The sequence below is a fragment of the Achromobacter veterisilvae genome (genome assembly GCF_037619525.1).
Classification (GTDB): domain Bacteria; phylum Pseudomonadota; class Gammaproteobacteria; order Burkholderiales; family Burkholderiaceae_B; genus Achromobacter; species Achromobacter veterisilvae.
Map to the genome: position 1 here is coordinate 4919313 of NZ_CP148753.1, position 228215 is coordinate 5147527.

The window sequence follows — 228215 nt, forward strand, 5'->3', positions numbered from 1 at the left end:
CCCCGACGTCGAGATCGATTACGCCTATGCCGACGCGATCACGGTGCACATGCTCAAGCGCCCCGACTTCTACGACGTGATCGTGGCCGAGAACATGTTCGGCGACATCATTTCCGACCTGGGCGCCGCCACCATCGGCGGCATGGGCCTGTCGGCGTCGGCGGAACTGGGCGATACGCACGGCCTGTTCCAGGGCGCGCACGGCTCCGCCCCCGACATCGCCGGCCAGAACGCCGCCAGCCCGCTGGCCACCATCCTGTCCGGCGCGCTCATGCTGCGCTGGCTGGGAGACAAGCACGGCGACGCCGCGCTGACCGAGTCCGCCCAGCGCATCGAACTCGCGGTCGAACGCGTGCTCGCCAAAGGCGACCACGTGCCGCGCGATCTCGGCGGCACCGCAAGCTGCACCGACATGACGCAAGCCGTCTGCCGCGCATTGGCCCGCTGAACGCGAGCTACCCCTACCCCAACAAAACACATTACGAGGAGACACCCCAATGCTACGAATCGCCCCCATCCTGTGCGCCGCCCTGACTGCCGCAACCTTCGCCGCCCCGGCCGCCGCCCAGGACTATCCCAGCCGTTCCATCACGGTCATCGTGCCGTTCGCGCCGGGCGGCACCAGCGACACGCTGGGCCGGCTGGTGGCCACTTCGCTGGGCAAGCAGCTTGGCCAGACGGTGGTCGTGGAAAACTCGGGCGGCGCGGGCGGCCTGATCGGCATGCAGAAACTGCAAAAGAGCACGCCGGACGGCTACACCCTGGCCTTCAACAACATGTCGCTGGCGATCCTGCCGCACCTGCACCCCAAGGCCAATTACGACCCGCAGAAGGAGCTGGCGCCCATCGGCATCGTCGCAACGGTGCCCATGGTGCTGTCGGTCAGCAACAAAAGCGGCATCCAGGACCTGCCCGCCATGCTCAAGCGCATCCGCGACGAAAAAGCCGTCAAGCTCAATCTGGGTTCGAGCGGCCCGGGCAGCACGGCGCACCTGGCCGAGGCCATGTTCCTGCATTTCGCCAACGCGCGCGGCGAGCTCATTCCCTACCGCGGCACGGGCCCGGCGCTCACCGACCTGATGAGCGGGATGATCGACGGGGTCATCGACCAGACCGTGACCATGCTGCCGCTGCACCAGGACAAGCGCGTCAAGGCCATCGCCGTAACCGGAACGTCGCGTCTGGCGCAAAGCCCGGACATTCCCACGTTCGCGGAGGGCGGCCTCCCCGAGTTCGACCTGGCCATCTGGAACGGCCTGGTCGCGCCCGCCGGCACGCCCCAGCCCGTCGTCGACAAGCTGTCCGCCGCCCTGTCGCAAGCCATCGACACGCCCGAGTTCAAGACCCGGCTCGAGCAACTGGCGGCGCAAGCGCCGAACACCCAGGAACGCGGGCCCGTGGCCTTCTCGGATCTGCTCAAGCGCGATTCGGAACGCGTGTCATCCCTGGTCAAGAGCGCGAACCTGTTGGGCGCGAACTAGGCCCCAAGGGGCGGCCGGCGCCGCCCCTTGCCGAACAAAGCACGCGCTAGGCGGTGCTTGCCTCCACCGCCCGGCGCTTGATTTCGTCTTCCACGAATTCCATGCGGTCCTTGCCCCAGAACAGCTCGTCACCCACGATGATCATCGGGACGCCGAACACGTCGCGCTCCAGGCCCCGGTCCGTCTCGCGCGCAAGCTCGGCCGCGATTTCATCGGATGCGGCCAGGGCCTCGAAGACATCCGGGTCGATTCCGAGTTCCTCCGCTATCGGGCGCAAGCCCGCGTACTCCGCGATGGTCGCATCGCCTTTCTCCCAATAGCGGTCCATCACCTTCTGCACGAATTCGAGTTCTTTTCCATGGCGCCGCGCCACCAGCGACCCGCGCAGGGCCCGGCTCGATTTGATGGGAAACTCTCGGGGGATACTGAAGGGCAAGCCGTATTTCTCGGCCCAGCGCATCAAGTCCCGCTTCCTGTTGCGCAGCTTCGCCTTGGACTCCTTCATCAGTTCATAGTTGTTGTTCCGGAACACATAACCCAGGTTGAACGGATGAAGCCGCAGTTCGACGCCGTGCCGATCCAGCAACGGCTTGATGAGTTTCAGTGCGAAATAGGTATTGGTGCTTCCAACGTCCCAGTACATTTCGATTTGGTTTTTCTTCACCATTATTCTCCGTGATATGACGGCCTATCGCAGCAACGCCTGCGACTGTTGAATCAAGGGCGCCCAGATCGAAATCTGCTCATTCAGCTTCGTCTGCAATCCCTTGGGGGTCGCCCGCTCGGCGCTGACCGGGGTCGCGCCCAGGTTTCCCATGCTCTCCACGAACGCCGGATCGGCAAGCGCGGCTTGAAGCGCGCGGTCCAGCCGTTCGACGACGGGGCCGGGCACGCCCTTCGGCGCATACACCCCATGCCAGACCGTGACTTCGAAGTGGTCCAGTCCCTGTTCGGCCAGCGTCGGCAAGGCGGGAAGCGCCCGCAGGCGGCCGGAAGTGGTGCTGCCGTAGGCCCGGACTCTGTTGCCGAGTATCGGCTGCAACGTCGTCGTGATCTGGTCGCAAAGAAGATCCACCTGCCCTCCCTGCAGATCCGTCATCGCTGGCGCGGCGCCCTTGTACGGAATTGTCGTCAGCGCCAGGTTCAGGCGGCTCATCAGCAATAGCCCGCAAAGATGGGAAGCCGTCCCGATCCCCGCGTTGCTGAGGTTGATTTTCTTTTGGTTGGCCCGCAGATAATCGACCAGGCCGGTAAAACTGTCCGGAGGAAGGTCTTTCCTGCCGACGAGGGTCATGGGCACGTCGACGACCTCGCCGATATAGGAAAAGTCGTGCCGGGGATCGAACTTGATCTCAGGCGACAGCGATTTGAGCGTCGACATCCCGATGTTGTGGATCAGGAGCGTGTAGCCATCAGGCGCTGCCCGCAGCACCGCGTCCGCGCCCACGATTCCCCCCGAGCTGGGGCGGTTATCGACGATCACCGTCTCCCCGAGGTTCCTGCCCATGGCGGCGGCGAGCTGCCGCGCGACGACATCCGTGGGCCCTCCCGCCGAGAACGGCACAATCAGCGTGATCGGGCGGCTGGGAAAGCGCTGTGCAACGGCAAGCCCCGACACGGACATCAGCCCTATGGCGATAATTTTCTTGATCACCGTTTGTCTCCTTTGTCTTGTTGTTCAAGGGACTCGAACTTTCGCGCGCGTCCTTTGCTCGATCAACGGATCCTGGACCAGGACCTCGTCGTCATACAGTCCTTGAACCTCCGCCGGCGTCAGGCCGAGAAGTTCCTTCAGGACATCCTCGTTATCCTCTCCGAGCGCCGAGGCGCGGAGGCTTTCCTGCGGCCTCCATGCGGAGAACTTCGCCGGGAATCCCGGGATTTCAAACTCCCCTATCACCTCATCCCGCACCTTGCGCACGGTTCCCCGTTCGCGAAGATGCGGGTGAGCCATGGCCTGGTTGAGGGTCAGGACGGGAGCACAGGGAATCCTCTTGGCATCGAGCACCGCCATCGCCCGCTCACGCGTTCCCATTCGGGCCAGCCATCCCTCGAGGATCGCCTTGATGTCCTCGTTGTTATCCCTGCGCAATGACGCCGTGGCGAATCGCGGATCCTCCGACAGTTCCGGCATCTCGAGCGCGCCGACGAACGCGCTCCATTGATGGGGCAGGATGGCCAGGGAAAGATGCGTCCCGTCGCCGCATCGGAATATCCCGGTCGGGCCGCCGTCGGGATGCTGCGAACCGGTGCGCCGCGGCACGTAGCCGTTGCGCAGGGCGACCCTCGGCACCGCGACCTCGTGCATCTGGAAATAGGTATCCAGCAGCGTTGCCTCGACATGCTGCCCTTCTCCGGTGCGTTCGCGGTGCAGCAGCGCGAACCCGACCGCCATGGCAGCGGTCATTCCCGTGGCGGTGTCCCCTATCGCCATCGTTATCAGCGAAGGATCTCCGTCCGGGGAGCCGATCAGGTCTGTTATGCCCGCGTAGGCCTGCGCAATGTAGTCATAGCCCGGCTTCCGGCTGAGCGGCCCATCCTGCCCGGCCAGGGAAATCGAGCACATCACCAGACGCGGATTCAACGCGCGCAGCGCTTCGTAGGACAGTCCCGCCCGCGCCATGACTCCCGGGCTGAAGTTCTCGACGAGCACATCGAACTTCGGAATCATGCGCTTGATGAGCGCCAGTCCGCGCGGATGCTTGATATCCAACGCAATGCTTTTCTTCGAGTGATTGTGCTGGAAGTAATAGGTGCTTCGGCTCGAGCTTCTGTGCTCGGGATTCCGCGATTTCAGGCCTCCGATGCGCGTGCGGTCACCAAAGGGAGCCAGCTCGACTTTGACCACGTCGGCGCCCAGCTCCGCCATGATGCGCGTGCACGTGGGTCCGGCGACGATCTGGGTCAGGTCCAGGACCCTGTATCCCTTAAGCATGGGGAGTGCGGTGCTCATAGTTGTGTCGTCTTTCATGGTTGGCCAAAGAGGTTTTTCCAGCGCTCGCCTTCAGGCGGCTTTCCGCTTCGATCCACCTTTTCGGCCAGCACGGCCAGCCCTCGCTGAACGGCGGGACGAGCCCTGACTTCCGAATACCAGCGGCTGATGTTCGGCCACTCATCCAGGTCCTGCCCCTGCCATTTGTAGGGCCGCAGCCACGGATAGGTCGCAATGTCGGCCAGCGAATACTCCTCTCCGGCGAGGTATGCGCACCTCGAAAGCTGCCGGTCGATGACGCCGTACAAGCGATGGGCCTCGCGCGTGTACCTGTCTATGGCGTAGGGAATGGTCTCGGGCGAGTACTTGCGAAAATGATGGGCCTGGCCCAGCATCGGCCCCACCCCGCCCATCTGGAACATCAGCCATTGCAGGACCGCCGACCTGCGCCGCGCATCGGCCGGAAAGAGATCGCTCTGCGCCTTCTCGGCCAGGTAAACCATGATCGCGCCTGACTCGAACACGCACATGGGCGCGTCGCCCGGCCCTTCGTCGTCGACGATCGCTGGAACCTTATTGTTTGGACTGACGGCCAGGAAGCCGGGCTTGAACTGTTCGCCTTTCCCGATGTGGACCGGCACGACCTCATAGGGCATGGCCAGTTCTTCCAGGAGGATCGACACCTTGTAGGCATTGGGTGTCGACCAAAAGAAAAGTTGGATCATCAACGGTCCCCGTCACGTAAACTCAACGACTGGGATCCATGGTATGGATATTGAATCGCCAGCGACAATAGGACATCGCGATCCCGGTATATGACGAATCTATGGCCGGCCGGGACATCGCCTTCGCATTGGCAAGAGACTTATGGAACTCAGACAGCTACGCTATTTCTTGAGGATCGTGGAACTCGGGAGCATGTCGAAGGCGGCGAAAGACCTGTACATCGCACAGCCCGCGCTCAGCTCCCAGATCACGAACCTGGAATCGGAGCTCGGCGTCCGCCTGCTTGCGCGCAGCGTGCGCGGCGTGAGTCCCACCCGGGCCGGCGACGCCTTGTATCTACATGCGCAGGCAGTGCTGCGGCAGATCGAACGATTGAAGTACGACGTGGCGAACACCGATGCGCTTCCTGGCGGCCCCGTCTCCGTGGGCCTCCCGACCAGCGCGGCGAACGTGCTCGCGGGGCCGCTGATCGCCGCGGTCCAACAGCGGTATCCGGACATCCAGCTCCGGATAGTGGAAAGCTTGAGCGGGCATTTGCAGGAACTGGTCGCCACGGGACGGCTGGAAATCTCGCTCTTGTTTGAAGCGGCGCCCGGAACCCGATCGCTTCCCAAGGAAGTCCCGCGGACGGCAAACGTCCAATGGATACCCTTGATCGACGAAGACCTCTATCTTCTGGCAATGCCGTCCGGGGGCCCGGGCGAGCCGCCGGCGGCGTCCCTGGAAGAAGCCGCGCGCATCCCCCTGGTGCTGCCAGGGAAGGCGAACGTCACGCGCCAGATCATCGAACGCCGCTTTGCCGACGTCGGGCTCACTCCGTCGGTCATGATGGAGCTTGATTCCCTGTCGACGATCCAGTCCATCGTCGAAAGCGGGCAAGCAGCCACGATCCTCTCGCTGTCGGCCCTCGTGGGCGCGGGCGTTCGCGAAAAACTGTCGGTGCGGCCGGTTGACGAGCCGCCGCTGCGCAGGCGGCTGTCTTTGTGCAATTCGGACGTGCTGGGCATGGGAGCCGCCGCCGAGGTCATAGGCGCCCTGATCCCGGAATTGGTGCGCGACCTGGTTGCTTCCGGCCGATGGGCGGGAGCGCACCTGCTGTAAGCGCGCCGGGCGCGATAGCTTTCGGGTATGCCCCCAGCGGAAAGTCCTATGGCGTTCCCGTTCCAGGTTCTGCTTAGACTGGCAAAAGATGACAGTCCAGGTGGAGCTTATGGAAAAAATACTGACGGGGACCGTGGTGCTCGATTTGACCCGCTTCTTCTCGGGCCCCCAAGCCACGCTGTTTCTGGCCGGGCTCGGTGCCGAGGTCATAAAGATCGACGATCCCGCCACCGGCGACCCAACCGCGTTCTCTCCTCCGTTTGCCGGCCCGCAAGGCGTGTCATTCCACCGCAAGACGCAGGCCGATATGGGCATCGCCTATCTGAAGCGGGCGCGTGGAAAGAAGTCGGTCTGCCTGAACCTGAAAGACCCGGAGGGGCGCGCGGCCTTCATGAGGCTCGTCCGGTCCGCGGACGTGGTGGTCGACAACTTCAGCGCGGGCGTAGCCGACCGGCTGGGCATCGGCTATGAAGCGCTGCGAGAGGTCAATCCGAAAATCGTCCATTGCGCTTTGACGGGCTATGGCTCGACGGGCGCCGAACGGCATCTCAAGGCATACGATCTCATGGTTCAAGCCGCCGTGGGGATGATGAGCATCACCGGGCAGCCCGACGCCCCTCCGGCCAAGGCCGGATCCCCGGTATCCGACGCCATCGCCGGCACTTTTGCCGCCACGGGCATCCTCGCCGCCCTTCTGTACCGCAACCGGACAGGCGTGGGGCAGTCGGTCGACGTATCAATGGCCGACTGCCTGTTTGCGTTGATGTTCGACGAGCCTTTCGACTGCTATGACTCGTTGGGATTGCCGCTGCGCCAGGGCAATCGGATCATGCGGTTTTCGCCCTTCAACGCTTATCGAACGCTGGACGGATGGATCGTGGCAGGCGCCGCGACGCAGGATGACTGGAACGCGCTATTGCGGGCAATGGACAGGGAGGACTTGGCGGAAAACGCCCAAATAAACAGTCTTCCCTGGCGCCTGGCCAACAATGCCGCCGTGGACACCCTGGTTTCGAACTGGGCCGGGCAATTGGAATCCGCGGAAGTTCTACGGCGCCTCAACGACGTCAAAGTACCGTGCAGCCCGGTCCGCGAAATCGGCGAGGCCATGCAATGGGGGCAATTGAAAGAACGTGAAATGATGACGCCCCTCTGGAATCCGCTGGCACGGGCTCCCGTGGAAGCGCAGGGCCCCGGGTTCCCGATCAAGTTCAGCGCAAGCAAGGCCGCGTACGACACGCCGGCCCCGGTTCCCGGCCAGCACAGCCGCGAAGTCCTCATCGATCTTGGGGGGCTTTCCGCAAGCGATGTCGACGCCCTGGCCAAGCGCGGCGTCATCTCCGCGCCCTGAATCCCGCCCCGCGGAAGGGGCCCCGGTTCGGATCCTGCCGGGCCATTGGCTCCGCCGTGGCCGGCGGCCCCTCAGTGCCCATGCCAATACCGCCGCCCGCGCTCCCGCTCGGCCCATACCTCCAGCCCGTCCGGGCCTGAGCGCGCCGTCACCGCGCCGTCGCGGTCGCTGCGCCAGAACGCCGCGCCCGCGCGCGTCCACCGCAGTTCCACCGCGCGGGCCGGGTGGCGGAAGCGGTTCAGGTGGCCGGCCTGCGCGATCGCGTGGCCGGCGGCCGTGGCGGCGACCAGCTCCCGGCCCGACGACGACGACGAACCATGGTGCGGAGCCAGCACCACGTCCGTGGCGGGAAGCCCGGACGCGGCCAGTTCGCGCTCTTGCGCCACGCCCACGTCCCCGGTCAGCAGCAGCGAATGGGCCGCGCCTTCCACGCGCAGCACGCAGCTTTCCGCGTTGCGGTCTTCCGGCGCCCCGTCGCCGTCGCGCGCCGGATGCAGGAACGTGAACGTCACGCCGTCCGCTTCCCACTGCTGCCCGCGCCGGCATCGCTGCGCCTCGCGCGGCGGGGCGGCTGGCAGCTTGCCCGCATCCGGCCATAGGCGGGCATCGCGCCGCAGGAACGCCGCCAGGTCGAACGAGGCGTAGCCGCGCAGCACCGGCACCGCCGCCAGCACGGCTTGCGCGCCGCCGACGTGGTCGATATCGGCGTGCGACAGGACCAGCACGTCCAGCCGCCGGATGCCGCGCGCCTGCAGGAAGGGCGCGACCACGCGCTCGCCGGCGTCGCTGCCGCCATGGTGGCGCGGCCCGGCGTCGAACAGCAGGGCCTGGCTGGCCGTCTCCACCAGGATGGCGCTGCCCTGCCCCACGTCCAGGGCGCTCATGCGCCAGTATCCCGGTTCAGGCCTGTCCGGACGCCAGAACAGCAGGGGCAGCATGCAGGCCCACCCCAGCCGCCGGCCCGGCCATCCGCGAACCTGCAACGCCCAGGCCATGCCGGCCACCGCCAGCGCCAGCCACGGCCAGGGCGCCGCGGCCACCGGAAAGCTGGCCCACTCGGCGTTGCCCACCCAGGCGACCGGGGCCATGGTCAGCTCGAACGCATGCAGACCGGCCCGCCCCGCGAGCGCGGCCATGCCTTCGGCGCCCGGCACCGCCGACAGGGCCGCGCACAGCAGCGCCAGCGGCGTCACGATGAACGTCACGGCGGGAATCGCCACGGCATTGGCCAGGGGCGAACCCAGCGACACCTGATGGACCAGGTACGCCAGCAGCGGCGTCAGGCCCAGCGTCACCATGAGTTGCAGCCGCGCCGCCTGGGCCAGCCGCGCCGCCCAGCGCGCCTGCCAGCCGGCCTCCGCGTCGAACGGCGCGTCCGCGATGCGCAGCAGGACGGCAACCGCCCCGAACGACAGCCAGAACCCCGGCGCCAGCGGCGCCCACGGATCCAGCGCCGCCACCGCCGCGGCGGCGCTGGCCAATACCCTGTCCGCCGACACGGGCAGGCGCGACACGGACGCCGCCAGCACCACCGACAGCATGAAGAAGGTGCGGCGCGCCGGCACGCCCCAACCGGCCAGCAGGCAATACAGCAGCGCGGCGATGGCGGCGGCGGCCCCGCCCGCCGCGCGCGCGGGCGCGTATTCGGCCAGGCCCACTCCCCGCCAGCGCGCGCGCCGCCAGATGGCGGCCACCAGCAGGCCCGCGATGCCGGCGATCGACGTGACGTGCATACCGCTGATCGACACGAGATGCGTGATGCCGCTGCGGTTGAACAGGCGCCAGTCCTCGCGCGCCACGCCCGCCTGGTCGCCGATCGCCAGGGCGATCAGCACCGGCGCGTAGCGGTGCTCGCCCAGCGCGGCGCGCAAACCCTCCCTGACGCGGTGGCGCGCGCGCTCGATCGCGACGCCCGGCGTCGCCCACGGCCGGTCGGCCAGCAGACGGGGCTGTCCGCGCACCGTGCCCACCGCGCGCAGGCCCCGCGCGAAGAGACGCCCTTCCGCGTCCGGCCCGTCGGGGTTCAGCAGGCCGTGCGGGCGCCGCAGCACCAGCGCCATGCGCCACACCTGCCCCGGCATCAGCGTGGGCAGCCCCGCCTGCGCGCCCGGCGCCGCCTGCCAGGCGACCTGGATGCGGGACGGAACGCCCGGCGCGGCGGGCTCGTGCAGTTCGGCCACGAAACGCTGCCCGCGCTCGTCGCCATCCGGCAGTTCGGCGATGCGCAGCACCAGCCGGGATACGGCGTCATGGTGGACGTCCCCCAACCCGTCGTCCAACCGCCATTGCGCCCGCGCGCCGGCATTGAGCAGCCCCGCGCACAGGCCCAGCGCCAGGGCCGAACACGCCTTCGCGCCCCCATGGCGCAAGCGCAGTAAAGCGGCAAGCGCCAGCAGGCACGCCCCCGCCAACAGCCACGCCGCGCCGGCCCCGGGCAGGCGCGGCGCCACCTGCACCAGCCCCGAGCCCGCCACGAACGCGATGCAGAAAATACGGCCTGTGATATACGCCTCCCGAAACGGGACAGCGTAGGCGCAAGCGTTGCGAAGCGGGCTGCGGCTGGGGCGGTTTTATCCGCCTCGGGTGGCCGCGTACGCCCGGCGGTAAACCGGCGCCCGGCAACGCCGGCTAGGCGCGCAGCGTCCGCGATTTCGCCCGCAGGCGAGTCATTCCGGCTGAATGCCCGCCTGCCTGACCTTGTCTCCCCAAACCTTTTCCTGTTGCACCACGAAGGGTCCGAACTCCGACGCCGGCGCCGGCATGGGCTCCGCCCCCAGTTGGACCAGCTTGCCCTTGATCTCTTCCGACGACACGATCTTGTAGAGCTCGTCGCCCAGCCGCTGGGCGATAGGCGGCGGCAGCTTCGCGGGCCCGAAGATTCCGACCCAGGCGGCCAGGTCGAACCCGGGCTGTCCCAGCGCCTCGGATACGCTGGGGAGGCTCGGCGCCAGCGAACTGCGTTTCTCGGTCGATACCGCCAGCGCCTTCAAGGTGCCGGCCTGGATGTGGGCGGTGGCCGATGCCAGGTCCACGAACATGAACGTGGCGCGTCCGCCGATGATGTCCGTCATCGCCTGCGGCGTGCTCTTGTAGGGAATGGCCGTCGCCTTCAGCCCGGTCAGCTTGTCGAACGAGGCGGCCGAGATCTGGCCGGTGCTGTTGCCATAGGCATAGTTCAGGCCCTGGGGATTGGTTTTGCCGTAGCGCAACAGATCGTCGACGCTGTTGATCGGCAACTTGGCGCTGACCGCCAGCACGAACGGGAAATTGCAGACCTGCACCAGCGGCGTGAAATCCTTGATCGGGTCGTAGCGGAGGTTCTTGTACAGGTAGGGATTGGAAGAATGGGTGGTGTTCGTGGCCAGCATGATCGTGTAGCCGTCGGGCTGGGCGCGCGCCACCATGTCGGCGGCTATCTGGCCCGAAGCGCCGGGCCGGTTCTCGACGATCACGACCTGCCCCAGGGCCGCCTGCAGGCGCTCGCCGATCAGGCGGGCGACGATGTCGCTGGCGCTGCCCGCGCCGAATGCCGTGATCAGTTTCACGGGCTGGGATGGATAGTCCGCCGCCTTCGCGGGCCCCGCCAGAGTCAGCGCGAGCCAGGCGGCGGCGCATAGCGGCTTGAATACGGAACGCATCATGTCTCTCTCCTTGAAGAGGCGCCGGCCTTGTTCCGGACGGTCGCCGTGGGCTCGGGACAGGACCTTCGTCGGTCCCGCCCCAGCGGGTTCAGCCTGCGGCCGGGACGCTGGCCAGAATGCGCATCGCCTGCTTCAGATGCGGGCGGTCCAACATTTCTCCGTCCAGTTGCAGCGTGCCGGCCCCGGGCGCCTGCTCGAACGCCTGGACAATACGGCGTGCGCGCTCGACATCCGCGGGATCGGGCGTGAATGCCTCATTGATGGCGGCCACCTGGTCCGGATGGATCGCGATCTTGCCGGTGAAGCCCGCGCGCCGCGCCCGCGCCGCGTCCTTGCGCAGGCCTTCCGTATCCCGGAAATTGCCCCATATCGTGTCGATGGCGGGCACGCCTGCCGCGGTGGCGCCCAGCAGGCAGAGAGAGCGCGCAAGCTGATACGTAAAGTCGTACTCGCCGTCCTCGCGCCGATTGCTGGCCGCTCCGAGCACCGCGGCCAGGTCTTCCGCCCCCCAGGTCAGCCCGCGCAAGCGCGGGCTGCAATCCGCATAGCCGCCCAGGTTGAACATGGCGCCCGCGGTCTCGGTGGCAACCGGCATGATGCCGATGGCGCCGGGCTCCAGGCCTTCGCGCGCTTCCAGCGCGGTGAGGTAGTGGTCCAGCGTGACGATGGCCTGCGCGCCCTGGCCTTTCGGCAGCAGAATGGCGTCGGGCGCCGACCTCACCACCGCCGCCAGGTCGTCCAGCGCCAGGCCCGAATCCAGGGGGTTGATGCGCACCCACAGTTCCGGACCCGACGCGGGACGCGCCGCCAGGTATTCCCTCACGATGACGCGCGCCGCCGGCAGCCGCGCCGCGTCCACCGCATCCTCCAGGTCCAGGATCAGGGCGTCGGCGCCGGCGGCCGGGGCCTTGGCCAATTTGCGCTCGCTATCCCCGGGGACGAACAACATCGATCTCAATGCCATTTTCTTGCTCCTCACTGTCCTTGAAATCTCGGGGCGCGCCGTTCGGCGAATGCCCGCGTACCTTCGGCGACATCCTGCGAGTCCTGCAACAGGCGCAGGAACAACTGTTCCAGCCGCAGGCCCGTCGCCAGGTCGGCATCGCGGCTGCGCAAAGCCAGTTCCTTGGCCGCCTGCACCGCGAGCGGCGCATTGGCGGCTAGCCTGCGCGCATACGCCATGGCCGCCGGCAGCAGTTCCTCGCGCGGCACGACCCGGTTCACCAGGCCCCAGCGGTTGGCGGCGTCGGCGTCGAAGGCATCGCCCAGCAGCAGCATTTCCATGGCGATGGCGTGCGGCAATTGCTGGGCCACGCGCTGGGTGCCGCCATTGGCCGGAAAGACGCCGCGCTGGACTTCTGTCAGGCCGAAGGTGGCCGTGGGCACGCACACCCGCAGGTCGGTGGCCAACAGCAGCGTCATGCCGCCTCCCAGGCAGTGCCCGTTGACGGCGGCGACGACGGGTTTCCATACTTCCAGCCCGCGGTTCAGCAGTTGGCCCTGCTGCGTGTGCATCAGCGCCGCCAGACTGGGCGGCGCTCCGACGAACGACTTCAGGTCCGCCCCCGCGCAAAAGGCCCGGTCTCCCGCTCCGGTGATAACCGCCACGCGGATCGCGTCGTCGTCGCGGACCCGGCGCCAGGCCTCGGACAAGGCGTCATAGTGCTCGCGGTCCAGCGCATTGCTTTTCTCGGGGCGGTTGATGGAGATCAGCGCCACGCCGTCCTGTTCTTGAAAATCGATGGACATCTCAGGCCTCCTTCCCTGGCGCCGCGCCGGCCCGCGGCGCCAGCGCGTCCAGGTAGCGGCCGATGGCGGCCGGGCCGTAGCCCAGCTCGGCCAACACTTGCCCCGTGTGCTCGCCCACTCTGGGCGGCGGCGATGCCGGTCTGGGCCGCTGGCCGTCGAAACGCAGCGGTTGCGACACCACGTTCAGCTCGCCGTGCGCCGAATCGGCGAAGCGATGGATCATTTCACTGGCGGCCATGTGCTCGTGCGCCAGCAGTTCGCCCACGCCCTGGATGGGCGCGCAGGGAATGCCGGCGCGCGCCAGCCGCCGGATCCAGGCGTCCCGGTCGTCGCCGCGCATAATCTCCGACACCAGCTCCAGCACTTCCCGGCGGTTGTGCACACGGTCCGCGTTGGTGGCATAGCGCGGGTCATCCGCCAAGCCGGGCCTGCCGGCCTCGTTGCAGAAGGCGCGCCACAGCGAATCGTTCGCGACGCCCAGCAGCAAGGGGCGGTCGCTGGCCTCGAACACCTGATACGGGCACAGGGACTCATGGGCCGAGCCCCAGCGGCGCGGCTCGCTGCCACGCTCCCAGTAGCTTTGCATCACGTAGCCCATGAACCCGACCGCCGTATCGAACAGCGACGCCTCGACCTTGCAGCCCTTGCCTGTGCGCAGCTTGCGCACCACGGCGGCCAGGATCCCGGTGGCGGCGTGCATGCCCGTGGCCTGGTCGATGGGCGAGATCGGGCTGCGAACCGCCGGTCCGTCTTCTTCTCCCGTGATGGACATCATGCCGCAGAATGCCTGCAGGATGACGTCGTAGCCCTTGCCCTTGTTCAGCGGCCCTTTGCTGCCGAAGCCGGAGATACTGCAATACACCACGTCCGGGCGCAGCGCCGCCGCGCTGTCGTAATCGATACCCAACCGTGCCGCCACCCCGGGGCCGAAACTCTCCACCACGATGTCCGCCGTGGCGATCAGCCGCTGCGCCGCTTCGCGGCCCTCGGGCGATTTCAGGTCCAGCGCCACGCTGCGCTTGTTGCGGTTCACGCTCAGGAACACCGTGCCGTCGTCTTTCCGGAACGGCGGCCAGCGGCGGGTGTCGTCCCCCTTGAGCGGCTCCACCTTGATGACCTCCGCCCCCATGTCGCCCAGATACTGCGTGCACAAGGGGCCAGCCAGCACCTTGGAAAAATCCACCACCCTCAACCCTTGCAAAGCATCCATTGCATCCGTCTCCTGCGCGCGCCTCGCGGCGCTCAAAAAGCGACGTTGTCGCCGCCCTTGGTTTGAATCATGGCCCGCGCCTCGTCGGGCGTCGCGATTTCAAGCGACAGCTCTTCCAGGATGCGGCGGATCTTCGCGACCTGTTCGGCGTTGGACGTGGCCAACTTGCCGCGGCCCGCGTACAGGCTGTCTTCCAGCCCCACGCGCACGTTTCCGCCCAATAGCGCGCTGGCGGTGACGAACGGCATCTGGTGGCGGCCCGCGGCCAGCACCGACAGGTAATAGTCATCGCCGAACAGGCGATCGGCGATGGTGCGCATGTGCAGCAGGTTCTCGTGGTCGGCGCCTATGCCGCCCAGGATGCCGAAAATGCACTGCAGGAAGAACGGCGGCTTGGCCAGGCCGCGGTCGACGAAGTGCGCCAGGTTGTACAGATGGCCGACGTCATAGCATTCGAACTCGAATCGCGTGCCCAGGTCCGACAGTTCGCGCAGGCCTCGGTCGATCTGCGCGAACGTGTTCGACAGAATGAAATCCCGCGTCATTTCCAGATAGGGCTTTTCCCAATCGAATTTGAATTCGCTGACGCGGTCGCCCGCGCCCGCGATATTGAAATTGAGCGATCCCATGTTCATGGACGCGACCTCGGGCTGCGCCCATTTGGCCGGCGCCAGCCGCTGGTCCAGCGACATGCCCAGGCCGCCCCCCGTGGTGATGTTCAGGATGGCGTTGCTGCGGGCCTTGATCTCGGGCAGGAACTGCGCGAACAGCTTCGGATCCTGGTCGGGCCTGCCGGTCTCCGGATCGCGCGCGTGCAAGTGCAGCATGGCGGCTCCGGCCTCGGCGGCCGCTACCGCGTCGTCCGCGATCTGCCTGGGCGTGATGGGCAGGTAGGGCGACATCGACGGCGTGTGGATCGAGCCGGTGACGGCGCAGGTGATGATGACTTTGGGGGATTTGCGCATGCTTGTCTCCTCAATACGATTTGGGCAGGCCCAGTACTTTTTCGGCGATGTAGCAAAGAATCAATTGCGGCGAGACCGGCGCAATGCGCGGCAGCACGGCCTCGCGGAAATACCGTTCGACGTGGTATTCCTTCGCGTAGCCCATGCCGCCATGGGTCAGCACCGCCGTCTCGCAGGCGCGGAAACCCGCCTCGGCGCAGAAGAACTTGGCCGCGTTGGCCTCGGCGCCGCAAGGCTGTCCCTGGTCGTACAGCCAGGCGGCGCGGCGGTACAGCAGTTCGGCCGCCTCCAGCTCCACCCAGCGTTCGGCCAGCGGATGCTGCACGCCCTGGTTCTGGCCGATGGGCCGGTCGAACACGATCCGCTCGCCGGCGTAGGCGGCGGCCCGGCGCAAGGCCGCCCGCCCCAGTCCGGTCGCCTCGGCCGCCAGCAGGACCCGTTCGGGATTCAGGCCGTGCAGGATGTAGGAAAAGCCCTTGCCTTCCTCGCCGATGCGGTCTTCGACCGGCACCTCCAGGCCGTCGATGAACAGCTCGTTGGAATCGACGGCCTTGCGCCCCAGCTTTTCGATTTCGCGCACGCTGACGCGGCTGCGGTCCAGGTCGGTGTAGAACAGGCTCAGGCCCTGAGTCGGCCCGGTCACCTGGTCCAGCGGCGTCGTGCGCGCCAGCAGCAGAATCTTGCTGGCCACCTGCGCCGTCGATATCCAGATCTTCTGGCCATTGACCACGTAGCGGTCGCCGCGGCGCACGGCCAGGGTGCGCAGCTTGAGCGTGTTCAGGCCGGTATTCGGTTCGGTCACGCCGAAGCAGGCTTTCTGCTCGCCGCTGATGATGGGCGGCAGCCAGCGCGCGCGTTGCGCGTCGCTGCCGTGCACCACCACCGGGTGCAGCCCGAACACATTCATGTGGATGGAGGACGCGCCGGCCATGCCCGCTCCGGAAGCGGCCACGGTCTCCATCATCAGCGCGGCTTCCTGGATGCCCAGGCCTGCCCCCCCGTATTCGGCCGGCATGGCCACGCCCAGCCAGCCGGCGCCCGCCATGGCGCGGTAGAAGTCCTCGGGGAAACCGCCTTCCCTGTCCTTGCGGGTCCAGTAATCGTCGTCGAATCCGGCGCACAAATCCTGTACGGCGTGGCGGATGGCGATCTGCTCGTCGGTAAGCGCGAAATCCATGGGCTGCCTTTCGAATGAAGGAAAAATCGGCGCAAGCCGGCCGGCGGCTTCAGGCGGCCTGGCGCAGCATCAGCGCCACGCGGCGGCAACTGGCGACCAGTTCGTCTCGCTGGTTGTAGGCGCTATGGCCGAACACCACGATGCCGTTCTGCGGACGCGAACGGCTGTCGCGCAGTTCCAGCACCTCCGTTTCCACCCGCAAGGTGTCGCCGGCGAACACGGGGCCGGGAAAGCGCACCTCGTCCCACCCCAGGTTGCCCACCGTGGTGCCGAGCGTGGTGTCGCCCACGGAAATGCCGACCATCAGGCCCAGCGTGAACGCGCTGTTCACCAGCGGACGGCCGAACTCGGTGGTCTTGGCGTATTCCGCGTCCAGATGGATGGCGGCCGGATTCATGGTCATGGAGGAAAAGAGGACGTTGTCGGTCTCGGTGACCGTACGCCGCACGTCATGCCGGAAGCATTGCCCGACCTGGAACTGCTCGAAGTACAACCCTGCCATCGTCGTGTCTCCTTGGCGCCGCGTCGTGGAACTTTTGTCCCGCCTGGCCATGGACATCCCGGCCGGCCGCGTTAAAATGAACGCTAACATACTGTATGCATCCATACAATATTGGGAACAACCCCAAGGAGACAAGCAATGACCGGGAATCTGGTGAATCGGCAGGTCATCTTGAAAGAAAGGCCGCTGGGCATTCCGCAGGCCGCGCACTTCGATATCCGCACCGCGCCGGTGCCGGAACCGAAGGAAGGCGAAGTCCTGGTCAGGAACCTGTACCTGTCGGTGGATCCGGCCATGCGCGGTTGGGTCAATGCCGCCGCCAACTACTCGGACCCCGTGGCCATCGGCGAGGTCATGCGCTCGTTCGCGGCCGGACGGGTCGTCGCATCGCGCAATCCGCGCTATCCCGAAGGCTGCCTGGTGATGGGCATGCTGGGCTGGCAGGACTATGCCGTGACCGACGGGCGGGCGATCCGGCGGCGCGTGCTGGAGACCGACTTGCCGCTGTCGCTGTCGCTGGGCGTGCTGGGCCTGAACGGCGTCACCGCCTACTTCGCGCTGAACGCCTGCGGCGAACCTCGGGCCGGGCAGACCGTGGTCGTCTCCACCGCCGCGGGCGCCGTCGGCTCGGTCGCGGGGCAACTGGCCCGCCACCTGGGGTGCAGGGCCGTGGGCATCGCGGGCGGCTCGGCCAAGACGCGGCTGTGCGTGGAGGAATTCGGCTTCGATGCGGCGGTGGATTATCATGCGCCCGAGTTGGCGCAGGCGTTGGCACAGGCCTGCCCCGACGGCGTGGACGTCTACTTCGACAATACCGCCGGGCGCATCAGCGATGCGGTGATCCCGCTGATCAACCGGCACGCCCGTATCGTCGTCTGCGGCACGGCGTCCGTGGCCAGTTGGGATCCATGGCCGACGGGTCCGCGCGTGGAACGGCATCTGCTCAACAAGGCGGCGCGCATGCAGGGCTTTCTGGTGTGGGATTATGAACACCGCTACGAGGAAGCCGTCGCTGCGCTGGCGCCGCTGGTGCGCGAGGGGAAACTGCGCTTTCGCGAAGAAATCCTGGACGGCATCGACGCCGCGCCGGGGTCGATCGCCGATCTCTATCAAGGCAAGAACATGGGCAAGCGCCTGATCCGGCTGGAGGATGCCTGAATGACCGACAAGGCAGTCAATACCGCGCAGGAAAACTGGGACCAGCGGCTGGGCTTCCTGATGCACGATGTGTCCAGGTTGCGCCGCAAAGTCTTCGACGAAGTCATGAAGCCCGAAGGCATCACGCGGTCGCAGTGGTGGGTCATGGCGCACCTGTCGCGGCACGACGGCATGTCGCAAAGCGACCTGGCCGACGTGCTGGACCTGGGCCGCGCCGCGCTCGGCGGCCTGGTCGATCGCCTGGAAGCGCTGGGCTATGTGCGCCGGGGCGCGGACGAACAGGACAGGCGCACCAAGCTGGTACTGCTGACGCCGGAAGGCCGCGCCATGATCGAACGCATGCGCGTCAAGAGCGACGTCATGAGCGAAGCCATCCTGCAGGGGCTCAGCGCCGGCCAACGCCACCAGTTGGCCGACATGCTGAGCCTCGTGAAGCGCAATCTGCTGGCCTTCGACACGTCTCGCGCCTGATGGGCCCGTCCGGGGGAACTTGACAACCCCATCCCGCGCTCGGAACATACGGGAAATCCACCCGGGGAGCTTCGGCAAGAAGCTGAGAATCCGTTGGCGGGCCCGGACCGGGCCCGCAGTGCACGGCGACCCGTCGAACCTGATCCAGATAACGCTGGCGTAGGGACGGTGCCGCGGCCTCGAGCGTGTACGCCACACAGGCGTCGCGCCCAGCCGCCCTCCCCGCCAGCGCGTTCTTCCCGCAAGGACCGCCCGGCATGCAAGCCCGCCCTCTCTCCCTCGCCGCCCAGGCCCGGATCTCGCAAGACCTGCTTGAGGCCGTGCGCCGCGACGCGCCCCTGGTGCAGTGCCTGACCAATTTCGTATCGATGAACTACGCGGCCAACACGCTGCTGGCCATCGGCGCTTCTCCCGCCATGGTCCACGCCGCCGAGGAAGCGCCGGAGTTCGCCCGCCTGAGCGGCGCGGTGGTGATCAATATCGGAACGCTGTCCGCGCCCTGGCTGGACAGCATGCTGCTGACCGCCGGCGCCGCCGGCCAGGCCGGCACGCCCTGGGTGCTGGACCCGGTGGCGCACCACGCCACGGCCTTCCGCCGCGCGGCGGTCGCGCAACTGCTGGACCTGCGGCCCGCCATCGTCCGGGGCAATGCTTCCGAAATCATCGCGCTGGCCGGCGGCCAGAGCGCCGGCAAGGGCGTGGACTCCGGCAACGCCGTGGCGCAGGCCGAGGTGTCCGCCACCGCCATCGCGCAGGCGCGCCGCACCGTGGTCGCCGTCACCGGCGAGGTGGATTTCGTGACGGACGGCGCGCGTTCGGTTCGCATCGCGGGCGGCTCCGCGCTGATGCCGCGCGTGACCGCGACGGGCTGCGCGCTGACCGCGGCGGTCGGCGCGTTCGCCGCGGTGTCGCGGACCGATCCCTACGCCGCCGCCGTGGCCGCCCTGTCGTGTTTCGCGCTTGCCGGCCAGCGCGCCGGCGCCCTGGCCGAGGGGCCGGGATCGTTCGCGTGGCGGTTCCTGGACGCGCTGGCGTCGCTGGAAGCCGACAGCCTCACCCGGGAATCGCCGCTGCGCTGAGCGCCGCCTGCCGGTAGTACACGCAGATGCGCCGGCCCCCGATCTCGTGCACCTCGATCGGCAGTTCGTACAGTTCGCTCAGGACTTCCGCCCGCACCAGTTCGGCGGGCGTTCCCTGATGCGCGATGCGGCCCGTCCGCATCGCGACGATGCGGTCCGCGTAGGTGGACGCGAAATTGATGTCGTGCAGGACCAGCACCACGGTCTTGCCCAGTTCGTCGGCCGCCCGGCGCAGGGTGCCCATCATGGCGACGGCGTGCTTCATGTCCAGGCTGTTCAGCGGCTCGTCCAGGAGGACGTAGCGGGTGTCCTGGCACAGCACCATCGCGACGAAGGCGCGCTGGCGCTGCCCGCCGGACATCTCGTCCAGGTAGCGGTCGGCCAGGAGCTCCAGGTTCAGGTAGGCGATGGCGCGGTCGATGTGGCCCTTGTCGTCCAGCGTCAGGCGGCCGCCGGTGTGCGGATAGCGGCCGAACGCCACCAGGTCTTTCACCGTCAACCGCAGCGGCAGGTGGTTGTCCTGCCGCAGGATGGACAGGCGGCGCGCCAGCTCGCGGCTGTCGGCCTTCGTCACGTCCAGGCCGTCGACCAGCACCCGGCCCGCGGACATGGGCAGCAGGCGGCTGACCATGGACAGCAGCGTCGATTTGCCCGCGCCGTTGGGTCCGATGATGGCGGTGACGCCGCCCGCCGGCAGGGACAGGGTGACGCCGTCGACGACCACGCTGTCGCCGTACTGCTTGCTGATTTGCTGGATCTCTATCATCGGCGCCCCTTGCGCAGGATCAGGACGAGGAACATGACGCCGCCCAGGAATTCAATCACCACGCTGACCGTGGTGTTCAGGCCCAGCACGCGCTCGAGCAGCGTCTGGCCGCCCACCAGGAAAATCACGCTCAGCAGCGTCGCGGCGGGAACGGTGTAGCGGTGCCGGTCGGATCCCATGGCCTGGTAGGCCAGGTTGCTGACCAGCAGGCCGAAGAAGGTCACCGGGCCGACCAGCGCCGTGGACACGGACACCAGCACCGCGATCGCGGCGAGCGTCCGCATCAGCGTGCGGCGGTAGTCCACGCCCAGGTTCACGGCGATCTCGCGGCCCAGCGCCAGCACGTCGTAGCGGTGCCGCATGCGCCAGACCAGCAGCGAGGCCGCGCACACGGCCGCCAGCGCGATCGGCAGCAGGCTCACGCGCACGCTGTTGAAGCTGGCGAACATGCGGTCCTGCAGCACCAGGAACTCGTTGGGATCGATCAGCCGGACCACGAAATTCGACAGGCTGCGAAACAGCAGTCCGAAGATGATGCCCACCAGCATCATCAGGTGCAGGCTGCGCACCCCGTCGGCGAACAGCCAGCGGAACAGCAGGCAGGCGAACGCCGTCATGGCGCCGACTTCCAGCAGGAAGGCGGCCACCGGATGGCTGGCGGCCGCGGCCGCCTGCCCGAAGCCGAACACCACCACCGCCTGGATCAACAGGTACAGGGCATCGAAGCCCATGATGGCCGGAGTCAGGATGCGGTTGTGCGTGATCGTCTGGAACAGCACCGACGACAGCGCGACGGCATACGCCACCAGCAGCATCGCCGCCAGCTTGGCGCCGCGGAACGGGATCACGAAAGACCACTGCCCGTTGGCGCCCAGGGTCATGAAGGCGGCCATGCAGGCCAGCGCGGCGGCGGCCAGCAGGCCCAGCCGCCAGGCCTGCGGCGAGCGCGCGGCGGATGCCGCCGCCGATGCCAGGGTCGCGGTCTCAGGCAAGGCGGTTCCTCCGGGTGCGCAGCAGGCACAGGAACAGGATGCTGCCCAGCACGCCGACCACCGTGCCGATGGGAATCTCGTAGGGGTGGATCACCAGCCGGCCGATGATGTCGCAGGCCAGCACGAAGATCCCGCCCAGGGCGGCCACCCAGGGGATGGAGCGGCGCATGTTGTCGCCCAGCATCAGGCTGACGGCGTTGGGCACGATCAGGCCCAGGAAGGGGATCCCGCCCGCGGTCACGACGACCACCGCCGAAATCGCCGACACGATGAGCAATCCGGCCAGGGTCAGGCGCGCGTGGTTCAGGCCCAGGTTGGACGCGAACTCCCGGCCCATGCCGGCCACCGTGTACCGGTCGGCCGCCAGGTAGGCGGCGCAGGCCAGGCCGAAGCCGATCCACAGCAGTTCGTAGCGCCCCCGCAGCACGCCCGAGAAATCGCCGGTGGTCCAGGCGTGCAGCGATTGCAGCAGGTCGTAGCGGTACGCGACGAAGGTGGTCGCCGCGTGGATCACGCCGCCCAGGATCAGCCCGATCAGCGGCACGATGAACGGCGTGCGCAGCGGCACGCGGCGCAGCAGCGCCAGGAACAGCAAGGTGCCGGCCAGGGCGAAGCCCGTGGCCGTCAGCATCTTGCCGATCACGGGCGTGTCCGGCGCCAGCAGGGTGATGACCAGTATGCCCAGGGTCGCGGATTCGACGGTGCCGGCCGTCGTGGGCTCGACGTAGCGGTTGCGCACCAGCATCTGCATGATCAGGCCCGCCACGGCCAGCGACATGCCGGCCAGCAGCAGCGCCAGCGTGCGCGGCACGCGGCTGACCATCAACAGGCGCCAGGCGCGCTCCGCGTCCTCGCCGCCCCACAGCGCGGCCCAGGACAACTGGCCCGCGCCCAGGCTGACGCTGGCCGCGCACAGCAGCAACAGCAGCGCCGCCACCGCGGCCAGGCCGCCCCAACCGCCCATCGACTGCCGCAAACCCACCTACTTGCCTGCCGCCAGCGCGCCCGCGATCTCGTCGACGTTCTGCTGCATGGCCGTCAGGCCCGCGCTGCCCATCAGGTACCAGTTGTAGCCGTTCAGGTACACCACGCGCTTGTTCTTCCAGGCCTTGGTCTGGCGCACCAGTTCGTTGTCCAGCATGCGCTGGGCCGACACGCCCTCGCGGCCGATGGCCGCGTCGCGGTCGATCACGAGCAGCCAGTCCGGATCGGTCTGGGCGATGAACTCGAAGGAAATCGCCTGGCCGTGGTTGGACACGCTCAGCCCCGTCGTCGCGGGCTTCACGCCGAAGGCGTCATGGATCACGCCGAAGCGCGAGCCCGGGCCGTAGGCGCTCATCTTGCCGCCCGTGGTCAGCACGATCAGCGCCGTGCCGGCGCCGGCCGCCTTGGCGTTCAAGGCCGAGATGGACGCGCGCAGGGCGTCCAGCTTTTCCTTGGCCAGGGCCTGCTTGCCATAGATGGCCGCCAGCGTTTCCGTGTTGCGCGTGACGCTGCCGACCAGGTCCTTGGCGTCCACGGTCAGGTCGACGGTGGGCGCCAGCCTGGCCAGTTCGTCGTACTTGGGCGCGGAGCGGCCCGCCACGAAGATGACCTGCGGCGCGGCCGCATGGATCACTTCGTAGTTGGGCTCGAACATCGTGCCCACCTTCAGGTAGCGCTTGTCCGCGTACTGTTCGAGCTGCGGCGGCAGTTTGGCGACGCTGGGCACGCCCGTCGCCTCCACGCCCAGCGCGTGCAGGGTGTCCAGCACGGCCAGGTCCATCACCACCGTCTTCGCCGGATTGGCCGGCACGGCGGTTTCGCCGCGCGCGTGCTTCACCGGCACCGTCGCCTGCGCCGCGCACACCGCGGTGGCGGCGCCCAGGGCCAGGGCGGCGCCGGCCTGGGCGAACCAGCGGCGGGCGCGGCCCGTTTGCGTTTGCTTCTTCATGCGTACCTCTTCATGTGGCGGGCGCCGCGCGCCCGCCGGTCTCAGAACTTCACACCTACGCCCAGCCAGTAGCGGCGGCCGTCTTCGACGTAGCCGTAGTCGTCGTAGGCGACCTGCTTGTCGAACAGGTTGTAGATGCCGGCGTACACCGACACGGTCTTGTTGAGCTGGTACGAACCGCCCAGGTCCACAAAGGTGTAGGACGGAGCCACCAGCGACGACGAGGACGGGCCGGTGATGGGCTGGCTTTCCTTGCCGCGGTAGTTCACCCGCGCCCAGGCCTGCAGCGCATCCGACGCCTGCCAGTTCACGGTGGTGGTGAACAGGTGCTTGGGCAACTGGTTCAGCGGCTGGCCCTTGTACTCGCCGGATTTCTGTTCCGACTTCGTGAAGGTGTAGCTGGTGGTCAGGGACCATTCGCGCGACAGCGGCAGCTTCATGTTGGCTTCCACGCCCCGCGAATTCGCCTTGTCCACGTTCATGTAGGTGGTGGGGTCGGAACCGAACTGGTTGGGCCCGTCCGTGCACTGGCTTGCCGGGCACGCCACGCGGGTGATCTTGTCCTTGAAATCGTTGTTGAAGACGGTCAGGCCGGCGTTGAAGCCTTCGCCGTCGTCATACAGAATGCCGATTTCCTCGGTCACCGACTTTTCCGGCGTCAGGTCCGGGTTGCCGTACATGTTGCCGCCGCGGCTGACCTGGCCCCAGCCGGCCACCGTCTGGCGCAGGTCGGGCGCGCGGAAGCCGGTGGATACGCCGCCCTTCAGGGTCCAGCGTTCCGCCAAGTGCCAGACGCCGTACAGGCGCGGGCTGAAATGCGAGCCGAAGTTCTCGTCCTCGTCCATGCGCAGGCCGGCGGTGAGGGCGAAGCTCTCGGTCAGGCGCCATTCGTCTTCGGCGAACAGGGCCCATTGGTAGCGGTCCACCTTGCTGGGGCCGCCCGCCAACTGGTTGCCGGTCTGGTCGTTCAGGCGCTGGTTGAGGTAGCTGCCGCCCAGCGTCAGCATGTGCGAACCCAGCGGCAGCGACCAGCTCGTCTGCAGGTCCAGGTTCTTGATCTTCATCTGGCGCGAGCGGTTGTCGAACTCTTCCTGCTGCACGTAGCTGTCCGACACGCCCCAGCCCCAGCGGCCGGTGTGCGACAGCGCCCACTTGTTGCTGCGGTAGTCGGTTTCGGAAGACGCCGGGCATCCGTTGCGCGAGCAGGCCTCGCCCGGCGCCAGCGGTGCGACGGTCTTGCCCAGCGTTTCCTGGAGCTTCTGCCGCATGGTGGTCGCTTCCAGGACGATGTCGTGGTCGCGGTTGGGTGTCAGCGCCAGCTTGGCGGTCACGCTTTCGGAGTTCCGCTTGCGGAAGCCGCTGACGATGTCGTCCTCGTCGCGCTGCGTCGCCTGGCCGTAGATCTGCAAGCCCAGGAGATCGGTCTTGATCGGGCCGGCCAGGTAGAAGTTGCCCTGGTAGATATCGCCCGACTTGCTGCTTTCCTGGATCGTGGTGTCCAGGCGGATCTCGCCGCCCCAGGCGTCGGGCACCTTGCGGGTGATGATGTTGATCACCCCGCCCATCGCGTCTGAGCCGTACAGCGAAGACATCGGGCCGCGCACGACTTCGATGCGCTCGATGGCGGAAAGCGGCGGCGTCCAGCCGCCCTCCACGCCCGAGGAATCCGAGTTGGTGCGGGTTTCGCGGGAGTTCTGGCGCTTGCCGTCGATGAGGATCAGGGTGTACTTCGGGCCCATGCCGCGCAGGCTGATGTCCTGGCGGTCGCCGCCGCCGGTGACGATGACGCCCGGCACTTCCACCAGCGCGTCGTTCAGGTCGCGGTAGAACTTCTTGTCCAGGTCCTCGCGGGTGATGACGCTGATCGAAGCAGGCGCGTCCTGGATCTGCTGCTCATAGCCGGACGCGGTCACCACCACGGTTTCCATCGTTTTGGCGGCATCCCCGCTCTGCGCCCACGCCGGTCCCATCCCGAAACCCGCCGCGCACAGCGCCACGGCCAGCCGTGTGCGCGAACCCGGCGCGCGCCCGCCGCCGGCCTGATTTTTCCTGCTCATGATTCCGATTTCTCCCGTCCCTGGCTTGTGCGGCACCCTGCGTGCCGCATCCTGCCCGCTTCGACTTTATGAATGAAAACTATTCTCATATTAGAATTGGACCTGTCGGAGACCGGCAACCCGCTTTCCGCAACTTTTATTTTCTTTGCACTTCTTGACACTCCGGCCCGCGGCCATCCGCCAAACTGCCGGGTGCAGAACCGACGATACGAATGCCTTTTTCCCATTCCCCGGCGACGCGCCGCATCCTGCTGATCGACGACGATGTCGAACTGGCCCAGATGCTGCGCGAATACCTGGAACCCAACCATTGCCTGCTGACGCTGGCGCACACGGGCGCGCAGGGACTCGCCCTGCTGGCGCGGAACGACTTCGACCTCGTGCTGCTGGACTTGATGCTGCCCGACGGCAGCGGCCTGGATCTGCTCAAGCACTACCGGCAGCGCTCGCGCCGCCCCGTCATCATGTTCACCGCGCATGGCGGCGAGACCGACCGCGTGCTGGGCCTGGAGTTCGGCGCCGACGACTATCTGGCCAAGCCCTTCAGCCCGCGCGAACTCAAGGCCCGCATCACGGCGGTGCAGCGGCGCTTCGATGAAACGCCGGACGCCGGCCGGCCCGGCCTGACGCTGGGCGCGCTGTTCCTGGACCCGGCCACCGGGCGCGCGCGGATCGGCGACGAAGAGATCGCGCTCACCGGCGCGGAACAGCGCATCCTGGAGATCCTCATGCGCGCCCCCGGCCAGGTCGTCGCGCGCGACCAGATCGGCCTGTACGCCCTGGGCCGCAAGCCCGACCGCTACGACCGCAGCATCGACACCCACATCAGCGCCTTGCGCAAGAAGCTGCATCTGGACAATGGCGCGGATGCGCTGTCCATCCGCAATCTGCGGGGCCTGGGCTACGTGCTGGCCGGCGGCGCCTGACATGGCCTGGCTGCCCGCCCGCTCGCTCTTCTGGCGCGCCTTCCTGACCTTCTGGAGCGCGATGGCCGTCATCCTGGTGTGCGGCATGATGCTCACCGCCGCGGTCGCCTGGTACCGCTTCAATTCCCTGGACGGCCTGAACCCCGCCAGCCTGACCCGCGACGCCGCGCAGATCGCGCGCACGCAGGGCAAGGACGGCCTGGAACGCTGGGTCCAGGCGATGGACCAGCGCTACTCGGCCTTGAAGATCTACATCATGGACGCCCAGGATGCCGACATCCTCGGACGGCGGCTGCCCACCCGCATGCACGACTGGCTGACCTCGTACCGCGCCGCGCCCGACCGCCCGTCCCAGGCGGACGACGTGCCCGCCGCCCCCGAGGCCGAGCGCGTCTCCTGGTGGGAGCCGCAATGGCTGGCGCTGCCGGACGGCACCGAACTGCTGATGCTGTTCCTGCCGTTCGACTCCTCGCATTGGGAGGTGCTGGAACTCTCGCCGGTGGCGCTGGCGCTGCTGCTGTTCGCCCTGGCGGTGACCGCCCCGTTCTGCTGGGCCCTGACCCGCCACGTGGCGGCGCCGCTGACGCAACTGCGCCAGACCACGCACGCGCTGTCCGCCGGACGCCTCGATGCGCAGACCCCGCCGAAACTGGCCCGGCGCCAGGACGAACTGGGCCTGCTGGCGCGCGACTTCAACGCCATGGCCGACCGCCTGAAAGCCTTCGTCGACACCCGCGAACAGCTACTGCACAACATCGCCCACGAACTGCGCTCTCCCCTGGCCCGGCTGCGGCTGGCGGCCGAGCTGGCGCGGCGCAAGGACGAACGCCAGGACTTGCAGCTAGACCGTATCGAACGCGAATGCGAGCGCCTGGACTCGCTGGTCGGCAACACGCTGCGGCTGGCCCGGCTGGGCGCCCTGCCCGTGCCCACCGACACGCTGGACCTGGCCGAGGTGGTGTCCGCCGTCGTCGAGGACGCCCGCTACGAGGCCGGCGGCCGGCAGATCCGCATCGACTGGGACCAACATCCCGCCGTGCCCCTCATCGGCGACCGCTGCAGCCTGGCCAGCGCCATCGAAAACGTGCTGCGCAACGCCCTGCGTTTCGCGCCCGCGCACAGCACGATACGCGTGCGGCTCCTGGTCAGCGCGCGCGAGGCCTGCCTGGAGATCGAGGACCGCGGGCCGGGCGTGGCCCACGACGAGCTGGAATCCCTGTTCGAACCCTTCTACCGCACCACGTCGGGCGCTCGCAAGCCTGGCAGCGGCGCCGGGCTGGGCCTGTCGATCGCGCAGGCCGCGGTGGCCGCGCACAAGGGCCGCATGTCGGCGCGCAACCTGTCGCCGCAGGGCTTGAGCGTGCGGCTGGAACTGCCCCGGCTGCACGCCTGAGCCGCGGGGGCACCCTCCCTTATTCCGCCGCGATATGCAGCGGCTCCTCCTGCGGCGCGGCCACGCTCCGCTTGCGCACCCGCATCAGCAGCAGACAGGGCAGCGTGGCCAGCGTCAGCCACATCATCAAGCGATAGTCGTCGAGATACGCGACGAACGCCGCCTGGTTCTGCACTACCGCATCCAGGCCCGCTAGGCCCGCCCGCGTGCCCAGGTCGAATACTTTGTCGAAGCCGTCCGGACGCGCCTGCAAAGCGCCCACCGTCACGTAGGCCGCCAATGAGCTGTGCATCATCACGGTATTGCGGGTCAATAGCGCCTGCATGGTGGATATTCCGATGCTGCTCCCCATGTTGCGCGACAGGCTGAAAATGGCGGTTCCTTCCGGCCGCAGCGCCCGGTCCAGCGTGGAGAAGGTCAGCGTGGTCAGCGGGACCGAGGTGAAACCCAGGCCCAGTCCCTGGACGAACCCTGGCCACGCCACGCCCCATTCCGTGATTTCGGGCGAAAAATTGGCCATCTGCCACAAGGACAGCGCAGTCAGCCCCAGGCCCAATCCTATGATGAGGCGTTCGTCCAGCCTCCCCACGGCGCGGCCGGCGACCAGCATCGCCACCATGGTGCCCAAGCCGCTTGGCGCGGTGACCAGCCCCGTCGTGACTACCGGGTAGCCCAGCAGCGTCTGCAGCATGGGCGGCAGCAGCGCGCGGGTGGCGTACAGCAATAGCCCCACCACGAAATAGAACGCCGTGCCGGTAACGAAATTGCGGTCGCGCAGCAAATTGACGTTCAGAAACGAGGCCGCGCCGACGGTGGCCGTGTGGATGATGAAGTAGATCAGCGCGATGGCGGCGCAGGCGGCATAGATGCGGATCTCGATGGATTCGAACCAGTCGACCTGGTCTCCCCGGTCGAGCACTAGCTGCAGCATGCCCACGAAGATGGCCAGCGTCGCGAAGCCGAACCAGTCGAAACCCGATTTTCGCGCCGCTCCCTCATCGCGCAGATAGAACCAGACCCCCGCGAAAGACAGGAGGCCGACCGGCAGATTGATCAGGAACACCCAGCGCCAGCTCATGTTGTCGGTCAGCCAGCCGCCCAGGGTCGGGCCCAGGATGGGCCCCAGCATGACCCCCATCCCCCACGTCGCCATGGCGCGCGCATGGCGTTCCGGAGGATTGATGTCCAGCATGACCGACTGCGACAAGGGGACGAGCGCCGCGCCGAACGCGCCTTGCAGCAGGCGGGCAACGACGATCTCCGCCAGGTTCGCCGCGGCGCCGCACAGCAGCGACATGACCGTGAAGCCGGCGATGGCGACCAGGAATATCCGCGAACGCCCATAGCGCCCCGTCAGCCAGCCGGTGACGGGCGTGGCGATCGCCGCGGCCACGATGTAGGACGTGAGCACCCAGGTAATCTGGCTCTGCGATGCGGACAGGCCGCCCGCCATGTGCGGCAGCGCGACGTTGGCGATGGTGCTGTCCAGGGTCTGCATGATCGTGGCCATCATGATGGACACCGTAATCATCAGCCGGTGGGACGGCGCGGGAGCGGGCCGGACGGGAAGGTCGGCAGTCATGATGGCGCGGCGGCCCGGATTCTATTCCGCCGCCTGCAAGAGCTTGCGCGCCAGCGCCTCGAACTGCTCCAGTTCGGCGGCGTCGAACGCCGCGAAGATGCGGGTCATCTGGGCGCGGCGCAGCGGCAGGTGGTCTTCGACGAAGCGCCGCCCCTTGCCGGTCAGTTGCAGCAGCACCTGGCGGCCGTCATGCGCGCTGGCGATCCGCCGCACGAAGCCCTGTTTCGTCAGTTCTCTGGAAACGCGCGTGATGTTGGTGCGCGATGAATTCATGAAAACGCTGAGCGCCGACGGCATCAGCTCGTGGTCCTGGCTGCTGTAGATGACCACCAGCGCCGTCCACAGGGTGGAATTCAGGCCATGCGGCCGCAATGGCGCATCCAGCGCATCCGTCAGCCGCAACGCCGTGTGCTGCAGCAGGCGCGACAGGACGGCCTGCTGCAACGGATTGCCGCTCTCCGGGCCCAGCCTCCGCGACAAGTCGCGCATGGCCTGTTCGAACGGATCGAACGATGACGCCTGGGCCGCGGACCGCGGCGGGACTCGATTGGACTTGGCAGTGGCAGACATACGGTACGCACCAGATAATTACGTACGTTACTACTTTTCGCGGTGCGTTTCCATACGACGCCCGGCCGGAGCCGGGCGTTCACTGCCATCAGAACGTGATGTTCGCCGACACCCACAGGCGGCGGCCTTCCAGCACCTGCCGATAGGAGTTCGACCAGTTGGCATTGGCCGCCGGCGCCGACGTGCCGGTCTTCGTCGGGCCGTAGTCCACGAAGTTCTTGTCGAACAGGTTGAGCACCGATGCCGACAAGGTCACGTTCTTGTTGACCGCGTAGGAGCCGCCCAGGCTGGCCAGCCAGTACGGGCTGTAGAACACCTGCTCCTTTTCCCAGTTCATGTCGTTGAACTGCTTGGCGCGGTACTCGCCGCGCACCCAGGTATTGAACTGGTCGTTGATCTTCCAGTTAAGGCCCAGGTTCAGGGCGTGCCTGGGCTGCGAGCCCAGCGGCTGCCCCTGCTTGGCGCCCGAGGTCACTTCGCTTGCGGTCAGTGTGTAGTTGGCGTTGAAGGACCAGCCGGCGTACAGCGGCACGCGGCCGCCGAATTCGAAGCCCTTGATGGTGGCCGAATCCACGTTGACCCGCTGCGAGAAGTTGGCGACGGGCACGCCGTTGCGTTCCCACACGCCCAGGTCCAGGCACCCCGGCGCCGGGCCGCCCACCGCCAGGCAGTTGGGCACGTTCTGGCTGTCGATCTTGTCCTTGAACTTGGTGTGGAAGGCGGTCAGGTTGCCGGTCAGCCCCGAGCCGTCGTCGAACAGCACGCCCAGTTCGGACGAGGTGCTGCTTTCGGGCTTGAGCTGCGAATTGCCCAGCAGCGGCATGGTGCCCTGCGCGCCCAGCCCGATGATGCCGTCGGTCATGAGGTTGATGTCGGGCGTCTTGTAGCCCTTGCTAACTCCGCCCTTGAACGTCCACGCCGGCGTGGCGTTCCACACCAGGTAGCCGCGGGGACTCCATTTGCCGCCGAACTGCTCGTTGCGGTCGTAGCGCGCGCCCATGGTCAGCGCCAGGTCGTCCACGATGCGCCATTCGTCTTCGGCGAACAGGGCCCACTGGTACTGCTTCATGTCCAGCGGCGCCGATACCAGCGTGTCCTTGAAATGCTGTTCGCGCCATTGGCCGCCCATGGTCAGATTGTGGCGGTCGTTGAACAGCGGCATGGTCCACTTGGTGTCGAACACCCAGTTGTCGTATTCCAGGTCGCGCTTGTCGCCGTCGGAGGGACGGCGCGGCGCGTTCATGGGATTGGTGCGCCCGATGGTTTCCGTGGTGTCGTACACCAGGCTGGTATCGGAACTGATCGAGCCGGCGTAGCGGCCCAGGTGCGTCAGCGCATAGCGCTGGCGGTTGAACTTCATTTCGGGCTCATAGCCCCCGCCCTGGCGGTTGGGCGCCACGCTGTCGTTCAGGGTGCCCAGTTCGCCGTTGGCGTTGTCGTAGGTCTGCCAGTTGCTGTCGACGTCGAACAGGATGTCATGGTTGCGGTTGGGCGTCAGCGCCAGGCGCAGCCCGACGTTGCGCTGCAGGCTGTCTCCCAGCCCGCTGAAGCTGGCGATGTCGCCGGTGTAGTTGCCACTGTCGGACTCGGCCTGATTGGCCGGATAGCTGCCGTGCGCGCTCAGGCGGCGGTACAGCCCGCCGCGCAGGGTCAGGCCCAGCTTGTCGGTCACCAGCGGGCCGCTCAGGTAGAACGCCGATCCATAGTTGTTGCCGTAGCGGTTGTCGCCTTGCGCCGTGCCGTCCAGCGTGACCTGCCCGGTCCATTCCTGGCTGACCTTGCGCGTGATGATGTTGATGACGCCGCCCATCGCATCGGAGCCGTACAGCGTCGACATCGGGCCGCGCACCACTTCGATCCGCTCGATCGCGGCCATGGGAGGAATGAAGTTCGTGTCCACGTCGCCGAAGCCGTTGGGGCGCGCGCCGGAACTGTTCTGGTTCAGGCGCTTGCCGTCCACGAGCACCAGCGTGTAGTCGCTGGGCAGGCCGCGGATGCTGATGTTCATGCCGCCAGCCTTGCCGCCCCGCTCCACCGTCACGCCTTCGACATCGGCGACGGCGTCGGCCAGGTTGTGGAAGGGCTTGGTTTCCAACTGTTCGCGGGTGATGACGGAAATGGACGCCGGCGCATTCTTGATCTCCTGCTCGAAACCGGACGCGGTCACCACGACGGTATCCAGTTGAGCCACGCCCATGGTGTCTTCGCTTTGCGCATGGGCGGCCCCTGCGGCGGCCAGGGCCAGCGCAAGCGGCAACTGGCGGACAGGCAGGCGATGTGGAGAACGGGTGCGGCCGGAGCCTTTCAAGCTTTTCTGTTTGGACATAGGAATGACAAGGAAAACCGCCCTTTTCCGGGCGGTTGGCGCAAGGCGCCGATTGGGTTCTTTTAGGGAACGCCAATGATATTCATTCCTATTAATACGTTCAATTATTTGTCAGGTTTTGTTCAGCTAAATCAAAGGTTTCAGACAATTCTTAGAAAAATGACGTATTCACGCAACAACTTCCGTTATCGCGCAGCCAAAAAAACGGGACGGAGATCAGTCGGCGTCGGCCAGAATGGCCGCCGGCAGGCGCGGCAGCACCCGCATGGCGTTGGCCGAGGTGGCATGCGCGACACGGGCGGGCGACACCCCCCGCAGTTCGGCCAGCACTTCGGCGATGCGCGCCAGTTCGCCGGGGCGGTTGCGCCGGTCGGGCGGATGGAGCCAGGCCGGCGGAATGTCCGGCGCGTCGGTCTCCAGCACCAGGTGCTCCAGGTCCACCTCTACCGCGTGGCGGCGGATCTGCAACGCGCGCTCGTAGGTCATCGCGCCGCCCAGGCCCAGCGCGAACCCCTGCTCGATGAATGCCTGCGCCTGCTGGGCGCTGCCGTTGAACGCATGGGCGATGCCGCCGATGCGCGGATGGCGACGCAAGTACTTCAACAGGATGTCCTGCGACTTGCGCACGTGCAGCAGCACCGGCAGGCCAAACTCCGCCGCCATCGCCAGTTGCGCGGCATAGAAGCGTTCCTGGCGCTCGCGCGGTTCTCCCGAGGCGATCTCGGGCACGAAGAAGTCCAGGCCGATCTCTCCGATGGCGATGAAGCGGGGGTCCCCCAGCGCGTCCTCGACGGCGGCGCGCAGCGCGTCCAGGTCGGCGTCGGACGCGCGCCCCACGTAGAGCGGATGGATGCCCAGCGCGTAGGCGCCGCCGGCCGTCCGGCCGGCCAGCTCGCGCACGACGGAGAAATTGGCGCGCTCTATGGCGGGGATGACGATCGCCTCGACGCCCGCCTCGCGGGCGTGGTCGGCGACCTGCCCGCGGTCCGCGTCGAATTCCGCGGCGTCCAGATGGCAGTGGGTGTCGATCAGCATGGGCTCGGCCTCCCGGGGCCTGTTGACACGGAAAGGAGCCGCGCGCGGGCCCCAGCCCCGATTATCCACCCGCCCCGCTCAACCCGAAACCAGGCGGCCGTTTTCCATGAGCAGTTGGCGGTCGGCGCGGGCGGCCAGTTCCGGATCGTGCGTCACGATGGCGAACGCCGTGCCGGACTCCCGGTTCACCCGCGTCAGCAATTCGAACATATTGTGGGCGGTGTGGCGGTCCAGGTTGCCCGTGGGCTCGTCGGCCAGCACGCAGGCCGGACGGGTCACCAGCGCGCGCGCCAGCGCCACGCGCTGCCGTTCGCCGCCGGACAACTGCCCCGGGAAATGCTCTTCGCGGGCGGCCAGGCCCACCAGGCCCAGGACATCGCGGGCGGCCTCCCGGGCCTTGTCGCGGTTCTCGCGGCGCACGATCAGCGGCATCGCCACGTTGTCCAGCGCGGAGAACTCCGGCAGCAGGTGGTGGAACTGGTAGACGAAGCCCAGGCTGCGGTTGCGCACCGCGCTCTTGCGGCTCTCGGACAGCCCGACGGCAAGCTGGCCGTCCACCGACACCGAACCGCTGGTCGGCACGTCCAGGAGGCCCAGGATATGCAGCAGCGTGCTCTTGCCGGAGCCCGAGGCGCCGACGATGGCGACCATCTCGCCGCGCGCGACGGACAGGCTGACGTTGCTGAGCACTTCGATGCGCGCGGGGCCTTCGTCGTAGACCTTGACGATGTTGTCGGCCTGCAGCGCGGGAGTCAGGTTGTCAGTCATGGCGCAGCACCTGGGCGGGTTGCAGGCGCGAGGCGCGCCAACTGGGATACAGGGTCGCCAGCAGCGACAGCACCAGGGAGGTCAGGCCGATGGTGGCGATGTCGCCCATCTGGGGGTCCGACGGCAAGGCGCTGATGAAATAGATTTCGCGCGGCAGGAAATGCACGCCCAGCAGGCCCTCGATGAACGGCACGATCACGTCGACGTTGTAGGCGATGAGGATGCCGCCCGCCACGCCCAGCAGCGTGCCGATGACGCCGATCAGCGCGCCCTGCACCAGGAAGATGCGCGCGATCTCCCGGGGGCCCGCGCCCAGCGTGCGCAGGATGGCGATGTCGGACTGCTTGTCCTTCACGGCCATCACCAGCGAGGACAGCAGGTTGAACGCCGCCACCGCCACGATCAGCGCCAGGATCAGGAACATCATGCGCTTTTCGGTCTTCACGGCCGCGAACCACGTCCGGTTGTTGCGCGACCAGTCGCTGGCCATCACGTAAGGCGGCAGCACCTTCTGCAGTTCGGCCGCCACTTCCGGGGCCCGCTGCATGTCGGCGATGCGCAGGCGCACGCCGGCGGTGCCGCTCTCGCGGAACACGCGGGCGGCGTCCTCGTCGTCGACGAACGCCAGCGAGGAATCGTATTCATAGTGGCCGGACGAGAACACGCCCACCACGGTGAACTGGCGCATGCGCGGCGTGAATCCCGCCGGGCTGATCGAGCCTTGCGGCGCCATCATCAGCAGGGTGTCGCCCAGCTTCACGCCCATGCCGTCGGCCAGTTCGTTGCCCAGCACCACGCCGAAGCCGCCGGGCTTCAGGTCGGTGAGCTTGCCCGAGACCATCTGCCGGGGCAGGTCCGACACATTGCCTTCGGACTGCGGATCGATGCCGCGCACCTGCACGCCGCGCAAGGCCTGCCCCCGCACCAGCATGCCCTGCGCCGCCACGAACGGCGCGCCGGCCTTGACCGCGGTGTTCTTCTCGGCGGCGGACGCGAACTGCTGCCATTGCTCCAGCACCCGCTCCGGCACGGCCCCGGGAATGTAGAGTTCGATGTGCGGCAGCACCGACAGCATGCGGTCGCGCACTTCTTTCTGGAAACCATTCATGACGGAGAGCACGACGATCAGGGCGGCCACGCCCAGCGCGATGCCCGCCATGGAGCTGGCGGCGATGAAAGAGATGAAGCGATCGCGGCGCCCGCGTCGCTGGCGGATTCGGGCCAGCCCGGCGTAGCGGGCGCCTATCCAGAGTTCGTAGGGTATTTTCAGCACGTGCGCATTATGGCATTAACGGGCGGAGGGACGACCCGCACCGGAAAGCACGTTTCGCTTCAGGCTAAGGCAGCGGCCGCGCCGCTTAGTTCCCCGGGGTATAGGGGGCTTACAATCGCCGCCATGCTCATTGTTATTCCGGGCGCCTTGCCCGCCCTCCCCGTCGCTTCGGAACTGGCCAAGCTCCTGCCCGAACGCGCGCCCACCCTGCACGGCTGGCTGCGGGCCGGCGCCGCCCGGCCCGAGGCCTACGACGTGCGCGCCCATGGCTGTACCGCCTTCGAATCGTGGCAACTGTCCCGCGCCGGCTACACGCCCGAGCCGGGACTGCTGCAAGGCGCCGGCCTCGGCCCCCTGCTGGCCGCCGGGCAAGCGGATGGCGGCCAACCCGTCTGGCTGGCCGAACTGGTCCATCTGGCGCTGGGCACGGACCAGGCCACCCTGCTGGACCCCGGCATGATGGACCTGCGCGCCGAGGAAACCGCCGCCCTGCTGGAAACGGCCCGCCCCCTCTTCGAGGGCACGGGCTTCGCCACCGAACCGCTGTCGCCCGAACGCTGGCGCCTGCGGCTGCCGGACGGCCTGCGCCCCCAGACCGCCAGCCCCCTGGCGGTAGCCGGGCAGCGCCTGAACGACTGGTGGCGCCAGGACGCGCAGACGCGCCCGTGGCGCCGGCTGCTGAACGAAATACAGATGGCGTGGCACGGCCACCCCGTCAACGAGGCGCGCGCGGCCCGCGGCCTGCCGCCGGTCAACGCGCTGTGGCTGTACGGCGGCGGCTCGCCCTGGTCTGTCGCCGCGGCCGGCCCCGAACGCGTGCTGACCGGGCTGGACGCCCCCCAGCGCAACGGCGACTGGGCCGCGTGGCTGGACGCCCTGGCCGAACTGGACGCGCAGCACCTGCGCCCGCTGGCCGGCAAGAACGGGCTGCCCGGCACGCCCGTCGAACTGCTGCTGCTGGGCGACGACCGCAAGGCCGCCCTTACCCTGAAACCGCGCGGGGGCCTGCTCGGCTTGCTGCCCGCGCCCAAGAAAAACTGGAGCGCCTGGTGGTCTCACCCCGCTTGACTGTCCGCCCGTCCGACCTGGACGCCTGCCGCGTCCTGGAAGCCTCGGGCATCCATCCCCTGCTGGCCCGCCTGTGGGCCGCCCGCGGCGTCACCCATCCCGACCAGACCCGGCTGGCCTGGCCGTCCCTGCTGCCGCCCGCCGGCCTGACGCATTCGGCGCATGCCGCCGGCGTGCTGGCCGACGCCATCCAGGCGGGCAGGAAGCTGCTGATCGTGGCCGACTACGACTGCGACGGCGCCACCGCCTGCGCGGTCGGGCTGCGGGCCTTGTCCGCCATGGGCGCCGACGTGGACTTCCTGGTCCCCAACCGTTTCGAGACCGGCTACGGCCTGTCGCCCGCCGTCGTGGAACTGGCCTGCCGGCACCGCGCCGGCAAGCCCGACATCATCATCACGGTGGACAACGGCATCGCCAGCGTGGACGGCGTGGCCGCGGCCAACGCCGCGGGCATCGGCGTGGTGGTCACCGACCACCACCTGCCCGGCGACACCCTGCCGGCCGCGCTGGCCATCGTGAACCCCAACCAGCCCGGCTGCGGCTTTCCGTCCAAGAACCTGGCGGGCGTGGGCGTCATTTTCTACATGATGCTGGCGCTGCGCGCCGAACTGCGCCGGCGCGGCGTGTACGCGCCCGACGGCGGCCCGCGCCTGGACGCGCTGTCGGACCTGGTGGCGCTGGGCACGGTGGCCGACGTGGTCAAGCTGGACGCGAACAACCGCCTGCTGGTCACCCAGGGCCTGCAGCGCATGCGCACGGGCCGCCTGCAGCCCGGGCTGCGCGCCCTGTTCGCCGTCGCGGGCCGCGAACCGCGCAGCGCCAATGGTTTCGACCTGGGCTTCGCGCTGGGCCCGCGCATCAACGCCGCGGGCCGGCTGGCCGACATGAGCCTGGGCATCGCCTGCCTGACCACCGACGACGAGGCCCAGGCGCTGGAAATGGCGCGCGAACTCGACAACATCAACCGCGAGCGCCGCACGATCGAGGCCGAGATGCGCGAACAGGCGCTGGCCGCCATGGAAGAGCCGAACGCGGCCGCCGGCGCCACCGTCTGCGTGTTCGATCCCGGCTGGCACCAGGGCGTCGTGGGACTGGTGGCCTCGCGCCTGAAGGAAAAATTCTGGCGGCCCACGCTGGCCTTCGCGCCCGCCGGCGACGACGAAATCCGCGGCTCCGGCCGCTCCATCCCGGACGTGCACCTGCGCGACGCGCTGGACCTGGTGTCCAAGCGCCACCCCAACCTGATACGCAAGTTCGGCGGCCACGCCATGGCGGCCGGCCTGACGCTCGGCCGCGAGGATTTCGCCGCCTTCGCCCCCGCCTTCGACGCCGCCGTGCGCGAACTGACCGGCCGCGATGCTTTCGAGCCGGTCATCGAGACCGACGGATCGCTGGAATCGGGCTATGCCAACGCCGACGTGGCCGGCATGCTGCAACAGCAGGTCTGGGGCGCGGGTTTCGCCGCCCCCCTGTTCCTGGACGAATTCGTGGTGCGCAACCAGCGCCTGGTCGGCGAAAAGCACCTGAAGCTGTCGCTGGAACGCGGCCACCAGCGTTTCGACGCCATCTGGTTCGGCCACGACCAGTCGCTGCCGGAACACATCCAGGCCGCCTACCGCCTGGAGCAGAACGTCTGGAACGGGATGGTGTCGGTGCAGTTGGTGATCGAGCACGCGGGCTGACCGATGCAAGGTGTCAGACACCCGTACGAGATGCCGCCCCGAACCGGGGCCGGTCGTCACGGGTGTCTGACACCGAACGGCGAAGACGGCCTCTTGCGGCCGCATGGGTTGCGCGCGATGGGCGCTGGCGTTCTAGTTTAAGGACTCTCGCGCTGCACCCATCCTACTTATTCACCAACTTGGCCGGCTGCGCCAACGCCACCAGCGCGCCCACCACCAGGCAGCCGGCCAGCATATACAGCCCGGTATTGGTCGTCCCAGTCATATCCTTCAGCCAGCCCACCAGGTAAGGACTGACGAACCCCGCCAGATTCCCCACCGAATTGATGAGCGCGATGCCGGCCGCCGCCGCCGTGCCGCCCAGCAAGGCCGTGGGCAGGCTCCAGAACAGCGGCAGCACCGTGCAGATGCCGATGTTCGCCACCGTCAGCGCCAGGATGGCCAGAACCGTATTGCCGCTCCACACGGCCGAGAAGAACAGGCCCAGCGCGCCGAACAATGCCGGCAGCGCGACGTGCCAGCGGCGTTCGCGGTGCCGGTCGGAATTGCGCGAGATCAGGATCATGCCGATCACGGCGAACAGGTTGGGCACCGCGGTCAAGAGGCCGATCGCCAGCGGGCTTTGCACGCCCGTGCTCTTGATCAGCGTGGGCATCCAGAACCCGACCCCGTACAGCCCCATCACGAACGAGAAATAGATCAGCGCCATGGCCCACACGCGCGGCTTGGCCAGCGCGGCGCGGATCGGCGGATCCTCTTTTTCCTGCTCCTCGGCGGCGATGTTGCGGATCAGCACGGCCTTCTCGCTGGCGGTCAGCCACTTGGCGCGGTTGATGCGGTCGTCGAGATACACCAGCACCAGTATCCCGATGATGATGGAAGGGATGCCCTCCAGCAGGAACAGCCATTGCCAGCCCGACAGGCCGTGGTCGCCGTGGAAGGTGCTCATGATCCAGCCCGAGACCGGGCCGCCGATCAGTCCGGACATGGGCACGGCGGTCATGAAGAAGGTGGTGATGCGCCCGCGCCGCGCGGCCGGATACCAATAGGTCAGGTACAGGATGATCCCCGGGAAGAACCCGGCTTCGGCCGCGCCCAATAGGAAGCGCAGGGCGTAGAACATCTGCACGCTGGTCACGAACATCATGCACGCGGAAATGATCCCCCAGGTGATCATGATCCGCGCGATCCAGACCTTCGCGCCGACTTTGTGCAGGATGATGTTGCTGGGAATCTCGAACAGGAAGTAGCCGATGAAGAAGATGCCGGCGCCCAGCCCGTACACCGTTTCGCTGAATTGCAGCTCCTGCAGCATCTGCAGTTTGGCGAAGCCTACGTTGACGCGGTCCAGGTAGGCCACGACGTAGCACACCACCAACAGCGGCACCAGCCGCCAGCCTACCTTCCGGTAGATCCGGTCCTCCTCAGTCGCCGGGATCACCGGCGAGACCCCGGGGGCCATCGTGTTTTCCATCTATGTCTCCATTCCTCTGTCGGGATAGGCCGGCGGCAAGCCGGCGCGGGTGGCGGTCCGAGGTCCCGGATGGGAACACTGCGGCCGATATGCGCAGCCTAGAACCGCATAGTTGACAAAAGACTGAACAACTTCACCGTATCCAAGGAAACCCTTATCCTTCATCCGTCCCCCACCCTTGCAAGATCGGCCCACGCGCCGGGACCAAGCGCGGTAAAATGCCAGGTTTCGCACAAAAGTCATCAAGACAGGATCAATCATGGAAGCCGAACGTCAGAACCAGCTCGCAGCCCGCCTCGCCGACTACGCGGAGCGCGAACAGGCTCTACGGAGGTATCTTTGACTACGATGCCAAAGCTGAACGCCTGCAAGTCGTAAACGCCGAACTCGAAGACCCGGCGGTCTGGAACGACCCCAAGCACGCCCAGGACCTGGGCCGTGAAAAGAAGGCCCTGGAAGACGTCGTGGAAACGCTGACGGCGCTGGGCTCGGGGCTGGCGGATTCGAACGAACTGTTCGAACTGGCCGCCTCGGATGACGACGACGCCACGCTCGAATCCATCGAGCAGGACGCCACCGCCTTCCAGGAAAAGCTGGAAGGGCTGGAATTCCGCCGCATGTTCTCCAATCCGGCCGATCCGCTGAACTGCTTCCTGGACATCCAGGCCGGCGCCGGCGGCACGGAAGCGCAGGACTGGGCCTCCATGCTGCTGCGCCAGTACCTCAAGTACGCCGAACGCAAGGGTTTCAAGGCCGAAGTGCTGGAAGAATCCGAGGGCGAAGTCGCGGGCATCAAGTCCGCCACCATCAAGCTGGAAGGCGAATACGCCTTCGGCTACCTGCGCACCGAAACCGGCGTGCACCGCCTGGTGCGCAAGAGCCCGTTCGATTCGTCGGGCGGCCGCCATACCTCGTTCGCCAGCGTGTTCGTCTACCCGGAAGTCGACGACTCCTTCGAAGTCGAAGTGAACCCCGCCGACCTGCGCGTGGACACCTACCGCGCCAGCGGCGCGGGCGGCCAGCACATCAACAAGACCGACTCCGCGGTCCGCCTGACCCACATGCCCACCGGCATCGTGGTGCAGTGCCAGAACGACCGTTCGCAGCACCGCAACCGCGCCGAAGCCATGCAGATGCTGAAGTCCAAGCTCTACGAGCTGGAAATGCGCAACCGCATGGCCGAACAGCAGAAGCTGGAAGATTCCAAGACCGACGTGGGCTGGGGCCACCAGATCCGTTCCTACGTGCTGGACCAGAGCCGCATCAAGGACCTGCGCACGAACGTCGAAATCTCCAACACGCAGAAAGTGCTGGACGGCGACCTGGACCCCTTCATCCAGGCCAGCCTGAAGCAAGGCATCTGAGTTTCGCGACACTCCCATTCACCGCACCCCGAGGTTCACGAATGTCCGACACCATCGCAATTCTCACCGGCGCATCGCGCGGCATCGGCGCCGCCATGGCCCGCGGCCTGGCCAAGCCGGGCACGCGCCTGATCACGCTGGCGCGCCGTGAAGATCCCGAACTGGCCGCCTACGCGCGCGCCCAGGACGCGCACCTGGAACAGATGTCCGTGGACCTCTCGGACCTGAACGCGGCGCAGGCGGCGGCAGAGCGCATCGCCGCGTCGCTTCCGCGAGACGCGAAACGCTACCTGCTGATCAACAACGCGGGCACGGTGCACCCCATCCTCGGCACCGGCGCGCTCACCGACGGCGCGGCCATCGCTTCCGCCTTCAACCTGAACGTCTCCGCCGTGATGCTGCTCACCGCCCGCTTCCTGGCCGCCGTCCAGGACCTGAAGGCCGACCGCCGCGTGCTCAACATCTCCTCCGGCGCGGGCCGCAATCCCAACGCGGGCTGGGGCGTGTACTGCGCCACCAAGGCCGCGCTCGACATGTACTCGCGCGTGGTCAAGCAGGAACAGGGTGCCGACGGCGCGCGCATCGTCGCGCTGGCCCCCGGCATCGTCGATACCGACATGCAGGTCGCCATCCGTTCCAGCGATCCGGAGAACTTCCCGGCGCTGTCCAAGTTCCAGGACTTCCACGCGACCGGCAAGCTGTCCTCGCCCGCCAACGTGGCCGCCCGCATCCTCGCCTACCTGGATCGCGAAGATTTCGGCACGACCGAAATCGACGACATCCGCAATTACGACTGATTTCCCTACCATGACCGACCACTCGACCGCTCCGGCACCCGCCCAGGATGAAAACCGCTTGATCGCCGAACGGCGCGCCAAGCTGTCCAAACTGCGCGAAACCGGGGTCGCGTACCCCAACGACTTCGTCCCCGACGCCCGTGCCGCCGCCCTGCACGACAAATACGACGGCGAGGAGCAGGAAGTCCTGGCCGCCAACCCCATCGCCGTCAAGGTCGCGGGCCGCATGATGCTCAAGCGCGTCATGGGCAAGGCCAGCTTCGCCACGCTGCAGGACAGCACCGGCCGCATCCAGATCTACCTGGACCGCGGCACCCTGGGCGAAGACAGCTACGCCGCGTTCAAGCAATGGGACATCGGCGACATCATCGCGGTCGAAGGGTCGGTCTTCAAGACGAACAAGGGCGAACTGTCGGTGCACGCCGCCAGCGCGCGCCTGCTGTCGAAGTCGCTGCGCCCGCTGCCCGACAAGTTCCACGGCGTGGCCGACCAGGAACTGCGCTACCGCCAGCGCTACGTCGACCTCATCATGACGGACGCCACGCGCCGCACGTTCGAGGCGCGCAGCAAGGCCATCGGCAGCATCCGCCAGTTCATGCTGAACGCCGGCTTCCTCGAAGTGGAAACCCCGATGCTGCACCCGATCCCGGGCGGCGCGGCGGCCAAGCCCTTCGTCACGCACCACAACGCGCTGGACATGGAAATGTTCCTGCGCATCGCGCCCGAGCTCTACCTGAAGCGCCTGATCGTGGGCGGCTTCGAGCGCGTCTTCGAGGTCAACCGCAACTTCCGCAACGAAGGCGTCAGCCCGCGGCACAATCCCGAATTCACGATGATGGAGTTCTATGCGGCCTACGCGGAATACCGCTGGCTCATGGACTTCACCGAAGAACTGATCCGCCAGGCCGCCATCTCGGCCACCGGCAGCGCCGTGCTCACCTACCAGGACCGCGAGCTGGACCTGAGCAAGCCGTTCGACCGCCTGACCATCTGCGAAGCCATCCTGAAGTACGCGCCGGTCTACACCCAGGCGCAACTGGACGACCCGGCCTTCGTGCGGGCGGAACTCAAGAAGCTGGGCGCCGACGCCGACGGCCCGGTGCTGTCGCGCGCCGGCCTGGGCGCGCTGCAACTGGCGCTGTTCGAGGAAACCGCCGAAGCCAAGCTCTGGAACCCCACCTACATCATCGACTACCCGGTGGAAGTGTCGCCGCTGGCGCGCGCCTCGGATACCCGCGAAGGGATCACCGAGCGCTTCGAACTCTTCATGACCGGCCGCGAGATCGCCAACGGCTTCTCCGAGCTGAACGACCCCGAGGACCAGGCCGAGCGCTTCCGCGCGCAAGTCGAGGCCAAGGACGCCGGCGACGAGGAAGCCATGTTCTACGACGCGGACTACATCCGCGCGCTGGAATACGGCATGCCCCCGACGGGTGGCTGCGGCATCGGCATCGACCGCCTCGTCATGCTGCTGACCGACAGCCCCAGCATCCGCGACGTCATCCTCTTCCCGCACCTGCGCCGTGAAGACTGACGGGCCGACGGCATCATGATCTTCAAGATCCTGATGCTGCTACTGGTCGTGGCGGGGCTGGTCTACTGGATCAAACAGCCCCGCAGCGTCCAGGCGGCCGCCCCGTACGCGCCGGCGCGGCCGCGCCGGCCGGCCTTCGTCGCCCTGTGCGTGGCCGCCGCGATCTCCACCGTCGCCTCCCTCTTGAGCGTCGTGTTGTGGATGGGCAGCGTGGCGGGCGGCGTCACCGGCGGCGGCTATCGCGGCGAAGCCGATTTCCTGCTGCCCGTGGCCGGCTCCCTGCTGGCCTTGGCCGTCGCCTGCGCCGTGGGCGCCTTCCTCAAGCGCCGCGGCTGAGCCCGGCTTTCAGACCGGCCATCTGCCGGCCCCCGCCGGCAGCGCCGGCAGCGAGGCCTGCAGCATGGCGTCGATGAACTCGGCCGGCTGCAGGCGGCCGCCCGGCTTGTACCACTGCACCGTCAGGTTCATCGCGCCCAGCACGCAGCGCTTGATGACCCGCGCATCGCCCGCGAGCAGGCCCGCGTCCACCGCCGCCGCGACCGCCTCCTGCCACATTTCCTCGTAGCGGCCGCTCAGCGATTTGACGACGGCCTGGCTGGGCGCGGACAGGCTGCGCCATTCGTACACCAGCGCGTTCATGGCGTCGCCGCCCGCGCCGTGCAGCATGCTCCACATATGCACCCGGAACAGCGCGGCCAGGCGGTCCGCCGGCGCCTGGTAATGCGCCAGCGCCTGCTCGCCCCCGTCGATCACTTCCTGGATGCCGTTGTTCATCACGGCCACCAGGATTTCCTCCTTGCTGCGGAAATGATGGAACAGGCTGCCGGACTGCAACCCCACGGCCCGCGCCAGCTCGCGCACGGTGGTGCGTTCGTAGCCATGGCGGCAGAACAACTGCCCCGCCGTCAGGATCACCTCCCGCCGGCGTTCGGACTCCGATCGTTCGTCCCGTCCCGCGGCGGCGGCCGGCATCGCGGTTGCGCTCTTCTCCATCGCCGGTCACTGCCTCTGGATGATGGTCGCGCAAGCCATGCCGTGCCCGATGCACATTAGCTGCATGCCCAGTTCGCCTTCGGTGGCCTCCAGGCCCGCGAGCATCTTGGCGATCAATCCCGCGCCGGTCGCGCCCAGCGGATGCCCATGGGCGATCGCGCCGCCCCAGGGGTTCACCCGCGCGAGGTCCGCGCCCATCTCGCGCTGCCAGGCCAGCACGACGCTGGCGAACGCCTCGTTGATCTCGACCCAGTCGATATCCCGCAGGTCCAGGCCGGCGCGCGCCAGGGCCAGGCGGGCCGCGGGGATCACGCCGGTCAGTTGCAGCACCGGGTCCGATCCCACCGCCACCCGCGCGAGGAAGCGCGCGCGCGGCCGCAGGCCGTCGGCCAGCGCCGTATCGCGGTCCGCCAGCAGCACAGCCGCCGCGCCGTCCGCAAGCTGGCTGGCGTTGGCCGCCGTCACGCTTCCTTCACCGGGCGGCCTTAAGGCCGGCGCCATGGCCGCCATGCGGCCGGGGTCCGTGTTCTCGCGGATGCCCTCGTCGCGATCGGCCTGCGCGTGCGGCACCGGCAGCAGTTCGGCATGGCGGCCCGCCCGCGCCGCGGCCCAGGCGCGCGCATGGCTCTCGCGCGCCCACTCGTCCATGTCCTGCCGCGACAGTTGCCAGCGTTCCGCGATCCGCTCCGCGCTTTCGATCTGGTGTATCAGCGGATAGCATTCCAGCAGCTCGGGATTCAGCGAATCGAAGCCGCGGAATTCCTCCCGCCCCAGAGTCACGTCCAGGAACATCGGCACGCGGCTCATGCTCTCCACCCCGCCCGCCACCACGTAGCGCATATCGCCCGCGGCGATGGCCTGCGCCCCGAAATGCACGGCCTGCTGGCTGGACCCGCACATGCGGTTCAAGGCCACGCCGGGCACGCTCTCGGGCAGGCCGGCCAGCATCGCGGCCAACCGGCCGATGTTGGCGCCCTGCTCGCCCGCCTGGCTGACGCAGCCCGCGATCAGGTCCTCGACCTTGCCGTCCGGCAGGCCGGCGCGCGCCAGCAGGCCCCGCACGGTCCGGGCCAGGAGCGCGTCGGGCCGCGTGTCCGCCCACCATCCGCCGCGCCGGCCGAATGGCGTGCGCACGGCCTCCACGATCACGGCTTCGTTCATGCGGTCGTCTCCTCGATGTAGAGCGCCTCGATCTCGCCCGCATAGCTGCGGTAGATGCTGGCGCGCCTGACCTTCATGGTCGCGGTCACTTCGCCGTCGTCGTGGTCCAGTTCCTTGGTCAGCAGATGGAAGCGCTTGATCTGCGCCACCGGCGCCAGGCCGGCATTGGCGCGCGCGACTTCCTGCTGGATCAGGTCGCGCACCGGCGCGGACTCCGCGAGCGAACGGAAATGCGTGAAGGCGATGCGGCGCGACTCCGCCCATTTGCCCACCGTGTCGAACTCAAGCTGGATCAGCGCCGACACGTACTTCCGCCCATCGGCGATCACGATGCACTCCTTCACGTAGGGGCTGCCCTTGACCGCGTTCTCGATCTCGGAAGGCGTCAGGTTCTTGCCGCCCGCCGTGATCATGATGTCCTTCAGCCGGTCCACGATGCGCACGCGGCCGCCCTCCTCGGCCACCACGTCGCCGGTATGCAGCCAGCCGTCGCGCACCGTGTCGGCCGTCGCGTCCGGGTTCTTGTAATAGCCCTGGAACACCATGTCGCCGCGCACCAGCAGTTCGCCCGCCTCGCCCATCCGCCACTCCACGCCCAGGATGGGTTCGCCCACCGTGCCCACTTTCACGCGGTCCGGATGCTGGCCGAAGATCATGCCCGCCGACTCAGTCAGGCCGTACACCTCCACCAGCGGCACGCCCAGCTTGCGGAAGTGGCGCACTACGTCCGGGGGAATGGGCGCGGCCCCCGTCATCGCCACGCGCACCCGCCGCAGCCCGATGAAGTTCTGCAGCGCGCGCAGCACCAGCCAGTACCACAGCCAGCGCGTCAGCCGCTCGCCGGCCGTGTACTGCGCCGGCGACTTCTCCAGGAAGGGCGCGCACGATTCCAGCGCGCGGCGGTACAGCCATTGCTGCGCGCGCCCCGCTTCCTGCATCTTGATCGAGATGGCGGCGTGCAGCTTCTCCCAGATGCGCGGCACGCCCAGGAAGATCGTCGGCGCCACCTCGCGCAGGTCTTCCTGCACCGTCCGGATCGACTCGCCGAAATTCACCTGCGTCCCCAGGTAAATGGGCACGAAGGTGGACAGCATCTGCTCCGCCACGTGGCACAGCGGCAGGTATGACAGGTGCACGCTGCCGCGGTCCATCGCCAGCCGGTCCGCGATGCCCGGCGCCACGCCGCGCATGTTGCGGTAGCTCAGCATCGCGCCCTTGGGCTTGCCGGTGGAGCCGGATGTATAGATCATGAGCCCCGTGTCGTCCAGCCGCTGGCGGTCCAGCATCGTGTCCAGCGCGGGCAGTTCGACCGCCTCGCGCCCCGCGCCGTCGGCCTCGACCTCGGCGAACGTCACGATGCGCTCGCGCTCGGCCGGCCCATAGGAGCGCAGGCCCTTGCTCTCCATCATCACGATCCGCCGCAAGAGCGGCAGCCGGTCGGCCACCTGCAGCACCTTGTCGGTCTGTTCCTGGTCTTCGCACACCACCAGTTCCACGTCGGCGTGCTCCAGCACATAACCCATTTCCTCGGCCGGGCTCGTGGCGTACACGCCCACCGCCACGGCGCCGACCGCGCCCGCCCCCATCTGGGCCAGCAGCCATTCCACGCGGTTCTCGGCCACGATGGCCACCCGTCCGCCGGCGCCCAGGCCCAATGCGCGCAGCCCCAGCCCCACGCGGCAGGCCCGCCGCCAGTACTCGGACCATGAGATAGGCTTCCAGATGCCGAAGTCCTTCTGCCGGATGGCGATGGCGCCGGGCCGCCGGCGGGCCTGTTCGCGCAGCATCTGCGGCAAGGTCAGTTCCGGCCATGCGCCGGTATCGGCCGCGAAGGGATTGCGTTCCTTGTCCATCATGAGAGCCAGCGCTTGCGGCGCTTGTAGTGCTTGATATCGCGAAAGCCGCGGGCCTCGCCCGTGCCGCCCACGCCCAGGTAGAACTCGCGCACGTCCGGATCCGCCGCCAGTCTGTCCGCACTGCCGTCTATCACCACCTTGCCCGTCTCCATGATGTAGCCGTAGTGCGCCACCGCCAGCGCCACCGACGCGTTCTGCTCCACCAGCAGCATCGACACCCCCTGTTCCCGATTGATGCGGGCGATGATGGAAAAAATGCTCTCCACCAGCATCGGCGACAGGCCCAGCGAGGGCTCGTCCAGCAGCATCAGCCTGGGCTGCGCGATCAGCGCGCGGCCGATGGCCAGCATCTGCTGCTCGCCGCCCGACAGGTAGCCGGCCAGCCCCTTGCGCCGCTCGAACAGGCGCGGGAAGTAGGTATAGACCAGATCGAAGTCCGCGCGCGCGCCCGGCCTGCCCGTCAGCGCGTAGGTCGCCGCCACCAGGTTCTCCTCCACGGTCAGGTCCTCGAACACGCGGCGGCCTTCCATCACGTGCGCCAGGCCGGCGCGCACCAGGTTCTGCGGTTTGGCGCCGGCCGTGTCGCCGCCGTCGAAGACGATGCGCCCGCGCACCAGCGCGCCGTCCTCCAGGTCCAGCAGGCCGGACACGGCCTTCAGCGTGGTGGACTTGCCGGCGCCGTTGCTGCCCAGCAGGGCCACGATGCTGCCCGCCGGCACCGACAGGGACAGGCCGCGCAGCACCTGCACCGCCTTGTTGTAGACGACTTCGATGTTGTTGATATCGAGCACCGCCTGCGCGTCGTGTCCGGGGTTCACAGCCGCCTCACTTCAGCACGATCCAGTCGGACGCCGGCACCATCTGCTTCTGCTTCACGTCGGCGCGGTAGATCCGGCCCACGGGAATCGAGTTGCCCTTGATCGTGACCGGCACGCCGATCAGGCCGCCCGTGTCGAAGTCCTTGATGCCGTCGAGCGCCGCCTTCATGTTGGCGCCGGTCAGTTCCTTGCCCGCGTCCAGCGTGCGCTTGGCCACTTCGGTGAACAGCATGGCGGCCAGGAAGCCCTGCATATAGCCCGTGCTCTGGTACTGCGGGCGCATCTCGCGGATCTTCTTCAGCATGGGCGCGTCGCCCTCGGTGTCGTAGTAGTAGCGGTAAGGCATCACGCCCATGAAGCCCTCGGCGTCCTCGCCCATCTGCATCACCGTCGAGTTGTCCATCGTCCAGAACGTGCCCATGTAGCGCGTCTTCAGGCCCATGCGCTTGCCCTGCCCCACGAACTCGGGAATCGGCGCCAGCACGTAGCCGTGGAAGATGGTGTAGTCGGGATCGGCGCGGCGCAGCTTGATCACTTCGGTCGACACGTCCACGCTGCCCGGCGGGGTCATGATCTCGGTCGCGACCTTCAGCCCGAGCTTTTCCGCCACCGCGCGCGAACTCGCGATCGGGTCGCGCCCGAACTCCGTGTCGGAATACACGAACGCCACCTTGGCGCCGGGCTGCTCCTTGGCGATGTAGCGCAGCAGGATGCCGAACATTTCCGTGTAGTCGGGCCCCAGCATGAATTGCGCGGGATACTTGGCCGGGTCGTTCAGTTCCGTGGCGAACGACGCGCCGGTCATGAGGATGTCGCCGCTGCGGTTCAGCTCGGCGTTGATCGTCTTGGAAAAGCCGGTCGAATCGCCGTAGTAGAAATTCACTTTGTTCTGGCTGGTGATCTTCTTGAACGCGGCCACCGACGCATCCACCTTGTAGGCGGTGTCTTCGGGCACGTAGCGCAGCTTGCGTCCCTTCACCCCGCCCTGCTCGTTGACGATCTTCACGTAATCGGTGATGCCGGCGTGAATGCCCTGCCCGGCGAAGGCGAAGACCCCGCTCAGCGGGATGGACCCGCCCAGCACCAGGTCCTCCGCCGCGTGGGCGGCGGGCGCCGCCAGGGCCGCCGCCAGGCCCAGCGGGGCCAACAACCTCGATAAACCGCTGCCGATCCGGATGCGCTTCATGGTTTGTCTCCTGAGGGTCTTATGGATGGCCGCCGCCGCGCCGCTCGCGCAGGGCTCAGGTGCGGAAGGGCCAGAGGTGGAAGAAACGGCGCACTCGCCGCCAGATTTCCGCGAGCCCGTGCGGCTCGAAGATCAGAAAGCCCACGATCAGCAGGCCGAAAACAATGGTGCGCACCGGCGAGATCAGGCGCAGCGCGTCGCCGCCCACCGGCAGCCACCCGACGATGAGCTTCAGCAGTTCCGGCACCATCGTCATGAAGAGCGCGCCCAGAATGGAGCCCAGGATGGAACCCATGCCGCCCACGATGATCGCCGCCAGGAAGAAGATCGACATGATCAGCGGAAAGCTCTCGGGCGTGACGACGCGGAAGAAATACGCCCACAGGCCGCCCGCCACGCCCGCGTAGAACGACGACAGACCGAAGGACAGGAGCTTGTAGCGCAGCAGCCGGATGCCCAGCACCTCGGCCGAAATGTCGCGGTCGCGGATGGCGATGAAGGCGCGGCCGATGCGCGTGCGGAACAGGTTCGCCGCGCCCAGCACCATCAGCGCGGTCACGGGCACGATCAGCCAATAGATCTTGAACGACGTGTCCAGGTCCACGCCCAGCACCCGCGCCGGCGGCACCTGCAGCCCCGCGGTGCCGCCCGTGAATTCCCAGTTCGCGAAAATGAAATGCGCGATGAACGAGGCGGCGATCGTGGAAATGGCCAGGTACAGTCCCTTCACCCGCAGGGACGGAATGCCGACCAGGATCCCCCCTGCCATCGCCACCGCTCCGCCGCCCAGCAGGTTGACCAGCACGGGCGTGCCCAGGCGCAGCTCCATCACCGCCACCGTGTAGGCGCCCAGGCCCATGAAGGCGGCCTGCCCCAGGCTGACCAGGCCGGTATAGCCGGTCAGGATGTTCAGCCCCGTGGCGCTGGCGATGTTGATGGCCACCAGGCAGGCCAGGTACAGCCAATAGGCGTCCGCCATGAACGGGAACAGCGCCAGCGACGCGGCCAGCAGCGCCAGCCACGCCCGCTGCACGCGGGTATCGAACAGCGCTTCGTCGGCAAGATAGGTCTGCTTCGCAGTCGCGATGCGCATCGGTCAGAGCCTCTCGATTTCGCGGGTGCCGAACAGGCCGTAGGGCCTGGCCATCAGCACCACGACCAGCACGATGAAAGTGGCCAGCAATTTGTACTCGCCTCCCAGGTAGGCGCCCGCCCAGGCCTCCAGCAGGCCGATGAATACACCGCCCACCAGGGCGCCGGCCACGCTGTCCAGCCCGCCCACGATCACCACCACCAGCACGGACAGGCCGAACACGCCCATCGACGAAGAGATGCCGCCGATGGCGCCCACGATCACGCCCGACACCGCGGCGATCGCGCCCGCCGCGACCCACGCCAGCGAAAACACGCGCGGCACGTTGATCCCCATCGCGTACGCGGCGCCCTGGTCCGACGCCGTGGCGCGCAACGCCACCCCGCCGCGCCAGTAGCGAAACACCGCCAGCACCAGCACGGCCAGCGCCACCGCCACCCAGAACCCGTAGAAAACCTTGGGCGCGACGAAGGCCTCGCCCACCATCACGGGCGCACGCGGCATGAATTCCGGCAGGCGCCGCTGATCGGCCGTCCAGATCAGTTCCACCGCGCCCACCAGGATGGACGCCAGCCCCACCGTGATCATGAAGACGGAGATCGGCGATTCGCCCAGCATGGGCCGGATGGTCAGCCGCTCGACCACCGCGCCGAACACGCCCGAGGCCACGACGGCGCCCGCGATGGCCAGCCAGATCGGCCATTCCATACCCGCGGCGAAAGCGTAGAACAGGTAGGCGCCCAGCATCAGGAACTCGCCGATGGCGATGTTCACCACCCGCGTGGCCTTGTAGACGATGACGAACGCCAGTGCCGCCAGCGCATACAGCCCGCCGCTGCCCAGCCCGGCCAGGGTTACCTCCAGGAAGAACAGCCAGTCCATCAGGCCGCCTCCCTCAGCCGGCGGCGCAGGTCGCCCACGTCGCCCGCGCCCAGGTAGGCCTTGATGACCTCGGGATCGGCCTGCACCTCGGACGGCGTGCCGTCGGCGATCACCTGGCCGAAGTTCAGCACCACTACGTGGTCCGACAGGTCCATCACCATGCCCATGTCGTGCTCCACCATCAGCACCGTCACGCCCCACTCGGAACGGGCGTCCAGGATGAAGCGCGCCATGTCGTCGGTTTCCTCGCGGTTCATGCCGGCCACGGGTTCGTCCAGCATCAGCACCTTGGGATTCATGGCCAGCGCGCGCGCCAGCTCCACGCGCTTCTGCAGTCCGTAGGACAGCGCCGCCACCGGCGCATGGCGGATGTGGTCGATCTCCAGGAAGTCGATGATGCGTTCTTCGATGTCGGCGCGCAGCGCCATCTCTTCGCGGCGCGCCCGCCCCAGGTACAGCAGCGCGTCCAGCACGTTGCAGCGCAAATGGGCATGGCGCCCGAGCTTGATGTTGTCCAGCACGGTCATGCCGCGGAACAGCGCGATGTTCTGGAAACTGCGGGCCAGGCCAAGCCTGGCGCGTTCGGGCGCCGCCACGCGCGTGATGTCGCGACCCAGGAAGCGGATCTGTCCCGACGCGGGCTTGTAGAAACCGGAAATGGTGTTGAACAGCGAGGTCTTGCCGGCGCCGTTGGGGCCGATGACCGTGGTGATGGAACCGGGCGCCACTCGAAAACCCACGCCCGTCAACGCCTTGACTCCGCCGAACGCCAAGGTAACCCCATCCACCTCCAGCAAGGGAGGCTGCTCGGACCGATCCACCATTTGTCTCCTCGCTTTTCGACGCGAAGTTCTTTTGCCGCTTGGGGCGGCATTTTTATCAGCGGTGGATCAGGGCGAACCGCGAGGCAGGAAATGCAACGAACCTGTCTTTACCTATGCCAGATCAGCACCGGAAAATCGTTCTATGCGTTACGCTACACGTGCTCAAAAGAAAACCAAGCAAGCGCTCGGTTCAGACCATAGCATCGCGGTTTTTGGATCGACAGTTGGTATTTACCCGATAACGGAGACGCGCCATGCCCCCTGGAATTCCAAGCTTCCCGACGCTGCTTCTGGACACCGACGGCGCGATCGCGACCGTGACGCTGAACCGCCCCGACGCGCTCAACGCCATCGACGTGGCGATGGCGCAGGACCTGCAACGGGCTGCCCAATGGATCGAGGCCCGCGACGAGATCCGCGCCGTGCTGCTGCGCGCCGAAGGCAAGGCTTTCTGCGCCGGCGGCGACATTTCCATGTTCGAAGGCGATGCCGGCCAGGTGCGCGGCGCGCTGCTCGACCTGTTCGCGCCGCTCAACGATTTCGTCGCCCGCATCGCGCGCATGGACAAGGTATGGCTGGCGCAGGTGCACGGCATCGCCGCGGGCGCGGGGCTATCGCTGGCGCTCGCCTGCGATCTGGCCATCGCCGCGACGGAATGCCGGTTCATGACGGCCTATCTCAAGCTCGGCGCCACGCCGGACGCCGGCATGACGCACGGGTTGACGCGCGTGCTGGGCGCCCGGCGCGCGCTGGACCTGCTGCTGCGCCCCGACGCCTTCACCGCCGGCGACGCGCTGGCCTGGGGCATCGTCACGCGCACGGCGCCCGCCGCCGAACTCGCCGACGCGGCGCGCGCCTACGCGCGCGACATCGCCCTCAACGCCCCGCACGGCATCGCGGGCGCCAAGGCGCTGCTGCGTTCGGCTGCGAGCGCCACGCTGGAAACCCAGTTGGCCGAGGAAACCGCGCGCTTCCTGGACTCCGCCGCGCGCGCCGATTTCGCCGAAGGCGTCAGGGCCTTCCGCGAAAAGCGGCCGCCGCGATTCACCGGAAAATAAGGCTAGCCCGCCGCGGCGGGCCAGTCCGGCGCCCGCTTTTCCACGAAGGCGCGCAAGCCCTCGCGCGCCTCGGGCGTGGCGGCCGCGTTGCAGAACACCTCCACCGCCGTGGCGACCCGGCGCCGGTATTCGTTGTCGTTGCTGAACACGAAGGCGCGCCGCCCCATCGCCAGGACCTGCGGCGGCTTGGCCGCCAGGGACCGCGCCAGCGCGCGCGCCTGCTCCAGCAACTCCGCTTCCGGCGCGACGCGCGCCACCAGGCCCAGGCCGCGCGCTTCGGCCGCATCGAAGGTCCTGCCGGTGAACAGCAGATCGAACGCCCTGTGCTTGCCCACGATGCCCGGCAAGTGCACGTAGTGAATGGCGGGCAGCACCCCCACGTCGATTTCCGGATAGCCGAAGGTGGCGGTGTCCGCCGCGACGATCATGTCGCAGGAAACGGCCACCGTCATGCCGCCGCCGCGCACGGCGCCCGACACCACCGCGATCGACGGCTTGCCCAGGTTGAACTGCGCGTCGTAGAGCTTGATGTACAGCGTCGAGAGCAGGCGATGGATCCGGGCCGGCGCGCTGTCCAGCAGCTTCTTCATATCCAGGCCGGCGCAGAACCGTCCCGGCAGGTCGCTGGCCAGCAGGACCGCGCGCACGCCGGGATCGGCGTCGGCCCGCGCCAGCGCGGCGATCAGTTCGTCCAGCATTTCCACGTCGAGCGCGTTGACGGGCGCGTGGCACAGATGGATTTCCGCGACCTGTTCGCGGACGGCGTAGCGCAGGAACTTCATGCGTCTTCTCCAGGAAGGGTATGGGCCTGCACGCTGCCGGCGGCCAGCATCGCGTCGATCTCCGCTTCGGCGTAGCCGAGTCCGGCCAGGATCTCGCGGCTGTGCTCGCCCAGCAGGGGCGCCGGCAGCGCGGCCTGGCGGGGCTGGCGTCCGAACCGTACCGGCAGACCCACGTTCCGCACCTCTCCCAGCACCGGATGCTCGCTCTTCACGATCAGGTCGCGCGCGGCGACCTGCGGATGCGCCAGCGCCTGGTCCAGCGTATGGATGGCCGAGCAGGCGATGCCCGCCGGTTTCAGCGACTCCAGCCACTGCGCGACGGTGCGCGTCTCCATGCGCGACTGGACCAGGGCCACCGTCGCGTCGAAGTTGCGTACCCGGTCGGCGTTCCTCGCGAAGTCGGGCGCGTCCACGTAGTCCCGCAGGCCCGCCACCGCGCAGAAACGCTGCCATTGCGCGTCGTTGCCCACGCCGAGCATGATGTCGCCGTCCGCGGCCCGAAAAGCCTGGTACGGGCACATCGCCGGATGCCCGGTGCCCATGCGGCGCGGAATCTGCCCCGTGCGCCAGTAGTTCTGCGCCATGTACGACATCAGGCCCAATGACGTGTCCAGCAAAGAGACGTCCAGGTACTGGCCACGGCCGGTCTGGCCGCGTTCCAGCAGCGCGGCGAGGATCCCGCTCAGCGCGAACGAGCCCGTGCCCAGGTCGACCGGCGAGAAGCTGGCGCGCGCGAAGCTGCCGCCCGGCTCTCCCATGGTGCTGATCATGCCGCTGAAGGCCTGCAGCATGACGTCGTAGCCGGGCTCCTCGCCCATCGGCCCTTCCCGCCCGTAGCCCGAGATCTCGCAGTAGACGAGCTTCGGGTTGATGCCGCTCAGCGTCTCGTAGTCCACGCCCAGGCGGGCGGCGGTGCGCCCGCCGAAACCCTGCAGCACCACGTCCGCCTGCGCGGCCAGCCGGTGCACGACCTCCCGCCCCTGCGCCGTCTTCAAATCCACGGCCAGGCTGCGCTTGTTGTGGTTGACCGCCAGGAACGTGGCGGACTGGCCCGCGTCCTGCGGCAGCCAGGCGCGCGTATCGTCGCCCGTGCCCACCGGCTCGACCTTGATCACGCGGGCGCCCAGTTCGCCCAGGTATTGCCCGCAAAGCGGGCCGGCCAGCACCTTGCTCAGGTCCAGGACCGTGATGTTCTTGAGCGGCGTCATGCGCTTGGTGTCGGCCATGCGGTCACTCGGCCTTCAGGCCGATGGCGTTCGCGGCCTCGGTCCACTGCGCGGTCTCCCGCTTGAAGAAGGCGTCCAGCTCGGCCGGCGCCACTTGCAGCGCCTCGGCGCCACGCTCCTGCATCGCCTTGCGGTAGGACTCGCTCGCCACGACCCGCGCGATGGCCTCGCGCAGCTTCTGCACCGCCTCGGGCGGCGTGCCGGCCGGCACCTGCAGAGAGAACCAGAACTTGAGGTCCAGGCCCGGATAGCCGGCCTCCTTCAGCGTGGGGACGCCGGGCAGCAGCGGCGAACGTTCGGCCGAGGTGATCGCCAGGGCCTTCAGCCTGCCCGCCTGGACCTGGCCGATGCTGGTGGACATGCTGTCGAACAGAAAATCGACCTGGCCCCCGATCACGTCGGTCACGGCATTGGCGCTGCCTTTGTAGGCGACGCCCACCGCCTGGAAACTGGCCAGTTTCTGCAGCAAGGCGCCGTAGACATGGGGCGAGCTGCCGGGTCCGAACGTCGCGTAGCTCAGCCCGTTCGCGGTGGCCTGGCCGCGCTGGACAAGCTCGCCCAGCGTGGCGGCCGGCGTGCGCTCGGGATTGACCACCAGCAGATTGGGCATGGCGCCCGTGATGCCGACCGGCACGTAGTCCTGCAGCGGATGCATTTTCGCGCCGGGATACATCAGCGGGTTGATGGCCTGCATGCCCACCGTGTTGTGCATCAGCGTATAGCCGTCGGCCGGGCCGTTCAGCACGCTCTGGTATCCCACGTTGCCGCTGGCCCCCGGCTTGTTCTGCACAATGACCTGCTGCCCCAGTTCGCGCGCCAGCGGCTCGGCCACCAGCCGCGCGATGAAGTCGGTCGGGCCGCCGGCCGAGAACGGCACCAGCAGCGTAATGGGTTTGGACGGCCAGTTGTCGGCGAACGCCGGGGCGGACAGGCTGGCCGCCGCGAGGCAGGCGGCCATGATTTTCTTCAGCGCCATGATGTCTCCATAGTCATTTTCCAGGCTTGCGCTGAATTATGCGAAACCGCTTGCTATATTAGAAATACCGTTTGAATATGCAGGCCATAATAAAATTGTGATACCCCTGCCAGCCGGAGTCCGTCCATGTCGATGTCCCTACGCGCAATGCAGTGCTTCGTCGCGGTGGTCTCCACCGGATCGATCAGCCGCGCCGCCGAAACGCTGCACGTGGCGCAGCCCGCGCTGAGCCTGCTGATCCGCAACCTGGAAGAGGACCTGGGCGTGGTGCTGCTGCATCGCAGCGCCCGGGGCGTAACCCCCACCGCCGCCGGTTCGCGCATGCTGGCGCACGCGCGCGAGATCCTGGGCCGCATCGACGCGGCGCGCGCCGACGTGCGCGAAGATGCGAACGCCCCGCGCGGCGCCGTCTCGGTGGCGATGTCGATGTCCATGGCCAAGCTGCTGACCGTGCCGCTGCTGCGCTTCAGCCTGGCGCACTGGCCGGGCGTCTATCTCAAGATCATCGAATCCAGCACCGGGTACATTCCGGGTTTCGTCAGTTCCGGGCATGCGGACCTGGGCCTGACGTTCAGCGACGACGCCTCGGCCGACCTGAGCTTCCAACACCTGATCGACGAAGAGCTGGTGGTGGTTTCGCCGCCCGCGGGCGCGCGCGGCAGGAAGCCCCGGCCCGCGGATCTGCGCGCCCTGCCCGCCATGAGCCTGGGCGCGCTGGCGCAATTGCCGCTGGTGCTGCCGGGCAACCCGCACAGCCTGCGGCGGCTGCTGGACCGCTATCAGCAGCGCGAGCGCGTGGAGTTCCGCGTCATCGCCGAGGCCAACGCCATTCCGCAGTTGATCGAATTGGCCCAGGCCGGCGTCGCCCACACCATCCTGTCGTACGAGGCGGTGCGCCAGGAGGCCGAGCACGGCAAGGTCGTGCTGCACCGGATCGGCAGGCCCCGCATGACGCGGCCGGTGTATCTCTGCCGTTCGGACGTCCTGCCGCTGTCGATGGCGGCGTCGGCCGTGGCGGACCGGATCGGGCGGATCATCGCCGATTGCCGGACGGCAGCGGCGGCGCCCGCCCCGGCCCGGGTCAGATGACGCGCTTCTCCACCGCCTGCGCCCAGCGCCGGGCCACCGTGGGCGAGGTGGCGCAGGTGGCCGACTCCGTCACCACGCGCACCGCGCGCTCCAGCAACTGGATGTCCGCTTCGTGCTGGCGCGCCACGTGCGGATCCTCGAAAAAGATCACGCGCTGGCACTGGTGCTCCAGTACCAGTTCCGCGATCTGCGCGTCGCCGCCCAGCGGCCCGCTCAAATAGCGGTGCACCCAGGGCGTGTCCCTGGGCCACCCGCGCGACCAGGCCAGGTCGTTGAGCCGGCCGCCCGTCGTGCCCGTCGCCACGCGCCGCGCAAAGCGCGACAAGACGTCGAAATGCTCGCTGGCGAACGCGACCATCTCGTCCTTCAAGGCATCGTGCGCGATCAGCGCCAGCGTCTGGCCGGTGAAGTTGAACAGGCGCGAGGCCGACGCATCGGGCGCCAGGCCCGCGTGCACGCGCTCCACTTCCATCCATTCGATGGCGCCCGCCAGCGTCGAGATGAACGGCCGGCCGTGCGTGATGCACTGGCGCTTGAGTGCCAGCGCCTCGGGGAAAATCGAAGAAGGATCGACCGGATCGATCAGGTAGATCGCGCCGTCGAACGGCGCCTGTCCGTCGCGGCCCTCGGTGACCCGGGCCACCAGTTTCATCAGGCCGCCCTCGCGGCCGTAGGGATAGCGGACCAGCCCGCTGTAGCCCTGCAGCATGCCTTCGCGCACGATCGCATCGTGCGTGCGGCCCACCGTGTGCAACTGCACGCCCAGCTCGCGTATGGTCGGCGAGCACGCGCGCAGCCAGGTGAACAAGGCGGCGTCGGGAGTTTCGTGGTGAAGCCGGTTGGCGGCCAGGCCAAAACGCAATTGAGCAGCGGGCATCTGTGGACTCGGGAAGGAGAACGGCGGGGTCCTTCATGATACCGGGAAAGGAAGTACCCAAACGCAGCGCCCGCAACGAGCGCGGCGGGGTGTCAGACACTCGGAAATGCCGGCTTCGGACTGGACGAGGATCTCGTACGGGTGTCTGACACCGTGTCTCCTGGCCCTCGCGGGCCTGTTACCTGCGTCCTGGCCCATGCACCGTCAAAAGAAAAGCTCCCCGGGGGGAGCTTCGTCTTCAGTCGGCCTCGTCGATCCAGGCCATCTGGATGGCCTCCAGGATCTTCTCGCCGCAGTGGGCCGGGTCGTCGCTGAAGCCCGGCAGGGCCAGGACCCATTCGCGCAGTTGCACGAAGCGCAGCGTCTTGGGATCCACGTCGGGATACGCGTCCACCAGGGCCGCGGCGATCTCGTAGGTATCGGTCCACTTCATCAATGGCCCTCTTTCGCGTGATTGATGGTGTACTTGGGAATCTCGACCGTCAAGTCGGCGTCGGCCACCAACGCCTGGCAGGACAGGCGCGAAGTCGGGGCCAGGCCCCAGGCCTTGTCCAGCAGGTCTTCTTCGTCGTCGGTGGCGTCTTCCAGCGAAGCATAACCCTGCTTGACCACCACGTGACAGGTGGTACATGCGCAGGACAGTTCGCAGGCGTGCTCGATATCGATGTGGTTATCCAGCAGCACCCGGCAGATCGACACGCCCTTGGGCGCGTCCTCGATCACGGCGCCTTCCGGGCAGTAATCGGGATGAGGCAATACAGTCAGTTTCGGCATAACGTCTTATCAGGCGATCTCATCAAGTTTGCGGCCGGCCAGCGCCGCGCGGATGCTGCGGTCCATCCGCCGCGCGGCGAAGTCGTCGGTCGCGGCCGACAGGGCCTGCACCGCGTCCTTCACGGTGTCCGCATCCGGGGCGTCCTGGGCCGCGATGGCGGCCTGCAGGCATTCGTCCACGCGCTTGCGTTCCTCCGCGTCCAGCAGGTCGCCGTCCACGGCCAGCGCCGCCTGCACGGACTCCACCAACTGGCGCGCGTCCACTTGCTGCTCGCGCAGCATGCGGGCCTTCGCGTCCGTGTCCGCCTGCGCCACGCTGTCGGCCAGCATCTGCGCGATCTCGTCGTCCGACAGGCCGTAGGACGGCTTGACGGACACCATGGCTTCGACGCCCTTGCTCTGCTCGCGGGCCGTCACGCTCAGCAGCCCGTCCGCGTCCACCTGGAAGGTCACGCGGATGCGCGCCGCGCCCGCCACCATGGGCGGAATGCCGCGCAGCTCGAAACGCGCCAGCGAACGCGAATCGGCGACCAGGTCGCGTTCGCCCTGGACCACGTGGATGCTCATGGCGGTCTGGCCGTCCTTGAACGTGGTGAATTCCTGCGCGCGCGCCACCGGGATGGTGCTGTTGCGCGGAATGATGCGCTCGACCAGGCCGCCCATGGTTTCCAGCCCCAGCGACAGCGGGATCACGTCCAGCAGCAGCCAGTCCTCGCCCGGCGCGCGATTGCCCGCCAGCAGGTTGGCTTGCAGGGCCGCGCCCAGCGCCACCACCTGGTCGGGATCAAGATCGGTCAGGGGCTGTGTGCCGAACAACTGCCCCACGGCCTCGCGCACCACCGGCATGCGGGTGGCGCCGCCCACCATCACCACGCCGCGCACGTCGGCCGGCGCCAGCGACGCATCGCGCAGCGCGCGGCGCGCGCAGTCCAGCGTGCGGCCGATCAGGGGCTGGGCCAGCGCTTCGAAATCCGCGCGCGTCAGCACCGCGTCCACCTTGCGGCCGTCCGCCAGGGCGAGCTGCAAGCGGGCCTCGCCGGCGTCCGACAGCGCTTCGCGCGCCGCCCGCGCCGCCATCAGCAGGCCGCGGCGGTCCGACGGAGTCAGTTCTCCGGCGGCCAGTTGGGACACCACGCGGTCAACGATCAGGGCGTCGAAGTCGTCGCCCCCCAGCGCGGTGTCGCCGCCCGTGGAAATCACTTCGAACACGCCCTGGGTCAGGCGCAGGATGGAAATGTCGAACGTGCCGCCGCCCAGGTCGTAGACCGCGTACACGCCTTCGGCGGCATGGTCCAGGCCGTAGGCGATCGCCGCCGCCGTGGGTTCGTTCAGCAGCCGCAGGACGTTCAGTCCCGCCAGGCGGGCCGCGTCGCGCGTCGCCTGGCGCTGGGCATCGTCGAAGTAGGCCGGCACCGTGATGACGGCGCCCACCAGGTCGTCGCCCAGCACGTCCTCGGCGCGTTGGCGCAGCACCGCCAGGATCTGCGCCGACACCTCGACCGGGCTCAGGTCGCCCTGGACCGTGCGAAGGCGCACCATGCCGGGCGCGTCCACGAATTCGTAGGGCGCGCGCATGGCCCGCGCCTCTTCCAGGGAGCGGCCCATGAAGCGCTTCACCGACACGACGGTATTCAGCGGATCCTGGGCTTGCTGGGCCAGCGGCTCGCGGCCCGTGGTGACCTTGCCGCCGGGGAAATAACGCACCGCGGACGGCAGCAAGGCGTGGCCCTGCGCATCCGGCAGCACTTCGGCGACGCTGCTGCGCACAGCCGCGACTAGGGAATTGGTAGTGCCGAGGTCGATCCCGACCGCCAGCTTGCGCTGGTGCGGCGCGGGCGATTCACCGGGCTCGGATATCTGCAATAAGGCCATGATTCTGTTTTTCTGGTCAGTGGGCGGCGGCGCCCGATTCGCGGGCGCCCGGCACGTCTTCGGCTATCCGGCGGGCTGGGCGTGCGCCAGCTCTTCCGCCAGCTTCTCCACGAACATCCATTCCCGCACCTTGAGCCCGGCCGCGGCGTAGTCGCGCTCGTCGTCCAGCAGGCGGGTCAGCGTGGCGCGCATGGTTGCGCGCGCCTGCTCCAGTTCCCCCTGCAAGGCCGCCAAGGCGCCCGCGTCGCCGCGCGCATCGTCCAGCATCTCGCGCCAGGTCATCTGCTGCATCAGGAAGGCGCCGTCCATGGACGTGTTGCTTTCGGTCTGCAGGTCCACGCCCGCCTGTTCGCACAGGTAGCGCGCCCGCAGCAGAGGGTCCCGCAGTTGGCGGTAGGCCTCGTTCGCGCGCGCGGCCCATTGCATGGCCACGCGGCGTTCCGCGGGGCTGGCCGTGGCGTAGCGGTCGGGATGCACCTGCGCGGCGACCGCGCGCCATGCGGTTTCCAGTGCCTGGCCGTCCAGGTCGAAGCGTGCCGGCAAGCCGAACAGGCTGAAGTGGTCGTCTCCAGCCAAGACTTACACCGTGAACGACTCGCCGCAGCCGCAGGTCGCCTTCTCGTTGGGGTTGCGGAACTTGAAACCTTCGTTCAGGCCTTCGCGGGCGTAGTCCAGCTCCGTGCCATCCAGGTAGGCCAGGCTTTTCGGGTCCACGAAGACCTTCACGCCGAAGCTTTCGAACACGACGTCATCCGACGCCACGTCGTCCACGTACTCGAGCTTGTAGGCCATGCCGGAGCAGCCCGTCGTCCTAACGCCGAGCCGCAAGCCGATACCCTTTCCGCGCTTCTGCAAGTAGCGGCCGATATGGGTGGCGGCCTGTTGGGTCAGGGTAACGGACATGTTCAGCCCGCCACGGCTTCGGCCGGAACCGAATGCTTTTCTTTGTAGTTCTGCACCGCGGCCTTGATCGCGTCTTCGGCCAGGATGGAACAGTGCACCTTCACGGGCGGCAGGGCCAGTTCTTCGGCGATCTGCGTGTTGCGGATGTTCATCGCTTCGTCCAGCGTCTTGCCCTTGACCCATTCGGTCACGAGCGAACTGGAGGCGATGGCCGAGCCGCAGCCGTAGGTCTTGAAGCGCGCGTCTTCGATCACGCCGGCTTCATTCACCTTGATCTGCAGCTTCATGACGTCGCCACAGGCGGGCGCGCCGACCATGCCGGTGCCCACCGACTCGTCCGACTTGTCGAACGAACCGACGTTGCGGGGATTTTCGTAGTGATCCAGAACTTTGGTGCTGTAAGACATGTTATTTCTCCACGGATTTCTTGGCGCGGGCGCTCAGTGCGCGGCCCACTGCACGCTGTTCAAGTCGATGCCTTCCTTGGCCATTTCCCACAGCGGCGACATATCGCGCAGCTTGCCGACGCGGCTCTTGATGAGTTCCACCGCGAAATCGACTTCCTGTTCGGTCGTAAAGCGGCCCAGCGTGAAACGGATCGAGCTGTGCGCCAGTTCATCGTTGCGGCCCAGCGCGCGCAGCACATAGGAGGGCTCCAGGCTGGCCGAGGTGCAGGCCGAGCCGCTGGACACGGCCAGTTCCTTGATCGCCATGATCAGGGACTCGCCCTCGACGTAGTTGAAGCTGACATTCAGGTTGTGCGGCACGCGCTGGTCCATGTCGCCGTTCAGGTAGACCTCTTCGATCTGCGACAGGCCGTTCCAGAGGCGGTCGCGCAGCATGCGGATGCGTTCGTTCTCGGTGCCCATTTCCTCGCGGGCCAGGCGGAACGCTTCGCCCATGCCGACGATCTGGTGGGTGGCCAGCGTGCCCGAGCGGAAACCGCGCTCGTGGCCGCCGCCGTGCATCTGGGCTTCGATGCGGATGCGCGGCTTGCGGCGCACGTACAGGGCGCCGATGCCCTTGGGGCCGTAAGTCTTGTGGGCGGAGAACGACATCAGGTCGACCTTGAGCTTTTGCAGGTCGATTTCCACCTTGCCGGTCGCCTGCGCGGCGTCCACGTGGAAGATGATGCCCTTCTCGCGGCAGATTTCGCCCAGCGTTTCCACGTCCTGGATCACGCCGATTTCGTTGTTCACCATCATCACGGACACCAGCACGGTGTCGGGGCGCAGCGCGGCCTTGAAGGTGTCCAGGTCGATCAGGCCGTTGTCCTTCACGTCCAGGTAGGTCACTTCGAACCCCTGGCGCTCCAGCTCGCGACAGGTGTCCAGCACGGCCTTGTGCTCGGTCTTGACGGTGATGATGTGCTTGCCGCGTTCCGCGTAGAAGTTGGCGGCACCCTTGATGGCCAAGTTGTCGGATTCCGTGGCGCCGGAAGTCCAGACGATTTCGCGCGGGTCGGCGTTCACCAGCTTGGCGACTTCCTCGCGGGCGCGCTCGACGGCCTCTTCCGACTCCCAGCCGAACGCATGGCTGCGGGAGGCCGGGTTGCCGAAGTTCTCGTACAGCCAGGGCACCATCTTTTCCACGACGCGGGGGTCGACGGGCGTCGTGGCGGAATAGTCCAGGTAGATCGGGCGGGTGGTCATTTCTACAACTCCTGATACTTCTTATACGGTGGCATTGGCAGCGACGGTCGCGGTCGGGGCGTTGGCGGCATTGGCGCCTCCCACCCTGTTCACGCGCACCGCGCAGGCCTGCGCTTGATTGTTGGCTTCCTGCAATTGGCGCACGCGCTGCTGATCGACCAGATCTTGCAGGGACACCGAATCCAGGTAATCGACCATCTTGCGATTCAACGTCGCCCAGAGCTCGTGCGTCATGCACTTGCCGGGCTTGCCGTCGTTGCCGCTCGTACAGTCCCGCTTTCCGCCGCAACTGGTGGCATCCAGGGGCTCGTCGACGGCGAAGATGATGTCGGCGACGGTCACGTTGCGCGCCAGCCTGGCAAGCGAATAGCCGCCGCCGGGGCCGCGCACGCTGTCCACGAGTTCGTGGCGGCGCAGTTTCCCGAAGAGCTGTTCCAGGTAGGACAACGAAATATTCTGACGCTGGCTGATGGCCGCAAGAGTGACCGGGCCGCTATGCTGCCGCATAGCCAGGTCGATCATGGCAGTCACGGCGAAACGCCCTTTGGTAGTTAGCCGCATGGTAGGTTCCCTGTGATTCGGCAATGGCCGCCAGCGAATCCAGCGACCAATACCCGAGTAATTGGCTCAAGTATAGCCTATTCCCGACTAATTTGGTATGGCACCCGGCTAGAAAAAACCGCGCATTTGCGCGGTTTTTGACTGCCAGGCACCTTCCAGAACCGCACACGGGCGGCTCCCCCGCAACAGCGGATCAGGCCGCCTGGTACTGGGTGGCGCGCTTGCGCACCAGTTCGAGAACCCCCTGACAGGCGTCCTCGAGGTAGTCGAGCACCTTGCCGAAACCGTCGGCGCCGCCGTAGTACGGATCCGGCACGGTGGCCTCTTCGAACTCGTTGGCGAAGCGCATCAGCAGCATCAGCTTGTGCTGGTAGGCCTTGGGGCACTGCTGCTGCATGGCGGACAGATTGTCCCAGTCCATGGCGAGGATCAGGTCGAAATCGCGGAAATCCTCCGCGGTGACCTGACGCGCTTCGCAGTGCGTGATCTCGTAGCCGCGCTTGCGCGCTGCGGCCTGCGCCCGGGCATCAGGCGCCTCGCCGATGTGAAACGCGTGCGTGCCCGCGGAGTCGATGCGAACCACATCGCCCAAACCCGCGTCGTTCACCAAATGGCGAAACACGCCCTCTGCGCTCGGCGAGCGACAGATATTGCCCATGCAAACGAAAAGTACCTTGGTCATCATGGAAGCAAGTGTGCGGGAAAACCCGAGATAAGGCAAGCTTTTTTTGCGCCCGCGCAATTGGTGTTGCGCGAATGCGTCCCCATGAATTTTCAATATAATTCAATGACTTGCGTGATAATTCGAAGGCAATGCCGGAACTTCGCTTTTGGAGAATCGCCCGGATTGCGACACCGCGATTGCAGCGCAGCAGATTGCCGGGAAATTCAGCCATGTGTCAGCAAAAAGACACAACAAGATACGGCCCCGCCCCTAGACGGCGCCGTCCAGCAGCACCCGCTGTTTCAGCGCCGTCAGGGCATCGCGCGCGGCCGCGGCCTGTTCGAATTCCAGGTTGCGGGCGTGGTCCATCATCAGCTTTTCCAGGCGCTTGATCTCGCGCGCCAGGGCCTTTTCGTCCTTCAGGAATTCGGCCGGCACCGCCGCCTCCAGCGCATCGTGCTGGGCGGGCGCCACAATCCCGTCGATCAGTTCGCGCACGGCCTTCTGCACGCCCCGCGCCGTAATGCCGTGGTCGACGTTGAATTGCAGTTGCTTGCTGCGGCGGCGGCTGGTTTCCTCCATGGCGCGCTGCATCGAATCGGTGATGCGGTCCGCATAGAGGATGGCGTGGCCGTTCAGGTTGCGCGCCGCGCGCCCGATGGTCTGGATCAGGCTGCGCTCCGACCGCAGGAAGCCTTCCTTGTCGGCGTCCAGGATCGCGACCAGGGACACTTCGGGGATGTCCAGGCCTTCTCGCAGCAGGTTGATCCCCACCAGCACGTCGAACGTGCCCAGGCGCAGGTCCCGGATGATCTCCACGCGTTCGACGGTGTCGATGTCGGAGTGCAGGTAGCGCACCCGCACGCCGTGCTCGCTCAGGAAGTCCGTCAGGTCCTCGGCCATGCGCTTGGTCAGCGTGGTGACCAGCACGCGCTCGCCCTGCGTGACGCGCGCCTTGATCTGCCCCAGCAGATCGTCCACCTGCGTGCGGGCCGGCAGCACTTCGACCAGCGGGTCCACCAGGCCGGTGGGCCGGACGACCTGCTCGACGACGTTGTCGGCGTGCTCTTTCTCGTAGGCGGCCGGCGTGGCCGACACGAACACGCACTGGCGCATGCGGGCCTCGAATTCCTCGAGGCGCAGCGGCCGGTTGTCCAGCGCCGACGGCAGCCGGAAGCCGTACTGCACCAGCGTTTCCTTGCGCGAGCGGTCGCCGCGGTACATGCCGCCCAGTTGGCCGATGGTGACGTGGCTTTCGTCGATGAACATCAGCGCATCGGCCGGCAGGTAGTCGATCAGGGTGGGCGGCGGTTCGCCCGCGGCCGCGCCCGACAGGTGGCGGGAGTAGTTTTCGATGCCCTTGCAGAAGCCCAGCTCCTGCAGCATTTCCAGGTCGAAGCGGGTGCGCTGCTCGAGCCGCTGGGCCTCGACCAGGTGGCCGTCGTCCGTGAAGCGCTTGACGCGTTCGCGCAGTTCTTCCTTGATGGTCTCGATGGCGCGCAGCACGGTGTCGCGCGGCGTCACGTAATGGGAACCCGGGTAGACCGTGAAGCGCGGCAGCTTCTGGCGGATGCGGCCGGTCAGGGGATCGAACAGCTCCAGGCTTTCGATCTCGTCGTCGAACAGCGCCAGGCGCAGCGCCAGTTCCGGGCTTTCGGCCGGGAAGATGTCGATCGTCTCGCCGCGCACGCGGAAGGTCCCGCGCGTGAAGTCGGCGTCGTTGCGGGTGTACTGCATGGCGACCAGGCGCGCCAGGATCTCGCGGCGCGAGATCTGGTCCCCGGCGCGCAGGATCAGCACCATCGCGTGATAATCGCCCGGATTGCCGATACCGTAGATGCACGACACCGTGCCCACGATGATGGTGTCGCGGCGCTCCAGCAGGCTCTTGGTGGCCGACAGGCGCATCTGCTCGATGTGCTCGTTGATGGACGAGTCCTTCTCGATGAACAGGTCGCGCGTCGGCACGTAGGCCTCGGGCTGGTAATAGTCGTAGTACGAGACGAAGTACTCGACCGCGTTCTTCGGGAAGAACTCGCGCATCTCGGCGTAGAGCTGCGCGGCCAGCGTCTTATTGGGGGCCAGCACCAGCGCGGGCCGCCCCAGCCGGGCGATCACGTTGGCCATGGTGTAGGTCTTGCCCGAGCCCGTGACGCCCAGGAGCGTCTGGAACATCAGGCCGTCCTGCATCCCCTGGATCAAGCCCTCGATGGCGGCGGGCTGGTCCCCCGCCGGCGGATAGGGCTGGTACAGGTGAAACGGACTTCCCGGGAAGTCGACAAATCCGGGGCCCGCCGCAATGGCTGGCGCGCCCTCGCCCCCGGGCGCGGGGTTTTCCGCAATCGGGTCTATTGCGCTTTTAGACATGCTAGACTGTTCCAGGGTAAACCCCCCATTATCCACAGCACTCCGTACTGCGTCCACCCACCTCATCAGACTCCCATGAGCACCCTTTTCGATTCCGTCGAACTCGCGCCGCGCGACCCTATTCTTGGCCTGAACGAACAATACAACGCCGATACGCGTCCCGGTAAAGTCAATCTGGGCGTGGGCGTGTACTACGACGATCAGGGCCGCATTCCGCTGCTGGGCGCCGTCCGCAAGGCGGAAACCGCCCGCATCGAAGCCGCCGCCGCCCGCGGCTACCTGCCGATCGAGGGCATCGCCGGCTACAACGCGGGCGCGCAAGCCCTGCTGCTGGGCAAGGACTCCGCGCTGGCCGCCGCCGGCCGCGTACTGACCACCCAGGCCCTGGGCGGCACGGGCGCGCTGAAGATCGGCGCCGACTTCCTGCGCCAGTTGCTCCCCACCTCCAAGGTCCTGATCAGCAACCCGAGCTGGGAGAACCACCGCGCGCTGTTCGAACGCGCCGGCTTCGAGGTCGGCACCTACGCGTACTACGACGCCGCCACCCGCGGCCTGGACTTCGACGCCATGCTGGCGGACCTGAAAGCCGCCCCGGCCAAGACCGTGGTCGTGCTGCACGCGTGCTGCCACAACCCCACGGGCGTGGACCCCACCATGGACCAGTGGAAGCAGATCGCCGCCGTCGTCAAGGAAAACAACCTGGTCCCGTTCCTGGACATCGCCTACCAGGGTTTCGGCGACGGCCTGACGGAAGACGCCGCGGTCGTGCGCCTGTTCGCCGACCTGGACCTGACCATGTTCATCAGCTCCTCGTTCTCGAAGTCGTTCTCCCTGTATGGCGAGCGCGTCGGCGCGCTGACCGTCGTGGCCGGCAGCAAGGATGAAGCCACCCGCGTGCTGAGCCAGCTCAAGCGCGTGATCCGCACCAACTATTCCAACCCGCCCACCCACGGCGGCACGGTGGTGTCGACGGTCCTGAACTCGCCCGAACTCTTCGCCATGTGGGAAGAGGAACTGGCCGGCATGCGCGACCGCATCCGCCTGATGCGCAAGCAACTGGTCGAGAAGATCCAGGAACACGGCGGCAAGCAGGACTTCAGCTTCGTGCTGCGCCAGCGCGGCATGTTCTCGTACTCGGGCCTGACCGCCGCGCAAGTGGACCGCCTGCGCGAAGAGCACGGCGTCTACGCCGTCTCCAGCGGCCGCATCTGCGTCGCCGCGCTGAACAGCGGCAACATCGACAAGGTGGCCGCGGGCATCGCGGCCGTGCTGTAAGCCAGCAGCCGCGCGGGCCCACGGGCCTGCTTCCGCGAACGGGGCCTTCGGGTCCCGTTTTCATTTGTGCACGCCCGCGGCGGCTCTACTTGTCCAGGAACCGGTTCATCTCTTCGCGGATTATCTGGGCCACGGCCTCCTGGCGCTTTTGCGTCATGCGATTGTCCAGTGCCGCGACACTGATGCCACCCAGCACGTCGCCTTCTTTATTCATCAGCGTCACGCCCACGCCGGTCACCTTGCTGACCGCGTGGCTGCCTATCACGGCGTAGCCGCGCTTGCGCGCGCGGGCGATGCGCATGCGCAGTTGCTCCAGCGTGAGCGACTTGTACTTGAGGAAGCGGGCCCTGTTGACCTTGAGGTAATGCTCCGTGACGTCGTCGTCGAAACTCGCCAGCATGGCCAGGCCGCCCGCGCCCACGCCGATGGGCTGGCGGTTGCCGACCGGGATGGCCAACGCCTGGATGGGATAGGCGCCCACTTCCCGGCCAATGCAGAGGGTATCCAGGTCTTGCAGGATCACCAGGAAACTGGCGTCTTCGGTGCGGTCGGAAATACGGCGCAGCAAGGGCCCATAGCGCACGGACAACGACGACTGCGCAGCCAGCGACTCCCCCAGTTTCCGGCAATAGTCGCCCAGGTAGTACTTCTTGCTGCGCGCATCGCGGGCCACCAGCCCCTGCGCCAGCAGTTCGCGCAACAGCCGCAGCGCCGTCGGTTTTTCCAGGCCCTGCTCTCGGCATACATCCGTGAGCCGCAGGCCTTCTTCGTGATGGCGCTGCACAGTCTTGAGCACTCGCAGCGCCTTCTGGATGCTGGAGGATTCCGTCATAACGTCCAGGCCCATACCGGGCAGAAAAGTTTCATATGCCGGAACTTTATCCTCTTTTTCACGGGTAAGCAGGGGTTAATCCGGATCGGTCGGCCACGCAGAATAGAGCCACTCATCGACCAGCCGCCTACACCTACCATGAACGTCTATATCACCGGCATCGCCCATACTCCGCTGGGCCGCCACCCGGATCTTTCGGTCAAGCAACTGACCGAACAAGCCGTCAATACTGCCCTGGCCGACAGCGGCCATGGCCTGGATGACATGCAAGCCGCATGGTTCTCCAACGTGCGCCAGGGCCAGATGGAAAAGCAGAATTCGATCCGCGGCCAGTGCGCGCTGAACGCGATGGGGGTGAGCGGCATCCCCGTCTTCAATATCGAAAATGCCTGCGCCAGCAGCAGTTCCGGGCTGTTCAACGCCTGCATGGCGATCGAATCGGGCATGTTCGACACGGTGCTGGTGGTCGGCGCGGAGAAGATGTTCTACCCCGACAAGAAGACCGAAATGATGAATGCGTTCTTCGGCGGCACCGACATCCATCTGCTGCGCCAGACATGGGATTTCTTCTGCCAGCAAGAGACCGACCCCGCCATCCGCGAGCGGCTGAACTCTCCCGGCGCCTGGAATACGCAGAGCTTCTTCATGGACATCTATGCGGCCATGGCGCGCCAGCACATGCGCACTTACGGCACCACGCAGCGGCAGATCGCCAGCGCGGCGGCCAAGAACCACGCGCACTCGACCATGAACCCGCTGGCCCAGTACCAGAACGACATGTCCATCGACGACGTGCTTGCCACTCCCGAGATCGCCTGGCCGCTGACGCGCGCCATGTGCGCGCCCATTTCCGACGGCGCTTCGGCCGTCGTGCTGTCCAGCGGCCGCGCCTTGTCCGACGCGCGCAGGCAACGGGCCGTCAGGGTCGCGGGCATCGGCGCGGCCAGCACCGTGATCCGCGACATCGCCGACATGGACCGGCACTGCGTGCACCTGGCCGCGAAGCGCGCCTATGCCATGGCCGAGATCACGCCGCGGGATATCGACGTGGCCGAAGTGCATGACGCGTCCAGCTTCGCGGAACTGCTGCAGATCGAAAACCTGGGCCTTTGCGCCCGCGGCCAGGGCGGCCCCTACACCGAAAGCGGCGCGACCAGCCTGGGCGGCATCACCCCCGTCAACGTATCGGGCGGCCTGGTGTCCAAGGGGCATCCGATCGCCGCGACGGGCCTGGTGCAGATCCACGAGCTCGTTACGCAACTGCGCCATGAAGCCGGCGCGCGCCAGGTCCGGGGCGCCCGCACCGCGGTGGCCGAAAACGGCGGCGGGTTCCTGCATTACGAAGATGCGGCGGCCGTGGTCACGGTGCTCAGCAACAGGCTCTAGCATGCAGCCTATCGATTTTTTCCTGCATGCCGCCATGCGGTACCCGGATCGCATCGCGGCGATCGATGCGGCCACCGGCCGCACCCATACGTACGAAGCGCTGCGCGGCCAGGCGCTGGCGCTGGCCGCGGCGCTGCAACGCCTGTCGGGCAAGCCTCGTCCGGTGATCGCCACGCTGGCCGGCAATTCGCACGCAATGCTGCTGGGCATATTGGCCACCTATGCCTGCGGCGGCGTGCTGGTGCCGCTGACGCCGACCGTCGTCGAACAGGACATCGCCCGCCAACTGGCGACGGCCGCGCCCGATATCGTGTTGCACGACGCGGCCTACGAGGCGCTGCTGGCTTCCTACCACGGCCCGCGCATCTGCAACGACGAGCGCCGCGAGCTCCATACCGACGCGCTGGTGCGTGAACACGCGGGCCAGTCGCCATCGCGCTCCAATCCGGATCCGGGCGAGACGGCCGCCATCAAGTTCACGGGTGGATCGTCGGGCGTGCCCAAAGCCGTATTGCAGTCGCTGCGCTGTATCAACACCATGGTGGCGTCGCTGGCCATGGCGTATGGCTTCGACAGCGAGGAACGCTTCCTGCTGGCGCCGCCGATGACGCATGGCGCGGGCACGTTCGTGCTGCCGGTATTGCATGCCGGCGGCTGCCTGGTGATCGCCGGCCGTGCCACGGCCGAGCAACTGCATGCCTTGATGGACACCTGCGGGGTGACGTCCACCTGGGTGCCTCCCACCCTGCTCCAGCGGCTGGTGCAGGCACAGCGCGACGCGCCGCGCCACCTGCCGACGCTGCGCAACCTGCTGTATGGCGGCGCGCCCTGCCCGGCCCCGCTGCTGTCGCAGGCAATCGCGGCGTTCGGCCCCGTGCTGGGCGTTACCTATGGCCTGACGGAAGCGCCGGTCATCATCGCGGGGATGGACGGCGCCACCGGCTCCCGACCGGAAAACCATGGCAGCGCGGGCCGAGTCGGCCCCCTGACGCGGGTCGCGGTCGTCGGCGAAGACGGCCGCGCCACCGCCAGCCCGAACACCTTGGGCGAAATCATCGCCAGCGGCGACCTGCTGATGTCGGGCTACCTGAACATGCCCGAGCAGACCGCGGCCGTCCTGAAAGACGGCTGGTTCCACACCGGAGACATCGGCTACATCGACGAGCGCGGGTTCCTGTTCATCAAAGGCCGCTCCAAGGACGTCATCATTAGCGGCGGCTTCAATGTCTATCCCTCCGACGTCGAGAACGCCTATGCGCGACACCCGGACATCGCCGAATGCGTGGTGTTCGGCGTCGCCGACGACTACTGGGGCGAACGCGTCGAAATGGCGGTCGTTCCAGTTCGGCCGGACTCGGTCGGCGCCCAGGCGCTGATTGATTACGGCAAGCAGCAGTTGGGGTCCGTGCGGACACCCAAAATCATCCACATCGTGCAGTCTTTTCCAAAAAACACACTAGGCAAACTCGACAAGCGGCGAATCATCGACGACTTGCGCGACGCGAGCCAGCAGGAGGAACATCGATCATGACATTCAAGACCTGGATTGCCGCCACGGCCGGCGCGCTGGCCATCACGCTGGGCGGCTCCGCCGCCGCGGCCTTTCCGGACCAGCCCATCCGCTTCGTAGTCGGGTTTCCGCCGGGCGGCTCGACCGATATCGTCGCGCGCGTGTTGGCCGAGGGCCTGTCGCGCGAATTGGGCCAGTCCGTCGTCGTCGAGAACAAGGCGGGCGCGGGCGGCACCATCGGCGCCTCGACGGTCGCGCACGCCAAGCCGGACGGCTACACCATCTTCCTGGGCACCGTAGCCACCAACGTGATCAACCCGTTGCTGCGCAAGGAACTGAATTTCGACCCGATCAAGGGTTTCACCATGATCGGCGAGGTCGGCTTCTACACCAATCTGGTGCTGGTCAATGCCGATTCGAAATACCGGGACCTGGGCGCGCTGATCGCCGACGCGAAGCAGCGGCAACTGTCCTACTCCAGCCCCGGGGCCGGCACGTCGCCGCACATGACCGGCGAATACTTCAAGATCCTGACCGGCTCGAACATGCAGCACATTCCCTTTTCGGGCAGCGGCCCGGCGTTGACCGCGCTGATGGGCAGCCACGTCGACCTCGGGTTCGACAATCTGCCCGCCGCCCTGAGCCTGGTGCAATCGGGCAAAGTGCGGGCGCTGGCCATCACCAGCACGACGCGCATCAAGGAACTGCCCGATGTGCCCACCGCCGAGGAGCTGGGCGTGAAGAACATGAGCGTGGACGCCTGGGTCAGCGTCATGGGCCCGGCCGGCATTCCGGCCGACCGGCTGTCGGTGCTGAGTTCCGCCTTGCTGAAAACGCTGGCCATGCCCGACATCGTCCGCAAACTCGAAGACAAGGCCATCACGATCAAGGCCACGCGTCCGGAGGAATTGCAGGACTACATCGAATCCGAGACCCGGAAGTGGCGCGGCGTCATCGAGACGGCCGGCATCAAGCCGGAATAACGCGCGGCGCCTGGTCGAGGTCCGCCCGGGCAAGGTCTGATTTGGCCCGGCGCGCTCGATCCGGGGCATCCTGACCGGCCGGTTGCCGCTTTGAGGCGACCGGCCGGTCAGTTCGGGGAGCAACTTGCTTTTTTGCGCTGCGTCCCCCAGAATGGCGCTGTATATATGTACAGTCCGCTAGCACCGGATCATCGCCATGGCCAGCAAACTCACCGATCGCCAACAACAAATCCTGGATCTGATCAGGCAGACCGTCGCGCGCACCGGCTTTCCGCCGACGCGCGCCGAAATCGCGCAGGCCCTGGGTTTCCGTTCCCCCAACGCGGCGGAAGATCACCTCAAGGCCCTGGCCCGCAAGGGCGCCATCGAACTCACGGCCGGCGCCTCCCGCGGCATCCGCCTGAAAGACGCCTCCACGGCGCCCACGCAAGCCTCGCTGCCCCTGCCCTCCCTGGCGCAACTGCTGCTGCCGCTGGTGGGCCGCGTGGCCGCCGGCAGCCCCATATTGGCCGCGGAACACGTCGAACGCGAGGTCGGCGTGGACCCCAACCTGTTCGCCCAGGCGCCCGACTACCTGCTGAAGGTGCGCGGCATGAGCATGCGCGACGCGGGCATCCTGGAAGGCGACCTGCTCGCCGTGAAAAAAGCCTCCGAGGCCCGCAATGGCCAGATCGTGGTGGCCCGGCTGGGCGATGACGTCACCGTCAAGCGCCTGCAGCGCCAGAACGGCCACATCGAACTCCTGCCCGAAAACCCGGACTTCCAGCCCATCGTGGTGGGCGCCGACCAGGATTTCGCCCTGGAAGGCATAGCCGTGGGCCTGATCCGCACGCACGCGCTGCACTAAGGGCCTCTCCCGCCCTTCCCGGCGCAGGCAAAATGAAACCCGCCGAGGCGGGTTTCTTTTTGGGTCATGGCTCCCGGGCGCTCCTTGCGGAGACGCCCGGAAGGTCAGGTCAATGCTTGAGCACCGGATCGGTCGAGCCCGGCTCGGCCGGCTTGGCCACCAGGGGTTCCTTGACCGCTTCTTCCTCGGCCAGGGGCTCGGGCAGGCGTTCCAGGGCCAGTTCCAGCACCTTGTCGATCCAGCGCACCGGCACGATCTCGAGATGGTTCTTGACGTTGTCCGGAATCTCCGCCAGGTCCTTGACGTTTTCTTCCGGGATCAAGACCGTCTTGATGCCGCCGCGATGGGCCGCCAGCAGCTTTTCCTTCAGGCCGCCGATGGGCAGCACTTCGCCGCGCAGCGTGATCTCGCCGGTCATGGCGACGTCGGCGCGCACCGGGATGCGCGACAGGGCCGACACCATGGCCGTGGTGATCGCGATACCCGCGGACGGACCGTCCTTGGGCGTCGCGCCTTCCGGCACGTGCACGTGCATGTCGTGCTTCTCGAAGACGCTGTCGGCAAAGCCCAGGCGGCGGGCGCGCGAGCGCACCACCGTGCGGGCCGCTTCGACCGATTCCTTCATCACGTCGCCCAGCGAGCCGGTGCGTTGGATGACGCCCTTGCCGGGCATGTCCGCGACTTCGATCGTCAGCAGGTCGCCGCCGACTTCCGTCCACGCAAGGCCGGTCACCTGGCCGATCTGGTTTTCCTTTTCGGCCATGCCGAAGGTGTAGCGGCGCACGCCCAGGTAGTCGCTCAGGTTGTCGCCCGTCACGTTGACCGGCTTGACCTCGAGGGTCTTGCCTTCGGCCTTGGCGCGGTCGCCCTGGGTCAGCAACTGCTTGATGACCTTGCGGCAGATCTTGCCCACTTCGCGTTCGAGCGCGCGCACGCCGGCTTCGCGGGTGTAGTAGCGCACGATGTCGCGCAGGGCGCTGTCGTCGACGGTCAGCTCGCTATCCTTCACGCCGTTGTTCTTCATCAGCTTGGGCAGCAGATGGTCGCGGGCGATGTGGATCTTCTCTTCCTCGGTATAGCCGGACAGGCGGATCACTTCCATCCGGTCCAGCAGGGCCGGCGGAATGTTCAGCGTGTTGCTGGTGGCCACGAACATGACGTCGGACAGGTCGAAGTCGACTTCGATGTAGTGGTCCTGGAACGTGTGGTTCTGTTCCGGGTCCAGCACCTCGAGCAGGGCCGACGAGGGATCGCCGCGGAAATCCATGCCCAGCTTGTCGATTTCATCGAGCAGGAACAGGGGATTGCGCACGCCGACCTTCGACATGTTCTGGACGATCTTGCCGGGCATGGAGCCGATGTAGGTGCGGCGATGGCCGCGGATCTCGGCTTCGTCGCGCACGCCGCCCAGCGCCATGCGCACGAACTTGCGGTTCGTGGCCTTGGCGATGGACTGCCCCAGCGAGGTCTTGCCCACGCCGGGAGGGCCGACCAGGCAGAGGATCGGCGCCTTCACCTTGTCCACGCGCTGCTGCACGGCAAGATATTCCAGGATCCGTTCCTTGACCTTTTCCAGGCCATAGTGGTCGTTGTCCAGCACCGTTTCCGCGTTGCTGATGGAATTGTTGATCTTGCTCTTCTTCTTCCAGGGAAGATTGATGAGCGTATCGATGTAGTTGCGCACCACGGTGGCTTCGGCCGACATGGGCGACATGAGCTTGAGCTTCTTGAGCTCGGCATCGGCCTTCTTGCGCGCCTCTTTGGGCATGTGGGCGGCGATGATCTTCTTTTCGAGCTCTTCGATGTCCGCGCCCTCTTCGCCTTCGCCGAGTTCCTTCTGAATGGCCTTGACCTGCTCATTCAGGTAGTAGTCGCGCTGGCTCTTTTCCATCTGCTTCTTCACGCGGCCGCGAATCCGCTTCTCGACCTGGAGGATGTCGATTTCGGTTTCGAGTTGCGTGAGCAAGCCTTCGAGGCGTTCGGAGGTGCCGACGATCTCGAGCATCTTCTGCTTCTGCTCGAGCTTCAAGGGAAGATGCGCGGCGATCGTATCGGCCAGGCGCCCGGCATCGTCGATGCCGGCCAGCGAGGTCAGGATCTCCGGAGGGATCTTCTTGTTCAGTTTTACGTACTGTTCGAACTGGGCGACGATCGCGCGGCGCAGGGCCTCGGTCTCGGAGCCTTGCATGGCGTCCGGTTCGATCGGCGTCACCTGGCAGGTGAAGTGCGAATCGGCGTCTTCGATGCTGTTGATGCGGGCGCGCTGGGTGCCCTCGACCAGCACCTTGACGGTGCCGTCGGGCAGCTTGAGCATCTGCAGGATGCCGGCGACGCAGCCGATCTCGTAGACGTCTTCGGGCGTGGGGTCATCCTTGCCGGCGGATTTCTGGGCCACCAGCATGATGCTCTTGCCCGCTTCCATCGCAACCTCGAGCGCGCGGATGGAGCGCGGACGGCCGACGAACAGCGGGATGACCATGTGCGGAAACACCACGACGTCGCGCAGCGGGAGCAGGGGCAGGTCGATCGGGTCGGAAGGCAGGGTCTGGCTGGCAGACATAGGAGGTTCCTCGGTATGACTCGGCGTATCGGGGACAGGTGGCCCGGGTATACCCGGACCAGCCACGTCGGTTACGTCTGTTATGGGAACAATAGCCGAAAATTCAAGATCTCGGCGCCTGGATAACCCAAAGGCTGAAAAAATCCCCCGGGGGGACACTCACAGTATGCGAGTGTCGCGCCCGCGAGAAAAGCGTGTTTCCACTCGGGAATGGCCCCCAGGCAAAAAAACCCGTTACGGGAACGGGCTTTTTTGAAATATCAGGCTGCCGCGTCGCGGACTTCCCCGCGCTCCGGCTTGTCCGAAGCGGCGGCTTCGTCGGCGTAGATGAGCAATGGCTTGCCCTCGCCTTCGATGGCGTTTTCGTCCAGCACCACGCGCTTGACGTTGCCCTGGGAAGGCAGGTCGTACATGGTGTCGAGCAAGGCCTGCTCGATGATGGAACGCAGGCCGCGGGCGCCCGTCTTGCGCTTGAGCGCCTTGCGGGCGATCGCCTTCAGGGCGGCGGGCCGCACGTCGAGTTCGGCGCCTTCCATGGCGAACAGCTTCTGGAACTGCTTGAGCAAGGCGTTCTTGGGCTCGGTCAGGATCTGCACCAGGGCCGCCTCGTCGAGTTCGTCCAGCGTGGCGACCACCGGCAGGCGGCCGACCAGTTCCGGAATCAGGCCGAACTTGATCAGGTCTTCGGGTTCGACTTCGGAGAACAGCTCGCCCACGCCGCGCTCGGACTTGGCGCGCACCGAGGCCGAGAAGCCGATGCCCGATTTCTCGGTACGGTCGCGGATGACTTTTTCCAGCCCGTCGAAGGCGCCGCCGACGATGAACAGGATGTTGGTCGTGTCCACCTGGACGAAGTCCTGGTTGGGGTGCTTGCGCCCGCCCTGCGGCGGCACCGAGGCCACCGTGCCTTCGATCAGCTTCAGCAGCGCCTGCTGCACGCCCTCGCCCGACACGTCGCGGGTGATGGACGGGTTGTCGGACTTGCGGGAGATCTTGTCGATTTCATCGATGTAGATAATGGCGCGCTGCGCCTTTTCCACTTCGTAGTTGCAGTTCTGCAGCAACTTCTGGATGATGTTTTCGACGTCTTCGCCCACGTAGCCGGCTTCGGTCAGCGTGGTGGCGTCGGCCATGACGAACGGCACGTTCAGCATGCGCGCCAGCGTCTGGGCCAGGAGCGTCTTGCCCGACCCGGTGGGGCCGATCAGCATGATGTTGCTCTTGGACAGCTCGACTTCGTCGCCCTTGATCTCGCCGTGGCGGATGCGCTTGTAATGGTTGTAGACCGCCACCGCCAGCATGCGCTTGGGCGAGTTCTGCCCAATGACGTACTGGTCGAGGAAGGTCTTGATTTCGGCCGGAGTGGGCAGTTCGGAACGAATCGCCGCGCGCGCGGTGGCTTGCGCCTCCTCGCGGATGATGTCGTTGCACAGATCTATGCATTCATCGCAGATGAATACCGACGGACCCGCGATCAGCTTGCGGACTTCATGCTGGCTTTTATTGCAAAACGAGCAATGCAGCACTTTTGCGTCTGCCGATCCCTTTTTTTCAGGCATATTTGTTTCGTATCTCAGGTAAAGATGCGCCAGGCTGGAAAAAAGCCTAGCGCATGCGCTTACTCAAACATGGTGGCAGCGGGTTCGGGTCAACCGGGGGAAGTCAGCCTTCCGAGCGGGAGGTCATCACCTTGTCCACCAGTCCATACGATACCGCATCTTCGGCCGACATGAAGTTGTCACGCTCCGTGTCTATGCCGATGCGCTCCATCGTCTGGCCGGTGTTCGTGGCCAGGATGCGGTTCAGGCGTTCGCGCAGGTCCAGGATTTCGCGGGCCTGGATCTGGATGTCCGAGGCCTGCCCCTGGGCGCCGCCGGAAGGCTGGTGGATCATGATGCGCGAGTTGGGCAGCGTGAAACGCTTGCCCTTCTTGCCCGCCGCCAGCAGGAACGCCCCCATGCTGGCCGCCAGGCCGGTGCACAGGGTGGATACGTCCGGCTTGACGAACTGCATGGTGTCAAAGATGGCCATTCCCGCGTAGACCGACCCGCCGGGCGAGTTGATGTACAGGGAAATGTCCTTGTCAGGATTCTCCGATTCCAGGAACAGCAACTGCGCGACGACCAGGTTGGCCGTGGCATCGTTGACCGGACCCACCAGGAAAATGAGCCGCTCGCGGAGCAAACGCGAATAGATGTCGTAGGCGCGTTCGCCGCGCCCCGACTGCTCGATCACCATGGGAATGTAGCCCAGGCCGGTGGGGGTCACCGACGACCCGCCATTCATTGCCGCATAGAAATCGGTGAATCTCTGCATAGTGTTACGCCATCCCCATCAACTGATCGAAAGGCACCGTCTCGTCGGTGACCTTGGCCTTGTCCAGCACGTGCGCGACGACATTGTCTTCCAGCACGATCGCCTCGATTTCAGCACGACGCTGGCGGTCGGCCAGGTAATAGCTGACAACCTGGGCGGGTTGTTCGTAGTTCTGGGCGAACTCTTCGATGCGCGCGCGCACCTGCTCGGGCTTGGCTTGCAGTTGGGCTTGCTTGACCAGTTCCGACACCAGCAGGCCCAGGCGGACGCGGCGTTCCGATTCGGTCGCGAAGGCTTCGGCCGGGATCGGCACGGATTCGGCGTTCGGGATGCCGCGCTGCTTCAGTTCTTCGCGGGCGGCGGCCACGCGGCCTTGCACGTCGTTGTCGACCAGGGCCTTCGGCACGTCGAACTTGCCGGCTTCGACCAGGGCGTCCATCACGCTGGACTTGGTGCGGCCTTGCGAGCGCACCTTGACTTCGCGTTCGATGTTGCTGCGGATGTCGGCCTTCAGCTTTTCGACGTCGCCTTCGGGCTGGCCGAGCGACTGGGCGAATTCGCTGTTCAGCTCGGGCAGCACGCCTTCGGCCACTTCCTTCACGGTGATCGTGAATTCGGCGGTCTTGCCGGCCACTTCCTTGCCTTGGTAGTCATCGGGGAACTTGAGCGGGAAGACCTTGGTCTCGCCGGCCTTCAGGCCGCGGGCGGCTTCTTCGAATTCCGGCAGCATGCGGCCTTGGCCGAGCACGAACGGGAAGTCTTCCGCCTTGCCGCCTTCGAAGGGCACGCCGTCGATGGTGCCGGCGAAGTCCAGCGTGACGCGGTCGCCGTCGGCCGAAGCGCGGCCTTCGCGGGCTTCGAACGTGGCGCGCTGTTTGCGCAGGACGTCCAGGGTCTTTTCGACTTCGGCGTCGGTGACGGCCGTCTCGAAGCGGGTGACGGCCAGGGCCGACAGGTCGGGCACGGCGACTTCGGGGTACACCTCGAACGTGGCGGTGAACGCCAGCGTGTCGTCGGTGACGCCTTCGGTCTTGGGTTCGAGGTTCGGGGCGCCGGCGACGCGCAGTTTGGCGCCGTCCACGGCCTGCTCGAAGGCACGGCCGACTTGGCTATTGATCACGTCGTAGCGGATGCTGGGACCATGGCTGCGCTCGAGCATGGCGAGCGGCGCCTTGCCCGGACGGAAGCCGGGGACCTTGGCGGTCCGGGCCACGCGCTTCAATTGCGCCTGGACTTCCTTTTCGACGTCGGCCACCGAGACGGCCAGATCAACACGGCGCTCCAGGCCGGAGAGGGTTTCAACCACAGGCTGCATTAAAAGACCTATATTCCGAGAGATAAGAGGTAACGGGCGGATAAACGCGCCATTTTACCGGAAACTTCCGGACCGCTGACGCAAAGGGGCGCGAGCACCCGGATAAGTCCGGATACTCGCGCCCCGTTTTTCGTCCCGCACGGGGAGGAAAAACGCCTGCCGGCGCCTTATTTGGCCTTGGCGATGCGCTCTTCGATGTGCTGGGCGCGCTTGGCCGAAGACGGGTGCGAGCTCATCATATCGCTCTTGCCGCCGTCCAGTTCCGCCAGCTTCTGGAACGCGGTCACCAGGCCGCGGGTGTTCAGCTTCTTGGATTGCAGCAGGTCGAACGAGTAATCGTCGGCCCCGCTTTCCTGCGACTGCGAGAACTGCGCATTGATGAACTTCTCGGTCAGGTCGCCCAACTGCGAGGCGCTCAGGGCGGCAACGGTCGAGCCGCCCGCCGCGCCGGCGGCGTCGCGCGCGGCGGAAACGGTGTAGGCGGTCTGCATCGCCTTCTTGCTGTGGCCCAGCGCCACGTGGCCGATTTCGTGGCCGACCACGCCCATCACTTCGTCGTCGGTCATCATGTCCATCAGGCCGCTATAGACGCGGATGCAGCCGTTGGCCATGGCCCACGCATTGACGTCCTTCGTGATGTAGACCTTGTAGCTGGCCTTCTGGCCGTTCACCGTGCCGCCCAGCGACTTGGCGATCTTCTGCAGGCGGGCGTCGTACTTGCTGCCGGGCGCGGCGATCTTCTCTTGCGAGTCGCTCTGGGCGCAGGCCTTGTCCGACAGGGCCTTGATTTCGGCGTCGCTCAAGGTGGCGGCCTGGACGACCTTGCTGCCGGCGCCCACCAATCCCCCGATGTCCAACGCATGCGAGGCGGAATAAGGGGCAAGCGCAACGGCCAACGCGGCAACGGCGTAGCGGATCTTCATGGGAACAAACTCCTCTTGACTGGCTCCATGCCAACGAGGCGGCAATTCTATATATGGCCAATGCGCTCTGAACGTTTCGGCACAGAGTTTCGCAAATGCCAGTTTTCCTTACAGAAAACCCCGGCAAATCCCCCGCGATCGTGCTAGCGGCCGCGCCACGGCGACGATTCCCGCCACGAAAAAATGATGCCGGCGGCCACATGGCATTGATAGAATTGCGCCCGCCTTTTTTTCGCACATACCCTACGGCTCGCACCCACAATGATCCCTGACACCCCTCCCCGCCTTGGCCTGCTGCCCGGCCTGATCTTCAGTTCCCGCTGGCTGCAACTGCCCCTGTACCTGGGCCTGATCGTCGCGCAAGGCGTCTACGTCATGCTGTTCCTGAAAGAGCTGTGGCATCTGCTGACGCACGCCACGAGCTTCGGGGAAATGGAGATCATGCTGCTGGTGCTGGGCCTGATCGACGTGGTCATGATCTCGAACCTGCTGGTCATGGTGATCGTGGGCGGCTACGAGACCTTCGTGTCCCGCCTGCGCCTGCAAGGCCACCCCGACCAGCCGGAGTGGCTCAGCCACGTGAACGCCAGCGTGCTCAAGGTCAAGCTGGCGATGGCCATCATCGGGATCTCGTCGATCCACCTGCTGCGCACCTTCATCGAAGCCGGCACGCTGGGCACGCCCAACGCCCGCTTCTCCGAGGCCGGCGTCATGTGGCAGACCATCATCCACGGCCTGTTCATCGTCTCGGCGCTGGGCATCGCGCTGGTGGACAAGCTCTCCACCCCGGCCGGCCACGCCAAACACTAGAAAAAGAAGAGATTAGAGGCTCCCACGCCGCGCAAAAAAAGCCCCCACACGCAAATGTGGGGGCTTTTTTATGGGTAGGGCGCCGGGCTGGCCCGGAGCGCTGCCCGGCTCGGATCAGGCCGCGACCTTGATGTTCTTTGCGCTCGGCCCCTTCGGGCCGGTGCCGACGTCGAACGTGACGCGCTGGTTTTCCTGCAGCGACTTGTAGCCTTCGCTGCGGATCTCGGAGTAGTGAGCGAAAAGATCCTTGCTGCCGTCGTCGGGCATGATGAAGCCATAACCCTTTTCGGCGTTGAACCACTTAACGATGCCGGTTGCCATGGAGTGTCCTTGACCTATGAAAAGCGATTGCTCGCGGGGCGCCAGATCATCAAGGATGGGAGAGGAAGCAACCGCAGTACCACTGACGGCGACAAGAGAAACGCAGACCGCGTCGCTTGAAAATCTCGCTGAACCCAGTGTATTGGCGAACCTCGAAAATCGTCAAATATGCGTCCGTCCCATTGCACGCGGACTACGGAAAACGATGGCGCCCAGCCATGCCGGCGCCAAATTCTTTCAAGTTGCCAAGCACCGATACAGAAGGATACCCAATGCCCTGTCCGCCCTTCCTAGCCGGCGAACCCGCCGGTTTCCAGGAATTCCTGTTCGGCCTGGCTCGTCTGCCGGCCCAGCGCGGCGTTGCGGTGGGGGAAGCGCCCGAAGCGCTTGATGATGTCGCGATGCAGGACCGCCCAGCGCAGCGAGTCCGCGTCCAGAGGCTCCATCAGGGCGACGGCGCGGTTCTGCGCGGCCAGGTTCTCGGCATGCTCGAAAGGCAGATAGAAAAACTGGCGCAGCCGCGGATCCACGGCCAGGTCGTGCCCGGCCGCGATGGCGCGGTCGGCGAAGTACTGCGCCAGGGGATCGGTGGCGAACATGTGCGCCGTGTCCCGGTAGGCATTGCGGGGGAACTGGTCCAGCAGGATCATCAGCGCCAGCGCGCCGTCGGCATCGTCCAGCCAGCCGTCCAATCGGCGCGCCGCGGCCGCAAAATGCGCGCCTTCGAAGCGCTCGCGGAACATGGCGTCGAACCCGGCGTTCTTGGTGAACCACTGCTGCGGCCCCGCATCGAGCCAGAACGAGACGACGTCCTGCGGTTGCGTGGCGAGCGACGAAGGAAAAAGAGAGGTCATGGCGGCGCAATCCTGCTGAAGGTGGCCGGCGATGGCATAACGGCCTGCCGCCGGAATAGCCAGAGAATACCGCGTGAATAGGGATTACCCCATACCTCGGATCCGCCACGGCAAAAAAACAGAAATGCCCCCACGCCGCGCACGCTACGCGCGCTTGCTGCCCCCCGAGGGGGCGTTTTGTCTTGGGGCGGCCCGGCGACAAAAAATGCCCCCACGCTGCGCACGCTACGCGCGCTTGCTGCCCCCAAAGGGGGCGTTTTTGTCTTGGGGCGGCCCGGCGACAAAAAATGCCCCCACGCTGCGCACGCTACGCGCGCTTGCTGCCCCCCAAGGGGGCGTTTTTGTCTTGGGGCGGCCCGGCGACAAAAAATGCCCCCACGCTGCGCACGCTACGCGCGCTTGCTGCCCCCCCGAGGGGGCGTTTTGTCTTGGGGCGGCCCAGCAACAAAAAAAGCCCCGCGAGGGGGCTTTTTTCTCGAAAACTCAGGACCTTACAGGACCTGGATCTTCGTGGCTTGCGGGCCCTTGGGGCCATTGGCCGTCACAAAGCTGACGCGCTGGTTCTCTTCCAGGGACTTGAAGCCCGAACCCTGAATTTCGGAGAAGTGAGCGAACAGATCCTTACCACCCGCTTCCGGGGTGATGAAGCCATAGCCTTTTTCCGAGTTGAACCACTTAACGACGCCGGTTTCCATACTGTATTTCCTAGAGATAATGGGCAAATGCCCGGAGGTCACGAATCAATCAAGGAGGGGACAGTAGAACAATAACGCTGAGCCGGAAAAGGCACGGCACTGAACGAAAATCGCAACGCTTGTGATCGTGTGCCGACACTATCGTTAGGTTCCCCTCACAAGTCAACATAATCCTAAAAAATGCGTGCCAATAATGCAACAAAGAGAAACGGCGCACTGAATTCACACGATTTCATAGGCAATAAGAAGTCCTGCATAGGTGTTAACACCCACACATCATAAAAAAACAATCAAGGCTTATATAAATGCCGCCTGCCCGCGTACGATCCTTCATACGCCGTTTGGGCTAGCACTTTGGTTTGCCGCCAGGCTTACTCGTCGATAGGTAAACCCAGCAGGTCGAGCGCCGCGCCGAAAGCATCGGGACCCGAGCAAAGGAAAACCGCCACGTCGCCGGGATTCATATTTTCCAGGACCTGGTCGATTTGTTCTTGCGCATTATCAACATCGTCGACATTCGCGGCGTGTATATCCGCCCCGGCCTCGACCTTTGCGCGCGGCACGATGTCTGCGATCGCATTCAGATCGGTCACGCCCACGACCACGTAGACGCTTATGCTTTCGCCATCCAGCGTGGTGTGCAGTTCAACGCCGCCCGCCACGTCGGCAATCTGCCGACTTACTATTTCCATGTTCCATCTTCCTAGATTCGCGGGCAAGGCCCGCCTGGGCACGCACCGCGCAGGTGCACACGCACGCCCAGGCGCGACTATAACAGCCTTCGACTAATGCTTCCTGACATTCGGTCCGAGCGACTTGCGGGCCGCGCCCGAGGTCGCCGCGACGCTGCGCCTGCGCACGCCGGCGGCCTCGAGCACGCCGGCCAGCGGCTTCTGCGCGGCCAGGAAGGCATCTTTTTCGTCGTCCGCGAGCTTGCAGATGAACATCTGGGCCAGCAACTGGGTGCGCCTTGCCTTGCGGTTGCTGGCTTCGTGGGCCAGCCATTCGCCGATCCACGCCGCGGCCGCCTCGGCGCTGCCCTGCAGCTTGACGTGGCCCAGCAGGTCGAACACGGTCACGCCGTCGATGCGTTCGTCGGCGCCGCGCGAAAGAAAAAGCTTGGCGGCCTGGCCGGAGTAGCCGGGGACCAGCGCCAGGCAATCGCGTTCTGCGGGTTTCTTCATGGTGTCTGCATATGTCGGTTATCGAGAACCCTGGACTGTAACCCGGGCGCGCGGCCTGTCGCGTCGGCGCCATGGAACTCTGCTATCGTCGCCCTATCCTTTCCCTACATGGTGGACATCATGCAACGCGATTTCGATCTGGTCGTCACGATCCTGGGCGCCCTGCGCGACGCGCCGGGCCCCAACCTGAGCACGCACGACATCAAGAACGCAGCCCTGGCGCCGCATCCCGAGGAACAGGGCCTGCAATTGATCGCGCACCACCTGGACCTGCTGGAGGACGCCGGACTGGTCAAGCAGGTGAGCGAAACCGCCGCGAACGCGGGGGCGACGCGCTGGCGCATCACCTGGAAGGGCTATGACGCCCTGGAGCAGGACGAAGACGACGACGAAGACGAGGACTTCGACGCGGAAGAATGACGCGCCTGGCGGCTCAGCGGCGCCGCAGGATGCGCCGCGTGAGCAGCGACGCCGCGGTGCCGATCACCAGGCTGAACATGAAGGCGGCGATCGACAGCATCGCCGACAGGTCGCCGAAGCCGCCTCGGCGCGACAGCACGAACACCGCCACGAAGACCGCCGCCGCAAGCGCGGCGACGCCCGCGAGCGCATGCTTGACGGAGCGCAGGCGGCCGCAGAGCGAGCCGCCGGCCAGGGCCGCCGCCACCATCGCGGCCATGGACCAGAACAGGTATTCGTACTGCATGCGAACGATCTCCCCCGAAGGCATTGAGGCGCACGCATTATAGGCGCGGGCCATGGGCGGCGCCCGCCCGCGGCCGGCTCCGGCGGGAATCAGAAGCGGAAGCTGTAGCCGATGTTCGCGGTGACTTCCTGGCTGACGCTCGCGCCGCGGCCGTACTGTAGATCCACGAAGGCCCGATGGCGTCCCGACGCCACCGCCACGCCGCCGCCCAGTTGCCAGCGGTTTCCAGGCAGCGCTACGTCGTAGCTCGAATCGCCGAAACCCACCGTGTCGTCGTGCGAGAACTGCTTCAAGTACGACACCTTGGCGTAGGGTTGCAGCGTGCCGCCGCCGGCCAGGCCGAAGTCGCGCCCGGCGCGCAGGCCGGCCCGCCCCTCGATCGAGGTCTGGCTGCTGCGGCTGTAGATGCCCTGAAGCTGCGGCTCGATGAACCACCGGTCCGCCAGGCGCCAGTGATAGCCGAGTTCCACGCTGCCGCTGTAGGTCGTGTGCGACACGCCGTCGGAATAAGTGCCGCGGTCCAGGGGCAGGTCGAACCGCACGTCCTGGTCGATCCGGCCCACCTTGTTCACGACGTCGACATACAGGCCGTTGTCGTGGACGTACGACAGATAAATGCCCGCATAGCGGCTGTCGATCTTTCCGCGCGTGCCGTATTCCGCGTTTTGTTCGGACTGCGACAGCCCGACGAACGCCCCCAGGTAGACCTTGGCCGAGCTGGCGGTCCAGGCGTAATCCGCGCCGACCGAGATGGCGCTCGCGTCCTGGCCGAACCGGCTGGCGTTGGCCGTTTCGACCTTGTAATTGCTGCCCGTGCCGCGCACCCAGAGGCCGCCCTTGTCCGGCATGTTGCGCAATTCGCCCTGGCGCTGGCCCACCGTTCCGAGTTCGGTGTCCAGAAGCAGGATGGACGCGGTCTGCCCCAGCGCGACGGCGTTGGCGCCGCGCGCCTCGACTTCCTTGCGGTATTCCGCCTGGGCCGCTTTCAGCGCGGCGATTTGGGCGGCATTCGAGGCGGGCGGCGGCGCCGCCGCGGCGCCCTGCCAAGGGGCAAGGCACGCGGCCGCAAGCGCCAGGGCCGTGGCGCGCCGGGAAAAGGGCAATGCAGGCAAGGACGGAATGGGCCGTGCCATGCGGAAAGGCGGTTGGAAGGTCATACGGCGTCCTGCGAGGTTCACGATTTTCTACTTTCTATACAAAATACAATTCAAATTGTATAAGCAGAGCCGGAACCCGAGACCCAGATATGAGCCGTTTGTTGGCCGCTATTTCAACGCTAAGTACATGGAACCATGGATAAATTCCATGATATAGGCGCGCAGGCGCCGTTGCCGCCGCGCTCCAGCGCGGCGGTTTTGGCCTGATGGTGGGAAAAATCTTGCTACCTAACTTCGGCTATAAGAAACGTGATATTTCTTATTGAAACGGTCAGCCCAGGGCGATCGCGCTGATCTCCACCAGCGCCCCGTGGTGCAGTTCGCGCGTGGGCACGATCGCGCGCGCGGGGCGGTGCCCGCCGAAGCACTGCTCGTAGACCTGGTTGACTTCGTCCCAGAGCCCCACGTCGGGGATGTACACCGTCACGCTGGCGACGGCGGCGAGCGACGAGCCGGCCGCCTCCAGGATCTCCCTCAGGTTGCGCAGCGCCTCCCGCGCCTGGCCGGCCGCGCCGCTGGCGAGCGCGGGCCGCTCGCCGGGCGCCGCGGGCGGCAGGAACCCCAACTGCCCCGAGACGAATACGAAGCCGTTGGCGCGCACCGCCTGCGAATAATGGCCCGCCGGCGGCGTGGCCTTGTGCGTATGGATCATTTCCATGCCTGCATCCTCGTAAAGCGCGCCCTACCAGCCGCGGAATCGTTCCCAGCGGGCCACCACCCCGGGCGCCCCGGGGCGCACGACTTCATAGGCATCGTGCTGCGCGCAGGTGGCGCAGGCGTGGTTGGGCACGATCCGCAGCTTCGCGCCCAGCGGCAGGTCGGGCAGGACGGCGCCGCTGCCGGGACGCACTTTGATAATGCCCTGTTCCTGGTTGGTCTCGGCCAGCAACACGTCGGGATAGACCTTGCCGTCCGCGTCGCAGACCAGGCCATATAGCTGGTCCACCCGCTGTCTGGCGGTCCCCCGGTCGCGCGACATGGCCATCCATCCGGCGTCGACCAGTATCCATCCCTTGTCGGGCTGATGGCCGATCACGGTCGTCAATACGGTGGCCGCGATGTCGTCCACCGAGCATACGTCCAGCCCCGCCATGACCAGGTCGAAGAATACGTACACGCCGGCGCGGACTTCCGTCACGCCTTCCAGGCTGCGCGCGAAATGGGCCGTGGGCGTGGACCCCACGCTGACCACCGGGCACGGCAGGCCGGCCGCGCGGATGGCCTGGGCGCAGGTGACGGCGGCCAGGCGCTCCTGTTCGGCCATGTCGGCGATCGCCTCGACGCTGTCGCAGCCGTAGGATTCGCCGGCATGCGTCATGACCCCGCGCAGGCACGCGCCCTCCTGGTGCAGCGCGCGCGCAATGGCCAGCAATTGTCCGGTGTCGCCGGGCTGCACGCCCGCGCGGTGGCCGTCGCAATCGATTTCGATCAAGGCGGGGATGGCGTCGCCGGCCTCCCGGGCTCGCCGCGCCACCGCAATCGCCGCGTCGATGCTGTCGACCACCACCGTGAGGTCGACGCCGCGCCGGCGCAGCGCCAGAACGCGGTCCAGTTTGGAGGGCGACACGCCGACGGCGTACAGCAGGTCCGTGACGCCGGCCGCCGCGAACTGCTCGGCTTCCTGCAGGGTGGAAACGGCCGCGGGCCCCTGCGGCGTGGACATGAGGCGGCGGGCGATTTCGATGGATTTGGGCGTCTTCAGGTGGGGACGCAATTGCACGCCGTGCCCCGCCATCAAGGCGTTCAGGCGTTCGATGTTGCGCGTCATGCGGGTTTCGTCCAGCAGCAGGCAGGGCGTGTCCAGGGTGTCCACGGAGGACGGGGCGGCGGTCGCTTCGGTCATGGGGGCCTCGGTATGGCGTATCGCGAAAGGACGCCGGATTGCCCGGCGTCCGCATGGACGGAGTATGGCGCGGCGCCCGCCCCGCGTGTTTAATGGCTGCTTAATCATCGATTAAGGCAAGCCTGAATGATTACCACCGACGACCTGCGCTTCTTCCTGAGCCTGGCGGCCACCCGCTCGCTGGCGGAGGCGGCGCGCGCGCTCGACGTGACGCCGCCGGCCGTCACGCAGCGGCTGCATGCGCTGGAAAAGCGGCTGGGCGTGAGGCTGGTCAATCGGTCCGGGCGCGGCACGGCGCTGACCGACGAAGGCAGGCTGCTGGCGCTGCGGGCGGAGCAGATCTGCGGCGAACTGGGCGATCTCGCGGATGAACTGGCGGGCAGGCGCGGCGTGGTGGCGGGCCACCTGCGCGTCATCGCCCCGCTGGGGTTCGGCCAGCGCTACGTCGCGGGCCTGGTCGCGGAATTCCGCCAGCACAGCGAAAACGTCACGGCCAGCCTCCTGCTTTCCGACGGCCCGCCCCGGCTTGCCGCCGACGACTGGGACGTCATGGTGCATATCGGCGAACTGCGCGATTCGACGCTGGTCGCCTACCCGCTGGCGCCCAATCGCCGGGTCCTGTGCGCGTCGCCCGCCTACCTGGCGCGCCGCGGCGCCCCCGCCAAGCCGGAAGACCTGCGAGGGCACGACTGCATCGCCCTGCGCGAAAACGACGAAGACGTGACCTTGTGGCGGTTCAAGCAGGGCCGCGGCCCCGCCGTCGGCGTGCGCGTGTCCCCGGTGCTGTCGAGCAATGCCGGCGAAACCGCCGTGGAATGGGCGCTGGCCGGACACGGCATCATCGTGCGCTCGGAATGGGACGTGGCGGCGCACGTGGGCGCGCGCCGGCTGGTGCCCCTGCTGGCCGGCTGGAGCCTGCCGCAGGCGAACATCGTGGCCCTGGTCAAGTCGCGGCAGGAACTTCCCGCGCGGACCGCGGGGTTCCTGGCCCACCTGCGCGCGGCCTTCTCCACGCCTCCCTGGCGCGACAAGCCCTAGGGCCTGCCCGGCTCAGCAGTCCAGCATGGCCTCGGCTTCGATCTCGATCAGCCATTCCGGCAGCGACAGGCCGCTGACCACGATCCAGGACGACGGCGGCGGGTCTTTCCTGAAACGGTCGCGCAGCGCCTGGGCGATCACTTCCTGGTCTTCCCGCGCCGTCTCGCAAATATAGATGCGCAGCATGATCACCTGCGCCAGCGTGCCGCCCGCCGCGGCAAGCACGCGTTCGACGTTGTCCAGCGCCGCCGCGGTCTGCTCTTGCAGCCCGGGCCCCACCGTGCGCGCGCTGGCGTCGACGCCCACCTGCCCGGACAACAGCATGCGCCGCTGCCCCGTGACGATCACGGCCTGGCTGAAACCGTATTGCACGGAGTCGAACACGGTATCGGGGTTGATGACGGTCCTGGACATGGCCTGCTCCTGATGGTGCGCCGATCCGCCATTCTATCCGCGCGTCCCCTCAGGCGCCGACGCGCCCGGCGCCGCGGCGGCGCGCCGCCGGCAAGGCGGCCAGCAGCACGACCGCCCCCGCGCCCACGGCCGTCCAGAAGCCCGCGCGCACGCCATGATGGTCGACCACCCAGCCCGCCAGCGCCGCCCCCGCCGCGACGCCCGCGCCCAGCCCCGTGACCAGCCAGGTCAGTCCTTCCGTCAGGCGGTGTTCCGGCACATGGCTTTCCACCAGGGCCATCGCGATGATCATCGTCGGCGCGAACGACAGGCCGGCCAGCAATACCCCCAGGGACAGCCCCAGCAGATCGCTCACCAGCAGCAGGGGAACCGTCGTGAACGCCGTCACGGCGGCGGCGACGGCCAGTTGGCGCGCGAGCGGCGCCTGGAATTTCAGGACGCCGAACACCAGGCCCGCCACGCAGGAGCCCAGCGCATAGGCGGACAGCACGAGGCTGGCGCCGGCGGGCATGTTTTGTTGCCGGGCGAAGGCGACGCTCAGAACGTCGATGGTGCCGACGATCACGCCCATGGCCGCCATCATCGCCAGCAGGGACCGCATGAGGGTCATGCGCAGCACCGACGCCTCGCGTCCCTGCCGCCCGGCCCGCACCGCGGGCGCCGTGGCGCGCTGCAGCACGAAGGCCGTGACGCCGGCCGCCAGCAGCAGCGCCGCCGTCAGCGGACCCGCTTCAGGGAAAAACACGACGCTCAGGCCCACGGACAGCGGCGGCCCGACGATGAAGCTCAGTTCGTCGGCCACCGACTCCAGCGCATAGGCCGTGCGCAGCTCCGGCCTGTCGCGAAAAATCTCCGTCCACCGCGCGCGTATCATCGCGGGCATGCTGGGCAGGCTGCCCGCCAGCGCGGCGCAGACGAACAGCGCCCAGTCCGGCGCATGCCACCGCACGCAGGCGGCCAGGCCGGCCAGCGCCAGCACGCACAGGCCCGCCGCCACGGGCAGCACCCTGCCCTGGCCGTGCCGGTCGACCAGGCGCGAAATGCGGGGCGCGAGCAAGGCCGTGGCCAGCGCGAAGGTCGCCGCCACGGCGCCCGCCAGGGTGTAGGCGCCGCGCACGTCGGACAGCATCGTGATGATGCCGATGCCTATCATCGGCAAGGGCAGGCGCGCGATCGCCCCGGCCAGCACGAAACCGATGGCGCCAGGCGCCCTGAACAGCTCGCGATACGGATTGGACACCTGGAACCTTTGGATCGTGTGGACAACGGAATCGTATTCACATACATTACGTATGTCAATTTACATACGCCCCGTATGTCCCAGGAGGACGACATGCCCCGTTCCCGCGCCGAGATGATCGAAACCACTCGCGCAAAATTGCTGGCCGCCGCCCGGCGGGCCTTCCGGCAGGCGGGCTACGCGGCGACGTCCATGGACGACTTCACGGCCGCGGCCGGCCTGACGCGCGGCGCCTTGTATCACCACTTCGGCGGCAAGCAAGGCCTGCTGGCCGCGGTGGTCGAACAGATCGACGGCGAAATGGACCAGCGCCTGGATGCGGTTTCCGCGCGGGCGCCCGACGCCTGGACCGCCTTGCGCGAGCGGTGCCGCGCCTACCTCCAGATGGCGGCGGAACCGGAGATCCGGCGCATCGTGCTGCAGGACGCGCGGGCCGTGCTGGGCCCCGCTCCCGACGCCGACCAGCGGCGGTGCCTCGCGTCGCTGGGCGCGCTGCTGCGGCGGGTAATGGACGAGAACGCCATCGAAGGGGCGGCGCCTTCGGCGCTTGCCCGGCTGATCAGCGGCAGCCTGTCCGAAAGCGCCTTCTGGATCGCCGAGGACCCCGAGGACGGATCGCGGCTGGCGCAGGCGCTGCAGGCGCTGGACCTGCTGCTGCGCGGCCTGCGGCGGCAATGAAGTTTCCGCCGCGCCGCGCCGGAATCCGCCAAAGGGGGTATGGAAGCGCGGGGGGGCATTTGCTACGCTGGCCTTACCTGGAGAGGGTCCGGCCATGAACAACAGAATCCGCGTGCTGTGCGTCCAGCCATCGTCGTTGTCGGCGCGTTTCGCGTTCCTGGCGATCGCCCTGCGGTGGACGCTGGGCGCGACGCCCCGCCCCGCCCGGCTCCTGATCGGACCCCACGATCTCGAACCGATGGGTTCCGAGGCCGAGTTCTGGCGCTTCGCCCTGCGGCACCTCGTTTCCAGCCGGTCCATCCTGGTCACCCGCGGCGATCACTGGGACGTGACGGCGTCGGTGGACGGCGACGAGGTCCGCGCCTTCGGGCGCAAGTTCGCGCTGCGGCACTGCCTCTTCTGAAACAGCGGGTTCCGATCCGCCCTATGCGCCGAACGGACGCTTGCGGTGGTACATCGCCATTTCCTCGGCGGTCCAGCGCTGCCGCGCCTCTTCCTGGCAACAGGTACGGAAAACCAGCGCGCCCACGTCCAGGAACCGCCTGATGTCCGCGTCCGACAACTTGGCCTGCACGTCCATCAGGCAATCCGCATAGGCGGAAAGAATGCCATCCCAGCGGTCGAATCTGCCCGGCGCGACGGGCTGCGTGATCATGCGCGCCATCATTTCACTATGGTCCATGCTCTGTCCCTCTCGGACGCCCCGCCGTTGCCGCGAGCGACGGCGTTCAGGCCGCGCGATCCAGCAGCAAGCGCCGTGCCCGCCGGATCGCCCCGGTGCCGCGCAAGCCGCTCTTCAACGCGAGGAGCCCTGGCGCGGCGCGGAAGGAGCATCCTGCGCGCGGCCGCGCAGCAGCGCGTCGGGATAGGCCTGCAGATAATCCGACAGTTCCCGCAGCGACCTGGCCGCGCGCGCCAGCTCCTGCAAGGCCGCGTCCGCGCTCGCCGGCAGATCGGCGTCGGGGCTGAGCACGCCCCCGACCGCGGCCAGCGATCGGCTGGCCTGCCGCAGCATGGCCTGCGCCTCCGGCGCCAGGCGGGTGTCCAGGCGCTTCACGAGGCTGGCCGTGCCGCGCAGCAGATTGTTCAGTTCCGCGCCCAGCGCGTCGAACGGCACCCGGTCCAGCTTCACCAGGATGCTGTTGACCTGCTGTTGCAACTGGTCCAGGTTGTTCGGGACCGTCGGAATCAACGGCGTGTCCTCCATCTTGAACGACACCGGCTTGGCATCCGGGAACATCGCCATGGCGACGTACAACTGGCCGGTCAGCAGATTGCCGATGCGCAGTTGCGCCCGCATGCCCTGTTCGATCATCGAGGTCAGCAATTTTCCGCTGGGATGCTCCAGCGAAGACCCGGAATATTCCTTGATCTCGCCCATGGTCTTGGCGCCCAGGCGCTCGAGATAGAGCGTGGCTCCCACCACCGCATAGAAGCGGTTGGTCGTCCGGTCCAGCTCCAGGCCGATGGAATCCACCTGCCCGATGGCGGCGCCGTAGCTGTCGATGGGGGCCCCGACCACCAGGCCGCGGACCGATTGGTCGAAGCGCATGCGGATGCGCAGCGGCACGCCGTCCGGTTGCGCCCGCGCGGCGCCCTCGGACGGGAAGATGACGAATTCCGCGTCGGCCTTGGCCGCCACGCGTTCGCGCTGTTCGATCGTATCGAAGGCGACGCCCCCCACGATCACCGACAGCAGGGACTGCGAACGCATCTGCAGGCCGCGCGCGTCGACGCTGAAATCCACGCCGCTGGCGTTCCAGAATCGCGTGGCGCGGTTGACGTAGGCGTCATTGGGCGCGTCGATGAACACCTGCACGTCGACGCCCTCGCCGGTGCCGTCCAGGCGATAGCCCACCACCTGCCCCACCGGGATGCGCCGGTAGTACACGGGTGACCCGACATCCAGCGAGCCCAGGTCGCGGGCCTTGAGCGTAAAGCGCTTGCCCGCCCGGTCCTGCGTCACCTCGGGCGGGATTTCCAGGCCCACGAAGGCGGACTTGGACGCGAGGCGCGCGTCTTGCCTGCCGCCGAGGGCGGCCGGATCCATGCCGATGTAGGCCCCGGACAGCAAGGTGCCCAGGCCGGACACGCCGCTCAGGGTAAGGCGGGGCCGCACCACCCAGAACTGGGTGCCTTCCTGCAGCAGGCCGCTCGCGTCCTTGTCGAGCCGCACCGTCACGATGACGCCGGAGCGGTCGGGATTGAGGGCCACGCGCTCGACGAGGCCGACGTTGACCTCCTTGTAGCGCACTTGGGTCTTGCCGGCCTCCAGCCCTTCGGCGGTCTGGAAACTGATGGTGGCCGTGGGGCCCGCGTCCATCCAGACGCGCACCACCAGGAACAACCCGCCCAAGACCGCAATGACGGGCACCAGCCAAATCCACGACAGGCGGCGCCCCTTGCGCCTTGCGGCAGGCGCATGGGCGGAGGCAGGGCCAGGCTCAGGCATAGAGGACGTCCTCTGTTGTAGCCATCCAGACACGAGGGCAGGATCCTGCCCAAGAATCGCGCCCCGCCGTCCGGCGCGCAAGTAAGGGAATTCCCGATACGGCCGCGCGGCGCGCCCGGCAAGGCCAGGCATTCACAGGTAGGATAGGCGTCCCAGAAAACAGGAAGTATCCGTGACTATCGAAATCCGCCCCGCCGCCCCTTCGGATGCGGCCCAGATCCATGCCTTCATTACCGAGCTTGCCGTGTACGAGCGCGCCGCCCACGAGGTGATCGCCAGCGCCGACGACGTCCGGCGCACCCTGTTCGCCGAGGGCGCGCCGGCCAGGGCGCTGATGTGCCTGCTGGACGGCAAGGCCATCGGCTACGCCGTCTATTTCTACAGCTATTCGACCTGGCTGGGCAAGAACGGCATCTACCTGGAAGACCTGTACATCACGCCGGAGCACCGCGGCATCGGCGCCGGCCGCGACCTGCTGCGCCATCTGGCGCAAGACGCGGTGGCCAAGGGTTGCGGACGGCTGGAATGGAGCGTGCTGGACTGGAACACGCCCGCCATCGACTTCTACCGGTCGATCGGGGCGTTGCCGCAGGATGAATGGGTGCGCTACCGCCTCGCCGGAGACGCGTTGCAGAACTTCGCGCAAGGCCGGCGCTGACGGCCGGCGCCGGATCAGAACTCCGGCAGGTCGAACAGTGTATGCAAGGTGGAACTGGGGACGGGCACTGACGCGAGATGCTCGCGCCCGTCGTCGTCGACCAGCACGCGCACCGGACGCGACGCCACGCTCATGCCGTCCAGGCTGATGGCGGTCTCGACCTCCGCCCCGCCCTTGATGAGCTCGATGACCTCGGACGCCGCCGCCGTCACCGGCTCGGTGACCCACCCCGGCACTCCGCGTTCGGCCTGGCCCCAGCGCACATAGGCCACGTGCCCGCTGACGGGCTCTTTTCGAACGGCGACGATCACGTACAAAGACATCCAGGCCTCCCTAATGTTTGCCTGGATCGTATAACAACTCGACGCAGCCGTTATGACCGCCGGGGTCAGGGTTCGATGTCGATCGGAGCAAAGGATTTCACCAAGTCGTCCAGCCGCTTGAGCTGGGTCAGGAAGGGCTCCAGCTTGTCCAGCGGCAAGGCGCTGGGGCCGTCGCATTTCGCGTTCCTGGGATCGGGATGGGCCTCCAGGAACAAGCCCGCCAGCCCCACCGCCATGCCGGCGCGCGCCAGTTCGGCCACCTGCTCGCGGCGGCCGCCGGACGCGGCATCCAGCGCCGAACGCTGCTGCAGGGCGTGCGTCACGTCGAAAATCAGCGGACGGCCGCCGGACACCTTCTTCATCACGCCGAACCCCAGCATGTCCACGACCAGGTTGTCGTAGCCGAAGCAGGTGCCGCGGTCGCACAGGATGAGCTTGTCGTTGCCGGCCTCGGTGAACTTCTCGACGATGTTCAGCACCTGGCCCGGGCTGAGGAACTGCGGCTTCTTGATGTTGATCACGCGCTGCGTCTTGGCCAGCGCGACCACCAGGTCCGTCTGACGCGCCAGAAAGGCGGGCAACTGCAGGATGTCGGCGACCTCGGCCACCGGAGCGGCCTGCCAGGGCTCGTGCACGTCGGTGATGACCGGCACGCCGAAGGTGCTCTTGACCGCTTCGAAGATCCTCATCCCCTCTTCCAGCCCCGGGCCGCGGTAGGAATGGATGGAGGAACGGTTGGCCTTGTCGAAGGATGCCTTGAAAACGTAGGGGATGCCCAGCTTGCGCGTCACGCGCTGGTATTCCTCGCAGGCGCGCAGGGCCAGGTCCCGGGATTCCAGCACGTTGATGCCGCCGAACAGCACGAAGGGACGATCGTTCGCGCAGTTGATCGAGGGGGAAATAACGACTTCTGGGGCGGTCATGGCGGGTGAATCCTGTAGAAATGAAGCAGGTGACAGTGCGTAATGTACAACCTGCCCGCCCGCGCATCGCTCTCCGCGCCGTCCCTCCCGGGCTCAGCGGCTTGAAAGCATGCGGCGCAGCACCCCGTCGCGCAGGAGGTAATGGTGGAAAAGCCCCGCCAGCGCATGCAGGAGGGCCAGGATCACGATCGTCCACGCCACGGTGTTGTGCAGCCCGCCGATGAAATGGCGTCGCTCGCGGTCGATGGCGATCAGGGTGGGCACGTCGAAAAGGCCGAAGAAGGCGAAGGGCTCGCCCTGCGCCCAGCGGAACAGGAAGCCCAGCACGATCTGCGCCGCCATCAGCGCGTACAGCAGCCCGTGCGCGCCCGTGCTGGCGATGCGGAACCAGCCGGTGGTGGCCGGCGGCAGGCGCCTGCCCGCGCTCAGGCGCCAGGCCGCGCGCAGCACGAACACGGCGGCGAACAGCAGCCCGAACGAAATGTGCAGCGATTGCAGCAGGCGCCGCGTGGGCGTGCCGCGCGGCAGGAACCCCCAGGCCTCCGCCAGCGCGAACAGGCCGACCACCAGGAGGGCCGTCAGCCAGTGGAAAACGATGGTGGCCCGGTCATAGTGCGCAAGAGCGGCCGGCGCGGCGGCGGAGGAAGAAGTGGTCACAGGCTGTGCTCGAAATCCGGAGTACGGCCTGCAAGCGTATTGAGATCGGACTTACGGCGTCCTGATTGCCCGGGAATCAGGCATTGCCGGTATCGGACGTCCAGCTCGCCGAAAACGTCTGCGGCAGCAGGCTCAGGCTGCCCACCAGCTTTTCCACCCGCTCGTCTTCCTGGCGCATGGAATAGACCACTGCGGTCACCTCCGAGCGGCCGCCGTCGCGCTGCTGGCTTTCCACGCCGCGCAGGCGCAGGCTGTGCTTGCCCAGGGCGTTCAGCAGTTCCGCCCGCATCAGGGCTTCGTCGGCCGACGCGCAGGTCAGGGCGATGTTGTAGTAGCGCTCTTCCGTTTCCGCGTCGGGCACGTAGCGGTCCATCAGCCTGGCGCCGCTGCGCAACAGCACGTTGGTCACCAGGATCAGCGAGGTCACCGCGCCGGATTCGGCCAGGAATCCGTAGCCGGCCAGCACGCCCACGGCGCCGGTGGCCCAGATGGTGGCCGCGGCGCTCAGGCCCCGGATGGTCAGGCCGTCCCGCATGATCAGGCCGGCTCCCAGAAAGCCGATGCCCGTCACGACCTGGCTGCCCAGGCGCATGTCGCTGCTGGCGCCCAGCAACGCGGGCAAGGCGGTGTAGGCGGCCGCGCCCAGGGCGACCAGGGCGTGCGTGACGACGCCCGCGTAGTTCTGCCGCCACTGGCGCTCGAGGCCGACGGCGGCGCCGAGCAGCATGGCGAGCGTGAGGTGGATGGCGATGGAGAATTGGCTCATGGGACGCTGCGTGTTTCTTGTTCTTCCCGGAGGGGCCCGGAGAGCCGCCGCCCGCGCGGTCGGCTCGGCCCTATTATCGCCCGCTCCCCGGAAACGCCCCGTTTTCGCCCGCCTTGCGCCCCCGCGCCCCCGCCCTAGGCGTTTTCCTTCGCGGGATCGCTCACCAGCCGGTAGGCGATGGCGCCGATGATGGCGCCGGCGATGGGCGCCACCCAGAACAGCCACAGTTGCTCCAGCGCCCAGCCGCCCACGAACAGCGCGGGCCCGGTGGAACGGGCCGGGTTGACCGACGTGTTCGTGACCGGGATGCTGATCAAATGGATGAGGGTGAGCGCCAGTCCGATCGGGATCCCCGCGAAACCGGCGGGCGCGCGCTTGCTGGTGGCGCCCAGGATCACGAACAGGAACCCCGCGGTCAGCACGATTTCCGCCACCAGCGCGGACGCCATCGAATACTTGCCGGGCGAATACGCGCCATAGCCGTTGGCCGCGAAATGGCTGCCCTTGAGGTCGAACCCCAGCTTGCCGCTCGCGATGCACGCCAGGACCGCCGCCGCCGCGATCGCGCCCAGGACCTGGACGATGACGTAGGGCACGATTTCCCTGGCCGGAAAACGGCCGCCCGCCACCAGGCCCACCGTGACCGCCGGGTTGAAATGCCCCCCGGAAATATGGCCCACCGCGAACACCATCGTCAGCACCGTCAGGCCGAAAGCCAGCGCCACGCCGGCGAAGCCGATGCCCAGTTCCGGAAAACCGGCCGCCAGCACCGCGGAGCCGCAGCCGCCCAATACCAGCCAGAACGTGCCGAAGAACTCCGCGCCGCAGCGTTTCGATAGCGAATACATTTCAACCCCCGAAAAACGAAAATCCAACGGTATCGCGAGGCGGGGACGGCGACGTTAAAGCAATGCAAATCTTGACATTCCTTGTGCGCGGCCAGGCGCGGGCATCCCTGCCCCAAGCAAGGTAACGTCGCCGGGAGCGTTCGGGGATCGGCCGTAAGGACGAGAGCAGGCGGGCCTTCGCGGCCCGCGAGGCCCGTCGGCTTGCAATATATATTTAAACGGGCACACTACGGCCATTCGAAAGTACGGGGCCCCGCCACGCGGGGCCTCATCCGGCCGGCCGCGCGCAGTCTTGCGGCCGCGTCCGCGTAGGAGTGCGCGCGGTGTCTGATGTCCAGGACATGAATCCTCTTCATCGCAACAAGCGGGTGCCGTCGACGCCTGACGCGGCACGGCTCGATGCCGCCTTGCCGCTCCTCTTCTTCCCGCACATCCCAAGCGCGATTGCGTCCGCCGCCATGCGGTAGCGACTAGCCGCGGCCATTCCCTGCGGAATCGGCCGCCCGGCTTCCCTCCCCCCTTCTTTCTCCGTTTCCCGTCTTTCGCGGCCGTTCGCGCCGCGAGGACTGTCTTCGTGCAAACCCGTCAAGAGGCCAACACACCCCATCGACCGACTCAAGGAGCGTCACATGCGGCTAATCACCGATCAGGAACTCAACACCATGTCCACCGAAAGCAAGCGCCGCCGGCACCAGGAACTGGACCGCAAGCTTGCCGTCGCCAGCCAGCGCGGCTGGTCGTGCGCGCACCGGATCGAAGCGAGCCGCGCGAAGGTCCATGCCGCCATCCAGCAGGATGTCGAGCAAGGCCGCGATACCGAGGCCAGGACGGACAAACGGCGCGTGCGCGGCGCAGCCCGCGCGTCGAGCTAAGCGGGCCGGCCCGTATGGGCGGAAGGCGGCGGGCAGCACGCCGCGTCCCCCTCCGGGCCGCTGCTGGACCAGCGCTCGGCGTCGCGGATCAGGTATTGCAGGAACTGCGCGTAGGCCTGCTCCAGCGCCAGCGTCCAGGCGCCGTTGTCGTGCCTGGCGCAGGAAGCGCGCACGGCGCAGTTCAGCGTTTCGGCCAGCAGGCCGATCGTCGCGCCGGACATCCGGAAACAGATCGGGGCCTGACAGGAATGCCGGTGGGCGTGACGCAGCGCGCTGTCGCGCGCTTCCGCCGTGGCGTGGGTATTGGCCACGTCCCGCAGCAGCGCATTCAGCATTTCGCACCAGTCGGCCAGCAGTTCATGCACGGCTCACCTCGCAAGGAACGCGGAGGGGAAGGCCAGGCCGGCGACGGCAGTCTTCCCGTACTCGCGGCGAGGGGTCCGAAGATCGATGACATCCAGAAATGCAGCGTGCTTGAGCGCCATGGAAGGCCCTCCTTAGAGTGCTGTTTTATGGGCAAGCATCCACCGAAGAGCGCGAAGATATCCCAAAACTTGCGATCTTCGCACTGGCGTATACCCCTAAGCCGCGGACCGCGGGCGGGCTGGGCGCGCGCCGGCCGCGGACCGGGCGAGGCCGATCCGGGGGTCAGATCTGGAGGGTCAAGCTGGGAATTGGCGCGGGAGGGGCCTGGCGGGAAGGATCGGCGCGAGTGGTTCGAGGACCGCGAAGCCATGCCCCGCCAGTGCCCAAACCACTCGCCTTTCCCGATAAACCGTTGATTCCAAAGAAAATGCTTGCGCACAATCCTGGAGCAGAAGGCCGGTGGCAAAAGCCCGATCCACCGGAAAACAACCAACGGCTTTAATGAGTTGGTGCGAAGGAGGGGACTCGAACCCCTACACCTGTTACGGCGTCAGGACCTAAACCTGGTGCGTCTACCAATTTCGCCACCTTCGCAAAGCCAAGCCCGCTATTGTAGCTTGCTTGTTAAAATCTTGCGTCATGAATCCGCGCCTCGATGCCCTACACCCCTATCCGTTCGAAAAACTGCGGGCTTTGCTGGCTTCGGCCGCCCAGCAGCCGGACGGCCTGACGCCCATCAATCTGTCGATCGGCGAGCCCAAGCACGCCGCACCGGAGCGCATCGGGCAGGCCATCCGCGACAATCTCGCCGGCCTGTCCGTCTACCCGTCCACCAAGGGCGACCCGGCCCTGCGCCGGGCGATTTCGGAGTGGCTGGCGCGCCGCTACAGCATTCCCGCGCCGGACCCGGAAACGCAGGTGCTGCCGGTGTTGGGCTCGCGCGAGGCGCTGTTCGCGTTCACGCAGACGGTGATCGACCCATCGGCGGGCTCGGTGGCGATCTGCCCCAATCCGTTTTATCAGATCTACGAAGGCGCCGCGCTGCTGGCCGGCGCCACGCCCTACTTCGTGAATGCCGACCCGCTGCGCAATTTCGGCAGCGACTGGAACCAGGTTCCCGCGGAAGTCTGGAAACAGGCGCGCATGGTTTTCGTGTGCTCGCCCGGCAATCCGGCGGGCAACGTCATGTCGCTGGACGAATGGAAGGCGCTCTTCGAACTCTCCGACCGCCACGGCTTCGCGATCGTTTCCGACGAGTGCTATTCCGAGATCTACCTGGACGAAGGCAATCCCCCGCTGGGCGGCCTGCAGGCGGCGCGCCGCCTGGGCCGCAACGACTACCGCAACCTGGTTGCGTTCTCCAGCCTGTCCAAGCGTTCCAACGTGCCGGGCCTGCGTTCCGGCTTCGTCGCGGGCGACGCGGCCCTGATCGGCCGCTTCCTGCTGTATCGCACGTATCATGGGAGCGCGATGAGCCCGCTCGTGTCCGCGGCGAGCGTCGCCGCCTGGACCGACGAAGCGCACGTGAAGGACAACCGCCGGCTGTACCGCGAAAAGTTCGACGCAGTCGTGCCCATCCTGCAGAACGTGCTCGACGTGTCCCGCCCGCAAGCCTCGTTCTACCTGTGGGCGGCCACGCCCGGGTCGGACACGGCCTTCGCGCGCGACCTTTACGGCCGGACTGGTGTTACCGTGCTGCCGGGCAGTTTCCTGGCGCGGGAAGCGCATGGCGTGAATCCCGGCCAGGGCCGCATCCGCATTGCCTTGGTGGCGCCTTTGGCTGACTGCGTGCAGGCAGCCGAACGCATCGCCCATTTTGTACATACTTCTGTTTGATCAACCCTTAAAAGCTGAGCCGCTATGACTCTCGACCTGCAGACCACCATCGAAAAAGCCTGGGACGACCGGGCCAACCTGTCGCCCGCCGACGCCAGCGCCGAAGTGCGCGAAGCGGTGGAGCGCACCATCGACGGCCTGGATCTGGGCCGCTTGCGCGTCGCCGAAAAAATCAACGACGACTGGGTCGTGCACCAGTGGATCAAGAAGGCCGTGCTGCTGTCGTTCCGCCTGAGCGACAACGCCATCATGGGCCAGGCCCCGCTGCAGTTCTACGACAAGGTGCCGCTCAAGTTCTCGGAATACGGCGACAACGCCTTCAAGCAGGGCGGCTACCGCGTGGTGCCGCCGGCCGTGGCCCGCCGCGGCGCCTTCATCGCCCGCAACGTGGTGCTGATGCCCTCCTACGTGAACATCGGCGCCTACGTGGACGAAGGCACCATGGTCGACACCTGGGCCACCGTCGGCTCGTGCGCGCAGATCGGCAAGAACGTGCACCTGTCGGGCGGCGTGGGCATCGGCGGCGTGCTGGAGCCGCTGCAGGCCAACCCCACCATCATCGAAGACAACTGCTTCATCGGCGCCCGCTCGGAAGTCGTGGAAGGCGTGGTCGTGGAAGAGAACTCGGTGCTGGCCATGGGCGTGTTCCTGTCGCAAAGCACCAAGATCTATGACCGCGCCACGGGCAAGATCACCTACGGCCGCGTGCCTTCGGGCTCGGTCGTGGTCCCCGGCTCGCTGCCGTCGGCCGACGGCACGCACAGCCTGGCCTGCGCCGTCATCGTCAAGCGGGTCGACGCGCAGACCCGCGCCAAGACCAGCATCAACGATCTGCTGAGGGCCTGATGAGCACATCCGCGTCCGCGCCGGCCTCCGGCGTGCTGGATCTGGTCAAGGACCTGATCGCCCGCCCGTCGGTGACGCCCGCCGATGAAGACTGCCAGGCCACGCTCGCCGCGCGCCTGGAACGCATCGGCTTCAAGTGCGAAACCATCGCCCAGGGCGGCGTGACCAACCTGTGGGCGCGGCGCGGAACCGCCGCGCCGCTGGCCGTGTTCGCCGGCCACACGGACGTGGTGCCTCCGGGCCCGCGCGAAAAGTGGGAAAGCGACCCGTTCGTGCCCACCGAACGCGACGGCTACCTGTACGGCCGCGGCGCGGCCGACATGAAGAGTTCGATCGCCGCCTTCGTGGTGGCGGCCGAGGAATTCGTGGCGGCCCGCCCGCAGCACGGCGGTTCGATCGCGCTCTTGATCACGTCCGACGAAGAAGGCCCGTCGATCGACGGCACCGCCATCGTCTGCGACGCGCTCAAGGCGCGCGGCGAACAACTGGACTACTGCATCGTCGGCGAGCCCACCTCGGGCGACGTGCTGGGCGACATCTGCAAGAACGGCCGCCGCGGCTCGCTGTCGGGCAAGCTCACGGTCAAGGGCGTGCAGGGCCACGTGGCCTACCCCCACCTGGCGCGCAATCCCGTCCACCAGTTGGCGCCGGCCCTGGCCGAGATCGTCGGCATCGAATGGGACCGGGGCAACGAGTACTTCCCGCCCACGACGTTCCAGGTGTCGAACCTGAACTCGGGCACGGGCGCCACCAACGTGGTGCCGGGCGAGGCGGTGGCGCTGTTCAACTTCCGCTTCTCCACCGCCAGCACGCCGGAAGACCTGAAGGCGCGCGTGCATGAAGTGCTGGACCGCCATGGCCTGGAATACGAACTGGACTGGGAACTGGGCGGCGAACCCTTCCTGACGCCGCGCGGCTCGCTCAGCGAAGCGCTGTCGTCGGCCATCAAGGACGAAACCGGCGTGACGACCGAACTGTCGACCACCGGCGGCACGTCCGACGGCCGCTTCATCGCCAAGATCTGTCCGCAGGTGATCGAGTTCGGCCCGTGCAACGCCACGATCCACAAGGTCAACGAGCGTATCGAGATTTCCTCGCTCGAACCGCTGAAGAACATCTATCGGCGCACGCTGGAAAACCTCCTGCCCGCCAAGCCGTAACCCCGTCCCGCGCTTGCCGCGCGGGCGCCCCGCCCCTCGTGAAATGCTGTTTCCCGAGGGGCGGCCTCATCAAGAAAACCAGCCATGCATCCATCCCCCCGCCTAGAACTGCTGACCCTGCGCGACCTGATCCGCTACGGCGTCTCGCGCCTGAACGCCGCCCAGGTGGCGCTGGGCCACGGCAGCGACAACGCCTGGGACGAGGCCGTGTATCTCGTGCTGCATGCCCTGCACCTGCCGCTGGACACGCTGGATCCGTTCCTCGATGCGCGCGTGCTCGGCGAAGAGCGCGACCGCGTGCTGGACCTGATCGACCGCCGCGTCACCGAACGCGTGCCGGCCGCCTACCTCACCAACGAGGCCTGGCTGCGCGGCCACCGCTTCTACGTGGACGAACGCGTCATCGTGCCGCGCTCGCCCATCGCCGAACTGCTGGACGAAGGCCTGTCGCCGTGGGTGCAGGATCCGCTGGCCGTCGAGAACGTGCTGGACATGTGCACCGGCTCGGGCTGCCTGGCGATCCTGTCGGCGCTGGCGTTCCCCTACGCCCACGTGGACGCGGTGGACGTGTCTCCCGACGCGCTGGACGTGGCGCGCCGCAATGTCGACGACTACGGGCTGGCCGACCGGCTGGATCTGCATGCAAGCAATCTGTTCGACAGCCTGCCCGCGCGCCAGTACGACGTCATCGTCTGCAATCCGCCCTACGTGAACAGCGGCTCCATGAGCGCCCTGCCCCAGGAATACCGCCACGAACCGGAGCTGGCGCTGGCCGGCGGCGGCGACGGCATGGACCTGGTGCGCCGCATCCTCGAAGCCGCCCCGCGCTTCCTGTCGCAAGAGGGCGTGCTGGTGCTGGAGATCGGCCACGAGCGCGACTTCTTCGAAGCCGCCTTCCCGCAGTTGTCTCCGGTATGGCTGGACACGGAAGCGGCCTCCGACCAGCTACTGCTGCTTACCCGCGAGCAATTGACCCTGTGATACGCGCTACTGGATTGACCCTGCGCCGCGGCACGAAAGTGCTGTTGGACGGCGCCGAATTCGTCGTGCACCCGGGCGAGCGCGTGGGCATCGTCGGCAAGAACGGCGCCGGCAAGTCCACGCTGTTCGCGCTGCTGACGGGCGACCTGGACGTGGACGCCGGCACGCTGTCCATGCCCGCCGGCTGGCGCATCGCCAGCGTGAAGCAGGAACTCGAGGCGGACGAACGTCCCGCCCGCGAGTTCGTCATCGACGGCGACGTCCACCTGCGCGAACTGCAGGCGCGCCGCGCGGCGCTGGCCGACGAGCAAGGCACGCAGATCGCGGAAGTGGAAGCGGCGCTGGTGGAAGCCGGCGCCTGGAGCGCGGCCTCGCGCGCCGAGCAGTTGCTGGCCGGCCTGGGCTTCAAGCCCGCCGAATGGATGCAGCCGGTGGAGAGCTTTTCCGGCGGCTGGCGCATGCGCCTGGCGCTGGCCCGCGCGCTGATGGCGCCGTCCGAACTGCTGCTGCTGGACGAGCCCACCAACCACCTGGACCTGGACGCCATGCTGTGGCTGGAGAAATGGCTGGGCGCCTATCCGGGCACCGTCATGCTGATCTCCCACGACACCGAGTTCCTGGACGCGGTCGCCAAGTCCATCCTGCATTTCGACCACGCCAAGCTGGTGCGCTATCGCGGCGGCTATGGCGACTTCCTGACGCAGCGCGCCGAACGCCTGCGCCAGGGCAACATCGCCTACGAACGCCAGACGCGCGAAGCCGCGAGGCTGCAAGGCTTCATCGACCGCTTCAAGGCCAAGGCGTCCAAGGCCAAGCAGGCGCAGAGCCGCGTCAAGGCGCTGGCGCGCATGCAGGTGCTGGCGCCCTTGCAGGCCGAAGCGGGCATCGACATCCGCATTCCCTCGCCGGAGCAGGTGCCCGACCCGCTCTTGACGCTGGAACACCTGTCGGCGGGCTACACGGACGAGGCCGGCCGCGCCGTGCCCATCCTGCGCGACGTGACGCTGATGGTGCGGGCGGGCAGCCGCGTGGGCGTGCTGGGCGCCAACGGCGCCGGCAAGAGCACGCTGATCAAGACGCTGGCCGAAGAGCTGCCCGTGCAGGCCGGCGAACGCCGCGCGTCGCGCGGCCTGGCGATCGGCTATTTCCACCAGCACCAGCTCGACATGCTGGACGTGGACAGCACGCCGATCGCCCACCTGGCGCGCCTGGCTCCCGAAGCCCGCGAACAGGAACTGCGCAACTACCTGGGCGGCTTCGGTTTTTCGGGCGACACGGTGACGAGCAAGGTCGGCCCCATGTCCGGCGGCGAAAAGGCGCGCCTGGCGCTGTCGCTCATCGTCTGGCAGAAGCCCAACCTGCTGCTGCTGGACGAGCCCAGCAACCACCTGGACGTGGAAACGCGCGAGGCCCTGGCCACCGCGCTGGCGGACTTCGGCGGCAGCATGCTGCTGGTGTCGCACGACCGCCACCTGCTGCGCACCACCGTGGACAGCTTCTGGATCGTGGCGGACGGCGCGGTGCGCGAGTTCGACGGCGACCTGGAAGACTACCGGGACTGGCTGGCCGCCCGCAACGCGGGCGAACGCGCCGAGGCGGCGCGCGAAAGTGCGGCCAGCGGCGAACCGGTGATCGACCGCAAGGCGCAGCGCCGCGCCGAGGCCGAACAGCGCCAGCGCCTGTCCGCCCTGCGCAAGCCGCTGGAAGCCAGGCTCGCCAAGGTCGATGCCGAAATGGAAAAACTGCGCGCCAAGCTGCATGCGCTGGACGCCGTCATCGCCGACCCGGATCTGTATTCGGACGCGCGCCGCGCCGAACGGCAGAAGGTCATGGCCGAACATGGCGAACACGGCAAGCGCATGGACGAGCTGGAAGAACAGTGGCTGGAACTCCAGGGTTCCCTGGAAGAAATCGACCAGAGCGAAGCCTGATGCCCGGAGGCGGCCGCAGCGGCGGCCGCCTCCGTCCCTCGTCTGGATTCGCTAATCTAGTAATAATAATTATTATCATTTATACTTTCCGGCGAATTTGACTCCATCTGGCGCGGGGCGCCAGCGATATGTCTTCGCTTACGGATGTATTCCTCCGCCACTACCGAGAGGTACTGGGCTTCCTCTCGATGCGCACCGGCTCGCGTGACGAGGCCCAGGACTGCGCGCAGGACACCTGGATCAAGCTGGCGGAATTCAAGGACCGGACGCGTCCGGACAATGACCGCGCGTACGTGTTCCGCGTCGCCGCCAATATCGCTGCCGACTGGCACCGCCGCCGCAGCCGCGAACTGAGCGCCACCGCCGACTACGCCGCCGCGCTGCCGGCGGCGCACGAGGCCGACACGCTGGACGTGGCCGCCGCCAACCAGACCTTGCGGCGGCTGGAAGCCGTCCTCCTCGCCCAGCCCCGGCGCAGCCTGGACGTATTCGTCCTGCATCGCCACGAAGGCCTGACCTACCGCGCCATCGCCGAACGCTACGCGATCTCCGTCAGCGCGGTGGAAAAGCACATGATGCGCATCCTGCTCGCCTGCGACCAGGCGCTGACGCCTTGAGCGCGGCGCATACCGGCCGGCGGCCGCAGACCGCCAAGGAAGCGGCATCGCGCTGGGTGATACGCCGCAGCGGCGAGACGCTGGATGCGCAGGCGCAGGCGGAATTCGATGCGTGGTACAGCGCCGATGCCCGCCATGCCGAAGCCTACGACCGGCTGTCGCGCCTGTGGCGCCGCATGGGAGAAATCGACAGCGGCAAGCTCGCCCCTCCGCGCCGCGCGCGCAAGCGCGCCGCCGCCGCGTCGCTCGCCCTGCTGGCCGCGGCATGGCCCGCCTGGCACCTGGTGCAGAACACCCATCCCGGCGCCGACTACACCAGCGGCGCCGGGATACGGCGCGTCGCCTTGCCCGATGGCTCCAGCGCCACGCTGGACGCGCACTCGGCCATCGCCATCGACTTCTCCGCGGACAAACGCGAAGTCAGGCTGCTGGCCGGAAGCGCGCTGTTCGCGGCCGCGCCGCGCGTGGCCGGCGGGCCGGCCTTCACCGTGGTCACCGTCGATGCGTCGGCCTCCGCGCTCGGCACCCGCTATGCGGTGGCGCGCGGCGAGGAAGGCACCCGCGTCACGGTGTACGAACATCGCGTGGCCGTGCAGTGCCTGGCCTGCGCGGGCAGCCAGGCGCTGGTCCTGGGCCCCGGCGACGGCGCCGAGGTGTCCGCCGCCGGCATCGTCCGGGAAGGGGCGCGGCGGGAATCCGAGCCCGACTGGAGCCAGGGGCTGCTGGCGTTCAACGACGTCGCGCTGCCGGATGCGGCGGCGCGGCTGTCGCGCTACACGGGCAAGTACATTCTCGTGCTGGGCGACGCGGCGAAAAGCGTGCGCGTGTCGGGCACGGCGAACATCGGCGATCCCAAGCGCGCCTTGGCGCTGCTGCTGGCGCAGACCAAGGTGGGCATTACCGACCTGCCCGGCCTGCTCATCCTGCGCTGACGCCGTTCTCAATCGGTAAATGAGAATTGATATAAATTATTCATGACGAAATTGCTGAGGTAAACGGCATCGCGCCACGTCCTACGGCTGACATCAACACAGCCTGGACCGATTCATGCCCCTACCCTCTACCGCCGCGACCGCGCGCCGGCGCCGCGCCTCGGCGGCAATCCTTTGCGCCGCACTGGCCGCGGGCGTTCCCGCCATGGCCCAGCCCTCGGCGCGACCCCTGTCCTACGATCTGCCCGCTCAGCCGCTGAGCGATGCGCTGCTGGCGCTGGGCCGCCAGTCCGGCCTGGAGATCTCGTTTGCGCCGGCGGCGGTCGCGGGCAAGACCGCGCCCGCCCTGCAAGGCGAATACTCGCCGCTGCTGGCGCTGGAGCGGTTGCTTGCCGGGTCGGGCCTGTCGCTGCGGGCGGACGGCCCGGGCCGCTACATTGTCTACGTCGACAAGACCAACCAGTTTTCCGCGTTGCGGCTGGACGCCGTGCGCGTCTACGGCGAACAGATCGGCGAGCGCGTATTCACGCAGGAAGACATCGCCCAGACGCCGTCCTCGAACCGGGACATCAGTTCGCTGGTGGCGACCCACCCCGCCGTGCGCACCAACCCGGGCGCCAGCGGATCGCAGAACCGGGGCTCGCTCAGCGTCGAGGACATTTCGTTCCACGGATCCAGCCCGTATCAGAACCTGTTCCAGGTGGACGGCATGGATGCGACCAACCGCATCGACCCGGCCAGCAAGAACCTGAACCTGCAGGTCGGCAACATTCCCAGCAATCCGCAATCGTATTTCATCGACACCAGCCTGCTGGAGGAAGTGCGCGTGCACGACAGTTTCGTGCCCGTGGAGTACGGCCGGTTCACGGGCGGCGTCGTGGACGCGAGATTGCGGCGGTTCTCGGGCGAGAACCGCCTCAACCTGGACTACCGCTGGAACACCTCCAAGTTGACGCAGCAGCAGGTGGCCGAAGGCGAAGAGAACAACTGGGCGCAAGGCAAGCCCGGCTACTCCCCCGAATGGAAGAAGCGCTTCTATACGGCCGTCGGCGACGTGGCCTTCAATGAAAAATCGGGCGCGGTGCTGGCCATGTCGCGGCGCGAATCGGACATCACGCGCTGGAACATGGGCGTGGACGACAAGGGCCAGCCCACGCCGGGCCAGGAGGTCTACAAGGACCGCATCGACAACTTCCTGGGCAAGTTCAGCGTGCACGCCAGCGCCGACACCATCGCGGACCTGACGCTCAAATACAGCGACCGCAGCGAGACGCTCGCCAGCGACCTGTTCCGCGAGACCCGCTGGGACAACAACCACGGCGCGCGCGGCGTGAGCGCCAATGTGGACCATCTGTTCCAGGGCGCGCGGTTGTCGCTGCAGGCCGGCTGGGACCGGTCGCTCAGCAATCGCGAATCCGTCGGCGACGAGCTGGTGACCTTCCAGCCCTACAAGCTGCCGCAATACACGGCGGGCGGCTTCGGCAAGGAACAGAAGCAGCAGGACACCTGGACGCTCAGGGGCCGGATCGACCTGGACCCGGTGCGCACCGGCGCCTTCACGCACATGCCGTACGCGGGCGCCGAAGTGCAGCAGGTGAATGCCGAATTCGAACGGTTCCAGGAATCGTATTCGTACCGCCGCGCCTATGCCAGCAACGGCACCTACAAGGACTACAGCAAAGTCAGATACCTGCCCGGCACCGTGGACGTGAACTACAACACGGCGGCCCTGTACCTGTCGGACCGCATCGAATGGGAGCGGCTGGCACTGGATGCGGGAATTCGCTATGACCGGGAGACCTTCCTGGGCAGCAGCAACTTCTCGCCGCGCACGCGCCTGGACTGGGACGTCTTCGGATCGGGCGACACCCTGCTCAGCGCGGGCTGGTCGCGCTACTACGGCGGCGAGATACTGGAAACCGCGCTGGAGGCGGAAATCAGCCGCCTGCGGCGGCAGGTGCTCGACGCCAAGGGCAATCCGGTGGCCGACGGCGGCAAGGAGTACTTCGTCGAATACAAGGGGCTGAAACTGCCCTACGACGACGAATGGGCGGTCTCGCTGCGGCAGCGCGCCGCGGGCATGGAGGGCGTGCTGAGCTACGTGCGCCGCAACGGCCGCGACCAATGGGCCAAGACGGGCAACGAAAGCGAGGGCTACAAGTACACCAACGAAGGGCTGTCCACCACCGACGGCGTCAGCCTGACGCTGCGCACCCTGGAGCCCTGGCGCCTGGGCGAGACCCGCTGGAACATGCTGGCGTCCTGGGGCTGGCAGAAGCGCAAGACCAACAAGGACCTGGTCGAAGGCTACACCAGCGACGCGCGCGATCCCGGCGACTTCGTGATCTACAACGGCTCGCAGATGCGCGTCATCGATCTGCCGCCCAGCTCGTTCTACCAGCCGCAGGTCGCCTCGATCGGCCTGATCGGCGCCTGGCCCCGCGCCGGGCTGGTCTGGAGCAACATGCTGAACTGGCGCAGCAAGCGCGACGCCACCATCTACGTGGGGCTGGGGCCGAAGCCCGACTACCTGGAGCGCTACGAGTCCGGCGAGGTTCCCGCGTACTGGACGTGGGACACCAAGCTGGCCTGGCAACCCGCTTTCGCGCGCAACCTGGAATTCACGGTCGAGGTGCTGAACGTGCTGAACCGCACGCCCGCCGTGACGGCCAGCAACCCCAACCTCAAGACCAACCGCAGTACCTACCAATCGGGACGGGAGCTATGGCTGCAAGTCGGTTACCGCTTCTGATCCTGGGCATCGCGCTGGCGGCGGGCGCCATGCAGGCATGCGCCGCGCCGGCCGCCGCCCGGCCCGTCTGCCGCGGGCCGGCGGGCTGGGACGCGGCGTGCCTGCGCGCGCGCTACGCCGGACCTTCCGCGGGCTGGCCGGCGCCGTCCATCGATCCCGGCATTGCCTGGACGGAATGGACCGCCGTGCCGCCCCCGTCCAGTCCGCCCCTGGCCTGGACCGCCGCCAACGCCGGCCAGGCGGAACTGGCGGCGGACGTCGCGCGCCCGGACATCGTGGCCTTGGGGCAGACGCTGTTCTTCGACTCCCGCCTGTCGCGCAAAGGCCAGGTGTCCTGTGCGTCCTGCCACCTGCCGCAGCGGGCCTTTACCGACGGGCTGCCGCTGGCGGTGGGCGAAGACAGGCTGATGGGCAGGCGGCGGTCGACGCCGCTGTACGCGGCCCCCTTCGCGCCCCGGCTGTTCTGGGACGGGCGGGCCGCGACGTTGAAGGAACAGGTGCAGGGCCCCATCCACGACTCGCGCGAAATGAACCATGACGCGGCGGGCGCGGTGGCGCGGCTGCGCGATACGGATCCCTACCCCGCGCGGTTCCTGCGCGCGTTCGGCCCGGCCCCGGCGTCGCGACCGCCCGTCGACGCCGACCGCATGGCGCGTTCGCTGGCCGCCTATGTGGCCACCCTGCGTCCGGAACGCACGCGGTTCGACGACTTCATCGCCGGCGGCGCCGATGCGCTGGACGACACGGAACTGCTGGGCATGCATCTCTTCCGCACCCAGGCCCGCTGCATGAACTGCCACCATGGCGCGCTGCTGACGGACCACCGGTTCCACAACATCGGGCTGTCCTTCTATGGACGCCGCAACCAGGACCTGGGCCGCTTCGAGGTCACGCGCGACCCCGCCGACCTGGGCGCGTTCCGCACCCCCAGCCTGCGCAATGTCTCCCGGGCCGGGCCGTGGATGCACAACGGCCTGTTCGCGGACCTGAAGGGCCTGCTGCGCATGTACAACGCCGGCATGGGCAGGGACGCCGCGCCGGCCAACCCGCCGGACCCTTACGCGCCGCGCAAGTCGCCGCACATCCGGCCCCTGGACCTGAGCGCGGACGACATCGACGCCCTGCTGGCGTTCATGAAGGTCTTGTAGGGGAAAAGCGGGAAGCCGGCGCCTACGAGTAGGGACGCTCGCGCAGGCGGGTGTGGTGATCGACCACCGTGTCGATCACCTCGCGCAGGATGGTTTCGGCCAGGGCGGGCGGCACGCCCGCCTCTTCGGCCAGCCGGCGGATGCGCGCGACCTGCTGGGATTCGCGCTTGGCGTCCACCAGGTCCATGCCGTGCGCTTGCTTCAGCTCGCCTATCATGTCCGTGCAACGGAAGCGCACGCCAAGCAGCAGGATGATCTGCTGGTCGATCTCATCGACTTCGGCGCGCAGCGACGCCAATTCGGCTTTCGGGGAATCGTTGTCGGCCATGTCTGTCAACCCTGAACGATATCGAGTTTCGCGATGCCCAGCGCCAAGGTCTTGGCGCCCACGTCGCGGAACTGGATTTGGGCCTGGGCGTCCTGTCCCGCTCCGCTCAAGCCGATGATCGTGCCCTCGCCGAACCGCGCGTGGCGCACGCCCTGACCTACACGATACTGCTTGTCGCCCACCGTGACGCCGGAGGCGACACTGCGGGGTTGACGGGGCGCAATGGTATTGGTGGGCTTGCGTCCGAATGCGTCGCCGCGGTTGCCGCCGCCCCAGCCCGCGCCCGTGCTGGCAACCTGCGCCAGGCCCGCCTTGGGCGACAGCCATTTCAGATGCTGTTCCGGGATTTCGTCCAGGAAGCGGGAACGCATCGCGTAGCGCGTCTGGCCGTGCAGCATCCGGCTTTGCGCCAGGCTGATGTACAGGCGTTCGCGCGCCCGGGTGATGGCCACGTACATGAGGCGGCGCTCTTCTTCCAGCCCGGCCGGTTCGAGAATGCTGTTCTCGTGGGGGAACAGCCCTTCTTCCAGGCCGGTGATGAAGACCGCGTCGAACTCCAGGCCCTTGGCCGCGTGCACGGTCATGAGCTGCACGGCGTCCTGGCCCTGCTGGGCCTGGTTGTCGCCCGCCTCGAGCGCCGCGTGCGACAGGAAGGCCGCCAGGGGCGTCAGGCCGTCCGTCACGATGGCCGGCGCGTCCACCACGCCCGGCATGAGCGTCGACGACGTGTCCTGTTCGGGCACGACGCCGGCCGGCAGGCCGTCGTAGTTTTCCTCGGAGGCGAACACGGCGGCCGCCGTGATCAATTCGTTCAGGTTTTCCAGGCGCTCGGCGCCCTCGCGCTCGGCCTTGTAGTGCGTGTTCAGGCCGCTGGCCTCGAGCATGTGCTCGACCATTTCGGGCAGCGGCAGGCCGCGCGTTTCCTCGATCAGGCGGTGGATCAACTGGGCGAACTGCGCCAGGTTGGAACCGCCCTTGCCGCCCACCAGGGCCACGGCCGCGTACAGGCTGGTGTCGTGCGCGCGGGCGGCGTCCGCCAACTGTTCCAGCGTGCGCGCGCCGATGCCGCGCGTCGGGAAGTTGACGACCCGCATCCACGAGGTGTCGTCGTGGGGGTTGGCCATCAGGCGCAGGTAGGCCAGCGCGTGCTTGATTTCCTGGCGCTCGAAGAAGCGCAGGCCGCCGTAGACCTTGTAGGGAATGCCGGCGGAGAAGATGGCGTGCTCCAGCACGCGCGACTGCGCGTTGCTGCGGTAGAGCACGGCGATCTCGCGGCGCAGGCTGCCCTCGTGGATCAGCGAACGGATCTCGTCCACGATCCATTGCGCCTCCATCCCGTCGGACGGCTGTTCGATGACGCGCACGGGCTCGCCTTCGCCCTGCTCGGTCCAGAGATTCTTGCCCAGCCGGCCGCTGTTGTGCCCGATCAGCGCGTTGGCCGAATCCAGGATGTGGCCATAGGAACGATAGTTCTGCTCCAGGCGGATCACGGTGCCGCGCGCGTAGTCGCGCTCGAAGTCGGCCATGTTGCCGACGTTGGCGCCGCGGAACGCATAGATGGACTGGTCGTCGTCGCCCACGGCGAAGATGGCGGCGCCGCCGCCGGCCAGCAGCCGCAGCCATTTGTACTGCAGCGTGTTGGTGTCCTGGAACTCGTCGACCAGGATGTGGCGGAACCGGCGCTGGTAATGTTCGCGCACGGGCGCGTTGCGCGACAGCAGCTCGTAGGCGCGCAGCAGCAGCTCGGCGAAGTCCACCACGCCTTCGCGCTGGCACTGGGCCTCGTAGAGCTGGTAGATCTCGACCAGGCGGCGGCGATGGGCGTCGTAGGCCTCGACCTCCGCCGGGCGTAGGCCTTCTTCCTTGGCGCCGTTGATGAAGCGCTGGACGTCGCGGGGGGGATACTTTTCATCGTCGACGCCATTGGCCTTCATGAGGCGCTTGATGGCGGCGAGCTGGTCGGTGACGTCCAGGATCTGGAAGCTCTGCGGCAGGCCGGCATCGCGGTGATGCGCGCGCAGCATGCGGTTGCACAGGCCGTGGAAGGTGCCGATCCACAGGCCGCGCGTATCGATGGGCAGGATGGCCGACATGCGCGCCAGCATCTCGCGGGCGGCCTTGTTGGTAAACGTGACCGCCAGCAGCCCAAAAGGCGAAGCCTGGCCGGTTTGAATCAGCCAGGCCATGCGGGTGGTGAGTACCCGGGTCTTGCCGCTGCCCGCCCCGGCCAGGACCAGGGCGTGCTGCGGTTCTAAGGTTACTGCGGCGCGTTGTTCGGGATTGAGCTTCTCTAGCATCATGCCGCGTAGCGGCGCAGACGTTGAGCGAATTGCTCGAGCCCGGCGATGCCGCTTTGCTGGGCGCGCTGGCACCAGGCCTGCAGGTCATGGAGGAGCTGTTCGCTGCTGGCGCTGGAGCTTTCCCAGATGCGGCCGAGTTCGCGGCGCATCTGCACCAGCGTGGACAGCGATTTGCTCTGGGCGATGGCGCTATCCACGGCGGCCAGCGTTTCCGGCTGGAGGATGTCTTCGTTGCGGTGGATGGCGCGGCGCACCTGGTGCAGCTTGGTCCAGTCGCACTCCGTGCTGCCCTTGTTGCGCGAATCCTTCAGCTTGGCGAGTTCTTCGCGGGCCGCGCTCTTGATCACGTCCGCGTAGCGGGCCATGACTTCGTAGCGGTGCGTGATCACGCCTTGCAGGGTGCGCAGGTCGATGCCGGTCTTGGAGTCGTCCAGCTTGAGCTTGGGCGCGACCTTCTTGATCTTGGCCAGGCCGAAGAACTTCAGGATGTTGATGTAGCACCAGCCGATGTCGAATTCGTACCACTTGGCCGAGAACTTGGCCGACGTGCCGTGGGCGTGATGGTTGTTGTGCAGTTCTTCGCCGCCGATCACGATGCCCCAGGGGAACACGTTGGTGCTGGTGTCCGGGCTGTTGTAGTTGCGGTAGCCCCAGTAGTGGCCGATGCCGTTCACGACGCCGGCGGCCCAGAACGGGATCCAGGCCATCTGCACGGCCCACACCGTGACGCCGATGGCGCCGAACAGGGCGATGTCGATGGCGAGCATGGTCAGCACGCCCCACAGGCTGTGCTTGCTGTAGACGTTGCGTTCGAGCCAGTCGTCAGGCGTGCCGTGGCCGAACTTGGCCATGGTTTCCTTGTTGTTCGATTCTTCGCGATACAGCTCGGCGCCGCGGAACAGCACCTTCCAGATGCCGAACAGGATGGGCGAATGGGGATCGCCTTCCTTTTCGCACTTTGCGTGGTGCTTGCGGTGAATGGCGACCCATTCCTTGGTGACCATGCCGGTCGTCATCCAGAGCCAGAAACGGAAGAAGTGCATGACGGCCGGATGCAAATCCAGACCGCGGTGCGCTTGGCTGCGATGGAGAAAGACCGTGACCGACACGATCGTGATGTGCGTCACCACCAAGGTGAAAACGACGACTTGCCACCAAGTCGCTTGCGTCAGACCACCGGCAATGAAGGAGAGGATGTAATCCATAAAGCTGTTATGAGCCTCGCTTGAGAAGTGCCTGAAGTTTAGCTTACCTTTGCCGTCTTATGACAAGGGGGTTTCAAAATAGTTTTTGAGGGAAATCAAGGACTAAGCCCTGGTTTTCAGGCATAGACATCCCCGCTCGCGGCCGTAACGGGCGGGCGCGGGGCCAGGCCTTGCGGGCATCCGGCGCTTGGGCCGGCCGCCCCGTGCGGGCGTGGGGCGTTCACGAAGGCTAGTGGTTTTGGCTGCATTTCGCCGTTAAAGTTCCTGTCAGCCTGGGTTCCGGCCTTGCCGGGGCCGCGCCGCGGAGGGCACACTCTGGCCTTCGCCCAAACTGTCTCTTTTGCCCCACTGATGTTGCAGAACAAAATGCGTCCCCGTTTGTTTTTCGCCCTGGCCCTGTCGGGAGCGGCGCTGTCGGCGCCCGCCGCTTCCCAGACGATGAAGTCGGGAGACGTCGCCGTGCTGGCCTCGTACTACGAGATCCGCGGATCGGACTGCCTGGCTTTGCGCGCGCCCAGGGTATCCATCACCCAGGCCCCGCGCCTGGGCAAGGCCAGCATCATGCAGACGCGGGGCCAGTCCGGCAGTTCCGGGCGCTGCGCCTACAAGGCGGTGGCCGTATCCCAGGTGGTCTACCAGGCCGACCGGCCGGGCGACGATTCCCTGGCCTGGGAAGTGAAATACCAGGACAAGACCCTGGGCACCCGCCGCTACAGCGCCACGGTGGGCGTCACGCCGGGCCCCTGACCCGGCGCCCCGCCGCCGTTCAGGCCGGTTCGTCCTGCGCGCCGGCCGGGGCGGGCTCGGCTTCCGGGGCCGGCTCGGCTTCCTGCGCCTCGCCGCCGTCCGCGTCCGCGGACGCCCCTTTCTTCCTGCGCTCGAACACGGCGGCGAAAAAGCCGTCGGTGCCGTGCACGTCGGGACGCAGTTGGACGTAGGGGCCTTCGAGTTTCAGGTTTTCGCAGCGGGCGGCCAGGATCTCGGCCGCGTCCAGGCGTTCGAAATCGGGATGGCTGGCCAGGAAGCGCTCGGCCTGCGCCTCGTTTTCCTCCACCAGCAGGCTGCACGTGGCGTAGACCAGGCGTCCGCCCGGCGCCACGCAGCGCGCCGCGCTGTTGAGGATGCGTTCCTGCAACTGGCCCAGTTCGGCCAGCGCCTCGGGGTGCTGGCGCCATTTCAGGTCCGGATTGCGGCGCAGGGTGCCGATCCCGCTGCACGGAGCATCCACCAGCACGCGCTGGGCCTTGCCGGCCAGGCGCTTCACGCGGGCGTCGTTTTCGTTGTCGATGACGACCGGCACCACATTGGACAGGCCGCTGCGCGCAAAGCGCGGCTTGGCGCGCGCCAGGCGCGCCGCGGACACGTCGAAGGCGTACAGGCGGCCGGTGGAGCGCATCAGCGCGCCCAGCAGCAGCGTCTTGCCGCCCGCGCCGGCGCAGAAGTCGATGATCATCTCGCCGCGGCGCGGCCCGACCAGCAGCGCCAGCAACTGGCTGCCTTCGTCCTGCACCTCGATGCTGCCGTTCTCGAATTGCGGCCAGCGATTGATGGCCGGACGGCCCTCCATGCGGATGCCCCAGGGCGAATACGGCATGGCGACGGGCTGATAGCGGCCGGCACCCTGCTGCAATTCGGCCAGCATCGCGTCGCGCTCGACTTTCAGCGGGTTGACGCGCAGGTCCAGGCTGGCCTGGCGGTTCAGCGCCTCGATCAGCGTCTCGGGGCTGTCCATCGCGCCCAGGCGCTCGTCCAGCCAGTCGGGGATGCTGCCGCGCACCGCGCGCGGCAGCGTCGCCAGGTCGATCTGCGACACGCGCCGCAGCCATTCGGCCTCGGCGGCGTCCAGGCCTTCCGCCAGTTCGCCCGCGCCCAAGGTGGCGGCCAGGCCCAGAATGGCCAGGCGGCGCGAGGCCGGGCCGACGCCGCTTTCGCCGAACTGGCGGTAGCGGCGCAGGTGGCGCAGCACGTCATAGACGGCTTCGGCGACCTCGGAGCGGTCCCGCGCGCCCAGGTTGGGATGATGGCGCAGCCAGTGCGACAGGGCCGCGTCGGCCGGGTACGTCCATTGCAGGATTTCGCCCAGCACGCGCTGGACCTGCTCGATGCGGATGGCCGCGTACGGCTGCCGCGGGCGGCTGGGCTGGGGTTTCTGCGGCGCGCGGGCCGGATTGCCGCGCGCGTCGCCGCCGCGCGGAGCGTCGTAGGACGGACGCTGGTCCGGCCGGCCTTCGCGGCGTTCGGAACCGTAGGAAGCGCGTTCGCCGCCCCGGTCGTTCCGGTCGCCGCCGCGCGGAGCATCGTAGGACGGGCGCTGGCCCGGGCGGCCTTCACGGCGTTCGGAACCGTAGGAAGCGCGTTCGCCGCCCCGGTCGTTCCGGTCGCCGCCGCGCGGGGCGTCGTAGGACGGGCGCTGGCCGGGACGGCCTTCGCGACGCTCGGAACCGTAGGAAGCGCGTTCGCCGCCCCGGTCGTTCCGGTCGCCGCCGCGCGGGGCGTCCTGGGACGGGCGCTGGCCCGGGCGGCCTTCGCGGCGTTCGGCGCCGTAGGAGGCGCGTTCGCCGCCCCGGTCGCTCCGGTCGCCGCCGCGCGGGGCGTCTTGGGACGGGCGGCTGTCGGACCGTTCCTCGCGCTTGGGGCCAGGGCGGCCTTCACGGCCGCGCTCGGGCGCCTGCCGGGCCTCGCCCTTGGGGCGCGAGAAAAAGCTCCGGCCGTCGCGCCCTTCGGAGGCTGCCTGCTGGGCGCCTGCCGGACGAGAACGCGGAGATTGGGATTTAGTCATGGCGTATTCCAGTTGGGCGGAAGCGTTCCGCCCGGTAAATGCGATTCAGGGCCGTTCAGGCGGCCGGCGACCAGGAGAAAAGGCGTTCGGGATCGCCTTCCACGTTCACCCGGTGGTCGCTCGTCAGGGTAACCCGGCCTTCGGCCAGCCAGCGCACGGCGGCCGGAAAGGCGTGATGTTCCACCGCCAGCACGCGGTCGGCCAGCGCTTCCGGGGTATCGCCCGCCAGGACGGGCACGCAGCCCTGGGCAATGATGGGGCCGTGGTCCAGCACCGGGGTGACGAAATGCACGGTGCAGCCGTGCACGCGCACGCCCGTGGCCAGCGCCTGGGCATGGGTGTGCAAGCCGGGGAACGCGGGCAGCAGCGAAGGATGGATGTTGACCAGCCGGCCGGCATAGTGGTTGACGAAGCCGGGGGTCAGGACGCGCATGAAGCCCGCCAGGATGACGTAATCGGGCTCATAGCGGTCGATTTCGGCGGCCAGCGCCGCATCGAACGCTTCGCGGCTGGCGTAGTCCTTGTGATAGAGGGCGGCGGTGGGGATGCCCTGGTGGGCGGCCCACTCCAGGCCGCCGGCGTCCGGCCGGCTGGCGATGACGGCGGCGACGTCGGCCGGCCAGCCTTCATTGCGGCAGGCTTCGGTCAGCGCCCGCATGTTGCTGCCCCGCCCCGAGATCAGGATGACCAGGCGGCGCTTGGTGGTAGATATTTCCGGCAAGATGAGGAATTCCAAGGGAAATCGGGCCCGTCCGCCCTCGCGGCCCCGCGCGCCGGAACGGCCATGGCGCGCGGCGGAAAGGGGTGGGAACAAACCCGGAATCCAAAATTGTAAACTCTCGCTCGTGAAACCCTCGCTGCGCATCTACCGATCCCTGCCCCCGCCCGACCGGCGCGCCCCCTGCGCGCTGACGATCGGCAACTTCGACGGCGTCCACCGCGGACACCAGGCCATGCTGGCGCGCGTCTGCCAGGTGGCGCGCGAACGCGCCCTGGTGCCCGCCGTCATGACCTTCGAGCCGCATCCGCGGGAATACTTCGCCACCCTGAACCAGCGTCCCGAACTGGCGCCCACCCGGATATCCGGGCTGCGCGACAAACTGGCCGCGCTGGCGCGCTATGGCATCTCGCAGGTCGTGGTGGAGCGGTTCAACGCCCATCTGGCCGAGATGTCGGCCAATGCCTTCATCGAACAACTGCTGGTCCAGGGGCTGCATGCCAAGTGGCTGCTCGTGGGCGAGGACTTCCGCTTCGGCCACAAGCGCAGCGGGGACATCGACCTGCTGCGCGAAGCCGGCCTGCGCCATGGCTTCGAGGTGCAGACGCTGGCGGACGTGACCGACCGGCACGGCCACCGGATCTCCAGTTCCGAAGTCCGCACCGCGCTGGCGGTGGGCGACCTGGAGCGCGCCCGCCACCTGCTGGGGCACCCCTTCCACATCAGCGGCCACGTGATCCACGGCCAGAAGCTGGGCCGCACGCTGGGCTTTCCCACGATGAATCTGCGGGTGGCGGAACGCTGCGCCGCGCGCTCCGGCATCTACGTGGTCCAGGTCCACGGCCTGGGCGAACGCGCCCTGCCCGCCGTAGCCAGCCTGGGCGTGCGCCCCACGGTCGAGGACCGCGGCCGCGTGCTGCTCGAAGCGCACCTGCTCGACGAAACCGTCAACGCTTACGGCAAACTCGTACGCGTCGAGTTCCTGCACAAGCTGCGGGACGAAGAAAAGTTTCCCGACCTCCCTGCGCTGACAGCCGCCATCGCCGAAGACGCGCGAAACGCGCGCGCCTATTTTGCCGTTCATGGACTTTGAAGACGGGGCCGCGGACGCAAGCGCCCCGATTGCCGGCCTGGGACTTGCGCCCCTCCGCTTAATGTAGTAACGTACCTACAATCAATTCAGGCAGAGGTGCCGCCATGGCCATCACGACCCTATCCAGCCGAGAGCTGAACCAGGATGTCACCCGCGCGAAGAAAGCCGCCAAAAACGGTCCGGTATTCATCACCGACCGCGGCAGGCCCGCCCACGTGCTATTGAGCATCGAGGACTACCAGCGGCTTACCAAGCAACGCCGCAATATTGCCGATTCGCTGGCAATGCCGAGCACCGGGGACATCGAGTTTGAACCGCAGCCCATGACCATCGGCATCCGGCCCGCTGATTTCTCATGATGTACGTGCTCGATACCAACGTCGTATCGGAATTGCGAAAAGTCCGCCTCGGCAAGGCCGATCCCAACGTAGCGGCCTGGGCCGACAGCGTCGATGCCGCCGACCTTTTCGTGTCCGTGATCACCATCATGGAGCTGGAACTTGGCGTTTTTTCGGTTGAACGCAGGGACGCCGCCCAGGGGGCCCTGCTGCGCGCGTGGCTGGAACAGCATGTTCTGCCGGAGTTTTCCGGGCGCACGCTGCCGGTCGATACCGCCGTGGCGCAACGCTGCGCCCGGTTGCACGTGCCCGACAAACGCGGCGAACGCGATGCGCTCATCGCGGCGACCGCGCTGGTACACGGCATGACGGTGGCGACGCGCAACGTGGCCGATTTCCAGCCCACGGGAGCGACTGTCCTCAACCCCTGGACGCCCATGGGATAAGCATCGGCCACCTGCATCAAAGCCCGCCGCGCCTGGCGTTGGCTCCGGATGTCCCGGCCTTGAGGTACAGGCTGTTCCGGTCTGCTAACCTATAGCGTTTCTCAGCCGGACGCAGGCTTTTGACGTCTCTGTCGATGAACCCGACGACGCCCCGCCTGGGCGGCCCCGACTGGGCGCTTCCGCCCCCCATCATTGATTAACAAGCAAAAACTTCAGAACCCGGTTGAACCGCCCCAGACTCGCCCGGATTCACTCTGTTCTCATGGACTATAAAAAGACCCTCAACCTGCCCGATACCCCCTTCCCCATGCGGGGCGACCTCGCCCGCCGCGAGCCCGCCTGGATTTCGCAGTGGGAGGAAAACCACGTCTACCAGGCGATCCGCGCCGCCAGCCGCGGCCGGCCGCGCTTCGTGCTGCACGACGGCCCGCCCTACGCCAACGGCGACATCCATATCGGCCATGCGGTCAACAAGATCCTGAAGGACATCATCGTCAAGAGCCGCAACATGGCCGGCTACGACGCGCACTACGTGCCGGGCTGGGACTGCCACGGCATGCCGATCGAGATCCAGATCGAAAAGAAATACGGCAAGCACCTGCCCGTGGCCGAAGTGCAGTCCAAGGCCCGCGCCTACGCGCTCGAACAGATCGACCGCCAGCGCAAGGACTTCAAGCGCCTGGGCGTGCTGGGCGAGTGGGATCGTCCCTACATGACGATGAACTTCAGCAATGAAGCCGACGAGATCCGCGCGCTGGGCCGCATCCTGGACAAGGGCTACGTATTCCGCGGCCTGAAGCCCGTGAACTGGTGTTTCGACTGCGGCTCGGCGCTGGCCGAAGCCGAGGTCGAATACGCCGACCGCGTCGACCCGGCGGTGGACGTGGCCTTCCCGTTCGCCGACCGCCCGGCGCTGGCCAAGGCCTTCGGCCTGGACTCGGTGGACGACGGCGCCATCGTCATCTGGACCACCACGCCCTGGACCATTCCGTCGAACCAGGCGCTGAACCTGCATCCCGAGATCGAATACGCGCTGGTGCGCGTGTCGCCCGCGCCCAAGTTCGGCCCGCTGCTGCTGATCGCCAAGGAACGCGTCGAAGCCTGCCTGAAAGGCTGGGGCCTGGAAGGCGAAGTCATCGCCACCGCCGCGGGCGCCGCGCTGTCCGGCATCGAGTTCCGCCATCCGCTGGCGCAGTTCAACGCCGCGTACGACCGCAAGGCGCCCATCTACCTGGGCGACTACGTGACGGCCGACTCCGGCACGGGCGTGGTGCACTCGGCCCCCGCCTACGGTATCGAAGACTTCATGTCGTGCAAAGAGCACGGCATGAAAGACACCGACTTCATCAGCCCCGTGATGGGCGACGGCAAGTACGCGGACAGCCTGGCGCTGTTCGGCGGCCTGTCCATCTGGGACGCCAACCCCAAGATCGTCGAGGCCCTGAAGGAAGCCGGCGCGCTGATGCACGTCGAAAAGCACAAGCACAGCTACATGCACTGCTGGCGCCACAAGACGCCGATCATCTACCGCGCCACCAGCCAGTGGTTCGCCGGCATGGACGTGGCCCCCACCGACGGCGGCCCGACCCTGCGCGAATCGGCGCTGGCCGGCATCGACGCCACGGCCTTCTATCCGGCCTGGGGCCGCGCCCGCCTGCACGCCATGATCGCCAACCGTCCGGACTGGACCCTGTCGCGCCAGCGCCAGTGGGGCGTGCCCATGGCCTTCTTCGTGCACAAGGAAACCGGCGAGCTGCATCCGCGCACCAGCGAACTGCTGGAACAGGTGGCGCAGCGCGTCGAAAAAGGCGGCATCGAGGCCTGGCAGGCGCTGGACCCGCGCGAACTGCTGGGAGACGAAGCCGATCTCTACGAAAAGAACCGCGACACGCTGGACGTGTGGTTCGATTCGGGCAGCACGCACGCCACGGTGCTGGGCGGCAAGGACGGCGACTTCGCCGGTTCGCACGGCGCCGAACTGGCCTGGCCCGCCGACCTGTACCTGGAAGGTTCCGACCAGCACCGCGGCTGGTTCCATTCGTCGCTGCTGACCGGCTGCATGCTGTACGGCCAGCCGCCCTACAAGGCGCTGCTGACGCATGGCTTCGTGGTGGACGGCCAGGGCCGCAAGATGAGCAAGTCGGTGGGCAACGTGATCGCCCCGCAGAAGGTGTCCGATTCCCTGGGCGCGGAAATCCTGCGCCTGTGGGTGGCCTCCACCGACTACTCGGGCGAACTGTCGATTTCCGACGAGATCCTCAAGCGCGTGGTCGAAGGCTACCGCCGCATCCGCAACACGCTGCGCTTCCTGCTGGCCAACCTGGCCGACTTCGACGCCGTGTCGCAGGCCGTGCCCTACGGCGAACTGTTCGAGATCGACCGCTACGCGCTGGCCATGACGGCCCAGATGCAGGCTGAAGTCCAGGCCAACTACGAACGCTACGATTTCCACCCGGCCGTCTCCCGCCTGCAGACCTTCTGCTCGGAAGACCTGGGCGCGTTCTACCTGGACATCCTGAAAGACCGCCTGTACACGTCCGCCGTCGACAGCCGCGCCCGCCGTTCGGCCCAGACGGCCCTGCTCGACATCACGCAGACGCTGCTGAAGCTGATGGCCCCGATCCTGTCGTTCACGGCCGAAGAGGCCTGGAAGGAACTGGCCGGCTCCGCGCTGAAGAACCAGGCCGACGCCGCCCGCGTCACCATCTTCACCGAGGTCTACCACGTGCTGCCGCCGTTCGCCGACGCCGACGCGCTGTCGGCCAAGTGGACGCGCCTGCGCGCCATCCGGGCCGAAGTGCAGCGCAAGCTGGAAGAAGTCCGCACGGCCGGCGACATCGGTTCGTCGCTGCAGGCCGAAGTGGACCTCCACGCCAACGGCCAGGACCATGAACTGCTGGCCAGCCTGGGCGACGACCTGCGCTTCGTGCTGATCGTCTCGCGCGCCACCGTGCACGCGGGCGAAGGCGAGACCCGCATCGACGTCACGCCCTCGGCGCACAAGAAGTGCGAGCGCTGCTGGCACTGGCGCCTGGACGTGGGCCAGGACGCGGACCATCCCGAGATCTGCGGCCGCTGCGTGTCCAACCTGTTCGGCTCGGGCGAAGCCCGCGACAAGGCCTGACCATGGCAGGGCCCGCCGACACCGGCGTCCCGTCCGGCTCCCGCCCCGCGCCGGCGCGCGTGGGGCGCTGGCTGGCCATCGCGCTGGCGATCATCGTGCTGGACCAGTTGACCAAGGTCTACTTCAACACGGCGTACCAGTATGGCCAGCGGGTCCACCTGCTGCCCTTCTTCGACTTCACCCTGGTGTACAACCGGGGCGCGGCGTTCAGCTTCCTGGCGTCCGAGGAAGGCTGGCAGCGCTGGCTGTTCACCGGCCTGGGCTGCGTGGCGGCGGTGGTCATCACCGTCATCCTGCGGCGCACCCACGGCCAGCCGCGCTTCAGCCTGGCCCTGACGCTGATCCTGGGCGGCGCCATCGGCAACGTCATCGACCGGGTCGTCTACGGCCACGTGGTGGACTTTCTGCTCTTCTACTGGAACGACTGGCAGTTCCCCGCCTTCAACCTGGCCGACGTGGGCATCACCTGCGGCGCCGTGCTGCTGGTGCTGGACGAACTGCTGCGCGCGCGCAAGCCGCCCCGGGCCTGAACGCCCCGGCCGGGGCCCCCGCCCCGGCGGCTTTTGTCCCGTTTGATGCCCCCTGAATGCATGGCGAACGGCGCAATGCCGCAATGCAGAATAAAATCACTGTCCATTCCTCGTTTTCACGGCGCTGAACCCGCCGCCCAGTCCTCATGCTCGATCTCGCCCGCAAACGCATCGTCCTCGGCCTGACCGGGGGCATCGCCTGCTACAAAATCGCCGAGCTGGTGCGGCGCATGACCGAACAAGGCGCCACCGTCGACGTGGTGATGACCGACGCGGCCACGCACTTCATCACGCCCGTCACCATGCAGGCCCTGTCGGGGCGGCCGGTGTTCGTGGACGCCTGGGACGCCCGCGTGCCCAACAACATGGCGCACATCGACCTGACGCGCGGCGCGGACGCCGTGCTGATCGCCCCCGCCAGCGCCGACTTCATGGCCAAGCTGGCGCACGGCATGGCCGACGACCTGCTGTCCACGCTGTGCCTGGCGCGCGCCTGTCCGCTACTGGTGGCGCCGGCCATGAACCGCGAAATGTGGGCCAACCCCGCCACGCAGCGCAACGTCGAGCAACTGCGCGCCGACGGCATCAGCGTTCTCGGCCCCTCGGCCGGCGAACAGGCTTGCGGCGAAACCGGCGACGGCCGGATGCTGGAAGCGCACGAACTGCTGACCGACCTGATCGCCTTCTTCCAGCCCAAGCTGCTGGCCGGCCGCCACGTGCTGCTGACCGCCGGCCCCACTTCCGAGCCCGTGGACCCGGTGCGCGTGCTGAGCAACCGCTCTTCCGGCAAGACGGGCTACGCCCTGGCGCGCGCCGCGCGCGAGGCCGGCGCCCGCGTCACGCTGATTTCCGGCGCGACCTTCCTGCCGGTGCCGCGCGGCGTCACCGCGCTGTCGGTCACCACCGCCCGCCAGATGCATGACGCCGTGATGGCCAGCGCCGCCGACGCCGACATCTTCATCGCCGTGGCCGCCGTGGCGGACTGGCGCGTGAAGAACGTCAGCGCTCAGAAACTGAAGAAGACCAGCGAGGGCGGCGGCGCCCCCGTCATGGAATTCGAACCCAATCCGGACATCCTGGCCGAAGTGGCCAAGCTGCCCAACGGCCCGTGGTGCGTGGGCTTCGCCGCGGAAACCGAAAAACTGGCCGAACACGCCGAAGCCAAGCGCGCGCGCAAGGGCATCCCGCTGCTGGTGGGCAACCTGGCGCACAAGGTGATGGACGCCGACACCACCGAACTGGTGCTGTTCGACGAGCAAGGCGTGCACCCCCTGCCCGCCGCCGGCAAGCTGGACGCGGCGCGGCGGCTGATCGCGGAGATCGCGGCGCGGGTGCCGGACAGATAGCAAAAAAGCCAGGCTGAGCCTGGCTTTTTTTCTTGGGGGATTCGCTGGGGTGCTTTTGGGTGTCAGACACCCGTGGGATGCCTTCCTGGATTGAAGGGCATCGCATCAGGGTGTCTGACACCTCCAGAAAAGTGCCTCAGCCAGGTGTCTGACACCCGTACGAGACGCACTCCATGTCGCCCCCGCGCCTCCCGGGTGTCTGACACCCACAACAACCCGAGGAATGCGCAGCCAGGTGTCTGACACCCGCACGAGACGCACTCCATGTCGCCCCGGCGCCTCCCGGGTGTCTGACACCCACAACCCCGGTGTCTGACACCCGGCAAGACCCTATCCCCCTGGACCAGCATTTCATCAGGGTGTCAGACACTGACCACTGACACAGCTCACTCCAAGCTGATGTTCGCCGCCTTGACGATGTCCGCCCATTGCTGGCGGTCCTTTTCCAGGAACTGGCCGAACTGTTCGGGCGTCATGCCGGTGACCGGCTCGGAACCCAGGCCGGCCATCTTCTCGATCAGCGCGGGCTGCTTCAGCACGTCCTGCAAGGCGGCGTAGTACGTGGCCAGCACGTCGGCGGGCAGGCCGGCGGGCGCGAACACGCCCTGCCACGTCGGCATGTCGAATCCCTTCAGGCCCTGCTCGTCCAGTGTGGGCACGCTGGGCAGTTGCGGCGCGCGCTTGAGCGACGCGACGGCGATGGCCTTCACCTTGCCTTGCGAGGCCAGCGGCGCCGCGGTGGAGATGTTGTCCATCGTCATCGCGATGTGGCCGCCCAGCAGGTCGGTGATGACGGGCGCCGCGCCGCGGTACGCGGCATGCGGCACCTTCACGCCCAGCTTGTACAGCATGGTCTCGGCGATCAGGTGGTTGGAAATGCCCACGCCGGCCGTGCCGTAGGTGGCGGTCGGCGTCTTCTGGAAATATTCCTTCAGCTCGGCCAGGTTGCTGGCCGGCACGTCGTTGTTCACGATGACCACGTTGGGCTGCACGGCGGCCAGCGTGACCGGCGTGAAGTCGGCGGGCTTGTAGTTGGTGCCCTTGGGGTTCAGGACGTGGGTGATGGCCATGGAACCGGCCGCGGCGATGCCGATGGTGTAGCCGTCGGCGGGCGATTGGCTCAGGCGGTACGCCATGATGTTGCCGCCGGCGCCGGCCAGGTTTTCGACGACCACCGGCTGGCCCAGGCGCTGCGACAGCGGTTCGGCCAAGAGGCGCGCCAGCGTGTCGGCCGAACCGCCGGGCGCGAAGCCCACCAGCAGCCGCACGGGCTTGGCGGGTTTCCAGGCGTCGGCGGCCAGGGCCGGCGCGGCCGCCAGGGCAGAGGCAGCGAACAGTGCGCCGGCGGCGCGGTGAAGGGTACGGCTGAACATGAAGATGACTCCCAACAATATTTGATTTCGGCGGGTGTCAGACACCCTTGGAATAGCTTCTTGAATTGAAGGCTGTCTCACTAGGGTGTCAGACACGCCGAGGGTTTTGGCTGTCAGACACCCGGGCTGAGGATTTGCGCCAGCGTCTGCGCGACCAGGCGGTTCGACAGCAGCACGGGACGGCCCGAGGCCCGCGCCACCGCCTGCCGCATGCGTTCGGCATAGCCCATACAGTGCATGACGATCAGGTCGCAGGACGCGAGGTCGCGGCCCGCCTGTTCGAAGTTGCGCGCCGCCCGCTCCGCGTCGGCCTCGTAGGGCGAGGCGTGCGCGATCAGGGTGTCGCAGTCCAGCGGCACGACCATGTGGAAGGCGTCGACCTGCGCTTCCAGCGGCACCACCAGCCCGACCTTGCGGCAATGCGCCGCCAGGCCGGCGACCAGGTGGTCCACGACCTGCTGCGGTTCGACCACCAGCGTGCGCATCGGCGCGATGGCCGTGCCCGTGCACAGCGGCACCAGCACGTCGTAGCCCGCGGCGTCGGCCTGGCCCATGACCTGCGCCAGCCTCGCCTCGGCGGCCGCGGCATCCAGTTCGATCTGCGTCCCGTCGCGCATGCGCGTGGCGAACCGGTATTGGCCCTCGCGGGGCGCCAGGGCGGCAAGCGCCGCGGCGTCCAGGCCGTCCAGCGCGCCGAATTCGTCGATGCGCACGTGCGCGCCCAGAAGCGGCGCCATTTCAGGCACCACGTCGCTGCGCGGCGATTGCCCGATGGTGAAGAACGCCACGCGCCGCTGCGGATGATCAATCATGCCGCCTCCCCCGCTTCGCGGCCCACGGTCTGCAAATGCGCCATCGAACCGTAGCGGGCCTGCAGCGCGGCCCATTCGGCCTCGTCCGAGAAGGCCATGGCGCCCTGCCCGAACAGCTTGGCGATCTCGATGCAGAACCGCATGGCGACGTCGGCGTCCACGGCGTTGGTGACGCCGGTGGCGCAGCCCGGCACGGTGGTCTGCGCGGTCAGCGCCACGCCCACCACCGGCGCGTCCGTGACGATGGCGGGCTGCATCAGCGAATTCACGTGCCACAGGCCGTTTTCGTAGGGGGTGATGTCCTGCGTGGTCAGCGGCAAGGTCATCGGCAATTCGCCGCTGACCCAGCCCATCACGTCCAGCATGGTTTCGGGAATGCGCAGCAGATAGCCCTGCCTGGCCACCGGCGTCAGCGCCACGCCGCGCTTGTTGACCAGGCGGTTGCCGCGCGTCGTGTCGACCGACAGGATCGCGTCCATGCGCGGATCGACTTCGTGCGACATCATCTCGCGCATGGGGAACGGCGAACGCATCATGGGCACGGGGTGGTGCGGACGCGTGCCGGCGCGCGGGCAGATGTGCGTGCGGATGCGCACCGTGCCGGGCAGCACGTCGCCCTGGCGGGCCATGGCCATCAGTTTGAACGCCGCGGCGATGGCGACCACCGCGCCGTCGCTGTCGGACACCAGGCCCGTGACCGCGGGGCGCGCCCCGATTCCGCCCAGGCGGCCCACGATGCCCAGTTGCGGCGCCGCGTCGTCGGCGCCCGGGATGACGATCGAAAGAAAATCCGTGGCGGCGCCGTCGCGCTCCAGCCGGGTCACTTCCACCTCGCAGTCGCCGGCCTCGCGCAGCCGCTGCGCCACCGCCTCGCCCGTCACGTGGGCGGAGGACAGGAGTTCGATCGTATCGATGACCTGTTTCATACCGGGATCTCCAGCAGGCCCGGACGGAATGCGCGAGGCTCTTTCTGCCCGAGAAACAGCAGGGCGTCGTGCGGACCGATCAGCGCGACCTTGTCCTCGCGCACGCGCAGTCCCGACCCTTCCGGCAGGCCCAGGACGGGCATGCCGGGATTCAGCGTGCAGAATTCCGCCAGGCGCTGGGCGCGGGTTTCGCCCCGGTGTCCGGGCGGATGGGCGTTGGTGTAATGCGGGTTGATCTGGAAAGGCAGCAGGCCCAGCGCGTCGAAGCCTTCCGGATCCGCGATGGGCATGTCGTTCGTGGTGCAGATGCTCGGGCAGGCCAGGTTGGACCCGGCGCTCCATCCCAGGTAGGCCGCGCCCTGACGCACGCAGCGGGCGACGACGTCGAGCAGCCCCTGGCGGCGCAACTGCCCCAGCAGGTTGAAGGTGTTGCCGCCGCCCACGATGATGAGGGCGGCGCCTTCCAACGCGGCCACCGGATCCCCGGCGCGGTGCAGGCCCTGGATATCCAGGCCGGTGTCGGCCAGCGCCGAAGCCACCAGCGCGGTGTAGTCGTCCCAATCGCGGGTCACGCCGGCGTACGGCACGAAGACGGCCGGCGCGCCTTGCGGCAGCGACGCGACCAGTTCGCGGATGTCGGGCAGCGCGTGCGCCAGGTAGCCGGCGTCGCTGCTGGAATTGCTGAGGAGCAGGAGGTTCATGCGGGGATTTCCGAAAGGGAGTTTGGAGATTCAGGCAAGCCAATAGGGATCGTTCAGTTCGCGCCCCAATGCCCCTACCTGCTGCAATACGGATTCGCGCAGCCGCGCGACGCGCTCGGCGTCGGCCTGGAAGGAAACGAAGGACAGGCACAGGCCTCGCAGTTCGCCGGTGGACGGGTCGCGCACCGCCGCGGCCACCGCGCCGATGCCGGGCATGGCCTGGTCGATGGCGACGCCGCAGCGGTCCGCGCGGATGCGCGCCACCACGCGGGCCAGTTCGCCCACGGTGGCGGGGCAATCCCGCCCTTCCACGGGCAGCGGCCGGTCCGCGTCGGCGCCGTACAGCGCCTGGAACTCGGCCTCGTTCAGGCGCGACAGCAGCGCCCGGCCCATGGCGGTGCCCGAGGCGGCACGGCGCGAGCCCGGCGGCGACAGCACCTGCACCGGATGCGAGCCGTTGAGCCGTTGCAGCACCACGGTTTCGCGCTGGTTCAGGGTGGACAGGTAGGCGGTCAGGCCGCTGTCGTCGGACAGGCGCACCAGCACGGCCCGGCAGGCGTCGTCCAGCGGCGTGGCCGCCATGCCCGCCCGCGCGACCTGGGCCAGTAGCGCGCCCGGCCGGTAGCGGCGCGTGGCGGCGTCCTGGTCCAGCAACCCGTAGCTCTGCATTTGGTTGAGCAAGCGCGACGCCGTGCTCTTGGGCAGGGCCAGGCGCCCCGCCACATCCGTGAAGCTCAGTTCCGTCGCGCCGTCCGCATACAGCGCCAACACGCGCTGCACGCCATCCAATATGCTCATAATAGTTCCAAAATAAGGAACTGATGTTCCTTAATAAAGAACAAGCATAATGCACGCGCGGAATCAGGGTCAAGACGCGCCCCGCCCGGCGCGCGAAGCGCGGGCTGCAAGCCTTGCGAACGGGGGAAACGGCGATCGCCGGCTTCGCCGCGGAAGCCGGACGGGAACGGCGGGGCTCAGCCTTGCGGGACCAGCGCCTTGGAAGGGAGATCGCTGAACAGCTTGATGAGATCGACGTCGCGGTTCACGCCCAGTTTGCGCATGGCGCTGCGCTTCTGGGTGCTGACGGTCTGGACGCTGCGGTGCAGGCGCTCGGCGATCTCGGTGATGGTGCCGCCCGCGCAGAACAGCCGGACGATCTCTGCCTCGCGGGGCGTCAGCCTGTCGGTTTCGGCCACCATCATGGTTTCCAGCAGCATGTCCTTGATGAGCGGCGAGTAATACCGCCGGCCGCCGTGGGCGGCGTAGACGCCGTCGACCAGCCGATCCATCGAATCCGACTTGCTGACCACGGCCTTGACGCCATGCTTGACGATCGCGAGCAGCAGCGCCGGGTTGTCGACCATCGTGTAGAGCACCAGGCGCAGATCCAGCCAGCGGCGGCGCAGGTGCGAGATCAGCACGAGGCCGTCGCCGTGGCTGCCGCCGGGCATGGCGTAGTCCAGCACCAGCACGTCGCAGGAATGCCTGTCCAACAACGCGATCAATTCGGTGGAGTCGGTCGCCTGCCCGACGATCCGCATGGCGGGGTTGCGCTCCAGTTCGGAAGCCAGGCCCCGCAGCACCACAGGGTGATCGTCTGCAATTGCCACACGTATGCTGAGATCGGACACCGCTACTCCCGCTGATCGAACGCCATGATGCAAGCGCCTCGTTTTGCGCTGCCTGCCCTGGGGCATGAGTGCGGGAAATTCTAAACGACGGTCCGCGGCAAAAAGGGCGGAAAACAGCGAGCTTCGCGGCGCCGGGCGACGCTCCGGCAGGGCGAAAAAGCGATTCCGCGCGGCACAAACCCAATACCGGCAAGGGCGCGCCGCCGCCCGGCCCCGCAACGCCGCGCTTCTACGTTTTAGTACTACTTGTTCATTTAATTCAGATCATTACTAGATCCTCCGGGCATCGCGCTACCTATAGTTTGTAGGTCTGCAACATTGCTCAACAGCCAGCGCCAGCACAGGGCTCACGGCCCGGCCCGTCCGGCAAAAATAGGATCGGTCCCAGCGGACTGGTATCACGTTCATGCCGTTCCGACCCAGTGCCGCGCCGCACGCCGGCCCGCTTCCCGCATTCCCAGGCGCGGCGTTCCCCCCTCCCTTCCCACCGGCCGGACACCGCCTGCGCATCGGCCTGGCCTGCCTGCTGTTCTCCGCCGCGCCGCCCGCCGCCCACGCCCAGATTCCCGACGCCGGCCGGTCGATGCGCGACATCGAAAGCACCGCGCCCGCCATCGCGCCGCGGCCCGCGCGGCCGACGCTGGACGATTCCGCCACGCCGCCCGCCGCGCCGTCGGCGACCGGCCAGGCGGCCGGCCCCCGGCTGGCCCTGCGGCGCTTCACGCTGACCGGCAACCGCGTCTACGGCGACGACGAACTGCAAGCGGCGCTGGCGGACCTGGCGGGCACCGAACAGGACCTGGACGGCCTGCGCGCCGCCGCCGACCGCATCACCCGCTACTACCAGGACCGCGGCTATCTGCTGGCGCGCGCCTATCTGCCGCCACAGGATATCCAGGACGGCGTCGTCAATATCGCGGTGCAGGAAGGGGTGTACGACGACGTCGCGCTCGACAACCGCTCGCGCGTGGACGACGCGGTGCTGCGCCGGGGGCTTTCGTCCCTGAACACCGGCGACGCCGTGCACATAGGCCGCCTGGAAAGCCTGCTGCAACGCCTGGGCGACCTGCCCGGCGCCGCCGTGCAGGGCACGCTGCGCCCCGGCTCCGCGCCGGGGTCGACCACGCTGCGCATCGACGCCGAACCCGCCCCGCTGGCAACGGGCAGCCTCGAAGCCGACAACTTCGGCGGCTACTACACGGGCGAGTACCGCCTGAGCGGCAACCTGGACATCGACAGCCCCCTGCGCCTGGGCGACCAGCTCGGCCTGCGCCTGTTGTCCAGCGACCGGCGCCAGCGCTACTACCAGGCTTCCTACCGGGTGCCCGTGGGGCCCGCGCTGACCCGCCTGGGCCTGAGCCTGTCCCACATGCGCTATGAGCTGGGCCGCGACTTCGCCATCCTGGAGGCGCACGGCACCGCGCGCACCACCGGCTTCTTCGTCGAGCAGCCGCTCGTCTACGGCCGCCATTTCCGGCTGCGCGCGCAACTGCTGTACGAAGACAAGCGCCTGAGCGACGCCATGGACCTGTTTTCCATCCGCGACGGCAAGCGCGTGCAAATCACCACCGCCTCGCTGTCGGCCACCGGCGAAGACGGCCTGTTCGGCGGCGGACGCAGCGCCGGCTTCCTGTCCCTGGGTTGGGGGTCGCTGCGGCTGGACAGCCCGCGCCTGCGCGCCAGCGACCAGGCCTACACCCGCAGCGCGGGCGGCTTCGGCAAGGCCAACCTGACGCTGCTGCGCCAGCAGAACCTGGCCGGGCCTTTCATGCTGTATGGGCAGTTCAACGCCCAACTGGCGTCCAGGAACCTCGACGGTTCCGAGGAATTCAGCCTGGGCGGCCCCTATGGCGTGCGCGCCTTCGCCAACGGCGAGGCCAGCGGCGACCAGGGCTGGCAGGCCACCGCCGAACTGCGCTATCTGCCCGCGCCCGGCCTGCAATTGGCGGCATTCGCCGACGCGGGCCGCGTCACCGTCAACCGGCGCCCCTGGAACGACGCCCGCAACGTCCGGCGGCTGTCCGCCGCCGGGCTGAGCCTGACCCAATCCGGCCCGCGGCACCAGGTAATGGCCGCCGTGGCCTGGCCCATCCAGAAGGAAGACGAACACAGCGGCCCACGGGCGGAACCGCGATTCTGGCTGCGCGCCACGCGGTACTTCTGACTGGCCGTTCCCGAGTGCTGTCGCACCGCGCCCGGCCACGCCGGGCGCGTTCTCCAACCCTTAAGGAAAGACATGAACAAGACCCATGCAGTGATATGGAACGCCAGCAAGGCATGCTGGACCGTGGCCAGCGAATGCGCCCGCCGGCGCGGCAAGTCCGGCGTGACGGGCGCGCGCCTGGTCGCCGCGGCGCTGGCCGCGGCGGGCCTGACGGCGTTGGCGCCGTCCGCGCTCGCGGGCCCGACGGGCGGCAAGGTCACCCACGGCAACGCCGCCATCTGGCAAAACGCCACGGACACGATCATCAACCAAAGCTCGTCGAAGGCCGTCATCGATTGGCAGTCCTTCGACGTCAACGGCAATGAACGCGTGACGTTCAACCAGATGAGCGCGAACGACATGACATTGAACTATGTCAGCGGTTTGGGCCCCCAAAGTTCGATCCGCGGCTCCATCAACGCCCTGGGCAAGGTGTTCCTGGTAAATCCGAACGGCATCGTGTTCGGCGCCGGCGCGCAGGTCAACGTAGGCGGCCTGGTCGCGTCCGCCCGGGCCATCGACCCCGTCGCCTTCATGAACAACGCCAACGGCGTGTTCGCGTTCGATGCGGGCGCCCCGTCCAGCGGCCGGGTCGAGAACTACGGCACCATCCGCGCCGCCGCGGGCGGCGAGATCGCGCTGCTGGGCGCGCATGCCGTCAACTACGGCACGCTGCAGGCCGACGGCGGCTCGGTCGCGCTGGGCGGCGGCCAGACGTTCACGCTGCGCATGGGCAATGGGCCGCTCAGCCTGGAAATCAGCGCCCCGTTCGCCTACGCCCTGGCCAGCAACGCCGGCGTGATCCGGGCCAACGGCGGCCAGGTGGCCTTGCAGGCCCGCCGTTCCGCGTCGGCCAGCCCGTATGAAACCGTGGTCAACAACAATGGCGTCATCGAAGCCAAGACGCTGAACAACCGCAGCGGCAGGATCGTGCTCGACGGCGGCGACCGCGGGCTGGTGCAAGTGGCGGGCAGCCTGAACGCCAGCGCCCTGGCCACCTACGGCAACGGCGGCACCGTCGACGTAACGGGCGAACACGTGGCCGTGCGCCTGGCCACCCAGGTCGACACCCGCGCCATCAACGGCAGCACCGGCACGTTCCGCATCCGCAGCACGGCCGTCAATGTCGAAAACACGGCCACGACAGCCCAGCCCACGATCCACGCCGATACGCTGACGCACAATCTCGCCACCACCAACGTCGAGCTGCGCAGCACCGCCGGCGACGTGGTGGTGAACGCGCCGATCGCGTGGGCCAGCGGCAACGCGCTGACCCTGGACGCGCGGCACGGCGGCGCCGGCAAGGTCGCCGTCAACGGCGCGCTGACCGCCACGGGCGGCCAGGCCGCGCTCAATCTGGCCGCCGACGAACGCATCGACATCAACAACAAGATCACGCTCAGCGGCCTTTCCAACCGCCTGTCGCTTGAAACGTCCACGCCGGCCCCCAACGCCGGCCCGCACATGGCGCCCACCGCCAACTACGTGCTGGGCGGCGCGCCCGGCCAGGCCGTGATCACGCTGTCCGGCACCAACGCCGGCTTCGCCTCCAACGGCGTGCAGTACACGGTCATCCAGAACCTGGCGCAGATGCAGGCCGTCAGCAACAACCTCTACGGCTACTACGTGCTGGGCACGGATCTGCGCGGTTCGGGCACGTTCCAGTCCATCGGCAGCCAGAGCGGCGTGTTCAACGGCAGCTTCGAGGGCCTGGGCCACACGCTCAGCAGCTTCAGCGTCAGCGGCAGCGGCGCCAACGCCGGCCTGTTCGCGGCCTCGGCCGGCGTGATCCGCGACCTCAACCTGGACGCCATCGGCGTGAACTCCGGCCAGCCCAACCTGGGGCCCATGTCCATCGGCACCCTGGTCGGCGACAATACCGGCCGCATCGCCAACGTCAAGGTGGCCAACACCACGCTGTACGGCAACGGCTACCGCGCCAACGCCACCGGCGGCCTGGCAGGCACCAACCGGGGCGGCACGATCGACAACTCCAGCTTCTCGGGCCGTGTCTACGGCGGCGCGCAGACCTATGCGCTGGGCGGCCTGGTCGGCATCAATACGAATGGCAACAGCGGCAGCCTAGGCATCATCATGGGCAGCCGCAGCGAAGGCATCGTCAGCGGCTCGCTGCTGCGCCATGACGCCGGCGGGATCGGCGGGCTGGCCGGCGCCAACCTCCGCGGGCAGATCTCGGACTCGCTCACCACGGCCGCCGTCACGGCCAGCAGCGCGTACGTGAACACCGGCGGCGCCGTGGGCCTGAACCAGGACGGCATCATCGAGCGCGTGAGCAGCTCCGGCGCGGTTTCCGGCAACGCCCAAGCCAGCGTCGGCGGGCTGGTCGGCAAGAACCTCGGCGCCAGCGGCGCAATCGCCGGCAGCACGAGCACCGGCCGCGTTTCCAGCGGCGCCGGCAGCAACACGGGCGGGCTGGTCGGCGAGAACACCGGCTCGATCCGCCAGTCCGAAGCCTCCGGCGAAGTCGTCGCGTACAACGGCGCCTCCACCGGCGGCCTGGTCGGCCTGAACAGCACCGGCGGCGCGCTGGCCGACGTGAAGGCCAGCGGCATCGTCCGCGACACGGGCGCGGCATCGAGCATCGGCGGCCTGGTGGGCGCCAACGGCATCGGCGCGTCCATCGACAACGGCGAAGCCAGCGGCGCGCTGGTCAACGCGGCCAATAGCAACGCCAACACCCGCGCCGGCGGCCTGGCGGGCCAGAACAGCGGCACGATCGCGTACAGCACCTCGCGCGTGCTGGATGTCAGGGCCGGCAACAACGCGTCGGTGGGCGGCCTGGTCGGCTTCAACCAGGGCACGATCCTGGCCTCGGGCTCGAGCAGCCGCGCGCAGGGCGGCGCCTACAGCAATGTGGGCGGCATCGCCGGGCAGAACGCGGGCGCCATCAACATCGGCATGGCATGGGGCAGCGTCGCCGGCGGCAGCTACTCGAACCTGGGCGGCATCGCGGGCGTGAACCACTCGAACAGCAGGATCCAGAACTCCACCGCCAGTGGCCCGGTGATCGGCGCGTACAACTGCTCGACCAACGGTAGCTACTGCTATACCGCCACGGGCGCGACGCTGGGCGGCCTGGCCGGCGTCAACTACGGCTGGATCGACAACTCCATCGCCGCCGGCATGATCGACTACCGCAACAACGCCGGCCAAATCTACGGCGGGCTGGTCGGCGTCAATTACGGCGTCATGCAGGGCAACCTCGCGCAAGGCCACGCCACGCAGGTGCCGCCCGCGGGCATCAACTATGGGGTGATGGATCCGCCCTACTACTACTTCTAACAGGAGGAGACCGCAGGGGCGGCTCCCCGCAAGGCCGTGAAAAAGCCCGGCGCCACGAAAGCGGCGCCGGGCTTTTCCGTGTTGCCGATCCGCGCGGATCAGTCGTAGCGCACCTGGAAGCGCACGCTGGAATTCGCCCTTCCGGGCCTGACGCCAGGCGCCACCGGCGTGTCGTGGTCCGTGCGCTGATAATGCGCCTCCAGGTCGAAATTGGCGGTTGCCCCCTGGACGGCAGGCCGGCTAGAAAACGGATAAAAGTTCAGGTCCCCCGCGCCGGCGCCGATGGCCAAAGGCGTCGTCTCGCCCTGCCTGGTCAGCACGATGCCCACGTTGCGGGCATAGCCGAACGCCGAGTCGACGCGCAAGGCCGGCACGCCGGGCACCAGCCCCTGCACCCCGGCGTAGAGCGCCAGCTTGGGCTTGGCGCCCGCCGCGCAGTCGCTGAGCGAGATGGAGAACGGCACGGTGCCGGCGCGCGCCCCCGGACGAGGGAAGTCCCCCACCGCCACCCGGCCCATTGTGACCTCGCGCCCGTACCCCACGTAGCGGGCGTCCACATTGCACACGGCCGTGACGAGAGGCGGCGTCACCCCGCCGATGGTGATCAGTTCTTCGACAGTGAACCATGCTTCGCTATTGCACACCACCGCCGAAAGCTTGCCGGACTCGAGCGAAATATCCGCGCCGGAGGCGGGCTGGGAAGCCATCTGCACCATCTTGATCGTCATCCGCGCGGCGGAAAAGTCGGGATCCGGCCCTGTGACCTGGTAGATTCCCGACGGTATAGTTCCCGTCACGACCAATTCCACTGTGAGGCCGCTGGGAAAGGCATCGAGGGGGTTCTCTTCCCCGCTCCACTCAAGCGCGCGGCTGGCATAGGCCCTGATCTCCCGTTCGAGCTTGAGTGCCCACGACGCCCCGGCCGGCTTGACGCGTAGGCCGACGCCAGGAACATTCGTAGGCACAATGGAAATGCCCGACCACCCCATACCGTTCCAGTGCGCGCCGTGCACCACATGGGAATCGACCTCCAAGTTGCGCGTGTAATTGAATTGCGAAGAGATCGACAACCCGCGCGTGGCCAGCACAGTGCCCACCGGCACGCCGCTGCCGATATTGCCTACCTGCGGCGGGTTCCAGCCGGTGCCCGTGCCCACGCCTTCGGAGAATTTCTGCACTACGCAGTCCTTTGCCGCGCGGCGCGCGGCGGCGGCCTCGCCGCCCGGCACGGCCAGGCAGACCGCCAGGGCCACGCCCGCCAGGGCCTTGCCGCGGGGCCGGCCCAGCGCCGCCCGCGCAACGGACAAACGTAAGTCGAACATGGGTTTTCTCCTAGAGAGCGCGCGGACGTGGGCGTCCGCAAGCGAAGTTTCAAGAACCGGCGGCGGCTTCCGCCCAGGCGCTGCCCGCCGCGGCCAGCCCCAGGTCGTCCACGGCTTCATAGTCCAGCGTGAGTTCCCGCGCGGCGCGCGGCAGCGGCCCGGGCCAGGCAAGGCGCGCCGACCCGTAGGGCGGCACGGTCACGCCTTCCAGGCCCGCATCCCGCGCGCCGCGCACGCGCAGCGTCCTCAGCGTCACGCTGTAGGGCGTCGGGTTTTCCGCCGCCAGCGCCGAACCGGCCGCGTCGTAGGTCCAGCGCAATTCGCCCGGCGCCTTGCGCGGTTCGCCCGCCAGGCCCTTGGGCCGGAACAGCAGCTTCATCGACAGGCTGATCTGTACCTTGAGCCCGTCGCGCGGCTCGCCCGCCGCGGGCACGTCCATGAAGTTGATCCAGAACTGCGACTCGCGGTCCTGGGGCAGCGGCTCGCCGGTATAGCGCAACTGGACCGCCTTGCGTTCGCCGGGGTCCAGCCGGAACAGCGGCGGCATCGGCGTGAAGGGCACCCGCAAGCGGGCGAGGTCGTCCTGGGCCTCGCCCTGGTCCAGCCAGATCTGCACCAGGATGGGCGCGCTGCCGGGATTGCCGACGCGCAGCGTGATGGCCTTTTCCTGCGCCGGATAGATGAAGCGCGTGCCGTCCACGGAAAGATCGGCGCGCGCCCCTCCGGCGCTTGCGGCCAGCGCGGCGAATGCGCATGCCAGCGCAAGCCGGCGGCGCGCGCGGCTCATGGCAACAACCCCGCCACGGGCGAGCCGACGGCCGGAGGCGGCGGTTCGGGCTCGGGTTCGCAGACCGCGTCCAGCATGTCGAAACCGTCCTGCCGCCCCTGGCGCGGCGGCAGGCGATAGCCGACGCGGCAACGCTGCGCGGCGTCCGGCCCCCACTGCACGCGGATTTCGCCCTGGTCATCGCGCACCCGCATGACGATGCGGCTGCCCTGCCCGACGGCGCCCACGGATTCCCCGCTGGCAAGGTCGAAGACCTCGGCGCCGAACGGCAGCACGCCGCCATCGGGCTGCCGCACGCTGACCAGCACCGGCCGGGCGCGGCGGGTGGGATAGTCCAGCAGCACCACGGCGCCGGCGCGCGGCGCCACGCTGCGGGAACTGGCCAGCAATTCCACGTCGTCGGCCATGTCCGCGGGGTCGAGTTCCACGGTGTTCAGGCGGTACGGCGCCAGGTTGGCGGCCAGGCCGTAGCCGCGGCCGTCCACGCGGCTGCCGCGGTCCATGCCGACGCGGGCGTCCTCGGCGTCCGGCGCGCGCACCAGGCCGACGGTCTCGCCCAGCGACGACGACAAGGTCACCCCGCCCGCGTGGGCCAGCACGTTGCCTTGGGCCCGCAGCCCGGCCTGGCGGTAGCCCGCCCCCTGCGACACGCTGGCGCCCACGTTGGCCGCGGAGGCCCTGTAATCCAGGTTGCCGCTGGCGGTGGAGGTATCCGCGCGGCTGCTGCGGGACGCCGACAGCGAATAATTCAGCCTGCCGGTGTCCCCGAGCGCCCCCGAGACCGCCACGGCGGAGTCGGTGCCCGAGAGGTTGCTGTGGCTGGTGTAGCTGCTGAACATCGGCGCGGCCGCCGACGAGCCGCTGCCCAGCGGGATGGACAGATTGAGGGTCACGACGGTGCTGCGGCCGCGGTTCGGCGTGTACAGCCCGCCCGCGGAAAGGGCATGCACGCGCTGCAGGCTCAGCGCATAGGACACCCGGCCCAAACTGCTGCGATAGCCGACGCTGTAGTTGAGCGCGCTGCCCGGGCGGTTCCAGTACTGCAGCGCCGAGCCATTCAGGTACATCGAGCCATTTCCGCCCAGATCCTGGTTGATGTAGGTATCGAGCCGGTTGCGCAGCCTGCCCAGGTCCCCGTAGCCGCCGACGTGCGGGGCGTCGCGCAGCGCGATGGCCTCGTTCAGCCCCACGAACCCGCTGGTCGAATAGCGGTACGCGAGCAGCGAGAAATTGGTGCCGGAATTGGGCAGGTTCTTGCTGTAGGAGACGCGGTAGCTGGAGCCGGACGTCCGCCCCCCCGGCAGGTGGGCGCGGGCGACCGTGGCGTCGCCCGAGAACGCCCCGAGCCGCGTGTTCAATGCGGCGCCGGCCAACACCGAACTGTAGTAGTCGCTGAAGGCCAGGCCGCCATAGCCGGTAATCAGGTCGCTCAGCCCCGTGCGCACCACGCCTTCGAACACGCGTTGGCCGCTGCTGCGGTAACCCGACGCCATGGCCTGCCCCACCGAGACGGAATAGCGCGTCTCTCCGGGACGCAGCAGATCCACGGCGGTGGCGAACGGCACGATGAAGCTCCAGGCCTGGCCGTCGGCTTCGGTGACGCGCACCGTGAGGTCCCCGCCGTAGCTGGCCGCGCCCAGGTCCTCGATCGCGAACGGGCCGGGCGCCACCGTCGTTTCGTAGACGAGGAACCCGCGCTGGTAGACGCTGACCGCGGCATTGCTCCGGGCCGTCCCGCGGATCGTGGGAACGTAGCCGCGGCGGTCGTCGGGCAGCATGCGCTCGTCGCTGCTGAGCCTCACGCCGCGAAACGAGACCGCGTCGAAATAGCGCCCGTCCGTCGAGGTTTCCCCCAGCAGAAGCTGCGAGCGCCAGGCGGGCAGGTCCGTGACGGCGTACAACTGGCCCCGCTGGTAGGTGGTGCCTGTGCGGGACGACCAGCTTGCGTAGCCGTCGTGCCGCAGGCGCCAGGCGCCGGCGTTCAGCACCCCGCTCAGGCTCAGGTAGCCCCGGCTGCGGCGCTGCCCGTTCGTTTCCTGCGTGTAGAGGTTGGTCGTGTAGCCCAGACGCGCCGCCGTAATGCCGCGGTCCCAATAGGCCGGGTCCACATAGGTGCCGGCATTGCCCGAGTCGAGGTAATACGCAGGCACGGTCAGGGACAGGGTCTGCTCGGCCATGTCGAACTTCACCTGCGCGCCGGGCACGTAGCTGGCGAGGCCGTCGCAGACCGGCACGTCGCCCAGTGTCCGCTCGCTGCGCTCCGCGGCATTGCGGCCGATCTTGTCCATGTCGATGCCAACGCTGCGCAGCAATTCGGCCGTATAACAGGGCTGCGCCCCTTCCGGCCCGGAACCGCGGAAATCCATGGCCAGCGCGCCGCGCCATCGTCCGTTCACATGCACGTCGACGCGGTACTGGCCGGGCGACACAATGTTGGGGCGTTCGAAACGGGACAGGTCTATCTGTTCGTCGCCGACTCCGCGAACCAGCATCTTCACGTCAAAACGCACGGAGTCCTGCTGTTCGCCGCCGGCCCCGGCCGTCGCCATCAGCACCAGCAAGAGGATGCCCGGCGCCCAGGCGCCCCCCCGCCGCCTTTGCGCGCACGGGTGCCCAGGACGCGCGCCTGCCCGCGTCGATAAACACATCGTTTCGAATTCCGGATGAAAAGAATGAATAAAAGGCCCGGCCCGCGGGCCGTCACGGCGCCATCAGTTGGCTGTCGAAGGCCTGCGTGCCGCCGAAATCGTTGATGACAGTGAAATGCACCGCGGCCTGGTCCGTGGCCGCCTGCGTCCCCGCGGGAAGGTTGAAGCGTTCCCTGCCGTAAGGCGGCACCATGCCGCTGCCCACACTGGCGCGGCGGCCGCCCTTGGCCGCCACGTCCACCGACAGCAGCGACACGTAATAAGGTGTCGGGTTGTGCACCTCGACCGATCCGCCGCCGGCGACGGGCGACCACCGCAGGCTGGGCGGCGCATCCTCCACGCGGCCAGGCAGGCCCGAAGGGCGGAAGAACAGCTTGATCCTGGTGCGGAATTTCAGGCCGACGACGTTTTCCTTGCCGCTGCTGGGCGGCGTTTCCAGCGCATTGAAATAAAAGACGGACTCCCGGTCGGACGGCAGGGGGTGGCGGGTGTAGAACAGCCGCAGCACCCCGCTGGATGCCGGCTCGATCCGGGTCACCGCCGGCGACACCAGGAACGGCACGACCAGCGTGTCGGGCGAGGCGTTCGGCCTGCCGTCGTCCAGCCAGGACTGCACCAGCAGCGGTTCGGCGCCGGTGTTGCGGACCCGGATGGAGACATCCTTGGCATCGCCCGGAAACACGATGCGCGTGCCTTCCAGGACCAGGGCCGCCCGCGCCACGCCGGCGCCGGCGGCCCATGCCACGACGCCCATGGCCAGCAAACGAATAACGGTACGCACCATGGGCGTCATGCCATCGGCTCCTGTTGATTACTGGTAAGCCACGATGAAGCCGATATCGGAACCCGCGCTGCCGGAAGTGACGGCCGTGGCCGCCGGCACCGTCTTGATGTAGGCGGCCATGAAGTCCAGACTGCCGCCAGTGGTGGGAGTCGCCGCGGCGGGATCCCATGTGACCGTCTGCACTTCGGCCGGAGCCTGGGCCTGGCCCAGGGTGACCTTGCTGGTCTTGCCGTTGCCGGCGTTCCAGATGCCGATTTCGAGGCCGGTCGCCGGCAGCGTGGTGTTGATCCTCAGGTTGCCGGAGAGCGTGTTGATCTGCGTGGCGACCTGGTCGAACGAAATGGCGGCCGTGCCGCCTCCGGAGCAGTCGCTCAGCACGATGCTGAAGGGCTGTTCGCTGGCGGGGAGCCTGGCGCCCTGGGCCAAGGGAAGGAAGAGGGCCGGGGCGTGCGTGCCGAGCGGCACATCCTTGATGTTGCCGAGGCCGGCATCCTGGCCGTTGACCTTGCACGTTATGGCCGAGACCTTGCCCGTGAAGCGGATCTGGCCGTCGAACGCCTGGGCATGGGAAACGGCGGGCGCCAAGGCGGCAAACAACGCACCGGAGGAAATGAGGGATGCGAGGAGACTGCGTTTCATATTGCGATTCCTGAGTTGGAGTTGATCGGGCCCGGCTTGCCGATGCAGGCCTGACCGCAAGTCCGCGGCACGCTGGCGGAAGGTCCGGACTGCCGAGTGCCGCAGCCCTGGAATACGCCCACGGCATGCGCGCCCTGTGCGTATTCCAGCGGTATGGACACTGTAGGGATCAACTTCTCTCAGGTATTTAGGAACGCAACTAAATCACGTTAGTAGTAGTTCGACATTTAATAAATATTTGTAAATTCTGGGGTTTTTTGGGGGTGTTGGAGGGGGAGTGTCTGACACCCGTGATGCGGTGCTTCAAGCTTGAAGCGCCTTGCCGTAGGGGTGTCAGACACCTGCATGGGGTAAGTGTCTGACACCCGTACGAGACGGCAGCACGGGGGGAAGAGGTGTGGCCGGGTGTCTGACACGGGGGGAAGGAGGTGGGTGTCGCGAGGGGTGTCTGACACCCGTGATGCAGTGCTTCAAGCTTGGAGCGCCTTGCCGTAGGGGTGTCAGACACCTGCATGGGGTAAGTGTCTGACACCCGTACGAGACGGCGGCACGGGGGGAAGAGGTGTGGCCGGGTGTCTGACACGGGGGAAGGAGGTGGGTGCCGCGGGGGGTGTCTGACACCCGTGGTGCGCTGCTTCAAGCTTGAAGCGCCTTGCCGTAGGGGTGTCAGACACCTGCATATGCGGAGGGCAAGTGTCTGACACCCCTACGAGACGGCGGCACGGGGGGAAGAGGTGTGGCCGGGTGTCTGACACGGGGGAAGGAGGTGGGTGCCGCGGGGGTGTCTGACACCCGTGACGCGCTGCTTCAAGCTTGAAGCCCCTTGCCCTAGGGTGTCAGACACCTGCATCTAGACACCTGCATCTCACACCCGCATCCCGGGCTATCGCAAGGACAATTCCGACCACTGCGCCAGCGGCAGCGGCGGCTGTTCGTGCAGGATGCGGGCCAGGACCCGCTTCAGTTCGGGCCATCCGCCGCGCTCGCTCGGCCAGCTCGACGGCGTCACCGGGGTCCAGGTTCCGTCGGCGGCGCGCTCGGCCATCTTGAAGCGGAAGGTGTAGTGCCCCGCCAGCCCCATCCGCAGGTCCGTCACCACCAGGGCGTCGCCGATGGCGTCGTAGCGCAGCCAGTCGTCCGTGAACCAGCGCAGCCGTTCGTGCAGCGGCACGCCGGCCAGCGCCCGGCCCAGGTCCAGGTGCAGCGGCTGGCGCAGCCATTCCGGGGGGGCCCTGTCGAACGGGCTGCTGACCGATTCGTAATAGTCGCCGTCCGCCGTCTTGGCGATGACGCGCCAGACCAGCGTATTGAAGGGCATGGAGACGGCCCGCAGTTCGGTGACCGCGATGCCCTGCGCCTGCATCGCGTCGCGCACCCGGTGCTCGGCGGCCACGCGCCCGGCCAGGCCGAAGCCCAGGTAGGCCGTGCTGAAGACCAGCGCCGCGGCCAGCAGGCGGCGCGCGGTGTGGGTCATCCCGAAAGCGGTGGCGAACAGCATTCCCGCCAGCAGCGGCACGGTATAGACCGGGTCGATGATGAAGATGGCCGACCAGCTTTCCGGAATGCGCGCCAGCGGCCAGAAGAGCTGCGTCCCGTAGACGGTGAAGGCGTCCAGCACCGGATGGGTCACCAGCACCAGCCACAGGGTCAGGAACAGCCGGCGCCCGCCGTAGGACGCCTGCGGCCAGTATTTGCGGATCAGCCACGCCAGCAAGGCGGCCAGGCCGGTCAGGACGAAGACCGAATGCGAGAACCCCCGGTGGTAGGTCATGAGCGACACCGGATCCGGATAGCTCATCAGCACGTCCAGGTCCGGCACCGTGGCCAGCGCCGCGCCGTAGATCAGCGCCCGCCGTCCCTGGAAGCGCCCCATCAGGGCGCCCTGTATCCCCGCGCCCAGCACCGCTTGCGTAACCGAATCCATAATTCCCCGACGATAAGCTTCAACCGGACGGACTACGCCCCGCGCGGCCGTCCATGCAGGCGTTAAGATACCTGATTGCATTCAGCTAATTTTCAAGTTTCCGCTTATGGACCTATACGTCGACAAGATAGCCTTGTTCATCGAGACCAACCAGGCGTGGGCGGGGCCGATCACCTTCCTGCTGACCCTGGGCGAATCCATGGTGCTGCTGGGCCTGTTCATCCCGGCCACCGCCCTGATGCTGCTGACCGGCGGCCTGATCGGCGCCGGCACGCTGAGCCCGTGGGGCGTCGTCGCCTGGGGCATCGCCGGCGCGATCGTCGGCGACGCCCTGTCCTATTGGCTGGGCCGCTGGGCCGGGCCGGGCGTGCTGCGCCGCTGGCCGCTGAAGCAGCAGCGCACCGGCGTGGCGCGCGCCCGGCTGTTCTTCCACCGCTACGGTTTCGCTTCCGTGCTGATCGGCCGCTTCCTGGGCCCCATCCGTTCCACCATTCCCACCGTCGCCGGGGTCATGGGCATGGCGCACGCCCGCTTCCAGTTGGCCAACGTCACGTCGGCCGTCCTGTGGCTGCCCCTGATGCTGGCGCCGGGATACCTCACCGCGCGCAGCCTGGGCGCGGCGGACAACGCGCAGCAGATCGCCATGATGATCGGCGCGGGGCTCTCGGTGCTGCTAGGATGCGGTTTGCTGCTAGCCATGCTGCGCAAGCGCCGCGTGCCGGCGCGGCAACGCCGCGGCAACTGAACCGGAGAAGGAAATGGCCATGGATGCCGAGCCGAAGGACGGCGATTTCGCGCGCTATATCGAAAACCTGACGCGCGCCGGCGGCGCGACGCCCGGCAGGGTCCCGCCCAAGCGCGAGGCCGCCCGGCGCGTGCCCGAGCCCGTCCCCGCGCCGTCCGCGCCGCCCGAACCGCTGTCCACCGCCCCCTGGGGCAAATCCGCGCCGCCGCCCCTGCCCTCGCGATCCGGCGCCGCCGCGCCTCCTCCCGCCGCCGGCCACGAGGACCCCGCCGCGGTGCCGCTGGCGCGGCGCGCGCGGCAGCGCAAGATCGGCATCATCCTGACGGTCGCCGGCGTGCTGGCCGGCTGGGCCGCGGCGCGCATCGTCTTCGAAGTCCTGCGCAGCCCGCGGTTCGACCTGGACGAACTGATGCCCGCCATCTTCCTGGTGTTCTTCGCGGTCATGCTGTTCAAGGCGGCCGGCAGCGCGCGCAATCCGCGCAAGACGCCGCTGGAAAAACTGCCGCCGCTCAAGCCCTCGTCCTACCGCAAGGACGGCGGCGCCTGACGCCGCGGGCGGGCGGCGCGCAAAGGCAATGGTGCTAACATTTCCGCCGCAGCCGCAAAGGCCCCACGAACCCCGGAGTGAAAGTGAATAACGTTGTCGGATTGAACCAGGCCCAGGCGGCCACGATGCTCAAGTTGCAGGACCACTTGAACACCATGATCAATCCGGACTGGGTGAACGGCGGGGCCCGCTTCCTGCGCGCCGCCTTCGTCGAATCCGCCGAGGCGCTGGAGCACTACGGCTGGAAGTGGTGGAAGAAGCAGACCATCGACCTGCCCCAGGTCCAGATGGAACTGGTGGACATCCTGCATTTCTACCTGTCGCACACGATCGTCGAGGCCGGCGGCGCCATCGGCGGCGCGGCCGACGCGCTGGTCGCCGACCTGGCGGGCCCCGCTTCCGTCTCGCTGGACGGCAAGGCCTACGCGCTGGACGCGCTGAACGTGCCCGAACTGCTGGAATTGATCGGCGGCCTGGCGGTATGCGGACGCGCCAGCTTCAAGGTGCTGGAACAAACCATGGCGGCGTGCGAAATGAGCTGGAACGACGCCTATACCCAGTACGTGTCCAAGAACGTGCTGAACATCTTCCGCCAGCGGCACGGCTACAAGGAAGGCACCTACGTCAAAATCTGGAACGGCGAGGAAGACAACGTCGTGCTGGCCCGGCTGATGTCGCAGCAGGATCCCGCCAGCGCGGACTTCGCCGACGCGCTGCATCGCGAACTGGAACAGGCCTACTCCCGCCTCTAGGCCCCGCGCGCGGCGGGCGCGGCAGCCGGCGGGCACGCCGAATCGATGGCCACGTCCCAGACCGACGGCGAACCCACCTGCCGCCGCAACTGCTCGGTGAAGGCGCGTATCCGGGCGTTGGCGCGCGGCATGGCCCGCAGCAGGTAGATGCCGCTGTCGGGCGGCGGGCTGGCATCCTGCAGCGCAAGCTGCACCAGGCGGCCGGCGCCGATGTCCGGCCCCGCCGACCAATTGGGCATGAGCGCGATGCCCAGCCCTTCCAGCGCCGCCTGGCGCCGCGCATCGCAGTCATCGCACTCCAGCACGAACCTGGCGTCCTGCGCCCACTGGCCGTCGCCCAGTTCGCGCCAGCCCCGCACGCTGGTGCTGTGGCGCCGGTCGATCAGGCGGTGGCGCGACAGGTCCGCCAGCGTCCGCGGCACGCCGTGGCGCTCCAGATACGACGGCGCGGCGCAGATCAGGTAACGGTGGCTGCCGATGCGCTGGCCGATCAGGCTGCTGTCGGGCTGCTGCCCCACGCGCACCACGACGTCCATGCGCTCGACCACCGGGTCCACCACTCGCTCGGTCAGTTCCAGTTCCACCCGCAGTTGCGGGTGGCGTTCGCCCAACTGTTGCAGGATGGGCACCACGTAGCGGCGCGCGAAGGCGGGCAGGCAGCTCACGCGCAGCAGGCCCTGCACGGTCTGCTCCAGCGAAATGACCTCCGAGCGCGCCTCCGTCATGTCGTGCAGGATCTTCACGGCCCGTTCGTACAGCACCTCTCCGGCCTCGGTGGGCACCAGGGCGCGGGTCGAACGCACGAACAGCGGCACCTGCAGTTCGGATTCCAGGGCCCCGATCTGCCGCGCCACGGACGAGGCCACCATTCCGCGGCGGCGGGCCACCTCGGAAAAGCTCTGCGCGCGGGCGACGTCCACGAAGATGGACAGGTTTTCGGCAAATTTGACGGCTTTCATTTGTGCGTACTACGCAAAAGGGTTTGGCGTTCGGCGCCTGCTTTCCTGCGGGCGTTGGCACTTACGATAGCGTGCATGGCTGCACCTTGGCAATTTTCACAAAGATCGCCCAGTCCTGGCAGCCGCGATAACGACGACAACACGCCCAGGAGACTTCATGCCCCGATTCACCGACATTCGCCGCAAGCCCCTCGCCCTGCTGGCGGGCGCCGCCCTGGCGGCCTCCGCCTGGACCGCCGGCCCGGCCGCGGCGCAGTCCTATCCCAGCAAACCCGTCACCGTGGTGGTGCCGTTCGCCGCGGGAGGCACAGTGGACAACGTGGCCCGCCAGGTGCAGCAATCGCTGCAGGAGAAGCTGGGCCAGCCGGTGGTCATCGACAACCGCGGCGGCGCCGGCGGCACCATCGGCACGGCGCTGGTGGCCAAGGCGCCGGCCGACGGCTACACGGTGGAGATGGTGTTCGATTCCTACGCCACCGAACAGCTCATCCATCCCAAGCTGTCCTACGTCACCGAGCGCGACCTCACCGGCGTCTCCTACATGGTGCGTTCGCCCATGGTGCTGGCGGTGACGGGCAGCGGCCCCTACCAGACGCTGGCCGACTACGTCGCGGCCGCGAAGAAAGGCGATGTATCGTTCGCCTCGGTGGGCGCCGGCAGTTCCAATCACCTGGCGGCCGAACTGTTCCACCAGCAGGCGGGCACCAGCGGCATCCATACGCCGTACCGCGGCGGCGGCCCGGCCCTGTCCGACCTGATGGGCGGCCACGTGGATTCCATCATCGCCAGCCTGCCGCTGGTGCTGCCCCACATCCAGAGCGGCAAGCTGCGCGCGCTGGCGGTCACCGCGCCCAAGCGCGTGGCGGCCCTGCCCGACGTGCCCGCCATCGCCGAAACCTACCCGGGCTTCGAGATCTATTCCTGGGTAGGCATGGTGGCGCCGGCCCAGACGCCCCCCGCTGTCCTGGACAAGCTGGAGACGGCCACGATCGCCACGCTGCGCGATCCGGCCGTGGAGGGCCGCATCACGGCGGCCGGCTTCGAAGTGGTCGCCGGCGGACGCGCGGACATGGACGCGCTGGTGCGCGCCGAATCCGAACGCTGGGGCCAGCTCATCAAGACCCGGGGAATCGTGACGCAATGACCGGCCTGCCCTATCCGAACGCCGTGCCTCCCTTCGTCTACGCCAGCCGCGCGCAGCGCGTGGTCTTCGGCCCCGGCAGCCTGCGCGGCCTGGCGGCCGAGCTGGACGCGCTGGGCCTGAAGCGCGCGCTGGTGCTGTGCACGCCGCAGCAGCGCGCCCAGGCGGAACAGGCCGCCGCGCTGCTGGGCGCCCCCCGGGTGGCCGGCATTTTCGACCAGGCCGTGATGCACGTGCCCATCGAGACCGCCCGCCAGGCCCGGCAGGCCGCCAGCGAACTCGGCGCGGACTGCGCCGTGGCCGTGGGCGGCGGCTCCACCATCGGCCTGGGCAAGGCCATCGCACTCGATTCCGGCCTGCCCATCATCGCGGTGCCCACCACCTACGCGGGTTCCGAGATGACGCCGATCTACGGCATCACCGAGGCGGGCCTCAAGAAGACGGGCAAGGACGACCGGGTGCTGCCGCGCAGCGTGGTCTACGACCCGGAACTGAGCCTGGCCCTGCCGGCGGCCATGAGCGTGACCAGCGGCATCAACGCCATCGCCCACGCCGCCGAGGGGCTGTACGCGCGCGACGGCAATCCGGTCATGGATCTGATGGCCCAGGAAGGCATCCGGGCGCTGGCGCGCGCCCTGCCCGTCATCGCGGGCGGCGCCGACGGCGACGCGCTGCGGTCGGCGCGGGGCGACGCGCTCTACGGCGCCTGGCTCTGCGGCACGGTGCTGGGCAGCGTCGGCATGGCCCTGCACCACAAGCTCTGCCACACGCTGGGCGGCAGCTTCAACCTGCCGCACGCCGAAGTGCATACCGTGGTGCTGCCGCAAGCCCTGGCCTACAACGCGCCCGCCGCGCCGCGGGCGATGGAGCGCATCGCCGCGGCGCTGGGCGCGGCAGACGCCCCCCAAGGCGTGTTCGACCTCGCCAAATCGCTGGGCGCGCCCACCGCCCTGCGCGAGATCGGCATGCGGGAGGAAGACCTGGACCGGGCCTGCGACATCGCCTTGCAGACGCCCTACCCCAACCCCCGCCCGCTGGAACGCGCGGCGTTGCGGGCGCTATTGCAGGACGCCTACGAGGGCGCGCGGCCCGGCCGCGCCTGAGCCGGCCGCGCCTAAGCCGGCCGCGCCTAGCGCTGCCCGAAGCGCGTTTCGCCGAACAGCGCCTTGTGCTCGCGCGGCTGCGAGCGCCAGTACTGGCGCGGCGCGGCGACCTGCCCGCCCAGTTGCGCCGCGGCGTGCCACGGCCAGCGGGGGTCGTACAGCATGCCGCGGGCCAGCGCGACCATGTCGGCCTCGCCGCGGGCCAGGATGTCCTCGGCCTGTTGCGGCTCGGTGATCAGGCCCACGGCGATCGTGGGCATGCCCACCTTGCGCTTGATCTCATCGGCGAAGGGCACCTGGTAATTCGGCCCGATGGGAATCTTCTGCTGCGACGATACGCCGCCGCTGGAGACGTCTATGAATTCACAGCCACGGTCCTTCAAGGCCTGCGCGAAGACCAGCGTCTGCGCCAGGTCCCAGCCGCCGTCGACCCAGTCGGTGGCGGACACGCGCACACCCAGCGCCACCGACGACGGAACGGCCTCGCGCAGCGCCTGGAACACTTCCAGCGGGAAGCGCATGCGGTTCTCCAGCGATCCGCCGTAGGCATCGTCGCGCCGGTTCGCCAGCGGCGACAGGAACTGGTGCAGCAGATAACCGTGCGCGGCGTGCAGTTCGATCGCGTCGAAGCCCAGGCGGACCGCGCGGCGGGCGCTGTCGGCGAAGGCGTCGCGCACGCGCGCCAGGCCCGCCGCGTCCAGCGCATGGGGCGGGGGTTCGGAGGCGTTGTGCGGCACGGCCGAAGGCGCCCAGCCCTGCCAGCCGCCTTCGCTGGCCGGCACCAGTTGGCCGCCGTTCCAGGGCTCGGCGCTGGACGCCTTGCGGCCCGCATGGCCAAGCTGGATGCCCAGCTTGATGGGCGAATAGCGGCGCACGGCGTCCACGACCCGGCCCAGCGCGCTTTCGGTGTCGTCGGACCACAGGCCGAGGTCGCCCGGCGAGATCCTGCCGTCCGACTCCACGGCCGTGGCCTCGACGAACAGCAGCGCGGCGCCCGACAACGCCAGATGCCCCAGGTGGATCATGTGCCAATCGGTGGCCCGGCCTTCTTCCGCCGAGTATTCGCACATGGGCGCGATGACGATGCGGTTGGCCAGTTCGAGGTTGCCGATCGAGGTGGGACTGAATAGATGGGTCATGCTGGAAGCCTCCGTGGCATTGGATGCCACAGCATAGCGCCCGCGCCCCGCGCGCAGCGCGAATCCCGGCGCGGCGGCAGGGTCAAACCCGGCCCGGGGCCGGGGGCCTACTGGCCTTCGATCACGGAGTCCAGGAACTGGCGCGTGCGCGCCTCCCGGGGCTGGCTGAACAGCACGGACGATTCCGCGTCCTCGACGATGTTGCCTTGGTCGAAGAACAGGGTGCGGTCCGAGCTGCGCTCGGCGAACTTCATCTGGTGGGTCACGATGATCATCGTCATGCTGCGGCGGGCCGACAGGTCGCGCAGGATCTGCAGGATCCCACCCACCAGTTCCGGATCCAGCGCCGAGGTCACCTCGTCGAACAGCATGATGCCGGGGCACATGGCCAGCGCCCGCGCGATGCCCACGCGCTGTTTCTGCCCGCCGGACAACTGCGCGGGATAGACGTCCAGCTTGTCGCCCAGGCCGACCATCTCCAGATACTCCACGGCCCGTTCGCGGGCCTCGGCGCGGGACATGCCCAGCACGCGCAGCGGCGCTTCCATGGCGTTGCCCAGCGCCGTCATGTGCGGGAACAGATTGAAGTGCTGAAACACCATGCCGATCTTGCCGCGCACCTTGCGCAGGTGCTCCGAATTGGAGCCGGCGGGCCGGCCCCGGGCGTCCGTCCACATCGGCACGCCGTCGATCTCGATGTCGCCGCTGCTGGGCCGGTCCAGCGTCATCAGCACCCGCAGCAAGGTGGACTTGCCCGAGCCCGAGGGCCCGATCACGGCCACCGTCTGGCCGGCGGGTATCTCCAGGTCGATGCCGCGCAGCACCTCCAGGTCTCCGTACTGCTTGCGCAGGTTCTTGATGCTTACGCTGGCGCTCATCGCTTTCCTCCATATCGTTGCAGGCGGGCCTCCAGGCCGCGCACGCCCCATGCGGCCACCAGGCTCAGGGCCAGGAACAGCAGGCCCACCAGGGTCAGGGGCTCGGTGTACCGGAACGTCGCGGACCCGATCATCTTGCTTTGCTGCAGCAGTTCCACCACGGTGATCGCGGACAGCAGCGGGGTGTCCTTGAACATGGCGACCAGGTAATTGCCCAGCGCCGGCACCACGGGCGGGATGGCCTGCGGCAGCACCACGTCGGCCGCAGTGCGCCAGCGCGACAGGTTCAGGGCGGTGGCGGCTTCCCATTGGCCGCGCGGCACCGCCTCGATGCCGGCGCGGTAGACCTCCGCGCAGTAGGTCGCATAGTGCAGGCCCAGCGCGACGATGCCGGTCGCCAGCGGCGACATCCTCACGCCGCTCAGCGGCAGGACGTAGAACAGGAAATACATCTGCACCAGCAAGGGGGTGCTGCGCACGAACTCGATCACGAAGGCGACGGGCAGCGACACGATGCGCAGCCGCGAACGCCGCAGCATCGCCAGCACCAGGCCCAGCGTGACGGCCACCAGCATGCCCAGCAGCGTGGCCTGGATGGTGACGATCAGCGCGAAGCCCAGCGTGGGCAGGATTTCCAGGGCGAAAGACCAATCGAATATCGGTGTCATCGGACCCGGACCCTCCGCTCCAGCAGGCGCACCCCGGCCGTGATCAGCAAGGCCACCGCGAAGTACAGCAGCAGCATCAAGGTGAAGATCTCGGTGGTGCGCAGGGTTTCGCTGCGCAGCAACTGGCCCCGGAATGTCAGGTCGGTGATGGTGACCAGCGACACCAGCGCGGTGTTCTTCAACAGTTCGATCAGCAGGTTGCCGGCCGGCGGCAGCATGGCGGGCACGGCCTGCGGCACGACGATGCGGCGCATGATCTGCCCGCGCGTCAGGTTCAGGGCGACGCCCGCTTCGCGCTGGCCCGGCGGCACCGCGCGGATCGCGCCGCGCACCACTTCGGCGCCGTAGGCCCCCGCGTTCAGCGCCAGCACCACGATGCCCACCAGCATGGCCGGCAACTGCACGCCGAACAGCGGCAGCACGAAATAGAACCAGAAAAGCTGCACCAGCGCCGACGTGCCCCGGAACACCTCCACATAGACCGACGCGATCCAGCGCAAGGGGCGCAGCGCCGACAGGCGGCAGATGCCCGCCGCCAGCGCCAGCGGAACGGCCAGCACCACCGCGCCCGCCATGACCTGCAGCGTGACGCCCAGGCCTTCGAGCAGCGGCGGCGCCAGTTCGGCGAAATGCTCGGATATCAACTGCATCGGCGCCCCCTTACTGGCCGGCGCACAACTGGGCCGCGGTGACTCCCTTGGGCAGCTCCTGCGGCGTGAAGCCGAAAGGCGCCACCAGTTTCTGGTGCTCTTCGGTGCCGACGAACTTGGCGAGTTCGGCGTTGAAGGCTTCGGCGAAGGCCTTGTCGTCGGCGCGGAACGCATAGGCGCCGTAGCCGCGCACGTCCTTGCCGTCGATGACGGGATCCTTGAACGGCTCGGCCTTCTCCAGGTCGCTGCCCGCGCTGGTCTTGCCCATCAGGTCGTTGACCGTGAGCGCGGTGGCCGCGTAGGCGTCGGCGCGCCCGGCCTGCACACCGGACAAAGCGCTGACCGCGTCCGGAAACACCACCACCTGGCCGGGCGGCACGTTGGACTTGGAGGCATACTCGGCCTCGATGGCGCCCACCACCACGCCCAGCCTGGCGTCGGGATTCTTCACTACGTCTTCGTAGCTGTGCAGGTTCTTGGGATTGCCCTGCTTGACCAGGAAGGATTGGCCCACGCCATAGGTGGGGTCGGAGAACGCCACTTGCTGGCAGCGTTCGGGAGTGACGTACATGCCCGCCGCGATGATGTCGAAACGCTTGGCCTGCAAGCCCGGGATCAGCGACCCGAACTCGGTCAGGACGCCCTCCACCTCGCCGATGCCCATGCGCTCGAGCACCACGCGGGCGATCTCGACCGATTCGCCCGTGACCTTCGCTTCCTTGCTGTCCATATAGGCGAAGGGAGCCTCGTTGGCGTAGCCGATGCGTATCTTGCCGGCCGCCTTGGCGGCTTCCAGGGTGGAGCCGCCCGCCGGCGCGTTCGCCGCGGCCGGGGCGGGCTTGTCGGATCCCGAATCGGAACACGCGGCCAGCACGCCCAGGCTCAGGGCCAGCAGGAATCGCCGGGATCGGATCGAGGTCGAGGATGGGTTCATGGGTGATTTCTCCCTAATTTATTTCTAGGTACATGGCTTCACCAAAAATGATACGACAATAAATCATTTCTACACTAATAATATGATCGAAAAAAAGCAGGCCGCGGCCTGCTTTTCCATCGCCCCGCCCTATGGGGCGTTAGGACACGTTACCAAGGGTTGGCGCCCATGACGCCCGCCCCTTTGCCGTCATTGCGCGTACGAGAACCGGCCGTTCCTGACCACGCCCATGACCCGGGCGCGCTCGTCGAAGCCCTGGTGGTCGTCCTTGGAGATGTTCAGCACCCCATTGGGCACGATCAGGTCGCGGGTGTTCTCCAGCGCGTCGCGCAGCGCCGCGCGGAACGCCGGCGTGCCGGGTTTGGCGCCCGTCTTCAGCGCCCGGGCCACGGCCGAATCCAGCAGCATCCAGGCCCCGTAGGCGTCGCCCGCGAACTGCGTCAGCGTATGGGCGCCATACTGGGCTTCGTATTTGTCGGCGAACGCCACCGCCACCTTCTTGACGGGGTTGTCGTCCGGCAGTTCGCGGGCCACCACGCCGGGGCCGGTCGGGAACAGGGTGCCTTCCACGTCCGCGCCGCCGACCTGCAGGAACTCCAGCGTGCCGATGCCGTGGGTCTGGTAGATGGCGCCGGTGTAGCCGCGCTCCAGCAGCGTCTTTTGCGGCAGGGCCGAAGGCGTGCCCGCGCCGGCGATCAGCACGGCGTCCGGCTTGGCGGCGATGATCTTCAGCGCCTGCCCCACCACCGAAGCGTCGGTGCGCTGGAAGCGCTCCTGGGCCACGATCTTCAGGTCGGATCCGGCCGCGGCGTTGAACTCCTTCCACCAGCTATCGCCATAGGAATCCGCGAAACCGATGAAGGCCACGTTCTTCAGGCCCTTCTTCTTCATGTCGTCGACCAGGACGGTGGCCATCAACGAATCGTTCTGCGGCATCTTGAACGCCCAGGCGCGCTTCGGATCCGACAGCGGCTCGACGATGACGCTGGAGGCCGCCAGCGCGATCATCGGCGTGCCGGTTTCGGCCAGCACGTCCAGGCCCGCCAGCGCCGCCGCCGTGGTATTGGGGCCCACGATCGCGTCGACCTTGTCTTCCGAGGTCAGCTTGCGCAGGTTCTTCACCGCCCGGCTGACGTCCGTGGCGTCGTCCAGCACCACGTAGCGCGCCGGTTCGCCGCCCAGCGTGGCGGGCCACAGGCGGATCGCGTTGTTGGTCTGGATGCCGATCGCGGCGGCCGGGCCGGTGGTGGACACGTCCACGCCGATGACGACCTCGGCCTGGGCGGAAAAGAGGGGAACGGCCAGCGCGACGGCGCAGGCGCAGCGGAGTAGATCGAGAGACATGACTGCGGTTCTCAGGAGGTTTGAAGAGGATGCTTCTATTTTGCCTGATGTGCGGCGAAGCCCGCCGCGTGCCCGCTTGCGCCGTTACATCGGCTTGCCGTTGCGCAAGGGCGGTTTCCGCGTCGCGGGCCCGCGCCCGCCGTATCATCGACGATGCCACCCCAGGCAACGCGTGCCGCCCGCCAGCGGCCCGCTCCCACCACCGGACGCGCTCGCGACGGGCGCGGCCCCTTTACAGGAGTCACGCATGAAGAAAACCGCAACCGCCGCCTGGTCGGGCGACCTGAAGACCGGCAAAGGCACGATCTCCACGCAAAGCGGCGCGCTCAAGGAGCAGCCCTACGGTTTCAACACCCGCTTCGGCGACACGCCCGGCACCAACCCCGAGGAACTGCTGGGCGCGGCCCATGCCGGCTGCTTCACCATGGCGCTGTCCAACATCCTGGCCGAAGCGGGCATGGTCGCCCAAAGCCTGGACACCAAGGCCGAAGTCACGCTGGACAAGGTGGACGACGGCTTTTCCATCACGGCCGTCCACCTGACCGTCGAAGCCGTCATTCCGGGCGCCAGCGCCCAGGCCTTCGAGGACGCCGCCCGCAAGGCGGAAAAGGGCTGCCCTGTGTCCAAGGTGCTCAACGCCAAGATTTCCATGGACGCCAAGCTCAAGTCCTGACCCCGCCGCATGGCCCGTGGCCCGTCCCGCCGGGGCGGCGCCATTGGGCCGCCCTATCCCCTGCTTGCCCAAAATCAATTTGACGGCCGGCGGCCGCCTCCAGATAATGAGAATCGTTATCAGGAGCGATCATGACCCGTTTCATTTACGCGATATCGGGCGGCAAGGCCGTCCTGGCGCAAGACGTCCAGGTGTCGGCCAACCTGCGCCGCATGATCGGATCCGGCATCCTGGTGGCCGTGGGATACATCGACCCGGGCAACTGGGCCACGGACATCGCGGGCGGCAGCGGCTTCGGCTACGGCCTGCTGATGGTCGTCATCGTGTCCGCCGTCCTGGCGCTGGGCTTCCAGATCCTGGTGTCGCGCCTGGCGCTCGCCACCGGCCAGGACCTGGCCACGCTGACGGCCCGCCATCTCTCCCCGCGCCTGTCCCGGGCCGCCTGGCTGGCCGGCGAAGCCGCCATTCTCGCCACGGCCCTGGCCGAACTCGTGGGCGGCGCCATCGCCTTGCGGCTGCTCTTCGGCCTGCCGCTGATCGCCGGCGTCGCCGTCACCGGCGTCGGCACCTTCGCGGTGCTGGCGCTCGCGCGCGGCAACGCCGACCGGCACGAGCGCGTCATCGCCGTCCTGCTGGCGGTCGTGGCGATGTCGTTCGTGTTCCTGCTGTTCAAGGCCAACCCGGCCTGGACCGAAGTGGCGCACGGCGTCGCCCGGACCGGCCATGCGCTGCGCGATCCGCAGGGCTTCCTGATCGCGCTGGGCATCCTGGGCGCCACCCTCATGCCGCACAATCTGTACCTGCATTCCGGCACGCTCGCGCAGCGCGCGCAGCAACTGCCGCCGGCCGCGCGCGGCCTCGCCATGCGCGTGGCGCGCAACGACACCGTCGTGTCGCTGGGCGTGGCCATGCTGATCAACGCGGCCATCATGATCGTGGCCGCGGCGTCCCTGTCGGGCGCCGGCATGATGGTGTCCAGCCTGGACGACGCGCACGCGGTGATCGGCCGCACGCTGGGCGTCGGCGCGGCCGTCGTGTTCGCGGTGGCGCTGTACGCCGCGGGGCAAAGCTCCACCCTCACCGGCGTGCTGGCCGGCCGCATCCTGTCCAACGGGTTCCAGGTCGGCCACGGCTGGTCCGACCGCCGGCGCGCGCTGGCCACGCGCGTGGCCGCGGGCGGCGCGGCCGCGGCCCTGCTGGCTTTCACGGGCGGCCAGGATCCGGACGGACTGCTGGTGCTGAGCCAGGTGATCCTGAGCCTGGCCCTGCCTTTCGCGCTGGGCCCGCTGGTGGCGCTGGCCCGGCGCAAGGACCTGATGGGGCGCTACGCCCTGCGCGGCGCCTGGGCCTGGGCCGCGATGGCGGCGACGGCATGCATCATGGCGCTGGACGGCTACCTGCTGGTCGACATGGTGGCGTGACCCGCGCGCCCGCTTCCGCCGCAACGATAAGGGCCGCCCCAGGGCGGCCCTTGCATGAATGCGCCTATCGGTTCACTTGCCTTTCTTCAGCGGGCAAGTGCTGAGCCCCAGCAGCGGATAAAAGGGGCAAAAGCCCGCCAATCCGGTGAGCAGAGGCAGCACTCCCAGCCATCCCCACCAGCCCACGGTATTCGTCGCGGCCAGCGCAATCAGCACGATTCCGGCCACGACGCGCACTACACGGTCCACGCCGCCTACATTCGATTTCATGAGAACTCCTGCGAAAGGTGAAAGGGAAAACAGCTCAATGAATCAGGGGCAGAAGATGTCCTTGAGCGTGGCGATGAGCTTGGCCACGTTCGGGTCATCGATGCGGTAGTACAGCGTCTGCGCCTCGCGCCGGTAGGCCACCAGCCCTTCCTCGCGCATCCGCGCGAGGTGCTGCGAGAGCGCCGACGGGCTCAGGGGCACCATCTCGTTGAGCGCCCCGACGCTCATCTCGCCCTGGGCGATCAGCAGGCACAGCACCAGCAGGCGGTTGGGGTTGCCGACGGCCTGCAGCAATGCCGCGGCCTGCACGGCACTGTCCTGCAGAACTTCGATGTCGGATTTGCGTTGGGTCATGTTTTGGGGAGATAGGCGGGCGTGCTTAATTCAGGTTTTTCTTAATTTAGCATAATCTAAATTAAAAGTCCCGACGAGGCCGGACAACTCACCCAGACTATTTCGGCCAATGCCATGGCCGCCCTCAACGAGTTCACCGAGCGGGCGCCGCAGCCCGCCCGATCACACGGGCATGCTCCTGCATCAAGCCGTATGGATGGACGCAGACGAACCTATCGGCTGTACAGCCAACCGCAACCCCATCGCCTTGAGAATGGCCGCCAGACTGCTCAATGCAGGATTCCCCTTCGGGGAAAGCGTCCGGTAAAGCTGCGTCGGATTCAATCGCGCCTGTTCCGCCACCGCCTGCACACCTCCAAATGCCTGTGCAAGCTGACGCAGCACGGTCAGCAGTTCCGCCTGATCGCCATCTTCCAGAATACCGTTGATCACCTCCAGCGCCAGCGCCGGATCGCTGCGATACAGCTCGGCCATCGCTTCATCATGTCCTCTGCTTCTCATCGTCGTTTCTCCGCTGCCAGTCCTGCCAATAGCCCACAGCCCGGTCGATATCGGCGTTCTGCCTATGCTTGTCGCCACCGCAAAGCAGCAGCACGATGCAAGCGACTTAGCCACTCCAGGTAAAGGTCTTCCTGCTCGTCAGCCGTCAGGTAGTGTTCAATCCTGTAGGCAATCATTTTCGTTTATTGACGAATAAACATCAACAGGATCAAGCTGCCGGGGCAGCTTGGCGCACTGGATCGTCCCAAGTATGGACATCGCGACAAAAAAAAACCCAGGACGCATCCTGGGTTTTCTTGGGAAGGATTGCTCAGTGGTAGGCGGAGACCACCGGGTGCTGCTGCCGGCCTGCGTCCATATCGTGCAGGACTTCGCCCACCGCCCCGCCCAGCGCGGCCAGGCGCAGCTTCAGGCGCCGCCAGCCGCCGCGGCCGTGCGGGCCGGACAGGCTCTCCGCCTCGATGGCGTCGCGGATCAGGGACCGCTCCAGCTCATCCGACATGCGGGCGTTCTTCATTGCGGTATCGCTCATGATTCTCTCCTTGAGAAAAGCGCGATGTGGAACAACACGAGTCCATCTTAGATCTGTGTTTGCTGCGTCGCAATAAAAACTTCCAAGCATTTTTTTGTTCGTTGCACAATGGGTACAAACGCTTAATAACGGTGCATCCGGCACTACGCCGTGCACCATTTTCGCGCATCCGGCTCAAGGCGCAAGGTGCGCCTGGATCAGCTTGTCGGCCATTTGCGCGACCCGGCCCGCCGGCCCGGCTTCGCCGAAGAGCTGGCTGGACACGAACGCGCCCTCCAGCAGCAGCAGCAGACCGTCGCCCAGGGCCTCGGGATCATCCACCCCCATTTCCGCCGCCATCGCCGCGAGCCGTCGCCGCAGTTCCGCCTTGTGGGCCACCGCCACGGCGCGCGCGGGATGGCCGGGTTCCGGGTATTCGACCGCCGCGTTCGTCAGGCCGCAGCCCCGGTAGCCGTTTTGCACGGCGCGCTGGCCAAGGCCGGACAGGTACGCCAGGATCTGGGCCCGCGGGTCGCCCGGATGCGCGTCGCGGGCGGCGTCGAAGCGGGCCCAGAACTCGGCATCGTAGTCGCGCAGGTAGGCGGCCGCCAGTTCGTCCTTGGAGGAAAAACTGCGGTACAGGCTGGGCTTGGTCACCCCCGCCTCGTTGACGATGGCGTCCACCCCCACGGCGCGGATGCCGTCCCGGTAGAACATCTCCCGCGCGGTCTTGCGGATGCGGTCGGCCGCCAGCGGCGGCTTGGCGGGACGGGGGCCGGCAGTCTTGCTGACCATACGTAGGCTCCTTTTCCGAGGGCGGATCCGTGCGGGACGGTCCCGCCTGAAACCAGGGGCGCCAAAAAGCGCTTGACCATGTTACTGACCGGTACGTACTATTCGCAAACCTGCATACGTACCGGTCAGTAACATGAGTATAGCCCACCCTCCCATGCCGTTTCGGCGCGCCGGCCAGAAGTACGCTTTTGTCGTCGTCGCAGTGATTTTCCTGTCCCTGCTGGTGTCGGCCGGCTTGCGTTCGTCGCCCAGCGTGCTGCTGGTGCCGCTGGAAGAAGCCTTCGGCTGGAGCCGCAGCACGATTTCCTTCTCCGCCGCCCTGGGCATTTTCCTGTACGGCATGGTCGGGCCGTTCGCGGCCGCGGCGATGGAGCGCTTCGGCCTGCGGCGCGTGCTGATCGGCGCCCTCGCCCTGATGGCGGCGTCCAGCGCGGCCAGCGCCTACATGACCCAGCCCTGGCACCTGCTCATGACCTGGGGCGTGTTCTCGGGCATCGGCTCCGGCGCGGTTGCCGTGGTGCTGGGCGCCACCGTCGTCAACCGCTGGTTCGCGCGGCACCGCGGCGTCATGATGGGCCTGCTGACCGCCAGCTCCGCGACCGGCACGCTGGTATTCCTGCCCGTGCTGGCGGCGCTGGCCTCGTCGGGCGACTGGACCCGGGTGGTGTGGACGGTGGCCGGCGCGGCGGCCGCGCTGGTGCCGCTGGCCTGGTGGCTGGTGCCCGACCGCCCCGCCAGCGTGGGCCTGACCCCGTTCGGCAGCGACCCCCACGCCGCGCCCATCGCGGCGGCGCCGCGCACCGGTTTGCTGGCGGCCACCTTCGGCGCCCTGGCGCGCGCTTCCAGGACCCGCACGTTCTGGTTCCTGTTCGCCACTTTCTTCGTCTGCGGTTTCACCACCAACGGCCTGGTGGGCACGCACCTGATCGCGCTTTGCGGCGACCACGGCATGCCGGAAGTGCAGGCCGCCGGCCTGCTGGCGCTGATGGGCATCTTCGACCTGATCGGCACCACCGCGTCGGGATGGCTGACGGACCGCTACGACCCCCGCAAGCTGCTCTTCGCCTACTACGGGCTGCGCGGCCTGTCGCTGATCTACCTGCCCTATTCCGATTTCTCGTTCTACAGCCTGTCGATCTTCGCCATCTTCTTCGGTCTGGACTGGATCGCCACCGTGCCGCCGACGCTGCGCCTGACCACGGAAGCGTTCGGCGAACGCGACGCCTCGATCGTGTTCGGCTGGATCGTGGCGGGCCACCAGTTGGGCGCGGCGAGCGCCGCCTGGATGGCGGGCGCGATCCGCGAATCGCAGGGCAGCTATCTGATGGCCTTCGTGATCTCGGGCACGACGGGCCTGGCCGCCGCCGTCATCGCGCTGATGATAGGCAGGAAGCGCGCGCAGCCGCTGCCGGCCTGACCGGGCGCGGACCGGCCTGGAACATCTTTGGCTGGATTGTTGGCGTTCGGTTTTGTGAGGCCGGTTTCTTGAGCCGCCGGTGGCCGGACTGCGGGATTCCGATGCTCGCCCCGATGGGGCTGCGCTTCGGATCCCTCCGTCCGGCCACCGGCTCACGGCATCTGTCCATGAACGAGGGGCAAGAACCAACGCATTAGGCCGCCGTCAACCGAGGACCCCGGAGCCATCCGAAGCGCAGCCCCAGCGGGGCGAGCATCGGAATGGCGCAGGGCAGCCTCGGCGGTTTAGGACCCCAATATCCGCAAGCTCGCAGCCCTGCAGCGGCCGCGCTTTACTCGGTCTCGCCCAGATAGGCCGCGCGCACCTTGGGGTCGTGCAGCATCTGGCCGGCCGGGCCGGACAGGATGATCTCGCCGGACTCCATCACGTAGCCGCGGTGGCTGTTCTCCAGCGCCAGCCGCGCGTTCTGCTCGATCAGCAGGATCGTGACGCCTTCGCTGGCGATGGTGCGCACCACCTCGAAGACCTTCTCGACCATCAGCGGCGCCAGCCCCATCGAGGGCTCGTCCAGCAGCAGCAGCCTGGGCCGCGCGATCATCGCCCGGCCCATCGCCACCATCTGCTGTTCGCCCCCCGACAGGGTGCCGGCCGCCTGCTTGCGGCGTTCGGCCAGGCGCGGGAACAGGGTGAAGACCCGGTCCGTGTCCTGGCGGACCTGCGCCGCGTCGCGGCGCACGTAACCGCCCATGGCGAGGTTTTCCTCGATGGTGAGCTGGCCGAAGATGCCGCGGCCCTCCGGCACCATGACCAGCCCGCGGCGCACCAGTTCGTGCGACTTGTGGCCGCCGATGGACAGCCCGGCGTAGACCACTTCGCCGCCGGCCAGCGGCACCAGTCCGCAGATGGAGCGCAAGGTGGTGCTCTTGCCGGCGCCGTTGGCGCCGATCAGGCACACCAGTTCGCCTTCGTCCACGCGCAGGTCGATGCCGCGCACGGCCCGGATGCCGCCGTAGGCGACCTGCAGGCCCCGCAATTCCAGTAAGGGTTGGGATGCTGCCGTCATGCCGGGCGCTCCTGATGAATCAGCGGATCCTGGGCGGCGCCGGCGCCCAGATACGCTTCGATGACCTTGGGATCGCGCTGCACCTGGGCGGGTTTGCCCATCGCCAGCACTTTGCCGTATTCCAGCACCAGCACGCGGTCGCACAGTCCCATGACCAGCTTCATATCGTGCTCGATGAGCAATACCGTGATGCCGTCCGCGCGGATCTTCTCGATCAGCTTGCGCAGCACCACCGTTTCCGAGGCGTTCATGCCGGCCGCCGGTTCGTCCAGCGCCAGCAGCTTGGGATCGGTCGCCAGGGCGCGCGCGATCTCCAGGCGCCGCTGGTCGCCGTAGGGCAGCGAGCGGGCGACGTCGTTGGCGCGGTGGCCGATGCCGACGTATTCCAGCAGTTCCTGGGCTCGCGCTTCGGTGGCCGCCTCTTCGGCGCGCGTGCCGCGCGTGCGCAGCACGGCGCCGAACACGCCCGACCGGGTGCGCATGTGGCGGCCGATCATGACGTTTTCGATGGCGCTCAGGTTGGCGAACAGGCGTATGTTCTGGAACGTGCGCGCCAGGCCGGCGTAGGCGACTTCGTGCGGTTTCTTGCCCGACAGGGATTCGCCGTTGAAGGTGCAGGAGCCTTCCTCGGGGATGTACAGGCCGGTCAGCACGTTGAACAGCGTGGTCTTGCCGGCGCCGTTGGGGCCGATCAGGCCGTAGATTTCGCCGTGCTCGATGTCGAAGCTGACTTCGGACAGGGCCTGCAGGCCGCCGAAGCGCTTGCCCAGGCCCTGGGCTTGCAGCAGTTTGCTCATGCCGCGCCTCCTTGGGCCTTGGTCGCCAGTTCACGCTTGCGCACCGCCGACGGCCACAGGCCCGCGGGGCGGAACAGCATCACGCACACCATCGCCAGGCCGAACAGCAGCATGCGTATGCCTTCGGGGTCCAGCACCACGGCGCCGAACACCATCTGCTGGAAGGGTTCGACCACCGCGCGCAGGAACTCGGGCAGCGCCGCCAGGATCAATGCGCCCAGGATCACGCCCGGGATATGGCCCATGCCGCCCAGCACCACCATGCACAGAATGGAGATGGATTCCATCAGCGAGAAGCTCTCGGGGCTGACGAAGCCCTGCATCGACGCGAACAGCGCGCCCGCCACGCCGCCGAAGGACGCGCCCATCGCGAACGCCAGCAGCTTGATGTTGCGGGTATTGATGCCCATCGCCTTGGCGGCGATCTCGTCTTCGCGGATGGCTTCCCAGGCGCGGCCGATGCGCGAATTCTGCAGGCGCACGCACACCACCACGATGAGCAGGGTCAGCGCCAGCAGCAGGTAGTAGTACTTCTCGGGCCCCGTCACCCGGAAGCCCAGCAGGCTTTCGGTGCGGCCGAACGCGAATTCGCCCACCTTGAAGGTGTCGATGCGGTTGATGCCCTGCGGCCCGTTGGTGATGTTCACCGGCGCGTTCAGGTTGTTCAGGAAGATGCGGATGATCTCGCCGAAGCCCAGGGTCACGATGGCGAGGTAGTCGCCCCGCAGCTTGAGCGTGGGCGCCCCCAGCAGCACGCCGAACAGGCAGGCCACGGCCAGGGCGATCGGCAGGATCGCCCAGAACGGCAGGTGCAGGCCGAAATGCGGCGAGGCCAGCAGCGCCCAGGTGTAGGCGCCCACCGCGTAGAACGCGATGTAGCCCAGGTCCAGCAGCCCGGCGAAGCCCACCACGATGTTCAGGCCCAGCGACAGCATCACGTACAGCAGGGCGAAGTTCAGGATGCGCACCCAGCTCTGCCCGGCCATGCCGATCACGAAGGGCAGCACGGCGAGCACGACGCCGATCAGCGCGATGCCGATCAGGTTGCGGGTCGAGAACCCGCTGCTTTTCAGGTTTCCGCTCATGCGCGATCTCCCACGCGTTCGCCCAAGAGGCCCGACGGACGGAAGATCAGCACCAGCACCAGCACGAAGAACGCGAACACGTCCTGGTAGTGGCTGCCGAGGAAGCCGCCGGTCAGGTCGCCGATGTAGCCCGCGCCCAGCGATTCGATGACGCCCAGCAGCAGGCCGCCGGCCATCGCGCCCACCAGGTTGCCGATGCCGCCCAGCACCGCGGCGGTGAACGCCTTCAGGCCGAGCATGAAGCCCATGGTGTATTGCGACACGCCGTAATAGGTGGCGACCATCATGCCCGCCACGGCGGCCAGCGCCGAGCCGATCAGGAAGGCCGCGGAAATGACGGTGTTGATGTTCACGCCCATCAGCCCGGCGACTTCGCGGTTCTGCGCGGTGGCGCGCATGGCCGTGCCCAGGCGGGTCTTGTGCACCACGGCCAGCAGCCCGCCCATGATGAGCGCGGCGATCGCCACGATGGCGATCTGCAGCGTGCTCATCCGGGCGCCGGCGAACTCGAACACCTGCGGCGAGAGCACCTGCGGGAAGTTCAGGTAGTTGCGGCCCCAGGCCATCATCGCCACGTTCTGCAGGATGATGGACACGCCGATGGCCGTGATCAGGGCGGCCAGCCGGGGCGCCCGGCGCAGCGGCCGGTAGGCCACGCGCTCGGCGGTCCAGCCCACCGCCATGCACAGCGGCACCGAGACCAGCAGGCCCACGCCCAGGACCACGAAGGCGGACGCGCCCGGGTCGCCGCCGACCAGCGAAATGGCGACCGTGGTGGCCGCCATCGCGCCGATCATGACGACGTCGCCATGCGCGAAGTTGATCAGCCCGATGATGCCGTACACCATGGTGTAGCCGAGGGCGACCAGGGCGTACACGCTGCCGAGCGTGACGCCGTTAATCAGTTGTTGAATGAAGATATCCATAGGGGCCGCGGAAATAAGCCTGGAAAAATCGCGCGTATCGTGCGGCGGCGGCCCTCGGGCCTGCCGCGCCGCCGCGCATCGCGCGCGCCGGACGGCGCGCACGCGGTATGGCGGGCGGGCGCGGCCATGCCGCCCCGCCCCGGTCGGCCGCCGTTAATTGGCCTGGCTGACCATCGTTTCAACCATCTCCCACTTGCCGTTCTTGACTTCGTAGATGGTGACCGAGATTTCCTTCAGATCGCCGTTGGCGTCGTACGAGATGTGCTCGCTGGTCGCGCCCTTGCGGTTCAGCTTGGCCAGGACCGGCAGGTACTTCTCGGGCTTGGCCGAGCCGGCCTGCTCGATGGCGGCGATCATGTTCCACGCGCCGTCGTAGGCGTACGGGGCATAGACGCCGGGGGCCTTCTTGAAGCGCGCCTGGTAGCGCTGCTCGAAGTCCTTGCCCGCGGCCATCTTGTCCAGCGGCACGCCGGCCAGCGAAGCGTAGGTGCCGTCGGCGGCGTCGCCGGCCAGCTTGATGAAGGTGTCGCTGCGGGTCATTTCGCCCGAGACCAGCGGCGCCTTCAGGCCCAGCGTCGCCAGTTGGCGCTTCATGGGACCGGATTGCGCGTCCAGGCCGCCGTAGAAGATCGCGTCGGGCGCCACGCCCTTGATGTTGGTCAGGATGGCGGTGAAGTCGTTCGCCTTGTCGGTCGTGTACTCGCGGCGCACGACCTGGCCCCCGGCGGCCTTGACGGCCTTTTCGACCTCGTCGGCCAGGCCCTGGCCGTAGGCGGTGCGGTCGTCGATGATGGCGACTTTCTTGGCATTCAGTTTTTCGACGATGAACTTGCCCACGGCGGCGCCCTGCTGGGTGTCGCTGGTCATCATGCGGAAGGTGGTCTCGTAGCCCTGCTTGGTGTATTCGGGCGAGGTGGCCATCGCGATCTGGGGCAGGCCGGCTTCGTGGTAGACGCGCGAAGCGGGAATCGTGGTGCCCGAGTTGAAGTGGCCCAGGATGCCGACGACGTCCTGGTCGACCAGTTGCTGCGCGACCTGCACGCCGACGCGGGGATCGGCCTGGTCGTCGCGCGACACCAGCACGAACTTGGCCGGCTCGCCGTCGACCTTGATGCCCTTCTTGTTGGCTTCTTCCAGGGCCAGGTTCAGGCCGTTCTGCATGTCTTCGCCATAGTGCGATTGCGGGCCCGTCAAGGGCGCGGCGAAACCGAACTTGACGTCGGCGGCCTGCGCGGCGGCGGCCACGCCGGCGGCGGCGAGGCTGGCGGCGGCGAGCTTCAAAGTGGTGCGGAACTTCATGGATATCCTCCGGGGTGTCGGACTTAAGACCTTGTTATACCTGAGCTTTTAGCCAGGCCTCTGGTTTTTTTTACTACCGCAAGCCCCGATGGTGCCGAGGTCTTGCGCATGCATCTTTTGCAGAATCCGGATGTCGGGTTGCGACATCCGGATTTGAGGTGCGACCGGATTTTCGTTCGAGTGCAACCTTGCCCGATATTGGAGATAACCCTTGGATACCGGCAGGTTGGCCCCGCGATCCTCAGCCGATGGTCATGAGGCTGGCGTTGCCGCCCGCCGCCGCCGTATTGACGCTGATGGAGCGCTCGGCCAGCAGGCGGTCCGGCACGTACCCCGCGCCCGCGGCGATCGCGTCCGGCGTCAGCCCGTGCACGGACAGGATCGGGCCGGGACGCCGGGCGATGCGCTGGTTCAGCGCCTGCAGCGCGTCGCCATCGCCTTCGAACAGCACGGCCTGGTAGTCCGCCTCGTCCACGTCTTCGTCGGCCAGGATGCCCGCCTGCCCGCGCTGCTCGGCGTCCAGCGAGGACAGCAGCGCCTGCGCGGCGGGCGTGTCCGCGAACCAGGCGTGGTTGCCGGTCAGCCTGGCGGCCGACCATTGCGCCCGCGCCCCAGGTTCCGTGGCCGCCACGCAGTACACCGCGCCCCGCGGTTCGACCATGTAGGTGTTGGTCTCGCCCGTGGGGCCCGGCAGCACGATGCGCTGCGGCAGCGGCGCCGACGCGTCCAGCGCCGGCGGCAGGCCGGCCGGGCGCGTGGCCAGCAGGCGGTACATGTACAGCGGGCCGCCGGCCTTGGGGCCGGTCCCGGACAGGCATTCGCCGCCGAACGGCTGCACGCCCACCACGGCGCCGACGATATTGCGGTTGACGTAGACGTTGCCCGCATGGACCTGGCCGGTCACGTGCGCGATGGTTTCGTCGATGCGGGTATGCACGCCGAACGTCAGGCCGTAGCCCGTGCCGTTGACGGCATCGAGCAAGGCGTCCAGTTCGTCGCGCTTGTAGCGCACCACGTGCAGCACGGGGCCGAACACTTCGCGCGTCAATTCGCCGATGTGGTCGATCTCGATGATGGTGGGCGGCACGAACGTGCCATGACGGCATTCGCCGTTCAGTTCCACCTGGTCCACCCGGTGGCCGGCGGTGCGCATGGCTTCGATGTGGCGCTGGATGCCGTTGCGGGCTTCCGTGTCGATCACGGGCCCCACGTCCACCGACAGGCGGTCGGGATTGCCCACGGTCAGTTCGCGCATCGCGCCGCGCAGCATGGTCAGCACGTGGTCGGCGCTGTCTTCCTGCACGCACAGCACGCGCAGCGCCGAACAGCGCTGGCCGGCGGAATCGAAGGCCGAGGTCAGCACGTCGAACACCACTTGCTCGGCCAGGGCCGAGGAATCCACCACCATGGCGTTCTGGCCGCCCGTCTCCGCGATCAGCGGGATGGTGTGGCCGGCGTCGTCCAGGCGGTCGGCGAGCGTGCGCGCAATGATCCGCGCGACGTCGGTGGAGCCGGTGAACATCACGCCGCGCACGCCGGGACTGGCCACCAGTTGGGCGCCCACGGTTTCGCCGCGGCCCGGCAGCAACTGCACGGCGCCGGGCGGCACGCCCGCGGCGCGCAGGATGGACACGGCCTGCGCCGCGATCAGCGAAGTCTGTTCGGCGGGCTTGGCCAGCACGGTGTTGCCGGCGGCCAGCGCGGCCGCGACTTGGCCGGTGAAGATGGCCAGCGGGAAATTCCAGGGGCTGATGCACAGCACGGTGCCCAGCGGACGGTGCGTGTCGTTGCTGAATTCCGTTTCCGCCTGGTCCGCGTAATAGCGCAGGAAGTCCACGGCCTCGCGCACTTCGGCGATGGCGTTGGGCAGCGATTTGCCGGCCTCGCGCACGATCAGGCCCAGCAGGGTCTGCATCTGCTCTTCCAGCAATTGCGCCGCGCGGCGCAGGCACTGGGCGCGCTCGGCCACCGGCGTGGATTGCCAGATGGGCGAGGCGTTGGCGGCGTCGCGCAGGGCGGCCTCGGCCTCTTCCGGCCGCGTTTCGATGACGTGGCCGACCAGGTCGCGCAGGTTCGCGGGGTTGCGGACTTCGACGGCGCGCGCCGCGTCCCAGGCCTCTCCGCCCTCGCCCAGCATCGGCGCCGCGCGCCACGGCAGCGCGGCGCTGGCCAGCAGGGCCGCGGACAGCGAGCCCAGGCGGTGCTCGTTGCTCAGGTCCAGCCCCGCCGAGTTGGCGCGGGCGCCGTCCTGCGGGTCGCCATAGAGTTCGCGCGGAAGCGGGATCTTGTCGTGCGGCGCGCCCAGCGGCACGATGCGCGAGGCCGCCTCGACGGGATCGGCCACCAGTTGCTCCACCGGGATGCTCTCGTCGCCGATCAGGTTCACGAAGGACGTGTTGGCGCCGTTCTCCAGCAGGCGGCGCACCAGGTACGCCAGCAGCGTTTCATGCGTGCCCACCGGCGCGTAGATGCGGCAGGGACGATTCAGCTTGCCCTGCGCCAGCGGCCCCACCACTTCGTCGTACAGGGGTTCGCCCATGCCGTGCAGGCACTGGAACTCGTACTGGCCCGGGTAGTAGTTCTGGCCGGCCAGTTGATAGATGGCGGACAGGGTGTAGGCGTTGTGCGTGGCGAACTGCGGGTACACCGCCTCCGGCGCGCCCAGCAGCTTGCGGGCGCAGGCCAGGTAGGCCACGTCCGTGTAGACCTTGCGCGTGTAGACCGGATAGCCCTCCAGGCCGTCGACCTGGGCGCGCTTGATCTCGCTGTCCCAGTACGCGCCCTTCACCAGGCGCACCATCACGCGGTGGCGGCTGCGGCGGGCCAGGTCGATCACGTAGTCGATCACGAACGGCGCGCGCTTCTGGTAGGCCTGGATGACGAAACCGATGCCGTTCCAGCCTTCCAGCTCTGGCTCGAAGCACAGCGCCTCCAGCAGGTCGAGCGAGATCTCCAGGCGGTCCGCTTCCTCGGCGTCGATGTTCAGGCCGATGTCGTAGCTGCGGGCCAGTTGCGTCAGGGCCTTCACGCGCGGCAGCAGTTCCGCCATCACGCGTTCGCGCTGGGCGCGGGAATAGCGCGGGTGCAGCGCCGACAGCTTGATCGAGATGCCCGGGCCTTCATAGATGCCGCGGCCGGCCGCGGCCTTGCCGATCGCGTGGATGGCCTGTTCGTAGGACGCGTAATAGCGGTCGGCGTCCTCGGCGGTGGTGGCGGCCTCGCCCAGCATGTCGTAGGAATAGCGGAACCCGCGCGATTCCATCTTGCGGTTGTTGGCCAGCGCCTCGGAAATGGTCTGGCCCGACACGAACTGTTCGCCCATCATGCGCATGGCCATGTTCACGCCCTTGCGCACCAGGGGCTCGCCGCCCTTGCCGATCAGGCGGGTCAGCGCCTTGGACAGGGACTGTTCGCTGCTGACCGCCACCAGCTTGCCGGTGATCATCAGGCCCCAGGTGGCGGCGTTGACGAACAGGGACTGGGAGCCGCCCATGTGCGACTTCCAGTCGCCGCGGGCGACCTTGTCGCGGATCAGCGCGTCGCGCGTGGCGCGGTCGGGGATGCGCAGCAGCGCCTCGGCCAGGCACATCAGCGCCACGCCTTCCTGGCTGGACAGCGAGAACTCCTGGATCAGCCCTTCCACGCCGCCGCCGCTGCGCTTGCCGCGCAGCTTCTTCACCAGGCCAGCGGCCAGTGCGTGGATCTTTTCCAGGTTCGGCATGCGGGCCTGCCCCAGCAGCAGCGGCACGCACTCGGACTCGGGCCGGCGGTAGGCCGCCGTGATCGCCGCGCGCAGCACGGACTGCGGCTGCACGTCCTGGCCGAACTCGTAGAACGGCGGCGTGGGCGCCGACTGGCCGTCGCCCGCCTCGTCCTCGCCGCCCGCGTCCGCGCCCAGGTGCGACATTTCCGCGGGCAGGTGGCCGCGTTCGATCTTGTCCAGGTAGGCAAGAATCGCCTGCTTGTGCAGCCAGTGCGGCGTGCAATTGAGCTTTTGCGCGGCGGCCTTGAGCCGGTCGCGGAGCGCGTCGTCGACTTTGACGCCTAGGGTCGTGCTGGCCATAAGAGATTGCTTCCTGTCGCATGGCAGAGGTAATGCCGGGCCGGGACCCAGCATGGGTAGGACCGTATGCTAGACAGGTTGCAACCGCGTTTGTATTGCGGTTAACCCTAGGTTAACCGCTTGAGATCAGGCGGGTTTTGCGCGGGCGCCCTTCAGTCGTTCAGGGCCGAGCAGCCCAGCACCTGGACCGAGGCCGTGCCGGCGGGCGACTGGCCGCGGATGGCCGAGGCCATCGTCGTCGCCAGGCCGGCCACCGCGCGCTGCTGCGCGGCGATCAGCGCGGGCACGCCGGCTTCCGTCACCGTTTCCGTGACGACGCTGCGGCACAACAGCCCGGCGCCCTTCATGTTGACCGGCCGCACGCGCCAGGTGGCATCCAGTTGCGCCATGCTGCCCGATACCAGTTCGAAGCGCTGCACGTCCGTCTGGACCCGCCAGACCGCGGCGCCGGGCCCGGGCTTGACCATCTGCACGTCCAGGGCGCCCAGTTCCCGCTTGAGCGAATCGGACAGCGCGCCCCGCAGTTCGTCGCCCAGCGGCGAACTCCAGCGCTCGGAATACAGCGCCGACAGGCTGCCGTCGCCGGTGCGCACCATCAACTGGGGCTGATCGGCCTGGGTCGAAACGTTGACCGGCTGCACGTCGACCAGGTAGGGAGCGGACGGGGCGCCGCCGGCCGCCGCCGCGGGGGCCGACGGCCCCTGCAAGGTGTAATAGTTCACGGGCGCCGACGCGCCGCAGCCCGCCAGCGCGGCCGCCAGGGCCAGCACGGACACGGCGCGGGGGGCCGTCCCGGACCGCTTCGCCGGGATGGAGGCTGTCTCGCGGGAGGGGCTGGCCGGGCGGGCGCAGCGGGAGGGGCGTCTATTCATGGGTTTCAGTTCCTGACAGGACCGGCGCCGGGGATCGGGTCTGGGCCGCGGCCGCGCAGCAAGGCCTCGGGGTTGGATTGCAGGAAGTCGGCCAGGGCGCGCAGCGACCGGGCCGCGCGGCCAAGTTCCTGCATCGCCCGCTCGGTATTGACGGGCAGCGACGCATCGGCAGCCAGCAGCGCGTTGATCTGCGCCATCGACTCCCTGGCCTGCTTCAGCATGGCCTGCGCCTCGGGCGCCACCTGCTTGTCCAGGCGGCCCATCAGCTTGGAGGTGCTGGCCAGCGTGGCGCGCAGGTCTTCGCCGATCTTGTCGAACGGGATCTTCTCGACCTTGGCGATGATGTTGCTGACCTGCTGCTGCAATTGGTCCAGATTGCCGGGCACCGTCGGAATGAGCGCGGGCTCGGACATCTGGAATTCGACCGGCTTGGCGTTCGGGAAGATGTCCAGCGCCACGTAGAGCTGGCCCGTCAGCAGGTTGGCGGTGCGCAATTGGGCGCGCAGGCCGTGTTTGATCATGCCGCCCAGCAGGCGGCCGCCCGCCACGTCGCCGTCCTGGACGGCGCGTTCGCGCACTTCGTCGAACACGCGGCCCAGGCGCTCCGGATACAGCGTGGCGTCCACCAGCGAGTAGAAGCGCTTGGTGGCCGGATCGAAGTCCAGGTTGATCTGCGTGACGTTGCCCAGCGTGATGCCGCTGAAATCGATGGGCGCGCCCACCGCGAGCCCGCGGATCGACTGGTCGTAGCGCATGCGGATCGGGAACGCCTCGCCGTCCGGATTGGCCTTGGCCGCCGTCTCGGTCGGATAGAGATCGAACTGGGCATCGGCCGGGGCCGCCGCGCCGGCGTCGCGGGCGGTCAGGACCGGCTCGAACGCCACGCCGCCCACCGCCATCGACACCAGCGACTGGGTGCGCACCTTCAGGCCGTCCGCGTTGACGCTGAAGTCCACGCCGCTGGCGTTCCAGAAGCGCGTTCCGTTGGTGACGAACTTGTCGTTGGGCGCGTCCACGAAGACCTCGACGTTCACGGCCTTGCCGTTCTGGTCCAGGGCGTAGCCGATCACGCGGCCGACGTTGATGCGGCGGAAATACACCGGCGAGCCGATGTCCAGGGACCCCAGGTCCGACGCCTTCAGCTTGAAGCGCTTGCCGGCGCGGTCATGCGTGACCGCGGGAGGGACTTCCAGGCCGTCGAAATGCAGCTTGGTGGCCTTGTTGCCGTCCTTGCCCTCGACGGCGTCCACGCCGATGTAGGCGCCCGACAGCAGCGTGCCCAGGCCGGACACGCCGCTCACGTCCAGGCGCGGCCGCACCACCCAGAAACTGGTGCCTTCGCGCGCGAGATCGGAGACTTCCTTGGCAAGCTCGGCCTGCACCACCACCTTGCTGCGGTCGTCATTGAAGCCGATGGACTTCACGGTGCCGATGGTCACGTCCTTGTAGCGGAGCTGGGTCTTGCCGACTTCCAGCCCATCGGCGGTATTGAACGAAATGGAGATGTCGGGGCCGGCCTGCATCCAGGTCCGCACCACCAGCGACAGGCCCATCAGGGCCGCCACGATGGGCACCAGCCAGATCCACGAGATCCGGCTCTTCTGCTTGCGCGAGATCGCGGGTGCGGCGAACGCCTCCTCACCGGACCCGGGGGCTTGCTCGGACATCTATTCTTCCTTTTTCGTGGGCGGAACCCGCGGCCTAGCCCATTTCCTGGCCGGCGCCCGGCGCCGGCTGGCGCCGGCCTTCGACCGGCGCTGATTCTATTTCACTTTGCCCTTCGAGATCCCAGCTACGGCGCAGGTCGAAGCTCATGGCGGACAACATCGTCAGGATCACGACCACGCCGAACGCCGCCGCGCCCGCCCCCGCGCTGATCTCCATCAAGCCCTGGAAATCCGCCAGCGCCGCAAGCAATATAACGACAAAAACGTCCAGCATCGACCATTGGCCGATGAATTCGACCATTTGGTACAGGCGGGTGCGCGGACGCAGGTTGGTCGTGCTGCGCCATTGTTCCGTCAGGAGCAGCAGGATCAGCGCAAGCAGCTTGGTGAGCGGCACCGCCACGCTGGCAATGAAGACGATCAGCGCGATGTCCCAGGATCCCATTTCCCACAGTTCGACCACGCCGCCCAGGATCGTGTGGGCGCTGTCGCCCAGCACCGAACTGACTTTCATCACCGGCAGCACGTTGGCGGGGATGTAGAACACCACGGCGGCCAGCAGCAGCGCCCAGGTGCGCGCTAGGTGGTCGGGCTTGCGGTAGTGCACCAGCGCATCGCAGCGCACACAGTGGTGCTCGGCCTCTTCGGCGTCGCGCGGCAGGGCCTGGACCTGGCCGCAGACGTGGCAGCCGGTCAGGACCTCGTCCGGCTTCGCCCGCGGCACGTGCACCGGCACCACCTCCATGGTTTCGGCGTAGCGCCATATCACGTGGGGCGACAGGCGGCCCAGCATGGTCAGCAGGATGGTAAGGAGGCCGAACGCGCCCAGCCCGATCCCGGGGGACACCGCCGCCATGCCGGCCAGCTTCACGACCGCCACCAGCACGCCCAGCAGGAACACGGGAATCATGCACCAGGGCCGCAGCACGCCCAGCAGGCGCATGGCCGCCCGGAAGGCCACGGGCTCGCTCCCGCGGGACAGCGGCCCCAGCACCCAGAGCAGGACGGTCAGTTGCAGCAGGGGCAGCGCGAAGCCCGCCAGGCCCGTCATCACCGCCACCACCTCGTGCCGCTGGCGCCAGGTGATGGAAATGGCGTCCAGCAAGGACGCCTGCTGCGTCATGCCCTGCACGGCCATGGACGCGACGGGATAGGCGTTGGCCACCCCGAAGACGATCAGGGCGGCGATGGCGAGCGCCAGCCAATTGGATAAAGTCAGCCCGCTGTAGCGCCAGAGTATGGCGCCGCAGCGGGCGCAATTGGCGGTCTCGCCAGGTTCGAGCCGATGCCGGCGATAGATGCTCGCGCAGTGTTCGCACTCGATCAGCGGCTGGCGGTCCGCGGTCATGAGGGAGGCATGCCCTTTTGCCTAGTCGACCAGTTCGACTTCCTGCTTGTCGGGCGCATCCGAGGACGGCGGCTTGCCGCTGTCCTCGAAGTTCAGCGTCACCTTGCCTTCGTCGTCCAGGTCCACCGTGACCGTGCCGCCCTCGACCAGCTTGCCGAACAGCAGCTCGTCGGCCAGCGCGCGCCGGATGGTGTCCTGGATGAGGCGTTGCATGGGACGCGCGCCCATGAGCGGGTCGAACCCCTCCTTGGCGAGATGCTCGCGCAGGCGCGTGGTGAAAACGGCTTCCACGCGGCGCTCGTGCAGTTGGTCTTCCAGTTGCATGAGGAACTTGTCCACCACGCGCAGGATGATTTCGCGGTCCAGCGGCGCGAACGGGATGATCGCGTCGAGGCGGTTGCGGAATTCGGGCGTGAACATGCGGCGGATTTCCGCCATTTCGTCGCCCACCACGCGCGAATTGGCGAAACCGATGGACGGACGGTTCAGGGTTTCGGCGCCCGCGTTCGTCGTCATGATGAGGATGACGTTGCGAAAGTCGGCCTTGCGGCCGTTGTTGTCGGTCAGCGTGCCGTGGTCCATGACCTGCAGCAGGATGTTGAACACATCCGGATGCGCCTTTTCGATTTCGTCCAGCAGCAGCACGCAGTGCGGCTGCTTGGTGATGGCCTCGGTCAGCAGGCCGCCCTGGTCGAACCCGACGTAGCCCGGAGGCGCGCCGATCAGGCGCGACACCGCGTGGCGCTCCATGTATTCCGACATGTCGAAGCGCAGCAACTCGACGCCCAGCGTGAACGCCAGTTGGCGCGCCACTTCGGTCTTGCCCACCCCGGTGGGGCCGGAGAACAGGAAGGCGCCGATCGGCTTTTCCGGCTTGCCCAGGCCCGAACGCGCCATCTTGATGGCGGCGGACAGGGCCTCGATGGCGTTGTCCTGGCCGAAGACCACGGTCTTCAGGTCGCGGTCCAGCGTAGCGAGCTTGCTGCGGTCGTCGTTGGAGACGGACTGCGGCGGGATGCGCGCGATCTTGGACACGATGTTCTCGATGTCCACCTTGCCGATCACCTTCTTCTGGCGCGAGCGCGGCAGCAGGCGCTGCGCGGCGCCGGCCTCGTCGATCACGTCGATGGCCTTGTCGGGCAGGTGGCGGTCATTGATGAAGCGCGCCGACAGTTCCGCGGCGGCCGACAGCGCGGCGGCGGAATAGCGGACGCTGTGGTGTTCCTCGAAGCGGCTCTTCAGGCCGCGCAGGATCTGCACGGTCTGTTCGACGCTGGGCTCGGGCACGTCGATCTTCTGGAACCGGCGCGACAGCGCGTGGTCCTTTTCGAAGACGCCGCGGTATTCCGTATACGTGGTCGCGCCGATGCACTTGAGCTGCCCGGACGACAAGGCCGGCTTCAAGAGGTTGGAGGCGTCCAGCGTGCCGCCGGAAGCCGAACCGGCCCCGATCAGCGTATGGATTTCGTCGATGAAGAGGATGGCGTCGGGATTGCCGCGGATCTGCTTGAGCACGCCCTTCAGGCGCTGTTCGAAATCGCCGCGGTACTTGGTGCCGGCCAGCAGCGCGCCCATGTCCAGGGAATAGACCTGGGCGGCCTGCAGGATCTCGGGCACTTCCCCGCGCGTGATGCGCCAGGCCAGGCCTTCGGCGATGGCGGTCTTGCCTACGCCGGCCTCGCCGACCAGCAGCGGATTGTTCTTGCGGCGGCGGCACAGCACCTGGATCACGCGCTCGACCTCGTGCTCGCGCCCGATCAGGGGATCGATGCGCCCGGCCAGCGCGGCCGCGTTCAGGTCGGTAGCGTACTGGTCCAGCGGCGACTGGCGCGATTCGCCCTGTTCTTCACCATTGGTCTGCTGCTCTTTCTGCACGGCGGCGGACTCCACCTGTGGCTGTTTGGTAATGCCATGCGAGAGGAAATTGACGACATCGAGCCGGGTGACGCCCTGCTGCTGCAGGTAGTACACGGCGTGCGAATCCTTTTCGCCGAAAATGGCCACGAGCACGTTCGCGCCGGTGACCGGCTTCTTGCCGGTGCCTCCCGCGGACACGTGCATGATCGCGCGCTGGATCACGCGCTGGAATCCCAGCGTGGGCTGGGTGTCGACTTCGGCGCCGCTCGGAATCACGGGCGTGTTTTCCGAGACGAACTGGCGCAGGTTGCGGCGCAAATCATCCAGGTTGGCGGCGCAGGCGCGCAGGACCTCGACAGCCGAAGCGTTGTCGAGCAGCGACAACAGCAGATGCTCGACGGTAATAAATTCGTGCCGGGCCGAACGGGCCTCGACGAAAGCCATATGCAGGCTGACTTCAAGCTCTTGAGAAATCACGCTTCCTCCGTGACGCATCGAAGCGGTCAAATACACGATTCATATTCTATGCCGATCATGGCGTAACGCCAGCGATTTCAAAAACCACACTGTCGTGGCGCCCTAGTGCATCCATGACTGTAAGGGTATACCGGCCGTCCTGCGCCAGCACTAAATTGAAAGGATGACCCGACGCGCCATGGCTGACCACGCGCCCGTCGAGCATCCACCATACTTCGCCTTCGGCTCCCTGCACATCCACGTCCAGCGCCACCCGCCGTCCGCCGGGCACGGGCCGCAGCACCGAGCCGGCCGCCACGCCTCCCAGGCGCAAGGGCCCCTGCGAGGCGTCGGCATAGCCGGCGAACGACGGCGGCGCGGTGTCGTTCAGGATCCACGCCGCGCGCTGTTCCGGACAAGCGCCGGACGGCACGCTGCCCAGCCTGTAGCCCAGCGGCCAGCACGTCACGGCGGACTGCACCGCCGCGGGCCTGACGCGGACCTGCTGCGCGCCTTCTGGCAAGGCCGCCACGATATCCTGCAGCAGCGGCGCGGCCACGTTCGCCCCGAAAAAACCCGGGTTGGGCGTGCCGTCGGGCCGGCCGACCCAGACGCCGATCGTCCACCTGTCGGTCACTCCGACCGCCCAGGCATCCCGGAATCCGAAACTCGTCCCGGTTTTCCAGGCCAGCCGCCGGGCCGGGCTGCCCGACTGGTAGAACGGCCGGTCGGGGTGGCCGCCGCCCTCGAGAATATCGCGGACGATCCAGGCCGCCCCAGGGCTCATCATACGGGACTCGACCACCGGCTGCTCCGCCCGCAGGCGGGGCCGGCCGGCGACGCCGCCCCGGGCCAGGGCCCGGTAAGCGCCCACCAGTTCTTCCAATGTGGTGCCGCCCCCGCCCAAAATCAAGCTCAAATTGGGCTGGGCGCCGGCGGGCAATCGTAACCGCACCCCGCCGGCCAGCATGGCCGAGGCGAAACGGCTGGGCCCGACCCGGTCCAGCAGGTCCACGGCCGGCACGTTCAGCGACCGCTGCAAGGCCTGCGCCACGCTGATGGGACCGGCGAACGCCGCCTGAAAGTTCCCCGGCGCATAGCCGCCGAAGGACATGGGCGCGTCCATCAGCAGGCTTTCGGAGTGGATCAGGCCCTCGTCCAGCGCCTGCGCGTACAGGAAGGGCTTGAGCGTGGACCCGGGCGACCGCACCCCGCGCACCATGTCCACGTGGGCATAGCGGGTATCGTCGGAAAAATCGGCGGAGCCGGCATAGGCCTTGACCTCCAGCGTGTCGTTGTCCATCGCCAGGACGGCCATCGACACCTTGGGCGGCAGGCCGTCCACGCGGTCCAGCAGCATGCGTTCAACCGAGGCCTGCATGTCCGCGTCCAGGGTGGACGTCACCAGGGCCGGCCGCTCGCCGGGCCGCTGGGCGCCGGAACGCTTCGCGCCCGCTTCCTGCAACAGCCGCTGCGCGGCCAGCGGCGCCAGCCAGCGGGCCCGCAGCGGCGGCGCCACCACGCGCTCGATCTTGGCGTCGGCCACCTCGGCGGGCGTCCAGCGGCCCAGTTCGACCATGCGGTCCAGCACCTTGTCGCGGGCGGCCTGCGCGGCTTCGGGGTGGCGATCGGGGCGCAGCCGCGACGGCGCCTGCGGCAAGGCGGTCAGCATCGCGGCCTCGGCCGGGCTCAGGTCGCGGGCGGGCTTGCCCAGCCACAGGCGCGAGCCCATCTCCACCCCTTCCACGATGCCGCCCATCGGCGCGTGGGTCAGGTACAGGGACAGGATCTCGTCCTTGCTGTAGTGCATCTCCAATTGGACGGCGCGCCAGGCCTGGCGCAGCTTGGCGGACAGGGATCGCGACGGCCTGCCGGCCAGTTCCGGATCGATCAGCCGCGCGGCCTGCATGGTCAGGGTGGATCCGCCCGACACGATGCGGCGGTTGGTGGCCCATTGCCAGCCGGCGCGCGCCAGCGCCACCGGATTCACGCCGGGGTGCCAGTAGAACCAGCGGTCTTCGTAGGTCAGCAGCGTTTCCAGGTAGCGGGCGGACACCTGGTCCGGCTTGACCGGATAGCGCCAGATGCCGTCGCGGCTGGGATAGTTGCGCAGGGGCGTGCCGTCGGCGGCCACGACCACCGCGGCCCCGCCCGAGTCCACGGGCGGCAGGGGATAAAGGCGGTCCAGCGCGAATAACAACGCGGCCAGCGCAAACAACGCGCTGGCCGTGAAGATTCCCCGCCGCCGCCAGCGGCGGGCGCGCCGGGCGCCCGCCGCCGCGGTGTCGGCGGCGTTCAAGGACGCTTGGCGCCGCGGTCGCGGATTTCCACCGTGCTCCATTGCTCGCCCACGCCCCGGATTTCCGGCCGGTACATATCCTCGGCCACCGTCGACGGCACCGCGTAGCGGCCCGGCGTCACGACGCGCACGAGATAGAACACGTCCACCTTGCCGCGTCCCAGCGCCACCGCGGCCACATAGCGGTCGTCGCGGAACTCGCGATGCTTGACGTTGGGATCGGCCATGGCCTCGGCCACTCGCCGCCCGCCGATCGACCAGTCCTGCATCTCGGGGCTTTGCGACAGGTTCAGGTTCTCGACCTCGAAGCCCGCCGGCACGCGGTCCACCAGCAGCCCGTCCGGGATGTTCTGATTGGCGCTGGCCTGCACCCAGACCACCAGCATGTCGCCGGTCTGCAGGGTGCCGCCGTCCCACGGACGGCCGTCGGGACGATACCAGCCGCGCTTGAGCTGGATGATGTCGCTGCGCGGCGCGGGGGCCGACGTCGGGCTGCCCTGGATGTCGTATTCGACGAACAGGGACTGGCTGCCGGTATTGACCAGTTGCGTGCCGGCCAGGTCGGCCGCCGACAGCGGCACGGTCTGGTCGCTCTTGCCGCCGGCCAGCGGCTTGCGCGCGCCGTTCACGGTCAGCGCGGCTTCCCAGGGCGTGGCCTTGTCCCCGCCCATCGCGCGCGCCGCCAGCAGCAGCGCCATCTGCTCCTGCGTCGACAGGTACGAACGGTTGCCCAGCCGGCCCGCCAGTTGCGTCATCAGATTGTCGACGCGCTCGTGGCGCAGCTCGTACTGTTGCGCCAGGGCATAGGCCAGCGCGTAATCGCGCACGCCGCTGCCGTAGTCGCCCAGCCATTCGTCGTAGTAGCCGCCGCTGCGGCGCTGGGTGATGCCGTACTCGCGCGCCATGGCCAGGTCGAGCGCGGTCTTCATGCGCCCTTCGTCGCCCATGAGCTTGAAGGCGGCCGCCAACTGGATCAGCGGCAGCGGAGAGCGCGCGCGCTCCTGGTAGTTGTCGAACAACTGGCGCACGGTGGACAGCGGCGCCTTGTTGTCGCGCGCCAGCGCCAGTATCGCGGTGGCCAGGCCGGCGAAGCGGCGGTGGTCTTCCCGCAGGATGTTGGCGTCGCTGGAATCGAAGCGTCCCGACTCGACGTTGCGCTTGAGGTTGGCCGACCAGGTGCCGAACGCGCCGGTGCTCTGCTGCACCTGCTCCAGCAGCCACTGGCGCGAACGGTCCAGCGCCGCCTCGGGCACTTCGAAGCCCTTGTCGCGGGCGTCCTGCAGGAAGCCGACGGCATAGGCCGTCAGCCACACGTCGCGTCCCGAGGAACTGCTCCACAGGTTGTAGGAGCCCACCGCGTTGCGCATGCCGGCCAGGCGGCCGACCGCGCCGGCCACCTTGGCCGCGCGCTCGGCCTGGGTGCGCGGCTTCAGGCCGAACTGCTTGGCCGAGTCCTCGTCGATCATCACCCACGGCAGGGTCGCGCTGATGGTCTGCTCGGTGCATCCGTAGGGATAGTTGAGCAATCCTTCGACCAGGCGGTTGACGTTGAACGGCGGACGGTTCGAGACGGTCAGGCTGACGGTGGCGGAGTCCGGGTAATAGGACGCCACCCACGAAGCCTGCGGCGCGTTCGATTCGCCCGGGTTCAGGCGCAGGCGCCGCACCTGGCGCTCGGCCGCGTGGGCCGGCTGCACCTGCAGCACGGATTCGCGCACGATGTGCACGGGCTTGCCGCCCCCCTGCCCGTCGACGGTCAGGCGCAACAGGCCCAGGCCGTACGAGCCGGTGGTGGTGGCGTTGAAGCGCAGCGTGGCGCGCTGCTTGTCCTTCAGCGTCACGGTCTTGACGCCGTCGACGATGGCCAGCGGATCCAGCGCTTCCAGCTTCACGGTCACCTTCTGCTCGGCGCCGCTCAGGTTGGTCACGTCGAGCGCGATCGCGGCCTGGTCGCCCGGCGTGATGAAGCGCGGGGTGTTCAATTCGGCCACGATCGGCGCCGCCACCACCATTTCGGCGTCGGTGCTGCCGTAGTTGTCGGGCGTGAAGGCCACCGCCATCAGGCGCAGCGTGCCGTTGAAGTCGGGCAGGTCCAGCGGAATGTCCGCCTCGCCCTGCGCGTTCAGCTTCACCGGGCCCGAGAACAGGTCCACCAGCTTGACCTTCTTCGGCAGGCTCTTGCTGTCGCCGCGCATGGCGGCGTCGCCGCCCCACTTCAGCTTGCCCTTGGTGCCGTCCATCTTCTCGATCAGCTTGCCGTACATGTCCAGCAGTTCGGGCGCGTAGCGGTGCTTGCCGAAGAAGTAGTCGAGCGGGTCGGGCGTCTTGTACTGGTTGATGTTCAGGATGCCCACGTCCACGGCCGACAGGGTCACCGTGGCCTGCTTGTCCTGGGCGCCGTCGACCTTGACGCGCACGGTCGTCCTGGTTTCGGGCACCGCCTTGGCGGCGGCCGTGACCTTGACGTCGAGCTTACGGTCGGCGCTGGCGATGGGCAGGAAAGTCAGGCCCAGCGCGCGCGCCGGAGTTACGCGGTCGCCTTCGCTGCCGGGGCGGAACACGGCCGCGGCGATGTACAGGTCGTGCCGCTTCCAGCTCTTGTCGACGGGAATCTCGACCTGCGTGCCGGTGGCCTTCACGGCCACCCAGGTGGACCACAGCATGCGGTCGCCTTCGACGGTGATGAGCGCCTGGCCGTCATGCGGCGGGGTCAGCGTCAGCTTGACGCTGTCGCCCGGCTTGGCCGGCACGCCTTCCAGCTTCATCTGGACGCGGTCGGGGCGGTTGCCCATGGCGTCGGCGTCCTGCGCGTTCCAGCCCGCGTAGAAGCGGTAGCGCATCGTTTCGCCCGTTTCGGGGTCGGAGATTTCGAGGCGGTAGCGGCCCCACTTCACGGGCACGGTCAACTGGGCGCGGTCGTTCAGCGCGATATCGCGCGAATCCACCAGTTCCTCGGTTTCGGTGTAGCCGCTGTTCCAGCCGCGCTGGTCGTCGAAGCGCCAGTAGTACTGGCGGTCTTCGCGGAACAGGCGCACCTGCGCCTGCGCCAGCGGCTCGATCTTGCCTTGCGCATTCGCGCGGATCACTTCAAACGCGGCGGGCGCGCCTTCGCGGGCCACGTCGCTGTCGAATTGCGGACGCACACCGATCAGGCGATCGGCGGGCCAGACGCTGCGCTCGATCGAGCGCACCACCGGGCGGCCGCCCGATTCCAGCAGGCTGGCCGAGACCCGGACCTTCATCGGCGAATGCGTGCCGCCGGTGCGCGGATCGACTTCGAGCTGGCCGCGGCCCTTGTCGTCCAGCGCCGCTTCGGGCAGTTCTTCGAAATGGCGGCGGGAATCGTCGGCCACGTCGCCGAAGATGAAGCCGGGCCATTGCTGGGGCAGCGCATAGCGGTCGCGCTTGACCTGGAAGCTGGACAGGAGCCGGTTGCCGGCCGCGGGCGCGCCATAGAGATAGTCGCCCTGCACGTCCACCGTCAGCGTCTCCTCGGGGCTCAGCACCTCTTGTTCGGAGGTCAGCGCCATCTTCATGCGCTCGGGCAGGAATTCCTCGACCTGGAATTTCCAGGATGCGTCCGGCGCGCGCGACGCGGGGTCCACGCGCAGTTCCAGGAGCCAGGTGCCGGTCTGCGCGTCCGGCGGCAGTTCGACGCTGCGCTCGACGTAGCCCGGCAGGTCCTTGGCGGGATGCCACAGCGTGGTCAGCACCGTGCGGCCGTCCGGGCGCTTGAGCGTGGCGGTGAGCGGCGACGGGGCGAGCATGCGGCCGTCCAGGTCGCGCGGCAGCACCGACACATTGAAGGTTTCGCCCGGGCGGTACAGGTTGCGCCCGGCATAGACGAACAGGTTGTTGGGACGCGCCGTATGCCCGCCCGTGTCGAACTCGGACAGGTCCAGGGCCGGTTCGCCCAGGGCCAGCACGGTCATTTCCTTGTCGCGCGACGCGCGGATGACGCGCGCGTTGGCGAAGCTGCCGTCGAAGCGGACGTGCCCCTGCCCGTCGGCGGCCGCCTTGGCCAGCGACTTGCCGGCGCCGTCCACCAGTTCGAACACGGCGCCCGGGATCGCGGTGCCGCTCTTCAGCGAAACCGAATAGGCCTCGACGCGGTCGGCGTAGCGGCGCGCGTGCAGGCCGATGTCGCTGACATAGAAATACGTCACCTGGTATTCATAGCGGAAACGGCCGGGCTGGCTCATCACGGCGACGTAGATGCCCGGTTCCTGCAGTTCCTTGATGCCTTCGACCGGCAGGAACGTGACGTGGCGGCGGTTGGGCTTGTCGTCGGTGACGAAACGGCCCTGGTAGACGCTGGTCGTCAGCGAGTTCAGGCGGTCCAGGTCCCAGTTGCTGACCGATCCCTTCAGGCTGCGGTTGTCGGAATAGCGCCACTCGTCTTCGTAGTCGCTGCCGCTGTCTTCTTCATCGCGGGACGAGGCGGCGCCGCGGCCGATGCCGAGGACGGTGTCGAACAGCTCGGGCACGCGCTCGGGCGATACGCGCAGGAACTGCACGTCCACCTCGGGGATGTTCACCGTGGCCACGGGCAGGCCGCCGTTCTGGCCGGCCGGCAGCACCACGCCGCGGCTGGCGAAATAGAAGGACGGCGGCATGGCCTGCGTCTTGACCTCGCAATGCGCGACCTGCGCCAGCTTGCCCGAGGCGCCCGCCCCGGGTAGCCCGGCGCGCATCGTGATCGCGTAGGAGCGCTGCGGCTGCACGTAGGGGAAATAGACGATGCGCGGGTTGTCGCCGACCACCCAGTTGCCCTTGAGGATCTTGCCCTTGGGCGCGGAGTCGCCCGGCTGGACCGACGCCGGCTGGTCGCCGGCATTGGCGCCCGACTCGGAATCCTGGTCGGACGCGCCGGACGTGGAGCCCGTATCCGTGACCTGGAGGAAAGCGTCCAGTTCAGCCTTGGCGTCCACCGGCTGGGTGAACGTCACGGCCAGCGACAGCGCATCGTTGTACTGGCGAGGCTGGCAGGTCAGCGCCGCGAAGGGATCGGCCGCGCCGACCACCGCGGCGGCGGGCAAGGCCGGCGCGGCGTCGCCCCCGGCCGCGGGAACCGCCTGGCTGGCCGGCTGGGACGCGACGGCGGGTGCGGGAGGAGCCGCCTGGCGCTCCTTCCCCATCCACCAGCCCAGGCCGATGGCGCCCGCCAATACGACGACCCCGGCTGTCGCCAGCCAGGTCTTGCTGCTCTTTCCACTCACGGCAAATCTCCCGCTTACTTTCCAATATTGCGCTGCTCCTTTGCGGCGGAGCTGCCGACCGACCATCCCGCGTGCTTCTCCGGTACGCGGGCACCGCTACCAAATTAACCGGGCAGCACAACGCCGCCATGGCGGCGGCGCATTCGATTCAGGGGTTCAGACAGGTTCCATCACGCATTGCAGGGGATGCTGCCGCGCCCGCGCGTATTGCGCCACCTGCGCGATCCGCGTGGCGGCCAGGTCGCGGGGATACACCCCGCATACTCCGCGTCCTTCGTGATGCACCTGCAGCATGATCCGCGTCGCTTCCTCGTGATTCTTATTGAAGAATTTCTGCAAGACTTTCACGACGAATTCCATCGGGGTGTAGTCGTCATTGAGCAACAGGACCTGGTACATCGGAGGCGGCGCGGCGCGAGCCGGTGCCTTCTCGACGGCCAAATCATGCTGGGTATCCAAGGTAGAACTCATAGGGCCGCTATTCTATTTAAACTGGGGACGGCTAGCATGTAACTTACGGAAAATTACACGTAGAAATGCGTAGTTTCCATACTTGACGCCGCAAAGAAAAGCGGCGCATTATCCACGCATTCTGGGGTTTTCAACTCATCGAAAATCTGCCAGGAAGCCGGAGGGGGGACAGGGGTCTAGGCCGCGATGCCCTTCTGTCAACATACGATTCAATGAGGCAGTCCGCATGTCTGATACGACCGCAACCGCCGTCCAAGGGGACAATCCCAAATCGACGGGCACCGTCAAATGGTTCAACGATGCAAAGGGGTTTGGCTTCATTACGCCCGACGACGGCGGTGAAGATCTGTTCGCCCATTTTTCGTCCATCCAAATGAATGGTTTTAAAACCCTGAAGGAAGGCCAGAAAGTGGCCTTCGAGATTATCCAGGGGCCCAAGGGCAAACAGGCGCTGAATATCACCGCTGCCTGAGTTACCCTTTAAAGCGCAACAGCCAGGTTGCGCCATTATTCAGGCGGGGCTTTCGAGCCCCGCCTTGTTATTTTCTTCCGTCGCCAGGGCCATGTCCAAGAACGCCGCTTTGTTTTCCATCAGTCGTACGCCGTTTAAATCATCGTTCTTCAAGGCGGCCCTGCCGAAAGCGGCAGCGCTCTTTCTGGCCGCCGCGGCGCTGGCGCTGCCCGCCGCCGCCGGCGCCCAGCAAACCGGCCCGCAGCCGCCCTTGCCCACCGTCCAGCTCTCCGCAGGCATCCATATTATCCGCGCGGAAGTCGCCGACTCCGACGAAACCCGCCGCAACGGCCTCATGTTCCGCCGGGAACTGCCGGGCAACGACGGCATGCTGTTCGTCTTCGAGCAGCCGGACGTGCAGTGCTTCTGGATGCGCAACACCATTCTGCCGCTCTCGATTGCCTTTATCGCCGACGACGGCACGATCGTCAACATTGAAGACATGGCGCCCCAGACCGAAGACCCCCATTGCGCCAAGAAGCCGGTGCGCTACGCCCTGGAAATGGCCCAGGGCTGGTTCGCGCAGCACGGCATCAAGGCCGGCAAGAAGCTGGACGGCCTGCCCTGACGCGCGCGGGGCTTGCGGACCGTGGTCCGGACATGAAAAAGGGAGCCCCGCGAGGCTCCCTTTTCATTCCCGCCCCGGACCGGCGGCGGGAATGCTCGGCGCTGGGCGCCTACACGCGTTCGATGATCATCGCGATGCCCTGGCCCACGCCGATGCACATGGTGCACAGCGCGTAGCGGCCGCCGGTGCGGTGCAACTGGTTGATCGCGGTGGTGGCCAGGCGGGCGCCGCTGGCGCCCAGCGGGTGGCCCAGGGCGATCGCGCCGCCGTTGGGGTTCACGCGCGGATCGTTGTCGGCGATGCCCAACTGGCGCAGCACGGCCAGGCCCTGGGCGGCGAACGCTTCGTTCAGTTCGATCACGTCCATCTGTTCCAGCGTCAGGCCGGTCTGGGCCAGCACCTTCAGGGTCGCGGGCGCCGGGCCGATACCCATGATGCGCGGCGCCACGCCGGCCGTGGCCATGCCGACCACGCGGGCGCGCGGGGTCAGGCCGTGGCGGGCGGCGGCCTTTTCGTCGGCCAGCAGCAGCGCGGCGGCGCCGTCGTTCACGCCCGACGCGTTGCCGGCGGTGACGGTGCCGCCTTCGCGGACCACGCCCTTCAGCTTCGCCAGCGCTTCCAGGCTGGTTTCACGCGGGTGCTCGTCCTTGCTGACGACGACGGGATCGCCCTTCTTCTGGGCGATCGACACCGGCACGATCTCGGCGTCGAAGACGCCTTCCTTCTGGGCGCGCGCGGTCTTCTGCTGGCTGGCCAGCGCGAACAGGTCCTGGTCTTCGCGGTTGATCTTGAAATCGTCGGCGACGTTCTCGGCCGTCTCGGGCATGGAATCCACGCCGTACTGCGCCTTCATCAGCTTGTTGATGAAGCGCCAGCCGATCGTGGTGTCATAGATGGCGGCGCTGCGCGAGAACGCACTGTCGGCCTTGCCCATGACGAACGGCGCGCGGCTCATGCTTTCCACGCCGCCCGCCAGCATCAGGCCGGCTTCGCCGGCGCGGATGGCGCGGGCGGCGGTGCCGATGGCGTCCAGGCCCGAACCGCACAGGCGGTTGACGGTGGCGCCGGGCACTTCGATCGGGAGGCCCGCCAGCAGCGTGGCCATGCGGGCCACGTTGCGGTTGTCTTCGCCGGCCTGGTTCGCGCAGCCCATGATGGCGTCGTCCAGTTCTTCCCAGCGCACGCCGGGGTTGCGCGCCACGAGGGCCTTGATGGCTACGGCTGCAAGATCGTCGGGGCGCACGGAAGCCAGCGCGCCGCCGTAGCGGCCGAAGGGGGTGCGGATCGCATCACAGATATAAGCATGCACGGTCATGGGAAGCTCGAAGTAAGTAAGAAAAAACCGGATCGGACGATCTTAACGCAGGGCCCGCGCACCATACTGGCGCATCGGCGGGATGTCCGCCACACGGACAGTGTCCGGTGGGTGTTCACCTGGGCGGCGCCGCGGATGCGCCGCCGGGCGGCCGGGCCGCGCGCGCCGCGTCCACGATCGCCTGCCGGCGGAAACGCCCGGCGGCCAGGTGATAGAACGGTTGCGGGCAGAACTGGCGCGACACCACCGAGGCCAGCAGCGACGCGACCAGCAGCCAGAACAGCATGGGCTGGCTGCCCGTCATTTCCATCACCACCACGCTCGCCGTCAGCGGCGCCTGGGTGGCCGCGGCCAGGAAGGCGGCCATCGAGACCAGCACCAGCACGCGGTGGTCCACGCCCTCGCCCGCCAGTTGCCAGATGTGATGGCCGATGCCCGCCCCGGTGGTCAGGGCCGGGGTGAAGATGCCGCCGGGTATGCCCGCCCAATACGACGCGACGGTGGCGGCGAGCTTGGCCAGCCCGAAGCTCGCCGGCGCCGTGTCGCGGCCCGACAGCAGGTCGGCCGCGACGCCGTACCCCGTGCCGTAGACGCTGCCGGCCGTCGAAAGGCCGATCGCCGCCAGGAGCAGGCCCATGATGAAGGCCAGCCAGATCGGATGCGCGCGGATCCAGGCGCGCCAGGACCGGGGCGCGCTGCCCGCGGCGCCCTTGCCGAGCAGGCGCGCGAAAATGCCGCCCAGCGCGCCGTTGAGCGCGGCGCAGATCGCCACCCACATCACCATGCCGTGCGCCAGCGGCGCGCCGCCGAAGACGCCGAAATACGGGTTGTTGCCCACCACGGCCACGACCAGGAAGCCCGAGGCCAGCACGCCGATCAGCACCAGGCGCTGCCAGCGCAGGACGGTGCCGCGGCCCAGTTCCTCGATGGCGAAGATGACGCCGGCCAGCGGCGCATTGAACGCGGCGGCCAGGCCGCCGGCGGCGCCGGCTGCGATCAGTTCATTGGCGTGGAACCCGCGCAACTGCACGCCGCGCCGCTTCCAGAAATCCCCCCAGGCCAGCATGAGCGCCGCGCCGACCTGCACCGACGGCCCTTCCCGGCCGATGGAGGCGCCGGCCAGCATGCCGAAGAACGCCAGCGGGATCTTCCAGAGGGTCTGCCCCAGCGACACCAGGCTGTTCTGGCTGGCGCCGGGCGGCAGCGACAGGGCGCCGATGACTTGGGGGATGCCGCTGCCGGACGCGTTGGGCGCGTAGCGCAGCGTCAGCCAGCGCAGGACGGCCAGGGCCGGAGGCAGCACCAGCAAGGCCAGCCAGCCGCTGTGGGAGACCCAGGCGCGATTCCATTCCAGCGCCTTGTCGGCCAGGTAGGCGAAGCCCAGCGACATCAGCGCCACCAGGCCCGCGCCGCCCAGCAGCAGCCCCATCTGCACGCTCTTGCGAGACAGGCGGTTGATCTGGCGCACCTTGCGGTGCGCCCAGCGGCGTGGGGCGGCCAGTATCCGGCGAAAGGCATCGGGCGGGGTCATGGGCATGGCGGATTGGGGAAAGCCGCCAACCTTACCACTGCCGCCCGCGCCGCGGATCAGAATGCGGACCAATCCTCGCCCGCGGCCTGCAGGGCGCGCCGGGCCGGCGCCGCCGCCGGCTGGCGCGCCGCCGCGGGCACGGCCCGCGCCAGCCGGACCTGCGCGTCGCGGGCCGAGCCGCCCGCCTCGACCTTGAAGCGGCGCACTTCCTGCGCCAGGCGCCCGGCCTGCTCCTGCATGCTGGCCGCCGCCGCCGCGGCCTCTTCCACCAGGGCGGCGTTCTGCTGGGTCACGGCATCCATCTGCGCCACGGCCTGGTTGACCTGGCCGATGCCCGCGGACTGCTCTTCCGAGGCGCTGGCGATTTCGCGCACCAGCGTCGCGACCTGGCGCACGCCGTCCACCACCTCGCGCATCGTGCGGCCGGCTTCGTCGACCTGGCGCGTGCCGCCTTCGACGCGCGCCGCGGATTCGTCGATCAAGGCCTTGATTTCCTTGGCCGCCACCGCGGAACGCTGCGCCAGCGTGCGGACTTCGCCCGCCACCACCGCGAAGCCGCGCCCCTGCTCGCCCGCCCGGGCCGCTTCCACGGCGGCGTTGAGCGCCAGGATGTTGGTCTGGAAGGCGATGCCGTCGATCACGCCGGTGATGTCGGCGATGCGGCGCGAGCTGTCGGAAATGGCGCTCATGGTCTGGACCACGCCGTCGACCACTTCGCCGCCCCGGACCGCCACGCTGGACGCAAGATTGACCAGCCGGTCCGCTTCATTGGCATTGGCGGCGTTCTGCTGCACGGTGCTCGTCAGCTCTTCCATCGACGCCGCGGTTTCCTCCAGCGACGAGGCCTGCTCCTCGGTGCGCTGCGACAGGTCGGCGTTGCCCTGGGCGATCTGCGACGACGCCGAGGCGATGCTTTCGCAGCCGTCGCGCACGTCCTTCACGATGCGGGCCAGGCTTTCGTTCATGGCCTTGAGCGCGCTCATCAGTTCGCCGGTTTCGTCCCGCGTGGCCACCTGGATGTCGGTCGTGAGATCGCCGGCCGCCACCTGGCGCGCCGCCTGCACCGCCTGGTCCAGCGGGCGCACGATGCCGCGCGTCACCAGCCAGCCCAGCAGGAGGCCGATCGCCACGCCCGCGGCCGCCAGGGCGATCATGACGGCGCGGACCGTGCCGTACAGGTCCGTGCCTTCCCGCACGGTCTGCGCGGCGACGCTTTCCTTGCCCTGCGCGAGCGTCGTCATCGTGTCGTCGAGCTTCTGCGAGGCCGCGACCAAACGCGCCTCGATCTCGGCCACGCGGGGCTCCGCCTGGGTCAGCGGCTGCGACTGGGCCGCGGCGAAGAACGCCGCCGACTCGCGCTTCCAGACCTGCTCGGTATCGGCGAACTGCGCCAGCAGGCGCCTGCCTTCGTCCGAATGGAAATTGGCGGCGGCCTTCTCGCGCAGCGCGTCCATGCTCTTGATGGCGTCGTCGAACTGCTTGCGCAGGGCCTGGCGCTCCTGCTCGGTCGAGGCGGCCAGGTAGCCGTTGCGCGCCCGGCCGGCGTAGATCAGATTGATGTTGGCTTCCTTGATGTCCGAGAGGCCGCGCAGCTCGGTATCGTAAAGCCGGTCGTTCATTGCATTGATGCGCGTCAGGCCCCATACCCCGAAGGCCCCGATCGCGCCGCCTATCACCGCGACCAGCAAGAACGCGCCCGACAGGCGCGCGCCGATGCGCATCCCTGAAAAAAACCGCAACATGCTTCCCTTCCCTGTAGTTACCCCGGTTTATGGCGGGCGTGCCGCGGTCATGGGCCCCGTGGTTCAGTCGCAGACCGGGCGCAACGATAGCGGTTGGATTTTCCAGGGGTAACCCTGAAGAAAAGGTTGTTTCCTCGTCATTTCGCCGCAATGAAGTCGACAATCGACAGGCAGAAAAAACAAGAAAAAACCCCCTCGCCGAGGCGAGGGGGTTTCTACGGGCGCGGCGCGCGCCGGCCCGTCGGCCTGGGCTTGCGGGTCAGGCGAAGTTCTTGGCCGCGAATTCCCAGTTCGCCAGCGCCCAGAAGTTTTCCAGGTACTTGGGACGGGCATTGCGGTAGTCGATGTAGTAGGCGTGTTCCCAGACATCACAGGTGAGCAGCGGCTTGTCGGCCGTGGTCAGCGGGGTGGCGGCGTTGCTGGTGTTGACGATGTCGACCGAGCCGTCGGCCTTCTTGACCAGCCAGGTCCAGCCCGAGCCGAAGTTGCCGGCCGCCGACTTGTTGAACGCTTCCTTGAAAGCGTCGAAGCTGCCCCACTTGGCGTTGATGGCGTCAGCCAGCTTGCCGGTGGGAGCGCCGCCGGCCTTGGGGGCCAGGCTGTTCCAGTAGAACGTGTGGTTCCAGACCTGGGCAGCGTTGTTGAAGATGCCGCCCGAGGACTTCTTCACGATGTCTTCCAGCGACAGCGATTCGAATTCCGTGCCCGGGATCAGGTTGTTCAGGTTCGTGACGTAGGTTTGATGATGCTTGCCGTAGTGGAACTCCAGCGTTTCCTTGGAGATATGCGGAGCCAGCGCGTCCAGTTCGTAAGGCAGGGGGGGAAGAGTATGTGCCATGTGAAAGTTCCTTCTGTTGAGTGCACGATCAAGCCGGTCAATTGTATCGGCAACTCATGAGGATACCCCGTTAACCCCGCGGTGGCTCGGGGTTAACGGACACACCGTTTTTGAGACGCGTTCAGGAAGCGTCGCGCGCGCCGCGGGTCTGCGTGACTTCGACCTGGGCGCCGCCTTGCGCGAAGCTGAGATCCAGCGCCTGCCCCGCCGCCAGCGCCGCCGCGTCGCGCACGATGCGGCCTTGCGCGTCGCGGGCGATGGCGTAGCCGCGCGCCAGCGTATTGCCCGGATCCAGCGCGCGCAACTGCGCCGTCGCGGCCGCCAGCCGGTCGCGCCGCTGCGCCAGCAGCCGCGCGTGCGCCTGGCCCAGTTGGCGCAACGCGCCGTTCAGGCGGTCGGCGGCGCGGCCGGTGTCGGGCACGCGATGCGCCAGCCGCTGCGCCAGCAGGTTGACCCGCGCCGCGCGGCGGCCCTGCGGCCCCGCCCAGGCGGACGCCAGGCGAAAGCGCAGGCTGTTGAGCCGTTCGCGCTGGTGCTCCAGCCGCTGGGCAGGGGACACGAGCTGCGCGGCGGCGCGGTCCAGCCGCTGGGCGGCGCGCTCGAGCCGGCGCTGCTGGCCTCTCGCCATGGCCTGGGCCGCCTGCATGACGCGGCCCAGCAATTCGGAACGCGGCACGCAGGCCAGTTCGGCGGCCGCCGTCGGCGTGGGCGCGCGCACGTCGGCCACGAAATCGGCGATCGTGAAATCCGTTTCGTGCCCGACGCCGCTGATGACCGGGATGCCGCTGGACGCCACCTGGCGGGCCAGGCCCTCGTCGTTGAAGCTCCAGAGATCCTCGATGCTGCCCCCGCCGCGCACCAGCAGCAGGGTGTCCACTTCGGCGCGTTCATTGGCCAGGCGCACCTGGGCGGCCAGCCGCCCGGCGGCGTCCGCCCCCTGGACCGGGGCCGGATAGATGATCACGGGCACCTGCGGCGCGCGGCGGGCCAGGGCCGACAGCACGTCGCGCAGCGCGGCGGCGTGCAGCGAGGTGATGACCCCGATCGCCCGGGGCAGCCTGGCGGGCTCGCGCTTGCGAGCCGGATCGAACAGGCCTTCGGAGGCCAATTGCTCCTTCAGCCGCAGGAACGCTTCATAGAGATTGCCGACTCCGGCCCGACGCATCGCGTCGGCCTGCAACTGGTAGTCGCCGCGGGGCTCGTACAGGGAGACCCGGGCCCGGATTTCGACCTGATCGCCCGCCCGGGGCACGAAACCCACCGCGCTGGCGCGGCTTCGGAACATGACGGCGCGCACGGAAGCCCGGCTGTCCTTGAGCGTGAAGTACCAATGCCCGGAAGCCGCGGCCGTGAAGTTGGAAATCTCCCCGCGCACCCATAACGCCGGGATGCTGCGCTCCAACAACTGCCCCACGGCTTGGTTCAACTGGGCAACCGTCAGGATATCCCGCGCAAATGCGTTGTTTGTGACTGCAAATTCAATTGTCATGAGGCTTTCCGATGCATACCTGTCCACAGGGCACGCGTAGCGGGCCGCCATCATACCGCGTCCCCGCTTGTTTGCCCCAATTGCCCCGATAGCCAGCAAATTCAAAGCAACTTATTGATTTATATAGGATTTTTATAAAAAACAGACTGCTCGAAATTGAAGCAATCAAGTGCAAGCCCTGTGCCCACAAGCGTTCCGGGGAAGTTTTACACAGAATTATCCACAAGATCTGTGGATAGCTTCCGGGTCGTTCCGACTTGCCACGCCCCGGCCGCCCCGTTACAGTTTCAGCTTGATCAGAAGCCGGCGCGCGCCGTTCCCGCGCGCATGGCGCCCCCCCGGGAGTTGAACGCTTTGCTTTCCATCTTGCGCGAGGCCGGCTGGCCCATCTGGCCCCTGCTGGCGACATCGGTCCTGGGCTTGGCGCTGATCTTCGAGCGCTTCCTGTCCCTGCGCCGCGGCCTGGTCATGCCGCGCGGCCTGAACGAGCAGGTGGCGGAAATGCTGCGCAACCACCAGGACACCCCCGAATCGATCAACCGGCTCGAACGCAATTCGCCGCTGGGCCGCGTGCTGGCCGAGGTGATGCGCCACCGCCACCTGCCGCGCGAGGAACTGCGCAACGTGGTCGAGGACGCCGGCCGCGCCGTCGCCCACGATCTCAGCCGCTACATCTCCGCCATCGGCACCATCGCCGTCATCGCGCCCCTGATGGGGCTGTTCGGCACCGTGGTCGGCATGATCGAGATCTTCGGCTCCTATACGCCCGGCGGCGGCGACCCCGCCCAGTTGGCGCGCGGCATCTCGATGGCGCTCTACAACACCGGCTTCGGCATCCTCATCGCCATTCCCGCCATGATCGCGCACCGCTACCTGCGCGGCCGCGTGGACGGCTACCTCAGCGCCATGGAGCAGGCCGCGTCGCGCCTGGTCCGCGCCGTATCGCCCTATTCCGCCGCCTCCCGCGAGGGCCGTTCATGAATTTCCGAGGCTCCCGGGGCGGCCGCGACGAGCTGGACATCAACCTGATCCCGCTCATCGACGTCCTGCTGGTCATCCTGATTTTCCTCGCGGCGACCACCTCGTTCGCGCGCTTCACGCAGTTGAAGGTGACCCTGCCCCAGGCCTCCACGGAACAGGACACGCCGCCGGCCCTGGAAGTGGCCGTCAGCCAGGACGGGCGCTACGCGCTCAACGGCACGCTCATCGACGTGTCCACGCCGCCCGAAATCGCCGACGCCCTGCGCCAGGCCGCGGCCGGCAAGACCGAGCCCCTCGTCGTCATCAACGCCGACGCCCAGGCCACCCATCAATCCGTGATCAACGTCATGGAAGCCGCCCGGCTGGCCGGCATCGGCCGCGTCAACTTCGCCGCGCAGACCGCCCGGTGACCGCGAAGCGCGCCTCGACGCTGCTGGCGCGCCAATGGCAGCACGGCGGCTGGCTGTCCACCCTGCTGCGCCCCCTGTCCGGGCTGACCGCCTGGGCGGTGGCGCGCAAGCGCAAGCGCTACCTGGACGGCACCCGCAAGGCCTACCGCGCCCCCGTTCCGGTGGTGGTGATCGGCAACGTCTACGTCGGCGGCACCGGCAAGACGCCGATGGTCATCGCCACCGTGGAAGGCCTGCGCGCGCGCGGCTACACGCCGGGCGTGGTCAGCCGCGGCTACGGGGTCGAGGTCGGCCCGCAAGCCCGCGTCGGGACCGGCGCGCTGGAAGCCGCCCGCTACGGCGATGAACCGGCGCTGATCGCCCGCGCCACCGGCGCCCCGGTGGCGGTGCATCCCAAGCGCGCCCTGGCCGCCCAGGCCCTGCTGCAAGCGCACCCCGAAGTGGACGTGATCGTGTCGGACGACGGGCTTCAGCACCTGGCGCTGGCCCGCGACGTCGAGATCGTGGTGCAGGACGAGCGCGGCGTGGGCAACGGCCGCCTGCTGCCGGCCGGCCCCTTGCGCGAACCCGCCAGCCGCCTGCGCGAGGTGGATGCGGTGGTGACCAACGCCGGCGCCCCCGGCGGAACGCCGCAAGCCGCCAGCGGCGCGGGCGGCCGTCCGCGCCAGGCGCGCATGTGGCTGGAGCCGGGCGAAGCGCGCCAGATCGAAGGCGGCGGCACGCGGCCCCTGGCGGCCTTCGCCGGGCAGCCCCGCGTGGCGGCAGCGGCCGGCATCGGCAACCCCGAACGCTTCTTCGCCACGCTGCGCGCCGCGGGCATCGCGCCGGAAACCACCCTGGCGCTGCCGGACCACCACGACTACGCCGAATCGCCTTTCCGGACGCTGGCGGCCGACGCCATCCTGGTCACTTCCAAGGACGCGATCAAGTGCGCCGCCCTGGGCGACGCGCGCCTGTGGGAAGTCCCGGTGCGGGCCGGTTTTTCCGACCCGGAACTCTTCGACTGGCTGGCCCGGTCCCTGCGCCAGCCGCCCAGACACTAGAAGAACGCGGGCTTGGCCGCGCGGCGGCGCTCGGCATATTCCCGCAGGCCCCGTTCGCGGGCGGAGGACTCCCGCTTGCGGACGACGGCCAGCGGCAGGTGCGCGAGCACCAGCAACCCCGCCAGCAGCAGCCAGGCCATGCGCGCCAGCGACGGCCACGGATCGTCCAGGCTGCGCCCCGCGTCCACGGCGATCTCCGGCGCGCCCGAGGAATCGGTGCCCGCGCCCGCCACCATGCCGCTGACCTTGAACGGCATCGCGCCGTCGGGCGACAGAACGTGCAACTGCTGGTTCCAGGCCGCCAGCAGCCCCTCGTTGGCCGTATCGCGCAGGCGCGGCAGCGTCGCGTACGGCCCCGGCAGCACGCGCAGCACCACCCCGCCCCGCTGCGTTTCCATGGCGCCGCGGGACGCGCGGTCCAGGGCCGCCTCGATCAGCGTGTGCATGCCGGACCGCGCCAGGCGGCGGACCTCGTCGACATAGCGCGAGAACATGACGCCGTCGTCGCCGCGTCCCTTGCCCTGGAACGCGCCCTCTTCCGCCAGCCTGTGCAGTTCGAGCCAACTGCCGGCCCCTTCTTTCGCCAGCAGGACGTTGGCGGCGAATGCCCGCTTCAGCTCGTCGCACGCAGCGATCGATTCGCCGGTGGCCAGATCGCAGGCCTGCTCGATGGTGAGCACCGTCTTGCTCAAGCCCGCCACGCTCAGCGCCGAAACGTTGCGCGCGGCGTAGCCCGCCATGGGGTTGTCGCGCATCCGGCTGTAGATCTGGCTGACCAGCAGGACGTCCAGCATCGGATTGGGCCGGGTCTTCAGGAAATCGCCGGAATATAGCTGCATGACCGCCGCGTTCACTTCCAGGCGGCCGGGCTGCGGCGCCGCCCCGTCCCAACGCAAGCGGCCGCAGTCGAAATCCACCTTGCCGGAACCGCCGGGCCGCAACTCGCAACGCGCGCGGCCCTGCAGCGAGACGGGCACGCCGAAGCCCGGCGGATCCTGGGCCAGTTCGGCCGCCGAGGCATAGGCGCGCGGCGGAACGCCCCGCAGCCAGGCGCTGGCCAGCGCCGCATCGCCCTTCAGGCTGTCCGCCGACGCGTACAGCGCCGCGCCGGCCAGCAACCCCGTCAGCGCCAGCGTCGCATGGCGGCCCCAGAAAACGCGCGGGAAAAGGCGCTGCTCCTCATCCACCGAATGGCTGCCGCCCAGTCGCACGACGGAATAGTCCTCCACGCGCATGTCCACGTCCACGCGGCCGTCGTCGGGCAACTCCAGCGTGGCGCGCCAATGGTCCGGCAGCTTGACCGGCAGTTTGTCGCCCAGGAACAGTTGGGCGGACACGGCCTGGGCGTTGTCGGGATTGGTCAGCACGATGGCGTGGAGTTCGCCCCTGGCGCGGTTCACCTTCTGCGGCGCGCCCAGGGCGCGCTTGCGCCAGGTCAGCCACAGCGCCAGGACGGCCAGCGCCGCGGCCGCGCCCGCGAACGCCGCGCCGCCGCCCGCCGCCGTCGCGGCCAGCCCGGCGAAGACCAGCAGCCACAGCATCGAGATCCAGAAGGCGATGCCCGGATGCCGGCGATCGGCGATTTCCGCGGGCGTCTCGTCGCGCTGGCCCAGGATCTCGACCCGCATCGCCTCGGACAGTTCGTGCCCGTCCTGCTCGCGCGCCGCGCCAGGCGCCTCGGTTTCCGGATCGGCGATATTCTGCATCGCCCCGGTCTTGCCGGCGGACCATTGCCGCTCCTGCCTGTCCCGCCGCTGGTCGCGCTCGCGCCCGCCAGCCAGGTCGAACTCGCCGTTCAGGGCGACGACGATGGCGTATTTTTCCGTCATCGCCACTTCGGCCACGTTGTCTTCGCGCAGATAGTCGCGGGCGTCGTAGGGCAGCACCACGTCCACCCCGCCCAGCGTGTCGTGCATGGTCGAACCGCCCTGGTTCGACGAGATGCCGTGGCGCACGAAGGCGCCGCGCAGCGGAAAGATCCCGTCGTTGGCCAGGCGCGCCGTCTTCCTGGGGCCCGCCGGATGGATCAGGAATGGCTGCAGCATCTCGCGCTCCGCCGCCGTCATCCGCCGCAAGGGCTGGCCGTCCTGCTTCAGTTCGCGCAGCGCGCCCTTGTTGCCGCTGCGCCGGGCCATGTAGGTGATCCCGCTCACCACCGTCCAGGCCAGGACGATGAGCATCAAGCCGATCCTGATAGTGTTGGAATCCATCGCGTTTCCTGTGTTCTGCCGAGAATCGCGGCGGATGATAGCGACGATCCGTCCCGCAATTCGCAGGACTCAATTCAAAATATGACATTAATTAACAAATCGGTCGAAAACGACGCCAAAAGGCGTCCCGCCGCCGCTTCGGGCACCCGCCAGGCCGGTCCGGCCCGGGGCAAACTGCTTTAGAATTCCGGTCATGGAATCCCGCCTTCTCGACATCCTCGTCTGCCCCCTGTGCAAGGGCCGCCTCGAACACGACCGGCAGCAGGCCGAACTGGTCTGCCGCGCCGACCGCCTGGCCTTCCCCGTGCGCGACGGCATCCCCGTCATGCTGGAATCGGAAGCCCGCGCGCTCGACGACGCCCCCGCCGCCAGTTGAACCGCCACCGCATGAGCTTCATCGCCCTGATTCCGGCGCGCACCGCCTCGACCCGGCTGCCCGACAAGCCGCTGGCCGACATCGCCGGCAAGCCCATGGTGGTGCGCACGGCCGAGCGCGCCGCCCAGTCCGGCGCTGCCCGCGTCTACGTCGCCACCGACGACGCGCGGGTCCAGCAGGCCGTGCAGGCCCATGGCCTGCAGGCGCTGATGACCCGCGGCGACCATCCCACCGGCACCGACCGCCTGGCCGAAGCCGTGGATCAGCTCGGCCTGCCCGACGATGCCATCGTGGTGAACGTCCAGGGCGACGAACCGCTGATCGAGCCCGGCCTCATCGACGCCGTCGCCGCCAAGCTCCAGGCCTGTCCGGAGGCGGACATCGCCACCTGCGCCTGCCCCCTGGCCGACGCCGAAGCGCTATTCAACCCCAACGTCGTGAAACTGGTCTGCGCCGCGGACGACCGCGCCCTGTATTTCTCGCGCGCCCCCATCCCCTGGGCCCGCGATGCGCTGGCCTCCGGCGAACGCGTGCTGGCCGAGGGCCTGCCCGCCTGGCACCATATCGGGCTGTACGCCTACCGCGTGTCGTTCCTGCGCCGCTACCCCACCCTGTCGCAAGGCGCGCTGGAGCGTTTCGAGTCGCTGGAGCAACTGCGCGCCATGGAACACGGGCACGTCATCGTCGTCCATCGGGCGTCCCACCCTCCGGCGGCGGGCGTAGATACCCCGGCGGACCTGGAACGCGTCCGGCTGGCCTACGCCAATCAGACATAAGGGTTATTTCCTATAGCGCAGCGCCGCACCGGCTGCTGCATTGCGGCATAATTCCCCGGATCACAAAAAATAAACCCCATCAGGAGCACTCATGCGTCTCATCTTGCTCGGACCCCCCGGCGCCGGCAAAGGCACCCAGGCCGCGTTTCTCACCCAGCACTTCGGCATCCCCCAGATCTCCACCGGCGACATGCTGCGCGCGGCCGTGAAGGCGGGTACGCCGTTGGGTATTGAAGCCAAAAAGGTCATGGACGCCGGCGGCCTGGTCTCCGACGAGATCATCATCGGCCTCGTGCAGGACCGCCTGAAGCAGTCCGACTGCGCCAACGGCTACCTGTTCGACGGCTTCCCCCGCACCATCCCGCAGGCCGACGCGCTCAAGAGCGCCGGCGTCAAGCTGGACTACGTGGTGGAAATCGAAGTGCCCGAAGAAGACATCATCGAACGCATGAGCGGGCGCCGCGTGCACCAGCCCAGCGGCCGCAGCTACCACGTGCGCTTCAACCCGCCCAAGACGGCAGGCCGCGACGACGTCACCGGCGAGGAACTCATCCAGCGCGACGACGACCGCGAGGAAACCGTGCGCAACCGCCTGTCCGTGTACCGCGAACAGACCCGCCCCCTGGTCGACTACTACTCGACCTGGGCGCAGCAGGATTCCGCCGGCGCGCCGAAGTACCGCAAGATCTCCGGCGTCGGCGCGGTCGACGAAATCAAGTCGCGCCTCTTCGAGGCCGTCAAGAACTGACGGGCGCCGCGATGGCTTGAAGGCCTTCGGCGCCGGCGGGACGCGACGCGTTCCCGCCCCGGCCCGAAGGCCTTGTCACATTCGGCGCCTGCCGCGCCGCTTTCATCCCTTGAATTGATCTGGTGGTAGACACATGGAAATCGCGAACAAGGTATTCATCGTTACGGGTGGCGCTTCCGGACTGGGCGCGGGCACCGTGCGCATGCTGGTGCAGAACGGCGCCAAGGTCGTCATCGCCGACGTCCAGGACGAGCCGGGCGAGGCCCTGGCCAAGGAACTGGGCCAGCGCTACGTGCATTGCGACGTGACGCAGGAAGCCGACGGCAAGAACGCCGTGGCCGCGGCCAAGGAACTGGGCGCGCTCTTCGGCCTGGTGAACTGCGCCGGCGTGGCGCCCGCCGCCAAGATCGTCGGCAAGAACGGCGCGCACCCGCTGGATCTGTTCCAGAAGGTCGTGTCGATCAACCTGATCGGCAGCTTCAACATGATGCGCCTGGCCGCCGAAGCCATGAGCGCGAACTCGCCCGAGCCCACCGGCGAGCGCGGCGTGATGATCAACACCGCATCCGTGGCCGCCTTCGACGGCCAGATCGGCCAGGCGGCCTACGCCGCGTCCAAGGCGGGCGTGGCCGGCATGACCCTGCCGATCGCGCGCGACCTGGCCAAGACCGGCATCCGCTGCATGACCATCGCCCCGGGCATCTTCGGCACGCCCATGATCTTCGGCATGCCGCAGGAAGTGCAGGATTCCCTGGCCGCCAGCATCCCCTTCCCCGCCCGTCTCGGCCGCCCGGAAGACTACGCCAAGCTGGTCCACAGCATCATCACGAACGATATGCTGAACGGCGAAACGATCCGCCTGGACGGCGCCATCCGCATGCCGCCGAAGTGAGGCCCCCGCGCCGCGCACACTGCGTGTGCTTGCTGCCCCCCGAGGGGGCTGCGCCGCCTTGGGGCGGCCCGGCGGCGGCGCGGCTATTTTTACGACGGTCGTCAAAACGACCATCGGTCTCCGCGCTTAGTCTTGCAGACTCGGCAAGGCGCCGCCGGAGACCGTACATTCTTGCGGGCGCGGCGCCTTTCGGGCGAAGATCCTGTCTTGCGGGGCCAGTCGGCCCCTTTTTCATTACATAGCCTTCCCCATGAGCCTGTTCCGTTCGGCGGCCACGGTCAGCAGCTTTACGCTGCTGTCCCGCATTTCCGGCCTGGTCCGCGACATCCTGGTGGCCCGCGCCTTCGGCGCCGGCCCCATCACTGACGCGTTCTGGGTCGCTTTCCGCATTCCCAACCTGCTGCGCCGGCTGTTCGCCGAAGGCGCTTTCGCGCAGGCGTTCGTGCCCATCCTGGGCGCGGCGCGCAACAACCGTTCCCCGGAAGAGGTCCGCACGCTGCTCGACCGCGTGGCTCTGCTGTTGACCATGGCGCTGATGCTGATCACGCTGGCCGGCATCGTCGCGGCGCCCTGGGTGGTGTCGGCCATGGCGAGCGGCCTGCGCGGCGCGGACCGCGACACCGAATTCGGCGCGGCCGTCTGGATGACGCGGATGATGTTCCCCTACATCTTCTGCATGTCGCTGATCGCCTTCGCCTCGGGCGTGCTGAACACCTGGCGCCGCTTCGCCGTGCCCGCCTTCACGCCGGTGCTGCTCAATCTTTCCATGATCGCCGCCTGCCTCTGGCTGGCGCCGCGCATGGACGTGCCCATCTACGCGCTGGCCATCGGCGTGATGATCGGCGGCGTGGCCCAGTTGGCGGTGCAATGGGCCGCCCTGGCGCGGCTGGGCCTGACGCCCAGGTTTTCGCCGCGGTTCCGCGAAGCCTGGAGCGATCCGACGGTGCAGCGCATCCTGAAGCAGATGGCGCCCGCCACGCTGGGCGTGTCCGTGGCCCAGCTCTCCCTGCTGATCAATACCAATATCGCCACCTGGCTGACCCCCGGCAGCGTGACCTGGCTGTCCTTCGCCGACCGCCTGATGGAATTCCCCACGGCCTTGCTGGGCGTCGCGCTGGGCACCGTGCTGCTGCCCAGCCTGTCGGCGGCCCATGCGAGCGACGACCACGGCGGCTACAGCGCGCTGCTGGACTGGGGCCTGCGCCTGGTGCTGCTGCTGGGGCTGCCGGCCGCGATCGGCATGGCGCTGCTGTCCGACGGCCTGGTCGCCACCCTTTTCCATTACGGCGCCTTCGCCGCCCAGGACGTCGCCCAGACGCGCCTGGCGGTCATCTCCTACTCCGCGGGGCTGATCGGCCTGCTGGCCGTCAAGATCCTGGCCCCCGGCTTCTACGCCAAGCAGGACATCCGCACGCCCGTGAAGATCGCCATCGGCGTGCTGATCGTGACGCAGTTGCTGAACCTGGCGCTGGTGCCCCTGATGGCGCATGCCGGCCTGGCGCTGGCCATCGGCCTGGGCGCCTGCCTGAACGCGCTGGCGCTGCTGATCGGGCTGCTGCGCCGCGGCCTCTACCAGCCCGGTCCGGGGTGGGCCGCGTTCACGCTGCGCCTGCTGCCCGCCCTGGCGGGGCTGGCGGCGCTGCTCTGGTACGCGGACGGGCGGATCGACTGGATCGCCTTGCAGGCGCACGCCGGGCTGCGCGTGGCCTGGCTGGCCGGCGTGCTGGCCGCCAGCGGCGCGGTCTACTTCGGAATGTTGTTACTGTTTGGCTTTCGCCCTCGGGACTTTGGGCGACGCCCGACGCGTTAAATTCGGCAATTCTGCCTAGATTCCCCCCAAAAGCCGGCCTAGTGCCGGCTTTTTTGCACTAGGTTCGTCAAGAATTGACAATCGCCCCGTAATCTTTGGTAAAAAACCTTTATTATTTACAAGTTGCCATCGAAAGGACCCCCCCCGGGAACATATGCGGGGACATGAAGTGAAGTACGCCCAAGGACAACCCATGGCGGACCAGGTCATCAATTGGCTGCTGCTGTTGCGCTCAGGCAAGGCGACGGCGCAGGACTACAACGACTTCCTGGCTTGGCGAGCGGCAGACCCTGCCCACGAGAATGCCTGGCAACAGTTGACGGGCTCGCTGGAGGGGTCGACGTTCGGCCGGCTTGGCGACGCCTACCCCGCCGGGTACGCCGCCGCGGGCCCCGCCCCCCAGACGCCGCTGGCACCGCCGCCCCTGGCCATCGCGCCGCCACGCCGCCGTTTCCTGGCCGGCGCGCTGGCGCTCGCCGGCACCGGCGCCTGCGCCGCCTATATAGGCAATGCCTTCTACCCCTTGAACAACGTCGCCGCGGACGCCGCGACGGCCACGGGCGAACGCCGCCGCTACGTGCTGTCCGACGGCAGCCAGTTGCTGCTGGACGCCCGCAGCCGCGTCAACCTGGATTTCACCCCCGCCTACCGGCAGGTCCGCCTGCTGGATGGCGCGGTCACGGTATCCGTGGCGCCCGACGCGCGCCGCCCCTTCCTCGTCCAGACGGCCGAAGGCACGGTCCGCGCCCTGGGCACGCGCTACATGGTGCGGCAGCAGGCCCAGCGCACGGTGGTGGTGGTGCATGAACACGAGGTCGAGGTCGAAACCATGTCCGGGGCGCACGGCACCGTCCGCGCCGGCACGGGCGCCCGTTTCGACGCCTCCCGCATGGACACCCCGCGCGCGGAGCTTATGGCCGAAGCCGCCTGGGAAGCCGGCTGGGTCGAGGCCCGCGGCCGTCCGCTGGCCGAGGTGATCGCCGCCCTGCGCCCCTACCGCAGCGGCACCCTGCGCGTGTCCATGGCGGCCGGCGGCCTGCCCGTCTCCGGCCACTTCCCGCTGGACGACACCGACGCCGCACTGGACACGCTCAAGGACATGATGCCGATCCACGTCCGCCGCTTCACGCCCTGGTTCGTCTCGATCAACGTCGCCACCTGACAACGCCCGCGCGCGCGTCCGTGCCGCCGGGCCGGCTTCGTTGTATACTTGGCACGGTGTTTTTATCCAGTAGGCGCCGCGGGTTTTCCTCCAGGCCGGATTTTCTCCGGGCTTTTCCGGAAATCGTCCGCAAGGGTCCTCCAACCCAGGGACATTCCTCCCAGCGCCCCCCGCCCGGTTGACGGGCGCTCCATCGGTAGACTTGACATTAAAAGCTTGCAATCCCGTAGGGACTTGCTACAATGTTCGACTTTGCCGAATTCAACTTATATAGCAACATGGCCAATACCGCCCAAGCCCGCAAGCGCGCTCGCCAATCCGTTGAGCGCAACAAGCACAATTCCAGCCTGCGCTCGATGCTGCGCACCGCCATCAAGCGCGTTCGCCAATCCATCGCCGCTGGCGACAAGGCTGCGGCAGGCGAAGTGTTCCAGAAGGCCTCGAGCGTGATCGATCGCGTGGCCGACAAGAACATCATCCACAAGAACAAGGCCGCTCGCCACAAGAGCCGCCTGGCTGCCGCCATCAAGGCGCTGGCCTAAGCCATTCTGCCGCCCCGGCCTGCCGGGGCGTCACGAATACGGCAAATAGAAAAGGATGCCCGCGGGCATCCTTTTTTGTTTCTGGCGCCAAGCAAAAAAAACACACTAATTCAGGTTGGCCGCCAGCCGGCTCTCGACGGCCGCCGCCGCCTCGCGCAGCGACGCCATGAACGCGCCGACCAGCGGATTGCCCGGGCGATGCTCCGGGAACACGACGCTGACCCGGAACGGGAACGAACGCGCCAAGGGGCGGATGTGCATCCCGCGCCCGACGAAATCCAGGGCGGTCAGCGGGTTTACGATGGCCAGGCCCAGCCCCTGGCGCACGAAGGTGCAGACCGACACGGCGGTGGGCGTCTCGACGATGGACCGCCGCAGCACGCCCGCTTCGGCAAAGGCCTCGTCGATCTGGATCCGGTAGGGGTCGCTGGAAGACAGGCTGACGAAGGCATGTCCCTCGAAGTCCGCCAGCTCGATCCGCGGGCGCGCCAAGAGCGCGTGTCCATCGGGCAGCGCGCAGACCTCGTCCACCTCCAACAACAGCTCCACCCGCGTGCCCGCCGGCGCCGCGTCGTGCTCGGTCAGGCCCAGGTCGTACCGCTGGGCCGTCAGCCATTCCTCCAGGACGGGCGACTCCTGCGTTTCCACGGCCAGGCTCACGCCGCCATGCCGCTCGTGGAACCGCCGGAAGGCCTCGGGCAGGATCGAATGGGAAAACGCGGGCAAGGCGATCACCGACAACTGCCCGCCCTTGAACGCCCGCAGGCGCGCGGCGGCCGACGCCACGCGCTCCAGGCCGGCATAGGACTGGCGGACCTCGTCGAACAGCGCCAGGCCCGGCATGGTGGGCCGCAGGCGCCCTCCCACCCGGTCGAACAGCGCAAAGCCGATGCCCTGCTCCAGGCGCGCGAGTTCGCGGCTTACCGTCGGCTGGGACGAGCCCAGCAGCTCGGCCGCCTTGGTCACGCTGCCGGCGATCATCACCGCCCGGAAGACCTCGATATGCCGGTGCGTCAGCATGGCTGTCGAATTCCATTGAGTTTGGAATTTGTGTCGCCCAGATTGAACACAGCGACAACGCTGGCGCGGTGTTCGCTCGGATTCAGGGCGGCTCCTATTTGGCGATGCCCAGGAAAACGGCAAGGCAGCGTTCAACCTGAACCATCACGGCCATGTCGATACGGCCGATGGGTGGGCCGAGCTTTTCGCGCTTGACCGTCAGCACTTTATCAACCATAACTTGCGACGGCTTTTGCAGACCGTTTTCTGGCGTCGGCTCGATGGTGACCCGCAGCAAGGGAGCGGTGACAAGCATGCTTGTCACTGGCAGTACCGTTACGCTGGGGTGTACGCTGAACTGGTCGGCCTGGATCACAAGCGCTGGCCTGGGTTTGCCGAAATCACCCTGCATTGCAACGGTAACGAGCGCCCCGCGCATACTCTCATACGCCATCATTCCGTCCAGCCATCGACGTCGGCAGCGGTCTCATCCATCAGGCGTTCCAATTGCTCGTCGGCCTTGTCCGACTCGGCTACCGCAAGGCTTTGGCGGCGGCATTCCTCGGCAAACCCCGGTCGCCGGGTGTCAGGCACCCAGATTTGCACCGGGCGCAACCCCGCCTTGCGTAGTGCATCCCTGTGCTTTTGCACTCGGGCGTTGATGATTGATGCCTCCATGATTAGCCTCCTGGTCGCGTTTCATGTAATTTTACGCTGTGTTGGCGTTACATGCAACGCGATTGGATTCCAGGCCCAATGAATTTCGACAATGGCTTCTCCATATCAATATTGAATTGATCAAGGAAACATAAGCATTTTACTGGATGACCGAAGCCGGGCATCATGCCGCCTGGTTTCACTCCCCTGAGGTTTCGCCAGCCATGGCATTCGATCCGCGCCAACTCACCCGACTCGCCGCCGAACACGGCACGCCGCTATGGGTCTACGACGCCGCCGTCATCCGCGAACGCATCGCGCAACTGCGCCGCTTCGACACCATCCGCTATGCGCAGAAAGCCTGCTCGAACCTGCACATCCTGCGCCTGATGCGCGCGGAAGGCGCCGTGGTGGACGCCGTGTCCCTGGGCGAGATCGAACGCAGCCTGGCGGCCGGTTTCCAGCCGCGGGGCGAGCCGGAAGGCATCGTCTTCACCGCGGACCTGATCGACCACGCCACCTTGGCCGCCGTGCTCAAGCACGGCATCACCGTGAACGCCGGTTCGCTGGACATGCTGGCCCGCGTCGGCCAGGCTTCGCCCGGCCATCGCGTATGGCTGCGCATCAACCCCGGCTTCGGCCACGGCCACAGCAACAAGACCAACACCGGCGGCCCGCAGAGCAAGCACGGTATCTGGATCGGCGACCTCGCCCAGGCCATGTCCATCGTGCGCCGCCACGGCCTGAAGCTGGTCGGCATCCACATGCACATCGGCTCGGGCGTCGACTACGGCCACCTGTCCAGCGTGTGCAACGCCATGGTCGACGTCGTGGCGTCGCTGGACCACGACATCGAGGCCATTTCCGCGGGAGGCGGCCTGTCGATCCCCTACCGCGACGGCGATTCGCGCATCGACTGCGATCATTATTTCGCACAGTGGGACGCGGCGCGCCAGCGCATCGCCGAGCGCCTGGGCCACGACGTCCGCCTGGAAATCGAGCCGGGCCGCTTCCTGGTCGCCGAGGCCGGCGCCCTGGTGGCCGAGGTGCATTCGATCAACCGCCGCCCGGAGCGCGACTTCGCGCTGGTGGACGCGGGATTCAACGACCTGATGCGCCCGGCCATGTACGGCAGCTATCACCGCATTTCGGTGCACGCGCCGGACGGCGGCCAGCCGCAGGGCTCGCCGGAAACGCGCATCGCGGTGGCCGGCCCCCTGTGCGAATCGGGCGACGTGTTCACCCAGGACGCCGGCGGCGTCGTGTCCGACCAGTTGCTGCCGCGTCCGCGCATCGGCGATTTCCTGGTGTTCCACGACGCGGGCGCGTACGGATCGTCCATGTCCTCGAACTACAACAGCCGGCCGCTGGCGCCGGAAGTGCTGCTGGATGAAGGCGAGGCGCGGCTGATCCGCAGGCGGCAGACGATAGGGGAATTGCTGGCGCTGGAAGAGTAACCCCTCCAGGTGTCTGACACCCGTACGAAACGGCCTGAGAGATCAAGGCAGTCTTCCCGGGTGTCAGACACCGGCCTGCTTTGAAAGACTGTCAGATACTGCCGGTGTCAGACACCCGGGAAGAGGAACTAGTGTTCGCAAGAGCTTCTCGTACGGGTGTCAGACACTTGGAGTAGACACGTGGCTGTGAGCGCTCAGGTGGGAAAGGCCTCGCGCAAGGCGAAGGTCGCCTGCTTGAACACGCCGAGGTCGGTCCCTACCGCCACGAAGTGCATGCCCATGTCCAGGTAGCGCCGCGCATCCGCGTGCACCGGCGCCAGGATGCCCACGGCCTTGCCCTGGGCCGACACCCGCTGGTACAGGTGGCGGATGGCCTCCTGGACTTCGGGGTGGCCGGGATTGCCGATATGCCCGAGCGCCGCGGCCAGGTCGGACGGCCCGATGAATACGCCGTCCACCCCTTCCACCGACGCAATCTCGTCCACCGCGTCTATCCCCGGGCGGCTTTCGATCTGCAGCAGCACGCAGATGTTGTCGTTGATGGTGTGCAGGTAATCCGGCACCGTGCCATAACGGTTGCTGCGCTGGGCGCCCGCCACGCCGCGCATGCCCTGCGGCGGATAGCGCGTGGCGGCCACGGCCCGGCGCGCGTCGTCCTCGGACTCGATGAACGGAATCAACAGGTTGTAGAAACCGATATCCAGCAGCCGCTTGATCTCCACCGGATCGTTCCAGGACGGCCGCCCCACGGCGGCGCTGGCGCTGCCCTGCAGGGCCTGCAACTGCTGCAGGAACATCGGCACCTCGTTGGGCGAATGCTCGCCGTCCAGGAGCAGCCAGTCGAAGTCCGCCAGCCCCACGAGTTCGGCGGTGATATGGCTGGACATGCACATCCAGAAACCGATGAGCCGTTCGCGCGCCAGGATGCGTTGCCGGAAACGGTTGGGTAAGGGTGAATTCATTGCTGCCTTCGTATCAGGAAAAATAAGTTGCCATTCGTTGGGAGCGCCTGCCCCGGCCATCCGACAGCCGGGGAGGCGCCCCGCGGGATCAATCCAGTTTCGCGCCGGACGCCTTGGCCGCCTTGCCCCACTTGGCGATCTCGTTGTCCACAAAGGCCGAGAACGATTTCGGGTCGTCCGCCACCACCACGAAGCCCACGCTCTCCAGCTTCTGCCGAATTTCAGGCGAGGACAAGGCCTTCACCGTCGCCTGGTTCAGCTTCTGGATCACGGCGGGCGGGGTCTTGGCGGGCGCGGACAGGCCGAACCACGACTCGGCCGAGAAGCCTGGATAACCCGATTCCGCCACGGTGGGCGTATCGGGATAGGCGGGATTGCGCTTGGCGCTCGCCACGGCCAGGGCGCGCAGCTTGCCCGAGGTGACTTGCGGCAGCAGCGTGTCCTGGTTCAGGAACATCACTGACACGCGGCCGCCGATCATGTCGGTGATGGCCGCCGCGCCGCCCTTGTAGGGCACGTGCACCAGGTCGATCTTGGCGTCCTGCTCCAGCATTTCCATGGCCAGATGGCCGGAGGAGCCGCTGCCCGAACTCGCGTGCGTGTACTTGCCCGGATTCTCGCGGACCAGTTTGATGAAGTCCGCGAAGGTCTTGCCCGGGAAGTCGTTGTTGGCCACCAGCACGTTGGGGCCCGTGGCCAGGAGCGAGACGTGCGCGAAATCGCTGTTGCGGTACGGCATGTTCTGGTAGACCGCGTAGCTGATGGCATTGGAGCCGACCCCCGACAGCAGCAGCGTATAGCCGTCGGGTTCCGCCTTGGCCACCACGTCGGAACCGATGTTGCCGTTGGCGCCGCCCTTGTTCTCGACGACCACGGTCTGGCCCAGTTCCTTGGACAGCTCGGCCGCCAGCAGGCGGCCCACGGAGTCTGTGCTGCCGCCCGCCGGGAAGGGCACGACCAGCTTCAACTGCCTGGCCGGCCAGGCGTCGGCCTGCGCCATCGAGGCGGCGGGCAGAAGGGCCAGCGCGCCTGCCGTTGCGGCGGCCAGTGCGATCAGGCGTCTGCGCGCCTTGGATGGGTTTTGATGCATGGTTGTCTCCTCTTTGTGGGTTCTTCTTGGATGGGGGTGTCAGACACCCGGGAAGCGTGTTTTGGACTTGTGGGGGTTTCTCGTACGGGTGTCAGACACTGGGGGCATCTTGGATGCTGAGGGTGTCAGACACCCGGGAAGCGTGTTTTGGACTTGTAGGGGGTTCTCGTACGGGTGTCAGACACTGGGGCATCTTGAATGTTGAGGGTGTCAGACACTGGGGGCATCAATGGATTTCGGGTTCGCCTGCGGCCGCGGCGCGCGTTTCGCTTTGGAGGAAATCGAAATCGCAGCCGATGTCGGCCTGGCCGATGTGCTTCAGGTAGAGCACGCCGTAGCCGCGCTCGAAGCGCGGCGGGGGCGCCTGCCATGCGGCGCGGCGCGCGGCCAGCTCGGCCTCGGGCACCAGCAGTTCCAGCCGCCGGGCGGGCACGTCCAATGCGATGCGGTCGCCGTCCCGCACCAGCGCCAGCGGGCCGCCGACATAGGCCTCGGGCGCCACGTGCAGCACACAGGCGCCGTAGCTGGTGCCGCTCATGCGCGCGTCCGAGATCCGCACCATGTCGCGCACGCCCTGCTTCAGCAGTTTCTGCGGGATCGGCAACTGCCCCCATTCCGGCATGCCGGGCGCGCCCTGCGGCCCGGCGTTCTGCAGCACGATGACGCTGTCGGCGTCCACGTCCAGGTCCGGATCGTCGATGCGCGCCGCCATGTCGTTGTAGTCCTTGAAGACCACGGCGCGGCCGGTGTGCACCTGCAGGTGCGCTTCCATCGCGGGCGGCTTGATCACCGCGCCGTCCGGCGCCAGGTTGCCCCGCAGCACCGCCAGGCCGTCGCGCTCGATCAGCGCCTGCGAGCGCGGCCGGATCACGTCTTCGTTGAAGATGCGCGCGCCGGCGATGTTCTCGCCGAGCGTGCGGCCGTCGACCGTGCGCTGCGCGGTGTCGAGCAGATCGCCCAACTGCACCAGCATCGCGCGCAAGCCGCCCGCGTAATAGAAGTCTTCCATCAGGTACTTGCCCGCCGGCCGCAGGTTGGCCAGCACCGGCGTCGTGCGCGCCAGGTGGTCGAACCGGTCCAGGTCCAGGTTGAAGCCGCTGCGGCGGGCCATGGCGATCAGGTGCACCACGGAATTGGTCGACCCCGACAGGGCCAGCACCGTGCGCACGGCGTTGTCGTAGGACGCGGCGGTCAGCAGGTCGGACGGCTTCAGGTCTTCCCACACCATCTCCACGATGCGCTTGCCCGTCAGGCTGGCCATCTGCGCATGCCGCGAATCCGGCGCCGGGATGGACGACGCGCCCGACAGGCACAGGCCCAGCGCCTCGACCGCGCCCGTCATGGTGGACGCGGTGCCCATGGTCATGCAGTGCCCGGGCGAACGCGCGATGCCGTCCTCCACGCCCTGCCAGTCTTCCTCGGTGATATTGCCGGCGCGCAGTTCCGCCCAGTACTTCCAGGTGTCCGAGCCCGAGCCCAGGGTGTTGCCGTTCCAGTTGCCGCGCAGCATGGGGCCGGCCGGCACGAAGATCGTCGGCAGGTCCATCGACACCGCGCCCATGATGAGCGCCGGCGTGGTCTTGTCGCAGCCGCCCATCAGCACACAGCCGTCCGCCGGATAGGAGCGCAGCAATTCTTCCGTTTCCATCGCCAGCAGATTGCGGTAGAGCATGGTCGTGGGCTTCTGGAATGGTTCCGACAGGCTCATGGCCGGCATTTCCACCGGGAAGCCGCCCGCCTGCCAGATGCCGCGCTTGACCTCTTCCACGCGCTGCTTGAAATGGCTGTGGCAGGGGTTGATGTCGCTCCAGGTGTTGATGATGGCGATGACGGGCTTGCCGGCGTAGTCCGAGCGGTGATAGCCCATCTGCGCGGTGCGCGAACGGTGGCCGAAGGACCGCAGGTCCTTGACGCCGTACCAGCGGTGGCTGCGCAGTTCCTCGGGTTTCTTGCGCTTGTCTGAATGGCTCATGTCTCGATGCCTCTGCTCTCGGGCGAGGGGTTATTGGAAATCAGGCGCCGCCCAGCAGATAGGGCGTGCCCGCGCGTTCGCAAATGCCGCGCAGGCGCTGCGCCAGCGCGGCCGGAATGGGAATGCCCTGGCGCAGCCGGCGCGCGCGCTCGGCGGCCTCGGGCTCGCCCGCCACCAGCACCGGCTCGCCGGGATTCGCGGGCGGCGTGTCGTGCATGGCGTCGATCATGTCGTCCATGTCGGACTCGAACGACCCCGCCGCGCGGAAGGCGTCGGGGTTGAGCGCCAGGAAGAAATGCCCCACGTCGTCGGGCTCGCCCGGCCGGCGGGTCGGCGCGCGCCGCGCCGCGAACGCGCTGCCGCTCAGCGTGCCGCCCAGGATCTGCGCCATCATCGCCAGGCCGTAGCCCTTGTGGCTGCTCATGGCGCCGGTGCCGCCCAAGGGCGTCAGTCCGCCTTCGGGGTGCTCGAAGATGAATTGCATGGCGGCGGCCGCGTCGGTCACCGCGCCGCCCTGGCCGTCCACCGCCCAGCCCGGCGGCAGCGGCTTGTCCAGGAAGTCGTACACCTTGACCTTGTTGGCCGCGACGGTGGTGGTCGCCATGTCCAGCAGGAAGGGCTCGTTATAGGCCGCCGGCGCGCCGAAGGCGATGGGATTGGTGCCCAGCATGGGCATGGCGCCCCGCGTGGGCACCATGATCACGCCGTTGGCGCTGCTGGCCACCAGCCCCACCGCGCCCCGTTCGACGGCGATGCGCGCATAAATGCCGGCCGCGCCGAAGTGATGCGAATTGCACACCGACACCGCGCCCACGCCGTACTCCAGCGCCTTGTCGACGGCCAGGTGCATGGCCTGCGCGGCGACCGGATAGCCCAGCCCGCCCATGCCGTCGATCAGCGCGCTGGCGCCGCCGTCGCGCACGATCCGCGCGCGCGCCTCCAGCCGCAGGGATCCGGCGCGCCATTTTTCCTCGTAGGCCGGCAGCATCGAAATGCCGTGCGAATCGATGCCCAGCAGGTCGGTCCGCGCCATCAGGCCGGCGGTGACGTGCGCCAGGTCCTGCGCCATGCCCCATGCCATCAGCACCTGCAGGATCTGCTCGCGGACCTGCTCCACCGGCACGTCCGTCGCTGTCGCTCCATTGCCTCGCACTCTGTTGTCTCCTGTCGTGGTTCGCGGGCCGCGGCGCGCGGGATCAGTCGCGGTTCCGGTCCACCAGCCGGTGGCGGGCCTGGCCCAGGTGGAATTGCATCGCGACGCGGGCGCGCTCGCTGTCCTGCTCGCGGATGGCGTCCAGGATCGCGGCGTGCTCGTCCACCACCCGCTGCGCGCGCTGGCGCGAACCGGTGCGGGTGAGGTTCAGGGTCAGCCGCATGAAGCCGCTGATGGATTCGTGGATGCTCTCCAGCACGCCCAGGTAGAAATCGTTGCCGCTGGCTTCGGCGATGCTGGCGTGGAACGCCAGGTCCGCCTCGGCGGATACCTGGCCGCGCGCCAGGCTGTCGGCGAAGGCGGCGTGCGCGTCCTCGATCTTCCTGAGCTGCTCGTCCGTGCGGCGCAGCGCCGCCAGGCGCGCGGCGTCGCCCTCCAGCGCCACGCGGACCTCCTGCGCCCGCAGGTAGGCGCTGACGTTCTGCACGTCGTTGAAGGTCTTCAGGCGCGGCGCGGGCTGATGGCTGACGAAAGTGCCCAGCCCCTGGTGCGCGGTGATCAGGCCGTCGGCGCGCAGGCGCAGCAGCGCTTCGCGCACGACCGGGCGCGACACGCCGAACCGTTCGGATATTTCGTTTTCGGAGGGCAGCTTGTCGCCGACGTTCAGTCCGCCGGACACGATCTGCTCGAAGATCTGCCCGTAGAGCTGGTCCGCCAGCCGCACCCGGTGCCCGCGTTCGAGCACCAGCGCGCCATGCGCGTCCGGTTCGGCAGGCGCCTGGGGCGCGGGCGGGGGCGATGCTTTGGGTCGGGCCACGGAACCTCCTCGATACTGGGGCCTGTTCACAGAGGCGGAACAGCGCCCATCGTACCGTCAATGCGCATGCCCGGGTCCGCCGCGCGGCGCATGCTCACGCCGCCGCGGCTTCCCGGTCCCACGCGGCCAGCGCGCGCGCGGCCGGCGCCACGCGTTCGCGCTCGGCGCTGGACAAGCCCGTCAGCAGCGGCAGCATCGGCCCCATGTCCGCCACGCCCGACAGGGTCACCGCGTCGTGCAGCACGCGGATCGGGCTGATGCCGTCGCGGCAATCCTCCAGCGGCAGGTATTTTTCCCGCACCGCCTCGGCCTCTTCGTAGCGGCCGTCGCGCAGCAGATGCAGCAGGCGCATCGACCCGCGCGGCGCCACGCAGACGGAGCCGGACGTGAAACTCTTCAGGCCGAAGCCGCGGTAGTGGACGATGGCCGGACGTTCGCCGATGCCGCTGACGATCCAGCGCGCATCCACGGCCTGCAGCAGGGACGACAGATACGCGTCGCGCGACGGGTCGTCGCGCACGACCGCATACTTGAACGCCACGATGCGGCCTTCCTCGATCAGGCGCGCCGCCGTGGCCGGCGCCAGGTAATCGGCCGATTTCAGATAGACCACCGCGGGCTTGCCCAGCGCGTCCGTGAACCGGCGCACGCCCTCGGCCAGCCCCGCGTCGGTGTAGGGGAAGGACATGGGCAGCAGCATGGCCGTGGGAAACGCGCGCGAACGCAGGATCGCCGCCTGGTCCATCATCTTGCCGTAGTCGGGCCCCACCGAGGGCAGGATCCAGGTGTCCTCGCCCGCCATCCCGGCCAGCATGTCGACGATGCGCGCGTATTCGCTCACGGCCACGTTATAGAAATTGGCGTTGCCGCCATACATCACGTTGCGCACGCCGCCGGCTTCCAGGTGGCCGAGCAGGGCCTTGTTGGCCTCCGCGTTCAGGGACAGGTCGTCGCGGCGCGCCAGCGGCGGCACCGCGATGACCGAACGCTGCAGATCCTGCGCGGTGACCGGGGAAGTTTTCATGGGCGGCTCCTGGCTGACCCGGGGGTCGGATGGCTGGGGTTCAAAAAGTATACTTGGTTGACAAGCATAAGCTCAATACATATATTTGTTTTACAAGTACCGGCAGCACGAACGCAAAGCGCCGCGGAGGTTCCGCGGCTTGTGGGCCTCGGGCGATGCCAGGGGCGGAATACCCATCAACGATGCGCGGCCACGCGCACACCGAGGAGACGAATTCCATGCATGCAGCCCCTGTGCGAGGCCGGTCCGCCGCGGCCGCCCTGTTTGCCGCCGCCCTGGCCGCCGCCGTCCTGCCGGCCGCGCCGGCCCAGGCCGATTACCCGGAACGCGAGGTCCGGATCATCGTGCCCTTCCCCGCGGGCGGCACGACCGACATCGCGGCGCGCGTCGTCGCCGCGGAACTGGGCAAGGCCTGGAACAAGCCCGTCGTGGTCGACAACAAGGCAGGCGCCGGCGGCAACGTCGGCACGGCCGAGGCGGCGCGCGCCGCGCCGGACGGCTACACCCTGCTGATGGGCACGGTCAGCACGCACGCGATCAACCAGTCGGTCTACGCCAAGCTGCCTTACGATCCGGTCAAGGACTTCGTGCCGGTGACGCTCGTCATCCCCGTGCCGAACATCCTGGAACTGAATCCCCAGTTCGCCGACCGGCACGGCATCCGCAATGTCGCCGACCTGATCGGCTACCTGAAGGCCAATCCGGACAGCGTCAACATGGCGTCCACCGGCAACGGCACGTCCACGCACCTGTCCGGCGAGCTGTTCCAGAACATGACGGGCACGCGCATGACGCACGTGCCCTACAAGGGCAGCAGCCCCGCGCTGACCGACGTGATGGCGGGCTCCGCCGACCTGATCTTCGACAACCTGCCCTCCTCCATGGGCTTTCTCAAAAGCGGCAAGCTGCGCCCGCTGGCCGTCACGGGCGCCCAGCGCTCCCCCGCCCTGCCCGACGTGCCCACCATGGCGGAGGCCGGCGTGGCGGGCTACGACGCGTCCAGTTGGTTCGGCCTGCTGGCGCCCGCGGGCACGCCGCCGGCGGTGGTCGACAAGGTCCAGCGCGACGTGGCGGCCGCGCTGCGGCTCCCGGCCGTGCGCGCGCAGTTGCAGGCGCAGGGCGCCACGCCGTCCGGCAATACCCCAGGTGAATTCAAGCAGTTCATGGCGCGGGAAACCGCCAAGTGGGCTGAGGTCGTGAAGAAATCGGGCGCCAAGGTCGATTGACCAAGCGCCGATCCGGGCCCGTCCGCAACGCGTGGGTGGCGGGCCCATCACATCATCGCGCGAACCTGGAGACACCATGAACAGACTACTGAGCGCCGTCGCCGCGGCGGCCGTCGCGGCGGCGGGCGCCGCCCTGCCCGGCGGGCCGGCCGCGCACGCGGCCGGCTATCCCGACAAGCCCGTCACGATGATCGTTCCCTTCGTCCCTGGCGGTTCATCCGACATCACCGCGCGGTCGGTCACGCCCGCGCTCACGAAGCTGCTGGGCCAGACCTTCGTGGTCGAGAACAAGCCCGGCGCGAACAGCGCGATCGGCGCGCAGGCGCTGGCGCGCGCCACGCCGGACGGCTACACCATGATGGTGGGCTCGATCGGCACCTTCGCCATCAACGAAGCCCTGTACAAGACCCTGTCCTACAACCCCAGCAAGGACTTCGAATACCTGACGCAGGCGGTGCGCAATCCCAATGTGCTCGTGGCCGCGCCCAACTTCCCCGCCGCCACCGTCGCCGAACTGGTGGACTACGCCAGGAAAAATCCGGGCAAGGTGTCGTACGCATCTTCCGGCACGGGCTCTTCCGACCACCTGTCGGCGGTGCTGTTCCGGCAGCGCACGCAGAGCACGGGGGTGGACGTGCCCTACCGCGGCGGCGGCGCGGCGATCGCCGACCTGATCGGCGGGCAGGTCAACGTGTCGTTCCAGAACCTGGGCGCGGTCCAGACCCACATCAAGGCGGGCAAGCTCAAGGCGCTGGCGATCACCGGCGAAGCGCGCGCGGCCGACCTGCCCGGCGTGCCGACCCTGGCGGAAGCCGGCATCGAGGACATGGTGGTGTATTCCTGGCAAGGCTTCGCCGTGCCCAAGGGCACCCCGGCGCCCGTGGTCCAGCAGTTGTCCAAGGCGCTGCAGGCCGCCCTGCGCGAGCCCCAGACGGAGAAGACGCTGCAAGGGCTGGGCTTCGAGGTCGTGGCGAACACGCCGCAGCAGTTCAGCGCCTTCCAGCAGGCCGAGGTCAAGCGCTGGAAGGACGTCATCAAGCAGGCCGGCATCCAGTTGGAGTAAGCCCGGAAGCCGCGCGCCGGGATGCCTCCCGAGGGCATTCCCGGCCTGCTTCGCGACCGGATCAAGTAGCATCGGTATTTTGCCACCCACGTGTACGACAACATGACCACCAAGCATCGCATCATCCAGGTCGGCTCGCTGGCCGGTTCCCCCTCCGCCAACAAGAACCTCGCCGACCGCTACGACGTCGTCGAGCTGTGGAAGTACCCGGACCGCAAGGCCGCGCTGGCCGAGCACGGCAAGGGCATCGCCGCGGTCGTCACCTCCGCCAACTACGGCGCCGACGCCGAACTCATCAACGCCCTGCCCGACCTGAAAGCCATCTGCAGTTGGGGCGTGGGCTACGAAACCATCGACATCCAGGCCGCCAAGCAGCGCGGCGTGCAGGTCAGCAACACGCCCGACGTGCTGACCGACTGCGTGGCGGACCTGGCCTGGGGACTGCTGATCGCCGGCGCCCGCCGCATGGGCCAGGGCGAACGCTTCGTGCGCGCGGGCCTGTGGGGCAAGGGCCAGGTGCACGGCAGCATCCCGCTGGGCCTGCGCGTCAGCGGCAAGAAACTGGGCATCGTGGGCCTGGGCCGCATCGGCGACGCCATCGCGCGCCGCGGCGCGGGCTTCGACATGGACATCCGCTACCACAACCGCCGCAAGCGCGACGACGTGCAGTACGGCTATGAGGCCTCGCTCACGGATCTGGCCAAATGGGCGGACTTCCTCATCGTGGCGACGGTCGGCGGCCCCGGCACGCGCCACCTGGTCAACCAGGAAGTGCTCGAGGCGCTCGGTCCCACCGGCATCATCGTCAACATCGCGCGCGGCCCCGTGATCGACGAAGCCGCGCTGGTCGCCGCGCTGCAGGCCGGCAAGCTTGGCTGCGCCGCGCTCGACGTGTTCGAGCACGAGCCCAAGGTGCCCGAAGCCCTGGTTACGAGCGACAATGCCGTGGTCCTGCCGCACATCGGCAGCGCCACGCTGGAGACGCGCCTGAGCATGGAGAACCTGATGCTGGACAACCTGCAGGCGTACTTCGACACTGGCCGCGTGATCACGCCGGCGGAGTAGGCGCGCCGCCCCCGGGCGGCCCTGCACCGCCTGGCCGCCCGAACCGAAAGCCCATGAAAAAGCCTCTCGGCGCCCATACCGAGAGGCTTTCGACTTTCCGGCCCCCGCGGGAACCGGCAGTCGTTTTGCGCAAAGGAACCCGGGCCTCGCGGCCCGCCGCGATTACTTGGCCGGCGTCGCGGCGCCGGACTTATCCATCTTCGCGGCCCCGCCCGACTTCCCCGCCTCGTGCTTGGCGGAGGTTTTGTCGGACTTGTGATGCTTGTGCTGCGCGTGGGTCTTGGTATCGCCCGTCTTGCCCGAGGCATCGGCGCCGGCCGCGAACGCGCTAGGCGCGGCGGCAAGACCGAGGCACAGGGCCGAGGTGGACAGGAACGCAGCAATACGGGAGTGAGTCGTCATTTCATGAACTCCTGAATGTATAAAGGCGTGGGCCTTTCTCCGACACGGGGCGGCGACATCGCCGCTTGACCCGTATCCGGTTGGAGCACGGCCCCTTCAGAAGGTTCAGCGCGGAACCAGAAATTTTCGGCCGCTAACGGTTCGACATGGGTTCGAAATGACTTCGCAAGCATCAGCGCTCGAATGCCAGCAGCGCGACGGTCGCGAAGAGCATGAGCGCGAAGCAGGCTCTCAGCTTGCGTTCAGGAAGCCGGTACGCAAGCTTGACGCCCACCGGCACGAAGAGCAGGCTGCCGGCCGCCAGCGGCGCGCCCACCAGCCAGTCGGCCTGGCCCGCCCAGCTATAGGTGATCAGCGCGATCATGGAGCCGGGTATCACCATGCTCAGGGCCAGTGCCTGCGCGGCGGTCTGCGACAGGCGGAACACGGTGGTGATGATGGGCACGGCCAGCACCGCTCCGCCCACTCCGAAGAAGCCGCCCAGCGTGCCGCACAGGATGCCCAGCACGCTGGCCCGGCGCGGCGTGAAGACCGGCGCTTCGCGCCTGGCCGCCGGCTTGCGCGCGGCGGCGGGACGCGACGCGCGCCAGGTCTGCCACACGTAGAAGAGCGCGATGAAGAACAGGAACACCGCGAAGCTACGGCGCAGGACGCTGGAATCGATGCCCAGCGCCAGCCGCGCGCCCACCCAGGTGAACACCACGGCGCCGGCCGCGCCCGCCAGCGCCACGCGCTTGTCGATGCGCACCTGCTGGTTGTACTTGCGCACCGCCATCATGATGGTGGGCAGCACCATGATGAGCGCGGTGCCCTGCGCCAGTTGCTGCGACATGCCCATCAGCAGCACCAGCGCGGGAATCGCGATCAGGCCGCCGCCGATGCCCAGCGCGCCGCCCATGAAACCGATCAGGCCTCCGGCCGCCAGGCAGGCGGCGATGACTAACAGACTCAAGTCTTGCTCCAGCAGGCCCGTCCGGTCCGGGCGGGCAATCAGAATACGGATGTTCGAAGCGTCGCCGCGGGCCCTGCCGGGCCGCCGCGTCAGCGCAATTTGTCCAGCGCGGCGTCCAGCCGGTCCACGGCCCAGATCTCCAGGCCCTCGATGGGCTGGCGCGGCGCGTTGGCCTTCGGGATCAGGGCGACCGAGAAGCCCAGTTTGGCCGCTTCGCGCAGGCGTTCCTGCCCGCGCGGCGCGGGCCGGATTTCACCGGCCAGGCCGACTTCGCCGAAGGCGATCAGGCCGCGCGGCAGCGGCTTGTCGCGCAGCGAGGACATGATGGCCAGCAGCACCGGCAGGTCGGCCGCCGGCTCCGTGATGCGCACGCCGCCCACCGCGTTGACGAAAACGTCCTGGTCGAACGTGGACACGCCCGCGTGCCGGTGCAGCACGGCCAGCAGCATCGCCAGCCGGTTGCCTTCCAGGCCGACGGTCAGCCGGCGCGGGTTGGGCGCGTGCGAGGAGTCCACCAGCGCCTGGATTTCCACCAGCAGCGGCCGGGTGCCCTCCTGCGTGGCCATCACGCAGGAGCCGGCCACCTGCTGCTCGTGCTGCGACAGGAACAGGGCCGACGGATTGGCCACGCCGCGCAGCCCGCGGTCCGTCATGGCGAAGACGCCCAGTTCGTTGACCGCGCCGAAGCGGTTCTTGAAGGCGCGCACCAGGCGGAACGACGAATGCGTGTCGCCCTCGAAATACAGCACGGTGTCCACGATGTGTTCGAGCACGCGCGGCCCGGCCAGCGCGCCGTCCTTGGTGACGTGGCCGATCATGACGATGGCGATGCCCGTCTGCTTGGCCAGGCGCGTAAGCTGCGCCGCGCATTCGCGCACCTGCGACACCGAACCCGGCGCCGCGCTCAGTTCGCCGCTGTACAGCGTCTGGATGGAGTCGATGACCGCCACGGTGGGTTTCTGCTCGGACACGGCGGCCTGGATGGCTTCCAGCCGTATTTCGGCCAGCAGGTTGACGTTGCCGGTCTGCAGGCCCAGGCGCCGCGCGCGCAGCGCCACCTGCTCGGCGGATTCCTCGCCGGTGACGTACAGCACGCTGGTGGTCGCGGACAGGGACGCCAGCGCCTGCAACAGCAGCGTCGACTTGCCTATCCCCGGGTCGCCGCCGATCAGCACGACGGCGCCGGCCACCAGGCCGCCGCCCAGCACGCGGTCGAATTCATCCAGCCCGGTGGGCTGGCGCGGCGTTTCGCGGGCCTCGATCTCGGACAGGCTGCGCACCGGGCTGCTCGAGGCCAGCGGCGCGTAGCGGTGGGCGGACGCGGCGGACGCCGAGGACTCCACCGTCTCTTCGAGCGTGTTCCAGGCGTTGCAGTGCGGGCATTTGCCCTGCCACTTGGGGGTGGTGCCGCCGCAATCGGCGCACACGTATACGGTTCGGGATTTGGCCATGCGCGAAAGTGTACCGGCATCCCCGCGCGGCCGCCCGGCGCGCGCGCGGGCAATGCGCGGGGCGCGGCGCATGAAGCTGTCATTCCGCTTTCAGAAACAGGGACGAGACGAAGCCGCACGATGCAAAGCCGAGAAATTTCCTGCCGGATTTTTTCAAATCGCGCATAATCGGCAGGTGCAGCGCATTGTCGAACCGCCCGGTCCAGGGCGGCATACCCGAAGCCGTACGCCCCACCGGCGCGGCGGCGGGAATCGCGGCGCATTCACCCGCGGCTTTCCAGGAAGCCGCCTGAACCGGAACAGGACCCGAACTGCGACGAGACCGCCGGACGAACCGGCGCGGCGCATGCGGAGGTCAAACGCGGATGCGCCCTGCCACCAGGCGCATGCGCGAGGAGTACGCGCATGAGCATTACCTACCGCCCCCCTTTCGACGAAGACGATGAACGGGATCTGCGCGCCCTGTACCGCCGGCCCGGCCCCGCGGCCACTCCCGAGCTGGACGCGGCGGTGCGCCGCAACTGGCATCCTGGCCATAGCTGGCACCCGGGCTGGGGCGCCGCCGCCTGCGCCGCGATGGTCGTCGGCCTGTTCGCATGGACCGACATGCGCGAAGCGCAACAGGACCTGGCCGACCAGGCCGCGCAGTTGATCGCTCCCCACGAATCCGAAACGAGCCAGGCGCCGCCCGCCTCCGCCCCGTCCGCCCAGCCCGAAGCCCCGGCCCCGCAGGCCGCGCCCGCCATCCAGCGCGAAGCCGCCGCGCCCGCTTCCCAGGCCGTCCCGGCACAGGAAGCGCCGCCCGCGGCCGCCCGGCAGGCGGCCGAGGCGCCGCAAGCCGAGGCCGCCCCCGCCGAGGCGGCGCCGTTCGGCGAACAGGACATCGAGGCCCGCGTGGCCCAGATCCGTTCCCTGATGCAGGCCGACCAGCAGGACGACGCCGTGCAGGCGCTGCGCGAATTGCAGCAGGGCGCCCCCGACCTGACCCTGCCCGACGATCTGCAGGAACTGGCCGACCAGAACCCCGCCTGAACGCCCCATCCGGCCCCGACAACGGACCCGCGCCTTGCGGGTCCGTGGGCCGGACACGCGGCGCGGCCCGTCCAGGAATCGCCCGGCTTCTTGCTAACATATCCGCATGAGCCCGAGCTTCCACCACCGCAATCTTCCCCACCTGCTGCTGTACGCGCGCGAAACGCTGATGGCGCATTTCCGCCCCATCCTGCACGCGGCGGGCGTCACCGAACAACAATGGCGGGTATTGCGCACCTTGAGCGAAGTGGGCGCCATGGAACCCAACCAGATCGCGCGCAGTTGCCAGATCCTCAGCCCCAGCCTCACCCGCATGCTGGCCGGCATGCAGGAACAGGGCCTGATCAAGCGCGTGCGTTCCAGCTCCGACCAGCGGCGCCAGGAAATCTCGCTCACGCCCAAGAGCAACAAGCTGATCGACGGCATGCGCCCGCAAGTGGACGCGAAGTACCTGGAGATCGAGGCCAGGATCGGCAAGGAATTGCTGGAACGCCTGTATCGCGACGTGGACGCGATGGTCGACCTGATCAAGCGCGACGCCGACGCGCCGCGCGGCCCCGAGGAGGCCTGATCAGGCCGGCACCGGAAAGATCGCGTTGATCTGTCCCGTGCCGGAACTGGCGAAGTAGTCGGTGACGATCTCCACCGGCCTGTCGTACCCGTCCCAGCCCAGCAAGCCCAGCAGCATGGCGGTATCGTGCATGCCGCCCTCGCCCACGCACAGTTCGGCGTAGTCGGGCAGCATGGCGCAGAACGTCTTCCAGTCCCCCCGCCGCCACAGTTCCACCACGCGCAGGTCCACCTGCCTGAAGAACTCGCGGCTGATCTGGTGAATCGCGGCCTCGGGGCTGCCGTTGTCGTTGAAGCGGTGCGACAGCGAGCCGCTGGCCAGCACCGCCACGCGGCCGTCGCCCGCCTCGATGGCCTGGCGCAGCGCGGCGCCGAAGCGCCGGCTTTCGTCCAGCGCGTGCCAGGCGCACCACGCCGCGACGGACACCACGTTGAAGCGGCCGTCGCCGTTCATGTAGCGCATAGGCACCAGCGTGCCGTATTCCAGTTCCAGGCTGTCGATTTCGTGCGATCTCGTGCCCACGCCGGCCGCGTTCGCGCACTCGGCGATGCGCCGCCCCAACTGCGGATTGCCGCCGTAGGCGTAATCCATGTCCTTGATGAAATGCGGCAGTTCGTTGCTGGTGTAGCGGCCCTTGAAGCCGGCGTTGCAGTTGATGTGATAGCCGGCGTTGACCAGCCAGTGCACGTCCAGCACGACGATGGTGTCCACGTCCAGGTCGCGGCACCGCTGGCCGATGACGCGGTGCCCCTGGATGGCGGCTTCCCGGCAGCCCTGGTGCTTGCCGGGAAGCTCCGACAGATACATGGACGGCACATGTGTCACCTTGGCCGCCAGCGCGAGCTTGCCCATGATGGTTGTCTCCTCGTTCTTGTGGATTCGGGCGGTTCCCTGGCGGCGGATTGCGCCGGGACGCTCCGGACAAATTTAATTAACACGTTAACGTTATGCTGGCCGAACCGGCCTGTCAACGCCGGGAAACCCCGAACCGGCGCCCTCCTTTCCCGCATTGTCGCGCCGGCGTTTTTTCATTATGATAGTTAACATGATAACTACTTTGTGCGGAGCGGGCCATGCCCCATATCTGGATTGAGTATTCGGGCAACCTGGCCCTGGATACGCGCGCGCTGATGCGGACGGTGCAGGACGCCGCCGTGGGCGACGGCAGCCTGTTTCCGCTGGCGGGCGCGCGCACCCGCGCGGTGCGCGTGGACGACTACCTGATCGTCGACGGCCACCCGGACAACGCCTTCGTCCACGCGGTGCTGCGCATCGGCCACGGCCGCAGCGACGAGCAAAAAGCCGCGCTGGGCGCGCGCGTGTTCCAGGCGCTGAACGAGGCGCTGGCGCCGCAGGCGGCCGCGCGCCCGCTGGGCATTTCCCTGCAGATCGAAGAAGCCGATCCGGTGCTGAACTACAAGTTCAACAACTACCGCGGCTACCTGGCGGCGCGCGCCGCGGCGGCGGCCGCGCCCTGGCCCCGGACGGTGGTGGGCGCGGCGCTGAACGCGCGCGAAGCGCTGGCCGCGCTGGGCGACGCCGTGGACGCAGCTCCCTACAAGGGCGCCCCCAAGGCGCCGGTGCTGTACATCAAGCCCGCCAACACCTATGCGCAGGACGGCGCCACCATCGTCCTGCCGGCCGACGTCGATGAAGTGGAAGTGGGCGCCTGCCTGGGCGTGGTGTTCGCCCGCCGCGCCACCCGCGTCGACGAGGCCGAGGCGCTGGACTACGTGGCGGGCTATCGCGTCGTGGCCGACCTGTCCGTGCCGCACGCAAGCTACTTCCGCCCCGCGCTCAAGCAGAAGTGCCGCGACGGCTTCTGCCCCATCGGCCGGGAACTCGCGCCCGCCGCCGCGGTCGCCGACCCCGACGCGCTGGATATCGAAGTGCGCATCGACGGCGAGGTGGCGCAGCGCGCCAGCACGGCCGGCCTGATCCGGCCGGTGGCCCGGCTGATCGCCGACGTCACGCAGTTCATGAGCCTGGAGGCCGGCGACATCCTGCTGGTCGGCGCCCCGCAAGGCGCGCCGCGCGCGCGCGCCGGCCAGCGCTACGACATCAGCATTTCGCAGGTGGGCACGCTGGGCAACGCGCTGGCGGCCGGCCGCGCCGCCCCGTGACCGAAGGAACCCCGCCATGAAACATGCCCGCATTTCCCTGGACGGCGCCATCCACGCCGCGACCGAAGCCGGCCCCGGCCGGATCCGTCTGGCCGACGGCCGCGAACTGCCCGAGGACGCGGTGGCGTGGCTGCCGCCCATCGAGCCCCGCACGACCTTCACGCTGGCCATCAACTACGCCGACCACGCCAAGGAATTGGCGTTCAAGGCGCCCGAGGAGCCGCTGGGCTTCCTGAAGGCGGCCAACACCTTCATCGGCCACCGGGCGCAGACCTTGCGCCCCGCCGACGTCGCCTTCATGCACTATGAATGCGAACTGGCGGTGGTGATCGGCAAGACCGCGAGCAAGGTCGGCCGCGGCCAGGCCTACGACTACGTGGCCGGCTACACGGTGGCCAACGACTACGCGCTGCGCGACTACCTCGAAAACTGGTACCGCCCCAACCTGCGCGTGAAAAGCCGCGACACCTGCACGCCGCTGGGCCCGTGGCTGGTGGACCGGGACGACGTGCCCGACCCCATGAACCTGAACCTGCGCACCACCGTCAACGGCGTCGAGACCCAGCGCGGCAATACCCGCGACATGGTGTTCGACGTGCCCGCGCTGATCGAATATTTCAGCAGCTTCATGACGCTGTCGCCCGGCGACCTGATTCTGACCGGCACGCCCGACGGCATCGTCAACGTCCAGCCCGGCGACGAGGTCGTGACCGAAATCGAAGGCATCGGACGGCTGGTCAACACGCTGGTCCCCTTTCCGTCTTGAATCCGCATCCACCAGGAATCCGCATGCTGGACACCCACACCGTGCGCGCCATCGCCGCGCGCCTGCACGACGCCGAACGCACCCGCCGGCAGATCCGCCAGATCTCGCTGGAACATCCCGACATCGGCATCGCCGACGCCTATGCCATCCAGCGCGCCTGGATGGACATCAAGCTCGCCGAGGGGCGCATCAAGCGCGGACACAAGATCGGGTTGACCTCGCGCGCCATGCAGCAGGCCTCGCAGATCGAAGAGCCCGACTTCGGCATGCTGCTGGACGACATGTTCTTCGACGACGGCGCCGACATACCCGCCGGCCGCTTCATCCTGCCGCGGCTGGAGGTCGAGCTGGCCTTCGTGCTGGGCAAGCGCCTGCAAGGCCCCGGCGTCACGCTGTTCCAGGTGTACGACGCGGTGGACTACGTGGTCCCGGCGCTGGAAATCATCGACGCGCGTTCGCACGGCATCGACCCCGACACCAAGCGCCCCCGCAAGGTATTCGACACCATCGCGGACAACGCCGCCAACGCGGGCGTGGTGATGGGCGGACGGCCCGTGAAGATCGGCGAACTGGACCTGCGCTGGATCGGCGCCATCCTGTCGCGCAACGCCGTCATCGAGGAAACGGGCGTGGCCGCCGGCGTCTTGAACCATCCCGCGAATGGCGTAGTATGGCTGGCTAACAAGCTGGCCGCCCACGGCGTGGCGCTGGAGGCGGGAGAGATCGTCCTGTCGGGTTCCTTCACCCGGCCGGTGGCCGCCCGTCCCGGCGATACCTTCAACGTCGACTACGGCGCGCTGGGCTCCGTCAATTGCCATTTCATTTGAGCGACCCGTCGTCCATGGACCTCCTGACCAACACCTTCAAACGCGCCCTGCAAGCCGGCAAGCCCCAGATCGGCCTGTGGGCGGGCCTGTGCAGCGCCTATTCCATCGAGATCGTCGCCGGCGCCGGCTTCGACTGGCTGGTGATCGACGGCGAGCACGCGCCCAACACCCTGCAGACCACGCTGGCGCAACTGCAATCGGTGGCTGCCTACCCCGTGGCCCCGGTGGTGCGGCCCGCCTGGAACGATGCGGTCCAGATCAAGCAGATCCTGGACGCGGGCGCGCAGACGGTACTGGTGCCCATGGTGCAATCCGCCGAGGAAGCCGCGGCCGCCGTCGCCGCGGTGCGCTATCCGCCGCAGGGCATCCGCGGCGTGGGCAGCGCGCTGGCGCGCTCGTCGCGCTGGAACCGCATCCCCGACTACCTGCAGCGCGCCAACGACCAGATGTGCGTGCTGGTACAGATCGAGACCCCGCGCGGCGTCGACGCGCTGGAAGAGATCCTGGCCGTGGACGGGGTGGACGGCGCCTTCATCGGGCCGGCCGACCTGTCGGCCAACATGGGCTACCTGGGCCAGCCGGACCACCCTGAAGTGACCCGCGCGATCGACGACGCCATCCAGCGCATCGTCCGCTCCGGCAAGGCGGCCGGCATCCTGCACAGCGGCGTCGAACAGGCCAGGCACTACCTGTCGCTGGGCGCCAGCTTCGTGGCCGTGGGCGTCGACGCCATCCTGCTGGCGCGCGCCGCGGAACGGCTGGCGGGCCAGTTCAAGGACATCGCCGCGCCGGCGGCCTCGAAAGGCCCCTACTGATCGCCGGGCGGCGCTACGCCGCCCCAAGAAACGCCCGCAGGGCGGCATTGAACAAGGGCGCGCTGCAGAAAGCAGGGCCCTAGGAACGCCCGCCCAGGCTGCCGCCCCCGTCCACGCCCAGCACCTGGCCGGTGATGAAGCCGGCGTCGTCGGACAGCAGGAAGGCGATCGCGGCCGCGACCTCGGCGGGCGTGCCCAGCCGCTTCATGGGCACGGAGGCCAGGGCGCGCTTTTCGGCGTCGCTGCCCGCGGGCCGCGTGGCGCGGAACATTTCCGTTTCGATCGGGCCGGGCGCGACCGCGTTGGCGGTGACGCCGTACTCGGCGAGTTCCAGCGCCCAGCTACGGGTGCAGCCCACCAGCGCGCTCTTGGCGGCCGAATAGGCGGTGCGGTCCAGGCCGCCATGGATGGCGCGGCTGACCACGTTGACGATGCGGCCGGCGCGGCGCACCTTCATGGATTCGATGAAGGCCTGGGTGACCTGCACGGCCACGCGCACGTTCAGGTCGAGCACGTTGTACAGGGTGGCCAGGTCGATTTCGCCCAGGGGCTGGGGCGACACGATGCCGACGTTGTTGACCACGGCGTCGACCGGGAATTTCTCGCGGATTTCGCGCAGCACTTCTTCGGTGCGGCCGGCGTCGGCGAGGTCACAGGCATAGAGATAGCCGGGGAAATCCACGTCGGTGGTATTGCGCGCGATGCCCACCACGTGACAGCCCATGTCGGACAGCCGCTGAGTAAGGGCCCAGCCTATGCCTTTGGTGGCGCCCGTGATGAGCACGCATTTGTCCTTCATGGGTTGAAACCTCGTAGTCTGGTTCTTGGTCAAAAACGGGCGCTAGAGCGCCCGGTTTTCCAAGTAGACACCATCCGGCGCCATCTGTCTTGCAAATTGCGCAGCAATTCTTGCACGCCGGACGGACGGCTCAGACGTCGCGCGCGACCGGGACGCGCGGCGCCAGGGCGCACAGAAGTTCGTAGCCGATGGTGCCGGCGGCCTGGGCCACTTCGTCCACGGACGGGCCGTCCTCGCCCCAGAGCGAGACGGGCGCGCCCACGCCGGCGGCGGGGACGGGCCCCAGGTCGACGATCAGCATGTCCATGGACACGCGGCCCAGCAACTGGGTGCGGATGCCGGCCACCACCACCGGCGTGCCGGTCGCGGCGTGGCGGGGGTAGCCGTCGGCGTAGCCGCAGGCCACGATGCCGATGCGCATGGAGCGGTCGGCGCGGAAAATGGCGCCGTAGCCGACCGAATCGCCCGCCTTGAGTTCCTGCACGGCGATGATTTCCGAGCGCAGCGACATGGCCGGCTTCAGGCCGAAGGAGGCGGCCTCGGCATCGGCGAACGGCGAGGCGCCGTAGAGGCAGATGCCGGGACGCACCCAGTGCGCCTGCGTTTCCGAACCGACGGCGATCTCGGCGAAGCGCAGCGCGGCCGCCGAGTTGCAGACGCTGATCGCGCCCGGCATCTTATGCGTCACCGAATTGAACACGCCCAGTTGTTCGTTCACGCCCTGGGGCCCGTCGGCGCAGGCGAAATGGGTCATCTTGCCCACGGAGCCCAGGGTGCCCTGCTGTTGCAGCAGCATGGCGCGTTCGTGCGCCGCGGCATAGGCCGCCGGGCTGAAGCCCAGCCGGTTCATGCCGCTGTTGAGCTTGAGCATGATGTCCACGCGGCGCGACAGGCGCGCCCGCGCCAGCATGT

Annotated in this window: 212 protein-coding genes, 1 tRNA gene and 1 riboswitch (2 of these 214 cut by a window edge); of the genes, 77 read left to right on the top strand and 136 right to left on the bottom strand. The window is 67.8% G+C overall.

The genetic code is table 11. The annotated features are described in order from the left end of the window. Together WHX56_RS22750 and WHX56_RS22755 are read left to right on the top strand one after the other, a co-directional pair. Positions 1-448, top strand: the 3' end of a protein-coding gene (locus WHX56_RS22750; protein ID WP_129242149.1) for an isocitrate/isopropylmalate dehydrogenase family protein. 641 nt of this gene lie to the left of the window's left edge; 448 of the gene's 1089 nt are visible here — the last part of the coding sequence; its start codon lies beyond the left edge, outside the window; it ends in the stop codon at positions 446-448. Positions 449-497: 49 nt separating this feature from the next. After that, positions 498-1481: a Bug family tripartite tricarboxylate transporter substrate binding protein gene (locus tag WHX56_RS22755; RefSeq protein ID WP_129242148.1), complete on the top strand. Its 984-nt coding sequence runs from the start codon at positions 498-500 to the stop codon at positions 1479-1481. 46 nt (positions 1482-1527) lie between these two features. On the opposite strand, the gene WHX56_RS22760 is transcribed toward WHX56_RS22755, so the two are convergent. The 4 genes from WHX56_RS22760 to WHX56_RS22775 are packed head-to-tail and all read right to left on the bottom strand — an operon-like array spanning position 1528 to position 5138. Continuing rightward, positions 1528-2145 carry a 2-hydroxychromene-2-carboxylate isomerase gene (locus WHX56_RS22760; protein WP_338879089.1) on the bottom strand — a complete coding sequence of 206 codons (618 nt, stop codon included), beginning with the start codon at positions 2143-2145 and terminating at the stop codon, positions 1528-1530. 24 nt (positions 2146-2169) lie between these two features. After that, the gene (locus tag WHX56_RS22765) at positions 2170-3135 is read right to left on the bottom strand and encodes a tripartite tricarboxylate transporter substrate-binding protein (protein WP_338879090.1); all 966 of its coding nucleotides are present in this window, start codon (positions 3133-3135) and stop codon (positions 2170-2172) included. A 24-nt stretch (positions 3136-3159) separates the two neighbouring features. Beyond that, positions 3160-4434 (bottom strand): CoA transferase, encoded by a 1275-nt coding sequence (locus WHX56_RS22770; RefSeq protein ID WP_338879091.1) that lies wholly within the window; start codon positions 4432-4434, stop codon positions 3160-3162. A gap of 14 nt (positions 4435-4448) precedes the next feature. Next, positions 4449-5138 carry a glutathione S-transferase family protein gene (locus tag WHX56_RS22775; RefSeq protein ID WP_338879092.1) on the bottom strand — a complete coding sequence of 230 codons (690 nt, stop codon included), beginning with the start codon at positions 5136-5138 and terminating at the stop codon, positions 4449-4451. Between the two features lie 142 nt (positions 5139-5280). Between WHX56_RS22775 and WHX56_RS22780 the strand changes: the two genes are divergently transcribed. Continuing rightward, entirely contained in the window at positions 5281-6240 is a 960-nt protein-coding gene (locus tag WHX56_RS22780; protein ID WP_338879093.1) for a LysR substrate-binding domain-containing protein, read from the top strand. 109 nt (positions 6241-6349) lie between these two features. Continuing rightward, the gene (locus WHX56_RS22785) at positions 6350-7591 is read left to right on the top strand and encodes a CoA transferase (RefSeq protein ID WP_338879094.1); all 1242 of its coding nucleotides are present in this window, start codon (positions 6350-6352) and stop codon (positions 7589-7591) included. Between the two features lie 71 nt (positions 7592-7662). Here WHX56_RS22785 and WHX56_RS22790 read toward each other — a convergent pair whose 3' ends face one another. From WHX56_RS22790 to WHX56_RS22825, 8 genes are all read right to left on the bottom strand, one after another. Beyond that, positions 7663-10065, bottom strand: a complete 2403-nt coding sequence (locus tag WHX56_RS22790) for a DNA internalization-related competence protein ComEC/Rec2 (protein ID WP_338879095.1) — start codon at positions 10063-10065, stop codon at positions 7663-7665. Between the two features lie 192 nt (positions 10066-10257). Next, positions 10258-11232: a tripartite tricarboxylate transporter substrate binding protein gene (locus tag WHX56_RS22795; RefSeq protein ID WP_338879096.1), complete on the bottom strand. Its 975-nt coding sequence runs from the start codon at positions 11230-11232 to the stop codon at positions 10258-10260. 88 nt (positions 11233-11320) lie between these two features. Continuing rightward, positions 11321-12196: an HpcH/HpaI aldolase/citrate lyase family protein gene (locus WHX56_RS22800; RefSeq protein WP_129242145.1), complete on the bottom strand. Its 876-nt coding sequence runs from the start codon at positions 12194-12196 to the stop codon at positions 11321-11323. A gap of 11 nt (positions 12197-12207) precedes the next feature. Continuing rightward, on the bottom strand, positions 12208-12981 hold the full coding sequence (locus WHX56_RS22805) for an enoyl-CoA hydratase/isomerase family protein (RefSeq protein WP_338879097.1): 774 nt from the start codon (positions 12979-12981) through the stop codon (positions 12208-12210). Position 12982: 1 nt separating this feature from the next. Beyond that, the gene (locus tag WHX56_RS22810) at positions 12983-14191 is read right to left on the bottom strand and encodes a CoA transferase (protein ID WP_338879098.1); all 1209 of its coding nucleotides are present in this window, start codon (positions 14189-14191) and stop codon (positions 12983-12985) included. A 32-nt stretch (positions 14192-14223) separates the two neighbouring features. Further along, the gene (locus WHX56_RS22815; RefSeq protein ID WP_129242142.1) at positions 14224-15156 is read right to left on the bottom strand and encodes a 3-keto-5-aminohexanoate cleavage protein; all 933 of its coding nucleotides are present in this window, start codon (positions 15154-15156) and stop codon (positions 14224-14226) included. Positions 15157-15166: 10 nt separating this feature from the next. Next, positions 15167-16333, bottom strand: coding sequence for an acyl-CoA dehydrogenase family protein (locus WHX56_RS22820; RefSeq protein ID WP_338879099.1), 1167 nt, complete (start codon positions 16331-16333; stop codon positions 15167-15169). Positions 16334-16382: 49 nt separating this feature from the next. Further along, on the bottom strand, positions 16383-16886 hold the full coding sequence (locus tag WHX56_RS22825; RefSeq protein WP_338879100.1) for a MaoC family dehydratase: 504 nt from the start codon (positions 16884-16886) through the stop codon (positions 16383-16385). Between the two features lie 87 nt (positions 16887-16973). On the opposite strand from WHX56_RS22825, the gene WHX56_RS22830 reads away from it, so the two are divergent. From WHX56_RS22830 to thiM, 3 genes are all read left to right on the top strand, one after another. After that, positions 16974-17993 (top strand): NADP-dependent oxidoreductase, encoded by a 1020-nt coding sequence (locus tag WHX56_RS22830; RefSeq protein WP_338879101.1) that lies wholly within the window; start codon positions 16974-16976, stop codon positions 17991-17993. After that, positions 17994-18464, top strand: a complete 471-nt coding sequence (locus WHX56_RS22835; protein WP_129242138.1) for a MarR family winged helix-turn-helix transcriptional regulator — start codon at positions 17994-17996, stop codon at positions 18462-18464. It begins immediately after the preceding gene. 52 nt (positions 18465-18516) lie between these two features. Continuing rightward, positions 18517-18648, top strand: a riboswitch (TPP riboswitch). Positions 18649-18721: 73 nt separating this feature from the next. Then, positions 18722-19543, top strand: a complete 822-nt coding sequence (gene thiM, locus WHX56_RS22840) for a hydroxyethylthiazole kinase (protein WP_338879102.1) — start codon at positions 18722-18724, stop codon at positions 19541-19543. Here thiM and WHX56_RS22845 read toward each other — a convergent pair. The 5 genes from WHX56_RS22845 to WHX56_RS22865 all read right to left on the bottom strand — a co-directional run bounded on the left by WHX56_RS22845 (position 19518) and on the right by WHX56_RS22865 (position 25291). Further along, on the bottom strand, positions 19518-20309 hold the full coding sequence (locus WHX56_RS22845; RefSeq protein ID WP_338879103.1) for an ABC transporter ATP-binding protein: 792 nt from the start codon (positions 20307-20309) through the stop codon (positions 19518-19520). The genes thiM and WHX56_RS22845 overlap by 26 nt on opposite strands. Beyond that, positions 20306-21202 carry an iron chelate uptake ABC transporter family permease subunit gene (locus WHX56_RS22850; protein WP_244235089.1) on the bottom strand — a complete coding sequence of 299 codons (897 nt, stop codon included), beginning with the start codon at positions 21200-21202 and terminating at the stop codon, positions 20306-20308. The genes WHX56_RS22845 and WHX56_RS22850 overlap by 4 nt, the downstream gene beginning before the upstream one ends. A gap of 91 nt (positions 21203-21293) precedes the next feature. After that, positions 21294-22265, bottom strand: a complete 972-nt coding sequence (locus WHX56_RS22855; RefSeq protein ID WP_129242236.1) for an ABC transporter permease — start codon at positions 22263-22265, stop codon at positions 21294-21296. An 18-nt stretch (positions 22266-22283) separates the two neighbouring features. Then, a complete protein-coding gene (locus WHX56_RS22860; RefSeq protein ID WP_129242135.1) occupies positions 22284-23234 on the bottom strand; it encodes a siderophore ABC transporter substrate-binding protein in 951 nt (316 codons plus the stop codon). Positions 23235-23275: 41 nt separating this feature from the next. Beyond that, positions 23276-25291 carry a ligand-gated channel protein gene (locus tag WHX56_RS22865; RefSeq protein ID WP_129242134.1) on the bottom strand — a complete coding sequence of 672 codons (2016 nt, stop codon included), beginning with the start codon at positions 25289-25291 and terminating at the stop codon, positions 23276-23278. Positions 25292-25503: 212 nt separating this feature from the next. Here WHX56_RS22865 and WHX56_RS22870 point away from each other — a divergent pair, with 212 nt between their 5' ends. Then, positions 25504-26217, top strand: a complete 714-nt coding sequence (locus WHX56_RS22870; protein WP_338879104.1) for a response regulator transcription factor — start codon at positions 25504-25506, stop codon at positions 26215-26217. A gap of 1 nt (position 26218) precedes the next feature. Then, entirely contained in the window at positions 26219-27610 is a 1392-nt protein-coding gene (locus WHX56_RS22875) for a HAMP domain-containing sensor histidine kinase (RefSeq protein ID WP_338879105.1), read from the top strand. A gap of 19 nt (positions 27611-27629) precedes the next feature. Here the strand turns inward: WHX56_RS22875 and WHX56_RS22880 are convergent, their stop codons facing one another. The 6 genes from WHX56_RS22880 to WHX56_RS22905 form a co-directional block, all read right to left on the bottom strand. Further along, on the bottom strand, positions 27630-29192 hold the full coding sequence (locus WHX56_RS22880; RefSeq protein ID WP_129242131.1) for a DHA2 family efflux MFS transporter permease subunit: 1563 nt from the start codon (positions 29190-29192) through the stop codon (positions 27630-27632). Between the two features lie 21 nt (positions 29193-29213). Continuing rightward, entirely contained in the window at positions 29214-29762 is a 549-nt protein-coding gene (locus WHX56_RS22885) for a MarR family transcriptional regulator (RefSeq protein ID WP_338879106.1), read from the bottom strand. 88 nt (positions 29763-29850) lie between these two features. Then, positions 29851-32088, bottom strand: coding sequence for a TonB-dependent receptor domain-containing protein (locus WHX56_RS22890; protein WP_338879107.1), 2238 nt, complete (start codon positions 32086-32088; stop codon positions 29851-29853). A gap of 216 nt (positions 32089-32304) precedes the next feature. Further along, positions 32305-33123 (bottom strand): TatD family hydrolase, encoded by an 819-nt coding sequence (locus WHX56_RS22895; RefSeq protein WP_287753841.1) that lies wholly within the window; start codon positions 33121-33123, stop codon positions 32305-32307. A 78-nt stretch (positions 33124-33201) separates the two neighbouring features. Next, complete coding sequence (locus WHX56_RS22900; RefSeq protein ID WP_129242127.1) at positions 33202-33891, bottom strand: ABC transporter ATP-binding protein; 690 nt, start codon at positions 33889-33891, stop codon at positions 33202-33204. Next, positions 33884-35116, bottom strand: a complete 1233-nt coding sequence (locus WHX56_RS22905; protein WP_244235088.1) for a lipoprotein-releasing ABC transporter permease subunit — start codon at positions 35114-35116, stop codon at positions 33884-33886. Before WHX56_RS22905 ends, WHX56_RS22900 begins: the two co-directional genes overlap by 8 nt. 171 nt (positions 35117-35287) lie before the next feature. Between WHX56_RS22905 and WHX56_RS22910 the strand changes: the two genes are divergently transcribed. Further along, positions 35288-36232, top strand: a complete 945-nt coding sequence (locus WHX56_RS22910; RefSeq protein WP_338879108.1) for a hypothetical protein — start codon at positions 35288-35290, stop codon at positions 36230-36232. Then, entirely contained in the window at positions 36214-37914 is a 1701-nt protein-coding gene (gene recJ / locus WHX56_RS22915) for a single-stranded-DNA-specific exonuclease RecJ (protein WP_129242124.1), read from the top strand. Before WHX56_RS22910 ends, recJ begins: the two co-directional genes overlap by 19 nt. 163 nt (positions 37915-38077) lie before the next feature. Here the strand turns inward: recJ and WHX56_RS22920 are convergent, their stop codons facing one another. Further along, positions 38078-39388 carry an MFS transporter gene (locus WHX56_RS22920; protein ID WP_129239520.1) on the bottom strand — a complete coding sequence of 437 codons (1311 nt, stop codon included), beginning with the start codon at positions 39386-39388 and terminating at the stop codon, positions 38078-38080. Between the two features lie 259 nt (positions 39389-39647). Between WHX56_RS22920 and prfB the strand changes: the two genes are divergently transcribed. The 4 genes from prfB (at position 39648) to WHX56_RS22940 (ending at position 43419) form a co-directional block, all read left to right on the top strand. Further along, a protein-coding gene (prfB, locus tag WHX56_RS22925; RefSeq protein WP_129239519.1) for a peptide chain release factor 2 occupies positions 39648-40752 on the top strand; the annotation gives its coding sequence in 2 pieces (ribosomal slippage) (positions 39648-39728 and positions 39730-40752; 1104 coding nt in all). Positions 40753-40793: 41 nt separating this feature from the next. After that, a complete protein-coding gene (locus WHX56_RS22930; protein ID WP_287753846.1) occupies positions 40794-41549 on the top strand; it encodes an SDR family oxidoreductase in 756 nt (251 codons plus the stop codon). A 10-nt stretch (positions 41550-41559) separates the two neighbouring features. Next, positions 41560-43083, top strand: coding sequence for a lysine--tRNA ligase (lysS, locus tag WHX56_RS22935; protein WP_338879109.1), 1524 nt, complete (start codon positions 41560-41562; stop codon positions 43081-43083). Positions 43084-43098: 15 nt separating this feature from the next. Beyond that, positions 43099-43419, top strand: a complete 321-nt coding sequence (locus tag WHX56_RS22940; protein WP_129239516.1) for a preprotein translocase subunit TatB — start codon at positions 43099-43101, stop codon at positions 43417-43419. A gap of 9 nt (positions 43420-43428) precedes the next feature. Here the strand turns inward: WHX56_RS22940 and WHX56_RS22945 are convergent, their stop codons facing one another. Genes WHX56_RS22945 through WHX56_RS22980 form a run of 8 tightly spaced genes read right to left on the bottom strand, consistent with a single transcriptional unit; the run spans position 43429 to position 51896 of the window. Beyond that, entirely contained in the window at positions 43429-44055 is a 627-nt protein-coding gene (locus WHX56_RS22945; protein WP_338881821.1) for a TetR/AcrR family transcriptional regulator, read from the bottom strand. Positions 44056-44082: 27 nt separating this feature from the next. Continuing rightward, complete coding sequence (locus WHX56_RS22950; RefSeq protein WP_338879110.1) at positions 44083-45237, bottom strand: thiolase family protein; 1155 nt, start codon at positions 45235-45237, stop codon at positions 44083-44085. Next, entirely contained in the window at positions 45234-47093 is a 1860-nt protein-coding gene (locus tag WHX56_RS22955) for an AMP-dependent synthetase/ligase (RefSeq protein WP_422393615.1), read from the bottom strand. The genes WHX56_RS22950 and WHX56_RS22955 overlap by 4 nt, the downstream gene beginning before the upstream one ends. Next, positions 47090-47884: an ABC transporter ATP-binding protein gene (locus tag WHX56_RS22960; RefSeq protein WP_338881823.1), complete on the bottom strand. Its 795-nt coding sequence runs from the start codon at positions 47882-47884 to the stop codon at positions 47090-47092. Before WHX56_RS22960 ends, WHX56_RS22955 begins: the two co-directional genes overlap by 4 nt. A gap of 34 nt (positions 47885-47918) precedes the next feature. Then, positions 47919-49097: an ABC transporter substrate-binding protein gene (locus WHX56_RS22965; RefSeq protein ID WP_287754724.1), complete on the bottom strand. Its 1179-nt coding sequence runs from the start codon at positions 49095-49097 to the stop codon at positions 47919-47921. Positions 49098-49152: 55 nt separating this feature from the next. Next, positions 49153-50190, bottom strand: a complete 1038-nt coding sequence (locus WHX56_RS22970; protein WP_129239511.1) for a branched-chain amino acid ABC transporter permease — start codon at positions 50188-50190, stop codon at positions 49153-49155. A 3-nt stretch (positions 50191-50193) separates the two neighbouring features. Continuing rightward, a complete protein-coding gene (locus tag WHX56_RS22975) occupies positions 50194-51072 on the bottom strand; it encodes a branched-chain amino acid ABC transporter permease (RefSeq protein WP_338879111.1) in 879 nt (292 codons plus the stop codon). After that, a complete protein-coding gene (locus tag WHX56_RS22980) occupies positions 51072-51896 on the bottom strand; it encodes an ABC transporter ATP-binding protein (RefSeq protein ID WP_338879112.1) in 825 nt (274 codons plus the stop codon). Before WHX56_RS22980 ends, WHX56_RS22975 begins: the two co-directional genes overlap by 1 nt. A 254-nt stretch (positions 51897-52150) precedes the next feature. Between WHX56_RS22980 and WHX56_RS22985 the strand changes: the two genes are divergently transcribed. Further along, positions 52151-52954 (top strand): enoyl-CoA hydratase/isomerase family protein, encoded by an 804-nt coding sequence (locus tag WHX56_RS22985; RefSeq protein ID WP_338879113.1) that lies wholly within the window; start codon positions 52151-52153, stop codon positions 52952-52954. A 2-nt stretch (positions 52955-52956) separates the two neighbouring features. On the opposite strand, the gene WHX56_RS22990 is transcribed toward WHX56_RS22985, so the two are convergent. The 3 genes from WHX56_RS22990 to WHX56_RS23000 are packed head-to-tail and all read right to left on the bottom strand — an operon-like array spanning position 52957 to position 55938. Beyond that, the gene (locus tag WHX56_RS22990; RefSeq protein WP_129239508.1) at positions 52957-53736 is read right to left on the bottom strand and encodes an enoyl-CoA hydratase/isomerase family protein; all 780 of its coding nucleotides are present in this window, start codon (positions 53734-53736) and stop codon (positions 52957-52959) included. Continuing rightward, positions 53733-54962 carry a CaiB/BaiF CoA-transferase family protein gene (locus WHX56_RS22995; protein ID WP_338879114.1) on the bottom strand — a complete coding sequence of 410 codons (1230 nt, stop codon included), beginning with the start codon at positions 54960-54962 and terminating at the stop codon, positions 53733-53735. Before WHX56_RS22995 ends, WHX56_RS22990 begins: the two co-directional genes overlap by 4 nt. A 4-nt stretch (positions 54963-54966) precedes the next feature. Beyond that, the gene (locus WHX56_RS23000) at positions 54967-55938 is read right to left on the bottom strand and encodes a Bug family tripartite tricarboxylate transporter substrate binding protein (protein ID WP_129239507.1); all 972 of its coding nucleotides are present in this window, start codon (positions 55936-55938) and stop codon (positions 54967-54969) included. Between the two features lie 126 nt (positions 55939-56064). Between WHX56_RS23000 and WHX56_RS23005 the strand changes: the two genes are divergently transcribed. Beyond that, positions 56065-57027 (top strand): LysR family transcriptional regulator, encoded by a 963-nt coding sequence (locus tag WHX56_RS23005; protein WP_338879115.1) that lies wholly within the window; start codon positions 56065-56067, stop codon positions 57025-57027. Here the strand turns inward: WHX56_RS23005 and WHX56_RS23010 are convergent. The 11 genes from WHX56_RS23010 to uvrB all read right to left on the bottom strand — a co-directional run bounded on the left by WHX56_RS23010 (position 57020) and on the right by uvrB (position 66763). Then, positions 57020-57904, bottom strand: coding sequence for a methylglyoxal synthase (locus tag WHX56_RS23010; RefSeq protein ID WP_129239505.1), 885 nt, complete (start codon positions 57902-57904; stop codon positions 57020-57022). The two genes, WHX56_RS23005 and WHX56_RS23010, sit on opposite strands and share 8 nt — an antisense overlap. 238 nt (positions 57905-58142) lie before the next feature. Next, positions 58143-58337 (bottom strand): Fe-S cluster assembly protein IscX, encoded by a 195-nt coding sequence (iscX, locus tag WHX56_RS23015; RefSeq protein WP_129239504.1) that lies wholly within the window; start codon positions 58335-58337, stop codon positions 58143-58145. Then, positions 58337-58678: an ISC system 2Fe-2S type ferredoxin gene (gene fdx / locus WHX56_RS23020; protein ID WP_129239503.1), complete on the bottom strand. Its 342-nt coding sequence runs from the start codon at positions 58676-58678 to the stop codon at positions 58337-58339. The genes iscX and fdx overlap by 1 nt, the downstream gene beginning before the upstream one ends. A 9-nt stretch (positions 58679-58687) precedes the next feature. Continuing rightward, the gene (gene hscA / locus WHX56_RS23025) at positions 58688-60550 is read right to left on the bottom strand and encodes a Fe-S protein assembly chaperone HscA (protein ID WP_287754731.1); all 1863 of its coding nucleotides are present in this window, start codon (positions 60548-60550) and stop codon (positions 58688-58690) included. 63 nt (positions 60551-60613) lie between these two features. Further along, a complete protein-coding gene (gene hscB / locus WHX56_RS23030; RefSeq protein ID WP_129239501.1) occupies positions 60614-61126 on the bottom strand; it encodes a Fe-S protein assembly co-chaperone HscB in 513 nt (170 codons plus the stop codon). Positions 61127-61129: 3 nt separating this feature from the next. Continuing rightward, positions 61130-61453 carry an iron-sulfur cluster assembly protein IscA gene (iscA, locus tag WHX56_RS23035; RefSeq protein WP_129239500.1) on the bottom strand — a complete coding sequence of 108 codons (324 nt, stop codon included), beginning with the start codon at positions 61451-61453 and terminating at the stop codon, positions 61130-61132. A gap of 2 nt (positions 61454-61455) precedes the next feature. Then, positions 61456-61860 (bottom strand): Fe-S cluster assembly scaffold IscU, encoded by a 405-nt coding sequence (gene iscU, locus WHX56_RS23040; RefSeq protein ID WP_129239499.1) that lies wholly within the window; start codon positions 61858-61860, stop codon positions 61456-61458. A gap of 33 nt (positions 61861-61893) precedes the next feature. After that, positions 61894-63105 (bottom strand): IscS subfamily cysteine desulfurase, encoded by a 1212-nt coding sequence (locus WHX56_RS23045; protein ID WP_129239498.1) that lies wholly within the window; start codon positions 63103-63105, stop codon positions 61894-61896. A 21-nt stretch (positions 63106-63126) separates the two neighbouring features. Then, entirely contained in the window at positions 63127-63666 is a 540-nt protein-coding gene (iscR, locus tag WHX56_RS23050) for a Fe-S cluster assembly transcriptional regulator IscR (RefSeq protein ID WP_062682794.1), read from the bottom strand. Positions 63667-63859: 193 nt separating this feature from the next. Further along, a complete protein-coding gene (locus tag WHX56_RS23055; protein WP_006386176.1) occupies positions 63860-64351 on the bottom strand; it encodes a low molecular weight protein-tyrosine-phosphatase in 492 nt (163 codons plus the stop codon). Positions 64352-64600: 249 nt separating this feature from the next. After that, the gene (uvrB, locus tag WHX56_RS23060) at positions 64601-66763 is read right to left on the bottom strand and encodes an excinuclease ABC subunit UvrB (protein ID WP_422393616.1); all 2163 of its coding nucleotides are present in this window, start codon (positions 66761-66763) and stop codon (positions 64601-64603) included. Between the two features lie 9 nt (positions 66764-66772). On the opposite strand from uvrB, the gene WHX56_RS23065 reads away from it, so the two are divergent. After that, a complete protein-coding gene (locus WHX56_RS23065) occupies positions 66773-67972 on the top strand; it encodes an amino acid aminotransferase (protein WP_129239497.1) in 1200 nt (399 codons plus the stop codon). Between the two features lie 85 nt (positions 67973-68057). Here WHX56_RS23065 and WHX56_RS23070 read toward each other — a convergent pair whose 3' ends face one another. Beyond that, positions 68058-68819, bottom strand: a complete 762-nt coding sequence (locus tag WHX56_RS23070) for an IclR family transcriptional regulator (protein WP_338879116.1) — start codon at positions 68817-68819, stop codon at positions 68058-68060. A 123-nt stretch (positions 68820-68942) separates the two neighbouring features. Between WHX56_RS23070 and WHX56_RS23075 the strand changes: the two genes are divergently transcribed. The 4 genes from WHX56_RS23075 to lexA all read left to right on the top strand — a co-directional run bounded on the left by WHX56_RS23075 (position 68943) and on the right by lexA (position 73530). Next, positions 68943-70190 (top strand): thiolase family protein, encoded by a 1248-nt coding sequence (locus WHX56_RS23075; protein WP_338879117.1) that lies wholly within the window; start codon positions 68943-68945, stop codon positions 70188-70190. Position 70191: 1 nt separating this feature from the next. Beyond that, positions 70192-71721, top strand: coding sequence for a class I adenylate-forming enzyme family protein (locus WHX56_RS23080; protein ID WP_338879118.1), 1530 nt, complete (start codon positions 70192-70194; stop codon positions 71719-71721). Then, on the top strand, positions 71718-72683 hold the full coding sequence (locus WHX56_RS23085) for a Bug family tripartite tricarboxylate transporter substrate binding protein (RefSeq protein ID WP_129239493.1): 966 nt from the start codon (positions 71718-71720) through the stop codon (positions 72681-72683). Before WHX56_RS23080 ends, WHX56_RS23085 begins: the two co-directional genes overlap by 4 nt. Positions 72684-72879: 196 nt before the next feature. After that, the gene (lexA, locus tag WHX56_RS23090; protein WP_129239492.1) at positions 72880-73530 is read left to right on the top strand and encodes a transcriptional repressor LexA; all 651 of its coding nucleotides are present in this window, start codon (positions 72880-72882) and stop codon (positions 73528-73530) included. A gap of 109 nt (positions 73531-73639) precedes the next feature. Here lexA and lon read toward each other — a convergent pair whose 3' ends face one another. The 5 genes from lon to WHX56_RS23115 all read right to left on the bottom strand — a co-directional run bounded on the left by lon (position 73640) and on the right by WHX56_RS23115 (position 80644). Beyond that, entirely contained in the window at positions 73640-76090 is a 2451-nt protein-coding gene (gene lon / locus WHX56_RS23095; protein ID WP_129239491.1) for an endopeptidase La, read from the bottom strand. A gap of 260 nt (positions 76091-76350) precedes the next feature. Further along, positions 76351-77649: an ATP-dependent Clp protease ATP-binding subunit ClpX gene (clpX, locus tag WHX56_RS23100; protein WP_129239490.1), complete on the bottom strand. Its 1299-nt coding sequence runs from the start codon at positions 77647-77649 to the stop codon at positions 76351-76353. Between the two features lie 103 nt (positions 77650-77752). Continuing rightward, the gene (gene clpP / locus WHX56_RS23105) at positions 77753-78406 is read right to left on the bottom strand and encodes an ATP-dependent Clp endopeptidase proteolytic subunit ClpP (protein WP_129239489.1); all 654 of its coding nucleotides are present in this window, start codon (positions 78404-78406) and stop codon (positions 77753-77755) included. A 4-nt stretch (positions 78407-78410) separates the two neighbouring features. After that, positions 78411-79721, bottom strand: a complete 1311-nt coding sequence (gene tig / locus WHX56_RS23110) for a trigger factor (RefSeq protein WP_287754736.1) — start codon at positions 79719-79721, stop codon at positions 78411-78413. A 167-nt stretch (positions 79722-79888) separates the two neighbouring features. Next, positions 79889-80644, bottom strand: coding sequence for a M48 family metalloprotease (locus tag WHX56_RS23115; RefSeq protein ID WP_129239487.1), 756 nt, complete (start codon positions 80642-80644; stop codon positions 79889-79891). A gap of 261 nt (positions 80645-80905) precedes the next feature. Between WHX56_RS23115 and WHX56_RS23120 the strand changes: the two genes are divergently transcribed. After that, on the top strand, positions 80906-81454 hold the full coding sequence (locus tag WHX56_RS23120; protein ID WP_287754738.1) for a TIGR00645 family protein: 549 nt from the start codon (positions 80906-80908) through the stop codon (positions 81452-81454). A gap of 114 nt (positions 81455-81568) precedes the next feature. On the opposite strand, the gene WHX56_RS23125 is transcribed toward WHX56_RS23120, so the two are convergent. The 5 genes from WHX56_RS23125 to WHX56_RS23145 form a co-directional block, all read right to left on the bottom strand. Beyond that, positions 81569-81775, bottom strand: coding sequence for a cold-shock protein (locus WHX56_RS23125; protein ID WP_042794090.1), 207 nt, complete (start codon positions 81773-81775; stop codon positions 81569-81571). 290 nt (positions 81776-82065) lie between these two features. Beyond that, entirely contained in the window at positions 82066-82629 is a 564-nt protein-coding gene (locus WHX56_RS23130; RefSeq protein WP_338879119.1) for a DUF924 family protein, read from the bottom strand. 491 nt (positions 82630-83120) lie between these two features. Continuing rightward, the gene (locus WHX56_RS23135; RefSeq protein ID WP_006220190.1) at positions 83121-83324 is read right to left on the bottom strand and encodes a cold-shock protein; all 204 of its coding nucleotides are present in this window, start codon (positions 83322-83324) and stop codon (positions 83121-83123) included. A gap of 371 nt (positions 83325-83695) precedes the next feature. Further along, positions 83696-84016, bottom strand: coding sequence for a hypothetical protein (locus tag WHX56_RS23140; protein WP_129239484.1), 321 nt, complete (start codon positions 84014-84016; stop codon positions 83696-83698). Positions 84017-84109: 93 nt separating this feature from the next. Further along, positions 84110-84508, bottom strand: a complete 399-nt coding sequence (locus WHX56_RS23145) for a hypothetical protein (RefSeq protein ID WP_129239483.1) — start codon at positions 84506-84508, stop codon at positions 84110-84112. Positions 84509-84628: 120 nt separating this feature from the next. On the opposite strand from WHX56_RS23145, the gene WHX56_RS23150 reads away from it, so the two are divergent. Next, positions 84629-84928: a DUF2513 domain-containing protein gene (locus WHX56_RS23150; RefSeq protein ID WP_129239482.1), complete on the top strand. Its 300-nt coding sequence runs from the start codon at positions 84629-84631 to the stop codon at positions 84926-84928. A 13-nt stretch (positions 84929-84941) separates the two neighbouring features. Here the strand turns inward: WHX56_RS23150 and WHX56_RS23155 are convergent, their stop codons facing one another. From WHX56_RS23155 to WHX56_RS23170, 4 genes are all read right to left on the bottom strand, one after another. Then, positions 84942-85214: a hypothetical protein gene (locus WHX56_RS23155; protein ID WP_338879120.1), complete on the bottom strand. Its 273-nt coding sequence runs from the start codon at positions 85212-85214 to the stop codon at positions 84942-84944. An 89-nt stretch (positions 85215-85303) separates the two neighbouring features. Then, the gene (locus WHX56_RS23160; protein WP_338879121.1) at positions 85304-86371 is read right to left on the bottom strand and encodes an autotransporter outer membrane beta-barrel domain-containing protein; all 1068 of its coding nucleotides are present in this window, start codon (positions 86369-86371) and stop codon (positions 85304-85306) included. 271 nt (positions 86372-86642) lie between these two features. Continuing rightward, entirely contained in the window at positions 86643-87029 is a 387-nt protein-coding gene (locus tag WHX56_RS23165) for a RidA family protein (RefSeq protein ID WP_338879122.1), read from the bottom strand. Between the two features lie 24 nt (positions 87030-87053). Next, positions 87054-88214: a DSD1 family PLP-dependent enzyme gene (locus WHX56_RS23170; RefSeq protein ID WP_338879123.1), complete on the bottom strand. Its 1161-nt coding sequence runs from the start codon at positions 88212-88214 to the stop codon at positions 87054-87056. Positions 88215-88340: 126 nt separating this feature from the next. Between WHX56_RS23170 and WHX56_RS23175 the strand changes: the two genes are divergently transcribed. Next, complete coding sequence (locus WHX56_RS23175; RefSeq protein ID WP_287755244.1) at positions 88341-89252, top strand: LysR family transcriptional regulator; 912 nt, start codon at positions 88341-88343, stop codon at positions 89250-89252. A 12-nt stretch (positions 89253-89264) separates the two neighbouring features. On the opposite strand, the gene WHX56_RS23180 is transcribed toward WHX56_RS23175, so the two are convergent. Next, entirely contained in the window at positions 89265-89666 is a 402-nt protein-coding gene (locus WHX56_RS23180; RefSeq protein WP_338879124.1) for a RidA family protein, read from the bottom strand. Positions 89667-89715: 49 nt separating this feature from the next. Continuing rightward, positions 89716-90906, bottom strand: a complete 1191-nt coding sequence (locus WHX56_RS23185) for an MFS transporter (protein WP_338879125.1) — start codon at positions 90904-90906, stop codon at positions 89716-89718. Positions 90907-90999: 93 nt separating this feature from the next. Here WHX56_RS23185 and WHX56_RS23190 point away from each other — a divergent pair, with 93 nt between their 5' ends. Continuing rightward, on the top strand, positions 91000-91584 hold the full coding sequence (locus WHX56_RS23190; protein ID WP_338879126.1) for a TetR/AcrR family transcriptional regulator: 585 nt from the start codon (positions 91000-91002) through the stop codon (positions 91582-91584). Between the two features lie 94 nt (positions 91585-91678). Continuing rightward, complete coding sequence (locus tag WHX56_RS23195) at positions 91679-91987, top strand: hypothetical protein (RefSeq protein WP_338879127.1); 309 nt, start codon at positions 91679-91681, stop codon at positions 91985-91987. A gap of 21 nt (positions 91988-92008) precedes the next feature. Here WHX56_RS23195 and WHX56_RS23200 read toward each other — a convergent pair whose 3' ends face one another. Together WHX56_RS23200 and WHX56_RS23205 are read right to left on the bottom strand one after the other, a co-directional pair. Next, positions 92009-92266: a hypothetical protein gene (locus WHX56_RS23200; RefSeq protein ID WP_129239472.1), complete on the bottom strand. Its 258-nt coding sequence runs from the start codon at positions 92264-92266 to the stop codon at positions 92009-92011. A 114-nt stretch (positions 92267-92380) separates the two neighbouring features. Continuing rightward, entirely contained in the window at positions 92381-94036 is a 1656-nt protein-coding gene (locus WHX56_RS23205; protein ID WP_338879128.1) for an intermembrane transport protein PqiB, read from the bottom strand. A 172-nt stretch (positions 94037-94208) separates the two neighbouring features. Here WHX56_RS23205 and WHX56_RS23210 point away from each other — a divergent pair, with 172 nt between their 5' ends. Next, positions 94209-94694 (top strand): GNAT family N-acetyltransferase, encoded by a 486-nt coding sequence (locus WHX56_RS23210; RefSeq protein WP_287755838.1) that lies wholly within the window; start codon positions 94209-94211, stop codon positions 94692-94694. 14 nt (positions 94695-94708) lie between these two features. Here the strand turns inward: WHX56_RS23210 and WHX56_RS23215 are convergent, their stop codons facing one another. From WHX56_RS23215 to aqpZ, 5 genes are all read right to left on the bottom strand, one after another. Beyond that, positions 94709-95017: a carbohydrate isomerase gene (locus tag WHX56_RS23215; RefSeq protein WP_129239469.1), complete on the bottom strand. Its 309-nt coding sequence runs from the start codon at positions 95015-95017 to the stop codon at positions 94709-94711. A 65-nt stretch (positions 95018-95082) separates the two neighbouring features. After that, positions 95083-95940 (bottom strand): 3-deoxy-8-phosphooctulonate synthase, encoded by an 858-nt coding sequence (gene kdsA, locus WHX56_RS23220; protein ID WP_129239468.1) that lies wholly within the window; start codon positions 95938-95940, stop codon positions 95083-95085. A gap of 93 nt (positions 95941-96033) precedes the next feature. After that, positions 96034-96597, bottom strand: coding sequence for a cytochrome b (locus WHX56_RS23225; protein ID WP_338879129.1), 564 nt, complete (start codon positions 96595-96597; stop codon positions 96034-96036). 76 nt (positions 96598-96673) lie between these two features. After that, complete coding sequence (locus tag WHX56_RS23230; RefSeq protein ID WP_129239466.1) at positions 96674-97363, bottom strand: MgtC/SapB family protein; 690 nt, start codon at positions 97361-97363, stop codon at positions 96674-96676. 134 nt (positions 97364-97497) lie between these two features. Then, positions 97498-98211, bottom strand: a complete 714-nt coding sequence (aqpZ, locus tag WHX56_RS23235; protein WP_129239465.1) for an aquaporin Z — start codon at positions 98209-98211, stop codon at positions 97498-97500. Between the two features lie 629 nt (positions 98212-98840). Between aqpZ and WHX56_RS23240 the strand changes: the two genes are divergently transcribed. After that, positions 98841-99083 carry a toluene tolerance protein gene (locus WHX56_RS23240; RefSeq protein ID WP_129239464.1) on the top strand — a complete coding sequence of 81 codons (243 nt, stop codon included), beginning with the start codon at positions 98841-98843 and terminating at the stop codon, positions 99081-99083. Here WHX56_RS23240 and WHX56_RS23245 read toward each other — a convergent pair. Beyond that, positions 99080-99448, bottom strand: a complete 369-nt coding sequence (locus tag WHX56_RS23245) for a hypothetical protein (protein WP_129239463.1) — start codon at positions 99446-99448, stop codon at positions 99080-99082. The genes WHX56_RS23240 and WHX56_RS23245 overlap by 4 nt on opposite strands. A 508-nt stretch (positions 99449-99956) precedes the next feature. Further along, positions 99957-100043: transfer RNA gene (locus WHX56_RS23250), tRNA-Leu, on the bottom strand. A gap of 45 nt (positions 100044-100088) precedes the next feature. On the opposite strand from WHX56_RS23250, the gene dapC reads away from it, so the two are divergent. From dapC to WHX56_RS23295, 9 genes are all read left to right on the top strand, one after another. After that, the gene (dapC, locus tag WHX56_RS23255; protein ID WP_338879130.1) at positions 100089-101285 is read left to right on the top strand and encodes a succinyldiaminopimelate transaminase; all 1197 of its coding nucleotides are present in this window, start codon (positions 100089-100091) and stop codon (positions 101283-101285) included. Between the two features lie 24 nt (positions 101286-101309). Beyond that, the gene (gene dapD / locus WHX56_RS23260; protein ID WP_129239461.1) at positions 101310-102131 is read left to right on the top strand and encodes a 2,3,4,5-tetrahydropyridine-2,6-dicarboxylate N-succinyltransferase; all 822 of its coding nucleotides are present in this window, start codon (positions 101310-101312) and stop codon (positions 102129-102131) included. Next, positions 102131-103291: a succinyl-diaminopimelate desuccinylase gene (gene dapE / locus WHX56_RS23265; RefSeq protein ID WP_338879131.1), complete on the top strand. Its 1161-nt coding sequence runs from the start codon at positions 102131-102133 to the stop codon at positions 103289-103291. Before dapD ends, dapE begins: the two co-directional genes overlap by 1 nt. Positions 103292-103375: 84 nt before the next feature. After that, entirely contained in the window at positions 103376-104272 is an 897-nt protein-coding gene (gene prmB, locus WHX56_RS23270) for a 50S ribosomal protein L3 N(5)-glutamine methyltransferase (RefSeq protein WP_338879132.1), read from the top strand. After that, positions 104269-106203: an ABC-F family ATP-binding cassette domain-containing protein gene (locus WHX56_RS23275; protein ID WP_338879133.1), complete on the top strand. Its 1935-nt coding sequence runs from the start codon at positions 104269-104271 to the stop codon at positions 106201-106203. The genes prmB and WHX56_RS23275 overlap by 4 nt, the downstream gene beginning before the upstream one ends. A gap of 128 nt (positions 106204-106331) precedes the next feature. Further along, the gene (locus WHX56_RS23280; RefSeq protein ID WP_338879134.1) at positions 106332-106820 is read left to right on the top strand and encodes an RNA polymerase sigma factor; all 489 of its coding nucleotides are present in this window, start codon (positions 106332-106334) and stop codon (positions 106818-106820) included. Continuing rightward, positions 106817-107752: a FecR family protein gene (locus WHX56_RS23285; protein WP_338879135.1), complete on the top strand. Its 936-nt coding sequence runs from the start codon at positions 106817-106819 to the stop codon at positions 107750-107752. The genes WHX56_RS23280 and WHX56_RS23285 overlap by 4 nt, the downstream gene beginning before the upstream one ends. A 115-nt stretch (positions 107753-107867) precedes the next feature. Then, positions 107868-110504 carry a TonB-dependent receptor gene (locus tag WHX56_RS23290; protein ID WP_338879136.1) on the top strand — a complete coding sequence of 879 codons (2637 nt, stop codon included), beginning with the start codon at positions 107868-107870 and terminating at the stop codon, positions 110502-110504. Next, a complete protein-coding gene (locus WHX56_RS23295) occupies positions 110477-111652 on the top strand; it encodes a cytochrome-c peroxidase (RefSeq protein ID WP_338879137.1) in 1176 nt (391 codons plus the stop codon). Before WHX56_RS23290 ends, WHX56_RS23295 begins: the two co-directional genes overlap by 28 nt. Before the next feature lie 22 nt (positions 111653-111674). Here the strand turns inward: WHX56_RS23295 and WHX56_RS23300 are convergent, their stop codons facing one another. Genes WHX56_RS23300 through WHX56_RS23310 form a run of 3 tightly spaced genes read right to left on the bottom strand, consistent with a single transcriptional unit; the run spans position 111675 to position 115485 of the window. Then, the gene (locus WHX56_RS23300; RefSeq protein WP_129239453.1) at positions 111675-111980 is read right to left on the bottom strand and encodes a chorismate mutase; all 306 of its coding nucleotides are present in this window, start codon (positions 111978-111980) and stop codon (positions 111675-111677) included. Between the two features lie 5 nt (positions 111981-111985). Further along, positions 111986-114280, bottom strand: a complete 2295-nt coding sequence (locus WHX56_RS23305; RefSeq protein ID WP_129239452.1) for a UvrD-helicase domain-containing protein — start codon at positions 114278-114280, stop codon at positions 111986-111988. Further along, entirely contained in the window at positions 114277-115485 is a 1209-nt protein-coding gene (locus tag WHX56_RS23310) for a DesA family fatty acid desaturase (RefSeq protein WP_129239451.1), read from the bottom strand. Before WHX56_RS23310 ends, WHX56_RS23305 begins: the two co-directional genes overlap by 4 nt. Before the next feature lie 366 nt (positions 115486-115851). Here WHX56_RS23310 and WHX56_RS23315 point away from each other — a divergent pair, with 366 nt between their 5' ends. Further along, positions 115852-116232 (top strand): hypothetical protein, encoded by a 381-nt coding sequence (locus tag WHX56_RS23315; RefSeq protein ID WP_287755848.1) that lies wholly within the window; start codon positions 115852-115854, stop codon positions 116230-116232. 19 nt (positions 116233-116251) lie between these two features. On the opposite strand, the gene WHX56_RS23320 is transcribed toward WHX56_RS23315, so the two are convergent. Together WHX56_RS23320 and purN are read right to left on the bottom strand one after the other, a co-directional pair. Continuing rightward, the gene (locus WHX56_RS23320) at positions 116252-117571 is read right to left on the bottom strand and encodes an RsmB/NOP family class I SAM-dependent RNA methyltransferase (RefSeq protein WP_338881824.1); all 1320 of its coding nucleotides are present in this window, start codon (positions 117569-117571) and stop codon (positions 116252-116254) included. A gap of 748 nt (positions 117572-118319) precedes the next feature. Beyond that, on the bottom strand, positions 118320-118976 hold the full coding sequence (gene purN, locus WHX56_RS23325) for a phosphoribosylglycinamide formyltransferase (protein WP_338881825.1): 657 nt from the start codon (positions 118974-118976) through the stop codon (positions 118320-118322). 133 nt (positions 118977-119109) lie between these two features. On the opposite strand from purN, the gene WHX56_RS23330 reads away from it, so the two are divergent. The 6 genes from WHX56_RS23330 to coaBC all read left to right on the top strand — a co-directional run bounded on the left by WHX56_RS23330 (position 119110) and on the right by coaBC (position 125859). Further along, positions 119110-120075 (top strand): bifunctional riboflavin kinase/FAD synthetase, encoded by a 966-nt coding sequence (locus WHX56_RS23330; RefSeq protein WP_338879138.1) that lies wholly within the window; start codon positions 119110-119112, stop codon positions 120073-120075. 104 nt (positions 120076-120179) lie between these two features. Further along, positions 120180-120434, top strand: coding sequence for a type II toxin-antitoxin system Phd/YefM family antitoxin (locus tag WHX56_RS23335; RefSeq protein ID WP_338879139.1), 255 nt, complete (start codon positions 120180-120182; stop codon positions 120432-120434). Beyond that, positions 120431-120859, top strand: a complete 429-nt coding sequence (locus tag WHX56_RS23340) for a type II toxin-antitoxin system VapC family toxin (RefSeq protein ID WP_338879140.1) — start codon at positions 120431-120433, stop codon at positions 120857-120859. The genes WHX56_RS23335 and WHX56_RS23340 overlap by 4 nt, the downstream gene beginning before the upstream one ends. 262 nt (positions 120860-121121) lie before the next feature. Next, on the top strand, positions 121122-123983 hold the full coding sequence (ileS, locus tag WHX56_RS23345; RefSeq protein ID WP_338879141.1) for an isoleucine--tRNA ligase: 2862 nt from the start codon (positions 121122-121124) through the stop codon (positions 123981-123983). A 2-nt stretch (positions 123984-123985) separates the two neighbouring features. Next, positions 123986-124513 carry a signal peptidase II gene (gene lspA / locus WHX56_RS23350; RefSeq protein WP_165360069.1) on the top strand — a complete coding sequence of 176 codons (528 nt, stop codon included), beginning with the start codon at positions 123986-123988 and terminating at the stop codon, positions 124511-124513. 146 nt (positions 124514-124659) lie between these two features. After that, the gene (gene coaBC / locus WHX56_RS23355) at positions 124660-125859 is read left to right on the top strand and encodes a bifunctional phosphopantothenoylcysteine decarboxylase/phosphopantothenate--cysteine ligase CoaBC (RefSeq protein WP_338879142.1); all 1200 of its coding nucleotides are present in this window, start codon (positions 124660-124662) and stop codon (positions 125857-125859) included. A gap of 386 nt (positions 125860-126245) precedes the next feature. Here coaBC and WHX56_RS23360 read toward each other — a convergent pair whose 3' ends face one another. The 6 genes from WHX56_RS23360 to WHX56_RS23385 form a co-directional block, all read right to left on the bottom strand. Then, complete coding sequence (locus WHX56_RS23360) at positions 126246-127232, bottom strand: tripartite tricarboxylate transporter substrate binding protein (protein ID WP_338879143.1); 987 nt, start codon at positions 127230-127232, stop codon at positions 126246-126248. Positions 127233-127345: 113 nt separating this feature from the next. Beyond that, the gene (locus WHX56_RS23365; protein WP_287751615.1) at positions 127346-128044 is read right to left on the bottom strand and encodes an AroM family protein; all 699 of its coding nucleotides are present in this window, start codon (positions 128042-128044) and stop codon (positions 127346-127348) included. Further along, positions 128041-128970, bottom strand: a complete 930-nt coding sequence (locus WHX56_RS23370; RefSeq protein WP_338879144.1) for a DUF1177 domain-containing protein — start codon at positions 128968-128970, stop codon at positions 128041-128043. Before WHX56_RS23370 ends, WHX56_RS23365 begins: the two co-directional genes overlap by 4 nt. Next, entirely contained in the window at positions 128967-129671 is a 705-nt protein-coding gene (pepE, locus tag WHX56_RS23375) for a dipeptidase PepE (protein WP_129239442.1), read from the bottom strand. Before pepE ends, WHX56_RS23370 begins: the two co-directional genes overlap by 4 nt. A gap of 30 nt (positions 129672-129701) precedes the next feature. Beyond that, on the bottom strand, positions 129702-130469 hold the full coding sequence (locus tag WHX56_RS23380; protein WP_287751614.1) for an IclR family transcriptional regulator: 768 nt from the start codon (positions 130467-130469) through the stop codon (positions 129702-129704). Between the two features lie 176 nt (positions 130470-130645). After that, positions 130646-131281, bottom strand: a complete 636-nt coding sequence (locus tag WHX56_RS23385; protein WP_244234953.1) for a response regulator transcription factor — start codon at positions 131279-131281, stop codon at positions 130646-130648. Between the two features lie 427 nt (positions 131282-131708). Here WHX56_RS23385 and WHX56_RS23390 point away from each other — a divergent pair, with 427 nt between their 5' ends. Both WHX56_RS23390 and WHX56_RS23395 read left to right on the top strand, forming a co-directional pair. Next, positions 131709-133466, top strand: a complete 1758-nt coding sequence (locus WHX56_RS23390; RefSeq protein WP_338879145.1) for a ShlB/FhaC/HecB family hemolysin secretion/activation protein — start codon at positions 131709-131711, stop codon at positions 133464-133466. Positions 133467-133538: 72 nt separating this feature from the next. Further along, on the top strand, positions 133539-136808 hold the full coding sequence (locus tag WHX56_RS23395) for a GLUG motif-containing protein (protein ID WP_338879146.1): 3270 nt from the start codon (positions 133539-133541) through the stop codon (positions 136806-136808). 98 nt (positions 136809-136906) lie between these two features. Here the strand turns inward: WHX56_RS23395 and WHX56_RS23400 are convergent, their stop codons facing one another. The 6 genes from WHX56_RS23400 to WHX56_RS23425 form a co-directional block, all read right to left on the bottom strand. Continuing rightward, positions 136907-138130 carry a fimbrial protein gene (locus tag WHX56_RS23400; RefSeq protein WP_287751608.1) on the bottom strand — a complete coding sequence of 408 codons (1224 nt, stop codon included), beginning with the start codon at positions 138128-138130 and terminating at the stop codon, positions 136907-136909. Between the two features lie 49 nt (positions 138131-138179). Then, a complete protein-coding gene (locus WHX56_RS23405) occupies positions 138180-138917 on the bottom strand; it encodes a molecular chaperone (protein ID WP_338879147.1) in 738 nt (245 codons plus the stop codon). After that, a complete protein-coding gene (locus WHX56_RS23410; protein ID WP_338881826.1) occupies positions 138914-141472 on the bottom strand; it encodes a fimbria/pilus outer membrane usher protein in 2559 nt (852 codons plus the stop codon). Before WHX56_RS23410 ends, WHX56_RS23405 begins: the two co-directional genes overlap by 4 nt. A gap of 145 nt (positions 141473-141617) precedes the next feature. Then, a complete protein-coding gene (locus tag WHX56_RS23415; RefSeq protein WP_129239436.1) occupies positions 141618-142358 on the bottom strand; it encodes a fimbria/pilus periplasmic chaperone in 741 nt (246 codons plus the stop codon). A gap of 18 nt (positions 142359-142376) precedes the next feature. Beyond that, positions 142377-142988: a fimbrial protein gene (locus tag WHX56_RS23420; RefSeq protein WP_338879148.1), complete on the bottom strand. Its 612-nt coding sequence runs from the start codon at positions 142986-142988 to the stop codon at positions 142377-142379. 883 nt (positions 142989-143871) lie between these two features. Continuing rightward, positions 143872-144912, bottom strand: a complete 1041-nt coding sequence (locus WHX56_RS23425) for a metal-dependent hydrolase (protein WP_338879149.1) — start codon at positions 144910-144912, stop codon at positions 143872-143874. A 106-nt stretch (positions 144913-145018) separates the two neighbouring features. Here WHX56_RS23425 and WHX56_RS23430 point away from each other — a divergent pair, with 106 nt between their 5' ends. From WHX56_RS23430 to WHX56_RS23440, 3 genes are all read left to right on the top strand, one after another. Beyond that, positions 145019-145657: a DedA family protein gene (locus WHX56_RS23430; RefSeq protein WP_129239433.1), complete on the top strand. Its 639-nt coding sequence runs from the start codon at positions 145019-145021 to the stop codon at positions 145655-145657. Positions 145658-145676: 19 nt separating this feature from the next. Continuing rightward, the gene (locus tag WHX56_RS23435) at positions 145677-146204 is read left to right on the top strand and encodes a hypothetical protein (protein WP_422393617.1); all 528 of its coding nucleotides are present in this window, start codon (positions 145677-145679) and stop codon (positions 146202-146204) included. 101 nt (positions 146205-146305) lie between these two features. Then, positions 146306-146956: a dUTPase gene (locus WHX56_RS23440; protein WP_338881827.1), complete on the top strand. Its 651-nt coding sequence runs from the start codon at positions 146306-146308 to the stop codon at positions 146954-146956. Here the strand turns inward: WHX56_RS23440 and WHX56_RS23445 are convergent. After that, a complete protein-coding gene (locus WHX56_RS23445; RefSeq protein ID WP_129239431.1) occupies positions 146953-147915 on the bottom strand; it encodes a LysR family transcriptional regulator in 963 nt (320 codons plus the stop codon). The genes WHX56_RS23440 and WHX56_RS23445 overlap by 4 nt on opposite strands. Before the next feature lie 157 nt (positions 147916-148072). On the opposite strand from WHX56_RS23445, the gene WHX56_RS23450 reads away from it, so the two are divergent. Further along, positions 148073-149059: a tripartite tricarboxylate transporter substrate binding protein gene (locus WHX56_RS23450; protein WP_129239430.1), complete on the top strand. Its 987-nt coding sequence runs from the start codon at positions 148073-148075 to the stop codon at positions 149057-149059. Then, entirely contained in the window at positions 149056-150159 is a 1104-nt protein-coding gene (locus WHX56_RS23455; protein WP_338879150.1) for a maleylacetate reductase, read from the top strand. Before WHX56_RS23450 ends, WHX56_RS23455 begins: the two co-directional genes overlap by 4 nt. Positions 150160-150185: 26 nt before the next feature. Here WHX56_RS23455 and WHX56_RS23460 read toward each other — a convergent pair whose 3' ends face one another. From WHX56_RS23460 to WHX56_RS23485, 6 genes are all read right to left on the bottom strand, one after another. Then, positions 150186-151298 (bottom strand): NADH:flavin oxidoreductase/NADH oxidase, encoded by a 1113-nt coding sequence (locus WHX56_RS23460; RefSeq protein WP_338879151.1) that lies wholly within the window; start codon positions 151296-151298, stop codon positions 150186-150188. A gap of 107 nt (positions 151299-151405) precedes the next feature. Next, entirely contained in the window at positions 151406-152176 is a 771-nt protein-coding gene (gene ehuA / locus WHX56_RS23465) for an ectoine/hydroxyectoine ABC transporter ATP-binding protein EhuA (RefSeq protein ID WP_129239428.1), read from the bottom strand. Continuing rightward, entirely contained in the window at positions 152173-152844 is a 672-nt protein-coding gene (gene ehuD, locus WHX56_RS23470) for an ectoine/hydroxyectoine ABC transporter permease subunit EhuD (RefSeq protein ID WP_338879152.1), read from the bottom strand. The genes ehuA and ehuD overlap by 4 nt, the downstream gene beginning before the upstream one ends. Next, complete coding sequence (gene ehuC, locus WHX56_RS23475) at positions 152841-153494, bottom strand: ectoine/hydroxyectoine ABC transporter permease subunit EhuC (protein ID WP_287754105.1); 654 nt, start codon at positions 153492-153494, stop codon at positions 152841-152843. Before ehuC ends, ehuD begins: the two co-directional genes overlap by 4 nt. 10 nt (positions 153495-153504) lie before the next feature. Continuing rightward, a complete protein-coding gene (gene ehuB, locus WHX56_RS23480) occupies positions 153505-154428 on the bottom strand; it encodes an ectoine/hydroxyectoine ABC transporter substrate-binding protein EhuB (RefSeq protein WP_287754104.1) in 924 nt (307 codons plus the stop codon). A gap of 189 nt (positions 154429-154617) precedes the next feature. Then, positions 154618-155772, bottom strand: coding sequence for an ABC transporter substrate-binding protein (locus WHX56_RS23485; RefSeq protein WP_129239424.1), 1155 nt, complete (start codon positions 155770-155772; stop codon positions 154618-154620). Between the two features lie 247 nt (positions 155773-156019). Between WHX56_RS23485 and WHX56_RS23490 the strand changes: the two genes are divergently transcribed. Both WHX56_RS23490 and WHX56_RS23495 read left to right on the top strand, forming a co-directional pair. Beyond that, positions 156020-156445 (top strand): OsmC family protein, encoded by a 426-nt coding sequence (locus tag WHX56_RS23490; protein ID WP_338879153.1) that lies wholly within the window; start codon positions 156020-156022, stop codon positions 156443-156445. A 131-nt stretch (positions 156446-156576) separates the two neighbouring features. After that, positions 156577-157866 carry an Nramp family divalent metal transporter gene (locus tag WHX56_RS23495; RefSeq protein ID WP_129239422.1) on the top strand — a complete coding sequence of 430 codons (1290 nt, stop codon included), beginning with the start codon at positions 156577-156579 and terminating at the stop codon, positions 157864-157866. A 72-nt stretch (positions 157867-157938) separates the two neighbouring features. Here the strand turns inward: WHX56_RS23495 and WHX56_RS23500 are convergent, their stop codons facing one another. From WHX56_RS23500 to WHX56_RS23525, 5 genes are all read right to left on the bottom strand, one after another. Further along, on the bottom strand, positions 157939-158136 hold the full coding sequence (locus WHX56_RS23500) for a YgaP family membrane protein (RefSeq protein ID WP_129239421.1): 198 nt from the start codon (positions 158134-158136) through the stop codon (positions 157939-157941). A 42-nt stretch (positions 158137-158178) separates the two neighbouring features. After that, on the bottom strand, positions 158179-158490 hold the full coding sequence (locus WHX56_RS23505; RefSeq protein WP_129239420.1) for an ArsR/SmtB family transcription factor: 312 nt from the start codon (positions 158488-158490) through the stop codon (positions 158179-158181). Positions 158491-158673: 183 nt separating this feature from the next. Beyond that, a complete protein-coding gene (locus WHX56_RS23510) occupies positions 158674-158991 on the bottom strand; it encodes a DNA-binding protein (RefSeq protein ID WP_129239419.1) in 318 nt (105 codons plus the stop codon). Positions 158992-159301: 310 nt separating this feature from the next. Next, positions 159302-159523 carry an XRE family transcriptional regulator gene (locus WHX56_RS23520; protein WP_129239417.1) on the bottom strand — a complete coding sequence of 74 codons (222 nt, stop codon included), beginning with the start codon at positions 159521-159523 and terminating at the stop codon, positions 159302-159304. A 174-nt stretch (positions 159524-159697) separates the two neighbouring features. After that, positions 159698-160297 carry a TetR/AcrR family transcriptional regulator gene (locus WHX56_RS23525; RefSeq protein WP_129239416.1) on the bottom strand — a complete coding sequence of 200 codons (600 nt, stop codon included), beginning with the start codon at positions 160295-160297 and terminating at the stop codon, positions 159698-159700. A 133-nt stretch (positions 160298-160430) separates the two neighbouring features. Here WHX56_RS23525 and WHX56_RS23530 point away from each other — a divergent pair, with 133 nt between their 5' ends. Further along, positions 160431-161714, top strand: coding sequence for an MFS transporter (locus tag WHX56_RS23530; protein ID WP_338879154.1), 1284 nt, complete (start codon positions 160431-160433; stop codon positions 161712-161714). A 331-nt stretch (positions 161715-162045) separates the two neighbouring features. Here WHX56_RS23530 and WHX56_RS23535 read toward each other — a convergent pair whose 3' ends face one another. The 13 genes from WHX56_RS23535 to clpS all read right to left on the bottom strand — a co-directional run bounded on the left by WHX56_RS23535 (position 162046) and on the right by clpS (position 185136). Beyond that, on the bottom strand, positions 162046-162777 hold the full coding sequence (locus tag WHX56_RS23535) for an ABC transporter ATP-binding protein (protein WP_129239414.1): 732 nt from the start codon (positions 162775-162777) through the stop codon (positions 162046-162048). Beyond that, positions 162774-163574, bottom strand: a complete 801-nt coding sequence (locus tag WHX56_RS23540) for an ABC transporter ATP-binding protein (RefSeq protein WP_129239413.1) — start codon at positions 163572-163574, stop codon at positions 162774-162776. Before WHX56_RS23540 ends, WHX56_RS23535 begins: the two co-directional genes overlap by 4 nt. Next, entirely contained in the window at positions 163571-164659 is a 1089-nt protein-coding gene (locus WHX56_RS23545) for an ABC transporter permease subunit (protein ID WP_129239412.1), read from the bottom strand. The genes WHX56_RS23540 and WHX56_RS23545 overlap by 4 nt, the downstream gene beginning before the upstream one ends. Further along, the gene (locus WHX56_RS23550; protein ID WP_129239411.1) at positions 164656-165585 is read right to left on the bottom strand and encodes a branched-chain amino acid ABC transporter permease; all 930 of its coding nucleotides are present in this window, start codon (positions 165583-165585) and stop codon (positions 164656-164658) included. The genes WHX56_RS23545 and WHX56_RS23550 overlap by 4 nt, the downstream gene beginning before the upstream one ends. Positions 165586-165738: 153 nt before the next feature. Next, a complete protein-coding gene (locus tag WHX56_RS23555; RefSeq protein WP_129239410.1) occupies positions 165739-166884 on the bottom strand; it encodes a branched-chain amino acid ABC transporter substrate-binding protein in 1146 nt (381 codons plus the stop codon). Between the two features lie 241 nt (positions 166885-167125). Continuing rightward, positions 167126-170947, bottom strand: a complete 3822-nt coding sequence (gene putA / locus WHX56_RS23560; protein WP_129239409.1) for a trifunctional transcriptional regulator/proline dehydrogenase/L-glutamate gamma-semialdehyde dehydrogenase — start codon at positions 170945-170947, stop codon at positions 167126-167128. A gap of 152 nt (positions 170948-171099) precedes the next feature. Continuing rightward, positions 171100-171819 (bottom strand): PqiC family protein, encoded by a 720-nt coding sequence (locus WHX56_RS23565; protein WP_287753410.1) that lies wholly within the window; start codon positions 171817-171819, stop codon positions 171100-171102. A 5-nt stretch (positions 171820-171824) separates the two neighbouring features. After that, complete coding sequence (locus WHX56_RS23570) at positions 171825-173486, bottom strand: intermembrane transport protein PqiB (protein WP_129239407.1); 1662 nt, start codon at positions 173484-173486, stop codon at positions 171825-171827. Positions 173487-173520: 34 nt separating this feature from the next. After that, a complete protein-coding gene (locus WHX56_RS23575) occupies positions 173521-174834 on the bottom strand; it encodes a paraquat-inducible protein A (protein WP_129239406.1) in 1314 nt (437 codons plus the stop codon). Between the two features lie 21 nt (positions 174835-174855). Then, positions 174856-177168 (bottom strand): ATP-dependent Clp protease ATP-binding subunit ClpA, encoded by a 2313-nt coding sequence (clpA, locus tag WHX56_RS23580; RefSeq protein ID WP_287753412.1) that lies wholly within the window; start codon positions 177166-177168, stop codon positions 174856-174858. A 55-nt stretch (positions 177169-177223) separates the two neighbouring features. Next, complete coding sequence (gene pbpC / locus WHX56_RS23585; protein ID WP_338879155.1) at positions 177224-179446, bottom strand: penicillin-binding protein 1C; 2223 nt, start codon at positions 179444-179446, stop codon at positions 177224-177226. Further along, positions 179443-184584, bottom strand: coding sequence for an alpha-2-macroglobulin (locus WHX56_RS23590; protein WP_338881828.1), 5142 nt, complete (start codon positions 184582-184584; stop codon positions 179443-179445). Before WHX56_RS23590 ends, pbpC begins: the two co-directional genes overlap by 4 nt. Before the next feature lie 237 nt (positions 184585-184821). Then, a complete protein-coding gene (gene clpS / locus WHX56_RS23595; RefSeq protein WP_006383989.1) occupies positions 184822-185136 on the bottom strand; it encodes an ATP-dependent Clp protease adapter ClpS in 315 nt (104 codons plus the stop codon). A gap of 226 nt (positions 185137-185362) precedes the next feature. Here clpS and WHX56_RS23600 point away from each other — a divergent pair, with 226 nt between their 5' ends. Together WHX56_RS23600 and WHX56_RS23605 are read left to right on the top strand one after the other, a co-directional pair. Next, positions 185363-185608, top strand: coding sequence for a cold-shock protein (locus WHX56_RS23600; protein WP_006220277.1), 246 nt, complete (start codon positions 185363-185365; stop codon positions 185606-185608). A 91-nt stretch (positions 185609-185699) separates the two neighbouring features. Next, a complete protein-coding gene (locus tag WHX56_RS23605; RefSeq protein WP_287754071.1) occupies positions 185700-186215 on the top strand; it encodes a DUF192 domain-containing protein in 516 nt (171 codons plus the stop codon). Positions 186216-186324: 109 nt separating this feature from the next. Here the strand turns inward: WHX56_RS23605 and pcaF are convergent, their stop codons facing one another. From pcaF to xseA, 5 genes are all read right to left on the bottom strand, one after another. After that, positions 186325-187530 carry a 3-oxoadipyl-CoA thiolase gene (gene pcaF / locus WHX56_RS23610; RefSeq protein WP_287754072.1) on the bottom strand — a complete coding sequence of 402 codons (1206 nt, stop codon included), beginning with the start codon at positions 187528-187530 and terminating at the stop codon, positions 186325-186327. A 115-nt stretch (positions 187531-187645) separates the two neighbouring features. Further along, positions 187646-189061, bottom strand: a complete 1416-nt coding sequence (locus WHX56_RS23615) for a chloride channel protein (protein ID WP_338879156.1) — start codon at positions 189059-189061, stop codon at positions 187646-187648. A 56-nt stretch (positions 189062-189117) separates the two neighbouring features. Next, a complete protein-coding gene (locus WHX56_RS23620) occupies positions 189118-190803 on the bottom strand; it encodes a methyl-accepting chemotaxis protein (protein WP_338879157.1) in 1686 nt (561 codons plus the stop codon). Between the two features lie 259 nt (positions 190804-191062). Further along, entirely contained in the window at positions 191063-191641 is a 579-nt protein-coding gene (gene sodB / locus WHX56_RS23625) for a superoxide dismutase [Fe] (protein ID WP_129239398.1), read from the bottom strand. Positions 191642-191762: 121 nt separating this feature from the next. Continuing rightward, the gene (gene xseA, locus WHX56_RS23630) at positions 191763-193130 is read right to left on the bottom strand and encodes an exodeoxyribonuclease VII large subunit (RefSeq protein WP_129239397.1); all 1368 of its coding nucleotides are present in this window, start codon (positions 193128-193130) and stop codon (positions 191763-191765) included. A gap of 354 nt (positions 193131-193484) precedes the next feature. Here xseA and WHX56_RS23635 point away from each other — a divergent pair, with 354 nt between their 5' ends. Genes WHX56_RS23635 through lpxK form a run of 3 tightly spaced genes read left to right on the top strand, consistent with a single transcriptional unit; the run spans position 193485 to position 195564 of the window. Further along, on the top strand, positions 193485-194111 hold the full coding sequence (locus WHX56_RS23635; protein WP_338879158.1) for a MotA/TolQ/ExbB proton channel family protein: 627 nt from the start codon (positions 193485-193487) through the stop codon (positions 194109-194111). Then, on the top strand, positions 194108-194521 hold the full coding sequence (locus WHX56_RS23640; RefSeq protein ID WP_129239395.1) for an ExbD/TolR family protein: 414 nt from the start codon (positions 194108-194110) through the stop codon (positions 194519-194521). Before WHX56_RS23635 ends, WHX56_RS23640 begins: the two co-directional genes overlap by 4 nt. Beyond that, a complete protein-coding gene (gene lpxK / locus WHX56_RS23645; protein ID WP_338879159.1) occupies positions 194518-195564 on the top strand; it encodes a tetraacyldisaccharide 4'-kinase in 1047 nt (348 codons plus the stop codon). Before WHX56_RS23640 ends, lpxK begins: the two co-directional genes overlap by 4 nt. Here the strand turns inward: lpxK and WHX56_RS23650 are convergent. After that, the gene (locus WHX56_RS23650; RefSeq protein ID WP_338879160.1) at positions 195561-197774 is read right to left on the bottom strand and encodes an IgaA/UmoB family intracellular growth attenuator; all 2214 of its coding nucleotides are present in this window, start codon (positions 197772-197774) and stop codon (positions 195561-195563) included. The genes lpxK and WHX56_RS23650 overlap by 4 nt on opposite strands. Before the next feature lie 193 nt (positions 197775-197967). On the opposite strand from WHX56_RS23650, the gene WHX56_RS23655 reads away from it, so the two are divergent. The 7 genes from WHX56_RS23655 (at position 197968) to rpsT (ending at position 204080) form a co-directional block, all read left to right on the top strand. Beyond that, the gene (locus tag WHX56_RS23655) at positions 197968-198150 is read left to right on the top strand and encodes a Trm112 family protein (protein ID WP_129239392.1); all 183 of its coding nucleotides are present in this window, start codon (positions 197968-197970) and stop codon (positions 198148-198150) included. Between the two features lie 11 nt (positions 198151-198161). Continuing rightward, complete coding sequence (gene kdsB / locus WHX56_RS23660) at positions 198162-198926, top strand: 3-deoxy-manno-octulosonate cytidylyltransferase (RefSeq protein ID WP_338879161.1); 765 nt, start codon at positions 198162-198164, stop codon at positions 198924-198926. 91 nt (positions 198927-199017) lie between these two features. Continuing rightward, positions 199018-199674, top strand: a complete 657-nt coding sequence (gene adk, locus WHX56_RS23665) for an adenylate kinase (RefSeq protein ID WP_338879162.1) — start codon at positions 199018-199020, stop codon at positions 199672-199674. Positions 199675-199807: 133 nt separating this feature from the next. Then, positions 199808-200566, top strand: a complete 759-nt coding sequence (locus tag WHX56_RS23670) for a 3-hydroxyacyl-CoA dehydrogenase (RefSeq protein WP_129239389.1) — start codon at positions 199808-199810, stop codon at positions 200564-200566. Between the two features lie 250 nt (positions 200567-200816). After that, complete coding sequence (gene murJ / locus WHX56_RS23675; RefSeq protein WP_338879163.1) at positions 200817-202376, top strand: murein biosynthesis integral membrane protein MurJ; 1560 nt, start codon at positions 200817-200819, stop codon at positions 202374-202376. A gap of 193 nt (positions 202377-202569) precedes the next feature. Next, a complete protein-coding gene (locus WHX56_RS23680; RefSeq protein ID WP_129239387.1) occupies positions 202570-203538 on the top strand; it encodes a FecR family protein in 969 nt (322 codons plus the stop codon). A gap of 278 nt (positions 203539-203816) precedes the next feature. After that, on the top strand, positions 203817-204080 hold the full coding sequence (gene rpsT / locus WHX56_RS23685) for a 30S ribosomal protein S20 (RefSeq protein ID WP_006396042.1): 264 nt from the start codon (positions 203817-203819) through the stop codon (positions 204078-204080). 105 nt (positions 204081-204185) lie between these two features. Here the strand turns inward: rpsT and WHX56_RS23690 are convergent, their stop codons facing one another. From WHX56_RS23690 to WHX56_RS23700, 3 genes are all read right to left on the bottom strand, one after another. Further along, positions 204186-205100, bottom strand: a complete 915-nt coding sequence (locus WHX56_RS23690) for a LysR family transcriptional regulator (protein ID WP_338879164.1) — start codon at positions 205098-205100, stop codon at positions 204186-204188. Positions 205101-205194: 94 nt separating this feature from the next. After that, positions 205195-205536 carry a type II toxin-antitoxin system PemK/MazF family toxin gene (locus WHX56_RS23695; protein WP_244234950.1) on the bottom strand — a complete coding sequence of 114 codons (342 nt, stop codon included), beginning with the start codon at positions 205534-205536 and terminating at the stop codon, positions 205195-205197. After that, complete coding sequence (locus WHX56_RS23700) at positions 205533-205757, bottom strand: antitoxin MazE family protein (protein WP_338879165.1); 225 nt, start codon at positions 205755-205757, stop codon at positions 205533-205535. Before WHX56_RS23700 ends, WHX56_RS23695 begins: the two co-directional genes overlap by 4 nt. Before the next feature lie 203 nt (positions 205758-205960). On the opposite strand from WHX56_RS23700, the gene lysA reads away from it, so the two are divergent. Further along, entirely contained in the window at positions 205961-207193 is a 1233-nt protein-coding gene (gene lysA / locus WHX56_RS23705; RefSeq protein WP_338879166.1) for a diaminopimelate decarboxylase, read from the top strand. Between the two features lie 194 nt (positions 207194-207387). Here lysA and garL read toward each other — a convergent pair whose 3' ends face one another. The 6 genes from garL to WHX56_RS23735 form a co-directional block, all read right to left on the bottom strand. Then, complete coding sequence (gene garL, locus WHX56_RS23710) at positions 207388-208155, bottom strand: 2-dehydro-3-deoxyglucarate aldolase (RefSeq protein WP_129239383.1); 768 nt, start codon at positions 208153-208155, stop codon at positions 207388-207390. Positions 208156-208243: 88 nt separating this feature from the next. Next, positions 208244-209245 (bottom strand): tripartite tricarboxylate transporter substrate binding protein, encoded by a 1002-nt coding sequence (locus tag WHX56_RS23715; protein ID WP_338879167.1) that lies wholly within the window; start codon positions 209243-209245, stop codon positions 208244-208246. A 226-nt stretch (positions 209246-209471) separates the two neighbouring features. Continuing rightward, positions 209472-211217, bottom strand: a complete 1746-nt coding sequence (araD, locus tag WHX56_RS23720) for an L-arabinonate dehydratase (RefSeq protein WP_338879168.1) — start codon at positions 211215-211217, stop codon at positions 209472-209474. Between the two features lie 40 nt (positions 211218-211257). Then, a complete protein-coding gene (locus tag WHX56_RS23725; RefSeq protein WP_338879169.1) occupies positions 211258-212370 on the bottom strand; it encodes an Ldh family oxidoreductase in 1113 nt (370 codons plus the stop codon). A gap of 43 nt (positions 212371-212413) precedes the next feature. Then, the gene (locus tag WHX56_RS23730) at positions 212414-213118 is read right to left on the bottom strand and encodes a FadR/GntR family transcriptional regulator (RefSeq protein WP_165360076.1); all 705 of its coding nucleotides are present in this window, start codon (positions 213116-213118) and stop codon (positions 212414-212416) included. 163 nt (positions 213119-213281) lie between these two features. Beyond that, positions 213282-214211 (bottom strand): dihydrodipicolinate synthase family protein, encoded by a 930-nt coding sequence (locus tag WHX56_RS23735; RefSeq protein WP_338879170.1) that lies wholly within the window; start codon positions 214209-214211, stop codon positions 213282-213284. 218 nt (positions 214212-214429) lie between these two features. On the opposite strand from WHX56_RS23735, the gene WHX56_RS23740 reads away from it, so the two are divergent. From WHX56_RS23740 to WHX56_RS23750, 3 genes are all read left to right on the top strand, one after another. Beyond that, positions 214430-215437, top strand: coding sequence for a Bug family tripartite tricarboxylate transporter substrate binding protein (locus tag WHX56_RS23740; protein WP_129239377.1), 1008 nt, complete (start codon positions 214430-214432; stop codon positions 215435-215437). 76 nt (positions 215438-215513) lie between these two features. Beyond that, the gene (locus WHX56_RS23745; RefSeq protein ID WP_338879171.1) at positions 215514-216500 is read left to right on the top strand and encodes a tripartite tricarboxylate transporter substrate binding protein; all 987 of its coding nucleotides are present in this window, start codon (positions 215514-215516) and stop codon (positions 216498-216500) included. A 102-nt stretch (positions 216501-216602) separates the two neighbouring features. Then, positions 216603-217565, top strand: coding sequence for a 2-hydroxyacid dehydrogenase (locus WHX56_RS23750; protein WP_287755154.1), 963 nt, complete (start codon positions 216603-216605; stop codon positions 217563-217565). Positions 217566-217727: 162 nt separating this feature from the next. Here WHX56_RS23750 and WHX56_RS23755 read toward each other — a convergent pair whose 3' ends face one another. The 4 genes from WHX56_RS23755 to WHX56_RS23770 form a co-directional block, all read right to left on the bottom strand. Beyond that, complete coding sequence (locus tag WHX56_RS23755) at positions 217728-217967, bottom strand: hypothetical protein (protein ID WP_129239374.1); 240 nt, start codon at positions 217965-217967, stop codon at positions 217728-217730. Positions 217968-218139: 172 nt separating this feature from the next. After that, complete coding sequence (locus WHX56_RS23760) at positions 218140-218919, bottom strand: sulfite exporter TauE/SafE family protein (protein ID WP_287755155.1); 780 nt, start codon at positions 218917-218919, stop codon at positions 218140-218142. Positions 218920-219008: 89 nt separating this feature from the next. Continuing rightward, positions 219009-220370: a DNA repair protein RadA gene (gene radA, locus WHX56_RS23765; protein WP_129239372.1), complete on the bottom strand. Its 1362-nt coding sequence runs from the start codon at positions 220368-220370 to the stop codon at positions 219009-219011. A gap of 79 nt (positions 220371-220449) precedes the next feature. After that, complete coding sequence (locus WHX56_RS23770) at positions 220450-220584, bottom strand: hypothetical protein (protein WP_287755156.1); 135 nt, start codon at positions 220582-220584, stop codon at positions 220450-220452. A 191-nt stretch (positions 220585-220775) separates the two neighbouring features. Between WHX56_RS23770 and WHX56_RS23775 the strand changes: the two genes are divergently transcribed. Together WHX56_RS23775 and hpaR are read left to right on the top strand one after the other, a co-directional pair. After that, positions 220776-221402 carry a hypothetical protein gene (locus tag WHX56_RS23775; RefSeq protein ID WP_129239370.1) on the top strand — a complete coding sequence of 209 codons (627 nt, stop codon included), beginning with the start codon at positions 220776-220778 and terminating at the stop codon, positions 221400-221402. A 106-nt stretch (positions 221403-221508) separates the two neighbouring features. Then, entirely contained in the window at positions 221509-221973 is a 465-nt protein-coding gene (gene hpaR, locus WHX56_RS23780; protein WP_129239369.1) for a homoprotocatechuate degradation operon regulator HpaR, read from the top strand. Here the strand turns inward: hpaR and hpaD are convergent, their stop codons facing one another. Then, a complete protein-coding gene (hpaD, locus tag WHX56_RS23785) occupies positions 221974-222825 on the bottom strand; it encodes a 3,4-dihydroxyphenylacetate 2,3-dioxygenase (RefSeq protein WP_338879172.1) in 852 nt (283 codons plus the stop codon). 221 nt (positions 222826-223046) lie between these two features. Here hpaD and WHX56_RS23790 point away from each other — a divergent pair, with 221 nt between their 5' ends. From WHX56_RS23790 to hpaI, 4 genes are read left to right on the top strand one after another with little or no spacing between them, the layout of a single operon-like run. Further along, positions 223047-224096, top strand: a complete 1050-nt coding sequence (locus WHX56_RS23790; protein ID WP_338879173.1) for a fumarylacetoacetate hydrolase family protein — start codon at positions 223047-223049, stop codon at positions 224094-224096. 16 nt (positions 224097-224112) lie between these two features. Beyond that, positions 224113-224862 carry a fumarylacetoacetate hydrolase family protein gene (locus tag WHX56_RS23795; RefSeq protein WP_129239366.1) on the top strand — a complete coding sequence of 250 codons (750 nt, stop codon included), beginning with the start codon at positions 224113-224115 and terminating at the stop codon, positions 224860-224862. A gap of 23 nt (positions 224863-224885) precedes the next feature. Further along, complete coding sequence (gene hpaH, locus WHX56_RS23800; RefSeq protein ID WP_129239365.1) at positions 224886-225689, top strand: 2-oxo-hept-4-ene-1,7-dioate hydratase; 804 nt, start codon at positions 224886-224888, stop codon at positions 225687-225689. Between the two features lie 14 nt (positions 225690-225703). After that, positions 225704-226504, top strand: a complete 801-nt coding sequence (hpaI, locus tag WHX56_RS23805) for a 4-hydroxy-2-oxoheptanedioate aldolase (RefSeq protein WP_129239364.1) — start codon at positions 225704-225706, stop codon at positions 226502-226504. A gap of 79 nt (positions 226505-226583) precedes the next feature. On the opposite strand, the gene WHX56_RS23810 is transcribed toward hpaI, so the two are convergent. Together WHX56_RS23810 and alr are read right to left on the bottom strand one after the other, a co-directional pair. After that, positions 226584-227303, bottom strand: coding sequence for an SDR family oxidoreductase (locus WHX56_RS23810; RefSeq protein ID WP_129239363.1), 720 nt, complete (start codon positions 227301-227303; stop codon positions 226584-226586). A 130-nt stretch (positions 227304-227433) separates the two neighbouring features. Then, positions 227434-228215: the 3' portion of an alanine racemase gene (alr, locus tag WHX56_RS23815; RefSeq protein WP_129239362.1), read on the bottom strand. Its footprint extends 346 nt past the window's final position; the window shows 782 of its 1128 coding nt (coding positions 347-1128); its start codon lies off the right edge, out of view; the stop codon is at positions 227434-227436.

Bases quoted from the DNA above. Each gene is read 5' to 3' on its own strand.
- WHX56_RS22755 (WP_129242148.1), top strand. From the start codon at position 498: ATGCTACGAATCGCCCCCATCCTGTGCGCCGCCCTGACTGCCGCAACC.
- WHX56_RS22770 (WP_338879091.1), bottom strand. From the start codon at position 4,434: ATGAGCACCGCACTCCCCATGCTTAAGGGATACAGGGTCCTGGACCTG.
- WHX56_RS22775 (WP_338879092.1), bottom strand. From the start codon at position 5,138: ATGATCCAACTTTTCTTTTGGTCGACACCCAATGCCTACAAGGTGTCG.
- WHX56_RS22780 (WP_338879093.1), top strand. From the start codon at position 5,281: ATGGAACTCAGACAGCTACGCTATTTCTTGAGGATCGTGGAACTCGGG.
- WHX56_RS22785 (WP_338879094.1), top strand. From the start codon at position 6,350: ATGGAAAAAATACTGACGGGGACCGTGGTGCTCGATTTGACCCGCTTC.
- WHX56_RS22795 (WP_338879096.1), bottom strand. From the start codon at position 11,232: ATGATGCGTTCCGTATTCAAGCCGCTATGCGCCGCCGCCTGGCTCGCG.
- WHX56_RS22800 (WP_129242145.1), bottom strand. From the start codon at position 12,196: ATGGCATTGAGATCGATGTTGTTCGTCCCCGGGGATAGCGAGCGCAAA.
- WHX56_RS22805 (WP_338879097.1), bottom strand. From the start codon at position 12,981: ATGTCCATCGATTTTCAAGAACAGGACGGCGTGGCGCTGATCTCCATC.
- WHX56_RS22810 (WP_338879098.1), bottom strand. From the start codon at position 14,191: ATGGATGCTTTGCAAGGGTTGAGGGTGGTGGATTTTTCCAAGGTGCTG.
- WHX56_RS22815 (WP_129242142.1), bottom strand. From the start codon at position 15,156: ATGCGCAAATCCCCCAAAGTCATCATCACCTGCGCCGTCACCGGCTCG.
- WHX56_RS22820 (WP_338879099.1), bottom strand. From the start codon at position 16,333: ATGGATTTCGCGCTTACCGACGAGCAGATCGCCATCCGCCACGCCGTA.
- WHX56_RS22825 (WP_338879100.1), bottom strand. From the start codon at position 16,886: ATGGCCAGGCGGGACAAAAGTTCCACGACGCGGCGCCAAGGAGACACG.
- WHX56_RS22830 (WP_338879101.1), top strand. From the start codon at position 16,974: ATGACCGGGAATCTGGTGAATCGGCAGGTCATCTTGAAAGAAAGGCCG.
- WHX56_RS22835 (WP_129242138.1), top strand. From the start codon at position 17,994: ATGACCGACAAGGCAGTCAATACCGCGCAGGAAAACTGGGACCAGCGG.
- thiM (WP_338879102.1), top strand. From the start codon at position 18,722: ATGCAAGCCCGCCCTCTCTCCCTCGCCGCCCAGGCCCGGATCTCGCAA.
- WHX56_RS22845 (WP_338879103.1), bottom strand. From the start codon at position 20,309: ATGATAGAGATCCAGCAAATCAGCAAGCAGTACGGCGACAGCGTGGTC.
- WHX56_RS22850 (WP_244235089.1), bottom strand. From the start codon at position 21,202: ATGGCCGCCTTCATGACCCTGGGCGCCAACGGGCAGTGGTCTTTCGTG.
- WHX56_RS22855 (WP_129242236.1), bottom strand. From the start codon at position 22,265: ATGGGCGGTTGGGGCGGCCTGGCCGCGGTGGCGGCGCTGCTGTTGCTG.
- WHX56_RS22860 (WP_129242135.1), bottom strand. From the start codon at position 23,234: ATGAAGAAGCAAACGCAAACGGGCCGCGCCCGCCGCTGGTTCGCCCAG.
- WHX56_RS22865 (WP_129242134.1), bottom strand. From the start codon at position 25,291: ATGAGCAGGAAAAATCAGGCCGGCGGCGGGCGCGCGCCGGGTTCGCGC.
- WHX56_RS22870 (WP_338879104.1), top strand. From the start codon at position 25,504: ATGCCTTTTTCCCATTCCCCGGCGACGCGCCGCATCCTGCTGATCGAC.
- WHX56_RS22875 (WP_338879105.1), top strand. From the start codon at position 26,219: ATGGCCTGGCTGCCCGCCCGCTCGCTCTTCTGGCGCGCCTTCCTGACC.
- WHX56_RS22880 (WP_129242131.1), bottom strand. From the start codon at position 29,192: ATGACTGCCGACCTTCCCGTCCGGCCCGCTCCCGCGCCGTCCCACCGG.
- WHX56_RS22885 (WP_338879106.1), bottom strand. From the start codon at position 29,762: ATGTCTGCCACTGCCAAGTCCAATCGAGTCCCGCCGCGGTCCGCGGCC.
- WHX56_RS22890 (WP_338879107.1), bottom strand. From the start codon at position 32,088: ATGTCCAAACAGAAAAGCTTGAAAGGCTCCGGCCGCACCCGTTCTCCA.
- WHX56_RS22895 (WP_287753841.1), bottom strand. From the start codon at position 33,123: ATGCTGATCGACACCCACTGCCATCTGGACGCCGCGGAATTCGACGCG.
- WHX56_RS22900 (WP_129242127.1), bottom strand. From the start codon at position 33,891: ATGACTGACAACCTGACTCCCGCGCTGCAGGCCGACAACATCGTCAAG.
- WHX56_RS22910 (WP_338879108.1), top strand. From the start codon at position 35,288: ATGCTCATTGTTATTCCGGGCGCCTTGCCCGCCCTCCCCGTCGCTTCG.
- WHX56_RS22920 (WP_129239520.1), bottom strand. From the start codon at position 39,388: ATGGAAAACACGATGGCCCCCGGGGTCTCGCCGGTGATCCCGGCGACT.
- WHX56_RS22930 (WP_287753846.1), top strand. From the start codon at position 40,794: ATGTCCGACACCATCGCAATTCTCACCGGCGCATCGCGCGGCATCGGC.
- lysS (WP_338879109.1), top strand. From the start codon at position 41,560: ATGACCGACCACTCGACCGCTCCGGCACCCGCCCAGGATGAAAACCGC.
- WHX56_RS22940 (WP_129239516.1), top strand. From the start codon at position 43,099: ATGATCTTCAAGATCCTGATGCTGCTACTGGTCGTGGCGGGGCTGGTC.
- WHX56_RS22945 (WP_338881821.1), bottom strand. From the start codon at position 44,055: ATGCCGGCCGCCGCCGCGGGACGGGACGAACGATCGGAGTCCGAACGC.
- WHX56_RS22950 (WP_338879110.1), bottom strand. From the start codon at position 45,237: ATGAACGAAGCCGTGATCGTGGAGGCCGTGCGCACGCCATTCGGCCGG.
- WHX56_RS22955 (WP_422393615.1), bottom strand. From the start codon at position 47,093: ATGATGGACAAGGAACGCAATCCCTTCGCGGCCGATACCGGCGCATGG.
- WHX56_RS22965 (WP_287754724.1), bottom strand. From the start codon at position 49,097: ATGAAGCGCATCCGGATCGGCAGCGGTTTATCGAGGTTGTTGGCCCCG.
- WHX56_RS22970 (WP_129239511.1), bottom strand. From the start codon at position 50,190: ATGCGCATCGCGACTGCGAAGCAGACCTATCTTGCCGACGAAGCGCTG.
- WHX56_RS22975 (WP_338879111.1), bottom strand. From the start codon at position 51,072: ATGGACTGGCTGTTCTTCCTGGAGGTAACCCTGGCCGGGCTGGGCAGC.
- WHX56_RS22980 (WP_338879112.1), bottom strand. From the start codon at position 51,896: ATGGTGGATCGGTCCGAGCAGCCTCCCTTGCTGGAGGTGGATGGGGTT.
- WHX56_RS22985 (WP_338879113.1), top strand. From the start codon at position 52,151: ATGCCCCCTGGAATTCCAAGCTTCCCGACGCTGCTTCTGGACACCGAC.
- WHX56_RS22990 (WP_129239508.1), bottom strand. From the start codon at position 53,736: ATGAAGTTCCTGCGCTACGCCGTCCGCGAACAGGTCGCGGAAATCCAT.
- WHX56_RS22995 (WP_338879114.1), bottom strand. From the start codon at position 54,962: ATGGCCGACACCAAGCGCATGACGCCGCTCAAGAACATCACGGTCCTG.
- WHX56_RS23000 (WP_129239507.1), bottom strand. From the start codon at position 55,938: ATGGCGCTGAAGAAAATCATGGCCGCCTGCCTCGCGGCGGCCAGCCTG.
- WHX56_RS23005 (WP_338879115.1), top strand. From the start codon at position 56,065: ATGTCGATGTCCCTACGCGCAATGCAGTGCTTCGTCGCGGTGGTCTCC.
- WHX56_RS23010 (WP_129239505.1), bottom strand. From the start codon at position 57,904: ATGCCCGCTGCTCAATTGCGTTTTGGCCTGGCCGCCAACCGGCTTCAC.
- iscX (WP_129239504.1), bottom strand. From the start codon at position 58,337: ATGAAGTGGACCGATACCTACGAGATCGCCGCGGCCCTGGTGGACGCG.
- fdx (WP_129239503.1), bottom strand. From the start codon at position 58,678: ATGCCGAAACTGACTGTATTGCCTCATCCCGATTACTGCCCGGAAGGC.
- hscA (WP_287754731.1), bottom strand. From the start codon at position 60,550: ATGGCCTTATTGCAGATATCCGAGCCCGGTGAATCGCCCGCGCCGCAC.
- iscA (WP_129239500.1), bottom strand. From the start codon at position 61,453: ATGTCCGTTACCCTGACCCAACAGGCCGCCACCCATATCGGCCGCTAC.
- iscU (WP_129239499.1), bottom strand. From the start codon at position 61,860: ATGTCTTACAGCACCAAAGTTCTGGATCACTACGAAAATCCCCGCAAC.
- WHX56_RS23045 (WP_129239498.1), bottom strand. From the start codon at position 63,105: ATGACCACCCGCCCGATCTACCTGGACTATTCCGCCACGACGCCCGTC.
- iscR (WP_062682794.1), bottom strand. From the start codon at position 63,666: ATGCGGCTAACTACCAAAGGGCGTTTCGCCGTGACTGCCATGATCGAC.
- WHX56_RS23055 (WP_006386176.1), bottom strand. From the start codon at position 64,351: ATGATGACCAAGGTACTTTTCGTTTGCATGGGCAATATCTGTCGCTCG.
- uvrB (WP_422393616.1), bottom strand. From the start codon at position 66,763: ATGAGGTGGGTGGACGCAGTACGGAGTGCTGTGGATAATGGGGGGTTT.
- WHX56_RS23065 (WP_129239497.1), top strand. From the start codon at position 66,773: ATGAGCACCCTTTTCGATTCCGTCGAACTCGCGCCGCGCGACCCTATT.
- WHX56_RS23070 (WP_338879116.1), bottom strand. From the start codon at position 68,819: ATGGGCCTGGACGTTATGACGGAATCCTCCAGCATCCAGAAGGCGCTG.
- WHX56_RS23075 (WP_338879117.1), top strand. From the start codon at position 68,943: ATGAACGTCTATATCACCGGCATCGCCCATACTCCGCTGGGCCGCCAC.
- WHX56_RS23080 (WP_338879118.1), top strand. From the start codon at position 70,192: ATGCAGCCTATCGATTTTTTCCTGCATGCCGCCATGCGGTACCCGGAT.
- WHX56_RS23085 (WP_129239493.1), top strand. From the start codon at position 71,718: ATGACATTCAAGACCTGGATTGCCGCCACGGCCGGCGCGCTGGCCATC.
- lexA (WP_129239492.1), top strand. From the start codon at position 72,880: ATGGCCAGCAAACTCACCGATCGCCAACAACAAATCCTGGATCTGATC.
- lon (WP_129239491.1), bottom strand. From the start codon at position 76,090: ATGTCTGCCAGCCAGACCCTGCCTTCCGACCCGATCGACCTGCCCCTG.
- clpX (WP_129239490.1), bottom strand. From the start codon at position 77,649: ATGCCTGAAAAAAAGGGATCGGCAGACGCAAAAGTGCTGCATTGCTCG.
- clpP (WP_129239489.1), bottom strand. From the start codon at position 78,406: ATGCAGAGATTCACCGATTTCTATGCGGCAATGAATGGCGGGTCGTCG.
- tig (WP_287754736.1), bottom strand. From the start codon at position 79,721: ATGCAGCCTGTGGTTGAAACCCTCTCCGGCCTGGAGCGCCGTGTTGAT.
- WHX56_RS23115 (WP_129239487.1), bottom strand. From the start codon at position 80,644: ATGAAGATCCGCTACGCCGTTGCCGCGTTGGCCGTTGCGCTTGCCCCT.
- WHX56_RS23120 (WP_287754738.1), top strand. From the start codon at position 80,906: ATGATCCCTGACACCCCTCCCCGCCTTGGCCTGCTGCCCGGCCTGATC.
- WHX56_RS23125 (WP_042794090.1), bottom strand. From the start codon at position 81,775: ATGGCAACCGGCATCGTTAAGTGGTTCAACGCCGAAAAGGGTTATGGC.
- WHX56_RS23130 (WP_338879119.1), bottom strand. From the start codon at position 82,629: ATGACCTCTCTTTTTCCTTCGTCGCTCGCCACGCAACCGCAGGACGTC.
- WHX56_RS23135 (WP_006220190.1), bottom strand. From the start codon at position 83,324: ATGGAAACCGGCGTCGTTAAGTGGTTCAACTCGGAAAAAGGCTATGGC.
- WHX56_RS23140 (WP_129239484.1), bottom strand. From the start codon at position 84,016: ATGGAAATAGTAAGTCGGCAGATTGCCGACGTGGCGGGCGGCGTTGAA.
- WHX56_RS23145 (WP_129239483.1), bottom strand. From the start codon at position 84,508: ATGAAGAAACCCGCAGAACGCGATTGCCTGGCGCTGGTCCCCGGCTAC.
- WHX56_RS23150 (WP_129239482.1), top strand. From the start codon at position 84,629: ATGCAACGCGATTTCGATCTGGTCGTCACGATCCTGGGCGCCCTGCGC.
- WHX56_RS23155 (WP_338879120.1), bottom strand. From the start codon at position 85,214: ATGCAGTACGAATACCTGTTCTGGTCCATGGCCGCGATGGTGGCGGCG.
- WHX56_RS23160 (WP_338879121.1), bottom strand. From the start codon at position 86,371: ATGACCTTCCAACCGCCTTTCCGCATGGCACGGCCCATTCCGTCCTTG.
- WHX56_RS23165 (WP_338879122.1), bottom strand. From the start codon at position 87,029: ATGGAAATGATCCATACGCACAAGGCCACGCCGCCGGCGGGCCATTAT.
- WHX56_RS23170 (WP_338879123.1), bottom strand. From the start codon at position 88,214: ATGACCGAAGCGACCGCCGCCCCGTCCTCCGTGGACACCCTGGACACG.
- WHX56_RS23175 (WP_287755244.1), top strand. From the start codon at position 88,341: ATGATTACCACCGACGACCTGCGCTTCTTCCTGAGCCTGGCGGCCACC.
- WHX56_RS23180 (WP_338879124.1), bottom strand. From the start codon at position 89,666: ATGTCCAGGACCGTCATCAACCCCGATACCGTGTTCGACTCCGTGCAA.
- WHX56_RS23190 (WP_338879126.1), top strand. From the start codon at position 91,000: ATGCCCCGTTCCCGCGCCGAGATGATCGAAACCACTCGCGCAAAATTG.
- WHX56_RS23195 (WP_338879127.1), top strand. From the start codon at position 91,679: ATGAACAACAGAATCCGCGTGCTGTGCGTCCAGCCATCGTCGTTGTCG.
- WHX56_RS23200 (WP_129239472.1), bottom strand. From the start codon at position 92,266: ATGGACCATAGTGAAATGATGGCGCGCATGATCACGCAGCCCGTCGCG.
- WHX56_RS23205 (WP_338879128.1), bottom strand. From the start codon at position 94,036: ATGCCTGAGCCTGGCCCTGCCTCCGCCCATGCGCCTGCCGCAAGGCGC.
- WHX56_RS23215 (WP_129239469.1), bottom strand. From the start codon at position 95,017: ATGTCTTTGTACGTGATCGTCGCCGTTCGAAAAGAGCCCGTCAGCGGG.
- kdsA (WP_129239468.1), bottom strand. From the start codon at position 95,940: ATGACCGCCCCAGAAGTCGTTATTTCCCCCTCGATCAACTGCGCGAAC.
- WHX56_RS23230 (WP_129239466.1), bottom strand. From the start codon at position 97,363: ATGAGCCAATTCTCCATCGCCATCCACCTCACGCTCGCCATGCTGCTC.
- aqpZ (WP_129239465.1), bottom strand. From the start codon at position 98,211: ATGTATTCGCTATCGAAACGCTGCGGCGCGGAGTTCTTCGGCACGTTC.
- WHX56_RS23240 (WP_129239464.1), top strand. From the start codon at position 98,841: ATGCGGCTAATCACCGATCAGGAACTCAACACCATGTCCACCGAAAGC.
- dapC (WP_338879130.1), top strand. From the start codon at position 100,089: ATGAATCCGCGCCTCGATGCCCTACACCCCTATCCGTTCGAAAAACTG.
- dapD (WP_129239461.1), top strand. From the start codon at position 101,310: ATGACTCTCGACCTGCAGACCACCATCGAAAAAGCCTGGGACGACCGG.
- dapE (WP_338879131.1), top strand. From the start codon at position 102,131: ATGAGCACATCCGCGTCCGCGCCGGCCTCCGGCGTGCTGGATCTGGTC.
- prmB (WP_338879132.1), top strand. From the start codon at position 103,376: ATGCATCCATCCCCCCGCCTAGAACTGCTGACCCTGCGCGACCTGATC.
- WHX56_RS23280 (WP_338879134.1), top strand. From the start codon at position 106,332: ATGTCTTCGCTTACGGATGTATTCCTCCGCCACTACCGAGAGGTACTG.
- WHX56_RS23290 (WP_338879136.1), top strand. From the start codon at position 107,868: ATGCCCCTACCCTCTACCGCCGCGACCGCGCGCCGGCGCCGCGCCTCG.
- WHX56_RS23295 (WP_338879137.1), top strand. From the start codon at position 110,477: ATGGCTGCAAGTCGGTTACCGCTTCTGATCCTGGGCATCGCGCTGGCG.
- WHX56_RS23300 (WP_129239453.1), bottom strand. From the start codon at position 111,980: ATGGCCGACAACGATTCCCCGAAAGCCGAATTGGCGTCGCTGCGCGCC.
- WHX56_RS23305 (WP_129239452.1), bottom strand. From the start codon at position 114,280: ATGATGCTAGAGAAGCTCAATCCCGAACAACGCGCCGCAGTAACCTTA.
- WHX56_RS23310 (WP_129239451.1), bottom strand. From the start codon at position 115,485: ATGGATTACATCCTCTCCTTCATTGCCGGTGGTCTGACGCAAGCGACT.
- WHX56_RS23315 (WP_287755848.1), top strand. From the start codon at position 115,852: ATGCGTCCCCGTTTGTTTTTCGCCCTGGCCCTGTCGGGAGCGGCGCTG.
- WHX56_RS23335 (WP_338879139.1), top strand. From the start codon at position 120,180: ATGGCCATCACGACCCTATCCAGCCGAGAGCTGAACCAGGATGTCACC.
- WHX56_RS23340 (WP_338879140.1), top strand. From the start codon at position 120,431: ATGATGTACGTGCTCGATACCAACGTCGTATCGGAATTGCGAAAAGTC.
- ileS (WP_338879141.1), top strand. From the start codon at position 121,122: ATGGACTATAAAAAGACCCTCAACCTGCCCGATACCCCCTTCCCCATG.
- lspA (WP_165360069.1), top strand. From the start codon at position 123,986: ATGGCAGGGCCCGCCGACACCGGCGTCCCGTCCGGCTCCCGCCCCGCG.
- coaBC (WP_338879142.1), top strand. From the start codon at position 124,660: ATGCTCGATCTCGCCCGCAAACGCATCGTCCTCGGCCTGACCGGGGGC.
- WHX56_RS23360 (WP_338879143.1), bottom strand. From the start codon at position 127,232: ATGTTCAGCCGTACCCTTCACCGCGCCGCCGGCGCACTGTTCGCTGCC.
- WHX56_RS23365 (WP_287751615.1), bottom strand. From the start codon at position 128,044: ATGATTGATCATCCGCAGCGGCGCGTGGCGTTCTTCACCATCGGGCAA.
- WHX56_RS23370 (WP_338879144.1), bottom strand. From the start codon at position 128,970: ATGAAACAGGTCATCGATACGATCGAACTCCTGTCCTCCGCCCACGTG.
- pepE (WP_129239442.1), bottom strand. From the start codon at position 129,671: ATGAACCTCCTGCTCCTCAGCAATTCCAGCAGCGACGCCGGCTACCTG.
- WHX56_RS23380 (WP_287751614.1), bottom strand. From the start codon at position 130,469: ATGAGCATATTGGATGGCGTGCAGCGCGTGTTGGCGCTGTATGCGGAC.
- WHX56_RS23390 (WP_338879145.1), top strand. From the start codon at position 131,709: ATGCCGTTCCGACCCAGTGCCGCGCCGCACGCCGGCCCGCTTCCCGCA.
- WHX56_RS23395 (WP_338879146.1), top strand. From the start codon at position 133,539: ATGAACAAGACCCATGCAGTGATATGGAACGCCAGCAAGGCATGCTGG.
- WHX56_RS23400 (WP_287751608.1), bottom strand. From the start codon at position 138,130: ATGTTCGACTTACGTTTGTCCGTTGCGCGGGCGGCGCTGGGCCGGCCC.
- WHX56_RS23405 (WP_338879147.1), bottom strand. From the start codon at position 138,917: ATGAGCCGCGCGCGCCGCCGGCTTGCGCTGGCATGCGCATTCGCCGCG.
- WHX56_RS23415 (WP_129239436.1), bottom strand. From the start codon at position 142,358: ATGACGCCCATGGTGCGTACCGTTATTCGTTTGCTGGCCATGGGCGTC.
- WHX56_RS23420 (WP_338879148.1), bottom strand. From the start codon at position 142,988: ATGAAACGCAGTCTCCTCGCATCCCTCATTTCCTCCGGTGCGTTGTTT.
- WHX56_RS23425 (WP_338879149.1), bottom strand. From the start codon at position 144,912: ATGGATTCGGTTACGCAAGCGGTGCTGGGCGCGGGGATACAGGGCGCC.
- WHX56_RS23430 (WP_129239433.1), top strand. From the start codon at position 145,019: ATGGACCTATACGTCGACAAGATAGCCTTGTTCATCGAGACCAACCAG.
- WHX56_RS23435 (WP_422393617.1), top strand. From the start codon at position 145,677: ATGGATGCCGAGCCGAAGGACGGCGATTTCGCGCGCTATATCGAAAAC.
- WHX56_RS23445 (WP_129239431.1), bottom strand. From the start codon at position 147,915: ATGAAAGCCGTCAAATTTGCCGAAAACCTGTCCATCTTCGTGGACGTC.
- WHX56_RS23450 (WP_129239430.1), top strand. From the start codon at position 148,073: ATGCCCCGATTCACCGACATTCGCCGCAAGCCCCTCGCCCTGCTGGCG.
- WHX56_RS23455 (WP_338879150.1), top strand. From the start codon at position 149,056: ATGACCGGCCTGCCCTATCCGAACGCCGTGCCTCCCTTCGTCTACGCC.
- WHX56_RS23460 (WP_338879151.1), bottom strand. From the start codon at position 151,298: ATGACCCATCTATTCAGTCCCACCTCGATCGGCAACCTCGAACTGGCC.
- ehuA (WP_129239428.1), bottom strand. From the start codon at position 152,176: ATGAGCGCCAGCGTAAGCATCAAGAACCTGCGCAAGCAGTACGGAGAC.
- ehuD (WP_338879152.1), bottom strand. From the start codon at position 152,844: ATGACACCGATATTCGATTGGTCTTTCGCCCTGGAAATCCTGCCCACG.
- ehuC (WP_287754105.1), bottom strand. From the start codon at position 153,494: ATGCAGTTGATATCCGAGCATTTCGCCGAACTGGCGCCGCCGCTGCTC.
- ehuB (WP_287754104.1), bottom strand. From the start codon at position 154,428: ATGAACCCATCCTCGACCTCGATCCGATCCCGGCGATTCCTGCTGGCC.
- WHX56_RS23485 (WP_129239424.1), bottom strand. From the start codon at position 155,772: ATGTCTCTCGATCTACTCCGCTGCGCCTGCGCCGTCGCGCTGGCCGTT.
- WHX56_RS23490 (WP_338879153.1), top strand. From the start codon at position 156,020: ATGAAGAAAACCGCAACCGCCGCCTGGTCGGGCGACCTGAAGACCGGC.
- WHX56_RS23495 (WP_129239422.1), top strand. From the start codon at position 156,577: ATGACCCGTTTCATTTACGCGATATCGGGCGGCAAGGCCGTCCTGGCG.
- WHX56_RS23500 (WP_129239421.1), bottom strand. From the start codon at position 158,136: ATGAAATCGAATGTAGGCGGCGTGGACCGTGTAGTGCGCGTCGTGGCC.
- WHX56_RS23505 (WP_129239420.1), bottom strand. From the start codon at position 158,490: ATGACCCAACGCAAATCCGACATCGAAGTTCTGCAGGACAGTGCCGTG.
- WHX56_RS23510 (WP_129239419.1), bottom strand. From the start codon at position 158,991: ATGAGAAGCAGAGGACATGATGAAGCGATGGCCGAGCTGTATCGCAGC.
- WHX56_RS23520 (WP_129239417.1), bottom strand. From the start codon at position 159,523: ATGAGCGATACCGCAATGAAGAACGCCCGCATGTCGGATGAGCTGGAG.
- WHX56_RS23525 (WP_129239416.1), bottom strand. From the start codon at position 160,297: ATGGTCAGCAAGACTGCCGGCCCCCGTCCCGCCAAGCCGCCGCTGGCG.
- WHX56_RS23530 (WP_338879154.1), top strand. From the start codon at position 160,431: ATGAGTATAGCCCACCCTCCCATGCCGTTTCGGCGCGCCGGCCAGAAG.
- WHX56_RS23535 (WP_129239414.1), bottom strand. From the start codon at position 162,777: ATGACGGCAGCATCCCAACCCTTACTGGAATTGCGGGGCCTGCAGGTC.
- WHX56_RS23540 (WP_129239413.1), bottom strand. From the start codon at position 163,574: ATGAGCAAACTGCTGCAAGCCCAGGGCCTGGGCAAGCGCTTCGGCGGC.
- WHX56_RS23545 (WP_129239412.1), bottom strand. From the start codon at position 164,659: ATGAGCGGAAACCTGAAAAGCAGCGGGTTCTCGACCCGCAACCTGATC.
- WHX56_RS23550 (WP_129239411.1), bottom strand. From the start codon at position 165,585: ATGGATATCTTCATTCAACAACTGATTAACGGCGTCACGCTCGGCAGC.
- WHX56_RS23555 (WP_129239410.1), bottom strand. From the start codon at position 166,884: ATGAAGTTCCGCACCACTTTGAAGCTCGCCGCCGCCAGCCTCGCCGCC.
- putA (WP_129239409.1), bottom strand. From the start codon at position 170,947: ATGGCCAGCACGACCCTAGGCGTCAAAGTCGACGACGCGCTCCGCGAC.
- WHX56_RS23565 (WP_287753410.1), bottom strand. From the start codon at position 171,819: ATGAATAGACGCCCCTCCCGCTGCGCCCGCCCGGCCAGCCCCTCCCGC.
- WHX56_RS23570 (WP_129239407.1), bottom strand. From the start codon at position 173,486: ATGTCCGAGCAAGCCCCCGGGTCCGGTGAGGAGGCGTTCGCCGCACCC.
- WHX56_RS23575 (WP_129239406.1), bottom strand. From the start codon at position 174,834: ATGACCGCGGACCGCCAGCCGCTGATCGAGTGCGAACACTGCGCGAGC.
- WHX56_RS23590 (WP_338881828.1), bottom strand. From the start codon at position 184,584: ATGGGGAAGGAGCGCCAGGCGGCTCCTCCCGCACCCGCCGTCGCGTCC.
- clpS (WP_006383989.1), bottom strand. From the start codon at position 185,136: ATGAGTTCTACCTTGGATACCCAGCATGATTTGGCCGTCGAGAAGGCA.
- WHX56_RS23600 (WP_006220277.1), top strand. From the start codon at position 185,363: ATGTCTGATACGACCGCAACCGCCGTCCAAGGGGACAATCCCAAATCG.
- WHX56_RS23605 (WP_287754071.1), top strand. From the start codon at position 185,700: ATGTCCAAGAACGCCGCTTTGTTTTCCATCAGTCGTACGCCGTTTAAA.
- pcaF (WP_287754072.1), bottom strand. From the start codon at position 187,530: ATGACCGTGCATGCTTATATCTGTGATGCGATCCGCACCCCCTTCGGC.
- WHX56_RS23615 (WP_338879156.1), bottom strand. From the start codon at position 189,061: ATGACCCCGCCCGATGCCTTTCGCCGGATACTGGCCGCCCCACGCCGC.
- WHX56_RS23620 (WP_338879157.1), bottom strand. From the start codon at position 190,803: ATGTTGCGGTTTTTTTCAGGGATGCGCATCGGCGCGCGCCTGTCGGGC.
- sodB (WP_129239398.1), bottom strand. From the start codon at position 191,641: ATGGCACATACTCTTCCCCCCCTGCCTTACGAACTGGACGCGCTGGCT.
- xseA (WP_129239397.1), bottom strand. From the start codon at position 193,130: ATGACAATTGAATTTGCAGTCACAAACAACGCATTTGCGCGGGATATC.
- WHX56_RS23640 (WP_129239395.1), top strand. From the start codon at position 194,108: ATGAATTTCCGAGGCTCCCGGGGCGGCCGCGACGAGCTGGACATCAAC.
- WHX56_RS23650 (WP_338879160.1), bottom strand. From the start codon at position 197,774: ATGGATTCCAACACTATCAGGATCGGCTTGATGCTCATCGTCCTGGCC.
- WHX56_RS23655 (WP_129239392.1), top strand. From the start codon at position 197,968: ATGGAATCCCGCCTTCTCGACATCCTCGTCTGCCCCCTGTGCAAGGGC.
- kdsB (WP_338879161.1), top strand. From the start codon at position 198,162: ATGAGCTTCATCGCCCTGATTCCGGCGCGCACCGCCTCGACCCGGCTG.
- adk (WP_338879162.1), top strand. From the start codon at position 199,018: ATGCGTCTCATCTTGCTCGGACCCCCCGGCGCCGGCAAAGGCACCCAG.
- WHX56_RS23670 (WP_129239389.1), top strand. From the start codon at position 199,808: ATGGAAATCGCGAACAAGGTATTCATCGTTACGGGTGGCGCTTCCGGA.
- murJ (WP_338879163.1), top strand. From the start codon at position 200,817: ATGAGCCTGTTCCGTTCGGCGGCCACGGTCAGCAGCTTTACGCTGCTG.
- WHX56_RS23680 (WP_129239387.1), top strand. From the start codon at position 202,570: ATGGCGGACCAGGTCATCAATTGGCTGCTGCTGTTGCGCTCAGGCAAG.
- rpsT (WP_006396042.1), top strand. From the start codon at position 203,817: ATGGCCAATACCGCCCAAGCCCGCAAGCGCGCTCGCCAATCCGTTGAG.
- WHX56_RS23690 (WP_338879164.1), bottom strand. From the start codon at position 205,100: ATGCTGACGCACCGGCATATCGAGGTCTTCCGGGCGGTGATGATCGCC.
- WHX56_RS23695 (WP_244234950.1), bottom strand. From the start codon at position 205,536: ATGATGGCGTATGAGAGTATGCGCGGGGCGCTCGTTACCGTTGCAATG.
- WHX56_RS23700 (WP_338879165.1), bottom strand. From the start codon at position 205,757: ATGGAGGCATCAATCATCAACGCCCGAGTGCAAAAGCACAGGGATGCA.
- lysA (WP_338879166.1), top strand. From the start codon at position 205,961: ATGGCATTCGATCCGCGCCAACTCACCCGACTCGCCGCCGAACACGGC.
- garL (WP_129239383.1), bottom strand. From the start codon at position 208,155: ATGAATTCACCCTTACCCAACCGTTTCCGGCAACGCATCCTGGCGCGC.
- WHX56_RS23715 (WP_338879167.1), bottom strand. From the start codon at position 209,245: ATGCATCAAAACCCATCCAAGGCGCGCAGACGCCTGATCGCACTGGCC.
- araD (WP_338879168.1), bottom strand. From the start codon at position 211,217: ATGAGCCATTCAGACAAGCGCAAGAAACCCGAGGAACTGCGCAGCCAC.
- WHX56_RS23735 (WP_338879170.1), bottom strand. From the start codon at position 214,211: ATGAAAACTTCCCCGGTCACCGCGCAGGATCTGCAGCGTTCGGTCATC.
- WHX56_RS23740 (WP_129239377.1), top strand. From the start codon at position 214,430: ATGCATGCAGCCCCTGTGCGAGGCCGGTCCGCCGCGGCCGCCCTGTTT.
- WHX56_RS23745 (WP_338879171.1), top strand. From the start codon at position 215,514: ATGAACAGACTACTGAGCGCCGTCGCCGCGGCGGCCGTCGCGGCGGCG.
- WHX56_RS23750 (WP_287755154.1), top strand. From the start codon at position 216,603: ATGACCACCAAGCATCGCATCATCCAGGTCGGCTCGCTGGCCGGTTCC.
- WHX56_RS23755 (WP_129239374.1), bottom strand. From the start codon at position 217,967: ATGACGACTCACTCCCGTATTGCTGCGTTCCTGTCCACCTCGGCCCTG.
- radA (WP_129239372.1), bottom strand. From the start codon at position 220,370: ATGGCCAAATCCCGAACCGTATACGTGTGCGCCGATTGCGGCGGCACC.
- WHX56_RS23770 (WP_287755156.1), bottom strand. From the start codon at position 220,584: ATGCCGCCCTGGACCGGGCGGTTCGACAATGCGCTGCACCTGCCGATT.
- WHX56_RS23775 (WP_129239370.1), top strand. From the start codon at position 220,776: ATGAGCATTACCTACCGCCCCCCTTTCGACGAAGACGATGAACGGGAT.
- hpaR (WP_129239369.1), top strand. From the start codon at position 221,509: ATGAGCCCGAGCTTCCACCACCGCAATCTTCCCCACCTGCTGCTGTAC.
- hpaD (WP_338879172.1), bottom strand. From the start codon at position 222,825: ATGGGCAAGCTCGCGCTGGCGGCCAAGGTGACACATGTGCCGTCCATG.
- WHX56_RS23790 (WP_338879173.1), top strand. From the start codon at position 223,047: ATGCCCCATATCTGGATTGAGTATTCGGGCAACCTGGCCCTGGATACG.
- WHX56_RS23795 (WP_129239366.1), top strand. From the start codon at position 224,113: ATGAAACATGCCCGCATTTCCCTGGACGGCGCCATCCACGCCGCGACC.
- hpaH (WP_129239365.1), top strand. From the start codon at position 224,886: ATGCTGGACACCCACACCGTGCGCGCCATCGCCGCGCGCCTGCACGAC.
- hpaI (WP_129239364.1), top strand. From the start codon at position 225,704: ATGGACCTCCTGACCAACACCTTCAAACGCGCCCTGCAAGCCGGCAAG.
- WHX56_RS23810 (WP_129239363.1), bottom strand. From the start codon at position 227,303: ATGAAGGACAAATGCGTGCTCATCACGGGCGCCACCAAAGGCATAGGC.